At 70.0% G+C, this 230686-nt stretch carries 194 protein-coding genes (2 of these 194 only partly in view); 122 read left to right on the forward strand and 72 right to left on the reverse strand.

The window, feature by feature from the left end:
- Both AC2DGY_RS13220 and AC2DGY_RS13225 read left to right on the forward strand, forming a co-directional pair.
- Nucleotides 1–412 carry the 3' portion of an IclR family transcriptional regulator gene (locus AC2DGY_RS13220; RefSeq protein ID WP_484510214.1) on the forward strand. Its footprint begins 368 nt before the window's first position, so the window shows 412 of its 780 coding nt (coding positions 369–780); the start codon falls outside the window, past its left edge; its stop codon occupies nt 410–412.
- Between the two features lie 11 nt (nt 413–423).
- On the forward strand, nt 424–1911 hold the full coding sequence (locus tag AC2DGY_RS13225) for an aldehyde dehydrogenase (RefSeq protein ID WP_484510215.1): 1488 nt from the start codon (nt 424–426) through the stop codon (nt 1909–1911).
- A gap of 438 nt (nt 1912–2349) precedes the next feature.
- Here the strand turns inward: AC2DGY_RS13225 and AC2DGY_RS13230 are convergent, their stop codons facing one another.
- Genes AC2DGY_RS13230 through AC2DGY_RS13255 form a run of 6 tightly spaced genes read right to left on the reverse strand, consistent with a single transcriptional unit; the run spans nt 2350 to nt 11607 of the window.
- A complete protein-coding gene (locus AC2DGY_RS13230; protein WP_484510216.1) occupies nt 2350–3321 on the reverse strand; it encodes a hypothetical protein in 972 nt (323 codons plus the stop codon).
- Nucleotides 3318–4409 (reverse strand): zinc-dependent alcohol dehydrogenase family protein, encoded by a 1092-nt coding sequence (locus AC2DGY_RS13235; protein ID WP_484510217.1) that lies wholly within the window; start codon nt 4407–4409, stop codon nt 3318–3320. The genes AC2DGY_RS13230 and AC2DGY_RS13235 overlap by 4 nt, the downstream gene beginning before the upstream one ends.
- A gap of 38 nt (nt 4410–4447) precedes the next feature.
- A complete protein-coding gene (locus tag AC2DGY_RS13240; RefSeq protein ID WP_484510218.1) occupies nt 4448–5485 on the reverse strand; it encodes an ABC transporter permease in 1038 nt (345 codons plus the stop codon).
- A gap of 12 nt (nt 5486–5497) precedes the next feature.
- The gene (locus tag AC2DGY_RS13245; RefSeq protein WP_484510219.1) at nt 5498–7003 is read right to left on the reverse strand and encodes a sugar ABC transporter ATP-binding protein; all 1506 of its coding nucleotides are present in this window, start codon (nt 7001–7003) and stop codon (nt 5498–5500) included.
- Between the two features lie 54 nt (nt 7004–7057).
- Entirely contained in the window at nt 7058–8080 is a 1023-nt protein-coding gene (locus AC2DGY_RS13250) for a substrate-binding domain-containing protein (RefSeq protein WP_484510220.1), read from the reverse strand.
- A gap of 5 nt (nt 8081–8085) precedes the next feature.
- Nucleotides 8086–11607, reverse strand: coding sequence for a tetratricopeptide repeat protein (locus AC2DGY_RS13255; RefSeq protein WP_484510221.1), 3522 nt, complete (start codon nt 11605–11607; stop codon nt 8086–8088).
- Nucleotides 11608–11626: 19 nt separating this feature from the next.
- Here AC2DGY_RS13255 and AC2DGY_RS13260 point away from each other — a divergent pair, with 19 nt between their 5' ends.
- From AC2DGY_RS13260 to treS, 3 genes are all read left to right on the forward strand, one after another.
- The gene (locus AC2DGY_RS13260; protein WP_484510222.1) at nt 11627–12397 is read left to right on the forward strand and encodes a helix-turn-helix domain-containing protein; all 771 of its coding nucleotides are present in this window, start codon (nt 11627–11629) and stop codon (nt 12395–12397) included.
- A gap of 328 nt (nt 12398–12725) precedes the next feature.
- Nucleotides 12726–13292, forward strand: coding sequence for a GNAT family N-acetyltransferase (locus tag AC2DGY_RS13265; protein ID WP_484510223.1), 567 nt, complete (start codon nt 12726–12728; stop codon nt 13290–13292).
- Between the two features lie 86 nt (nt 13293–13378).
- The gene (treS, locus tag AC2DGY_RS13270) at nt 13379–15676 is read left to right on the forward strand and encodes a maltose alpha-D-glucosyltransferase (protein WP_484510224.1); all 2298 of its coding nucleotides are present in this window, start codon (nt 13379–13381) and stop codon (nt 15674–15676) included.
- Nucleotide 15677: 1 nt separating this feature from the next.
- On the opposite strand, the gene AC2DGY_RS13275 is transcribed toward treS, so the two are convergent.
- The gene (locus tag AC2DGY_RS13275) at nt 15678–16937 is read right to left on the reverse strand and encodes a maltokinase N-terminal cap-like domain-containing protein (protein ID WP_484510225.1); all 1260 of its coding nucleotides are present in this window, start codon (nt 16935–16937) and stop codon (nt 15678–15680) included.
- A 97-nt stretch (nt 16938–17034) separates the two neighbouring features.
- The gene (locus tag AC2DGY_RS13280) at nt 17035–17739 is read right to left on the reverse strand and encodes a spermidine synthase (RefSeq protein ID WP_484510226.1); all 705 of its coding nucleotides are present in this window, start codon (nt 17737–17739) and stop codon (nt 17035–17037) included.
- 150 nt (nt 17740–17889) lie between these two features.
- On the opposite strand from AC2DGY_RS13280, the gene AC2DGY_RS13285 reads away from it, so the two are divergent.
- The 6 genes from AC2DGY_RS13285 (at nt 17890) to AC2DGY_RS13310 (ending at nt 22592) form a co-directional block, all read left to right on the forward strand.
- The gene (locus AC2DGY_RS13285; RefSeq protein WP_484510227.1) at nt 17890–18510 is read left to right on the forward strand and encodes a histidine phosphatase family protein; all 621 of its coding nucleotides are present in this window, start codon (nt 17890–17892) and stop codon (nt 18508–18510) included.
- Between the two features lie 66 nt (nt 18511–18576).
- Nucleotides 18577–18876, forward strand: a complete 300-nt coding sequence (locus AC2DGY_RS13290) for a Dabb family protein (RefSeq protein WP_484510228.1) — start codon at nt 18577–18579, stop codon at nt 18874–18876.
- Nucleotides 18877–19071: 195 nt separating this feature from the next.
- Nucleotides 19072–19743, forward strand: coding sequence for a glutathione S-transferase family protein (locus AC2DGY_RS13295; RefSeq protein ID WP_484510229.1), 672 nt, complete (start codon nt 19072–19074; stop codon nt 19741–19743).
- 36 nt (nt 19744–19779) lie between these two features.
- Nucleotides 19780–20754 (forward strand): glutathione synthase, encoded by a 975-nt coding sequence (gshB, locus tag AC2DGY_RS13300; protein ID WP_484510230.1) that lies wholly within the window; start codon nt 19780–19782, stop codon nt 20752–20754.
- Between the two features lie 6 nt (nt 20755–20760).
- Nucleotides 20761–21693 carry an AraC family transcriptional regulator gene (locus AC2DGY_RS13305; protein WP_484510231.1) on the forward strand — a complete coding sequence of 311 codons (933 nt, stop codon included), beginning with the start codon at nt 20761–20763 and terminating at the stop codon, nt 21691–21693.
- Nucleotides 21694–21842: 149 nt separating this feature from the next.
- Nucleotides 21843–22592 (forward strand): SDR family oxidoreductase, encoded by a 750-nt coding sequence (locus tag AC2DGY_RS13310; protein ID WP_484510232.1) that lies wholly within the window; start codon nt 21843–21845, stop codon nt 22590–22592.
- Nucleotides 22593–22614: 22 nt separating this feature from the next.
- On the opposite strand, the gene AC2DGY_RS13315 is transcribed toward AC2DGY_RS13310, so the two are convergent.
- Nucleotides 22615–23574 (reverse strand): helix-turn-helix domain-containing protein, encoded by a 960-nt coding sequence (locus tag AC2DGY_RS13315; RefSeq protein WP_484510233.1) that lies wholly within the window; start codon nt 23572–23574, stop codon nt 22615–22617.
- A complete protein-coding gene (locus AC2DGY_RS13320) occupies nt 23571–24713 on the reverse strand; it encodes an LLM class flavin-dependent oxidoreductase (RefSeq protein ID WP_484510234.1) in 1143 nt (380 codons plus the stop codon). The genes AC2DGY_RS13315 and AC2DGY_RS13320 overlap by 4 nt, the downstream gene beginning before the upstream one ends.
- Before the next feature lie 153 nt (nt 24714–24866).
- Between AC2DGY_RS13320 and AC2DGY_RS13325 the strand changes: the two genes are divergently transcribed.
- The 4 genes from AC2DGY_RS13325 to AC2DGY_RS13340 are packed head-to-tail and all read left to right on the forward strand — an operon-like array spanning nt 24867 to nt 28415.
- A complete protein-coding gene (locus AC2DGY_RS13325; RefSeq protein WP_484510235.1) occupies nt 24867–25721 on the forward strand; it encodes an IclR family transcriptional regulator in 855 nt (284 codons plus the stop codon).
- A gap of 46 nt (nt 25722–25767) precedes the next feature.
- The gene (locus AC2DGY_RS13330) at nt 25768–26292 is read left to right on the forward strand and encodes a flavin reductase family protein (protein WP_484510236.1); all 525 of its coding nucleotides are present in this window, start codon (nt 25768–25770) and stop codon (nt 26290–26292) included.
- A gap of 3 nt (nt 26293–26295) precedes the next feature.
- Complete coding sequence (locus tag AC2DGY_RS13335; RefSeq protein WP_484510237.1) at nt 26296–27441, forward strand: zinc-binding dehydrogenase; 1146 nt, start codon at nt 26296–26298, stop codon at nt 27439–27441.
- Nucleotides 27438–28415 (forward strand): substrate-binding domain-containing protein, encoded by a 978-nt coding sequence (locus AC2DGY_RS13340; protein WP_484510238.1) that lies wholly within the window; start codon nt 27438–27440, stop codon nt 28413–28415. Before AC2DGY_RS13335 ends, AC2DGY_RS13340 begins: the two co-directional genes overlap by 4 nt.
- Before the next feature lie 4 nt (nt 28416–28419).
- Here AC2DGY_RS13340 and AC2DGY_RS13345 read toward each other — a convergent pair whose 3' ends face one another.
- A complete protein-coding gene (locus AC2DGY_RS13345) occupies nt 28420–29643 on the reverse strand; it encodes an MFS transporter (protein ID WP_484510239.1) in 1224 nt (407 codons plus the stop codon).
- Between the two features lie 145 nt (nt 29644–29788).
- Here AC2DGY_RS13345 and AC2DGY_RS13350 point away from each other — a divergent pair, with 145 nt between their 5' ends.
- The 5 genes from AC2DGY_RS13350 (at nt 29789) to AC2DGY_RS13370 (ending at nt 34795) form a co-directional block, all read left to right on the forward strand.
- Complete coding sequence (locus AC2DGY_RS13350) at nt 29789–30637, forward strand: ABC transporter permease (protein ID WP_484510240.1); 849 nt, start codon at nt 29789–29791, stop codon at nt 30635–30637.
- Nucleotides 30634–31443, forward strand: a complete 810-nt coding sequence (locus AC2DGY_RS13355; RefSeq protein WP_484510241.1) for an ABC transporter permease — start codon at nt 30634–30636, stop codon at nt 31441–31443. Before AC2DGY_RS13350 ends, AC2DGY_RS13355 begins: the two co-directional genes overlap by 4 nt.
- Nucleotides 31436–32236 (forward strand): ABC transporter ATP-binding protein, encoded by an 801-nt coding sequence (locus AC2DGY_RS13360; protein WP_484510242.1) that lies wholly within the window; start codon nt 31436–31438, stop codon nt 32234–32236. Before AC2DGY_RS13355 ends, AC2DGY_RS13360 begins: the two co-directional genes overlap by 8 nt.
- Nucleotides 32237–32262: 26 nt before the next feature.
- Nucleotides 32263–33246 carry an ABC transporter substrate-binding protein gene (locus tag AC2DGY_RS13365; protein ID WP_484510243.1) on the forward strand — a complete coding sequence of 328 codons (984 nt, stop codon included), beginning with the start codon at nt 32263–32265 and terminating at the stop codon, nt 33244–33246.
- A 61-nt stretch (nt 33247–33307) separates the two neighbouring features.
- Complete coding sequence (locus AC2DGY_RS13370) at nt 33308–34795, forward strand: aldehyde dehydrogenase family protein (protein ID WP_484510244.1); 1488 nt, start codon at nt 33308–33310, stop codon at nt 34793–34795.
- A gap of 89 nt (nt 34796–34884) precedes the next feature.
- Here the strand turns inward: AC2DGY_RS13370 and AC2DGY_RS13375 are convergent, their stop codons facing one another.
- Complete coding sequence (locus AC2DGY_RS13375) at nt 34885–35778, reverse strand: fumarylacetoacetate hydrolase family protein (protein WP_484510245.1); 894 nt, start codon at nt 35776–35778, stop codon at nt 34885–34887.
- A gap of 4 nt (nt 35779–35782) precedes the next feature.
- Complete coding sequence (locus AC2DGY_RS13380) at nt 35783–36970, reverse strand: FAD-dependent oxidoreductase (protein ID WP_484510246.1); 1188 nt, start codon at nt 36968–36970, stop codon at nt 35783–35785.
- A gap of 399 nt (nt 36971–37369) precedes the next feature.
- Between AC2DGY_RS13380 and AC2DGY_RS13385 the strand changes: the two genes are divergently transcribed.
- The 9 genes from AC2DGY_RS13385 to AC2DGY_RS13425 are packed head-to-tail and all read left to right on the forward strand — an operon-like array spanning nt 37370 to nt 47676.
- Nucleotides 37370–38209, forward strand: coding sequence for an SDR family NAD(P)-dependent oxidoreductase (locus AC2DGY_RS13385; RefSeq protein WP_484510247.1), 840 nt, complete (start codon nt 37370–37372; stop codon nt 38207–38209).
- Nucleotides 38202–39065, forward strand: coding sequence for an alpha/beta fold hydrolase (locus AC2DGY_RS13390; RefSeq protein WP_484510248.1), 864 nt, complete (start codon nt 38202–38204; stop codon nt 39063–39065). Before AC2DGY_RS13385 ends, AC2DGY_RS13390 begins: the two co-directional genes overlap by 8 nt.
- A gap of 2 nt (nt 39066–39067) precedes the next feature.
- A complete protein-coding gene (locus AC2DGY_RS13395) occupies nt 39068–40018 on the forward strand; it encodes an ABC transporter permease (protein ID WP_484510249.1) in 951 nt (316 codons plus the stop codon).
- The gene (locus AC2DGY_RS13400; protein WP_484510250.1) at nt 40015–40899 is read left to right on the forward strand and encodes an ABC transporter permease; all 885 of its coding nucleotides are present in this window, start codon (nt 40015–40017) and stop codon (nt 40897–40899) included. Before AC2DGY_RS13395 ends, AC2DGY_RS13400 begins: the two co-directional genes overlap by 4 nt.
- Nucleotides 40892–42556 carry a dipeptide ABC transporter ATP-binding protein gene (locus tag AC2DGY_RS13405; protein WP_484510251.1) on the forward strand — a complete coding sequence of 555 codons (1665 nt, stop codon included), beginning with the start codon at nt 40892–40894 and terminating at the stop codon, nt 42554–42556. The genes AC2DGY_RS13400 and AC2DGY_RS13405 overlap by 8 nt, the downstream gene beginning before the upstream one ends.
- Entirely contained in the window at nt 42553–44148 is a 1596-nt protein-coding gene (locus tag AC2DGY_RS13410) for an ABC transporter substrate-binding protein (RefSeq protein ID WP_484510252.1), read from the forward strand. The genes AC2DGY_RS13405 and AC2DGY_RS13410 overlap by 4 nt, the downstream gene beginning before the upstream one ends.
- Entirely contained in the window at nt 44133–45194 is a 1062-nt protein-coding gene (locus AC2DGY_RS13415) for a ketopantoate reductase family protein (RefSeq protein ID WP_484510253.1), read from the forward strand. Before AC2DGY_RS13410 ends, AC2DGY_RS13415 begins: the two co-directional genes overlap by 16 nt.
- Before the next feature lie 12 nt (nt 45195–45206).
- The gene (locus AC2DGY_RS13420) at nt 45207–46463 is read left to right on the forward strand and encodes a dipeptidase (protein WP_484510254.1); all 1257 of its coding nucleotides are present in this window, start codon (nt 45207–45209) and stop codon (nt 46461–46463) included.
- Between the two features lie 25 nt (nt 46464–46488).
- Nucleotides 46489–47676 (forward strand): LLM class flavin-dependent oxidoreductase, encoded by a 1188-nt coding sequence (locus tag AC2DGY_RS13425; protein WP_484510255.1) that lies wholly within the window; start codon nt 46489–46491, stop codon nt 47674–47676.
- Between the two features lie 84 nt (nt 47677–47760).
- Here the strand turns inward: AC2DGY_RS13425 and AC2DGY_RS13430 are convergent, their stop codons facing one another.
- The 3 genes from AC2DGY_RS13430 to AC2DGY_RS13440 all read right to left on the reverse strand — a co-directional run bounded on the left by AC2DGY_RS13430 (nt 47761) and on the right by AC2DGY_RS13440 (nt 50416).
- Nucleotides 47761–48684, reverse strand: coding sequence for a MarR family winged helix-turn-helix transcriptional regulator (locus AC2DGY_RS13430; protein WP_484510256.1), 924 nt, complete (start codon nt 48682–48684; stop codon nt 47761–47763).
- Nucleotides 48685–48783: 99 nt separating this feature from the next.
- Entirely contained in the window at nt 48784–49683 is a 900-nt protein-coding gene (locus AC2DGY_RS13435) for an SDR family oxidoreductase (RefSeq protein ID WP_484510257.1), read from the reverse strand.
- A 1-nt stretch (nt 49684) separates the two neighbouring features.
- A complete protein-coding gene (locus tag AC2DGY_RS13440) occupies nt 49685–50416 on the reverse strand; it encodes an SDR family oxidoreductase (RefSeq protein WP_484510258.1) in 732 nt (243 codons plus the stop codon).
- A 113-nt stretch (nt 50417–50529) separates the two neighbouring features.
- On the opposite strand from AC2DGY_RS13440, the gene AC2DGY_RS13445 reads away from it, so the two are divergent.
- From AC2DGY_RS13445 to AC2DGY_RS13460, 4 genes are all read left to right on the forward strand, one after another.
- Nucleotides 50530–51219, forward strand: a complete 690-nt coding sequence (locus AC2DGY_RS13445) for a TetR/AcrR family transcriptional regulator (RefSeq protein ID WP_484510259.1) — start codon at nt 50530–50532, stop codon at nt 51217–51219.
- Nucleotides 51220–51314: 95 nt separating this feature from the next.
- Complete coding sequence (locus AC2DGY_RS13450) at nt 51315–52415, forward strand: cupin domain-containing protein (RefSeq protein ID WP_484510260.1); 1101 nt, start codon at nt 51315–51317, stop codon at nt 52413–52415.
- The gene (locus AC2DGY_RS13455) at nt 52412–52942 is read left to right on the forward strand and encodes a maleylpyruvate isomerase N-terminal domain-containing protein (RefSeq protein WP_484510261.1); all 531 of its coding nucleotides are present in this window, start codon (nt 52412–52414) and stop codon (nt 52940–52942) included. The genes AC2DGY_RS13450 and AC2DGY_RS13455 overlap by 4 nt, the downstream gene beginning before the upstream one ends.
- Nucleotides 52939–53634, forward strand: a complete 696-nt coding sequence (locus tag AC2DGY_RS13460) for a polysaccharide deacetylase family protein (protein ID WP_484510262.1) — start codon at nt 52939–52941, stop codon at nt 53632–53634. The genes AC2DGY_RS13455 and AC2DGY_RS13460 overlap by 4 nt, the downstream gene beginning before the upstream one ends.
- Before the next feature lie 19 nt (nt 53635–53653).
- Here the strand turns inward: AC2DGY_RS13460 and AC2DGY_RS13465 are convergent, their stop codons facing one another.
- Nucleotides 53654–54175: a hypothetical protein gene (locus AC2DGY_RS13465; protein ID WP_484510263.1), complete on the reverse strand. Its 522-nt coding sequence runs from the start codon at nt 54173–54175 to the stop codon at nt 53654–53656.
- A 162-nt stretch (nt 54176–54337) separates the two neighbouring features.
- The gene (locus tag AC2DGY_RS13470) at nt 54338–55669 is read right to left on the reverse strand and encodes an alpha-amylase family glycosyl hydrolase (protein ID WP_484510264.1); all 1332 of its coding nucleotides are present in this window, start codon (nt 55667–55669) and stop codon (nt 54338–54340) included.
- A gap of 241 nt (nt 55670–55910) precedes the next feature.
- Between AC2DGY_RS13470 and AC2DGY_RS13475 the strand changes: the two genes are divergently transcribed.
- Entirely contained in the window at nt 55911–56861 is a 951-nt protein-coding gene (locus AC2DGY_RS13475; protein WP_484510265.1) for a manganese catalase family protein, read from the forward strand.
- A 43-nt stretch (nt 56862–56904) separates the two neighbouring features.
- On the opposite strand, the gene AC2DGY_RS13480 is transcribed toward AC2DGY_RS13475, so the two are convergent.
- Nucleotides 56905–57462 carry a TetR/AcrR family transcriptional regulator gene (locus AC2DGY_RS13480; RefSeq protein WP_484510266.1) on the reverse strand — a complete coding sequence of 186 codons (558 nt, stop codon included), beginning with the start codon at nt 57460–57462 and terminating at the stop codon, nt 56905–56907.
- 84 nt (nt 57463–57546) lie between these two features.
- On the opposite strand from AC2DGY_RS13480, the gene AC2DGY_RS13485 reads away from it, so the two are divergent.
- The gene (locus tag AC2DGY_RS13485) at nt 57547–58443 is read left to right on the forward strand and encodes an alpha/beta fold hydrolase (RefSeq protein WP_484510267.1); all 897 of its coding nucleotides are present in this window, start codon (nt 57547–57549) and stop codon (nt 58441–58443) included.
- 83 nt (nt 58444–58526) lie between these two features.
- The gene (locus tag AC2DGY_RS13490) at nt 58527–59657 is read left to right on the forward strand and encodes a glycosyltransferase (protein WP_484510268.1); all 1131 of its coding nucleotides are present in this window, start codon (nt 58527–58529) and stop codon (nt 59655–59657) included.
- A 26-nt stretch (nt 59658–59683) separates the two neighbouring features.
- On the opposite strand, the gene AC2DGY_RS13495 is transcribed toward AC2DGY_RS13490, so the two are convergent.
- The 12 genes from AC2DGY_RS13495 to AC2DGY_RS13550 form a co-directional block, all read right to left on the reverse strand.
- Nucleotides 59684–61312 carry a PucR family transcriptional regulator gene (locus AC2DGY_RS13495; RefSeq protein WP_484510269.1) on the reverse strand — a complete coding sequence of 543 codons (1629 nt, stop codon included), beginning with the start codon at nt 61310–61312 and terminating at the stop codon, nt 59684–59686.
- 17 nt (nt 61313–61329) lie between these two features.
- The gene (gene menC, locus AC2DGY_RS13500) at nt 61330–62436 is read right to left on the reverse strand and encodes an o-succinylbenzoate synthase (protein WP_484510270.1); all 1107 of its coding nucleotides are present in this window, start codon (nt 62434–62436) and stop codon (nt 61330–61332) included.
- On the reverse strand, nt 62433–63245 hold the full coding sequence (locus AC2DGY_RS13505; RefSeq protein WP_484510271.1) for a GNAT family N-acetyltransferase: 813 nt from the start codon (nt 63243–63245) through the stop codon (nt 62433–62435). The genes menC and AC2DGY_RS13505 overlap by 4 nt, the downstream gene beginning before the upstream one ends.
- Nucleotides 63233–64381, reverse strand: coding sequence for a M20/M25/M40 family metallo-hydrolase (locus AC2DGY_RS13510; RefSeq protein WP_484510272.1), 1149 nt, complete (start codon nt 64379–64381; stop codon nt 63233–63235). The genes AC2DGY_RS13505 and AC2DGY_RS13510 overlap by 13 nt, the downstream gene beginning before the upstream one ends.
- Nucleotides 64381–67743 carry a serine hydrolase gene (locus AC2DGY_RS13515; RefSeq protein WP_484510273.1) on the reverse strand — a complete coding sequence of 1121 codons (3363 nt, stop codon included), beginning with the start codon at nt 67741–67743 and terminating at the stop codon, nt 64381–64383. The genes AC2DGY_RS13510 and AC2DGY_RS13515 overlap by 1 nt, the downstream gene beginning before the upstream one ends.
- A 20-nt stretch (nt 67744–67763) precedes the next feature.
- A complete protein-coding gene (locus tag AC2DGY_RS13520; protein ID WP_484510274.1) occupies nt 67764–68513 on the reverse strand; it encodes an ABC transporter ATP-binding protein in 750 nt (249 codons plus the stop codon).
- Nucleotides 68510–70324, reverse strand: a complete 1815-nt coding sequence (locus AC2DGY_RS13525) for a dipeptide/oligopeptide/nickel ABC transporter permease/ATP-binding protein (RefSeq protein WP_484510275.1) — start codon at nt 70322–70324, stop codon at nt 68510–68512. Before AC2DGY_RS13525 ends, AC2DGY_RS13520 begins: the two co-directional genes overlap by 4 nt.
- Nucleotides 70324–71319, reverse strand: a complete 996-nt coding sequence (locus AC2DGY_RS13530; RefSeq protein WP_484510276.1) for an ABC transporter permease — start codon at nt 71317–71319, stop codon at nt 70324–70326. Before AC2DGY_RS13530 ends, AC2DGY_RS13525 begins: the two co-directional genes overlap by 1 nt.
- A gap of 34 nt (nt 71320–71353) precedes the next feature.
- The gene (locus tag AC2DGY_RS13535; protein ID WP_484510277.1) at nt 71354–72940 is read right to left on the reverse strand and encodes an ABC transporter substrate-binding protein; all 1587 of its coding nucleotides are present in this window, start codon (nt 72938–72940) and stop codon (nt 71354–71356) included.
- A complete protein-coding gene (locus AC2DGY_RS13540) occupies nt 72937–74379 on the reverse strand; it encodes a serine hydrolase domain-containing protein (protein WP_484510278.1) in 1443 nt (480 codons plus the stop codon). The genes AC2DGY_RS13535 and AC2DGY_RS13540 overlap by 4 nt, the downstream gene beginning before the upstream one ends.
- 242 nt (nt 74380–74621) lie before the next feature.
- Complete coding sequence (locus AC2DGY_RS13545) at nt 74622–75359, reverse strand: SDR family NAD(P)-dependent oxidoreductase (RefSeq protein ID WP_484510279.1); 738 nt, start codon at nt 75357–75359, stop codon at nt 74622–74624.
- A gap of 19 nt (nt 75360–75378) precedes the next feature.
- Nucleotides 75379–76233 (reverse strand): SDR family oxidoreductase, encoded by an 855-nt coding sequence (locus AC2DGY_RS13550; protein WP_484510280.1) that lies wholly within the window; start codon nt 76231–76233, stop codon nt 75379–75381.
- A gap of 188 nt (nt 76234–76421) precedes the next feature.
- Between AC2DGY_RS13550 and AC2DGY_RS13555 the strand changes: the two genes are divergently transcribed.
- Nucleotides 76422–76991, forward strand: coding sequence for a TetR/AcrR family transcriptional regulator (locus AC2DGY_RS13555; protein ID WP_484510281.1), 570 nt, complete (start codon nt 76422–76424; stop codon nt 76989–76991).
- A gap of 93 nt (nt 76992–77084) precedes the next feature.
- Nucleotides 77085–77627, forward strand: coding sequence for a hypothetical protein (locus AC2DGY_RS13560; RefSeq protein ID WP_484510282.1), 543 nt, complete (start codon nt 77085–77087; stop codon nt 77625–77627).
- A gap of 32 nt (nt 77628–77659) precedes the next feature.
- On the opposite strand, the gene AC2DGY_RS13565 is transcribed toward AC2DGY_RS13560, so the two are convergent.
- Nucleotides 77660–78688, reverse strand: coding sequence for a helix-turn-helix transcriptional regulator (locus AC2DGY_RS13565; RefSeq protein WP_484510283.1), 1029 nt, complete (start codon nt 78686–78688; stop codon nt 77660–77662).
- Nucleotides 78689–78781: 93 nt separating this feature from the next.
- Between AC2DGY_RS13565 and AC2DGY_RS13570 the strand changes: the two genes are divergently transcribed.
- Nucleotides 78782–79795, forward strand: a complete 1014-nt coding sequence (locus AC2DGY_RS13570; protein ID WP_484510284.1) for a carbon-nitrogen hydrolase family protein — start codon at nt 78782–78784, stop codon at nt 79793–79795.
- A gap of 33 nt (nt 79796–79828) precedes the next feature.
- Here AC2DGY_RS13570 and AC2DGY_RS13575 read toward each other — a convergent pair whose 3' ends face one another.
- From AC2DGY_RS13575 to AC2DGY_RS13585, 3 genes are all read right to left on the reverse strand, one after another.
- Entirely contained in the window at nt 79829–81007 is a 1179-nt protein-coding gene (locus tag AC2DGY_RS13575; protein ID WP_484510285.1) for an ROK family transcriptional regulator, read from the reverse strand.
- A 119-nt stretch (nt 81008–81126) separates the two neighbouring features.
- Entirely contained in the window at nt 81127–82188 is a 1062-nt protein-coding gene (locus AC2DGY_RS13580) for an ABC transporter permease (protein ID WP_484510286.1), read from the reverse strand.
- Nucleotides 82185–83705 carry a sugar ABC transporter ATP-binding protein gene (locus AC2DGY_RS13585; protein ID WP_484510287.1) on the reverse strand — a complete coding sequence of 507 codons (1521 nt, stop codon included), beginning with the start codon at nt 83703–83705 and terminating at the stop codon, nt 82185–82187. Before AC2DGY_RS13585 ends, AC2DGY_RS13580 begins: the two co-directional genes overlap by 4 nt.
- Nucleotides 83706–83978: 273 nt before the next feature.
- On the opposite strand from AC2DGY_RS13585, the gene AC2DGY_RS13590 reads away from it, so the two are divergent.
- The 16 genes from AC2DGY_RS13590 to AC2DGY_RS13665 all read left to right on the forward strand — a co-directional run bounded on the left by AC2DGY_RS13590 (nt 83979) and on the right by AC2DGY_RS13665 (nt 99036).
- Nucleotides 83979–85025: a substrate-binding domain-containing protein gene (locus AC2DGY_RS13590; protein WP_484510288.1), complete on the forward strand. Its 1047-nt coding sequence runs from the start codon at nt 83979–83981 to the stop codon at nt 85023–85025.
- 97 nt (nt 85026–85122) lie between these two features.
- Nucleotides 85123–86262: a Gfo/Idh/MocA family protein gene (locus AC2DGY_RS13595; protein ID WP_484510615.1), complete on the forward strand. Its 1140-nt coding sequence runs from the start codon at nt 85123–85125 to the stop codon at nt 86260–86262.
- 34 nt (nt 86263–86296) lie between these two features.
- On the forward strand, nt 86297–87298 hold the full coding sequence (locus AC2DGY_RS13600) for a sugar phosphate isomerase/epimerase family protein (protein ID WP_484510289.1): 1002 nt from the start codon (nt 86297–86299) through the stop codon (nt 87296–87298).
- Nucleotides 87299–87701: 403 nt separating this feature from the next.
- The gene (locus tag AC2DGY_RS13605; protein WP_484510290.1) at nt 87702–88274 is read left to right on the forward strand and encodes an alternate-type signal peptide domain-containing protein; all 573 of its coding nucleotides are present in this window, start codon (nt 87702–87704) and stop codon (nt 88272–88274) included.
- Between the two features lie 57 nt (nt 88275–88331).
- Nucleotides 88332–88925 carry a hypothetical protein gene (locus AC2DGY_RS13610; protein ID WP_484510291.1) on the forward strand — a complete coding sequence of 198 codons (594 nt, stop codon included), beginning with the start codon at nt 88332–88334 and terminating at the stop codon, nt 88923–88925.
- On the forward strand, nt 88922–89836 hold the full coding sequence (locus tag AC2DGY_RS13615) for a hypothetical protein (protein ID WP_484510292.1): 915 nt from the start codon (nt 88922–88924) through the stop codon (nt 89834–89836). The genes AC2DGY_RS13610 and AC2DGY_RS13615 overlap by 4 nt, the downstream gene beginning before the upstream one ends.
- Nucleotides 89809–90465: a signal peptidase I gene (locus AC2DGY_RS13620; RefSeq protein ID WP_484510293.1), complete on the forward strand. Its 657-nt coding sequence runs from the start codon at nt 89809–89811 to the stop codon at nt 90463–90465. Before AC2DGY_RS13615 ends, AC2DGY_RS13620 begins: the two co-directional genes overlap by 28 nt.
- Nucleotides 90466–90515: 50 nt before the next feature.
- A complete protein-coding gene (locus AC2DGY_RS13625) occupies nt 90516–91511 on the forward strand; it encodes a Gfo/Idh/MocA family protein (protein WP_484510294.1) in 996 nt (331 codons plus the stop codon).
- A 516-nt stretch (nt 91512–92027) separates the two neighbouring features.
- Complete coding sequence (locus AC2DGY_RS13630) at nt 92028–93302, forward strand: endo-1,4-beta-xylanase (RefSeq protein WP_484510295.1); 1275 nt, start codon at nt 92028–92030, stop codon at nt 93300–93302.
- Nucleotides 93299–94558 (forward strand): D-arabinono-1,4-lactone oxidase, encoded by a 1260-nt coding sequence (locus AC2DGY_RS13635; protein ID WP_484510296.1) that lies wholly within the window; start codon nt 93299–93301, stop codon nt 94556–94558. The genes AC2DGY_RS13630 and AC2DGY_RS13635 overlap by 4 nt, the downstream gene beginning before the upstream one ends.
- Nucleotides 94559–94634: 76 nt before the next feature.
- Nucleotides 94635–94874, forward strand: coding sequence for a DUF3072 domain-containing protein (locus AC2DGY_RS13640; RefSeq protein WP_484510297.1), 240 nt, complete (start codon nt 94635–94637; stop codon nt 94872–94874).
- A complete protein-coding gene (locus AC2DGY_RS13645) occupies nt 94871–95209 on the forward strand; it encodes a phosphotransferase (RefSeq protein WP_484510616.1) in 339 nt (112 codons plus the stop codon). Before AC2DGY_RS13640 ends, AC2DGY_RS13645 begins: the two co-directional genes overlap by 4 nt.
- Before the next feature lie 113 nt (nt 95210–95322).
- A complete protein-coding gene (locus AC2DGY_RS13650) occupies nt 95323–96165 on the forward strand; it encodes a MetQ/NlpA family ABC transporter substrate-binding protein (RefSeq protein ID WP_484510298.1) in 843 nt (280 codons plus the stop codon).
- Complete coding sequence (locus tag AC2DGY_RS13655) at nt 96153–97193, forward strand: methionine ABC transporter ATP-binding protein (protein WP_484510299.1); 1041 nt, start codon at nt 96153–96155, stop codon at nt 97191–97193. Before AC2DGY_RS13650 ends, AC2DGY_RS13655 begins: the two co-directional genes overlap by 13 nt.
- Nucleotides 97190–97858, forward strand: coding sequence for a methionine ABC transporter permease (locus AC2DGY_RS13660; protein ID WP_484510300.1), 669 nt, complete (start codon nt 97190–97192; stop codon nt 97856–97858). The genes AC2DGY_RS13655 and AC2DGY_RS13660 overlap by 4 nt, the downstream gene beginning before the upstream one ends.
- A 2-nt stretch (nt 97859–97860) precedes the next feature.
- A complete protein-coding gene (locus AC2DGY_RS13665) occupies nt 97861–99036 on the forward strand; it encodes an aminotransferase class I/II-fold pyridoxal phosphate-dependent enzyme (RefSeq protein ID WP_484510301.1) in 1176 nt (391 codons plus the stop codon).
- A gap of 21 nt (nt 99037–99057) precedes the next feature.
- On the opposite strand, the gene AC2DGY_RS13670 is transcribed toward AC2DGY_RS13665, so the two are convergent.
- Together AC2DGY_RS13670 and AC2DGY_RS13675 are read right to left on the reverse strand one after the other, a co-directional pair.
- The gene (locus tag AC2DGY_RS13670) at nt 99058–99783 is read right to left on the reverse strand and encodes a DUF72 domain-containing protein (RefSeq protein ID WP_484510302.1); all 726 of its coding nucleotides are present in this window, start codon (nt 99781–99783) and stop codon (nt 99058–99060) included.
- Between the two features lie 88 nt (nt 99784–99871).
- Complete coding sequence (locus AC2DGY_RS13675) at nt 99872–100366, reverse strand: MarR family winged helix-turn-helix transcriptional regulator (protein WP_484510303.1); 495 nt, start codon at nt 100364–100366, stop codon at nt 99872–99874.
- Nucleotides 100367–100523: 157 nt separating this feature from the next.
- On the opposite strand from AC2DGY_RS13675, the gene AC2DGY_RS13680 reads away from it, so the two are divergent.
- Nucleotides 100524–101093 carry a MarR family winged helix-turn-helix transcriptional regulator gene (locus AC2DGY_RS13680; RefSeq protein ID WP_484510304.1) on the forward strand — a complete coding sequence of 190 codons (570 nt, stop codon included), beginning with the start codon at nt 100524–100526 and terminating at the stop codon, nt 101091–101093.
- A gap of 63 nt (nt 101094–101156) precedes the next feature.
- Entirely contained in the window at nt 101157–101408 is a 252-nt protein-coding gene (locus AC2DGY_RS13685; RefSeq protein ID WP_484510305.1) for a hypothetical protein, read from the forward strand.
- A 2-nt stretch (nt 101409–101410) separates the two neighbouring features.
- Here AC2DGY_RS13685 and AC2DGY_RS13690 read toward each other — a convergent pair whose 3' ends face one another.
- Entirely contained in the window at nt 101411–101725 is a 315-nt protein-coding gene (locus tag AC2DGY_RS13690) for a DUF7882 family protein (protein ID WP_484510306.1), read from the reverse strand.
- 108 nt (nt 101726–101833) lie between these two features.
- Here AC2DGY_RS13690 and AC2DGY_RS13695 point away from each other — a divergent pair, with 108 nt between their 5' ends.
- Nucleotides 101834–102151 carry a DUF7882 family protein gene (locus tag AC2DGY_RS13695; RefSeq protein WP_484510307.1) on the forward strand — a complete coding sequence of 106 codons (318 nt, stop codon included), beginning with the start codon at nt 101834–101836 and terminating at the stop codon, nt 102149–102151.
- A 6-nt stretch (nt 102152–102157) separates the two neighbouring features.
- Here the strand turns inward: AC2DGY_RS13695 and AC2DGY_RS13700 are convergent, their stop codons facing one another.
- Nucleotides 102158–102490, reverse strand: coding sequence for a DUF7882 family protein (locus tag AC2DGY_RS13700; RefSeq protein WP_484510308.1), 333 nt, complete (start codon nt 102488–102490; stop codon nt 102158–102160).
- A gap of 121 nt (nt 102491–102611) precedes the next feature.
- Between AC2DGY_RS13700 and AC2DGY_RS13705 the strand changes: the two genes are divergently transcribed.
- On the forward strand, nt 102612–102755 hold the full coding sequence (locus AC2DGY_RS13705) for a hypothetical protein (protein WP_484510309.1): 144 nt from the start codon (nt 102612–102614) through the stop codon (nt 102753–102755).
- Nucleotides 102756–102824: 69 nt separating this feature from the next.
- Here the strand turns inward: AC2DGY_RS13705 and AC2DGY_RS13710 are convergent, their stop codons facing one another.
- The 4 genes from AC2DGY_RS13710 to AC2DGY_RS13725 form a co-directional block, all read right to left on the reverse strand.
- Entirely contained in the window at nt 102825–103019 is a 195-nt protein-coding gene (locus AC2DGY_RS13710) for a hypothetical protein (RefSeq protein ID WP_484510310.1), read from the reverse strand.
- 48 nt (nt 103020–103067) lie between these two features.
- Nucleotides 103068–104267, reverse strand: coding sequence for an ROK family protein (locus AC2DGY_RS13715; protein ID WP_484510311.1), 1200 nt, complete (start codon nt 104265–104267; stop codon nt 103068–103070).
- 72 nt (nt 104268–104339) lie between these two features.
- Complete coding sequence (locus tag AC2DGY_RS13720) at nt 104340–108386, reverse strand: endo-1,4-beta-xylanase (RefSeq protein WP_484510312.1); 4047 nt, start codon at nt 108384–108386, stop codon at nt 104340–104342.
- 293 nt (nt 108387–108679) lie between these two features.
- Nucleotides 108680–109702: a LacI family DNA-binding transcriptional regulator gene (locus AC2DGY_RS13725; RefSeq protein WP_484510313.1), complete on the reverse strand. Its 1023-nt coding sequence runs from the start codon at nt 109700–109702 to the stop codon at nt 108680–108682.
- Nucleotides 109703–109873: 171 nt separating this feature from the next.
- On the opposite strand from AC2DGY_RS13725, the gene xylA reads away from it, so the two are divergent.
- From xylA to AC2DGY_RS13745, 4 genes are all read left to right on the forward strand, one after another.
- Nucleotides 109874–111064 carry a xylose isomerase gene (gene xylA, locus AC2DGY_RS13730; protein WP_484510314.1) on the forward strand — a complete coding sequence of 397 codons (1191 nt, stop codon included), beginning with the start codon at nt 109874–109876 and terminating at the stop codon, nt 111062–111064.
- Between the two features lie 96 nt (nt 111065–111160).
- Nucleotides 111161–112558, forward strand: coding sequence for a xylulokinase (gene xylB / locus AC2DGY_RS13735; protein WP_484510315.1), 1398 nt, complete (start codon nt 111161–111163; stop codon nt 112556–112558).
- A 40-nt stretch (nt 112559–112598) separates the two neighbouring features.
- Nucleotides 112599–113294 carry a ThuA domain-containing protein gene (locus tag AC2DGY_RS13740; RefSeq protein ID WP_484510316.1) on the forward strand — a complete coding sequence of 232 codons (696 nt, stop codon included), beginning with the start codon at nt 112599–112601 and terminating at the stop codon, nt 113292–113294.
- A complete protein-coding gene (locus AC2DGY_RS13745; protein WP_484510317.1) occupies nt 113273–114382 on the forward strand; it encodes a Gfo/Idh/MocA family protein in 1110 nt (369 codons plus the stop codon). The genes AC2DGY_RS13740 and AC2DGY_RS13745 overlap by 22 nt, the downstream gene beginning before the upstream one ends.
- Nucleotides 114383–114394: 12 nt before the next feature.
- On the opposite strand, the gene AC2DGY_RS13750 is transcribed toward AC2DGY_RS13745, so the two are convergent.
- Nucleotides 114395–115411: a LacI family DNA-binding transcriptional regulator gene (locus AC2DGY_RS13750; RefSeq protein WP_484510318.1), complete on the reverse strand. Its 1017-nt coding sequence runs from the start codon at nt 115409–115411 to the stop codon at nt 114395–114397.
- A gap of 254 nt (nt 115412–115665) precedes the next feature.
- On the opposite strand from AC2DGY_RS13750, the gene AC2DGY_RS13755 reads away from it, so the two are divergent.
- The 10 genes from AC2DGY_RS13755 (at nt 115666) to AC2DGY_RS13800 (ending at nt 129990) form a co-directional block, all read left to right on the forward strand.
- The gene (locus AC2DGY_RS13755) at nt 115666–117030 is read left to right on the forward strand and encodes an ABC transporter substrate-binding protein (protein WP_484510319.1); all 1365 of its coding nucleotides are present in this window, start codon (nt 115666–115668) and stop codon (nt 117028–117030) included.
- A 78-nt stretch (nt 117031–117108) separates the two neighbouring features.
- Entirely contained in the window at nt 117109–118050 is a 942-nt protein-coding gene (locus tag AC2DGY_RS13760) for a carbohydrate ABC transporter permease (RefSeq protein ID WP_484510320.1), read from the forward strand.
- Nucleotides 118047–118931: a carbohydrate ABC transporter permease gene (locus AC2DGY_RS13765; protein WP_484510321.1), complete on the forward strand. Its 885-nt coding sequence runs from the start codon at nt 118047–118049 to the stop codon at nt 118929–118931. The genes AC2DGY_RS13760 and AC2DGY_RS13765 overlap by 4 nt, the downstream gene beginning before the upstream one ends.
- Before the next feature lie 44 nt (nt 118932–118975).
- Complete coding sequence (gene arfA, locus AC2DGY_RS13770) at nt 118976–120487, forward strand: arabinosylfuranosidase ArfA (RefSeq protein WP_484510322.1); 1512 nt, start codon at nt 118976–118978, stop codon at nt 120485–120487.
- Nucleotides 120488–120501: 14 nt separating this feature from the next.
- Nucleotides 120502–122850, forward strand: coding sequence for a glycoside hydrolase family 3 N-terminal domain-containing protein (locus AC2DGY_RS13775; RefSeq protein WP_484510323.1), 2349 nt, complete (start codon nt 120502–120504; stop codon nt 122848–122850).
- Nucleotides 122847–123812, forward strand: coding sequence for a sugar phosphate isomerase/epimerase family protein (locus AC2DGY_RS13780; RefSeq protein WP_484510324.1), 966 nt, complete (start codon nt 122847–122849; stop codon nt 123810–123812). Before AC2DGY_RS13775 ends, AC2DGY_RS13780 begins: the two co-directional genes overlap by 4 nt.
- Before the next feature lie 43 nt (nt 123813–123855).
- Nucleotides 123856–125571: a dihydroxyacetone kinase family protein gene (locus AC2DGY_RS13785; RefSeq protein ID WP_484510325.1), complete on the forward strand. Its 1716-nt coding sequence runs from the start codon at nt 123856–123858 to the stop codon at nt 125569–125571.
- Nucleotides 125568–126056, forward strand: a complete 489-nt coding sequence (locus AC2DGY_RS13790) for a ribose-5-phosphate isomerase (RefSeq protein WP_484510326.1) — start codon at nt 125568–125570, stop codon at nt 126054–126056. Before AC2DGY_RS13785 ends, AC2DGY_RS13790 begins: the two co-directional genes overlap by 4 nt.
- The gene (locus AC2DGY_RS13795) at nt 126053–127003 is read left to right on the forward strand and encodes a 3-hydroxyacyl-CoA dehydrogenase family protein (protein WP_484510327.1); all 951 of its coding nucleotides are present in this window, start codon (nt 126053–126055) and stop codon (nt 127001–127003) included. The genes AC2DGY_RS13790 and AC2DGY_RS13795 overlap by 4 nt, the downstream gene beginning before the upstream one ends.
- A gap of 230 nt (nt 127004–127233) precedes the next feature.
- Nucleotides 127234–129990: an alpha/beta hydrolase gene (locus tag AC2DGY_RS13800; RefSeq protein WP_484510328.1), complete on the forward strand. Its 2757-nt coding sequence runs from the start codon at nt 127234–127236 to the stop codon at nt 129988–129990.
- Nucleotides 129991–130047: 57 nt separating this feature from the next.
- Here AC2DGY_RS13800 and AC2DGY_RS13805 read toward each other — a convergent pair whose 3' ends face one another.
- Genes AC2DGY_RS13805 through AC2DGY_RS13820 form a run of 4 tightly spaced genes read right to left on the reverse strand, consistent with a single transcriptional unit; the run spans nt 130048 to nt 135584 of the window.
- Entirely contained in the window at nt 130048–132390 is a 2343-nt protein-coding gene (locus AC2DGY_RS13805) for a beta-xylosidase/alpha-l-arabinosidase (protein WP_484510329.1), read from the reverse strand.
- Between the two features lies 1 nt (nt 132391).
- Nucleotides 132392–133276, reverse strand: a complete 885-nt coding sequence (locus tag AC2DGY_RS13810; RefSeq protein WP_484510330.1) for a carbohydrate ABC transporter permease — start codon at nt 133274–133276, stop codon at nt 132392–132394.
- On the reverse strand, nt 133273–134289 hold the full coding sequence (locus tag AC2DGY_RS13815) for a carbohydrate ABC transporter permease (RefSeq protein ID WP_484510331.1): 1017 nt from the start codon (nt 134287–134289) through the stop codon (nt 133273–133275). The genes AC2DGY_RS13810 and AC2DGY_RS13815 overlap by 4 nt, the downstream gene beginning before the upstream one ends.
- A gap of 2 nt (nt 134290–134291) precedes the next feature.
- The gene (locus AC2DGY_RS13820) at nt 134292–135584 is read right to left on the reverse strand and encodes an ABC transporter substrate-binding protein (RefSeq protein WP_484510332.1); all 1293 of its coding nucleotides are present in this window, start codon (nt 135582–135584) and stop codon (nt 134292–134294) included.
- Between the two features lie 157 nt (nt 135585–135741).
- On the opposite strand from AC2DGY_RS13820, the gene AC2DGY_RS13825 reads away from it, so the two are divergent.
- Complete coding sequence (locus tag AC2DGY_RS13825; RefSeq protein WP_484510333.1) at nt 135742–136743, forward strand: LacI family DNA-binding transcriptional regulator; 1002 nt, start codon at nt 135742–135744, stop codon at nt 136741–136743.
- Nucleotides 136744–136890: 147 nt separating this feature from the next.
- Here the strand turns inward: AC2DGY_RS13825 and AC2DGY_RS13830 are convergent, their stop codons facing one another.
- Nucleotides 136891–137463: a TetR/AcrR family transcriptional regulator gene (locus AC2DGY_RS13830; RefSeq protein ID WP_484510334.1), complete on the reverse strand. Its 573-nt coding sequence runs from the start codon at nt 137461–137463 to the stop codon at nt 136891–136893.
- 106 nt (nt 137464–137569) lie between these two features.
- Between AC2DGY_RS13830 and AC2DGY_RS13835 the strand changes: the two genes are divergently transcribed.
- From AC2DGY_RS13835 to treZ, 8 genes are all read left to right on the forward strand, one after another.
- A complete protein-coding gene (locus AC2DGY_RS13835) occupies nt 137570–140131 on the forward strand; it encodes an MMPL family transporter (RefSeq protein ID WP_484510335.1) in 2562 nt (853 codons plus the stop codon).
- A gap of 49 nt (nt 140132–140180) precedes the next feature.
- Complete coding sequence (locus AC2DGY_RS13840; RefSeq protein ID WP_484510336.1) at nt 140181–140861, forward strand: GTP pyrophosphokinase; 681 nt, start codon at nt 140181–140183, stop codon at nt 140859–140861.
- Between the two features lie 185 nt (nt 140862–141046).
- Nucleotides 141047–141895, forward strand: a complete 849-nt coding sequence (locus tag AC2DGY_RS13845) for a transposase (RefSeq protein ID WP_484510337.1) — start codon at nt 141047–141049, stop codon at nt 141893–141895.
- Between the two features lie 63 nt (nt 141896–141958).
- Nucleotides 141959–142843: a TerC family protein gene (locus AC2DGY_RS13850; RefSeq protein WP_484510338.1), complete on the forward strand. Its 885-nt coding sequence runs from the start codon at nt 141959–141961 to the stop codon at nt 142841–142843.
- Between the two features lie 7 nt (nt 142844–142850).
- Nucleotides 142851–143345 carry a glutaminase gene (locus tag AC2DGY_RS13855; protein ID WP_484510339.1) on the forward strand — a complete coding sequence of 165 codons (495 nt, stop codon included), beginning with the start codon at nt 142851–142853 and terminating at the stop codon, nt 143343–143345.
- Between the two features lie 61 nt (nt 143346–143406).
- Nucleotides 143407–145617 carry a glycogen debranching protein GlgX gene (glgX, locus tag AC2DGY_RS13860; protein WP_484510340.1) on the forward strand — a complete coding sequence of 737 codons (2211 nt, stop codon included), beginning with the start codon at nt 143407–143409 and terminating at the stop codon, nt 145615–145617.
- Entirely contained in the window at nt 145617–148019 is a 2403-nt protein-coding gene (gene treY, locus AC2DGY_RS13865; protein ID WP_484510341.1) for a malto-oligosyltrehalose synthase, read from the forward strand. The genes glgX and treY overlap by 1 nt, the downstream gene beginning before the upstream one ends.
- A 101-nt stretch (nt 148020–148120) precedes the next feature.
- Entirely contained in the window at nt 148121–149893 is a 1773-nt protein-coding gene (gene treZ / locus AC2DGY_RS13870; RefSeq protein ID WP_484510342.1) for a malto-oligosyltrehalose trehalohydrolase, read from the forward strand.
- On the opposite strand, the gene AC2DGY_RS13875 is transcribed toward treZ, so the two are convergent.
- On the reverse strand, nt 149890–150096 hold the full coding sequence (locus tag AC2DGY_RS13875) for a hypothetical protein (protein ID WP_484510343.1): 207 nt from the start codon (nt 150094–150096) through the stop codon (nt 149890–149892). The two genes, treZ and AC2DGY_RS13875, sit on opposite strands and share 4 nt — an antisense overlap.
- A 172-nt stretch (nt 150097–150268) precedes the next feature.
- Between AC2DGY_RS13875 and AC2DGY_RS13880 the strand changes: the two genes are divergently transcribed.
- Entirely contained in the window at nt 150269–151078 is an 810-nt protein-coding gene (locus AC2DGY_RS13880) for a tryptophan-rich sensory protein (protein WP_484510344.1), read from the forward strand.
- 10 nt (nt 151079–151088) lie between these two features.
- On the opposite strand, the gene AC2DGY_RS13885 is transcribed toward AC2DGY_RS13880, so the two are convergent.
- Nucleotides 151089–151823 carry a glutamine amidotransferase-related protein gene (locus tag AC2DGY_RS13885; protein WP_484510345.1) on the reverse strand — a complete coding sequence of 245 codons (735 nt, stop codon included), beginning with the start codon at nt 151821–151823 and terminating at the stop codon, nt 151089–151091.
- Between the two features lie 75 nt (nt 151824–151898).
- On the opposite strand from AC2DGY_RS13885, the gene AC2DGY_RS13890 reads away from it, so the two are divergent.
- The gene (locus tag AC2DGY_RS13890) at nt 151899–152198 is read left to right on the forward strand and encodes a hypothetical protein (RefSeq protein ID WP_484510346.1); all 300 of its coding nucleotides are present in this window, start codon (nt 151899–151901) and stop codon (nt 152196–152198) included.
- Nucleotide 152199: 1 nt separating this feature from the next.
- Here AC2DGY_RS13890 and AC2DGY_RS13895 read toward each other — a convergent pair whose 3' ends face one another.
- From AC2DGY_RS13895 to AC2DGY_RS13910, 4 genes are all read right to left on the reverse strand, one after another.
- Nucleotides 152200–152775, reverse strand: coding sequence for a LysR substrate-binding domain-containing protein (locus AC2DGY_RS13895; protein WP_484510617.1), 576 nt, complete (start codon nt 152773–152775; stop codon nt 152200–152202).
- A gap of 226 nt (nt 152776–153001) precedes the next feature.
- Nucleotides 153002–153409 carry an LbetaH domain-containing protein gene (locus AC2DGY_RS13900; protein WP_484510618.1) on the reverse strand — a complete coding sequence of 136 codons (408 nt, stop codon included), beginning with the start codon at nt 153407–153409 and terminating at the stop codon, nt 153002–153004.
- 109 nt (nt 153410–153518) lie between these two features.
- A complete protein-coding gene (locus AC2DGY_RS13905) occupies nt 153519–154295 on the reverse strand; it encodes a DNA-formamidopyrimidine glycosylase family protein (RefSeq protein WP_484510347.1) in 777 nt (258 codons plus the stop codon).
- Nucleotides 154288–158982 (reverse strand): ATP-dependent helicase, encoded by a 4695-nt coding sequence (locus AC2DGY_RS13910; RefSeq protein ID WP_484510348.1) that lies wholly within the window; start codon nt 158980–158982, stop codon nt 154288–154290. The genes AC2DGY_RS13905 and AC2DGY_RS13910 overlap by 8 nt, the downstream gene beginning before the upstream one ends.
- A 116-nt stretch (nt 158983–159098) precedes the next feature.
- Between AC2DGY_RS13910 and AC2DGY_RS13915 the strand changes: the two genes are divergently transcribed.
- Nucleotides 159099–159353: a hypothetical protein gene (locus tag AC2DGY_RS13915; RefSeq protein ID WP_484510349.1), complete on the forward strand. Its 255-nt coding sequence runs from the start codon at nt 159099–159101 to the stop codon at nt 159351–159353.
- Nucleotides 159354–159437: 84 nt separating this feature from the next.
- Here the strand turns inward: AC2DGY_RS13915 and AC2DGY_RS13920 are convergent, their stop codons facing one another.
- Together AC2DGY_RS13920 and AC2DGY_RS13925 are read right to left on the reverse strand one after the other, a co-directional pair.
- Nucleotides 159438–160151, reverse strand: a complete 714-nt coding sequence (locus tag AC2DGY_RS13920; RefSeq protein ID WP_484510350.1) for an alpha/beta hydrolase family protein — start codon at nt 160149–160151, stop codon at nt 159438–159440.
- A 101-nt stretch (nt 160152–160252) separates the two neighbouring features.
- On the reverse strand, nt 160253–160909 hold the full coding sequence (locus AC2DGY_RS13925; RefSeq protein ID WP_484510351.1) for an alpha/beta hydrolase: 657 nt from the start codon (nt 160907–160909) through the stop codon (nt 160253–160255).
- A gap of 85 nt (nt 160910–160994) precedes the next feature.
- Between AC2DGY_RS13925 and AC2DGY_RS13930 the strand changes: the two genes are divergently transcribed.
- Nucleotides 160995–161621, forward strand: a complete 627-nt coding sequence (locus tag AC2DGY_RS13930; RefSeq protein WP_484510352.1) for an NUDIX hydrolase family protein — start codon at nt 160995–160997, stop codon at nt 161619–161621.
- Between the two features lie 130 nt (nt 161622–161751).
- Here the strand turns inward: AC2DGY_RS13930 and AC2DGY_RS13935 are convergent, their stop codons facing one another.
- The 4 genes from AC2DGY_RS13935 to AC2DGY_RS13950 form a co-directional block, all read right to left on the reverse strand.
- Nucleotides 161752–162828 carry a threonine aldolase family protein gene (locus AC2DGY_RS13935; RefSeq protein ID WP_484510353.1) on the reverse strand — a complete coding sequence of 359 codons (1077 nt, stop codon included), beginning with the start codon at nt 162826–162828 and terminating at the stop codon, nt 161752–161754.
- A gap of 174 nt (nt 162829–163002) precedes the next feature.
- Nucleotides 163003–163692 (reverse strand): SDR family NAD(P)-dependent oxidoreductase, encoded by a 690-nt coding sequence (locus AC2DGY_RS13940; RefSeq protein WP_484510354.1) that lies wholly within the window; start codon nt 163690–163692, stop codon nt 163003–163005.
- A 22-nt stretch (nt 163693–163714) separates the two neighbouring features.
- Entirely contained in the window at nt 163715–164530 is an 816-nt protein-coding gene (locus tag AC2DGY_RS13945) for an MBL fold metallo-hydrolase (RefSeq protein ID WP_484510355.1), read from the reverse strand.
- Nucleotides 164530–165903 carry an FAD-binding oxidoreductase gene (locus tag AC2DGY_RS13950; RefSeq protein WP_484510356.1) on the reverse strand — a complete coding sequence of 458 codons (1374 nt, stop codon included), beginning with the start codon at nt 165901–165903 and terminating at the stop codon, nt 164530–164532. The genes AC2DGY_RS13945 and AC2DGY_RS13950 overlap by 1 nt, the downstream gene beginning before the upstream one ends.
- On the opposite strand from AC2DGY_RS13950, the gene AC2DGY_RS13955 reads away from it, so the two are divergent.
- Nucleotides 165902–168664 (forward strand): helix-turn-helix transcriptional regulator, encoded by a 2763-nt coding sequence (locus AC2DGY_RS13955; protein WP_484510357.1) that lies wholly within the window; start codon nt 165902–165904, stop codon nt 168662–168664. The genes AC2DGY_RS13950 and AC2DGY_RS13955 overlap by 2 nt on opposite strands.
- A gap of 42 nt (nt 168665–168706) precedes the next feature.
- On the opposite strand, the gene AC2DGY_RS13960 is transcribed toward AC2DGY_RS13955, so the two are convergent.
- Complete coding sequence (locus AC2DGY_RS13960) at nt 168707–169420, reverse strand: NRDE family protein (RefSeq protein ID WP_484510358.1); 714 nt, start codon at nt 169418–169420, stop codon at nt 168707–168709.
- Nucleotides 169421–169465: 45 nt separating this feature from the next.
- On the opposite strand from AC2DGY_RS13960, the gene coaBC reads away from it, so the two are divergent.
- On the forward strand, nt 169466–170680 hold the full coding sequence (gene coaBC / locus AC2DGY_RS13965; RefSeq protein WP_484510359.1) for a bifunctional phosphopantothenoylcysteine decarboxylase/phosphopantothenate--cysteine ligase CoaBC: 1215 nt from the start codon (nt 169466–169468) through the stop codon (nt 170678–170680).
- 40 nt (nt 170681–170720) lie between these two features.
- Here the strand turns inward: coaBC and AC2DGY_RS13970 are convergent, their stop codons facing one another.
- Nucleotides 170721–172178, reverse strand: a complete 1458-nt coding sequence (locus AC2DGY_RS13970; RefSeq protein ID WP_484510360.1) for a DUF6421 family protein — start codon at nt 172176–172178, stop codon at nt 170721–170723.
- Nucleotides 172179–172340: 162 nt separating this feature from the next.
- Between AC2DGY_RS13970 and AC2DGY_RS13975 the strand changes: the two genes are divergently transcribed.
- On the forward strand, nt 172341–173291 hold the full coding sequence (locus AC2DGY_RS13975; protein WP_484510361.1) for a diacylglycerol/lipid kinase family protein: 951 nt from the start codon (nt 172341–172343) through the stop codon (nt 173289–173291).
- Between the two features lie 311 nt (nt 173292–173602).
- Here AC2DGY_RS13975 and AC2DGY_RS13980 read toward each other — a convergent pair whose 3' ends face one another.
- Together AC2DGY_RS13980 and AC2DGY_RS13985 are read right to left on the reverse strand one after the other, a co-directional pair.
- Nucleotides 173603–174109, reverse strand: coding sequence for a GNAT family N-acetyltransferase (locus tag AC2DGY_RS13980; RefSeq protein ID WP_484510362.1), 507 nt, complete (start codon nt 174107–174109; stop codon nt 173603–173605).
- Nucleotides 174106–174636 carry a hypothetical protein gene (locus tag AC2DGY_RS13985; RefSeq protein WP_484510363.1) on the reverse strand — a complete coding sequence of 177 codons (531 nt, stop codon included), beginning with the start codon at nt 174634–174636 and terminating at the stop codon, nt 174106–174108. Before AC2DGY_RS13985 ends, AC2DGY_RS13980 begins: the two co-directional genes overlap by 4 nt.
- Nucleotides 174637–174689: 53 nt before the next feature.
- Here AC2DGY_RS13985 and AC2DGY_RS13990 point away from each other — a divergent pair, with 53 nt between their 5' ends.
- Nucleotides 174690–175334 carry a 2-phosphosulfolactate phosphatase gene (locus tag AC2DGY_RS13990; RefSeq protein WP_484510364.1) on the forward strand — a complete coding sequence of 215 codons (645 nt, stop codon included), beginning with the start codon at nt 174690–174692 and terminating at the stop codon, nt 175332–175334.
- Nucleotides 175335–175355: 21 nt separating this feature from the next.
- On the opposite strand, the gene AC2DGY_RS13995 is transcribed toward AC2DGY_RS13990, so the two are convergent.
- From AC2DGY_RS13995 to AC2DGY_RS14005, 3 genes are all read right to left on the reverse strand, one after another.
- On the reverse strand, nt 175356–175844 hold the full coding sequence (locus AC2DGY_RS13995; protein ID WP_484510365.1) for a SprT-like domain-containing protein: 489 nt from the start codon (nt 175842–175844) through the stop codon (nt 175356–175358).
- A gap of 31 nt (nt 175845–175875) precedes the next feature.
- Complete coding sequence (locus tag AC2DGY_RS14000; protein ID WP_484510366.1) at nt 175876–176403, reverse strand: hypothetical protein; 528 nt, start codon at nt 176401–176403, stop codon at nt 175876–175878.
- Between the two features lie 97 nt (nt 176404–176500).
- Nucleotides 176501–177367 carry a spermidine synthase gene (locus AC2DGY_RS14005; RefSeq protein WP_484510367.1) on the reverse strand — a complete coding sequence of 289 codons (867 nt, stop codon included), beginning with the start codon at nt 177365–177367 and terminating at the stop codon, nt 176501–176503.
- 182 nt (nt 177368–177549) lie between these two features.
- Here AC2DGY_RS14005 and AC2DGY_RS14010 point away from each other — a divergent pair, with 182 nt between their 5' ends.
- The 3 genes from AC2DGY_RS14010 (at nt 177550) to AC2DGY_RS14020 (ending at nt 181307) form a co-directional block, all read left to right on the forward strand.
- Nucleotides 177550–179217 carry an ABC transporter substrate-binding protein gene (locus AC2DGY_RS14010; protein WP_484510368.1) on the forward strand — a complete coding sequence of 556 codons (1668 nt, stop codon included), beginning with the start codon at nt 177550–177552 and terminating at the stop codon, nt 179215–179217.
- Nucleotides 179218–179346: 129 nt separating this feature from the next.
- Nucleotides 179347–180351 (forward strand): ABC transporter permease, encoded by a 1005-nt coding sequence (locus tag AC2DGY_RS14015; RefSeq protein WP_484510369.1) that lies wholly within the window; start codon nt 179347–179349, stop codon nt 180349–180351.
- Nucleotides 180348–181307, forward strand: coding sequence for an ABC transporter permease (locus tag AC2DGY_RS14020; protein ID WP_484510370.1), 960 nt, complete (start codon nt 180348–180350; stop codon nt 181305–181307). Before AC2DGY_RS14015 ends, AC2DGY_RS14020 begins: the two co-directional genes overlap by 4 nt.
- Nucleotides 181308–181465: 158 nt before the next feature.
- Here AC2DGY_RS14020 and AC2DGY_RS14025 read toward each other — a convergent pair whose 3' ends face one another.
- Nucleotides 181466–183136 carry an ABC transporter ATP-binding protein gene (locus tag AC2DGY_RS14025; RefSeq protein WP_484510371.1) on the reverse strand — a complete coding sequence of 557 codons (1671 nt, stop codon included), beginning with the start codon at nt 183134–183136 and terminating at the stop codon, nt 181466–181468.
- Between the two features lie 148 nt (nt 183137–183284).
- Between AC2DGY_RS14025 and AC2DGY_RS14030 the strand changes: the two genes are divergently transcribed.
- The 5 genes from AC2DGY_RS14030 to AC2DGY_RS14050 all read left to right on the forward strand — a co-directional run bounded on the left by AC2DGY_RS14030 (nt 183285) and on the right by AC2DGY_RS14050 (nt 194178).
- Nucleotides 183285–184040 (forward strand): 5-oxoprolinase subunit PxpA, encoded by a 756-nt coding sequence (locus tag AC2DGY_RS14030; protein ID WP_484510372.1) that lies wholly within the window; start codon nt 183285–183287, stop codon nt 184038–184040.
- A complete protein-coding gene (locus AC2DGY_RS14035; protein WP_484510373.1) occupies nt 184034–185626 on the forward strand; it encodes a 5-oxoprolinase subunit B/C family protein in 1593 nt (530 codons plus the stop codon). The genes AC2DGY_RS14030 and AC2DGY_RS14035 overlap by 7 nt, the downstream gene beginning before the upstream one ends.
- Nucleotides 185627–185964: 338 nt before the next feature.
- Nucleotides 185965–189459 (forward strand): DNA-directed RNA polymerase subunit beta, encoded by a 3495-nt coding sequence (gene rpoB / locus AC2DGY_RS14040; RefSeq protein WP_484510374.1) that lies wholly within the window; start codon nt 185965–185967, stop codon nt 189457–189459.
- A 59-nt stretch (nt 189460–189518) separates the two neighbouring features.
- Nucleotides 189519–193394 carry a DNA-directed RNA polymerase subunit beta' gene (gene rpoC / locus AC2DGY_RS14045; RefSeq protein ID WP_484510375.1) on the forward strand — a complete coding sequence of 1292 codons (3876 nt, stop codon included), beginning with the start codon at nt 189519–189521 and terminating at the stop codon, nt 193392–193394.
- Between the two features lie 172 nt (nt 193395–193566).
- Nucleotides 193567–194178, forward strand: a complete 612-nt coding sequence (locus AC2DGY_RS14050) for a hypothetical protein (protein ID WP_484510376.1) — start codon at nt 193567–193569, stop codon at nt 194176–194178.
- 1 nt (nt 194179) lies between these two features.
- Here AC2DGY_RS14050 and AC2DGY_RS14055 read toward each other — a convergent pair whose 3' ends face one another.
- Nucleotides 194180–194803, reverse strand: coding sequence for a hypothetical protein (locus AC2DGY_RS14055; RefSeq protein ID WP_484510377.1), 624 nt, complete (start codon nt 194801–194803; stop codon nt 194180–194182).
- 125 nt (nt 194804–194928) lie between these two features.
- Here AC2DGY_RS14055 and AC2DGY_RS14060 point away from each other — a divergent pair, with 125 nt between their 5' ends.
- From AC2DGY_RS14060 to AC2DGY_RS14130, 15 genes are all read left to right on the forward strand, one after another.
- Nucleotides 194929–195969 (forward strand): ABC transporter, encoded by a 1041-nt coding sequence (locus tag AC2DGY_RS14060; RefSeq protein WP_484510378.1) that lies wholly within the window; start codon nt 194929–194931, stop codon nt 195967–195969.
- A gap of 2 nt (nt 195970–195971) precedes the next feature.
- Entirely contained in the window at nt 195972–196463 is a 492-nt protein-coding gene (locus tag AC2DGY_RS14065) for a hypothetical protein (protein WP_484510379.1), read from the forward strand.
- A gap of 29 nt (nt 196464–196492) precedes the next feature.
- On the forward strand, nt 196493–197155 hold the full coding sequence (locus AC2DGY_RS14070; RefSeq protein WP_484510380.1) for a spermidine/putrescine ABC transporter substrate-binding protein: 663 nt from the start codon (nt 196493–196495) through the stop codon (nt 197153–197155).
- 128 nt (nt 197156–197283) lie between these two features.
- On the forward strand, nt 197284–198417 hold the full coding sequence (locus AC2DGY_RS14075; RefSeq protein WP_484510381.1) for a serine/threonine-protein kinase: 1134 nt from the start codon (nt 197284–197286) through the stop codon (nt 198415–198417).
- A complete protein-coding gene (locus AC2DGY_RS14080; protein WP_484510382.1) occupies nt 198417–204362 on the forward strand; it encodes an Ig-like domain-containing protein in 5946 nt (1981 codons plus the stop codon). The genes AC2DGY_RS14075 and AC2DGY_RS14080 overlap by 1 nt, the downstream gene beginning before the upstream one ends.
- A gap of 31 nt (nt 204363–204393) precedes the next feature.
- Nucleotides 204394–205359 (forward strand): AAA family ATPase, encoded by a 966-nt coding sequence (locus AC2DGY_RS14085; protein WP_484510383.1) that lies wholly within the window; start codon nt 204394–204396, stop codon nt 205357–205359.
- The gene (locus tag AC2DGY_RS14090) at nt 205356–206726 is read left to right on the forward strand and encodes a DUF58 domain-containing protein (protein WP_484510384.1); all 1371 of its coding nucleotides are present in this window, start codon (nt 205356–205358) and stop codon (nt 206724–206726) included. Before AC2DGY_RS14085 ends, AC2DGY_RS14090 begins: the two co-directional genes overlap by 4 nt.
- Nucleotides 206723–209191 carry a transglutaminase TgpA family protein gene (locus AC2DGY_RS14095; RefSeq protein WP_484510385.1) on the forward strand — a complete coding sequence of 823 codons (2469 nt, stop codon included), beginning with the start codon at nt 206723–206725 and terminating at the stop codon, nt 209189–209191. Before AC2DGY_RS14090 ends, AC2DGY_RS14095 begins: the two co-directional genes overlap by 4 nt.
- Entirely contained in the window at nt 209188–210543 is a 1356-nt protein-coding gene (locus tag AC2DGY_RS14100; RefSeq protein ID WP_484510386.1) for a DUF5684 domain-containing protein, read from the forward strand. Before AC2DGY_RS14095 ends, AC2DGY_RS14100 begins: the two co-directional genes overlap by 4 nt.
- Nucleotides 210544–210556: 13 nt before the next feature.
- Nucleotides 210557–211099 carry a hypothetical protein gene (locus AC2DGY_RS14105; RefSeq protein ID WP_484510387.1) on the forward strand — a complete coding sequence of 181 codons (543 nt, stop codon included), beginning with the start codon at nt 210557–210559 and terminating at the stop codon, nt 211097–211099.
- Nucleotides 211100–211340: 241 nt separating this feature from the next.
- Nucleotides 211341–211709 carry a 30S ribosomal protein S12 gene (rpsL, locus tag AC2DGY_RS14110; protein WP_484510388.1) on the forward strand — a complete coding sequence of 123 codons (369 nt, stop codon included), beginning with the start codon at nt 211341–211343 and terminating at the stop codon, nt 211707–211709.
- Between the two features lie 5 nt (nt 211710–211714).
- Nucleotides 211715–212185: a 30S ribosomal protein S7 gene (rpsG, locus tag AC2DGY_RS14115; RefSeq protein WP_484510389.1), complete on the forward strand. Its 471-nt coding sequence runs from the start codon at nt 211715–211717 to the stop codon at nt 212183–212185.
- Between the two features lie 73 nt (nt 212186–212258).
- Nucleotides 212259–214373, forward strand: coding sequence for an elongation factor G (gene fusA, locus AC2DGY_RS14120; RefSeq protein ID WP_484510390.1), 2115 nt, complete (start codon nt 212259–212261; stop codon nt 214371–214373).
- 158 nt (nt 214374–214531) lie between these two features.
- Nucleotides 214532–215725, forward strand: coding sequence for an elongation factor Tu (gene tuf, locus AC2DGY_RS14125; protein ID WP_484510391.1), 1194 nt, complete (start codon nt 214532–214534; stop codon nt 215723–215725).
- 258 nt (nt 215726–215983) lie between these two features.
- Nucleotides 215984–216526: a hypothetical protein gene (locus tag AC2DGY_RS14130; protein ID WP_484510392.1), complete on the forward strand. Its 543-nt coding sequence runs from the start codon at nt 215984–215986 to the stop codon at nt 216524–216526.
- 98 nt (nt 216527–216624) lie between these two features.
- Here AC2DGY_RS14130 and AC2DGY_RS14135 read toward each other — a convergent pair whose 3' ends face one another.
- The gene (locus tag AC2DGY_RS14135; protein WP_484510393.1) at nt 216625–216912 is read right to left on the reverse strand and encodes a hypothetical protein; all 288 of its coding nucleotides are present in this window, start codon (nt 216910–216912) and stop codon (nt 216625–216627) included.
- 70 nt (nt 216913–216982) lie between these two features.
- A complete protein-coding gene (locus AC2DGY_RS14140) occupies nt 216983–218236 on the reverse strand; it encodes a YhgE/Pip domain-containing protein (RefSeq protein WP_484510394.1) in 1254 nt (417 codons plus the stop codon).
- Nucleotides 218237–218306: 70 nt separating this feature from the next.
- Between AC2DGY_RS14140 and AC2DGY_RS14145 the strand changes: the two genes are divergently transcribed.
- The 9 genes from AC2DGY_RS14145 to rplV all read left to right on the forward strand — a co-directional run.
- The gene (locus tag AC2DGY_RS14145; RefSeq protein ID WP_484510395.1) at nt 218307–218951 is read left to right on the forward strand and encodes a MerR family transcriptional regulator; all 645 of its coding nucleotides are present in this window, start codon (nt 218307–218309) and stop codon (nt 218949–218951) included.
- A gap of 658 nt (nt 218952–219609) precedes the next feature.
- Complete coding sequence (locus AC2DGY_RS14150; RefSeq protein ID WP_484510396.1) at nt 219610–226779, forward strand: hypothetical protein; 7170 nt, start codon at nt 219610–219612, stop codon at nt 226777–226779.
- A gap of 377 nt (nt 226780–227156) precedes the next feature.
- Nucleotides 227157–227465, forward strand: a complete 309-nt coding sequence (gene rpsJ / locus AC2DGY_RS14155) for a 30S ribosomal protein S10 (protein WP_045246810.1) — start codon at nt 227157–227159, stop codon at nt 227463–227465.
- Nucleotides 227466–227473: 8 nt separating this feature from the next.
- The gene (gene rplC / locus AC2DGY_RS14160) at nt 227474–228148 is read left to right on the forward strand and encodes a 50S ribosomal protein L3 (RefSeq protein WP_484510397.1); all 675 of its coding nucleotides are present in this window, start codon (nt 227474–227476) and stop codon (nt 228146–228148) included.
- 5 nt (nt 228149–228153) lie between these two features.
- Nucleotides 228154–228819 carry a 50S ribosomal protein L4 gene (rplD, locus tag AC2DGY_RS14165; RefSeq protein WP_484510398.1) on the forward strand — a complete coding sequence of 222 codons (666 nt, stop codon included), beginning with the start codon at nt 228154–228156 and terminating at the stop codon, nt 228817–228819.
- The gene (rplW, locus tag AC2DGY_RS14170; protein ID WP_484510399.1) at nt 228816–229121 is read left to right on the forward strand and encodes a 50S ribosomal protein L23; all 306 of its coding nucleotides are present in this window, start codon (nt 228816–228818) and stop codon (nt 229119–229121) included. The genes rplD and rplW overlap by 4 nt, the downstream gene beginning before the upstream one ends.
- Nucleotides 229122–229146: 25 nt before the next feature.
- Nucleotides 229147–229986: a 50S ribosomal protein L2 gene (rplB, locus tag AC2DGY_RS14175; RefSeq protein ID WP_484510400.1), complete on the forward strand. Its 840-nt coding sequence runs from the start codon at nt 229147–229149 to the stop codon at nt 229984–229986.
- 13 nt (nt 229987–229999) lie between these two features.
- Nucleotides 230000–230281, forward strand: a complete 282-nt coding sequence (rpsS, locus tag AC2DGY_RS14180) for a 30S ribosomal protein S19 (protein WP_147911206.1) — start codon at nt 230000–230002, stop codon at nt 230279–230281.
- A 25-nt stretch (nt 230282–230306) separates the two neighbouring features.
- Nucleotides 230307–230686, forward strand: the 5' portion of a protein-coding gene (rplV, locus tag AC2DGY_RS14185) for a 50S ribosomal protein L22 (protein WP_484510401.1). 28 nt of this gene lie beyond the right edge of the window; the window shows 380 of its 408 coding nt (coding positions 1–380); its start codon is at nt 230307–230309; the stop codon falls past the right edge of the window.

Consider the following 230686-nt stretch of genomic DNA (forward strand, 5'->3'; position numbering starts at 1 on the left):
GCTGCGGTACTCCGTTGAACTCGGGCGCCCCTACAGCCTGCAGCTCGGTTCGAGCGGGCGCGCGATCCTCGCGCATCTCCCGGCGGATGTCATCGCCTCCGTGCTGTCGTCGCCGATGCCCGCCGACCACGGCCCCGCCGCGACCGTCGACCCCGACGAACTCGAACGGCGCCTCGCGGTCGTGCGCGAGTCCGGAGTAGCCGTCTCGCGCAACGAGCGCATCTCGGGAGCCGGCGGCATGGCGGCGCCCGTGTTCACCGACCACGGCGTTGTGATCGGCGCCGTCAACGTCATGGGCTCCGCGTCGCAGCTCGACGACGACGCGGTGCCGGGCATCCGCGAAGCGCTGTTGCGCGAATCGCAGGCGACGACGGGGCGGTTCACCCGGGCCTACACCCCTCAATCGAAGTGAAAGGTTGACAGATGACTGTGGAGACGGAGAGCTACCAGCTCCTCATCGACGGCGAATGGACGCCCTCGGGATCGGGGGCGACGTTCGCCTCGGTCAACCCGTTCGACGGACGCGACTGGGCAGAGGTACCGCGCGGCGACGCGGACGACGTCGATCGCGCCGTGACCGCGGCCGCCCGCGCGTTCGCGGGGCCCTGGCGTTCGTCGACGCCGGCGCAGCGCGCCACGATCCTGCGCACGTTCGGCGACCTCATCGCCCGCAACGCCGAGGAGCTCGCCCGCGTGCAGGTGCTCGAGAACGGCAAGCTGATCCGCGAGGTGCTCGGTCAGACCAAGGCGCTCGCGTCGCACTGCTACTACTTCGCCGGCGTGGCCGAGACTATGACCGGCGACACTCTGGCCACGAGCGTGCCCAACCTGCAGGTGTACACGCTGCGCGAGCCGATAGGTGTCGTCGCGGCCATCACCCCGTGGAACAGCCCGCTCGCGCTGCTGCTGTGGAAGCTGTGCCCGGCACTGGCCGCCGGCAACACGATCGTGATCAAGCCGTCGGAGGTCACCCCGGTCTCGACGCTCATCCTTGCGCGACTGCTCGTGGAAGCGGGTCTTCCTGAGGGCGTCGTGAACGTCGTGACCGGGTTCGGCGATGCCGGCGCCGCGCTCGCCGCGCACCCGCTCGTCGACAAGGTCGCGTTCACCGGCTCCACGGCGGTGGGAAAGAAGATCGCGGCGACGGCGGCTGACCGCCTCGCCCGGGTCTCGCTTGAGCTCGGGGGCAAGTCGCCAAACATCGTCTTCGCCGACGCCGACCTCGATAACGCCGTCAACGGAGTTATCGCCGGCATCTTCGCGGCCACGGGCCAGACCTGCATGGCGGGTTCGCGGGTACTCGTGCAGAGCTCCATCTACGACGAGTTCTCGCGTCGCCTAGTCGAGCGCACCGAGAAGATCCGCCTTGGCGACCCGCTCGACCCGGAAACCGAGATGGGCACCGTCGCGAACAAGGCTCAGTACGACAAGGTGATGCAGTACATCCAGATCGCGAAGGATGACGGGGCGACGCTGCTCGCCGGCGGCTCGCGTCCCGACAACCCCGCGCTCGCCGCCGGCCTGTTCGTGCGCCCGACGATCTTCGGCGATGTCGACAACGACATGCGCATCGCCCGCGAAGAGGTCTTCGGCCCGATCGCGAGCCTCATCCGTTTCGAAGACGAGGCAGACGCCGTGCGTATCGCGAACGACACCGAGTACGGTCTTGCTGCAGGGGTCTGGACTACCGACATCGCGCGCGCGATCCGGATGACCCGCCTCGTGCGGGCTGGCACGATCTGGGTCAACAACTACCGCAAGACCAGCTACGCCGCCCCCTTCGGCGGGTTCGGCAGCAGCGGCATCGGCCGCGAGAACGGACCCGAGGCGGTGTACGAATACACCGAGACGAAGTCGGTGTGGCTCGACTACGGCAACACCATCACCGATCCCTTTAACCCGCGGGCCTAAGCACGCCCCACCCCACGAGAAGGGCACCCTCCCGCCGGGCGGCGGCTCGACGGCGTGCGGGCCGTCCTCTCGCCGCGATCGGAACGGGATCAGCCGACGGGATTGCGGCTCGAATGGCTACGGTGACCAACGGCGACACCGTCTTGAGCAAGGCGACCCGCGTCGGGTACGAGATGCCGGTGGCATTCAGCTAGGCCTTCGAAGGGCGTGGTTCGTCATTTCAACCAGCTCGACGAGGTGCAGCGGAGCGAGGTCCTCTACGCCCGGCGACGATGTGCGGGCCGTGCCCGGCTCGAGCACCCGTTGGGGCGGTGTGAAAGGGGCTCACGCCGGGACGTCCAAGATGTGTCTCGATGAGCGGGCTGCGCACCGTCGATCTGTACCGCGGACATGTGGCGAAGTGTGGGGGAGGGGTTCGTCGACGGAGGTGCGCTCCCGTCAGTCGGTCGTGTTCCACGCGATGGACATACGCGCAGATTTGCTGGGCTCGAGTACATGGAACGGCGAGAGCACCTCGAGTTCCACCAGCCAGGCATCGGGCCGGAGCCCGCTCGGCTCGGGGAGCGGCTCGTCGATCGGGCTTTGCGTCCATACCTCCACGCGAGATCCACTGTCCGGGTATTCCCGGTCGGGGTAAACGGTGGTCGCGAGTTCGAGAGTTGGGCGGTCTTCGCTTCGGAAAGACACGCGACCCTCGGCGTTTGGGAAGCCGAACTTCGCGACGCCGGGCGCCACTGCGAGCCATATTCCGCGTTCAGACTCGCTCACGCGCGGGCTCCCGACATACATGCCGAGATCCACGACCGCGTCCACAGACGCCCCAGGTACTTCTACCGCTGCGCGCTCCAGCGAGGTTCCGGCCGCGTGCTGCGTCGCTACCTGGGCAACCTCCCAGATCGCCCACCTGACCTCGCCGCTAGATGTGTTGGTGAACGTCGTCGTCTGCTCGAAGGATCCCTCACCGGCGACGAATCGGAACTCCCGAGTGATGGTGAGCCCGGAGCGCGCGTCTGGCGCGCTGGTCATACTCACCGTCGCGATGCGGGCAGAATCCTCCACCCGAGATGCGAAGGAATAGCGCCCCGAGTCCAGGACCTCATCGGGGGGGCCGGGCCACTCTCCCGCCCCCGCCCAGCCCTGGGGGGCCGGCCACGTCTTCGAGCCGCCGATGTTCGCCCATGAAGCGAACGATCCGTCTACGGCGGGCCACGCGGCGCGAGGTGACTGCGCAGCGAAGTGCTCATCGAAGAATCGCGGGTTCACCCACAACAATTCGTGGCCGGAAGCGCGCAACGAAAGAAGGCGTCCGCCGACCGAAGGGAGGAACACCGCCTGGACGGCGCCGGTATCGACACGCCACAGGACAAGGTCCGCATCACCCGTGTCGATCTTGTCGATCTGCAGAGTCACGCGAGGCCGGAGGGTGCGTCGTCGGGCACAAGAACGACTTTGCCGGTCGTGCCGGCAGCGGCGAGGCGATAGGCCTCATCAGCGTCTGCCAACCTCATGCGGTGGCTCACGACGATCTCCGGATGCACCCCCGCCTCCGAAAGCATGCGCGCCAGGTCTTCCATTCCCTGCAGAGACGTCACCCATGATGCATTGATCGTCACTTGCTTGTGCAGGAGCGCGTCAGAGACTTCGGTATGAAGATCGCCACCCTCGCCGAGTAGCGACACCCGCCCCCACTCGGCGACACCGGCGATCGCCGTCGCCCGCCCGGGTTGGCTTCCCGAGGCGTCGATCGCCACTTCACAGCCCTTACCAGCCGTCAGCTCGGCGATGCGGTCGGCCGCCGAGTCATCGGCAACGACGAAGTCGTCGATCAGCCCGAGATCGCGAACGAAGTCGATTCGTTCGGCGTTGCGCTCGACCCCGATCACCCGGCGCGCGCCCAACACCCGCCCGATCATGGCCGCCGCCAGACCCACCGGGCCCAAGCCCACGACCAGAAGATCCTCGCCGCCATGCATGTTCGCGCGACGCAGGCCTTCGTAGGCGGTACCGAACCCACACGCGATGAGCGCCCCGTCCGCGTATGTCAGCGGCGCGAAGAGCGGGATGCACTCGGTCTCGTCGACGAGAACGTAGTCGGCGTGGCCGCCGTCCCGCTGCCAGCCGTATGCCTTGCGCAGCGCCTGGTCGGTGCAGCTGATGTAGTAGCCGGCCCGACAGTTGCGGCACACGCCGCATCCATGGATATGGTAAATGAGGACGTCATCGCCCACCGTGAACCGCGCGACCCCCGGTCCTGCCGCGACGACACGTCCGCTTGGTTCGTGACCGGCAACTACTCCCTTGTAGGCGGGGGCACCATCGAGGCCCTTATGCGTCTTGTAGCCGCGATAGATGTACCCGATGTCGCTGCCGCAGATGCCCGAGGCGCCGACGCGTACGAGCAACTGGTTCGGCCCAGGTGTCGGCACTGCGTAGGAGCGCAGTTCTGCCGTTGCGTCGCCGGGGAGGAAGACGCCCTTCATGACCTGTCCCTCGGGCACGATCGTCTCCCTCGCGAGACCTTCTCTGCCGGTCATGCTCAGTCCTCCAGTCGAGTAGCGCGGCGGCGCGACAGCGTGACGTTCAACAGAACAGCGGCGACGATGATCGCGCCGCGCACGACGTCCTGCAAGAACGAGTTGACGCCCAGCAGCACGAGCCCGTTTCCGATCAGCGTGATGAAGATGACACCGAGGAAGGTGCCGATCAGGCTGCCCCTTCCCCCGGCCATCGCCGTGCCTCCGATGACGACGGCCGCGATCACATCGAATTCGAGCCCGACGGCAGCGCCCGCGTTGCCCGAGCCGAGCCGGGCGGCCAGCAGCACCCCTGAAATCGCCGAGAGTAATCCCATCGTGGCGAAGAGAATGACCCGGACGCGATTCACCTTGATGCCCGCTAGACGGGCGGCCGCGGCGTTGCCGCCGACCGCGAAGACACTTCGACCGTAGGGCGTCTTGCGGGCGATGAACCCGAAAACAAGGAACGCGCCGAGCATGACCCATGCCGGCGTGGGGACACCGAGCAAGCTGCCCGACAGAACCGTCATGATCGGGTCATCGACAGGCAGCGGCACGGGAAGGGCGTTGGTCGAGAACTGTGCGACTCCGCGGAGCACGCTCCACAGCCCCAGCGTCGCGATGAACGAAGGGACGAGGAACCGAGCGCGGAGCACCCCCGCGAGCGCACCCCATGCCGTCCCCAGTAGCAATGTCACGAGGATCGCCAATCCCGTGGGCAGCCCCCATTCCGCAATACCGAAGGCGACGATGACGGACGACAGGGCCACAGCGGGGCCCACGCTGACGTCGATCTCGCCCGCGATGATGACGAGAGTCATTCCGGTCGCAGCGATACCCACAAGCGCAGCGTCTCTCAGCAACCCCAACTGGTTCGCAGGGCTCAGGAACCCGAACGCATTGAAGGAGAGATAGGCGTATAGAGCGACGATCGCGACCAGCAGCCCGACGATGTTGATCAGAGTGGTGTTGGTCCGGAATCGCCGAGCGACCGCGCCCAAGCGGGTCAGCTCCGGGTCGCGCTGACCCATCGCTGTCTGTTCGGTGGTGTTTGTCATGGTTCTTTCGCCTCAGACGTGGGTGGCCATGGAGGCCTCGAGAAGTTCGGAAAGGGGAATGTCGGGAGCATGGAACTCGCGGGTCATCCCGCCTCCGGCGAGCACCAACACGCGATCACACGCGAGAGGAAGCTCTTCGAGTTCGCTCGACACGAAGACGACTGCCTTGCCCGCCTCCGCAACGTCTCGCATGATCTCGTAGATCTGCGCTTTTGCCTCGACGTCGACGCCGCGGGTCGGTTCATCAAGAAGGAGCACCGTACTGTCCGCGTGCAACCAACGGGCGATGACCGCCTTCTGCTGGTTGCCGCCCGAAAGGGTGCCGATGGGCTGCTCGAGGTCGTGCGCCTTGATGGCCAGCCGGGACGCCAGAGCGCGGCTTGCCCTGCTGATCGCGCCGCTCGAGAGCATCCCCGCCCGGCTCACGCGTGAGAAGTCCGACATCACGATGTTCTCGTCGATACCGAGCCCCAAGATCACACCCTGCGCTTTGCGGTTCTCTGGGGTCATCCCGATTCCACGCCGGCGCATTCCCGCGGGCGTCAGACGCGCGACGCGCTCTCCGCCGACGAAGATCTCGCCACCGCCCACCCGCTCACGCCCGGCGATGGCGCTCAACAGCTCTGTACGGCCCGAGCCCAGCAGCCCGGCGATGCCGAGGATCTCACCGCGCCGCACGTCGAAGGAGACGTCCTCAAGCTTCGGCGGGAGCGAGAGCGAGCGCACAGACAGCGCGACCTCACCCTTCGCGCGAGCCGGTCGCGCCGGCGGCGCCGACTCCTCCGTCCCGATCATGAGCTTGATGATCGATGAGGTGTCGCTGCCCTCGAGGGAGACCGTCTCGATGACCCGACCGTTGCGCATCACGGTGGCCGAATCGGCGATCTGACGGATCTCGTCCATCCGATGGCTGACATAGATCACGGCCACCCCGCGTCCGGCGATACGCCGCACGGTGTCCAGGACGATGCTCACCTCGGAGGCTGCCAGAGCGCTTGTCGGCTCGTCCAGGATCAGAAGCTGAGGATTCTCGCGGAGCGCCCGGGCGATCTCTACGATCTGCTGCTCCGCGAGGCTGAGCGAAGAGACGACGGCGTTCGGGTCGATAGACGCCCCCAACTGCTCCAGCGCATCTCGGGCCGCGCTCGCCATTCGTGAATACGAGATGCCGAAGCCGCCGACCGGCCAGCGACCCAGGAAGAAGTTCTCTGCGACGGTGAGGCCACTGATGAGGCTCAGATCCTGGTAACAGGTAGCCACTCCCCTCTCGATCGCCTCCCGAACGCCGCCCGCTCCGAGGGGTTGTCCGCCGACGCGGATCTCACCCGAGGACGGGGTCTCCACCCCAGACAGCAGACGGATCAGCGTCGACTTCCCCGCGCCATTCTGGCCGAGGAGCGCCCGCACCTCGCCTGGGGCGATCGCAAAATCCACATCGTCCAGGGCGGTCACGCCCGGATACTGCTGGGTGACTCCGATCGCTTCGGCGACGACGTCGGTCTGTCTCTCGGCCTCCATCGGCCCTCCTCCGGGTGGGGGGCTCACCCCGCAGGCGAGGTGAGCCCCGATCGATTACGGGAGTCCGTCGGGGTGCGTCTCGAGCCACTCGGCGGCGTCGCCAGGCCCGTAGAGCGTGATCGGCGCGGCAACCACCTTCTCCGCCGGAGCATTGCCCTCGATCGCGTCCTGGGCGGCGGCGAACGCGAGCAACCCGACCTCCATGCCGGAGATGTCGACGACGTACTTGAGCACCTCGCCCGATTCGAGCTCCGTGGCGATCTCGGTCGTCATGTCCGAGCCGAACACCGAGACCTGCCCCCCAAGACCGCGTGTGCCCACGGCCTTGAAGGCGCCGATCGTCGCACCGCCGGCCTCTCCATAGAGACCGTCCAGGTCGGGGTTGGCCGACAGCATCTGCTCGGCCACGGGGACAGCCCGGTCGACCTCCGCGCCTTCCTGGTTCGCGACGATCTGGGCGTCGGGAAGAGCCTCGGTCAGGGCTGTCTCGAAGCCGACGAGACGCTGCTGGCACACCTCGTACTGCTCGCAGTTGATCACGCCCATCCTCGGTGCGGTGATTCCCGCCTCGGTGAACGTCTGCGCAGCAGCCTCGCCGAGCATCCGTCCGAACTCTACGGGGTCACCCAGGATGTAGGCGGTCACGTACGCTTCTGTCGCCTCGTCCGTAACGCACGTGTTGTAGCAGATGACGGGGATCCCGGCGTCGTAGGCCTGCTTGATGGCGGGGATGCTCCCCTCCGCCGAGACAGCCGAGATGATGACCGCACTAACGCCGGAAGAGACCAGCGTATTCATGAAGGTGCTCTCCTTCGAGACGTCACCCGCAGACGTCGTCTCGAGGAATTCGACATCGAGACCGCTCTCTTCCGCAGCCTGAGCGACACCGGCCTTGACGCCACCGTAGTACCCCTGCGAGTCGAGATAGAGCGCACCGATCCGGATCGTCTCCGCCTGGCCTTCGCCTCCGCTGCCGCCCGGGGCTCCCGCCCCGGCGCATCCGGTCAGAGCGATCGTCGCGGCCAAGAGGGCGGACAAACCGCCCATCCCCCACAGACGCCTTTGTCGAATGGTCATCGCATTCACCTTTCTCTTGTGTTCAGCGCTCCGGCGTCTGCGCCGGAAGCGAGGGTACGCCCGCCTTTGCGGGGCGTGTTTGCATCGGCCGCTTCGAGTTCGGCGATGATCGTGCGCAGCTCGTCCACTTCGCGATCCCGCACATGCTGCGGGTCGTCGTCGAACAGCAGCATGGTCGGCAGGCTTGTCGCGAAGTAGTCGATCCGGGCGGGAGTGGCCGCGAGGACTTCGGTCCAGTACTTGAGAGACGACAACAGTGCGTCGGCCCCTGCGTCATCCCCCAGACGCCGAAGAGCTCGAATGGAGTAGGCCGTCTGGCGGCTGTAGGGCTGCGAACTCATGTTCGTGAAGTCGCCGGTGAAGGACGCGGCGATCCCCCACTGCTCATGCGCGCCCCTGAGGTCGCCAGCCGCAGCGTAGGCATCGCCGAGGGCCAGCCGGAGGTGCGCATCGTTCACCAGCTGGTGACGGGCCTCGCCGAGGTTCGTCGGCGGGCGCAGAGCACTGACCAGCAACGCGACAGCGTTCTCTGAGTCCCCGCGACGCAGCGCCGACTCGGAGAGTCGCATGGCGGCCGCCTCCCACACGCTGAGAACCTGGCCCTCGCCCCCCTCCCAGGGTTGGAAGTTTCGGCGTTCTAGGAACGCGCGGGCGTCGTCGGCACGTTCGGTGTCCACGAGCAATCCCGCGTACGCCACCGCGAGGTCGTCACGCTCCTCGATGAGATCCGCGGCTTCGTCGAGGGCGGCGAGTCGCTCGCGCGCCGACGCGCCGGTGCGCGCCCACAGCTGATCCGCCTCGTAACGGAGTTTCGCATCGCGTGGCGAGAGCTCGAGCGCCCGGCGGTAGTGTTCACGGGCGCCAGCGGCGTCGTGTCGAACGTTAAAGAACGCAATACCCAGGTTGCGGTGAGCGGTTGTCGCGCCGCGCTGCCCGATTCCGTGGACCAGCGCGTTCTGCCATGCGCCGATGGCGTCGTCATACCGCCGGGCGTCATAGAGCCAATGGCCGAGGAGGAGGGACGCGACAGGATCGCTCCCGTCCGTCGCGAGCGCATTCGACAAGGTCACGAGGTCGTCCAGCCCCGACGGGAAGCACCACCGCGCATCCAGGTTACGGGCGATCTCTCGGGCGCGGTCTGCATCGTCACCGCGGCCAAGGATGCTCAGGACCCGCGCACGCTCGTACGCGATCAACGGCGCGACCTGTGACTGGCCGATCGCCCGGTGAGGCACCGCAGCCTCCGCATCCTCGAGCGCCTCTAGAGAACGCGAGTAGAGCCCCGCCGCCGCATACTCGCGAGCGACGTCGAGCACGGTTCGTGCGTCGATACTCAGCGGCTGATGTGCGAGGTGCCGCGCCCATTGATCGAGCGGATCCCGTCTCAGGGCTTCGTCCAGAACCGCGGATGCCGAGGCGTCGTCGCCAGACTCGATCAGGAGTGCGGCGAGCAGTGCCCGGCTCTGCCCATGTTCAGGATCGCGTTCGATCAGCGCGCTCAGGCGCTCCATGCCTCGCGTGCTCTGCCCGGTCTTCGCCTCGAGCCTGGCTAACGCGAATCCTGCGGGAGTGGCATAGGCGGCATCCCACGCCGCGCGCGCGAATCTGGCCATCGCGCCCTCGTCGTCGCCGGACCTCGCGAGGGCGAGACCCAATCCGTAAAGCGACTCTCCCGACGCAGGGGTCGGGACCCACCGCGTCTGCCGCTCGACGGCAGCGGCGAAAAGCTCGCGTGCCTCGCCAATCTGCCCGTTCCCGTAGGCGTGCCAGGCCAGGGCCGCCAAAGCCCGCGTCTCACCACCGTCACGCGCGAGCGCCTCGCGCCAGTACGGCTCCGGCGACCGAGTCGCGTGGCGGTACTGCCGGAGGTACGACCCCACGTGGATGAGCTCGTCGATCGTCTCGATGTCGGCGGGCGCCGGCGGCTCGACAGCCGGGGCTGGCGGCTCCTGTTCTTCCGTGGCCTCCACATGGCGGAACTGAAGTGTCGACCCGTCGTCGGCGCTGACGATGAGGAGGACCTCGTGCGCCCCCGCGTCGAGCGGAAGAGTTGCGCGGAGATGCACGGGCTCTCCGGGCTCGAGGTCGCGCGTCACATCGACCAGCACGTGATCGCCGCAGGAGACGGTCACCCGCCGCTGCGTGAGGCGGGCGGCAGGAGCGATACCGATGCGCACCTCACCGTTTTCCACGTCTACCCGAGCGGCCAGCTCCCTGTCCGCGATGTGCGCCGGTCCGATCTCCTGGATGGGGTACCAGAACTGGCTGAAGGACTTGGTCTCACCGGCCGCGAGGTAGGCGAAGTCCGGCTGATTGTCGGTGTATACCCCCGCCATCAGCTCCACATACGGGCCGTCTTCGTCGGTGAGGTTGCGATCCCACGCCCACCCGAACGGCGCGTTGCCCCACGTCCATTGCTTCTTACCCGGCGAGATGTGCCGGTCTGCCACGTGAACGAAACCCGCCCGCACGGAATGGTCGTAGCCGCCGAAGAACTCGTGAGCCGTGTCGGTGACCATGTACGACGTCGGCACGGGGATGTTGCGGTACCAGTCGAGTCGGTCAGCATCCGGGTGCTCGGCGTCGACCCTCGCCGGATAGTCGACGCCGTAGTAGAGACCGTCGACGCGCGGAAACGATGCGATCGCGCGCTTGGCGTGGTCGGCCACGAAGCGCACATCGGTCGGAAAGAAGGACTGGTAGTCGTCCCCCACAGCGGCCGCCACGTTCGCCCACCACAGAAAGGTCTGCGATGTCTCACTGCGGTTGTAGAGACGCACCCGCGCTTCGACTACGGCGCTATCGGGACGGAGTCGTACGCCGTGCATGCCCTTCATCCGAGTGAATGGGTCGTGGTCCGAGCACCAGACAGTGACCGATCCATCGTCGTCGTGTTCGATCTGCACGTCTGTCGGGAGGAAGGTTCCGGGCCGGTGGTGCTGAGGCCAGTTGAATTCCACGCCACCCGAGACCCAGGGTCCCGCCAGGCCGACAAGCGCCGGCTTGATGACGTTGTTGCGGTAGAAGAAGTCGTAGCCGTTCGTTTTGTCCAGGCCGATGTGGATACGACCGCCCAGCTCAGGGAGGATCATGAGCCTCACCCAGCGGTTTTCGATGTGTACCGCTTGCCATTCCTGGGGCGCCTTGCGCGCCGAAACTCGCTCGTGGAACGGGAGAGGGTAGACCCGGCCGGAGGAGCCTTGGTAGACGCGCTTCTCCAGGAAGGCGGGCAGCTCATCGGGAAGCTCCGGCGCGTACGTGTCGATCATCACTGGCTCGGACCATGCGAACACGGGAGAATCAGCCGCCTCCGGGGGGGCGGGCGGCAGAACGATCCGCGAAGCGCTGCTTGTCTCGGCGTCGAGCATGCCTTGACGGTAGACGCCAAGATGCTGGCGCAGAATGCCCGATGCGACTGACAAACTGGACAAAACAATGATCGGAGGCGACTTGTCGATACGCGAAGGCTTTCCAGGACAACGCCTGGTCGTCGTTCCTCGCCCGCAGGTCGTGGCGGCCCTGCACACTCCCCCCACCGACCAACTGGTGGCGACCGACGCCGGCTACTTCCCTGAGGCGCGAGCGCACGGCGTGCGTCGTGGACGAGGCGTGCGACAAGCGATTGTGATCGTCTGCACGGAGGGAGCAGGTTGGTGCGCCATCGACGGCACACGTCATGCAGTGCGCGCAGGCCAGGTACTCGTGATTCCCCCCGGGACGGCGCACGCCTACGGTGCCGATCCGGACAGCCCATGGACGCTCTGGTGGGTTCATGTCGATGGCCTCCAGGTTCCGGCTCTGCTTTCTCGCGCTCACATCACCTCCCTGTCTCCGGTTCGAGAGTCGGCAGATCCGTTTCGCGAGGTCGCGCTCATTGACGAGATCGTGACAACACTCGAGAGCTATCCCACCGAGGCAGGACTGTTCGCTGTCGCCGGCGCGATCTGGCACCTCATGGTGCTGCTCTGCGCGAGCCGCACGGCACCGGGCGGACGATCGGCACTGATCGAACAGGCGCGGCGCCGCATCCAGGAGCAGCCAGCACAATCGACCTCGGTGAAGGAACTTGCGCGCATCGCCGGAATGAGCGATTCGCACTTCGCGGCGCTCTTTCGAAAGCAGGTGGGATCGCCGGTGCTTCGCTATCAGACCGGCGTTCGCATGTCGCAGGCGCGACTGCTACTCGACACAACCGATTGGCCGGTCGCCCTGATCGCTGTCGAGGTGGGCTACTCAGACCCGTTCTACTTCTCCCGACAGTTCAAGGTCCTACACGGAATCACGCCCCTGGCGTATCGACGCCACGAAAAGGGCTGACCGACAGCCGCTCGAGCAGCGTCCGACCACCCGGCCAGAGCCGTTCGGGCCATTCGAGTGCCGAAGAAGGCACCGATGACAGCGGCCGCTGCGGATCCCGCACGCGGCTTAAGCCCGCGCCCACTCGCCGCGGGCGGACGCGTTGATGAGCTCGTGCCTCACCGTTCACTGGGAGACCCGACTCTTCGCCGGGGATTCGCTCTACGCTGTGCGTGGTCTCCCGCAAACCGAAGGCGCCGCCGCATGAACCGGCGTGGCGCGAGCCACGCGTGGCCGGAACGAGTCGGTATCCGGCTCGTCGACCCACCACCCCTCGGAAGGAACACCTATGCCAAACGCCGCCGACGCCCTCGTCCACATGCTGCAGCCCGGCGAGGATCACGACATCGATCACCTGGTCACGCTCGTCAACGACGTGTACGAAGTCAGCGAGGCGGGTATGTGGCGCGACGGAGCGGCGCGCACGAACCGGGAGGAGATGGACGACCTCATCCGTCGTGGCGAGATCGCTGTGGCCGACCGGGACGGCGTCATCGTCGGCGCGGTTCGCGTGCAACAGCTGGGTACCGAGACGGGGGAATTCGGCATGCTCGTCGCCGACCCCGCCGTGCGTGGGCAGGGGGTCGGGCGGCGGCTTGTGCAGTTCGTCGAGCGCTGGGCAGAAGAGGCGGGGTTGCGCACGATGCAGCTGGAGGTTCTCGTCCCCCGGGCGTGGTCGCATCCATCCAAGGAGTTCCTCCTCGAGTGGTATCAACGCATCGGCTATCGGCAGGTACGCACCGGTGAGTTCGACGTCGAATATCCGCACCTCGCGTCGGAACTGGCGACCCCGTGTCGGTTCCTGATCTTCCACAAGACGCTCCCCTCCGGCTCGCCGGCGCCCGACGGAGCGTGACGCCACTCGCGCTCGTTTCATAGTGCTTCGCGGAGGTACACGCCACCCCTCGGCCCAGGGGGATCGGATTCCAATAGCGTTGAGGAATGGCACCCGACGCGCATCGGCCGGAGGATCTCTACACCGGCCCCATCGACCTGCCCGGAACGGGCACGTTCGACACCGAAGAAACCGATCCCGAGAAGATCGAGATCAGCTACGACGAGCAGCGCTATCCCGCGCGCCCCCGGAGGCTGCGCCCGCGCGACCAGTTCCGCGGTGGGAGCGTGCGTCGCATCAAGACCGACCCGCGCACGGCGAACGGCACCAACCCGTCGTACGTCGAGTGGCTCGTGCGCCAGTCGATGCTCAAGGACGCGGATGTCCTCGCCCGCCAGCTCGCCGGACAGCCGGCGATGTGGCGCAACCCCTACGCACGCCCCGATGCCCGACGGGCCATCGCGACGAGCGATGTGTGGTTCACGGCATACCCGATCTCGCTCATCACCCGGCCGGGGCAGTCGTTCCTCGCGGCGCTCGGCGACGAGGAGCTGTGGACGGCGTTCGAGCGCGTCGGAATCACCGCGGTGCACACCGGACCGGTGAAGAGGGCGGGCGGCATCGCCGGATGGCTCGAAACCCCGAGCGTCGACGGCCACTTCGACCGCATCAGCACGGAGATCGACCCCGCGTTCGGCGTCGAGGAGGAATTCCGTGCCCTGTGCGACGTCGCCGAAAGCCACGGCGGCAGCATCATCGACGACATCGTGCCCGGGCACACCGGGAAGGGCGCCGACTTCCGGCTCGCGGAGATGGGGTTCAAGGACTACCCGGGCATCTACCACATGGTGGAGATCCCGCCCGAGGATTGGGACCTTCTCCCCGAGGTGCCCGAGGGGGTCGACAGCGTCAACCTCGACCCCGCGACCGAGCAGGAGCTCGAGGGACGCGGGTACATCATCGGGGCTCTCCAGCGGGTCATCTTCTACACGCCGGGCGTGAAGGAGACGAACTGGAGCGCGACCGCGCCCGTCATCGGCCCCGACGGCATCACGCGCCGCTGGGTGTACCTCCACTACTTCAAGCAGGGTCAGCCCTCCATCAACTGGCTGGACCCCACCTTCGCGGGCATGCGTCTGGTCATCGGGGATGCCCTGCACTCACTGGGCGAGCTCGGCACGAGCGCCCTGCGCCTGGACGCGAACGGCTTCCTCGGCGTGGAAAAGAGTGCGGAGGGTCTTCCGGGCTGGTCGGAGGGACATCCGCTCTCCCACGCGGCGAACCACATCATCGCCGGAATGGTGCGCAAGGTGGGCGGCTTCACCTTCCAGGAGCTCAACCTCACGATCGAGGACATCCGCGACACCGCGGCCGTCGGTGCTGACCTCTCCTACGACTTCATCGGGCGTCCGGGCTACCACCACGCCCTCGCAACGGGTCAGACCGAGTTCCTCCGGCTTGCGCTGACGACGTCACTCCAGCTCGGCGTCCAGCCGGTGCAGCTCGTGCACGGGATGCAGAACCACGACGAGCTCACCTACGAACTCGTCCACTGGGCGACCCGGCACGACGACGATCTCTACCGCTTCCGCGGGCGCGAGATCTCCGGCGGTCAGCTCGCCGAAGAGGTGCGCGCAGACCTCACCGAGCATCTCACCGGCACCGCCGACTACAACCGCGTCTTCACCCAGAACGGCATCGCCTGCACGTCGACCTCGCTCATCGCGGCGACGCGGGGGATCGAGCGGCTCGAGGAGATCACCGACGCGGAGGTGCCCGCCATCCGCGACGCGCACCTCCTGCTCTGCGCGTACAACGCGTGGCAGCCCGGCGTCTTCGCCCTCTCCGGCTGGGACCTCACCGGGATGCTCACCATCCCGGCCAACGAGGTCGCCGACCTGCTCGCAGCCGGCGACACGCGGTGGATCGAGCGCGGCGCCCACGATCTGCTCGACGTCGATCCGGGGGCGACCCGCTCGCCGGCGGGCATGCCGCGCGGGCGCGCGCTTTACGGCCCGCTGCCTGCCCAGCTGGATGACCCGACGTCGTTCGCATCGCGGCTGGCCGGCATCCTCGACCTCCGCCGGGAGTACGGCATCGCGACCGCGTCGCAGGTCGATGTCCCGGAGGTCGCGCATCCCGGGATGCTCGTGCTCGTGCACCGCCTCGACAACGGCGACGCGCAGGCGGATGCCCCGATGCAGGTGACCGTGCTGAACTTCTGCTCCGAGCCGACGGAGGGCACCGTGCGGTCGGAGCAGCTGGTGCCGCACAGCGATGTGGTGGACGCGGCCTCGGGCGAGACGATCGGGCGCGTCGACGACCTGCAGAGCTTCGCCGTTTCGCTGCCCCCGTACGGAGCGTTGTTCCTCGTGCTCCAGCCGGTGGAGACCGTCGCCGACTGACTCAGGAGGCGAGGGACTCCGGCGCGAGGGCGGCGTCGATGCCCGCGAGCGGCACCGGCAGCCAGTCGGGCCGGTTGCGGGCCTCGTAGGTCGCCTCGTAGACCGCCTTGTCGAGCACGAGCGCCCTCAGGAGCACGGGGTCGAGGTCGACGGAGCCGGGCGCGCCGGCGTAGGCGTCCAGGAACGCCGCCCGGCACGCCGCCGCCCAGTCGGCCGCCGCGGGTCCGCCGCCGACCGCGCTCGCGTAGTCGAAGGATCGCAGCATCCCGGCGACGTCACGGGGAGGAAGGTCGGGGATCGCGCGCTCTTCCATCGGGCGGAGGGGCTCGCCCTCGAAATCCACGATGCGCCACCCGCCATCGGGTACCGCGAGCACCTGCCCGAGGTGCAGGTCGCCGTGGATGCGCTGCAGCCGGGGCCAGGGGCGCTCGAGTGCTGCCTGATAGACGGCGTCGATCGCAGCGAACCGGTCGGCGACAGCGGGCACCTCGGCCGCGGCGGTGGCGAGCCGCCGCCGCCACGCGGCCGCCGTGGCCGCCACGTCGTCGGGCCGGGCATCCGATGTCTCCAGCGCCGCGCCGAGGGCTCCATGCACCCCGGCCACCGCAGTCCCCAGATCGCGCGCGGCCTCGGTGAAGTCCCCCCCCTCTCGGGCGGCCTCGAGTGCGACGGCCCACCCGTCACGCACGCCGCGGAGGAACTCCTGCGCGAAGCCGAGGGTGCCGTGCGCGACGCCGGGCTCGCGCCCGACGTCCGGCCACTCCGCCTCGAGGCTCCCGAGGAATCGCGGCACGAACGGCGAGCCCGCGTCGCTCAGCACGCGCTGGACGGTGACGTCAGGATTCTCGCCGTGATGAAGGGTGCGGAACAGCTTGAGGATGATCGTGGGCTGCCCGTCCTCGTCGAAGACGATCGACGTGTTGGACTGCTCACCCGTGAGCACCCGCGAACCCGTCACCCGGCTGACGTCCACGCCCATCTCGGCGAGCATCGCGATGGTGAAGTCCGGATGCTGGGTCGCATCCACGAGATAGCCGTCTGCGTCGTGGTGGACGACGGTATCGGTGTCCGTGGGGGACGCGACGAGCGCCAAGGGCACGTGATAGAGCGCCGGCAGCGAGCCCGCGTCATCCATGAGCAGGTAGCGCGTGGCACCGGGGGCAGGCTGCGCGTCGAGGATCCGGAACCGAGGTTGGTGGCTCTTGCCCGCGTACCAGCGCTGTCGCGCCACCCAGGCGCCGAGGTCGTCTGTGAACTGCACACTCCACCATGGCCTGGGGTGGGGTCCGCGGGGAAGGGGTGGACGGGCGCGGGACAGGCGTAGTACGTCGACGGTCACCCGTGCCGATCGGGGCGACCTAACCCCGGGTTGCGACGTAGATCGTGTTGGACGACGTTCCCCCGGTGAGGCGGTTGTCGAACGCCACGACGTGGGCTGCGCAGTCGTCGAGAACCGACGCGAGCGTTGCCATGAAGTCGGCGTCGGGCGGGTCATCCGACCACAGGGCGAAAACGCCGCCGTCGGTGAGATGCCGGGAGAGGGATGCGAGTCCCGTCGCGGTGTAGAAGTCGGCGTGACTGGGATCGAGGGTGTGCCGCGGGGAGTGATCGACATCAAGCAGGATGACGTCATACCGGGCGTCCTCCGGCCCCGGTGTGCTGCGCGCCACAGCGAAGAAGTCGCCGTGAACGAGGGTCGTCCGCGGGTCGCGGACCAGCTGTGCGGACATCGGGAGCAGCTCCCTCTCGTGCCACCCCACCACCGCGGGGAGCGCCTCGATCACATCGAGCTTCCGCACGCGGCTGTCGTGCAGCACGGTCGCGGCGGTGTAGCCCAGGCCCAGACCCCCGACGAGCACGTCGAGGTCCGTACCGTTTGCGGCGGCGAGGCCCAGCGTGGCGAGCTCCTCCTCGGCGCGGGTGAACAGGCTGGACATGAGGTACTCGTCCTTCAACTTCACCTCGTAGATCAGCTCACCTGTCGCCGGGTCTGCGCGGCGGCGCAGGGTCAGCTCGCCCATGCGCGTCTCCTGCCAGTCGAGTTCCTCGAATCGAGCGATCATGGGGGGGCTCTCGTTCTCTGGTTTTCGGGGTGATGGCGTCGGACGAATGGCGCGTCGCCGCTTCATCCTCTCTGATCGGACCGAATCCGCGAAGTGCGCAGCTCGCCTCCATCGCGCCGTGGCGGGTCTTCCCCGGGGCAGGATGAGGGGATGAGCGAGACAGCGAGGGCCGGATCCGAAGGACGCATCGTGCTCGTGCGGCACGGCGAAACCGAGTGGAGCCGCAACGGCCGCCACACCGGACTGACGGACATCCCGCTCACCGAGACCGGCGCGTACAAGGCCGAGCTGGCGGGGACGCTCCTCGCTTCCCGGCGCTTCGACCTCGTTCTCTCCAGCCCGCTTCGCCGGGCTGTGGACACCGCACGTCGCGCGGGCTTCGCCGACGCGCAGCAGGATGCGCGGCTCGTGGAGTGGGACTACGGGGCGTACGAGGGGCTGACAAGCGCGGAGATCGGCGAACAGATCCGCCGCCCGTGGATGGTCTGGGACGCCGGGACACCGGCGGGCGCCACGCCGGGCGAGAGCGTCGCTCAGGTCACCGCCCGTGCGGAGTCGCTGCTCGAGACCATCCGTCCTCTCGTCCGCAGCGGCCAGGACGTACTGCTGTTCTCGCACGGGCACTTCCTGCGCGCGCTCGCGGGGGTGTGGCTCGGTCTGACCGCCGCGGGTGGTCGCTACTTCCTCCTGGGCACGTCGGCGCTCAGCGAACTCGGGTACGAGCACGGCTCGGAGGTCATCGCGCAGTGGAACCACGTGCGCGGGCGGTGAGGGGGTCCTAGCGCGCATTAGCCGCAACTCCGTTGCGTTACGCTGGGGCCACTCAGGGGAGACGTGATGTTCAGGCACGTGGTGATGTGGCGGCTCGATTCGGACGACGTGGCGGAGCGGACGCGGATGCAGCAGCAGATCATCGACGCGATGTCTCCGCTGCCCGACGCCATCGCGGCCATCCGGAGCATGCGGCTGGATGCGAACACCGTGCTGCAGGATGAGAACGCCGATCTGGTGCTGACGATGGATTTCGACAACCTCGAGGACTTCGAGGAGTACCGCCACCATGAGGCGCATGTTGCCGTCTCGCCCGTGATCGCCCGTCTGTACCGCACCCGGCTGGCGGTCGACTTCGAGGTCTAGCTCCTCCAAGTCGTGACGGTGCGGGGCGGGCCGCCGGCGGCTGATCCGCCACCGGGCGGACGTTCGCGCAACAGACGCGAACGTCCGCGCATGGTGGCCCGGCGGCCGCCGCCATAGCGTCGAAAGCTCGACGTCGCGCACGGACCGAGCCGGCGTCACCGATCCGACACCGTAACGCTCCGAGGAGAATCACGCATGATCTTGTACGACGCAAACGCACCGGGACCGAACCCCACGACCGTGCGACTGTTCGCCCACGAACGCGGCGGGCTCGACTTCGACGTGGTCACGATCGATCTCGTCGGCCTCGAGAATCGCAAGCGCCCGTACCTCACCGAGGTGAACGCGCGAGGGGAGGTTCCTGCACTCCGCCTCGACGATGGAAGCGTCATCACCGAGATCACGGCGATCTGCGGCTACTTCGATGAGGTCGCGCAGGGCGGACGGCGGCTGTTCGGAGACACGCCGCAAGAGCGAGCGGTGATCCACATGTGGACCCGACGGGCGTATCTCGACGTCGTCCTCCCGTTTGTGAACCATTGGCGGGGCAGCGAGGCGGCCGAGAACGCCTACCGCGGTCACCGCATCCTTCAGCCCGAAGCGAGGCGGAGCAACCGGCTGCTGGCCGAACGCGGACTCAATCAGTTCGACCAGGACCTCGAAGGAAAGAGCTTCCTCGCGGGCGATGACATCACGATGGCCGACATCATCCTGTACGCCTTCATGGCGACCAACATCGAGGGCGAGGGGACCGAGTGGCTCAACGTGCCACAGCGACCCAGCGTCGCCGCCTGGTACGAGCGCATGGCCGGTCGGGAGGCGAGCGGGAAGATGCTGGTCTCCCTCCCTGCGCACTTCCAGAACTGAACCGTCGATTCCACCGCTGGGCGCCCGGGGGTTGTCATGCGATTCGTCTTCATCATCGACCCGATCGAGGGGCTGGCCCCCCACCATGACACGAGCGTGGCCCTCATGGAGGCGGCTCAACGGTTCGGCGCCGAGGTGTGGACGGCCGGTGCAGCCGATCTGGTCATCGACGGCACGCGAGCGGCAGCCTGGGCGCGACCGGTTCGGGTAGTTCCGGCCCAGCGACAGGACGGCCGCTGGGTGGTTGAGGCGGACTGGTGGCAGGCCGGCGAGGTCGAACGGATCGATCTGGGCCCCGGCGTGGCCGTCCTGATGCGCCTTGACCCGCCCGTGGACAGCGCGTACCTGCGGGCGACGTTCGTTCTCGACGTCGCCGTTCGCGGGGGTGCGCTCGTGATCAACGACCCGCGTGGGCTCCGCGAGGGGAACGAGAAGCTCCTGGCGCTGGCGGTGCCGGACCTCACCCCGGACACGATCGTCACGGCCAACGCGCGCGATATCCGCGCCGCGCTGGAGAAATGGGACCTGGCGGTGGCCAAGCCGCTGGACGGGGCGGGCGGGCGCGGCATCATCATGCTGCGCAGAGGCGACCCGGGAGGAGCTGCGCTCATCGACCTCGTGACCGACCAGGGGACACGTCAGGTCGTCGTCCAGGAGTATCTGGCCGGAGCGGCGGAGGGCGACAAGCGGATCGTCCTGCTGGACGGTGAACCGATCGGAGCGATCAACCGCCGCGCGTCCGGGGAGGACTTCCGATCCAACCTCGCGCTGGGCGGGGTTGCGGAGGAGACGTCGGTCACGCCCTCCGATCGGGAGATCTGCCGTCGCCTGCGGCCGGAGCTTCGGCGCCTCGGACTCGCCCTGGTCGGGATCGATGTCATCGCCGGGCGCCTCACCGAAGTCAACGTCACCAGTCCGACCGGGCTCCGCGAGGTCGAACTGCTGACCGACGAGCGGCCCAGCGAGCGCGTCGTCGGGTGGATCGCCGCCGCGGTGGAGGACGCGGGATAATGAAGAATGCTCTCCGACCGCGTGTCAGAAGTGCTCGACCTGGTACGAGTGCGCGCGACCCTCTCGGGGGCGTTCGCGGTGGACAACAGTTGGATGACCCGTGCGACGCTCTGCGATCAACTGAAGATCATCGGCGTGGTTCAAGGGCGCCTCACCCTGCGGACGAACGGCGCGGAGCCCCTCGAGCTGGAAGCGGGGGACGTGGCCGTCCTCAATGGCCGAGAGTGGTTGGAACTGGAAGGCGGGGTGGGTTCGGGGCCGGTACGCGAGGTCGCGCCCCCTGAGGGTTACGACGAGCACCTCGACCTCGATGGGAGCGGATCGGACATCGTGTTGGGCGGTCACATCGAGCTCGACCGAGCCGGCCGGGCCTTGCTGTCCGAAGCGCTTCCGACACTGGGGTGCCTGCGGGGGAGCCTCCCACACGCCCGGAACATGCGTCACAGTCTCAGGCTGCTCTTCGAAGAATCCTCCGATGCCAGCGCAGGTGCTTCCTTCGCCGCACGTCAATACAGCGAGTTGCTGCTGCTCGAGATCATCCGTGCGTCCGCGCAGATGGCACATCTGCCCCCCGGATGGCTCCGCGCCCTGGCGGATGACCAACTTCATCCTGTGCTCGCGGCGATACACGCCCACCCTGACAAGCAGTGGACCCTGGATGATCTCGCCCAGGCTGCGCGGATGTCGAGAACCACCCTCGCCGAGCGCTTCCGCGCTGTCGCCGGTGTTCCCCCGCACGCGTACCTGACCCGGTGGCGCATGCTGCTGGCGCGTCGCGCGCTGACCGAGGAGGGTGCCACTGTCGCAGCTCTCGCAGCCCGGTTCGGCTACGGCTCCGAGAGCTCTTTCTCCCACGCCTTCAAGCGCGAGGTGGGGGAATCGCCGCAGCGTTACCGGATGCGGGCGAGCAGAGCGACGTCCGCGCAGGGCGTCGCGTGACGCGAAGCGGCACCGGAGCACATCTCGGTATGACCGGCGCTGCCAGGCGCCCCGCTTGATCCGGGGCGTCGCGCCGGGAGCAATATTCCGACGGAATCCCCGCAAGAGCCGGGCGGTGTCGTGCGCGTCCTCATTCGTATCGTTCACGCATGAGCACACTTACAGGCAAGACCGTCATCATCACCGGAGGCGCTAACAATCTGGGCGGCGCGATAGCTCGCCGGATCGGAGAGGAGGGCGCGAACGTCGTCATCCACTACAACAGTGAGGCGACAGCCGGGGCCGCGGAAGAGACCGCGGGAGCCGTCGAGGCTTCGGGTGGTGCCGGGGTGGTCGTCCAGGGCGACCTGACGGATTCTGCGCAGGTGGATCGCGTCTTCGCCACCGCTCTGGATACGTACGGAAGCCTCTACGCGGTGGTCAACACCGCTGGCCGTGCGGTGGGCACGAACATGACGTCGTTCGAGGAGAAGGACGCCGACGAGATGATCGCCGTCAACACCAAGGCCGCGTTTCTCGTGCTCCGCGCCGCGGCGCGGCAGGTCGAAGAGGGCGGCAGGATCCTGAACACCGTGACTTCTCTGGTCGCCGGGTTCACGCCCCTCTACTCGGTGTACGCCGGAACCAAGGCATCCAACGAGCACTACGTCCGGGCGCTCGCGAAGGAATTGGCCGGCCGGAGGATCTCGGTCAACAACGTCGCGCCGGGGCCGATGGATACCTCCTTCTTCTGGAACGCCGCGCATGAAGGCGAAGCCGAACTGGTCAGCAGCCTGGTGATGGAGGGCCGGCTCACGCGCATCGAGGACGTCGTCCCGTGGTTCCACTTCCTGTTGACCGATGGCCGGTGGGCCAGCGGCCAGACGTTCTTCGTGAACGGCGGATTCACAACGAGGTGATGGACCTCGCCATCCTCGCCTCCTACCCGGACGCCACGGCGGAGCCCTGCGCGTCCGGGTCGGCCGCAGGGGTCGTCCGGAACTCCCGTCGGAACACGCTGGGCGTCACACCGTAGCGCCGGCGGAACGCCGCCGTGAAATGCGAGGGCGTGGCGAATCCTGCACGCACCGCGACCGCGGCGACGCTCTCATCCGTCTGGCGCAACGCCGCGCAGGCGGCGGACAGGCGGCTGTCCAGCACGTACTGCCACGGCGTCTGCCCGACGGCGCGACGGAACGCGCGGGAGAAGTGATACACGCTGAGCCCGGCGATCGTCGCGAGGTCGCTGAGCGAGATCGGGGCGCCGGGGTCGGTTCTGATGTACTCGATCACGGCGCTGAAGTCGGAGGCTTGTGGTCCCGGCTCCTGCAGGCGCCTGGTGCTGTGGCGAGCGAGAATGTGGACGGCCATGAACCGGGCGGCCGACTCGGCGTAGAGAGCATCGGCTCCCTCACGAGCTGCTCGATCGAGTGCGCGGACACAGGCCTCCAGGAGCGGGTCGTTCGTCGCGAGAAGATCGGGTAGCTCGTCCGCGGAGAACGCCGTGTCGCCTCCCAGCGGTTCAGCGAAAAGCCCTTGGGGGAACTCGGCGTGTATCGTCCGCAGCCCGAGGGGGAGCGCGGACGTCCAGCGCAGGTGGGGCGCCCGGCCCGCGGGGGTCATGCCCAACCTTCCGGGCACGTAGAACGCGCGGCGGTTGAACGGAGTGAGCGACTGGATGGACGCCTCCCCCTGGGTGACGAGGACGACCTTGAAGCGATCGGAAGCCTCGAGGCGCGCATCTTCCGCGTTCGGGGGGTGAGCGAACTCCGCAACGCGCACGTCGCGCCACGAGGCGTGGCCGTCGCTCGTGAACAGCCGCGTCTCCCAATCGGCAGGGGACTCGGAGGATCGCAGTGGACGCCCCTTCGCGTCGTCGGAGCGGGGAGTGGACAGCGTCACCGCAAGCCGGCCTGGACCAGGAGCGGGTACACCTCTTCGTGAAATCGCCCCATGTCCTGGACGTACCGCGGCCACGACAGCAGGATGCCATCCACGCCGGTCGTCGACAGCGCCGCGAGCGTATCGACGATGTGCTCGGTATCTCCCACGATCGGGTAGCCCGCCCATCCGGCGATGAAGTGGAACTGCATCTCCCGCAACGTCTCCGGCGCAAAAGACGTGCTCGTCGCGATCATGTTGGTCACGAGATTGTTCGCGGCGACCCAGTCGCCCTTCTGGTTCACGTAGTAGTCGAGGTAGGAGCGGGCGTCGGCATCCGTGTCGCCGTGCACCACGTACGCGTTGATCCACACCTGGATCTCGCGGCCGTATTCCTCTCGCGCGAGACGCTTGAAGTCGTCCACCTTCGCCTTGATGCCCTCGATGGAGTGCTGCCCGATGTCGGTGCTGACAAAGGCGACGTCGCAGTTGCGCGCCCCGAAGTGCCGCCCCGCCGACGAGCTGCCGGCGTTCATGAGGACGGGGTGCGGGTCTTGAACGGGCCGCGGCTTCAGGAGGGCATCGGTGACGGTGAAGTGCTGTCCCTCGAAACTGAACGGCTCGTCGCGCGTCCACAGATTGCGGACGATGTCCACCCACTCCTGAGCGACCTCATAGCGCTGGTCATGGGGAAGCAGCGGGGCGCCGAACATCTCGATCTCCGGTGCGTTCCACCCCGTGACGATGTTCAGCGCGAATCGCCCCCCGGAGATGTGGTCGATCGTGGTGGCCTGCTTGGCCGCCATCACCGGGTGAATCGTCGGCACGTGCGACGTGACGAACACCCCCGCACGCTCGGTGGAGGCGGACACGCCCGCCGCCCACGTGAAGCACTCGAACCCTGCGCCGTTGAAGTCGGTCTCGCCGCCGAATCCGCGCCACCGGCCGACGGGAACGAGCGCCTCGAACTCCATCGCGTCTCCGAGCCGGGCCAGTTCGACCGTGCTGTCCCAGTCCGCTTCCAAGACACCCTCAGCGGTGGAGATCGCACATCCGCCGCTGAGATTCGTCGAGAACGTCCCCAGCTTCAGGGCTCGGTCGTTCACGACCGGATGCTTCGCCGCGCGCAACTGCTCGCTCCTGCTATCGGTTCTCGCCATCGTGTCCTCCTCGACCGCGGGGAAAATATAAGACGTATACGGACGGTTACCGTAGCATTCGGAGTGCAGGTATGGGAAAGAGAATTTTCCCGCCTCACTCCGTATACGCATTTTTGTCTCGCGGATCGTGCGGGAGACGCCTACGATCCCCCCATGACCAACGATGGCCCGGGGGTGCTCAAATCCGTCGACAACGCCCTCCGCCTCCTTCACCTCCTGCGGGATCAGGGACACATCGGCGTCGTGGAGGCTGCGGCCGCCCTCGAGGTATCGACGTCGGCCAGTCACCGGCTGCTCACCAGCCTCGTGCGGCGCGGGTTCGCTCTCCAGGACGAAAGCAGGGTGTATACGCCCGGCCCCGCCCTGACCCTCACAGCGAGCGAACACCCGCTGCTCTCGCTGCGCGATGCTGTCCTGCCTGACATGGCGCGGTTCGCCTCGGATATCGGGGAGACGATGAGTCTCGGCATCCTGGTCGAGACGCGGTGGCGTGTCGTTGCGACGGTCGAGGCCAGTCGTCGCTTGCGCGTCAGCGATCAGGAGGGCATGGTTCTGCCCGCGCGTCTCACAGCAGGGGGCAAGGCCGCTCTCTCTCAGTTCGACGACGCGGCCGTCGTCGACAGGTATCGCCGCGACCGGCACGAGCGGGCGGGAAGCGAGGATCTGCGACGCCTCCTCTCGGAGCTCAACGTGGTGCGTGAGCGGGGTGTCGCCATCAACCACGGCGACGCGGAGGAGGGGATCTCAGCCGTCGCCGTCCCGCTGTCGTCGCTGGGCGCGGGCACCCCGGCGGCGCTCGCCGTCGTGATGCCGAGCATCCGGTTCTCGCCCGGCTCCACCGCCGATCTCGCCGCAAAGCTCGGTGAAGTCCTCGCCCACGCGGGGCCGGCGCTGGACCGGGTCGCCCGAGTGGCGGCGCGCACCCGCCACCCCGACGGGGTCGAAGAGGGAACTTTGCCGCATGGCGGGAAGCTCCTCGACGCCGGCGGGCCGAGGAGGTCACGCTGAGCGCGAGCAGGCGAAGGGCGAGATCACGTAGGCGAAAGGCGAGATGATGGCACCGCGAAAGAGCACGGAGTTCCACACGATCTTCGACGACGGCCGGCTCAGACGGGTCTTCGCGCAATTTCCCTCGGGCTTGGCGGCGGTCTGCGCCGAGGTCGACGCACAGGTGACCGGATTCGTCGTCGCCTCGCTTCAAGTGGGGATCTCGCTGGATCCGCCCCTGGTGGCATTCGCCGTGATGCGGGAATCCCGCACGTGGCCGCAGCTACGTGCGGCGGAGCGTCTCGGGATCTCCGTTCTCTCGCAGTCGCAGAGCCCCATCGTGCGTCAGCTCGCGTCCAAGTCGGGGGATCGTTTCGCCGGCGTCGAGTACGAGGTGCTCGAGGGCGGCGGCGCGGTGGTGCTGGACGGTTCGATCGCGACCTTCAACACGTCCCTGGAGCACGAGCACGAGGCTGGTGATCACCTCCTGATCGTCCTGCGCATCCACGGCCTGGACGTCGAAGAAGACCTTGATCCCCTGATCTTCCATCGCTCCTCCTTCCACGCGCTGAGCCCTCTCGACTTCGCCTGAGCCATGAGCTTTACCACCAGTGCGGCCGCGCTCCTCGTGGAGTACGGCCGGCCCGTCGAGGTCTCCGAACTCGAGGTCCCCGACCCCGAGCCCACGGCCGTCATCGTCGAAGTGCTCGCAACCACCATGTGCGGAACCGACGTGCACATCCATGCGGGCGACTTCGACGGCGGCGCATCCCACCTTCCGGTGCTCCTCGGACACGAGATCATCGGGCGCGTCGTCGCCATCGGATCGGCCGGTCGGTGGGATGTGGCAGGCGGCCGCGTGCGTGTCGGTGACCGGATCGCCTGGTCCTACGCATGGTGCGGCGAGTGCTACTGGTGCGCGATCGCCAAGCAGCCGACGTTATGCGCCCGGGCGCGCCAGTACGGATGGGGTCCTGCCGATGTGTTCCCCTTCGTCACGGGGGGCTACAGCCGCTACGCGTACGTCATGCCCGCGTGCCGAATCGTGCGCGTCCCCGACGCGCTCCCCGACGCCGTTGCGGCGTCACTGACCTGCGCGTTCCGCACGGTCGTGCACGCGTTCGAGCGGGCCGGGGGAGTCGAACCGCTCGACCGCGTCCTCGTCCAAGGCAGCGGAGCGGTGGGGCTGTACGCACTCGCCTACGCCCTGGGCAGCGGCGCACGCGAAGTCGCCGTCATCGGCGCGCCCCGCCGCCGATTGGACATCGCGACCTCGTGGGGGGCGGTGGAGACCCTCGATCTCGAATCGTCGTCGGCACAGGAGCGGGCGGAATGGGTGCGCGAGTGGACCGACGGTCGCGGCGCCGACCTGGTCGTCGAGGCGGCGGGGAGCAGGTTCGCCGTCGAGGAAGGGCTGGGTCTCGTCCGTCGAGGCGGGCGCTACCTCGTGGTCGGTCAGACCGATCCGGTTCCCGCCCAGATCCCGGCGACGCGGATCAACCTCGATCAGATCACTCTCGTGGGCTCCGTCAGCGCCGACGTTTCGCACTACTGGCGCGCCTTCGACTTCGCCGTCACCCACGCGGACAGGTTCGACTTCTCCGCCCTGCTGGGGTCGGAGTACGGTCTCAACGAGGTGGACGACGCGTTGTCGGCGATCCGCTCGGGCGCGGAGATCAAGCCGGTCATCGTCCCGGGTCGTTCGGCCGTCCACGCCGACCCTGCAGGAGGAAGCGAATGATCGAGATCTCCGTGGCGGCGAATGCGACCGACCGCATCGCCGCGATCGCGGACGGTCGCGTGCGCGTTCCGGGTGTCAACCTCACCACCCTCCTCCTGCCCGTGGAGGAGATCTTCCTGCGGGCGTTCCGGTCGGCGGAGTTCGACGTCACCGAACTGTCACTGTCGTCGTACGCCGTCTCCGTCGACCGGGGCGAGGCCGCCTATGTCGCTCTGCCGGCGTTTCCGTCGCGAGCGTTCCGGCACAACGGAATCTGGGTGGGAGAGGATGCCGGCATCCGTGAGCCGGCGGATCTGGCCGGAAAGATCGTCGGGGTCCCCGAGTACCAGATGACGGCGGCCGTGTGGATCCGCGGAATGCTGGAGGACGAGTACGGGGTCCCGCACGACAGCGTCTCGTACCGCACCGGGGGCCTTCGAGCCCACGGCCGGTCGGAGAAGATCCCGGTGGCACCCCCCGGCGTGGAGATCGCCCCGCTCGCTCGCGGATCGCTGTCAGAAGCCCTGGCGGACGGGACGATCGATGCTCTGTACTCGCCGTATCCGCCTACGGGTGCCGGCGAGGGACGGATGCGGCGGTTGTGGGCGGACCCGTCCACGGTCGAGGCGGACTACTTCCGGCGAACCTCGATCTTCCCGATCATGCACGTCTTCGCGGTGCGCAAGGACGTGGCCGAGCGCCACCGATGGCTCCCCGGCGCGCTTCAGGATGCGTTCGAGAGTGCGAAGAACCTCGCGCTCGGGGCCCTCGGCTCGGGCGGGTCGCTCGCGGTGGCTCTGCCCTTCGCCTTCAGTGAGGCAGATCGGACGCGCGACGTGATGGGCGAGGACTACTGGCCGTATGGCGTGGAGGCCAACCGCGGAGTGCTGGAAACGGCCACCCGGTATCTGCATCGTCAGGGTTTGACGGGCCGGCAGCTGTCGCTCGAGGAGCTCTTCCCCACCATCGGCGGATCGGCTCGCGCCATCATCTGACGCATCAGTAGTGGCGGGGGAGCCGGCGGTCGGCCACCGTGAGCACGAGCGCCGCCGCTGCGCAGGCGATCATCGCGTACGCGAGGACGTGCAAGCCGGCCGTCGTCGGAGTATCGCCGTACGCGCTGCCGATCAGCCACGCGGAAGTGGCAGCGCCGGCGTACATGAAGGTGCGGCCGATGCCGGCCACGCGTCCGGTCTTGCCCGCGGGGGCCTGGAGGTACAGAGAGTTCTGGGTCGCGCCGAAGCCGAGGCCCTGAGCGAGCCCGAGAACGGTCGACGCGACCAGCACCACCCAGAGCGGTGAATCGTCGTGCAGGAGCGAGAGGACGAGGGACCCGACGATCGCACTGACCGTCGCCAGGATGAGGAGCACCCGGATGCGGCGAACGCGCGCGAGCGCGAAGCCGCAGCCGATGGATGCGAGGGCGAAAGGTAGCTGTACGAGCCCGCTCGCCGCGACGTCCAGACCGTACGGGCCCTGTATCCACGGGACGAATCCGAAGACGAACGTGTACACGCCGGTGAAGATCAGCACGATGCGTGCGTAGGTGCGTGCCAGGGGCGCCCACGCGCGCTCGCCCTGCGGCGCGGGCGCATCGAGGGGGGACCGGTCGCTCGCGATGGGGGGATGCGAGCGAGCTCTCCGCCGGTCCGGTGGCAACCACCGCCACGCCATCAGGCATCCGATCGCAGCCAGCGGGATGTTCGCCCAGAAGATCGACTGCCAGCCGAAGACCAGGATGAGCGGCCCGGCCACCGTCGGTCCGACGGCCGTCGCCACCAGTGCCGACACCGAGACGGTGGCCAGCGCCGCAGGCGGCGCCGGCCGCTCCGATCGCTCGGCCTGCTGGGCGATCATCGCGAGGGCCGAGGGGATGGCCGCGGAGGTACCCACCCCCAGAAGGGCTCGCGCGGTGACCGCCGCCTCCAGCGTGGGCCAGATGGTGGGGATCACCGCCCCCGCGATCACGGTCGCCAGCCCGGCGACATAGACCCGTCTCGGCCCGATGCGATCTGCGAGGGCTCCCAGGGTGGGCAGCGCGATCGCCGAGGCGACGTACAACGAGATGACCAGCCAGACCGTGGAGCGCAGCGGCACGTCGAGTGCGGTTGCCACCGGCTGGAGGGCAACGGCCACCATCGTCGAGTTCAGCGGGTTCAGCGCCGGCCCGATGGTGAGCGCAGCGAGAAAGCGGGCGTCGAACGGCTTACGGGGCGAGCCCATGTCATCCTCTCTGGCCAGCATCCACTACGTACACGGATCAAATACCCGATCCTTGGTGGTCAGCAACCCCCTGGGGCTTGACGCATCCAGCAGGATGCTGCATAGTCTAATGCTACGTGTACGGAGTAACTTCGAGGAGGAAGTGATGAGTCCCGCTGATGTGATCGAGAGGCGGTCGCCGGATGCGGCGCCGGCCGAGCAGGTCGCGTCGCGCACCGTTCCGCGGGGCCTCATCGCCGTCCTCAAGGGCGCGGGCGGCTTCGTCTGCGCGGCTCTTCTGTGGGAGTTGCTTCGCGTCCTGAACATCCTTCCCCCGGCCTATGTGCCGTCGATCGCGGACATCGCCCGTGCCTTCGGTGAGGGCTTCGCGAACGGAACCTGGGCGCGGGTGCTTGCGCCGACGCTGTTCGCCTGGCTCGGGGGTCTCCTCGCGGCGATCGTCCTCGGCGTCGTCTGGGGATCGGTGGCGGGAGCCTCGTCGTGGGTGCGCGCCGGCTCGAGCGTCGTGATCAGCTTCCTGCGTACCGTGCCCGCGATCGCGCTCGTTCCGGTCGCCGTCCTCGCGTTCGGGCTGCGGCCGGCGATGGTGCTCTCGCTCGTCGTCTTCGGATGCGTGTGGCCGGTCCTCTTCAACACGCTCTACGCGTTTCGCGAGCTGCCGGAGCAGTACGCCGAGACCGCGCGGGTGCTGGGGTACAACCGACTGCACATCTTCTTCCGTGTGTCGATGGTCGCCGTCCTCCCGGGCGTGGTGACGGGCATCAGGGTGGCAGCCGGAATCGGCCTGGTGATCACCGTGTCCACCGAGCTGATCGTCGGCAGCGCGGGGCTGGGGGGCTTCATCCTGCAGTCCCGGGGGAGTGCCCAGGTGGCCGCGGGATATGCGGGCATCGTATGGGGAGGTCTGCTCGGAGTCGCGGTGACGGGACTCATCGGTGTGATCCAGCATCGCGCCCTGGGCTGGAGCCCCGACAACCGGAAGGTCGAATCATGACGACGGCGTCCGTCCCGCGGCGATCGGGTGTCATCGGCATCCGGGGGCTCAAGCTCGGCATCGGATGGTTGGTCCTGGCCGCGCTGCTCATCCTGTGGCAGGTCGCGGCGACCGTCTCGGCGACATCCTCGACGACGACGTTCACACGCGCGCTCGAGTCGATGATCGGGTATCTCACGGGGCCGTCCCTGGTCGAGGATGTCCTCCCCTCGATCGTCCGCGTGATCGTCGGGTTCGCCATCGCGGGAGTCCTGGGCGTGGTCGTCGGACTCATTCTGGGGAGCCTTCGTCGCCTCGACGCGTGGGTGCATCCCCTCATCTCCTTCATGAGATCGATCCCGCCCGCGTTGATCGTGCCCGTCGCGCTGCTCGTGCTGGGTCTCGGTCCGCAGCTGGTCATCTCCGTGATCGTCTTCGGTGCATTCTGGCCCGTGCTCCTCAACACCTTCGACGGCGCTCGGCGCATCGATCCGATGTACCTGGAGGTCGCGCGCGCAGCCCGCACGCCCTACGGGGTGCGCCTTTCCCGTGTCATTCTTCCCGCATGCCTCCCCACGATCATGGCCGGCCTGCGGACCGCCTTGAGCATCTCGCTCATCCTGATGGTCGTCTCGGAGGTGCTGGCATCCAGCGAAGGGCTGGGCTACCGGATGAACTTCGCCCAGCAGACCTTCAACGTCAGCGGAACGTACGGGGCCGTCCTGCTCCTCGCGTTGCTGGGGTGGATCTTCGACACCATCTTCGTCGCCGTCGAACGTCGTGTTCTGAGATGGCACCCGGCCTTCCAAGGAGGAAACCTTGCCTAATCCTGTCGCCCTTCACGCCGACGGTCTCGTGAAGGCCTTCGGCGGCCGCAAAGTCATCGACGGCCTCGACCTGCACATCGCCGAAGGAGAGTTCGGCGTCGTCCTCGGTCCATCCGGAGCGGGAAAGACCACACTGCTGCGCTGTCTCTCGGGGCTCATGGCCCCCTCGTCGGGGTCCGTGACGATCGACGGGCGTCCCGTGCAGGGTGTGCCCGCCGACGTCGCGGTGGTCTTTCAGGAGTACAACCGCAGCCTGTACCCCTGGATGACCCTCGAAGAGAACGTCCGGTTCGCGCTGCACGGGGTCCCTCGGCCGGCCGCCGGCGAGCGAGCGAGGCACGCCCTCGACCGGGTCGGGCTCACGGATTCGATGTCGCTCTACCCCTGGCAGGTGTCCGGGGGGATGCAGCAGCGGTGCGCGATCGCCAGAGCGCTGGCAGCCGAGGCAGGCCTGGTCATCATGGACGAGCCGTTCGCGTCCGTCGATGCGCTGACGAAGATCCACCTCGAGCAGCTGCTCCTGGACATCTGGACCGAGACCCCCTTCACGTGCGTCTTCGTCACGCACGACATCGAGGAGGCCGTCTATCTCGCCGATCGACTCTTCGTGCTCTCGCCGCGGCCCAGTCGGCTGCGCAAAGAGTTCGTCGTCGATCTGCCGCGGCCGCGCAACCAGCTCACGACCAAGGTTCTGCCCCGGTTCCAACAGATCCGGGAAGAAGCCTTCCAGCTGATCGAGGGCGTCAGCGCTGCGCCCTCCGACGACACCGGCTCCCCGCAGCGCATCGCCTGAATATCACTCGAAGAGGAGTAGGCCGTATGAACATCTCGTCTCGCGGGCGTTGGACGTCCGCCGCACTCGCCGTCCCCGTACTCGTCGCCATAACCGCATGCGCTGCATCCGAGCCGGCGCCCAGCGGCGGCGACGGGGAGTCCGCGCTCGCGCCCATCGTCGTGGGCGCAGCCCCGGCCGCCGACATCACAGCCCCCTACGTGGCCCTTGAACAGGGATTCTTCGATGAGGTGGGCCTGGACGTGACGGTGGAGACGCTCGCCGGCGGCTCCGCGCTCGTTCCTGCTCTGGAGTCCGGCTCGATGCAGATCGGAAACGTCAACCTGCTGTCCCTGCTCCAGGGGCTGGAGCAGGGGCTCGACCTCACCTGCCTGAACGGCATCTTCAAGGGGACGGATACGCAGAGCGTGCTCCTCGCCCCGGATGCGGCGGACGAGATCCGCAGCGGCGCCGATCTGGAGGGGCGCACGGTAGCCGTGAACACGCTCGGCAATATCGCCCAGCTCGTCGTGGAGGCCTGGGCGGCCGAGGATGGCGCGGACCCGTCGCGCATCGAGTTCGTCGCACTCGGCTTCGCGGAGCATCGCGCGGCCCTGGAGTCGGGCCAGGTCGACGCCGCTCTGGCTGCGGAGCCGTTCAACAGCCAGATGAAGAGCGCCGGGCTTCCGGTGCTGGAGGCGGACCCGATCGCGGCGATCGGCGATGACCCCACCTTCGCCTGCTGGACCGCCAAGCGGACCTGGCTCGACGAGCATCCCCGCGAGGCGCAAGCGTGGCGAGAGGCCATGCTCATGGTGGACGAGTACCTCGCGGAGAACCCGGACTCGCTTCGCCAGACGGTGGTGACCGCTTTGAACTTCCCGGAGGCGGATGCCGAGACCTTCACCCTTCCCACCATCAGTTCCGAGATGTCGCCGGACGACTTCGAGATCTGGATGGGACCGGCCGTCGAGTACGGCTTCCTGCGCGGCGACGTGGACGTCTCGCGTGCGGCGGAGCTCGAGGAATGAGCGTCCGTCCGAGACGGGCCCGCCCGTGCTTATTCGATGGCCCGACCGAGTGGATGCACAGATGACCGATCACACCGAGAACACGCGTGAGCAGAACGAGGCCCGCGCCCAGCGTCTCCTGAGCCGGGACTGGCGGCTTCTTGTCGGCGGCGAACGAGTGGCGGCCGGTTCGGGCAAGACCTTCGAGGTCACCAGCCCGTACTCCGGCGGGCTCATCGCCGAGGTGCCCGACGCCTCGCGGGACGACGTCAACCGGGCGATCGACGCCGCGCTGGCCGCCGCCCCCGCGTGGGGGCGGATCCCGGCGCCCCGCCGGGCCCGCTACGTCGAGGATTTCGCGGATGCGATCGAAGAGCGCGCGCACGATTTCGGGGTCCTGGACGCCATCGACGGCGGAGCGCCCATCGGGATCATGCTCCAGGACGTTCAGCTCGCCCTCGACAGCCTTCGCTTCTATGCCGGGCTCGCCATGGAGTCGAAGGGACAGACGGTGCCGGCCAGTGCGAACCTGCACTTCACCGAGCTGCAGCCCTACGGGGTCGTGGGGAAGATCATCCCCTTCAATCACCCGTTCATGTTCGCCGCGTCCAAGCTGGCGGCCCCGCTGGTGGCGGGCAATGCCGTCGTGCTCAAGCCGGCCGAAGCCACTCCGCTGTCCGCGCTGGTGATGGCCGACCTCGCCGCAGAGATCTTTCCGCCGGGGGTCGTCAACATCGTCGTCGGGGACGGCCCGGACGCGGGCGACGCCCTCGTGCGACACCCTCAGGTGCGCCGGATCGGCTTCACCGGGAGCGAGAAAGTGGGACGGTCGATCCAGCGTGCTGCAGCCGAGGTGGCGGTCAAGCACATCACTCTCGAACTCGGGGGCAAGAACGCGCTCATCGCCTTCTCCGACGCCGACCCGAACGCCGTGGCCGACGCGGCCATCCGGGGGATGAACTTCACGTGGTCGGGGCAGTCCTGCGGCTCGACGTCGCGGCTGCTCGTCCACGATGACATCGCGGATGCGGTGATCGAAGGCGTCCGTGAACGCCTGGGCGACCGGCAGTACGTGTCGCCCCTCGACCCCGCGAGCGTGCAGGGCACGATCGTGAACCAGCGTCAGTACGACCGGGTGCTCGGCTACATCGACGGCGCCGTGGACGACGGTGCGCGGGTTCTCACCGGGGGAGGGCGTCCGTCGGCCGCCTCGCACGGGCTCTTCATCGAACCGACGTTCCTCGATGTCGACCCCGCCTCGAGGGTCGCTACGGAGGAGATCTTCGGCCCCGTGGTGTCGGTGATCCGCTGGACCGACCCCGTCGAGGCGGTCCGCATCGCGAACAGCGTCGAGTACGGGCTCACCGGCAGCGTCTTCACGAACGATGTGACGACGGCTCTGCGGACGGCCCGAGAGCTGGAGACGGGATTCGTCTGGATCAACGGCGCCGGACCCCACTTCCTCGGGCTCCCCTACGGGGGCTGGAAGAACTCCGGCGTGGGTCGGGAGGAGAGCATCGAGGAGCTCTTGAGCTACTCGCAGTCGAAGTCGGTGACGGTCTTCCTCTGACGAGGGCGGACTGCCGAGACGCAAAGGGTGAGCGGTGCAGCATCGGCTGCACCGCTCACCCTTTGCTCCGCCTGCGCCAGGCGACCGTGCTAGCGGGAGCGCACGGGAGTCACGGTCTCGGGAGGCTTGGGCCCCCGCTGGGCGCCCCGGGTCGGGCAGGGGACCGCGCCGTCGTCGGACACGACGGCGGAGAGGTCGCCGAGGCCGGAGACGGTCACACGGATGACATCACCGGAACGCACCTGCCCGACTCCGGCCGGCGTGCCCGTCGCCACGATGTCGCCCGGCTGGAGCGTCATGACCGAGGAGGCGTAGGCCAGCACCGCTTCCACCCCCCAGATGAGGTCGGCCAGATCCGCATCCTGCCGGATCTCGTCGTTCACCCATGTCCGCAGGCGCATCCGGTCCCACGGCCCCGCCTCGTCGGGGGTCACCAGGAAGGGACCGACCGGGGTGAAGGTGTCGAACGACTTCCGTACCGACCGGTCTTCCCCGCCCCTCATCGTCATGTCGAGGAGGATCGTGAAGCCCGCCACATACCGCAGCGCGTCGGCGCGCTGGACATGCCGGGCGGGCGCGCCGATGACGAAGGCGAGCTCGCCCTCCTGGTCGAAGCGGCGGTCGGTGTACGGGAGCCGCACGATGCCACCCGAGGCCAGAGTCGACGCGGGGGACTTGAGGAAGACCCCCAGCGCGTCGATATGGGCGTCCTCCTGCATCTCCGCCTTGTGATCGAAGTAGTTCACGGGCGCTGCGACGATCTTCGAGGGATCGGGAACGATCGCCTCGATCTCCACGTCCGCGAGCGCCAGCCGCTCCCCGCCGTCCGGGACGGCGCGCAGGTCGCCGCCATGGGCGAGCAGCAGGCTTCGCATCGGGCTCATGCCGGGCGTCGCCTGGACGTCGAGCGCGATGATCGAGTCACCGTCCACGCGGCCCACGCGGCGAGAGCCGTCCCGGTCGCGGAAACTGACAAGCTTCATTTCGTCATCCCTTCAGGCCCGCCGGCGACGGGTCCTCGTAGAGCCAAGCGACGTCGGTGTAGTCGTCGGATCGGCGCGTCTGGAAGAAGCGATTGCGCAGGGCGATCGCCATGGGGTCGTCGGTGTGCCACGAGCGGCCCCACGGCCGCGCCACACGCTGGCACCGCGTCGCGCGGGGAACCCGCACCGCGTCGTAGCGGGCGAGGGCGTCGCGAGGATCGTCCGCCGAGCCGCCCAGCTGTGCGGCGAGCTCCAGTCCATCCTCCAGCGCCTGGCAGGCGCCCTGCCCGAGGTATTGCAGCATCGGATGCGCGGCGTCGCCGATCAGGACGACGCGCTCTCCGACGAAGCTGTCGATCGGGTCCTTGTCGAAGTTGGGGTACGCCCGGGCCTGAGCCACGATCGGAAGGGCGCGCCGGACCGCGGCGCAGGTCCCCGAGAATCGCTCCAGCAGTTCCTCGGGGCTTCCCCAGTCGTCCCGACCATCGGCATGACGGTGGCTGCGGAAGACCGCGACCTGGTTGTAGAGCTCACCGCGTCGGACGGGGTACTGCATGAGGTGGAGGTCTGGGCCCACCCACAGGAGGACGTCGTCGACCCGATCCTCGTAGGGCAGCTCGGAGACCGGAACGGTGCCGCGATACGCGACGTACCCGCTGAAGACCGGCTCATCGACACGGATGAGGGTCCGCACGACGGATCGAAGGCCGTCGGCACCCACGAGGAGCTTCGCCCGGTACACCTGACCGTCGGAGCAGGCGACGTGCGCCGACGTCTCCGATGTCTCGACGGCTACGACTTCCTTGCCGGTGAGCAGCTCGATCCGCTCGTGCTGCATGCACGCATTGAGGAGAACGGTCAGCACGTCGTTGCGGTGGAGTACGAGATAGGGATAACCGAACCGAGCCACCATCGGCTCCTGGAAATCGATCCGTGTGAGCTCGTCGCCGGTGAGCGCGTCGGAGATCCGACCGACCTGGGGGAAGACGGCGAGGTCGGTGATCTCATCGAGCACTCCCAATCGGTCCAGGGCGCGAACGGCGTTGGGACCCACCTGGAGGCCGGCCCCCACCTCGCGGAATTCGGGGGCGCGTTCGAGGACCCGCACGCTCAGGCCGGCACGGGCGAGCGCAAGGGCGGTCCCCATCCCGCCGATCCCACCCCCGACGACGACGACATCGGTATCGCGCATCTATCGACCTCCATTAGTACGTATACGGAGAACTGTAGGTGCTCCCGTCCGTCGAACGCAAGCGTCGAAGTGATCGCTGAGGAAGGAGCCGAGTCCCTGCGGTGCGGTCCCGGCTCCTGGTTCAGATCATCCGTGTGCACCGCTTATATGGCTCTCTTCGAAGCACGGCGGCACCTCGTGCTGGCTCTCTGCGGCATATGCGTTAGGGACGACGCCACAAACGTGGGGTGGACAAAATGAGACGTATACGTAATATTGGTGCAACACCGGCAGGCTAGTCTCCCCTTCAGAGCACCAGCCGGGGAGCCGGCGCTCGACGAAGACGTGTCCCTGGCACTGCCGGCCGCTTAGGCGGATCCTTACCCGAATAGTCCGTATACGTACTAGGAGTCCTCTGTCGTGAATGATCAGACCGGCGCATCCCGAACGGTTCTCGTGACCGGAGCAGCCGACGGCATCGGATTCGCCGTCGCGCAACACTTCGCCGCGACCGGCCAGACCGTCGTCATGTGCGACATCGCGCGCGATCGCTTGGCGGCCTCGGCGGACCGCATCCGCGAGCAGGGCGGTCACGTCGTCCCGGTAGCCATGAACGTCGCGTCGGAAGAGAGCGTGTCGGAGGCCTTCGCCCAGGCGCTCGAGGTGACCGGGCGGATCGACGTGGTCGTCAGCAACGTCGGCATCGCCGGGGGGACCCCTGTGGTCGAGATGGAGCTCGCAGAATGGCGACGCGTGACGGAGCCGAACCTCACCGGTACGTTCCTGGTCACCCGCGCGGCGGCCCGACAGATGATCGCCCAGGGCGGCGGGGGAAAGATCTGCTGCGTCACCAGCCTTTCCGCGCGGTCGGCCCGGATGGGCGCCGCCCACTACTGCGCCTCGAAAGCCGGGCTCGAGCAGCTCGCCCGCGTCCTGAGCATGGAACTCGGACCCCACCACATCAACGTCAACCTCGTCTCGCCCGGTTTCGTGAATCACGGATACCGCGAGGGCCTGGGCGAGTGGGTCACCCCCGAGTACGCCGCGGCGATCGAGCGGTCGATCCCCTGGGGCAGGACGGCGCTGGCCACAGACGTCGTCGAGGCCATCGACTTCCTGTGCTCGGACCGCGCCGAGTACATCACCGGGGCGCTGCTGTCGGTGGACGGCGGCGGGGGAGCGGGGCGGTACTCGCTGCCCATCACAGACACGTCCGACACCGTCGGCGCAGCGATCGAGGAGGAGAAGGCGAATGCCTGAATGGAAGTACATCGACATCGATGGCATCAACACGCGCTACAAGGACGAGGGGGACGGCGACCCGATCGTCCTCTTCCACGGTGGCGAATTCGGTGCCGGCGGGGCTGACACCTGGCGCGACGAGATCTTCGACGTGCTGGTGGGAGCCGGGCATCGGCTCGTCGTGGTCGACCGGTTGGGGCAGGGACTCACCGACAACCCCCGCACCGACGACGAGTACCGCATGTCGGCGGTCGTACGCCACGCAACGCGGTTCATCGAGACGCTCGGCATCTCCGGGGCGACCATCGGCGGACAGTCCCGCGGCGCGTTCGTCGCGTCACGCATCGCGAAGGAATCTCCCGGTCTCTGCACGCGCCTGGTCATCATCAACAGTGCGTCGATCTCGGTGCGCTACCCGGCCGAGCAGGTACCGGGGACGGCGACGTACCGCGTCTACAAGGAACTCATGACCGGCAACGTCATGGAGGACCTCAAGATCATGTCGGTCACGACCGAGCACCTCACCGACGAGTGGATGGCCAACCGGGCGGAGATCGCGGCGCTGCCGAAATCGAAAGAGGCCAAGGAGGCGTTCCGCCGGGTCAACGACGAGATGTTCGCCGAGTTCGAGATCCTCAAGACCGATGTCCTGAAATGGATCATCGGCGGTGGCCACCGCAAGCCGACGATCATCATCTGGGGCGTCGGGGACCCCACGACCACCTCCGCCGATGCGCTCGATCTGTGGGACGTGATGCGTCCACACGTCGACACCCTCCGGCTTCACATGATCAACCGCGCCGGGCACTGGCCCCACCGGGAGTACCCGGTGGAGGTCGCGGAGGAGATCCGCGACTTCATCCGCCGGAGCTGACCATGGCGCGCTATGTCGTCAGCCGGCTGCTGCAAGCCGTCTTCGTGGTGTGGGCTGCCTTCACCGTCGCGTTCTTCGTCCTCTACTGGATGCCGGGGGATGCCGTGCTCGCCCGGATCGGGGGCGGTGGCGAAGGGGCCGACCTGAGCCCCGAGGACATCGCGGCTCTCCAGGCCGAGTACGGCCTCGATCAGCCCGTGCTCGTGCAGTACGTGACGGCCCTGGCGCGGCTGGTGGTGGGCAACCTCGGCACCTCGGTGCGCACGGGAACACCCGTCGTCGAGGTGATCGGCGACGCCCTGCCGCACACCCTCGCACTGGCGACGTTCGCCCTGGTCCTGGGGGCGCTGGTCGGCGCGGGAGTGGCCCTGCTGGCCTCGTACACGCGCGTGCGCTGGCTGCGGAGCATCCTCACGTCCGTGCCCTCCGTCGGAATCGCCCTGCCGACCTTCTGGGTCGGGCTCCTGCTGATCTTCTTCTTCTCGTTCCAGTTGCGGATGCTGCCGGCCGGGGGCAACGCGGGCTTCACCTCGCTGATCCTCCCGGCGGTGACCCTGGCCCTCCCCACCAGTGCGGTCGTGGGGCAGATCCTCCTCAAGAGCATGGATGCCGCGCTCCAGGAGCCGTACATCGCCACGGCCCGGGCCAAAGGCGTCGGGCGCACGGGGGTGCACTTCCGTCACGCGCTGCGCAACGCTCTGCTCCCGGTCCTCACGATGCTGGGGCTCCTCACCGGCAACCTCATCGCCGGGTCCGTGGCCGTGGAGACCGTCTTCTCCCGAAGCGGGATCGGCAGGGTGACCGTGGAAGCGGTCGATCTGCAGGACCTGCCCCTCATCCTCGGCCTGGTGGTCACCGGCGCGAGCATCTTCGTCGTCGTCAACCTCGCGGTCGACCTTGCCTACCCTCTCATCGACCCTCGGGTCCGTCTGACGCGAAAGGTCGCGCGATGACTCTCACCGGACTGGGTGTGGACGCCATCGAGGCGGAGTTCACACCGCCCCGCACGCCGGCGGCCGGTGTCCGCCGGCTGAGGTTCCGCCTCAAATGGGGGATCATCCTGCCGGCGATCGTGGTGCTCCTGGCACTCCTCGCCGCCGTGCTCCCGGGCCTTTTCACCCAGGTCGGGCCGGAGTTGGCGGTGCCCACCGACCGGCTCCTCCCGCCGAGCTGGGCGCATCCGCTGGGAACGGACCAGATCGGGCGCGACCTGTACTCGCGCGTCGTCTACGGCGCCGCCGCCTCTCTGGGAAGCGCCGCGATCGCGGTCGCCCTGGCGGTCGTCCTGGGTTCGCTCATCGGCCTCCTCAGCGGCTTCCTGGGCGGATGGGTGGACGCCGTCCTGATGCGCATCGTCGAGGTGGTGCTCGCGATCCCCTCGATCCTGCTCGCGCTGGCGCTGGTGTCCGCCCTCGGTTTCGGCACGGTCAACGTGGCGATCGCGGTCGGGCTCGTCGCCACGGCGGCATTCGCCCGCCTCATGCGGTCCGAAGTGCTCCGCGTGCGCGATGCCGCGTTCATCGAAGCCGCCCGTTCCGCGGGCATCCGCCGCTCCGGTGTGCTGTTCCGGCACGTCCTCCCCAACTCGTGGGGAACGGTGATCGCCCTCAGCACGCTGGAGTTCGGGCACGCCCTGCTGTCGATCTCGACGCTGAGCTTCCTCGGGTTCGGTACGCCGCCCCCCGCGCCGGAGTGGGGATCGCTCGTCGCGGCCGGCCGGGGATTCCTCGCAACGGCGTGGTGGATGTCGGCGATGCCCGGCCTCGTGATCGCCATCGTCGTCCTGGCCATGAACCGCCTGGGACACGCTATCGACCGGAGCAACGATGACTGAGCCCCTGCTGAGCGTCCGTGATCTGCACATCGGCTACGGGAGTGGGCACGCCCACCGCACGGTCGTGCACGGAGTCGATTTCGACATCGCCCGAGGCGAAGTCGTGGCCCTCGTCGGCGAGTCGGGTTCGGGGAAGAGCACCGTGGCACAGTCCCTCATCCAGCTCCTCCCGCGGGGCGGCCGGGTCGAGTCCGGCCAGGTGAACTTCCTGGGCGAGGATCTCGTCCGCGCGGGGGAAACCCGGATGCGAGCACTGCGCGGAAGGTCGATCGGCTTGGTACCCCAGGACCCGATGATGTCGCTGAACCCGGTGCGCCGGATCGGCGATCAGGTCGCGGAGGCGCTGCTCGCGCATGGCGGGGTGACGCGCGCCCAGGCCCACCAGCGCGCAGTCGAGCTCCTCGAGCACTCCGGATTGAGCGAGCCCGCCGCGCGCGCCCGTCAGTATCCGCATCAGCTGTCCGGCGGGATGCGCCAACGGGTGCTGATAGCGATCGCCTTCGCCTGCCGGCCGCCGCTCATCATCGCCGACGAGCCGACGAGCGCGCTGGATGTGACCGTTCAGAAACGCATCCTCGACCACATCGATGAGATCCGGAAGGAGAACGACACCACGATCCTCATCATCACCCACGACCTCGCGGTGGCTGCCGACCGGGCCGATCGGGTGATCGTGATGTCGGAGGGCCGCATCGTCGAGAGCGGCCCTGTGGGCCAGGTTCTCGCTGCTCCTCGCGCCGAGTACACCCGCAGGCTGGTCGCGGCGGCCCCCGGGCTCACGAGCCCGCGTCTGCCGCAGCCCCTCCCCGAGGACGCCGCGCTGGTGCTGTCGGCCAAGGGACTGCGGAAGGAGTTCCGCCTCCCGAGTGCGGGGGCGGGCTCGTCGACGCTGGTCGCGGTGGACGACGTCGGCTTCGACATCCGTCGGGGGGAGACGTACGCCATCGTCGGCGAGTCGGGCTCGGGCAAGTCCACCGTGGCGCGCCTGGTGATGGGGCTCGAGACGCCGACGCGCGGAGAAGCGCTGCTGTACCCGCGGAACTCCGGCGGCGCCGTCGCGCACGGCCGCGACCGCCTCCGTTCGGTGCAGATGGTGTACCAGAGCCCGTTCGGGTCGCTGGATCCGCGTTACACCGTCGGTCGTTCCATCGCCGAGCCGATGGCCGGGTTCCGGGTGGGCTCGCGGGCGGAGCGGCAAGGCCGCGTGCGCGAGCTCCTGGACCAGGTCGGCCTCAGCGCTGACCTGGCCGGACGGCTTCCGCACGCGCTCTCGGGCGGTCAGCGGCAGCGGGTCGCCATCGCCCGCGCGCTCGCGCTGCGCCCGGACCTCGTGATCTGCGACGAGGCCGTCTCGGCCCTGGACGTGTCGATACAGGCTCAGATCCTCTCCCTCCTGCAGCGCCTTCAAGCCGAACTGGGCGTCAGCTACCTCTTCATCTCCCACGACCTCGCCGTCGTCAGGCAGGTCGCGCACGTCGTGGGCGTGATGAGGCAGGGACGCATGGTCGAGTCCGGCCCCGCGGAAAGGCTGTTCGCCGCCCCGCAGCATCCCTACACGCAGGAGCTCTTGGGCGCCATCCCCGGTCGCCGCGTCGCCGGGCTCCCTCACCTCCCTCCCGATAGCACCGATTCCACCTTCGAGAAAGCAGCACAATGAACGCTCAGAATCCGAAACGGGCCACGCGGGCCGTGGCCGTGGCCGCCGCGGCGGCTTTCGTGCTCGCCGGGTGCGCCGCGCCCTCGGCCACCAGTACCCCGCCGCCACAGGAGGCCGTCGCCGGCGGCAAGCTGGTCATCGGGACACCGCCGGACGGCGGGTGCATCGATCCACAGCAGGTGCAGCAGCGCGCCGTCCTGTCGATCACGCGCCAGTTCACCGACTCCCTCGTCTTCCAGGACCCGGATTCGCTGGAATTCCAGCCCTGGCTCGCGGAGTCGTGGGAGATCTCCGAAGACGGCACCACCTACACGTTCTCCCTCCGTGACGATGTGACGTTCTCCGACGGCACCTCCTTGACGGCCGACACCGTCGTCGCCAATTTCGAGTCGATCATCGCGATGGGCGCTCGTGCGATCATCGCCGGACCCTACCTGCGGGGCTACGTGGGGTCGGAGGCCGTGGACGACACGACTGTCGAGGTGACCTTCGAGGCCGCCAACGCGCAATTCCTGCAGGCGGCGTCGACGCCGTCGCTGGCAATCGTCTCGGACGCCACGACGCAGCTGACCCCCGATGAGCGCTGCCAGGGCGAGTTGGTGGGAAGCGGTCCGTTCGTCCTCGAGGACTTCCGCACCGCGCAGGGCGTGACGCTCACCCAGCGCGAGGACGAGTACGCGTGGGCGCCCGACGCCTTGGACGGCGGTGGGCCGTATCTGGACGGGGTCGACTTCCAGATGATCCCCGACACGAGCGTGCGAGCGGGCAGCCTCGTATCCGCACAGCTGGATGTGGCGAACGAACTGCAGCCGCAGGACGTGCAGCAGGTCGAAGCGGCGGGACTCCCCGTCGTATCCCGACCGAACCCCGGCTTCCCGAACAGCCTCTTCATCAACCCCGACCGCGCCCCCCTGGACGACCCCGCCATCCGCGAGGCCATGCAGATCGGGTTCGACCGTGAGGAGGCGGTCACCACCACGCTGACCGACCAGGATCTCCCGGCCACCGACGCGCTGTCATCCACGACGCCCGGGTACAGCGACCACAGCGACCTGCTCGAGTATGACCTGGACCGCGCCAACGAGCTGCTCGATGACGCCGGCTGGGACGTCGGCGCCGACGGCATCCGAGTGCGCGACGGTCAGCGCGCCGAAGTGAGCGTCATGTACTACACGCCCATCTACCTCGCCTACGTCCCGCTGCTGGAGCTCATGCGCCAGCAGTACGCCGAGATCGGGATCGACTTCATCCTCGAACCGGTGCCGACGGCAACCGGTCAGGAACGCCAGATCGCGTGGGACTTCGACGTCCGGATGTCGGGGCAGACCCGCGCCGATCCGGCGGTTCTGCGCTCGCAGACCTCGGATGCGGACCCCGAAGTGAATGAGCTGCTCCTCGCCCAGGCCGCCGAGGTCGTGCCGGACGCGCGACTGGCCATCGTCGAGCAGGCCACTGCGCGACTGCTCGAGACGGCTCTGGTCATCCCCATCCACGAACTCGCACTGCCGATGTCGCACGCGACGACGGTGCAGGGCCTGGCTCTGGACGCGACCAACGGCCTGCTGCTGGTTGACACGTGGAAGCAGAACTGATCGGCGCGGCGACGGTGCATCCGCGTTCCGACGACGGGTATCTCGTCGTCGGGGCGGGGGCGATCGGATGCACCGTCGCCGCGCATCTCATCCGCGAGGGTCACTCGGTGACCCTCGCGGAGCGGGATGACCTGCACCGCGCGAGCCTCGCAGAGCGCGGCATCGTCTTCGCGGAGGAGGGGGACGTCGCCCACCTCCGCACCGGGATCCGGCCCGCAGCCGTCCTGGCCCCCGACGAGGTGCACGGGACATTCCGTCGTGTGCTGCTGTGTGTGAAGACGCAGGACACCGTGACGGCGTCGGCCACCGTTCGCGAGCACCTTCACGAGGACGGCTTCGTCGTGTCGTGTCAGAACGGCGACAACGAGGCTGTGCTGATCGACGTACTGGGCGCCGATCGCGTCGTCGGGGCGTTCGTCAACATCGCCGCGGATGTCGTCGGTCCCGGCATCGTGCGCCCCGGAGGGGTCAGCGAGCTGGTCGTCGGCGAACTGGACGGCACGATCAGCGACCGATTGAGGTCCTTCCACGCGGACGCGCCCGGCCTGGTGGCGATCTCGACCAACGTCCAGGGGGCGATCTGGTCGAAGCGGGCGCTCGCCGCGATGTACACCGCGACCGCGCTCGCCGATGACGACACCGACCGCCTGATCGACGACCACCGCCCCCTCATGCGCCGGTTGGCCGGTGAAGTCGTCGCGATAGCCCACCGCCGGGGGGTGGTGCTGGAGGATCTGGGCTACTTCGCGCCGGCGCGTCTCGTCGAAGACGACGACGCCGCCACGCAGGAGCTGGACCGGCTCATCCACTGGCAGCACGGCATCGCCAAGAAACGCGTCGGACCGTTTCGGGACATCGCCATTCGCCGCCGCCGCACCGAGGCCCATTCCGAACTCGCTGATCTCGCGGCGGCCGGGCGCGAGGCGGGCTCCGCCACCCCGACCTTGGAGCTGCTCGACCGCATGCTCGGCGAGCTCGAGGACCGCACCCGAGCCTTCACCCCGTCCAACCTCGTCGAGCTGTATCGCTCGGCGCTCACACGATAAGGATCACCGTTCATGAGCCAGGGCCTTCCGTCCCGCGTTCCCCCCCGATACTCGGGTTACCGGTCGTGGGGTTACCTCACACCGGGCGCCGACTTCCGCCAGCACGACCTCGTCTCCCAGCGCAACCGCGTCGAGGAGTACGTCGTGCCGCTGGAGGACGAGCAGCAACAGCGCCTGTCGCGCCTGTTCGACGAGAACATCGTGATCAGCCTGCACGACCATGTCACCGCCTTCCCCGCGGCGACCGAGGAGATCCCCGAGTACATCCGCAGCGGCCGCGTCGAGACCGCCTATGAGGGTCTGCGGTTGTCGGGCATGGATGTCGTCTTCGACAACCTCGCCGGCCCCACCGGGTGCATCACGAGCGCGCACGGCTGGAAGTGGTCCGACACCGTCATCGACATCGGGCTCCGGCTGGCCGACCTCGCCAAGCAGGACTATGTCGCCCTCGCCCTCAGCGTGGACGACATCCTCTCCGCACGCGCCACCGGGCGCGTGGCGATGGTGCTCGGTCTCGAATCGGCGACCCCGATCGAGAACGAGCTGGATCGCCTCGACATGCTGTACGGCTTCGGGATACGGCAGATGGGACTCGTCTACAACGATGCGAACACCCTCGGAAGCGGGTTGAAGGAGCCCCACGACGGGGGCCTCACCCGCTTCGGACGGCGTGCCCTCGAACGGATGAACAAGCTCGGCATCATGGTGGACATCTCCCATGCCGGCGACCGGACGAGCCTGGAGGCCGTGGATCTGTCAGCCACGCCGGTCGTGATCACTCATGCGGGAGCCCGTGGGGTGTGGCCGTCGGAGCGGATGAAGCCGGACGAGGTGCTGACCGCCGTCGCCGCGCGCGGGGGTCTGATCGGCATCGAAGCAGCGCCGACGTCGACCGTGTCGCCTCGCCGTCCCGGTCAGGACATCGAATCGGTCATGGATCACTTCGACTACTGCGTCGACCTCATGGGGATCGATCACGTGACGTTCGGACCCGACACGATCTATGCCGATCACACCGCCTTCCACGAGGTGATGCCCGACGTCTTCCCCCGCACTCAGCCGCATCCGTCACCCGGCGACGATCCCCTCAGCCGCATCGGGGTCGAGAACCCCACGACAGCCCGGGTCGACTACGTCCAGGGGGTGGAGAACCCGACCGAGGCGATGCGGAACCTCACGTCGATGCTCATCGTCCGGGGGTATACGGACGAGGACATCGTGAAGGTGCTCGGCGGGAACACGCTGCGCGTGCTGCAGCAGATCTGGTGAATCCGACAATGAACGAGGAGAAGAAATGACCCGCGAACTGGCGAGGGGCCGGCGGGAGCCGAAGCCCCGACGTATCGACGACAAGCTGCGATTCGGCATGATGTGGCCGAACTCCCCCTCCCCGGGGGTGACTTCGAGAGCCGTCGCGGAAGCCAACCCCGACATCCTGGACGTGGGCGCCCACATCGAGCTCGCCAAGACCGCGGAGCAGGCGGGCCTCGATTTCGTCTTCTTCGCCGACGGGTACACCCACCACGGGCAGGGCAATGCACGGGTCGGCCACGGCGAACCGTGCATCTCAGCCCCGGTCTGGGCGCCCATCGTCATGACGGCCACGGAGCGGATCGGCGTCGTCACGACCATGCACGCCCGCTACCTCTCGCCGGTCGTGCTCGCACGCCTCGGCGCGAACCTGGATGTCATCAGCGGTGGGCGCTGGGGCTGGAACATCGTGCCCGGCGCCAAGGGCTCCGAGGCGAGCCTGTTCGGCATCGACGCGGGCGAGCACGATGAGCGGTATGCGGTCGTGGAGGAGACCCTCGCCGCGGTCCGTGCGCTGTGGGCGGCCGGGGGTGAGCCGATCGATTTCGACGGCACCTACTACCACTTGAAGGGGATCCCACGGGGCCCCTATCCGGTGCAGGAGTCGCCCGTGATCTTCAACGCGGGGGTGTCCGAGGCGGGGCAGAAGTTCGTCGCCTCGCACGCCGACTACGCCTTCTTCTCGGTCGTCGACGATCTCGATCGCACAAAGGCGACCGTGGCGCAATTGGATGAGCGGGCGGCCGCCGCTGGGCGCGGCCCGGGCGAAGTGAGCGGCGCCGGCGCGATCGGCGTCGTGCTGGACACCACGTCGGAAGGGGCGCGCGCCAAGTACGAGTGGTTGCGCGATTCGCTCGACATGGATGCGGCGCGGGGGTGGGCGCGCACGTTCCTGACCGGTAGTCAGACGTACCAGCAGAACTTCGAGACCGAACTCGACGCGGCGGCGCGGCGAATCGGCATCGCGGCGGGCAGTCGCGTGCTGGTCGGCGACCCCCGGGAGGTCGCCGACCAGATCCGCGAGATCCACGAGTACACCGGCCTGCGCGTGTTCATGTTCGCCACGATGCTCTGGCAGCCGTCGGAGGTCGCCCTACTGGGGGAGGTCTTCGCGCATCTCGAGTCGGATGGGCTGTGGGAGACGCCGGAGTCGCGCGGCTGGTCTTGGTGAGCGCCTGACCGCGTGCGCCGCCCGTCTCACGAGGCGGGCGGCGCACCTGCGGCCTGTTCCGCGAGCGACGCCGGGTCAGTACACCTAGCGGCGGTACGCGATGATCGCGAGCTGCCGGAGGAACTCGGAGTGTTCCGAGTGGGGCAGGGGGTCCAACAGGCGCTGCTGCACGTCGGCAACACGCGGAAGCAGGTCGCTGACGATGGACTCGGCCGTGTCGGAAAGCCCGAGCAGCCGGCGGCGGCCGTCTCTGGCATCCCGCGTGCGCGTCACCCATCCGCGCTGGGCCAGCCGGTCGACGAGATCGGCGGCAGTGGACTTGTCCAGCGCCGCCTGCTCCCCGAGCTCCCTTTGGCTGATGCCGGGATTCTGAGCCAGGACGAACAGCACGGCGTACTGCGGGCCGGTCAACTCTCGGTCGAACACTTCGGCCCAGATCGCCGTGTGCCATTGTTGGGCGCGACGGATCAGGTGTCCCGGAACGTCCAGGCGCAGAACGAGCGACGAATCGGGGTTCTCGGCGAGCCCCTGGACCGCATCCAGCCGCGCGACGATGCGCAGGTTCTCGATGAATCCGCCTCGTTCGTCCTCTGCGAGCGGCTCCACGAGCCGGTCCTGCACCCGTTGGGCGGCAGGGGTGAGGTGATCGAATGCGATCGCGGCCGCCGGGGACAGCTGCAGCAGGTTGCGTCGCGCGTCGGCCGGGTCACGCTGTCTGAGGATCCACCGGCGGCGTTCCAGGCGCGCAATCACGTCGGCGGCCGATGACTTGTCCAGTGATGCCAGTTCGCTGAGGTTCTTCTGATCGATCTGCGGCCACACCGCGAGGACGGACAGCACCGCGTACTGAGGGCTCGTCAGCTCGGGGTCGACTTCTTCCGCCCACAGCTGATTGTGGACCGCCTGACTGCGGCGGATGAGATACCCGCCGATGCGATCCAGCGAGACCCCACCCACGAGGACGCCTGACCCCCTGCCACCGCCATAGGACACGTGTTCCCCTTTCATCAGCGACACCCTATGCTAGTCGATGTTCCGCATACGGAGCATCTCGCTGAGGAGAAGGCGAGGGGTGCGCGGGACGTTCCGCCCCGCGCACCCCGTCTCCTACTGCCGAGCGGTGCTCCGAGGATGCAGAACGTCGGCCAGTCCCATCCGGCGCAGCAGGCGCTCCCGCTGGGCCGTGGCGACGGCCGTCACCGGGACATCTCCGAAGTCGGAGAAGTCCACCGACGAGCGGTACGGCCGTGAGCCGTGCGGCAGGGAAACGATCCGCACGATCTCGTCCGCGACGGCCTGAACGTCCTGGACGACGCCCGGTGCGAACAGGGATTCCGTGACGGCGCCGTTCGCGCTGACCGCGTCGGCGACGAGGTCGTAGGCGTCCGTGATCGCGGTGTCCTCCGGGTGGGAGGCATGCGGAAAATGATCCGTCCCCACCGTGAACGGGCCGGGCATCAGGATGGACGTCTCGATGCCGTAGCGCGCCACCTCGACGGCGATGGATTCGGCGAACGAATCCATCGCCGCCTTCGCCGCCGTGTACGGAGCAAGGAAGGGCGGCACGACCCGCGACGTGCCCGACCCGACCCACAACAGCAGACCCTGCCCCTGCGCGCGCATCTGGGGGAGCACCGCCCGGTTGACCCGGAGTGCGCCCACGGCGTTCGTATCGAACGCCGCGAGGACTTGCTCAGGGGTGAACGCCTCGGTGACCCCGAAATACAGATGGGCCGCATTGTGGATCATGACGTCGAGTCGGCCCTGGTCGCGGACGATCGCGTCGACGGCCTCCTGCGCCGACTCGTCGTCGAGGACGTCCAGGTCCACCGGATGCAGATCAGCGGAGTGCTCCTGGCCGAACTGACGCAGTTCCTCGGCCTTCTCCGCGTTGCGCCCCTGCGGATCCCGCACCCCCGCGTATACCGTGTGTCCGGCTCGGGCGAGGGATTCCGCCGCGAGATGCCCGATCCCGCTCCCGGCGCCGGTGATGAGGATGACGGCCATCTCAGACCATCCCGCCGTTGACGTACACCGTCTGGCCGTTGATCCAGCGACCCTTGCCGGCGATGAGTGAGACCACCTCGGCGATGTCTTCCGGGCGACCGAGCCGCTCCATCGGGTTCATCTTCGACATACGCTCGATGGTCTCCTCGTCCTTGCCTTCCAGGAACAGCGCCGTCGCGGTCGGACCGGGTGCCACGGCATTGACGGTGATGTCCCGGCCACGCAACTCCTTCGCCAGCACGAGGCTGATCGCGTCGACCGCCGCCTTGGAGGCGGCATAGGCCGCGTACGTGGGCAACGCCAGGAGCCTCACCGAGGTGGACAGGTTGATGATGGCGCCGCCGGCGCGAACCCGGCGGGCTGCCTGCTGGCTCACCACGAAGGTTCCGCGGATATTGGTGCGGTGCATCCGGTCCAAGTCGGCGAGGTCGAAATCGACAACCTGCTTGAGAATCATCAGGCCCGCGGAGTTCACGACGACATCGACGCCGCCCCACGCCTCCTCGACCTCGTCGAACGCACGCTGAATCGCGTTCTCATCGGCGACATCGGCGCGGATGCTCCTCGCGCGTCCGCCCGAGGCGACGATGGAGTCCACCGTCGCCTGTGCTTCTGCCTCATTGCCGGCATAGACCACGGCGACGGCCAGGCCGTCAGCGGCCAGGCGCTCGGAGATCGCTCGCCCGATGCCGCGCGAGCCGCCCGTGACGATCGCGGTGCGCTGGTCATTCATAATCTCTCCCTCTGTCGATGCCCTCATCCGATTCGCGAGGTAACGCTGGTAACGATAAGCCGATACCGGCGATAACGCAACCACTGATAATAAAAAAGCGTTACCATTGATTCATGCCGAAAGCCTCAGAGCACCGTCAGAACGTCATCGCGGCTGCCGCTCGCCTCCTCGTGGAGGGCGGCCTGGACGCGGTCACGACTCGTTCGGTGAGCGCGGCGGCCAACGTCCAGCCGCCGACCATCTACCGCCTCTTCGGCGACATGCGGGGCCTCCTGGATGACGTGGTCCGGGACGGGTTCGAGCGCTACTTCACCCAGAAGCGGGGCCTCGAGCGTACGGATGACCCCCTCGCCGACCTCGCCCACGGGTGGGAGCTCCACGTCGGCTTCGGGCTCGCGTACCCGGATCAGTATCGGCTGATGTACGGCATGGCGCCCTCCATCCGGCTGGGCGACGTCCGAGCGGAAGCGGATGAGATCCTCCGGGGGCTCGTCGGTGCGGCTGCCAGGGCGGGGCTGCTGATCGTCGAGCCGGAGGAGGCAGCGCGGATGATCCATGCCGCGGGGGTGGGGGTCACCCTTCAGCTCATCGAGGACGGAGTGGTCGACCCGTTGGCGCCGTTGTCCGTCCGCACCCGTGATGCGGTGTTCTCGGCGATCACAGCGCCGGAGCCGATCGGCGACTGCGACACCGCGCAGCTGGCGATCACCCTCCGGGCAGCCCTGAGCGGCGACGCATCCGGGCTGTCGGCCGGGGAGGCGCTGCTGCTCGACGAACTCCTCCTCCGGCTCTCGGGCACCTGACGCCGCGCGCGCGGTGCGATTTCCCTCTCCGTGGGACGACGCGCCCGTATCGGGGCCGGGTCGCCGTAGCGTTCCGGGGGACGAGGAGGTTCCTGATGACCGACACGAAGAACGAGCAACTCCAGAACGCCGTGCTCGGCGACACTCCCGAACTGCGTGAGCTCTACCGCGACTTCGAGTCGAACAATCTCAGCCCGCTCTGGACGCAGACGTCCGACGTCCTCAGCTTTCACCCGCAGTCGCGTGCGGTCGCCCAGGTCTGGCGGTGGGGCACCCTCTATCCTCTGGCAGCGCGCTCGGGTGACCTCGTCCCCGTGGGCCGCGGCGGCGAGCGCCGGGCGATCGCCCTCGCCAACCCCGGGCTGGGCGGCGCGCCCTACGCCACCCCCACGCTCTGGGCGGCGATCCAGTACCTGGGCGGACATGAAACGGCCCCCGAACACCGCCACTCCCAGAACGCGTTCCGCTTCGTCGTCGAAGGCGAGGGCGTGTGGACGGTGGTCAACGGCGACCCGGTCGCGATGCGCCGCGGCGACTTCCTGTTGACGCCCGGCTGGAATTTTCACGGACACCACAACGACACCGCGCAACCGATGGCGTGGATCGACGGTCTCGACGTGCCCTTCTCCGACTACATCGATGTCGGGTTCTTCGAGTACGGCACCGAGCGGGTCACGGATGAAGCCAATCCCGCCCTCTCCCGTTCGGAGCGGCTGTGGGCGTACCCGGGACTGCGGCCCCTGAGCGGATTGAGCGACACCGTCAGCAGCCCGATCGCGGCATACCGCTGGGAGTACACCGACCGCGCGCTGGCCGAGCAGCTGCGCCTGGAGGACGAGGGATACCCCGCCACCCTGAACTACGGGCATGCCGCGCTGCGCTACGTCAATCCCACGACCGGCGGCGACGTGATGCCGACCATCCGCGCGGAGATGCACCGGCTGCGACCCGGAGTGCAGACGCCCGTGCAGCAGGACGTCGGGTCGTCCGTGTGGCAGGTGTTCGAGGGCACCGGCCGTGTCGTCCTCGAGGGGACGCCCTACGACCTCGAGCCGGGGGACCTCTTCGTCGTACCGTCGTGGATCCCCTGGCAACTGCAGGCGGAGACGTCGTTCGACCTCTTCCGGTTCTCCGACTTCCCCATCATCGAGCGGCTCGGGTTCGATCGCACGCGTATCCAACCCGCACGGCCATGAGCATCGAAGCCGGTGGTGGCCGGCCCGCGGAGGACCTGCTGTGGGCCTATCGCGGAACCGCGGTCTTCTTGCGATCCATCGCCCGTCTGAGCGACGTGCAGCTCTTCGAGGTCGGCGACGGCGGGCGGCGATCCCGGGTCATCGCCGACATGAGCTATCGCGCACGGGGGTACGCGCGGCTGGCGGAAGAGATCCGCGAGGGTCGCGCGAAGCCCGTGGGATTCGACGATGCGGAGTTCGCCGCGGCCGTGGACGAAGGGGAGAGCCTGCCGGCGCGCGCGCTCCGCCATCTGGCGGAGCACTCCGCGATCCACCTCAGGGTGGAATGGCGGGACCTGCCCGAGGATCGATGGGATATCGAAGGCGTGGGGCTGGACGGCGTCGCGCTCTCTCCCCGCCGCGCCGTCCGGGACAGGACGCGCGAAGTCTGGCGCGCGAGCGGCGAGCTCAGCGCTGGAGGGCTCTTCGCGCGCATCCCCGACGAGGTGGCGAGGATGGCGGAGAACGCCCTCGCACCGGGGCCGTGAGCGACACCCTCCGCCGTGTCGTCCTGACGTTCGACAACGGCCCCGACGACGAGGTGACACCCGATGTCCTGAATGCGCTCCGACGCGCTGATGTGCGAGCGATCTTCTTCGTGGTCGGCTCGCGCATCACCGGCCGCACCGAGAAGCACGTCCGCAGCGCGCACGGCGACGGCCACCTGATCGGCAACCACACGTGGTCGCATTCGCGCCCACTCGGCGACATGTCCGCGCAGGACGCGGTCGATGAGATCCGCCGAACCGGAGACCTCTTGCACGGGCTGACCGGCGAGCCGCCGCTCTTCCGGCCTGTCGGCGGGGGCGAAGGAGGGGTGATCGATCGGCGCCTGCTCAACCGTGAATCGGTCGACCTCCTCCGCCGTGAGCGCTACACCCTGGCCCTGTGGAACGTGCTGCCACGGGACTGGATCGACCCGGATGGATGGGTGGAGAGGGCACTGGCTGCCTGCGAGCAGACAGACCACGCCTGCGTCGTCCTCCACGACATCCCCGGGGCCGCACGCGCGTTGCTGCCGTCATTCCTCGAGCGTCTCCGCGACAGCGGCTTCGCATTCGTCCAGGACCTTCCCCGCTCCTGCACCCCGATCATCGGCGGCCGGGTAACGGGCGATCTCGGCGCTCTCGTGTCCGAGGGTGACAGCGGGACGACCGGGCGGGGGGAGCGGGACGCCTGAGCGACGGCCTGCCCCGCGGTCAGGACGACAGCAGCGCGATCAGCTGCGCCTTGCTGAAGCGTGAGAATCCCCGGTGGCCCGCGGCGCGAGCACGATCGCGAAGCTGAACGACGGTGAGGGAGTCGAGGTCGGTCGTCGGCAGTGTGGCTCGGAGGGCTTCGGCCAGGAGAGGCGCCGGCGCCGCCGACTCGCCGACGGCCTCGTCCGCGCGCTCCGGCACGACGGCGGCGGGTTCCGCGGGCCGTCGGCCGGGGGCAGCCGTGCGCTGAGCCTTCGCGGCGAGCCTGGCTTGTGCTTTGCCGGCGGCCTTGTCCACGCGGGCGGTCGCGGCGACCGCCTCCTTCACCGCCTTGCGCGGGTGGCGAGCGACCTTCTTCTTCGAGACGCGGGAGGCATCCTTCGCTTCGTCCGCCAGAGAGCGGAGCTTCTTCGCGGCCTTCCTCGGCAAGGACTTGCTGAGGCGCTTCGCTTCCTTCGCGGCCGCGGCCGCGGCATCCAGCGCCGCGCCGACGGCCTTCTCGGCCTTGGTGTTCTTCGTCATGGGGAACCTTCGCAATCCTCGGGATCGGGCCGCTCGCGAGAGGCACGTCCGTGAAGGGGTAACGCTACAGGGGCAAGCGCGGCGGTTGAAAGGCGGCGCCGCCGACGTCGCGGCGCCGGGGCCTCGTCCGCCCGCGTCTGGCTCGGCTGCGTGATCGTACCGCTAGCTGAGGACTGCCCATCCGTGGGGTGGGAGGAGTACCTCGCCGCCGCGGATGGCGCCGTCCCCCAGCTCCACGGTCATCGCGCCACCGGCGCTCACGCGCGCCGCGTCGTCGCCGACGTTGAGTGCGGTGACGATCGCCTCGTCTTCCACGGCCGAACGCAGCACCAGGGTGGTGTTGGCGCGCTCGACGATGTCGGTGTGCGCGCGGTGGAGCCACGGGCGTCGGCGCCGGAGGGCGACGAGCGCTTCGGTGGTCTCCAGTGCACGTCGCGCCCGCGATTCCAGGTCCTCGCGCCGCGGGGGGTGGGCGGGGAACTCGGGGCGGATGGCGTCGTCCCCGTCCAGGCGCTCTTCCTTGGTGCCGTGGTAGGCGTATTCGTCGCCGGCGTAGACCGAAGGGGTACCGGCGACGGTGAAGAGGACGGCGAGGGCATGCGGGAGGTGTCGGTCGCCGACGGCCGTGGCGATCCTGGTCACGTCATGGTTACCGACGAAGGTGCTCGGGATGAAGGTCTGCAGGAGCTCGTCGTGCCGTCCGATGGCATGGGCGAGCTCGAACAGGTTGAGCTCGGCGATGCCGTGCCAGATGCCCTGCCACAGCTCGTACTGCGTCAGGGAGTCGATCGTTGACTCGGTGACGATCGCCACCTGGTCGCCGTGGATCACCTCGCCGGTGAACCACGCGTGCGGGAACCGTTCGCGAACGCGAGGGAGCACACGCCCCCAGAAGCGGGGTGCGACGGCGTACGCCGCATCCAGGCGCCACCCGTCGATGCCTCGTTCCAGCCAGTGCTCCATCACCTCGACGACCAGATCCTCGACCGCCGGTGAGTTGTGGTCCAGCGCAACCAGATGCTCGTGACCTTCGAAAACATCCGCGTCCACCGGATCGCCCGGCGCCCAGCCGTCCCAGCGGACCGAGAACAGATTCGCGGTAGGGGCGTCCGGGCCATCCTGCTCGAGGAGGACGAAGGCGGGATGCTCGCGGCCGACGTGATTGAACACGCCGTCCAGCAGCACCCGAACGCCTTTCGCGTGCGCGGCGTCGATCAGCGCGACCAGGTCGGCTTCGTCGCCGAGCCGGGGATCCACCCGGAAGTAGTCGGTCGTGTCGTATCCGTGGGTGGTGGAGGCGAAGACCGGGCCGAGCTGCAGCCCGTTCAGACCCAGACCGATCAGATGATCCAGCCAGGCCGCTATCCGGCCGAGGCGGTGGGAGAGTTCTCGATCCCCGTCGCCGCTGGGGCGTATCGATGCTCCGACGAATCCGAGCGGGTAGACGTGCCACCACATCACGTGCTCAACCCATTCCACACGCGAAGACTGCATGACAGCAGGCTAGGCGACGGCGCTGGCTTCGCCGCTCACGGGCTTGGTCGATCCTGACGCAGCACCAGCAGCTTCGGGCGTCGCACGTCGGGGGATCGTCACAGCCGTCGAGGACACCGACAAATCGAGACTCATCGCAGATGTAGGTCGGAGGGTACTCGGCACCCGGCGGAAAGGCGAGAGGGTCTCGGTTATGTGTCGATGCGACGAGGCTGAGAGGACCAACCGCTTCGGAGGCCTCATGTACTTTCACGTTCAGCAACTGATCAACGAAATCGAGCAGGACGAGCCGGATCCCGCGGCCGCAAACGCCCTCCAGGAGGGCCTTGGCGGGCAGTTCGGTGAGATGCGCACGATGATGCAGTACCTCTTCCAGAGCATCAACTTCCGGGGCCCGTCCGCAAAGCCGTACAAGGACCTGATCCAGGGCATCGGCACCGAGGAGATCAGCCACGTCGAGCTCATCGGCACGACCATCTCGCGTCTGCTCGATGGGTCGCCCCGGTACAACGGCAAGCTCACCGACCCGCTCGACAAGCCGGGCGCGGGCGGGTCGATTCCGCTGGAGATCGCCAAGCACGAGAGCAACATCCACCACTACCTCGTGGGCGCTCAGGGAGCGCTGCCCGTGGATGCCGCCGGCAACCCGTGGATGGGCAGCTACGTCTACAACTCGGGCAACCTCGTGCTCGACCTGCTCTACAACCTGATGCTGGAGTCCACCGGGCGCCTGCAGAAGTGCCGCCTGTACGAGATGACCGACAACAAGACCGCTCGCAGCACGATCGCGTACCTCATCGTGCGCGACCAGGCTCACGAGAACGCGTACGCCAAGGCCCTCGAGACGCTCGGGGTCAACTGGCGTACGTCGCTTCCCATTCCCAAGACAAACGCGGAGAAGTTCCCCGAGGTGGCTCGTCTGCTGGAGATGGGGCTGCAGAGCAAGCAGTTCTCCTTCGACCTGACGAACCTGTCCGAGGCGGGGAAGATCTTCCAGGGCATGTCGCCGTCGAACGACGGAACCCAGCTCGACGCGAGCGAGCAGGCTCCCGTCGGCGTGCCGATGACCATCGCCCCGGAGCGCTTCGAGGAGTTCTCCCCGGGAGCCGACACCGAGCTGCAGGAGCTCATCGAAGCCACCGCAGCCATGGAGATGGCGGACATCGACCGCACCTTCGGCGAAATGAGCTGAGAGCTCCGCAAGCGCCCGCCGCGTGAGCGGCGGGCGCTTCCGCTCAGCGGTGCAGACCCGCCAGCAGCATGCGGGTGTACCGATCCGCGGCTTCGAGTGGATCGCCGGGAGCGCCGGCGCGCACGGCGTGCGCCAGCCCACAGGCCAGGGGTACCACATCGCCGTAGGCGAGGTCATGCCGGATGTCCCCGGCGCTCTTGGCGCGGTCCAAGAGCTCTGCCGCCACCGCGCGGAGCCGGGCCTTGAGCCGCGTCGTCTCTTCGAGCTCGTCGTGCACCGCCGCATTCACGGGGGGCAACGACGCGTCGATGATCTGCGCGCGCACGATGCTGGACAAGAAGCTCGCGAATGCCGACCCCGGCTCATCGTCGTGGAGAGCTCGCTCGCCCGCTGCGATGAGTTCGGCGAGCCGAGGCTGCGCGACTGCTTCGAGCAGGGACGTGGGCGTGGGGAAGTTCCGGTAGGTCGTCCCGACTCCGACACCTGCCCGCTTGGCGACATCGTTCAAGACCAGGGGCTGTCCTTCGTCCACCATCGCCCGCGCGGCGCGCAGGATCTGGTCGCGGTTGTGCGCCGCGTCGCGCCGAAGAGCCGTCGCCATACCGAAAGCGTAACTGGACAAAATATCCACTCAACCCCTAGGTTCGATCTGGATAAAGATTCCACTTACGGATCGGAGTACGACGTGACGTTCACGGTTGACCATGTGGGCAATCTGCCCGCCGGATTCGAGGAGACCTTCGCCAGTCACACGCTGGACCTGGACGGCGTGAGCATCCACGCCGTTGTCGGCGGGCAGGGACCCGCCCTGCTCCTTCTGCCGGCCTGGCCCCAGTTCTGGTACGGCTGGCGACTGATGATGCCTGCTCTCGCCGAGCACTACACCGTCGTGGCGGCAGACCTCCGCGGCGTCGGGGCCAGTGCCAAGCCGCACGATGGTTACGACGGCGCCACGCTGGCGGAGGACATGGCGGCCCTCATGACGGCGCTCGGGCACGACACGTTCGCCGTCGCCGGCTACGACCTGGGCATGATCGTCGCGTATGCGCTGGCCGCCGCCCAGCCGCATCGGGTGACGAAGCTGGTGCTGGCGGAGGCGATTCTTCCCGGGCTGAGTCCGTCGCCGCCGCTGTTCATGGACAAGCCCACCAACGAGTTCCTCTGGCACTTCGCCTTCAACCGCCTCGGCGACATCAACGAGCAGATGGTGCGGGGGCGGGAGGAGGTGTACTTCGGCCACCAGTTCGCGTCGAAGGCCGCCTCGCCCGATGCCATCGCCCCGCACGCGGTGGAGTTGTACGTGAACGCGCTGCGCGACCCGGCCGCTCTCCGGGCGAGCTTCGAGTTCTACCGATCGGACGCCACCACGGAACAGATCATCGCGTGGCAGCAGCGCGGGCGACTCTCGATGCCGGTCCTCGCTGTGGGTGGGCAGTACGCGAGCGGAGCCTCGGTGGCGGAAGTGGCGAGCATGGTGGCCGCCGACGTCACGGAATTGGTCATCCCCGGGTCGGGTCACTTCGTGCCGGAGGAGGCGCCGGAGACGTTCACCGCAGCGCTGCTCGGCTTCCTCGCAGCCTGATCGCGCCGGCCGCGGCTGGGGTTATGCCCAATGTTCCGCCGCCCGTAGCTGATGCGTCCCGTGTGACCGGTACCATCGCTGCGATGAAGCTGCTGATCAGTGTCACCCCCGCTCTGGGTCACCTCATCCCCCTCGTCCCGTTTGCTCGAGCGGCCCTCCGGGCCGGCCACGACGTCGCTGTGCTGTCCGGGCCCGATCTCGAACCGATGGTGCGGGCCGAACTCCCCGGCGCGGACTTCGTCACCGCGGGTCCTTCCGCGCCGGTGATCGTCGGCGCCATCGCCGAGGAGGGCGTGGACTTGAACAACGTCACGCCCCACGATGAGGGCGTCGTGTTCGGCAAGATCATGCCGCGACTGCGCCTGGACGAATCTCTCGTCGGCGCGCGGGAGTGGGCTCCGGATGCCGTCGTGAGCGAGTCGTACGACGCGATCGGCCCGATTCTCGCGTCCTCCCTGGAGATCCCCTGGGTTCAGTTCGGTATCGGTCCCGGCGCGCTCGCCGAGAACCGCGAAGAGGTGCGGGCCCAGGCCGCGCCGTTCGCCGAGGCTCTGGGGCTGACGCTGGAGTCGCCCCGGGCGTACGTCGACTCGTCCCCTCCCTCGTTGAAGCCTGCCGGCTGGTCGATCGACGTGCCGGTCGTCCCGATCCGTTCGGAGCCGTTCAGCAGCGAGAACGGCCCCGGGACAGTCCCCTCGCTCGACGGATCATCGCGATCGGCGCTGGTCAGCCTCGGCACGGTCTTTTCCGACCCCGCGATTCTCGAGAGCGTCGTCCGTGCGGTGATCCGAACCGGTATCGAGGTCCTCGTCACCGAAGGGCTCCTGCTCTCGCAGGCGGCCGCCGGCTCGTCGTTCCTCGCGGACGAACCAGGCGTTCATGTCGTGGGGTTCGAGCCGCTGGCCGACCTGCTCGGCCCGGTGGATGCGGTGGTGTCCGCGGGCGGATCGGGCACCGTGCTCGGAGCGGCCGCTGCGGGAAAACCGCTCGTTCTGTTCCCGCAGGGCGCGGACCAGTTCGGCGTGAGCGAGGCCGCCCGCTCGGCGGGGATCGCGGTCGTCGTGGACGATATCGATCAGATTCCGTCCGCATTGACCACGGCACTCGACGACCCGGCGATCGCTCACGCCGTCCAGGCGGTCCGAAGCGAGATCGCCGCGATGCCCTCGCCCGCCGACACCGTCGATGAGGTCACCGGCCTGCTCGCGAGGTGAGTGCGCCCGATGCCGTGCTCGCGGCATCAGTCGCGGCGGATGCGCAGCTGCAGCATCGCTGAGAACCGTACGTCGGGGTCGGACAGGTCGATCTGTCCGACCTCGGCGACGCGGCGCAGGCGATAGCGGAAGGTGTTCGGATGGCTGAACGTGGCTGCGGCGGCTGCGGGGACATCCCCGAAGCTGTCCAGCCACGCGGAAAGCGTGCTCACCAGCTGCGCGCTGTTGCGCCGGTCGTACGCGACGAGCCGCGCCAGGAAGCCGGTGATCTCGTCGCCGCGGGCGGCGAGCAGATCACGCAACTCGAGCACGAGCGATTCGGTTTCCACATCCGCCATTCGCGCGACCCGGCTGACGCCGGGCCGTTCGGTGAGAACGCGGAGCACCGTCCGCGCCTGAGCCCGCGACCGCGCGATGCCGGCGATGTCGTCGGCGGCGTGCCCGATCGCGATGACCGCCGGGATGCGGGTCTGCACGCGCTGCAGGAAGTCCTCGGCCAGCGCCGCCGATCGCTGCTCGGCCGCGAAGTCGGCGACCGGGATGATGCCGTAGGCGGTGTCGGCGACGAAAGCGACGGCGGCGCCGGGCTGCACCGCCGAGAGATGCATCGCGAGAGCATCCACCAGTCGCTCGCGGTGCGCGATGAGTTCCTGGTCGACTCGCACCCCTCCTGACGCGTTCGTGTCGGGCAGGGCGGCGGCTGCGATCACGCACACGCGCTTGCCGGCCAGGCCGAGCCGGCTGAGCGCGTCACGCGCCTCGGGGCCGCCCTCGATCGCCCTGCTGACGAGCTCGGCCCGCAAGCGCCGCTCCGCATCCGCGCCCGCGCGCACGCGGAGGAGGTGAAGGGCGACGAGTTTCTCCGCCTCGCGGAGCGTCGCGTCCCGTTCCGCCGTGACCGGACCGTCCATCGCCGCCCAGATCGACCCGAGCACCTCGCCGCCGGCGCGGACCGCGATCGCCACCCGCTGCGTCGTGACCCCTTCGCCCAGGTGCACGGGATCGACGACGACGACCTGATCGTTGCGGTAGAGGTCACGGAAGACCCCCAGTTCGGCCAGGGCGCTGGCGTAGCGATCGGGAACCTGCCGGCCGATGATCGTCTCGATCCGCGACGCGTCGGCCTCGTCCTGTCGGCCCGAGAACGCCAGGACGCGGGATGACCGGTCTTCGATCGTGATCGGCGCATCCAGGAGCGCGGCGATCGCGTTCGCGACGGCGAAGAGATCTCCGGCCGGGATGCCCTCGAGCGACTCCGATTGCGTATGCCCGATGTCCTCCTCGGCGAGCAGCGACCGCAGGAGCGCGGCCAGCTGCGTCCAGGTCGCTCCGCGGGCAAGGCCGAGGATCGCCACCCCCGCGCCATCCGCCGCCGCGCGCACCTCGTCGGTGACGTCGACGGGGGAGCGCACGATGAGCGCGAGCGCGCCCCGATGCCCGACCGTCGTCAGCAGCGGGGGAAGGGCGTCTGCGGTGTGCACCCCGATGCCCAAAACGATCGAGTTCTCCGGGTACACCGGCTCGTCGAACGGGTCGTGGATGACCACGCCGCCGACGGGGTGGTCCGCGTCGATACGGCCGTGGGCGACCTCGAGGAGCGTCACGCCGAGATCGGTCAGCACACGTCCCCAGGTGGATCGGGCTCCCGGGCTCATATCCGGGAGCGTAGCCGTCACACGGGCACCCATTCGACGGCGGTGGTCAGCTCGTCGAGGATCTCCGGAATCGGCGCGACTCCCAGACCCGGTCCCTGGGGCACGGTGAGGTGCCCGTCGACCATGACGAAAGGCTCGGTGATGTCGGTCCGGTAGAACCGGTCGCTGGCCGAGACGTCGCCCGGCAGGGCGAAGCCCGGAAGCGCCGCCAGGGCGACGTTGGCCGCCCGGCCGATCCCCGACTCCACCATCCCGCCGCACCACACCGGTATCCCGTGGGCGGCAGCGAGGTCGTGGATGCGGCGGGCCTCCAGGTACCCGCCCACCCGGCCCGGCTTGATGTTGATGATGCTCGTCGCCCCGAGCCGGATGGCCGCCGCCGCCGTCTGGGCGGAGGTGATGGACTCGTCCAGGCAGATGGGTGTCTTGACGATCCGGGCCAGATCGGCGTGTCCCAGGATGTCGTCCTCCTCGAGGGGCTGCTCGATGAGGAGGAGCCCGAACTCGTCCAGGCGGGCCAGATGCTGCGCGTCGCGCAGCGTGTACGCGGTGTTCGCATCGACCTGCAGGGGCACGTCGTCTCCGAAGCGCTCGCGAACGGCGCGCACGACGTCGATGTCCCAGCCGGGTTCGATCTTCAGCTTGATGCGCACGTAACCCTCATCGAGGTACTCGCCGACCGCATCCAGGAGCCGCGGGATCTCGTCCATGATCCCGACGGACACGCCGCAGGGGACTCTCTCGTGCACGGCGCCGAGCTCCCGGGCGAACGAGCGCCCCTCGGCGCGCAGCTCCGCGTCCAGCACGGCCATCTCGAGGGCGGCCTTGGCCATGCGGTGGCCCTTGAACGGTGCGAGGACCTCGCCGACCATTTGAGCACCGGACAGCGTCGCCGCGCCGAGTGCCGGAAGGAAGAATCGCTTGAGGACGTCCACCGCGGCCTCGGTGTACTCGGGCGAGTACACCGGTGTGGGGAGCGTGACGCACTCGCCCCAGCCCTCCGCGGCATCCGTCACCGCCTTCACGAGCAGGATGTCGCGCGAGGTCTGGGTTCCGAACGACGTCCGGAACGGCGAGACGAGCGGCATGGCCACCCGTCGCAGCTCGAAGCCTTCGAGTTTCACGATCGGTCGTCCTCTCCCTGGCGCACGATGTAGCCGTTCGTGCGGTCGAAACCGGTCACCTGCCCGCCGGCATCCAGAAGCGCCGTGAGCCGGTCGCGCACGGTGTGGCGCCACCAGTGGGCGAGCGCCCGGTCTTCCCGCCGGATCTGTGCGATATCAGGCGGCACGGCCACCGACACCGTTCCCGCGGCGGTGGCGTCGACCCGCTGGGGCGAGCCTGCGGCGGCGGCGATGGTCTCCTCGCTCCGCAGGTGCCACCGGACGAGGAGACGGTCGGTCTCATCGTCGTTGTTGACCCCGTCCGCGATCTCGCCGTAGAAGTTCGGCAGGTATTCCACCGGCACGGCGCCGAGCTTGACGATGTTGAAGTACGCGTTCCGCGACACGAGCGGGTCGAACGTCCACTCGATCACGTCGATCGCGCGCCGCAGCGCCCACGCGCGCTGATGCAGCTTCAGGGCGTACCCGACCGATCGCCCCGCGTGCGCCGGTGAGACGCCGGCGATGTGACTGTGCAGCGCGTGACGCTCGGGGGTGCCGTGGAACGCGATCGCGACGCCGACGAGATCATCGCCGGCGTACGCGCCGGCGATGTAGTTGCCCGCCTTGCCGAGCGCGCGCAGCAGCTCGGGGGGCACCGGGGGGTTCTCGGCGCTGCGCGCCCAGATGTCCGACAGCAGCCGCACCGATGCCGCCTGATCGGCGATCGACGTGAGCTCCCGGACGGTGACGGCCGCGCTGTGCGCGGCGCGCTCCGCGTCCTGCACAGCTGCCGCCACCAGCGGATCGGCCTGGGTCACCTGTGCCATGGTTCTTCCTTCCTTGCGATCTCCGCGATCAGCTCGACGAGCAGCCGCGTGCGAGGGACGAGCTCGCCGATGAGGACGTGTTCGTCCTCGGCGTGCGCTCCGCCCCCGACAGCGCCGAGCCCGTCGAGCGTGGGGATACCGATACCGGCGGTGAAGTTGCCGTCGCTGGCGCCCCCCACTGACACGCCCTCCAACGCCGCGAGTCCCAGCCGGGCGGCGATCTCGTTCGCCTGCGCGAACAGTCCCGTCGACAGGGCAGCTTCCAGCGGTGGCCGGTTGATTCCGCCGAGGAGGCGGATGCTGGTGCCGCGGGTGACCGGGGCGTAGGCGCGCAGCGCCGTGTCCACCCGAGCCAGCTCGGCGGCCGTCCGCGCGCGGACGTCGATGGCCAGGCGTGCCCGCGCCGGGACCGTGTTCGTGGTGGTCCCCGACTCCGCCACCGTGGGCGTCACCGTCGTACCCGCTGCGGCGTCCGCCAGTGCCGCGGCGGCGAGGGTCACGTGGGCCAGTTCCAGCGTGGTGTTCGCACCGTTCTCCGGCTCGAGCCCGGCGTGCGCGGCGCGGCCGGCCACCTCCACCTCGTAGAGCGCCACTCCCTTGCGCTCGATCTTCAGTGCGCCGTCGGCCGAGGCCTCCAGAACCAGGGTGGCCCGCGCGCCACGCGCTTCGGCCTCGATCAGCGCGCGGGAACTCGGTGAGCCGAGTTCCTCGTCCCCGGTGACGAGGACGGTGACGCCGTCCCGGTCGTCGAGGGAGGCCACGGCGTGCAGCGCCATGGCCAGGCCCGCTTTCATGTCGAAGCATCCCGGGCCGGTCAGTACCCCGTCGCGCACCGCGAAGGGATGCCGCTCGATTGTCCCGATCGGCCACACCGTGTCGTGATGGGCCAGGACCAGAACCCTCGTCGCGGCACCGAATCGCCACACCACGTGCGAGCGACCGTCGAGCACCACCCGCTCCGGGGCTTCCCCGAGCAGGTCATGGCCGATGCGAGCGACCAGACCCGCCGAGGAGGCGACGGCGCCCAGGTCCGACGAGGGCGACTCGCACTCGATGAGCTGCCGGAGGCTACCGAGGATCGCTCCCTCGCTCAGGAGCGGAGGAACCGTACGGCTCAGCGACGAGGATGCGTCCATCACGCGCCGCTCACGACCTTCGGCGTCGCCCGGGCGCCGAAGTGCAGGTACTGCTCGCCGCCGTCCAGCGCGTAGAAGGTGGCCGTCATCCACGTCTGGGTCCCGGGCTCCCGCAACGCGTACACGCCCTCGCGCAGCGGGGTGAGCGCGTACTCGTCGACCGGGTCGGCCACGACAGCGGCGAGAGGACCGAGGACGGTCGTTCGCAGCATCGGGCCGTCCGGGCCGACGAGCACCTCGTCGCGAACGGATTCGCGCTCGTAGACGCCCAGGTACGGGGTGATGTCGACGTCGACCGGCTCTGCGGGCGGCTGGACGGGATGCTGCATCTCGATGCCCGCGAGCTCTGCGAAGATCTCGCGGTAGAGGTCCTGATACAGATCCCGCGCGTGTCCGCCGTTGGTCAGCAGGGTCACCGCGAGGCCGGACTCCTGATGGATCCGCAAGAATGCCGCCTGGCCGATCGTGTTCCCGTCGTGGCCGTACAGGCGGGTCCCGTTCCAGCCGAACCGGATCCAGCCGAGCCCCCACGAGTCGCCGAGCACCTGCTTGTCGGGCACCTCGGCGTGGAAGGCCTGCATGTCGGCCACGGCCTCTCGGCTGAGCAGGCGCTCGCCGTCGGCGCCCAGGCCGCCGGAGAGGTGAAGGCGCGCGAAGGCCAGCACGTCGGCGGCGCGAGCGGTGATGAGCCCGGCGGGGCCGAGCGAGCGGGGGAGCTGCCACGCGGGGGTGACGACCTGCTCGCCGTCGGCGTCGACGTGTCCGACGGCGGCGGCGTGGAGGATGGCCTCCTCGGGGAGCGTGACCGTGTGCGTGAGGCCGAGCGGGGTGAAGAGCAGGTCCTTCATGGCCGTGTCCCACACCGTGCCGGTCACGACCTCGATGATGCGGCCGAGCAGGCTGAACCCCGAGTTGCAGTACGACCAGGTGGCCCCCAGGGGGTGGTTCTGCGCGGCGTCGGCGAGCAGCTCCACGTACTTCTCCAGGCAGTCGTCGCCGCGGCCGGTGTCGGTGAAGATGTCACCGTCGATTCCGCTGGTGTGCGTGAGCAGGTGCCGGATGGTGACCCCCCGGGTGAGCTCGTCGTTCACGAGGCGGACATCCGGCAGAAGCTCGTGCACGGGCGTGTCCAGCGTGAAACGCCCCTGCTCGATGAGTCGCAGGATGACCGTCGCGGTCCAGACCTTCGAGATCGACCCGATCTGGAAGACCGAATCCGCGCTCACGCGGGCGGACCCGGCGGGAAGGTTCTTGTTGAGCGTGCCCGTACCGACGACCACGAGGTCGTCGTCACCGTCGGGCGAGTGCCGCAGAATCCCGAGTTGCGCTCCCGGCACACCGTGACGCTCGGCGAGCACGTCCAGCCGCCGCTGCCAGTGGGCGGCGTCGACGCGCGCGGGCCGGGCGCCGGAGGCGGAGCCGGCATAGCGCTCCACCCACTCGACCACGCGCCGCGCGTAGTCCACCCGGTGGCTGGGCGTGCCCAGCAGCGGGAAGACGTGACTGCCGCCGGGGTAGATCACCAGCTGCGTGGGCACGCCGCGCTCTCGGAGGGCGTAGTGCCACTGCTGAGCCTGACCCAGCGGGCACCGCAGGTCCTTCTCACCGTGCAGGACGAGCGTGGGGGTCGTGACCCGGTCGACGGCGGTGAGGGGCGACATCTCCGCGAGCCGGTCGCGCCTGACCGAGTCCCACGGCATGACACCGATCTCGTGCAGGTTCAGCAGGTGCGCGTCATCGCTCGAGCCGCCCATGCTCACCAGGTCCGACACGACACCGCCGGCGACCGCAGCGGCGAACCGGTCGTCATGCCCGGTGAGGTATGCGGTCATGTAGCCGCCGTAGCTGTATCCCGTCACCGCGAGGCGCTTCGGATCGGCCAGCCCCTCGGCGACGAGCTCGTCGACCGGCTCGAGGAAGTCCCGTGAGTCCGCCGTGCCCCACGCGCCGTAGACCGCCTTCCAGAACTCCGCACCGTACCCGTCGCTCCCGCGCGGGTTGATCAGCAGGATGGTCCAGCCGCGCGCGGCGAGCTCCTGGTGGAAGACGTGCATCTCGTCGACGGCGGCATTCCACGCGTTGTGCGGGCCGCCGTGGATGTCCACGAGCAGCGGAGACGGCCCCTGCGTGGCGGGGTCACGGACGAGCCACCCCTGCACCACCGTGCCGTCGCTGATGGTGAAATCGCGCGATTCCCGGACGAACAGCTCGGCGCCGTCGGGCGCGGAGCCGTGCGCGGTCACGACGGTGGATGCGCCGCCGGCCAGGTCGAGCCGGACGATCTCACCGAACGAGGTCGGAGTCCCCACGGCGATCGCCGCCGAGCCGCCCGCGACCGAGAGCCCGCTCACGACCTCGCCGTCGGAGCCGTACAGGTGGCGGGGCGACCCGCCGGTGAGCGGCACCGCGTACAGGTGCGTGCACCCGCGATCCCGCACGGCGAACACGACGTCGCCGGAGGCGGTGACCTGCGGGAGGGCGCCGGGGTAGGCGGGTGCGCCGGGCATGACGTTGCGGTCGAGGGATGCCGACAGGGCGGTCAGCGAGCCGGAACCGAGGTCGACGGCGTACAGACCGGCGAGCCCTTCCGGATCGCCCGTCCACCCGACCACGAGCAGACCGGTTCCGTCCGGCGTGTACGACACCGTGCCCGCATACCCGTCGGCGAATGCCACGACGCGGGGGGTCGCCGCCGGGTCCGAGGGGGAGAGGACGTGCACCGCCGACCGGTAGGTGAGGTCATCCACGCCGGCCGGGCGGGTCGTGTACGCGATGGCCGATCCGTCGGGCGACCACGCGGGGCTCCCGGCGTCAGCATCCCCGTCGGTGAGCTGGGTGACCTCACCGGTGGCGAGGTCGAGGAGGTGGAGCTGGGCCCGTACCCCGCGGACGAACCACGCACCGTCGACGAAGTAGTCGATGCCGTCGGTCACGAGGGGGGAGCCGCTGCGGGCCGCCCGCGTCTGGTCGCTGTCATCCGGGCCCGCCTCGGGATCGACCGGCGCGGAGAAGGCGATCTTCGCTCCGTCCGGGCTCCAGACGGCAGCGCCCGCCCCGAGCGGGAGGTGCGTGCGCTGCTGCGGCTCGCCGCCGGCGAACGGCAGGGTCCACAGCTGTCCGTCGCGCAGGAACGCCAGCGTCGCGCCGTCGGGGGAGAAGGCCGGGGCCGCGTCGCTGCTCCCGTGCGTCAGCGCGCGGGCCTCGCCGCCCCCATCAGCGACCCACAGCGCACTGGTCGCGCGGTCGTTCTCGACGTCCACGCCCCCCAGGACGTACGCGACGCGGCTGCCGTCGGGTGCGAGCGCGGGCTGGCTCGGGATGGTGAGCGCGAGCGTGTCGTCGATGCGCATTCTGCGGGTCACAGGGTGCTCCTTGGCGAAGTTCAGGGGGTGAATCGGATGGGGCTCGGGATGGCGGCCAGGAGCTCGCGGGTGTACGCGTCGTGCGGATCGCCGAGCACCTCGGCGGTCGGTCCCTCCTCGACGAGACGCCCGTCGTGCATGACGGCCACGCGGGACGCGACGTAGCGCACCACGGCGAGGTTGTGGGAGATGAACAGCATCGACAGGCCCAGTTCCCCCTGGAGCTCGCGGATGAGGTTGAGGATGGCGCCCTGGATGAGGACGTCCAGCGACGAGGTGATCTCATCCGCGATCAGCACACGCGGGCGGCCCGCGAGCGCGCGGGCGATCGCGACCCGTTGCCGTTGGCCGCCGGAGAGGCGGGCGGGGTAGGTCTCGGCGCGTTCGGGTTCCAGGTGCACGAGCTTCAGCAGGCGCGCGGTCTCGGCGGCGCGCTCCTTGCGGCTCATGCCTGCCGGCATGATCTCCGCGATGCTGGCGCCCAGGGTCATCCGGGGGTCCAGCGATGAGTACGGGTCCTGGAACACCATCTGCAGGGGGCGCGGTCCGCGGGAGGGGACGGGCTGCCCGCCGACGGTGATGCTGCCGGAGTGCACCGGGACGAGCCCGACGGCTGCACGCGCGAGGGTCGACTTCCCCGAGCCCGATTCGCCCACGACGCCCACCACCGATCCCTCCGGGACGGTGAAGGACACGTCCTCGACGGCGGTCATGGCCTTCCGGCCGATTCCGTAGCGCACGGTGACACTGTCGAAACGGAGTTCGCTCATGTGGTGGTCACTCCCGCGTTCTCCCGGGGTTCGTCGCCGACCGCGAGGTCGGCCGCGGGGGTGATGGTGCCGGTGGTGGCTGCTTTATCGGGCGCCGTGGCGAGCGGGCGGTCCAGGGGGGTGGCCATGTGCGGGACGGCGGCGAGCAGGGCACGGGTATAGGGGTGGGTCGCCCGGTCGAGGTCGGCCGCGGGGAGTTCTTCGATGATCTGGCCGGCGTACATGACCAGTACGCGATCGCACAGTTCGGCCACCACGGAGATGTCGTGGCTGATGAAGAGGATGGACGCGCCGTTCTCGTCGCGGATCAACCGCAGCAGATCCAGAACCTGCCGCTGCACGGTCACATCCAGCGCCGTGGTCGGCTCGTCAGCGACGATCAGTCGCGGCGTGACCATGAGGCCCATCCCGATCATGGCGCGCTGCCGCATGCCGCCGGAGAATTCGTAGGGGTACTGCCGCACGCGCCGCTCGGGGTCGGAGATGCGCACCGCCGCCATGCGGTCTGCCGCGAGCCGGCGCGCGGCCCGCCTGCTCAGCCCGGCGTGTTCCCTGGCGACCTCGGCCAGCTGATCGCCCATCCGCATCGTCGGGTTGAAGGAGGACATCGGGTCCTGGAACACCATTGCCAGGGAGGTGCCCAGCAGTCGTCGGAGTCGCCCCTTGGGTGTGGTGAGCAGGTCGGTTCCCAGGAACCGCAGGGTGGATGCCTCGATCTGGCATGGTTCGGGAACCAGCTGGGCGACGGCCAGGGCGGTCATCGTCTTCCCCGACCCGGACTCGCCGACGATGCCGACGATCTCGCCTGTGCCGATGGAGAAGCTCACTCCTCGCACTGCCTGCACGGGTTCCTTCACGCCGGGGAGAGTCACCCGGAGATCTACGACCTCGAGCACCGCATCCTCGTGCTTGTCCGTGTGCGCGGCCGTCGGCGGTGCGGGGGAGGGGCGGAGCTTCCGGCGTCGCCATCCGCTCGTGCCGAGGAACAGCTCGTCACCGACTCCGAGGGTGCGTGCGGCGGACTCGCCCGTGAGGTTGAACGCGAGACCTGCGATCACGACGGCGGCGCCGGGGATGAGCGCGGCGAGCGGGTTGATGTAGATGCCGCGGACGCCGTCCATCATCAGCCGGCCCCAGTCGTACTCCGGAGGCTGGACACCCAGGCCGAGGAAGGACAGGCCGGCGAAGGCGAGCAGTGCACCGCCCGCGGCGATGGTCGCGTTGACGATGAGCGGTTCGCCGATGTTGGGGAGGACATGGCGGACGAGCACGCGGAACCGGCCGACCCCGCCCACGCGGGCCGCTGCGACGAAGTCTCGTGCCTCGATGCCGGAGATGAGGTTCTGGCAGAGCCGCGCGAACGACGGCGCGCCCGCCAGGCCGATCGCGAACACGGCGGCGACGGAGTTGCTGCCGAAGATCGCGGCGAAGAACAGCGCGAGCAGAAGTCCGGGGAAGGCGACGGCGATGCCGGTGAACCAGGTCACCGGGCGCCCGAGGACCCGGCCCAGGAGCAGGGGAGCGACGCCGAGCACGAGGCCTGCCGTCACCGCGACGGTGGTGGCGAGCAGGGCGAGAACGACCGAGAGGCGTGTGGCGACCAGGGTGCGCAGCAGCAGATCGCGTCCGAGGTTGTCTGTTCCGACCCAGTGCTCGGCGGAGGGTCCGGCCAGCAGATCGCCGGTGTCGGTGACGTCGGCCTGGGCGCCCCACAGCACCGGCGCGAGAACGGCGACGGCGACCACGAGGGTCAGAAGCGCGAGGGCGGTGGCGCCCAGCGGGGTTCGCAGCATCTTCCGGAGCGTGCGCATCAGCTCTCCGCCACTGTCGATTGCGGGTTCAGCACGGCCAGTGCCACATCGACCGCCGTGTTGACCAGCAGCACGCCGATTCCGTAGACGAGCACCGTGCCCTGCACGAGCGGGTAGTCCTTGGTCTGGATGGAGCTGACGATGGTGGTGCCCAGCCCCGGCCACGCGAAGACGGTCTCGACGAGAACGGTGCCCGCCACGAGCCCGCTGAGCAGCAGTCCGCCGACCGTGAGCGTGGCCGTCACGGCGTTGGGAAGCACGTGGCGGAGGTTCACGCGCCAGGCCGGGAGACGTTTGGCGTGCGCGGTGCGGACGAAGTCGGTCTCGAGCACGGCGAGCACTTCGACCCGCACGATCCGGGCCAGCACGGCGGCGGGCCCCAGCGCGAGGGCGAGCACCGGGAGGATGTAGGACGCCGGTCCCTCGCGCCCCGCGACCGGCAGCCAGCCCAGTTGCACACCGAACACCGCCACGAGCGCCACGGCGAGAAGGAACTCCGGGATGCTGCCGAGGAAGACGCTCGTCGACGTGAAGCCCAGCTCCAGGCCGCGCCCCCGCCCGCGCCGCGTCGCGATCGCGACGGCCACGCCGATCGGGATCGCGATCACCATGGCCAGGACGAAGGCCAGGACAGCAAGCAGAGCGGTGGCCGGTAACCGCTGCGCGATCGTCTGGGCGACCGGCAGCTGCGATCCGATCGACACCCCGAGCTGGCCGGTGAACAGCCCGCCGATGTAGTCCAGATACTGCTGCCACAGCGGGTCGTTCAGTCCGAGGGACTCCCGCCGCGCGGCCACGACCTCCGCGGAGGCGTTCGGGCCCATGGCCGCGCGGATGGGGTCACCGGGGACCAGGTGGATCATCAGGAACGCCGCGGTGATGAGAACCCACAGCGAGACCAGCAGGCGGCCCGTGCGCCGCACCGCGAAGCGGACCCACCGATGGTCGGCGGTGTTGCGCGCGGATTCCGCCAGCCGGACGGTCGCCGTGGTCATCAGTTCGTTCCTTCAGGTCGCGGGCGCGTCCGGGTCAGCCGAGCAGTCGGATGGTGGTCGGCTGCGGCTCCCCGAACCAGGTGAACTCGGCGCCGTTCCCGAACATCCGGATGGGGTTGTTGGCGAAGGGCACGACGTCGGCGGCCTGGAACAGCGCCGTCTCGGCCTCCTGCCACTTCGGGCAGCTGTCCGAGCCCTGGAGCTGCAGCGCTTCGGCGATCGCCGCCTGGTACTCGGCGTTGTCGATGCTCGCGAAGTTCGTTCCCTCGGGGGCGGGTGCCCCGGAGAGGAAGCCCATCATCTGGTCGGGGTTGTTGACGTTGACCGAGACCCACGCCACGTCCCAGTCTCCGGTGCTGAAGAGGGCTTCGATCAGGACGGTGTCGTCCTGCTGGCGGCCTTCGACCTCGACGCCGATCTCCTGCCAGGCGCTCATGACGAGCTCCGCCGCTGCCGCGGCCGAGGCGCCGAACGCGTTGTCGTAGAGGAACAGCAGGCTCAGCCGCGTGCCGTCCTTGACGCGGACGCCGTCAGACCCCGGCACCCAGCCCGCAGCGTCGAGCGCTGCCGCAGCGGCATCCACGTCGTACGCCGGAAGGGATCCGCTGACGGAGTCGTAGGAGCATCCACCCGGTTGCACCACGGCGAGGCTCGTCGCGGGGCCGCCATTGCCGGCGGTCATCACCGAGCCCAGCTCCTCCAGGTCGATCGACTGCGTGAGGGCCATGCGCACGGCGGGGTCGCTCGTGGGGTGGCCGTCGGCCTGGTTGTACCACTGCTCGCCCGACAGCTCCACGGCGTCCTGTGAGAACAGGTCCTGAGCCAGGACGCGGTCCACGTCGGGTCCGACGATCTGGGCGGCGTTGACTTCGCCCGACAGCAGCAGGTTCGCGGCCGTGGTCTCGTCGGTGACGACACGCACGTTGACGGTCGCCGGGATTCCCGGCTCGTCCACGGTGGCGCCATCCGGACCCCACGCGTACTCGTCGCGCACCTCGAAGGTGTAGTGGTCGTTGGGAACAGCCTCGGTGAGGACATACGGTCCGGTGCCGAGGGTCGAGTCGGCCAGAACCGTGCGGTCTTCCAGGCCCGCGTCGCAGATCATGGGGATGCTCGCCAGACCCTGCAGCAGGAAGGGCGCCGGATCGGTCAGGGTCATGGTGACGGTGTCGCCCTCGGCCGCCGAGGTGACGCCGAACGGGAGGAAGGCCCCCAGCAGCGCGCTCTGATTCTCCGGGGTGCCGATGAAGTTGAGGTTGGCGGCCGCCGTCTCCGCGGTGAAGTCCGACCCGTCGCTGCAGACGATCCCGTCGCGGATCGTCAGCGTGGCGGTGAGCCCGTCGACGTTCCAGTCGGACGCGAGCTGGCTGAGGATCTCGCCATCCGCGTCCACGCTCACGAGGGAGTCGTAGGCGAACTTGCTGAGCGCGAACAACGCGCTGCCGGCGGACATCTGCGGGTCGAGCGCGCCGGGGTCGGCGGGCAGGATCTGGGTGAATGTGCCGCCCTCGACGGGGGCGCCGTCGTCGGAGCCGCCTCCGCCCCCGGTACATCCGGCGAGGGTGAGCGCGAGTGCGCCCGCAGCGGCGACGGCTGCGATGGCAGTGCGAGTGGATGTCATTGCGATTCCTCCTGGGCGGCGAACGGGCGGGTGGCGCGTGGTGGGGCGTCATTGTGGGTCGAGCGGGGGATGGCTCGGCCGTAGTGCATGTAGGTGGGGCGGCCCTCGGCGTCGGGGTCGAGGAAGGCGAAGACCGGGTGCAGGCCCCCGGTCGATTCGCGCAGGATGAGGGAGTTGGCGTTGAGGGCCACCAGCTCGTCGCGGGATGCGGCCTTCAGATCCGCGAGCACCCCTTTGGGGTGCTGCTCGAGCCAGACGCGTCCGGCGTCGTCCTGGGACACGACCATGTCGACGATCGTGTTCGAGTACGTCCCCACGAACGGGGTCGCGTCGACGTCGACGTGCTCGGCGGAGGGTGTCGGCGAAGCGGGCAGGTCCGCCCCGGCGAATTCGCGCAGCAGCGGGCCGGCGATGTCGTGGAACAGCCCCATGCCGTCGCCGCCGTTGGTGAGCAGGGTGACCGCCACCCCCGCCTCGGGAACCAGGCGGAGGAAGGAGGCCTGACCGATCGTGTTGCCGTCGTGCCCGATGACCCGCGGGGCGCCCTCGGCGTAGATCTCCCAGCCGAGCCCCCACGCGACACCCATTCCGGCCAGGGTGGGCAGGGCGACCTCGGTGCGCTGCATCGCCGTCACCGAGGCCGGGGAGACGACGGCGGTCCCGTCGCTCCCCGCCGAGCCGCCGTTGAGGTGCATGAGCGCGAAACCGGCGAGGTCGCGCGCGGTCATCGCGAGCATCGATCCGGCCGGCCCGTTCGACCGGGCGAGGGCCCAGAGCGGCGCGGGGGTCTCCACGCCGTCCTCGCCGGGTCCGACATGACCGACGGCGACGCGATGGAGAATCGCCTCGTACGGGCTGGGGGACACGCGCTCGAGCCCGAGCGGTGTGGCGATGCGGTCGAGCACCGCCTGGTCCCACGTCGTTTCGCGCAGGCGCTCGACGAGGCGGCCGAGAACGATGTATCCGGCGTTGTTGTACGAGAAGTAGGCGCCGGGCGGGAAGATCTGGGCGACGTCGGACAGCGTGTCGACGTACGCGGCGATGGCGTCGTCGCCGCGCCCGGTGTCGGTCAGGATGTCGCCCTCGAAGCCGGCGCGGTGGCTGAGCAGCTGGCGGACCGTGATCTGCGCGGTGGCGGCCTCGTCGGCGATCGCGAACTCGGGCAGGTACGTGACGACGGGTTCGTCGAGGCCCACGAGTCCGTCATCGACCAGCTGCATCACCAGTGTCGCCGTCCACACCTTGGTGATGGAACCGATCTGGAAGACCGAGTCGGTCGTCGCCTCCACGTCCGTCGCGGTGCTGAGTACCCCTGTCGCCGCGTCGATGATCTGACCGTCCACGACGACGGCGATCGCGGCGCCGGGAACCCCACGTGCTGCCGCGCGCGCGGCGAACTCGGTCTGTAAGACGTCGGCGATGCTCGCGAGGCTGCGCATGGCCTCACTTTAGGAAGGACTCGGCGGCCTCATTCTGTCCGTGCGGACAGAAAAGCGGCCGCGTGTTCGTCCGAGCGACCCAATTCGCCTCCGGGGCCCTTCCGTCTTCCGCCGCCCGCGGCTGCCGTCCGGCGCCGGGCGCGTTCAAAACTCAGGAGATCCGGCATCGGGGGCGGTGGTGGCGGCCCTGTGCGCGGCGTGTCTCCTGAGTTTTGAACGGCCAAGGGTGAGGGCCGCCGCCACTACCGAATGGGCCCGAGGCTGAACCCCCCGTCGACGACCACCTCCGAGGCGGTGGCGAAGCTCGCTTTGTCCGAGGCCATGAACGTCACGAAGTCGACGATCTCCGGGAGCGTCGCTTGACGGGGGATGGCGAATCGCCCGGTGGGGACGAGTTCCGATCCGTCGGGAGCATAGGCCAGCGGAGTGGGGACGATTCCGGGATGCACGGCGTTGACGCGGATGTTGTCGACGGCGAGTTCGGACGCTGCTGCGCGCATCAGGCCGCGCAGCGCCCACTTGCTGCTGCTGTAGGCGACGAGGTTCGGGGAGGGTGACAACCCGGCGATGGAGTTCATCTGGATCACGACGCCACCGCCGCGCTTGCGCATGGACGGCGCAGCCGCCCGGATGCCGAGGAGCGCACCGAGGACGTTCGTGTCGAACACCCGGCCCCACTCCACCAGATCGATCGACTCCGTGCTGCCGATGCGCAGGTAGGCGGCGTTGTTGACGAGCACGTCGATGGGTCCCAGCTCGGCTTCCGTCTTCGCCACCGCATCGGCCCAGTCCGACTCGCTCGTGACGTCGAGGGCCACTCCGATCGCGCGGCCGGGCAGTTCTGCGGCGATCCGCTCGCTGTCGTGCCGGGAGGCGACGACCGTGTTCGCGCCGGCGAGGGCGAACGCCTCGACGAGGGCGCGACCGATGCCGCCGGAGGCGCCGGTCACCAGGACGGTCTTGTCCGTGAATTCAGGCATTTCTGTTCCTTTCGGGGGTTCAGCGGGCGGCAACGGCGTCGTCCGCGTCGGTGGACAGAGCGAGGTCTCTGCCGGCGATGAGGGCATCCAGCCGGCCGCGAAGCGCCGTGGTGCCGAGCTCGTACGCGTCCGAACCGAGGACGAGTCGCAGCGGCGGCGTGGGGTTATCGACGGAGGCGATGATCGCCGCGGCGATCTTCGCGGGGTCGCCCGGCGCGGGAAGCGGCGGGAGTTCGCCGGAGAGCGTCCGCCGCATCTGCCCCGGGGCCGCGTCCGCGTATTCGGGCAGAGCGTCGGTCAGATCCGCGCTCGGTCCAGCGAATCCGGTGCGGGTGACTCCCGGTTCGACCAGGGTCACGCCGATCCCGAACGACGAGATTTCGGATGCGGCGGACTCCCAGAAACCCTCGATGCCCCACTTGGTGGCGTGGTAGAGGCTCATCGCCGGGAAGGCGACCTGCCCGCCGATGCTGGAGATCTGGATGATGCGACCTCCGCCTTGGCGGCGGAGCGGAGGGATGACGGCGCGGGCGAACTGGATCGAGGCCGTGAGGTTGGTGGCGATCTGGCGATCGATCTGCGCGTCGGAGGCCTCCTCGGCGGCCCCGAACAGGGCGTATCCCGCGTTGGAGACGACGACGTCGATCGTGCCGAGCTCAGCGAACGCCTGCGCCACGACCTCTCGGAGGTGGGGGGTGTCGGTGACGTCCAGCGCGGCGCGCCACAGGCGCTCGCCGTATCGGTCGGCGAGATCGTCCAGCGATTCCGGGCGGCGAGCCGTGGCAGCGACGCGGTCGCCGCGGGCGAGGAGCTGCTCGGTGAGCTCCCGGCCGAAGCCCGAGGAGGTGCCGGTGATGAGCCATGTGCGAGGCATGATGTACCTTTCGTAACCAACTAGATGGATACCTACTGTGCCACGAATTTGCGCCGATGGGAGAACGATACGAAACACGACGCGTATGGCGCCGCCAAGCTCTTGCGGGCATTCCGTCGGATTGCTGCTCGCCTGCGTGGACGTCCCGCCGTTTCGTATGCAACCGGTTAGTTACGTAGGATGAAACCATGCCGCCCGACGCGACCGACACCAAGAGACGCATCCTCCACGCAGCCCGTGGCGGGTTCGCCCGCTTCGGGCTGGCCGGCGCACGCATGGATCGCATCGCCGAGGAAGCGACCGCGAACAAACGGTCGATCTACGTGCACTTCGGCGCGAAGGAGGAGCTCTTCGATCTGGTGGTCGGGCAGAGCCTCCTCGAACTGGCCGATGCCGTTCCGTTCGACGCGTCGCGGCTGCCGAGCTACGCCGGCGACCTCTTCGACGTCCTGCAGGAGCGTCCCGATATCGCGCGGCTCACGACGTGGGCAGCGCTGGAGCGCCCGGTTCCGATCGACGCCGAGGTGGATTCGTACCGCGCCAAGGTCGCGGAGGTCGCCGAGGCGCAGCGTCGCGGTGTGCTTCCGAGCGACCGCGACCCCGTGGTGCTCATCGCGATGGTCGTGGCGCTTGTCACGTCATGGAGTTCCGCGTCCTGGTCACTGCGTTCGCTGGAGGGGGCCGACAGTGCCGCACCCCCCGCCGGCTTCCGGCGTGAACTCACGGATGCGGTCGCCGCGCTCGTCCGGATCGACTGACGCGGACGAGAAACCGAGGGTGCGGCGGACGAGGCGGCGCCTGAAGGTTTCAGCGCCTGCGGGTGGCTCGCTGCGTTCGAGGATCGCAGCGAAGTGATCGCGAGGCGCCTTGCCGCCCCCGAGCCGAGTCATCACCGCGGGCCGAGTGCCCGTGGGGTGATCGGCGGTCTCGAACTGAAGCCCTTCGATCACCCCTGCTCGGGGGTAGCGGTCCAGCACGTGGATGAGGGTGAGCGCTACCAGCGCGACATGGTCGAGGCGGTCAGCGCCTCGGCTGAGCAACCGCGCGCACTCGGTGACGCGATGGTGGCCTTCTTCGATGCCGCGATCGGCTTCTATTGCGCGGGTTCTGCCCCCGGCTGCCTGGTGTTGTGCACTGCACCCGCGGAGGCGGCCGTGGACGAGGACATCCGCGCGGCTCTGGCCGGAGTCCTGGCGGAGATCGAAAGCCATATCACCGCTCGTGTCGAGCGCGCCGCGGCGGAGGGAACCGATGTCCCAGATGCCCGTGCCGTCGTGACGCTGCTATCCGCGCTGCTGGTGGCCATCGCCATCCAGGCTCGCGCAGGCGTCCCAGAGCCCGAGTTGCGAGCACTCGCGCGGACCTCCGTCGGCGCGGCCCTCCGCCGCGCGTAGGGGCGTTCTCCCGGGGCGCGGGCGCGGTCCGCTCAGCGCCCCGCGCGCCAGTCCCGCGGGGTCATCCCGAACCGTTTGCGGAACGTCCGGGCGAAGGTGGTGACGTCGGAGAATCCGCAGCCCAGGGCGATCGCAGCGATGGACTCCTGCGTTGCCGGGTCGGACAGCATCCGAGCGGCTGCCTGCAGGCGTTGCTCGCGGAGGTAGGCAGACGGCGTCGTCGCGACCTGCGAGAACAGGTCGTAGAGCTTGCGCCGTGACATGTAGTGCGTGCGGGCGATGTCGTCGACGGTGAGATCGGCCGACCGTGCGTGGGCGCGCACGAAGGACTGGACGGTGTAGAGCAGCGACTCGGATGAGTCCGGGAGAACCTGGCGACCGGCGGCCGAAGACCGCAGCATGGTCGCGGCGAGGTCGGCCGTGACGCGGGCGAAGTCCGACCGGGTCTGGGAGTCGAGCCGGTCATGGGTGCCCACGACGGAGCGGAGGTAAGAGCTGAAGACGCGGCGTGCAGGAGTGTCGGCGACGGCGATCGATTCGACCGCGGAGTCGATCGTGCGCGCGGGCAGGCCGAGCTCGGCTCGGGACACCTGCACCACGATGAGGCGCTGGCCCGGCGCGGAGTAGTCGAGCTGGTAGGGATGATGCGTGGCGTAGACGGCGACAGCACCCGGGTCCACCGTGACGCTCCGGCTCCCTTGATGGATGCGCCCGGACGAGCGCACCTGGACGGAGATGTGGAGATCGTCGCTTCCGGCTTGCGCGGCCAGTAGCGGGGTGCGGGTGATCACCGCGGAGTCGGACCGCACACGGCACACGGTCATCCGGGGGGTGAGTGGGATGTCTTCCAGCGACGCGCGGAACAGAGGCGAGGGCGTCTCGCACTCGAGCGGCACGAAGCTGTGACTGGCGAGTTCCTGCCACTCCTCGGCGGTGGCCGCGGTCTTCACTCCCATGTGCACCTCCGGGCGATGCGACTGGATCCGATCAGAGTAGAGCCGATCGGGCGCGGTGTCACCGGCAGCGTCCGACTCGCTCACCCGGCGCGCGGAATGCTGCACGAAATGCCGATTTCCTTGCACGCGACGCCGTTCGCTCGGCCGGCCACACGAATACTGTCGGACGCACTCGACCCGAACGACCCTGGAGGACCCATGCCGACCATCCGCGTTGCCGCAGTGCAGGCCGAACCCGTCTGGTTGGACATCGACGGGACGGTGGCCAAGACGATCTCACTGATCGAGGAGGCGGCCGACCGCGGCGCCGACCTGGTCGCCTTCCCGGAGACGTGGATCCCCGGGTATCCGGTGTTCCTGTGGACTCTCCCCGCCCCGGAGCAGATGCCCTTCGTGGCGCGGTATCACGAGAACTCGATGACGGTCACGAGCGACCACATGCGCCGGATCCGCGAGGCCGCGCGGAGATTCCGCATCACGGTCGCGATCGGCTACAGCGAGAAGGCCTACGGCACGCTGTACATGGCGCAGACGGTGATCGGCCCCGAGGGGGAGATCCTGATCCACCGCCGCAAGCTCAAGCCGACCCACGTCGAGCGAACCCTCTTCGGCGAGGGCGACGGTTCGGATCTGCAGGTCGCCGACACCCCCCTCGGTCGCATCGGCGCGCTGAACTGCTGGGAGCACCTACAACCGCTCACGAAGTATGCGATGTACGCCCAGAACGAGCAGATCCACATCGCCGGGTGGCCCTGCTTCGGCGTGCTCGGCGCGATCCCCGCCCTCAGCCCGCTGGCCAACCTGAACGCCTCCTCCACCTATGCGCTCGAGGGCAGCTGCTTCGTGATCACCGCCACGCAGATGATGACGGACGAAGGCATCCAGACCTTCCTGCTCGCCGACGGGAGCGCCCCGCCGATCTACAACGGCGGCGGCGGTTTCGCCCGCGTGTACGGGCCCGACTCCTCGCTGCTCTCCGAGGTGCTCGACGAGTACGTCGAGGGGATCATCACCGCCGACATCGACCTGGCGATGATCGCGTACGCCAAGAACGCCGCCGACCCGGCCGGTCACTACAGCCGCCCCGACGTCACGCAGCTCCTCTTCGACAACGGCCGCAAGCGCACCGTGGTCGGCGCCGGGCGCTTCGGTACGGAGATGGAGTTCCCCGAGCTGGATGCCGTCGGACAGCGCGTCGGCGCGGACGCCTAGGCCGCTCGCCGCGCCCCGCAGGACGGGGAGCGGTCAGGCGCTGACGAGGGTCGCGAGCGTCTCCGGGGACAGCACGTGCTCGATGGCGAGCATGCTCGCACCCAGCACGGCGGCATTCTCGGCGGCGACGGACTGGACGATGGCGAGGTGCTCTGTGGCCAGCGGCGCCGAGCGGGTGTAGACGACTTCGCGGACGCCCGCGATGAGATGCTCGCCGACGCGCGCCATGGAGCCGCCCATCGCGATCACGGACGGGTTCATGAGGCTCACGCACGTGGTGAGCACCTCGCCGATGTCTCGACCGGCCTGGCGTACCGCCTGGATCGCATCGATGTTGCCGCGCTTGACGAGGTCGACGACGTCGTTGCCGTTGCCGGCCGGAACCCCCTGCGCCGTCAGCGCGCGGGCGATCGCCGGGCCCGACGCGAGAGCTTCGAGGCATCCCCGGTTGCCGCAGTGGCACGGCACGTCGGCCCCGCGCGCCACCTGCACGTGCCCGATGTCACCGGCGATCCCCTGAGCGCCGCGCTGCAGGGTACCGCCGGAGATGACACCCGCGCCGATGCCGGTCGCGACCTTCACGAAGAGGAGGTGTTCGACGCCCGGCCACGCGGCGGCGCATTCGCCGAGCGCCGAGATGTTGACGTCGTTGTCGACCAGCACCGGGACGTCGAGGTGCTGGCGCACCCACCCCGGCACATCGAATCGGTCCCACCCGGGCATGATCGGCGGGTTCACCGGCTGACCGGTGGAGTGCTCGACCGGCCCGGGGATGCCGACACCGATCGCCGCGAGATCCTTCGTCGATCGGCCCAACTGCTCCAAGAGCGCGCCGGCGTTGTCGACCAGCCATGTGAGAACGGGAACCGGGCCGAGCGTGACGTCCAGGGGTTCGCTGTGCTCGGCGAGGGTCGAGCCGGTGAGGTCGGTCACGGCGACGGTCGCGTGCGAGGCGCCGATGTCGGCGGCCAGCACCAGGCGCGCGCGCGGATTGAGCGCGAACTGCGACGGCGGCCGGCCCCCTGTGGACACGGTCTCGGCGACGGGGGCGACCAGCCCCATGCGCATGAGCTCGTCCACACGCGCGGCGATCGTCGAGCGCGCAAGTCCGGTGGATTTGGCCAGCTCGGCGCGGGTGCGGGGGACACCGTCCCGCAGGAGTTGGAACAGTTGCGTGACGCCGGAGACCCCGCTGGAGGAATCGATGCTCATGCCCACCCTGTTCTCGTTCCCTGTCGGCGCCTGCCGGACGACGTCACCGGTGTTTCGAAGGGATGCCATGGCCCCGATGTCACCGATCGATCATAAGTCGGCGGGGCCGGGCGATCGGATCATCCCCTGCCTGTCGGCCTCGAGAAGCGCTGCTGCAGGAGCACCGCGACGACGATGATGACGCCTTTCACGACGTTCTGGACCGACGAGGACAGGTTGTTCTGCACGAACACGTTGGTGAGCGTCCCGAAGATGAGGACGCCGAAGACCGTACCGGTGATGGTGCCGCGCCCGCCGGCGAGCAGCGTGCCGCCGACGACGACCGCCGCGATGACGTCCAGTTCGAGGAGCATGCCGTGCGTGGAAGTCCCCGCGGTGGTGCGGCCGAGGATCATGACTCCTCCGATACCGGCGCACAGCCCCAGAATCGCGTACAGCCACATCGTGTGGCGCTTGACGGGGATGCCCGCCAGGCGAGCAGCCTCACGGTTGCCGCCGATCGCCACCGTGCGGCGGCCGAAGGTGGTGCGGTTCAGCAGCACCCACCCGAGGGCGGCGACGATCGCGAAGATCCAGATCAGCATGTCGACGCCCACGATGTCGAGGTTCATGAAGGTGATGAACTCGCGGTTCCCGACCTGCAGCGTCCGGCGCTCGGCGAGGATCTCCGCGAGACCGCGTGCCGCCACGAGCATCGCGAGGGTCGCCATGAAGGCCACGACCTTCCCGTAGGCGATGACGACTCCGTTGATCAGCCCCGCGCCCAGGCCCACCGCGAGGGCGATGAGCACCATGACGATCCAGTGGAGATTGTCGGCCAGGTCCTGGATGGCCGCGAGGGATGCGACGACCGAAGCCAGTCCAAGGACCGAGCCGACGGAAAGATCGATGCCCCCGGCGATGATCACGAGCGTCATGCCGATGGCGACGACGCCGATGATCGACGCCGCGCGAAGGATCGTGAGGATGTTGCTGACGCTGAGGAACGTGTCGGGTGCCGTGATCGCGCCCACGATCACGAGGATCAGCAGCGCGAGGACGAGCCCGAGGTTGCGTCCGACCGAGCCGGACAGCACGCGACGCCAGGCGGGAACCGGCTCGGTCGCGGTCGTGCTCGTGGTGGGGGGCGGTTCGGTCGCCGTCTGCCCGGCTCCGGTCCCCGAGGGGGTCTGCTCGCTCACGCGGCGGTTCCTTTCATGACGAGATCGAGCACGCCGTGCTCATCGATCTGGGAGGCGGGAAGAGTGGTGAGGACGCGCCCATCCGCGATGACCAGGACGGTGTCGGCCAGCCCCAGCACCTCTTCGATCTCGCTGGAGACGATCACGAGCGCGTTGCCCTCCGCGGCGAGGCGGCGGATGAGCTGATAGATCTCGGCGCGGGCGCCGACGTCGACGCCGCGGGTCGGTTCGTCCAGCAGCAGCACCCGGGTTCCGTGCACGAGCCACCGAGCGAGGAGGATCTTCTGCTGATTGCCGCCCGACAGCGTGGCGGCAGGGCGGTCGGGGTCGGCGGGCCGCAGCTCAAGCGCCTCGATCTGCTCGCGCGTGACCCTGCGCTCCGCCCGCTCGTCGAGGAATCCGGCCTTGGCGAACCGTGCGACCGACGACAGTGTCACGTTGACGAAGATCGGCTCGTCGAGCACGAGTCCCTGGCTCTTGCGCTCTTCGGGCGACAGCCCCACGCCGGCGCGCACCGCGGAGACGACCGAGCCGCGGCGGAGGGCTTCCCCACCGACGCGGACGGACCCCGCGGTGGATCTGCGGGCGCCGTACACCGTCTCGAGAATCTCGGAGCGGCCCGAGCCCACCAGCCCTGCGAGGCCCACGATCTCGCCGGCGCGCACGGTGAAGGTCACGTCGTCGAAGACGCCGGCAAGGCCGAGGTTCTCGACTTCGAGGATCACCGGCGCATCCGGTGGAACAGGGGTCGCGGGCGGGAAGACGTTCGCGACCTCGCGACCGGTCATGAGCCGGATGAGCTCTCGTGTCGGGGTATCGGCCACGGGAAGCCCGGTGGCCGTGGTCCTGCCGTCCTTGAGCACGGTGATCCGGTCGCCGATCTGGCGGATCTCCTCGAGCCGGTGGGTGATGTAGACCACCGCGATCCCCGCCGCGGTCAGTTCCCGCACGACGGCGAACAGGTTCTTGACCTCCTCCGAGTCCAAGACCGCGGAGGGCTCGTCCATGATCATGAGCTTGATGTCGTGCGACAGTGCGCGCGCCATGCTCACGATCTGCTTGTTGGCGGCGCTGAGGGTTCCCACCTCGGTGTGCGGCGAGAGGCTGCTGTGGCCGAGGCGCCCCAGCAGAGCGCGCGTCTGCTTCGCCGCTTCGGACCGCCTCGTGAACCCTCCCTTGGCCAGTTCGTGCCCGAGGAAGATGTTCTCGGCGACCGTCAGGCCGTCGACGACGTCGAGCTCCTGGTACATCGTGGCGATGCCCATCTCGATCGCGGCTTCCGGCGTGGGGATCCGGACCGGCTCGCCCAGCCAGCGGATCTCCCCGTCATCAGGGCGGTGCACCCCGGCGAGCGTCTTGATCAGGGTCGATTTGCCCGCGCCGTTCTGTCCGAGCACGCAGTGCACCTCACCCGGGGCGACCTCCAGGTCGACGCCGCGAAGAGCGCGAACACCGGCGAAGGTCTTCGTGACGCCTTTGACCGCGAGTAACGCCGAAGAATGGTCATCTTTGATCACCTACCGAACATAACACGACAGAAAGCGGATGCCGAGGGCGCCTTCCCGGCCGGATGCGCGGCGTGCGAGGAGCCATGACCCCGTCAGCCAGTCGAAAAACAGCCTTTGACAAGGCCAATCACTTATGACGAGCAGAAAACAAAAGATGACACGTCGAAGCGCACTTCTGTTACGGTGAGACGCGTCAGCGTGGACTCCAGAGTGCGGGCAGCTTCCCCCTCGGGTTTCGTCCTCGCGACGCAAGAGGCTGCATCACATTCAAGGAGGAAGAACATGCGCTCACACCTGAAAGCGCGGTCGCGCCTGGTGCTCACCGGTACGTCGGTCATCGCCGCTGTCGCACTACTGGCCGGCTGCACCGGCGGCGGTGCGGACGAACAGAACGTGGTCGACCAAGGCACCACGACCGAAGAGAACGCGGAATCCGGTGACACGGTTGTCATCGGCTTCTCCGGTCCCGCTGCCGACCACGGCTGGCTCGGCGCCATCAACTCCGGAGCGACCGCCGCCGCCGACAGCTTCGACGACGTCGAACTGCGCGTGGCGGAGGGCACCAACGACCCGATCGCCCAGATCGCGGCCGTCGAGACCTTCATCAATGAGGGCGTCGACGCCATCGTGCTTCTGCCGACCGACGGCGCCGCGCTCACCGAGATCGCCATCGAGGCGATGGAGGCCGGCATCCCGGTCGTCAACGTCGACCGCGAATTCTCGAGCCCGTTCGCCGCACGCACGACCGTCCTCGGCGACAACTACGGCATGGGCGTCAGCGCCGGCACCTACATCTGCGAGCAGCTCGGCGACAACCCCGACGCGGTGGTGGCGGAGATCGCCGGCATCGACGCTCTGCCCCTCACGCAGGATCGGTCGCAGGGCTTTGCGGACTCGCTGGAGGACTGCGGTCTCCAGGTCTCCGCGCGCGTTGCCGCCGACTTCACCGTCGCGGGCGGCGAAACCGCCGCATCCCAGCTGCTTTCGGCCAACCCGCAGATCGACGCCATCTGGAACCACGACGATGACCAGGGGATCGGCGTGCTCGCAGCGATCGATGCGTCCGGTCGCGACGAGTTCTTCATGATGGGCGGCGCGGGGAGCCGCAGCGCGATGGAGGCCATCGACGCCGACGACACGGTGCTGAAGGCGACCGTCATCTACCCCTCGACGCAGGCCGCCGACGGCGTGGCGCTCGCCCGCCTCATCGCGCAGAGTAAGACGATGGGTGACATCGTGACGCCCAGCGTCCCGAACCGCATCGTGCTCGACGCCCCCGTCGTCACGAGGGAGAACGTCGCCGATTTCATCGACCTGTCGTTCGAGTAGACCGCACTCTCGGGGTGGGGCGGCCGTCGATCACCGACGCCGCCCCACCCTACGACCCCCGGAAGGACCTGCGTTGACGAACAAGCTCCGCATCGCCATGATCGGCCACGGCTTCATGGGTGCCGCTCATTCGCAGGGCTGGCGGGTCGCGCCGCGATTCTTCCCCTTTCCGCACGAGGTCGAGATGGCCGTCGTCGTCGGGCGCACCGACCCCGCTGCATCCGCCGCCAAGTGGGGGTGGTCCGAAGGCGCGACCGACTGGCGGGACGTGATCGCCCGCGACGACATCGACATCGTCGACATCGTCACTCCCGGCGACACCCACGCCGAGATCGCGCTGGCCGCGCTCGAGGCGGGCAAGCACGTGCTGTGCGAGAAGCCGCTGGCCAACACCGTCGCGGAGGCGGAGGCGATGGCCGCCGCGGCAGAGCGGGCGGCCGAGCGGGGTGTCCGCTCGATGGTCGGATTCACCTATCGCCGCGTGCCGGCGACCACCTTCGCCCGCGACCTGGTGGCGGCAGGGCGCATCGGGGAGATCCGCCAGGTGCGCGCGGAGTACCTGCAGGACTGGCTGAGCGACGCCGAGGCCCCGCTGACCTGGCGACTGAACAAGGAACTGGCCGGTTCGGGCGCGCTCGGCGACATCGGTGCCCACGCGATCGATCTCACCGAGTTCATCACGGGTCAGACGGTGACGACCGTCTCGGGCATCCTCGAGACCATCGTCGGCGAGCGTCCGCTCCTGGAGCACGGCGTCGGACTATCCGGAACGGCGTCCGGAGAACGCGGGCCCGTGACCGTGGACGACCTCGCGCTGTTCACCGGACGGCTCGACTCCGGTGCCCTGGCCTCGTTCGAGGCGACGCGCTTTCGCACCGGGCGCAAGAACGCGCTGCGGCTGGAGATCTCCGGCTCGCTCGGGGCGATCGCGTTCGACCTGGAGCGCCTCAACGAGCTGGAGTTCTACGACGCGACCCTGCCGGCGACCGAGCAGGGTTTCCGCCGCATCCTCGTCACCGAGGCCGACCACCCCTACCTGGGCGTCTGGTGGCCGACCGGTCATATGCTCGGCTACGAGCACGGATTCTCCCACCAGGCGTATGACTTCGTCGTCGCGATTTCCGACGGCCGTCAGCCGCGGCCCTCGTTCGCCGACGGACTGCACGTGCAGCGGGTGCTGGACGCGGTCGAGCGCAGCTCGGACGCCGGGAGCGCGTGGACACCCGTCGGCGGCTGACGACAGCATCCAACTCACCGGAAGGACACCCGCGATGACGCGACCGATCACCCTGTTCACCGGCCAGTGGGCCGACCTCCCCTTCGAAGAGGTGGCACGCCTGGCATCGGAGTGGGGCTACGACGGGCTGGAGATCGCCTGCTGGGGCGACCACCTCGACCCCTGGCGCTGGGACGACGACGCGTACGTCGCGGGAAAGCTCGAGGTCCTCGAGCGGTACGGGCTGAAGGTGTGGGCCATCTCCAACCACCTCAAGGGCCAGGCCGTCTGCGACGACCCGATCGACCAGCGCCACCGCGACATCCTCAGCGACCGCGTATGGGGAGACGGCGACCCGGAGGGCGTGCGTCAGCGCGCCGCCGAGGAGATGAAGCACACCGCCCGCCTTGCGGCGAAGCTCGGGGTGAAGACGGTCGTCGGCTTCACCGGCTCGTCCATCTGGAAGTACGTCGCGATGTTCCCGCCCGTCTCCCAGGACGCCGTCGACGCCGGCTACCAGGACTTCGCCGACCGGTGGAATCCGATCCTGGACGTGTTCGACGAGGTGGGCGTGCGCTTCGCCCACGAGGTGCACCCGAGCGAGATCGCCTACGACTACTGGACGACGGTCCGCACGCTCGAGGCGATCGGACACCGTGAGGCGTTCGGTCTCAACTGGGATCCGTCGCATTTCGTGTGGCAGCAGCTGAATCCGGTGGACTTCATCCTGGAGTTCCGCGACCGGATCTACCACGTGGACTGCAAGGACGTGAAGCTCAACGTCGGCAACGGACGCAACGGACGGCTCGGATCGCACCTCGCGTGGGCCGACCTCCGCCGCGGGTGGGACTTCGTCTCCACCGGCCGGGGGGACGTGCCGTGGGAGGCGTCGTTCCGCGCGCTCAACAGCATCGGGTACGACGGCCCCATCTCCGTGGAGTGGGAGGATGCCGGGATGGACCGCCTGACCGGCGCGCCCGAGGCCCTCGCCTTCGTGAAGGCGAACCTGTTTGACGCACCCACGGCCGCCTTCGACGCCGCCTTCAGCACGCGCTGACCGCAGCAGCGCCGGGTCGCCCGATCCCGCCCGCTGTACGGCTTGGGCGCGTCTGTGAGGCCGCGCGGTCGGTGGCGGGCAGGCCGGCCCGCCCGGAGTGTCCGGGTGCGGAACCAATCCGCCTAGCGAGCGGGCCCATGGCCGTGCATTCCGCTCGGCGGGCACCTCATGGGAGCGCTCCTATGCGAAACCTGTGGGCGTCTTGCGCTGGCGTTGAGGTTGTCTCGTGCTCGCTGGAATGGCCTTCAGGCAACGCTGTGCAGCCCCTGTCGCTTAGCGGGGCGGAACGTTGCGGTCACCGTCGCAGACTGATGAATGTCGGAAGGCAGCGGTCCACCGGATCGGAACACGGCCTCGACACTCACTCTCAGACCAGCGGCGGACGCCGCGGAAGGACACTCCCATGAAGAACTTCGTCAAGGCCTCGATCGCCGCCGCCGCCGGTGTCACCCTCCTCCTCGGTGGAGCCGGCACCTTCGCCAGCTGGAACGCCTCGGCCACGACGTCGGGCGCCACCGTCGCCTCCGGCAACATGGTCGTCGAAGACACCGGGACCGCGGGAGAGTGGACCGCCAACGGCTCGCCGATCGCGCTCGCCGGCTACTCCATCGCTCCGGGCGACACCCTGACCTACACCAAGACCATGTCGGTCAGCGCAGAAGGCGACAGCATCCAGGCCACTCTGGGCCTCACCGGCGGATCGATCGTCGCTGCCGATGTCACCGACGCCGCCGACCAGGCGCTCGCCGGCTACCTCGTCTCCACCGCCACGCTGACCGCGAGCGGCGAGGGCATCACCGGCACCGGCCCGACCTACACCGTCGCACCCGCCGCGGGCGTCGTGGACGAGGACGTCACCGTCACGGTCACCATCACCTTCCCCTACGGCGACACTGTCGGCGGCAACAACAACGCCATGAACGGCGCCGTCAGCCTCAGCGACCTCACCGTCACGCTGACCCAGGCCACCGCGTAACCCACCAGCCACCCCGACGGGTGGGCCGCTGACGCCCACCTCCGATGAGGACCCACGATGAACACGCACCCCACCCGCGCCGCACGCCGCGCAGAGCAGAAGCACCGCGCATCAGCGCCGGTGCGGATGCTTCTGGCCGCGCTGGGCACGGCGGGTGCGATCGTCCTCGGAGTCATCGCCGGCGGCGGAACCTTCGCGGTGTGGGCCAGCAGCGCTTCTGCTGCGGCCCCCGCAACGGTCCAGGCCGGCTCGGCCGCCCTCTCGCTCACCCCGCTCTCGCTCACGGCCGCCGACCTCTACCCCGGCAAGACCGTGTACGGCACGAGCACGGTGCGCAACGAGGGCACGACGCCTCTCGCCCTCTCGCTGCAGGCGACCACCGCGGCCGGCACTCCGACGGCGTTCACCTCCGCGCTCACCGTTTCGGCGGCGTCCACCCCCTCCGCGGCGAACTGCACGGCGGGTAAAGTGACGCCCACGGCGACCACTCCTCTCGGAACCGCCGCCGCCCTCGGCACCACGCTGGCCCCGGGAGCGACGGTCACCCTCTGCATCGGTGTGGGACTGCCCGCTGCCGCCCCGGCCGCAGCGGCCGGAGCCGCGGCCACCGCCCTGTCCCTCACTGTCACCGGAACCCAGGTTCGCCCATGACCCGTCGCCGCCTTCTGGCCCCGATCATCGCCATCGCGACGTTCGTCGCGCTGGCCAGCGGTGGGGCCGCTGCCGCGGTGTGGATCACGAGTGCGACGGTGTCGGCCGGCGCCTCCTCGGTCACGGTCGGCACGACGGTGGCCCAGGGCGGCAAGCTCAACACGTCCTACCGCTACGCCGGCACGACCTCCACCGCGGTGGACGGCACGCTCACCATCGTCAACACCGGACGGGCTCCGCTCACCTACGGCCTGGCCACCACGGTGACCGGCAGCGCCGCGCTCGCGCAGAAGACGGCGCTGATGCTTTGGACGGGCACCTGCAGCGCCACGCCGCCGAGCTCGGGCGTCATCACGACCACCCTTGCCGACCCCGCCCCTGCTCTGCCGCAGGCGGCCCGCACCATCCAGCCGGGTGCCACGGCGATCGTCTGCCTGGCGACCAAGGTCACCGGCGACGCGACGGCGTCGAACGCCGCCCTTCAGGGCCAGAGCGCGACGGCCACCTTCGCCGTGACCGGTGCCGTCGGCACCAACTGGAAGGCGACTGCTTCGGCGCCCCCCATCACCCAGAGCGTCTGGCGCATCGCCTCATCGGGCGCCATCAGCTGCACGAAAAACTGGTTGAACAGCGGGGTCACGCTGAAATGGAGCGCGCCGTCGAACCGCTTCGCCGGATCGCCCGTGGCCTACCGCGTCATCGATACGGCCACCGGCGCAGACGTCGCCGCCGTGACCGTCGACGCGGCCTCCGCCTCCGTGAGTCTCGATGTGGGTGCGTTCGAGCGTGGCACCACACGCTCCCTCGCCGTCGAGGCGAAGGACACGTTCTCGGGCAGCACCGCCGTTCAGAGCCCGCCTGTCACTGTCAGCCGCAACAGTTCGTGGCTGCTGCCGTCGCTCAATTGCTGATGAACGTCACGCCAACGGCGAGCCCTACCCCCTCGCGCCGCGCCCTGCGCACGGCCGAGCGCACGTCAGCACGCCAGCACAGCCTCAGGCACTACCTCGCAGTCTCGCTGAGCGCGTCGGTCCTCGTGCTGCTGCTCGCGGTGGCCGCGGCCGTCATCGGGATCCCCGCGCTGTTCGGCGGCACTGCCATGACCGTGCTCACCCAGTCGATGGAGCCCCGCCTTCCTCCGGGCACCCTCGTGGTGATCCGCCCCACGCCGGCGGACGAGATCCGGGTCGGCGACGTCATCACGTACCAGATCGAATCGGGACACGCCGCCGTCGTCAGCCACCGCGTGGTGTCGAAGACCTACGAGAACGGTGAGCTGACGTTCATCACGAAGGGCGACAACAACGACGCCCCCGACCCCAACCCCGTGCAGGCCGTGCAGATCCGCGGCACCCTCTGGTACAGCATCCCCCTGCTCGGCTGGGTCAACAACGTCTTCAACGGCCCGAACCGTACCCTGGTGATCGCGATCGTGGCGGGCGGGCTGTTCGTCTACGCCGTCGGCACGTCGATCGCGGCCGCCCGTGAGAAGCGCCGCGCCCGCGCGGAGGAGGACCGGACTTCGGCCGAGCCGGCGTGACGGATGCTGCGCCCAGCGCCGTGGGGGAGGCCCGGGCTAGCATCGGCACGGTGACCAGCAGAATCACGCGATGGGCGATCCTCGGGCCCGGGGCCATCAGCCGCGACTTCCTGGCCGGCCTCCGCGCCTCCCGGCACGGGATGCTGGCCGCGGTGGGCAGCTCCGACCCCGCGCGCGCCGCGCGCTTCGCCGCCGACGCGGGAGCGGCGTTCGCGGGAAGCTACGACGACGTGCTCGCGAGGCCGGACATCGACGCGGTGTACATCGGCACCGTGCACACGACGCACGCCGAGCTGGCGATCCGCTCCCTTGAGGCGGGCAAGGCGGTGCTGTGCGAAAAGCCCGCGAGTCCCACCGACACCGAGGTCGCGCGCATCCTCGCCGCTGCGGAGGCGGCCGATCGTCCGTTCGTGGAGGCCTTCAAGAATCGCTTCGGGCCCTGGGCGGACGCGCTGCGCGCCGTGCTGGCCGACGGCGCGGTGGGTCGGCCCCTTCAGGTCGAGGCCGCCTTCGGATTCGAGGCGGGCGACCGCACGGGCCGCCTGTTCGACCCCGCTCTCGGCGGCGGCGCGATCCTGGACGTCGGGTGCTACCCGGTGTCGCTGGCGGTGGAGGCGGCCTTCGCCACCGGCGCTGTCTCGGAGGATCGCATCGCCGTGACCCGGGCGTGGGGCGAGATCGCGCACGGGGTGGACACGAGCGCGACCGCCACGATCAGCTTCGGCGGCTGCGAAGGGCTGGTGGCGACCTCGATCGTCCGCGATCTGCCCGGGTCGGCGGTCATCCGGTGTTCCGGCGGCGCGATCGAACTCCCCGACGCGTGGGGAGGGCGGGCCCAGAGCCCCACCACGATCATCGTCCGGCCCGCGGAGGGCGAGGCGACGGTCCACGAGGTGCGGCCGGTCCAGCCGATGGCCGCCGAAGCGGACGCGGTCAGCCGGGCGCTCGCGGAGGGCCGCCGGGAGGTCCCGGAGATGCCGTGGGCGCACACCCGGGCGGTCGCGACCGCGGTCACGGCGTGGCGCGCGCAGGTGATGGCGGGCTGACCCGCCCCGGTGCGCTGCTCGGCCTTCGCCCTTCCGTTCTGTTCAAAACTCAGGAGACACGCCGTGCCGGTGTCGCTGCCGGCCGCTTCCGGGCGCGGATCTCCTGAGTTTTGAACAAAATGCGGCGGTGATGCCGGCTCCGGGCGCGACGGATGCGGCGGGGTGCGCTGCTCGGCCTTCGCCCTTCCGTTCTGTTCAAAACTCAGGAGACACGCCGTGCCGGTGTCGCTGCAGGCCGCTTCCGGGCACGGATCTCCTGAGTTTTGAACAGGATGCGGCGGTGATGCCGGCTCCGGGCGCGAGGGGTGCGGCGGGGTGCGCCGCTCGGCCTTCGCCCCGCCGTTCGGTTCAAAACTCAGGAGACACGCCGTGCCGGTGTCGCTGCCGGCCGCTTCCGGGCGCGGATCTCCTGAGTTTTGAACAGGATGCGGCGGCAGTGCCGGGCTGGGGGCGGGGACGTACGCTGAAAGCGGTACCCCGGCGCATCACAGCCGATCCGATCGAAGGAGACCGCGCATGCCCGACCTCCGTTTCCGCACGAGCGAGGCGCGGCTCCGCCTCACCGATCCCGACGGCGCCCCGCTGGCCGGAGTCCCCGTGACGATCGAGCAGGCCGGGCACGCCTTCGGATTCGGCAACATCGGCTTCGACCTCATCGAGTGGATCGCCGGTCCGCCCCCCTCTGGCCCGGTCGGTGACTCGCAGGTCTTCGGCGGAGCGGCCTCCGTCGACCCGGAGGTGCTCGCCGAGGCGTACCTGGAGCTCTTCAACGCTGTGACCCTGCCGTTCTACTGGCGCGGGTTCGAGCCGGTCCCCGGGCACACCGACGCCGATCGGCTGCGGCGCACGGCGCAGTGGTTCCGCGACCGCGGCGTGAGCGTCAAGGGCCACCCGCTCGTGTGGCACACGCTCGCCCCGGCGTGGTTGCTCGAGCTCGACGACCGGGAGGTCGAGGGGGCGATCCGAGAGCGCATCCGTACGGTCGTGACCGGGTTCGCCGGCACGGTCGATCTGTGGGATGCCATCAACGAAGCCGTGATCCTGCCGATCTTCACCGCCGAACAGAACGCCGTGACGCGCCTCGCGCAGACCAAGGGGCGCCTCGGCATGGTGCGGATGGCCTTCGAGGAGGCACGCGCGGCGAACCCGGACGCGCGGCTCGTGCTCAACGACTTCGACTGGTCGGCGGATTACGAGCAGCTCATCGCCGAGAGCCTTGATGCGGGGGTGAGCATCGACGCGATCGGCGTGCAGACGCACATGCACCAGGGGTACCGCGGCGAGGAGAAGATCAGCGAAGTGCTCCAGCGGTTCTCGCGCTTCGGGCTTCCCATCCAGGTGACGGAGACGACGCTGCTCTCGGGGGCGCTGATGCCCCAGGACATCGACGACCTCAACGACTACGTGGTGGCGGAGTGGCCGTCCACCGCTGAGGGGGAGGCGCGGCAGGCCGAGGAGGTGGTGCGTCACTACCGGAACGTGCTCGCGCATCCGGCCGTCGAATCCCTGACGTATTGGGGAATCACCGACGCCGGCGCCTGGCTGGGGGCACCGGCGGGGCTCCTGCGGGCCGACGGCTCCCGCAAACCCTCGTACGACGCCCTGCACGACCTCATCCGGGGCGAATGGTGGACGCCACCTACGCGCGCGGTGGCGGATGACAACGGAATCGTCGCCGTGTCGGGCTTCGCGGGCACCTACCGCGTGAGCACGGATGCTGCCGCAGCCGAGGTCGACCTTCCGGCCGGCGCATTCGCGGCCGAAGTGACGGTCGGGGAAGGGCGGAGGTGAGCACCGTGCGCACGAACTGGGCGGGCAACCTCGTCTATTCCGCGGCCGAGACGATCGCCCCCGCGTCCCTCGCCGACATCGCCGCCGCAGTACGCGGCGCCGAGCGGGTCAAGGCGCTCGGCAGCCGCCACAGCTTCAACACCGTCGCCGACACCCAGGGCGTGGCGATCTCGGTGACCGAACTCCCCCGAGAGGTCTCGATCGACAGCGACCGCGGGATCGTCCGCGCCTCGGCCGGCCTGCGGTACGGCGACCTCGCCGCCGAACTCGAGCGCGCCGGCTGGGCGCTCACCAACCTCGCCTCGCTCCCGCACATCTCGCTCGCGGGCGCCGTGGCCACCGGAACGCACGGGTCGGGAGACGCGGTCGGCTCGCTGGCCTCGGCCGTGGCCGCCGTGGACCTGGTGCTCGCCGACGGCGAGGCGCGCACGTTCCGCCGCGGGGATGACGGGTTTCCCGGGATGGTGGTCTCCCTCGGCGCGCTGGGGATCGTGACCGCCGTCGAGCTCGACATCGTGCCGACTTTCGAGATCGCGCAGACCGTTTACGAGCAGCTGCCGCTGGACGCGGCGCTGGAGGACTACGACGCGGTGACGGCGCTCGGGTACAGCGTGTCGATGTTCACGACATGGCGCGACCCGGACGTGGTCGACCAGTTGTGGGTCAAGCGCCGTGCAGACGGGGCGAGCCCCGCCCCGGACAGCGTCCTGGGTGCGCGGGCCGCCACGGGCAAGCGGCACCCGCTGCCCGGTGTGGACCCCGAGCACTGCACCGACCAGCTGGGGGTGCCCGGGCCCTGGCTCGCGCGCCTTCCGCACTTCAAGCTGGAGTTCACCCCGTCCAACGGCGACGAACTGCAGTCGGAGTACCTCGTCCCCCGCGAACACGCGGCCGGCGCCCTCCGCGCCATCCGGTCGCTCGCGAGTGCGATCGCACCGCTCCTGCTGGTGTCCGAGGTGCGCACGGTCGCCGCCGACGACCTGTGGCTCTCGCCCGCGGCGGGGCGTGATGTCGTGGGCATCCACTTCACATGGGAGCCGCGCCAACCGGAGGTCGAGAAGCTGCTGCCGCGGATCGAAGACGCGCTCGAGCCGTTCTCCGCGCGACCGCACTGGGGCAAGGTGTTCGACCTGGATGCTGCCGCCGGGCGCCTCCCGCAGTTGTATCCGCAGTGGGAGAGCTTCCGCTCGCTCCGCCGCTCGCTGGATCCGCACGGCACGTTCTCGAACGGCTTCCTCGAGCGCATCGGTCTGTGACGAGCACGGCTCGCACGGGTGCCTGCCCCAGTCAAGGCCCGTCGCCGTGTCGGGGGGAGCACCTACCATCGAACGCATGTCTGATGGAAACGACGAACGAGAGATGCTCGGCGCGACCGAGAACAGCAACAACCCCGTCGAGAAGGACCCCTCGACGTGGGTCACCGGTGACGAGCCGATGACCGCGCCGCAGCGCAGCTACCTCGACACCCTCGCGCGCGAGGCGGGGGAGGAGATCCCGGCCGACATCACCAAGGCCGAGGCCTCCGAGCAGATCGACCGCCTCCAGGACAAGACCGGCCGCTCGGCCGGCTGACGCCCCCGGGGCCGGCCCCTCGTGGGCCGACTCCGCCGGCGGGGCCACTCCGCTGGGGCGAAGGATGGGTGCACGGCGATGTCGCCGCAGCCAATCTGCTCATCCGCGAGGGCCGGTTGGCCGCGGTGCTGGACTTCGGCTGCGCGCGGGCGTGGGGGGATCCGGCGTGCGACACGGTGCCCCCGTGGACGTTCCTCCCCGCGTCAGCACGAGGCGTCTTCCGGCGGGAGATGGCACTGGATGACGCGACCTGGGCCCGCGGCCGGGGGTGGGCGTTGTGGACATCCGGCAACGCCCGCCCGGTCCTCAAGGCGCGGGATTGTTGCATCGTATGACGAGGCGAATCGGGGGATGCGCGCGGCCGTTCTACGGTGGCGGGGCGGCAGTGACGCGGACCCGACGCGTCGCGGAGGCGGCCGCATCCCTTGCACAGCGAAAGAGGACTCCCATGCGCATTCCCCGCACTCTGCTGGCCGGAACCGCGGCCCTTGCTCTTCTGCTGACCGGATGCGCCGGTGCCTCGACGTCGCCGGGTGACGGCGCGGGCGACGCCGACAAGACCGACATCACCGTCGGATTCAACCCCGGGCCGTACCTGGAGATGTTCCAGGACGGGATCGTGCCGATCCTCGAGGACGACGGCTACACCGTCGAGACGGTGGACTTCACCGACGGCATCGTCGTGAACGTGGCCGTGGACTCGGGTGAGATCGACGCGAACATCATGCAGCACCCCGTCTATCTCGACTTCGTCAACGCCCAGGAGGGCCTCGACAACGCGGCGCTCGTCCAGATCCCCACCCCCCGGATGGGCCTGTTCGGAGGGAAGAAGACCTCCATCGACGACGTCGCCGACGGATCGACCATCAGCGTGCCCAACGCTCCCTCGAACCTCTACCGGGGGCTGCTGATCCTCCGCGACCTCGGATGGATCGACTTCGACGACGTGGAAGATCCGAACACCGCCGACCTGTCGATCATCACCGACAACCCGCACAATCTGAACATCACCGCGATCGAGAACGCGCAGCAGGTCCCCGCGCTGCAGGACGTGGACTACGCCACCATCCAGGGCAACTTCATCATCGCCGGCGGCCTCGACTACGACGACGCGCTCGCGGTGGAAGATCAGCCGGTCGAGTTCTCCAACGTCGTCACCGTGCGCGGCGCCGACGTCGAATCCGACTGGGCCCAGGCGATCAAGGCCGCCTACGAGTCGCCCGAGTTCGTCGAGTACATCACCTCGAACGCGCCGTACGACGGATACAACCTGCCCGCATGGTTCGAGTGAGCTCCGCCGGATCGGGGACGATCGTCTTCGACGACGTATCCAAGACGTTTCCGGGAAGGGCCGCCGACACCGCGGCCCTTCGCGGCGTCTCCCTCGAGGTCGCCGAGGGGGCGATCTTCGGGGTGATCGGCTACAGCGGGGCGGGGAAATCCACCCTCATCCGGATGGTGAACGGGCTGGAGCGGCCCACCACCGGTCGCGTCGTCGTGGACGGCGTCGACATGGGGGCGCTGCGCGGCCGCGGATTGCGTGACGCGCAGAAGCACACCGGGATGATCTTCCAGCAGTTCAACCTGCTCGAGACCGTCCGCGTGCGCGACAACGTCGCGCTGCCCCTGCGGTTGGACGGTGTCGGCAAGCCCGCCGCCCGCGCCCGCGCGGAGGAGGTGCTCGACTTCGTCGGGCTCGGGGGGAAAGCCGACAGCTTCGCCGGGGAGCTCTCCGGAGGACAGAAGCAGCGCGTCGGCATCGCCCGCGCGCTGGTGCGCAATCCCCGCATCCTGCTCTCGGACGAAGCCACCAGCGCGCTGGACCCGACCACCACGGTGCAGATCATCGACCTGCTGCGCGACATCAACCGCGAGTACGGCACCACCATCCTCGTCGTCACGCACGAGATGGACGTCATCAAAGACCTCGCCCATTCGGTCGCGGTGATGGCCGAGGGGCGCGTGGTCGAACAGGGCGCGGTGCTCGACACGTTCCTGCATCCCCGCGAGGCCATCACGCGCGACTTCGTGTCCACCGTGGTCCCGCAGGACCTGCCCCGCCGGGTGGTGGACCACCTCGGCGCCGGCGGCCTGTGGCGCCTCCTGCTCCTGGACGCGGAGGTCACGCAGCCGCTGGTGTCCGATCTCATCCGCGACCTGGACGTATCGGTCAACATGCTGCACGCCGACATGACCGAGATCCAGGACCACACCGTGGGGCAGATGATCGTTCAGGTCACCGGCGACCCCGACCGCGTGCGACGAGCGCGCACCTACCTCGCCGAGCGCGTCATCCACCTCGAGGACGTGAACGCATGACCGGCGACCGCTGGACCCTCATCACGCCCGACATCTATCTGAAGGCGCTCGGCGAGACGCTGCAGATGCTCGGGGTGGCCCTCGTCCTGGGTTCGATCCTCGGGATCGTCATCGGCACGGTGCTGGCCTTGACCCGGCCCGGCGGGGTGCTGCCCCACCGGGCCGTGCACCTCGTGCTGGGAATCCTCGTCAACCTCGTCCGCTCGCTGCCCTTCATCATCCTGCTGGTGGCGATCCTCCCCTTCACGAGATTCCTCGTGGGCACCAGCATCGGCGTGTGGGCGGCCATCGTGCCGCTGACCGTGATGATCGCCCCCTACATCGGCCGGCTGGTGGAGAACTCGCTGCTCGAGGTGCCGCGCGGCGTGATCGAGGCGGCGCGCGCCATGGGTGCCTCGCCCCTGCAGATCTTCTGGCGGTTCCTCCTGCCCGAGGCGCGCGGTTCGCTCATCCTGGCGGTGACCATCGCGACGGTCGGCCTGATCGACGCGACGGCCATGGCCGGCACCGTCGGGGCGGGCGGCATCGGCGATCTGGCATTGTCGTACGGCTACCAGCGCTACGACGGCTTCGCGATGGTGGCCACCGTGATCACCCTGGTCGTGCTGGTCCAGGGCATCCAGATGGTCGGTTCCGCCGTCGCTCGGCGCGTCGGGCGGAGGTGAGCGTGGTCGACTATCGCCCCGCCAGGCGGGTGAGTGACCTTCCGCAGAATTTCTGGGGCGGGATGGACCGGGAGATCGCGCGGCTCTCCGCCCAGCCCGGGCCGGCGATGATCGACGTGTCCAAGGGCAACCCGGATGTCCCCACCCCCGAACACATCGTCGCGGCGATGCAGCGCGAAGTGGCGGATCCGGTCAATCACCGTTATCCGTCCTACGCCGGCCGGCCGTCGTTCCGGCGCGCGATCGCCCGCCGGTACCGCGAGGACCACGGCGTCGAGGTCGACCCGGATGCGGAGGTCGTGGTCTCCCACGGCTCCCACGAGGCCCTTCTCGGCGCCGTCATGGCGCTCGCCGATCCGGGGAGCACCGTCGTCCTCCCCGATCCGGGCTATCCGCTCTACACGTCGGCGACGGGCCTGGCCGGTGCGCAGCTGGTGCCGCTTCCTCTTCCCGCGCCGGCCTACCAACCGGACTTCGCCGCCTTGGCGGGGCTGAGCGACGCGTCGGTGCTGCTGCTGAACTATCCGAACAACCCCACGGGCGCGCTGGCGGTGCCGCAGACCTTCGAAGAGGCGGCCGCCTTCGCCCACCGCACGGGCGCGGCCTTCGTGCACGACTTCGCGTACTCCTCTCTCGGGTTCGACGGGCGACGGCCGCTGTCGGCCCTGGCCGTCGACCGCGCGCATGAGGTCACCGTCGAGGTGCAGACGCTCTCGAAGAGCTACAGCATGGCCGGATGGCGCGTGGGATACGCCGCGGGTAACGCGTCGATCATCGCCGCCATGTCGCGGTACCAGGCCCACGCGTTCAGCACCCTGTTCGGCGCCACTCAGGAAGCCGCCGCCGCGGCGCTGGAGGGCGACCAGTCGGCGGTCGCGGACCTCGTGGCGATGTACCAGCGTCGCCGGAACGTCGTCGTCGCGGGCCTTCGCCGGATCGGGTGGGAGGTCGCAGCTCCTGACGGGAGCTTCTTCGTGTGGGTGCGCGTCCCCGGCGGCGGGGATGCGGTGGCCTTCGCCGGGCGCCTGCGCGAGGAGCAGCGGGTCGCCGTCGCCCCCGGCGACGGTTTCGGCCCGGGCGGACGCGGCTACATCCGCATCGGTCTGGTGCGGGACGAAGAGGCGCTTGCCGAACTGATCGAGCGTCTCCATGCCTTCACCGCGAACGCCGGGACGTGAGGCCGTGACAACGCCGCGCGCTCAGGCCAGCGCGTCGCGCAGCGCGCGGGCATCACGGACGGCGTTGCCGCCCAGGTCGTTGTTGAAGTAGGCGTACACGTCGAGCCCCTCACCCAGCCACTCACGAATGCGGTCGGTCCACCACGCGATCGCGTCGGGACTGTACGACCCGTTGTAGAGCGTGTCATCCGGACCGTGCAGGCGCACGTAGACGAAGGATGCGGTGGCCCTCAGCACGCACGGGAGACCCGCGCCGCTCATCACGCAGTACGCCGCCCCGTGCCGCTCGAGCAGCTGGAACACCTCCTCATCCACCCATGACGGGTGCCGCAACTCCACGACGGGGCGGGAGTCCGGGGGAAGCCCCTCCAGAAAGGCCGCGAGGCGCGCGTCGTCGCGCTCGGCCTTGGGGGGGAGCTGGGCCAGGAACGGACCGCGCCGATCGCCCACGGCCGCCAGGCCGAGCGCGATCCGCTCCTGCCACTCCGGTGTGAGCGTGAGGCTGCGCGCGTGCGTGACCCCGCGCGGCGCTTTGACGGCCAGCTGGAACCCGGGCGGGAGCCGGTCGCGCCAGGCCGCCAGTCGCTCCGGCCGCGGCCACCGGTAGAAGCTCGTGTTCAGTTCGACGGTGTCGAACTCCCGCACGTACCGGGCGAGTTGGTCACGGGTGCCGGGCTCGTAGAGCACACCTCGCCAGTGCGGGTAGCTCCACCCCGATGTCCCGATCCATGCGCGCGGTGTGTGCATGCAGCTCCTCCCGCATCGACGATCGCCGATCGGGGCCGCGGGGCGCAGCGGGTTGACCCCGCGCCGCACGGCGCGCTATCGCCGCGAGCTATTGTGCGCGCGGTGCCTCCGACCCGACGGTTCCGCTCACCTCGTCGAGGTAATGCTCCTCGGCGCGGTGGAGGTCGTCGAGGAACTCGACCACCGTGCGTCGCTCCTGAGCCCCCAGCCGGGCGGCAGCGACCGATACCGCCACTCGCCGCACGGCGAGCAGCCGGCGCGCAGGGGAACCGGCCGGCACCGTGGATCTGACGATGATGCTTCGCCGATCCTGCGGGTGCGGTTCCCGTTCGGCCCATCCGGCCTGAACGAGACGGTCTATCAGTGCCGTGGTGGCAGCGGACGAAATGCCCAGCAGTGCCGAGAGGCTCCGCGGGGTGGCCTCCCCGCCGCCGGCCTCCAGCTCGATCAGGTGGCGGAGCACGCGCGCGTCATTGGGTCCGATACCCAGCGCGTGCAGAGTGACGCGATCCACCGACTTCTCCACGCCGGACAATCCGTCCAGCGCCTTCACGACGTCATCCGCCGACGCGGTCTGCCTCACGACACCCCCTTCGCGGCTATCACCTAGCGGAGCGAGATACTCCCGAACCGAGCAAATAGCCGAGCGATGCAGCACATCGTACCCCCCGGTGCCCGTGCGACGGCAAACTCCGATCGGGGTGGACGGGCGGTACATGCCCTGGCATAGGATGCCCGACGTGGAAGAAACGCGGGGCGAGTCGTCGCGCTACTGGTACGGCGGGACGGAAGAGGACCGCCGTGAGCGCGCGGTAGAGGTACTGCAGGCGTTCCGCGTGTACCGTGCGGCCGAGATCGCGATGCGCCGCCGGACGCGCGAGTCGATGTCGATGGGTGAGAACGAACTGCTCGTCCTCCGCTACCTTCTCCGCGCCTCCGGCGAGGGCCGCTCGGTGTCACCGAGCGAGCTGACGCGGTATCTCGGCGTCTCCACCGCCTCCACCACCGCGATCATCGACCGCCTCGAGAAGTCGGGTCACGTCACCCGGGTTCCGCACCCCTCCGATCGCCGCAGCATCCTCGTCGTGGCGACCAAGGAGTCCGACGCGGAGGTGCGAGCCACGCTCGGCAAGATGCACGAACGGATGATGGCGGCCGTCGTCGACATGTCGCCGGAGGAGAGCGCGATCGTCGTGGAGACCCTCACTCGGCTCCAGGAGGCCGTCGACCAGGTCGACGCGCACGTCGCGGGCGACGCCCCGGAGGCGCCCATCGAACTCGCCATCGGACGAGCGCCGGGCGATCGCTAGGCAGGTGCGCTCCCCGAGCGCAGAGTATTCGCATTTGCCGGACCGCCGTGAAACGATGAGCGCATGGACGACGAGCCGGTAGACGCGGCCCCGGGCGGGGGTCCGACCGAGGGCGCCGTGCTCGAGATCGAAGGCGTCGAAGTCGCGTCGTTCACCGCCGTCGTCGAGCGTCTCTGCGGCGATTACCCCGGCGTGGCGTCGGCACGCATCGAGACCATCCTGCTGCGCGAATGGGATGCCTTCACGGCCGGGCGCCCCCTCGTGGTACCCACGGCGGTGGAAGCCGGTGTGCGCGAGATCCTCGACCTGCTCTGACCTCAGGAGGGACGCTGCTCGGGCGGTTCGCCGACGAGCATGAGCCCCCCGGACGAGTTCGCCGAGTTCGCCAGTTCCTCGATCCACGCGCGGCTGAGCATCGCCGGCTCCGGGTCGTCGAAGACGAAGCGCAGCGGGATCGAGGGATGCAGCCACACCGTGCTCCGCCCGGGTTCCTGGCCATCGGGGTGCGTCCACGACAGCGTGAAGCTCTCGCCTCTGCGCAGCTTGGTCGCGATCACCACCTTCAGGTGAGCCAGCGCCCGGTCCTCGATCTCGATCGGTGTAGCCGAGTCGCCATAGAAGATCGTTCCCACGCCTCCACGTTACGGTGCCGCGCCCGCAGGCCGGGAGGGCTTGCGTTCCGGGGCGGGTGCCCATACCGGTCGGCAGGCGCGCGCACGTCGGGACGCTAGGCTCGGCGCATGGGCAGATTCATCTACGACACGATGCCGAACTCCGTCGACATCGATGACCGCACCCTCGCACACCTCCGCATCGTCGTGATGAACAAGCTCCGCCGCTCGGAGTCGTTCATGTTCGACGTCGAGGTCGGTGACGGCAGCGGCCGGCGCAGCTACTGGATGCACCCTGCTGTGCCCATCCAGTTCCACTTCTTCGGCAGCCGAGCCCCGCGGATCAACCGCGCGTGGGTGGAAGAGCTGATGCTGGTCGCGAGCGGCCCGAGCGGCCTCACGATCGTTCCGGAGCCCTCCGAGGACTCCTTCGTCGAAGAGGGCTGACGCCGCTCAGGACTTGTCGCTGCGCTCCGGCGCCGCGAGGTCGAAGTGCTCCGAGACGAGCATGATGCCGCCCGTCGAGTTCGCGGAGGCGGCGAGCTCCTCGATCCACTCGCGACTGAGTGCGGGGGCCACCGGGTCGTCGAACACGAAACGCAGCGGGATCGAGGGGTGCAGCCACAGCGTGCTGCGTCCCGGCGGCTGATCCTGGGGGTGGCGCCAGGAGACGGTGAAGCTCTCGCCGCGGCGCAGCTTCGTCGCGATGACGACCTTCAGATGCGCCAGGGCGCGGTCCTCGATCTGAATAGGTGCGCCGGATCCGCCGTAGTAGATGGTGCCCATGGCGACCACCCTAGCGTTCTCGCCCGCCTCGCACGGGATACGCCCGCCCTCGCGGGACTGTCAAGGGGATGCGCTACGCACCGGCCCTTGCGAGCCTGGAGGAGTCTGAAGGAGGAGAACCGTGAGTGCACGCCCAGGCCCTGGAGCCCCCGGCGGAGACGACGCCACAGAGGGGACCTCGAGCGCCGATGACGCATTCGCCGGGCTGACCCCCATCGACGTCGTCGACGGGGAACTCGTCCCGCGCCGCCCGCGCCGGCGCTGATCCGCTCCGCCCGCCCGCCCGTGCGGGCGGAGCGGGCAGAGCGGATGACGCCGTCATGCGTGCCGCGGGTCAGGCGAGGGTGCGGCCCGGGCCGTCCGGTAGCGGCAGGGTCGGCTCATCGGGGGTGGGGGCGAGCGGCTCGTCCGGGTACGGGGCCGGCGGTTCTGCGGGGGGACCGCCCGGGGTCGGGCTCGGCATGCCGGGGGCGGGCCCGGGCATACCGGGCGCGGAGGGGGAGCCGGGAGGGAGAGTCGGATCGCTCATCCCCCTACTCTTGCGCGGGGCGGGTGTGCGGCGAAGGGCTTGCCGGGTTCAGCCGGCGGGTGTAGCGACCGCTCTCCGCGGTGCTGCGGCGGCCGGATCGTCCAGGAGCGGTTCGAAGGCGGCTTCGGCGGCGCCGATGAGGAGGCGGTCGGCGGCCAGCGACGCCACGCGGATGTCGAGGCCTTCGGAGTTGGCAGGCATGGCTTGTGCGGCCACTGCTCCGGTCAGGGCGGGCAGGTCGAGGCCTGCGATCGTCGCGAGGAAGCCCCCCAGGACGATGACGGACGGATTGAGGACGTTGACGGCGTTGGCGAGGGCGGTGGCGAGGATGCGCCGCTGCCGGGCGATCTCGGCGGCCACGGCCGAGGATGTCGAGGCGGCGAGCACCGCACCGAGGGTCGGTTCGTCCGCCGAGGCGAGGCCGACGGCCTCGAGCAGCCGCGAACGGCTGACCTCGTCCTCCAGGACGCCACCGGGAGCGCGGCGGTCGCTGTCGGAGACGATGCCCGGGCGGTTCTGCCCGAATTCACCGGAGTACCCGCCCGCGCCGGACACGGCCATGCCCTGCACGATGAGACCGCCGCCAATGCCGCTGGCCCCGCCGTTGAGATACACGACGTCGTCGATCCCGTGTGCCGCCCCGAAGCGGTGCTCGGCCAGCACGCCGAGGCTCGCGTCGTTGCCCACGACGGCCGGCACGCCCGTGGCCTCGGCGATCATGGTGCGCAGGGGAGCGTCGGTCCACCCGAGGTGGGGGGCGGTGCGCACGACCCCGTCCGCCTCCCGGACGAGACCCGGGACGGCGACGCCCACGGCGGTCACGGCCGCGCCGGCGAGGGGGCCGGAGAGCCACGTGTCGATGTGCGCGCGCACGAGATCGGTCGTCTCCTCGGGCGAGAGGAGGTGGTCCATCTCAACGCGTTCGCGGATCGGGATCGAGCGGTCCAGGCGCACCGCGGCGATCTCGAGCGCATCCACCTCCGGGTTGACGGCGATGGCGATCACATCCGGGTGCGTCTGCACCATGGGGGAGGGCCGCCCGACGCGGCGCTCGGGGCTCGGGGCGCCCTCGCGGATGAGACCGAGGGCGACCAGCTCCGCGACGAGGTCAGCGATCGTCGAGCGGTTCAGAGCGAGCTCGGCCGTCAGGGTGGCCCGGGAGGCGGGGCCGCTGACGTGCACGCGGCGGAGGAGGCGACCGAGGTTTCCGGCACGGACCTGTTCGATTCCCGTGCGCGGCGTCGTCATCGCACCAGAGTAGCGAGCAGACGGGCCCCGCGATGACGTTTGTTGCTAGCGACCACGAAATAGCGAACCGCCTCAGTTCCTCCGGAGCCGTCGCGCGAAGGCCAGGACCAGGCCGAGCGCCAGCATCCCGGCACCGAGGGCGACGGCGCCGAGCGGGACTGTGCCACCGGTTCCGGCGAGGGGATCTGCGTCGCCCCGCCGCGCGGTCGCGGGGAGCGTGATCCCCCCGCTGTTGCCGTCGGTCAGCGAGCTTCCCGGCAGCGGCATCACGCTCGGCGTGTTCGGGTCCGGAGCGGGATCGGTCGGATCGGTCGGATCGGTCGGGTCTGTCGGATCGGGACCTGCTGCGGCCAGCTCGGCGACGCCCCACCGGGCGGTGTTCTGGTAGCCCGTGCCCGTCGGCTCCGCCCACGTGTGCACGGCGGCTCGCACGCCGGCGCGGCCGTCGTTGACCTGGAAGTCGATGCCGTGGAACGTCCCGGCGCCGCCCAGCGGCACGTCGTTCTGCCCGCCGGACTGGCCGATCATCGCGACGGCCACCTCGACCCGGTATCCGGTGTCGGTGGTCGTCGTCGCGCTGTTCAGCACACGCGCCTGCTGCGCCGCAGCGTTGCCGGTGCCGAAGGACAGCTGGTTGTCGGCGGTGATCCGGATCTGTGTGTCGTTGGGACCGTACGCCCCGGACTTGCTGTTGCCGAGGTCGAGGAAGAGCTCCACCGAGTCACGGTTCCAGGGATCGCTGCTGGTGAGGTCCAGAGCGGGGTCGGTGACGTCGAACAGCGCGTACAGGGTGTTGCCGCGCCACGTCGCCCGCACATCGGCGGTGGCACCGGCGGCATCTCCCTCGACCGTCGTCGCGGTGGTCACCGCCGGGGCATCGGCCCATACCGGGTCCACTTCCCCGTCGACCTCCGGCGCGGTCAGCTCCGGGATGCGCAGGAACGACAGCGGCTCGAGGAAGGTCAGGCGGCCCGTGGCGCCGGGGGAGTTCCAGGCGCCTCGCACCTCCTCGTTCACGATCACGCGCACGTCGAAGTCGGCGGTGTCGCCCACGGAGATGCCGGAGTGCGGCAGATGCACGGCCACCACGTGGTGGTCGCCGACCGTGCCGGCGATGCCGGCGACCGAGTCGGGGGCGCCCTCGTCGAACGTGTACTCCGCCCCGCGGTAGGTGAACTCCAGTCGCTCGGGCACCTCCGCGGTGCGCACGAGCACCGTGAGGTGATCGGCGTTCCAGCGTGTCTGGAAGCCGCTGACGCCGCCGGTCAGGGGATTCTCCGGAAGGTTGCGCCACTCCGGAGCCTCGGCGAAGCCGTCGGCGAGGGCGACGTCTCCGCCGAACACGTTCGCGGTGGTGACGAGCGGCGGGAGGTTCTCCGCGTCATCCACCGCGCCGAAGTACGCCGGCTTGGCCTGCAGCGCGCCGTCGAACAGCAGGGGCTGCTGCTCCGCGCGCCACGAGCGCGTGTCGGTGAGCCCCCAGACGGTCGCGGCGAACAGCTTCTCGTCTTCCGGTGCCGCCGCATGGTAGCCACGCAGCATCGCGAACGCGTCGCGATAGAAGTGCCCCTGCCGGATGCGGTTGGCCTCGGTCGCCGGGTTGATGGTGACATCCAGCTCGGTCACCTCCTGCATCAGACCCATTCCCGCAAAGCGCGCGAGCGCATTCTCCATCGCCGCCACCGGCGTGTTCACCGACACGTGGAACTGGTGGCCGACCCCGTCGATGGGCACATCGGCGGCGACGAGCCGCTCGACGAGGGCCTCGTACTGGGCGCCCTTGACGTCCTGCTCGGTGTTGTAGTCGTTGATGAAGAGACCCACCGGACGGTCGGCGCCGGGGGCGGCGTACGTGTCGTTGAACGCCTCATCCGCGTACCGGAAGGCGAGATGGATGTACTCCTCGCCCAGGACGTCGTGCCAACGGCTCGTGCGCAGTCCGTCGGGGGTGCTCTGGTCGGAGATCACCTCGTTGACGACGTCCCACGCCACGACCGGGTTGGTGGCCGAGCCGTACGGGCCGTAGTCCTCGGCGATGGAGGCGGCTACCGCATGAATGTGGGTGCGCAGGCGCTCGCGCAGGAGCTGCTGATCCGCCGGGGAGTTCGTCAGCTCCCGTCCGGTGTCGTCCTGGAAGAACCACGCGGGCGTCTGGGAGTGCCACACCAGCACGTGTCCGTACAGGCGCAGATCGTTCGTCCGGGCGTAATCGAGCAGCGCGGTGGCCTCGGCGTGGCGGACGAAGTTCTGCGCGCCGTCGTACCAGGCTTCGACCTTCATATGGTTCTCAGGCGTGATCTGGTCGAAGTGGTGCAGCAGCAGTTCCGACGCTCCGCCGGTCGTCTCGCGGGAGTCGATGGCGACTCCGACGGGAAAGTCGAGCGTGTCCTTCAGCGGCACGAGCGATGTGTCGACCGCTGACGGCTCCGGCACCCACACCCGCAGCGAGTCGACGAGGAAGGTCGACGTGTTGCCGCTGTTGTAGCGGGCCTCGATGTAGAGCTCGGCGTCGGTGTCGTAGGTCGGGACCGTGAACTCGCCCTCGATGGTCGTCCAGACATCCGCCGAGGCGTTGTCGATCTGCAGCATGTTCGCGTAGCTCTCCGATCCGCCGGTGACCGTGCGCATCGAGACCGAGAGACCCAGGCCGACCGCGGCGCCCGGCGCGAAGCGCACCGCCGCCGACATCCGGTAGGTCTGCCCGGGGAGCAGGACGTCCGCGACGTCGCGCTGGATGCCATCGCCCTCGTGCGTGCGACCGGAGACCTGCGCCGCGAAGGCGGTGTCCGCCGCGCCGCCCTCGACCACGGCGACGACCGGCGCGGACGAACCCGAGCCAGCGCGCGGCGCCCATCCGTCCAGCAGACCGTCGTCGAAGGTGGTGTCCAGCAGCACGGTGCCGGGCGGCTGTCCGCCCGGCTCCTCGCCGCCGTCGGGCGTGCCGGCGGGCAGCGTGAACGACCAGCCCGCGGCCAGGCGTTCGGTCACGACGGTGCGGGTGGCCGCCAGCGATCCGGAGCGCTCGCCGCCGCCATCGTGGACGAGCACGACCTCGCCGGGCTTCATCGCCGCGCGCAGGTTCGCCGTGAGGGTGGCTTCCTCCTGCGTCTGCCAGTCGTTGATGGTGTTCACGACCGCGAGGGGCTGCATGCCGAGCGAGACGGCCGCGGCGGGAGTGTTGCCCCACGACCCGTTGGGTGCACGGAAGAACGGCACCGGGTGGTCGGGGTCGTCGAGTGCGGTGCGGATGATCGTGAGGTTCTCGGCCATGCGCTGGGCCGCCTCGGCCTCGGACAGACCGCCCATGTCGTCATACGTGGTGGAGTGGTTGCAGAGGACGTGGCCCTCTGTGACGATCCGCCGCAGGATGTCGGCTCCACCGGGCGCGGTGATGTTCTGGCCGATCACGCAGAACACCGCGCGGATATCGCGCTCGGCCAGGAAGTCCAGCAGCGCCGGTGTGGTGCCCGGGTTCGGGCCGTCGTCGAAGGTGAGGGCCGCGACGTTCCCGCTGCCCTCGGCCGCGGCGACCGGTGTGGCGGTGGGATTCACGGCCCCGCCGGGCGGAACGTCGGGCGTGCCGCCGCCGTCGTCGGCAGGATCGGCGGTCACGACGATGTCGTCGACGTAGTACGTGTAGGGGCCACCGCCCGCGATGTCCGTGGTGCCGATGTAGGCCTGCAGCTGTGAGGTGTCCCCGGCGGGGGCGGTGTACGTGCCGCTCACCGTGGTCCATGCCGAGGACGTCACGGGCGTGTTGCCGATCCAGTCGTACGCGGGCTTCATGACGAAGCGCGCTGAGCTGTCGGGTGTTCCTTCGGCCAGGCGCACGCGCATGGAGAAGCTGTACGTGGTGCCGGCTTCGTAGATCCCGGCCGGGCTCTGCAGTCCGACGAAGTCCGCAGAGCGATCCGCGACCTGCAGCACCGTGCTCCCGTCGAGGTCGACCACACTCAGCGTGTCGGTCGCCCCGCCGCTCTGGGCCCACGTGCCGATCGTGCCGTCTTCGAAATCGACGGCGCTGACGACCACAGGCGCTGCGGTAGCCGGAGGGGCGCCCGTGAGCACAAGGGCCCCCACAGCGGCCAGGGAGACGAGGGGGAGGAATCGTCGAGACACGGGCGCTCCTTTGCGCGGTCATGTTGTGCGCGCCAACATATCTCCGCACTCGCGCCGTTTCGGGCGTTCGTTACGCAAACGTGACGAAACTCCACCGAAAGTTCCGTTGGGTGCGCTCCCATGGGGTCCTGGCCTTCCCCCGGCGCGAGCGCGCCCCCCTTAATCCCGGTGCCGGGTCGCGCCGCGTTAAGGGACAGCATCTGCCGGCTCCCCCGGGCGGGACCCGACAGATCCTGTCCCTCAAACCGGAGGCGAGAACCGGGCGTGTCGGTCGCCGCTTCGGGATGCGTTGCTCAGCGGGGAGGGGCGGTGCTTCCGCGCACCACGAGGTGCGTGGCGAGGTCGATCCGGGGAGCGGCGGCATCCCGGTCGGCCGCGGATGCGCGCAGCACGATGCGCGCCGCTTCTGCTCCCATGCGGCGAAGCGGCTGGTGCACCGTCGTCAGGGGCGGGCTGACCCACTGCGCCGGGGCGATGTCATCGAAGCCCACGACGGACAGGTCGTCGGGGACTCGCAGCCCCCGCGCGCGCGCCGCTTCGTACACGCCGAGCGCTTGCAGATCGTTCCCGGCGAAGATCGCGCTCGGAGCGTCGGCGAGCGTCAGCAGCTCGAGCGCGGCCTCGCGACCGCCCTCGACGTGGAACGAGCCGAACCGCACCCATCCCGGGTCGACGGCGAGACCCGCGCTCGCCATCGCCGAGCGGTAACCATCAAGGCGCGCGAGGGAGCACATCATGTCGTCGGGCCCCGTGATCGCGGCGATCCGCGTGTGGCCCTGCTCGATGAGGTGGCGCGTCGCGGCGAGCCCTCCGGCCCAGTTGGCCGAGCCGACCGACGCGACATCGGCCGGCGGATCGCCGGCGGAGTCGACGATGGCGAAGGGGATGTTCTGGGATGCCAGCTGCCGGCGTTGCTCGAGGGGGATGTCCGACACCACGAGCACGATCCCCGCCGGGCGCCGGCGCAGGACGGCCTCCATCCATTCCGGCTCGAGCGAATGGCGGCTGCCACTCTCGGTCACCACGACGGACAGTCCGTGCTCCTTGGCCACTTCCTCCACACCGGCGATGATCTCCATCGACCAGCTGGCTTCGAACTCGTGGAAGACAAGGTCGATCAACTCCCCGCGGTCTCGCCCCGAGGACGCACGCCGGGTGTAGCCGCGCGAGGCGAGCAGTTCCTGGATACGCGCGCGGGTGAGGGGGGAGATGTCGCTACGTCCGTTGAGCACCTTCGAGATGGTGGACAGCGATACTCCGGCCTCGGCCGCGATGTCGACGAGGCGGACACGGGACGTCTCGGTATCGGATGTCATGACCGGATTCTACGGCGAGAGCGAAACTTTCGACGCCGCGCCGTCCCGGCCATCGGCATCCCCGAAACCGGGCCGCACAGGGCCGCGCGGCCATCCCGGAGGGTGTTGACCTCGGCCGTGAGCGCCGATAGGTTGTTTAAGGCAACATTTTTCGACGAGGAAAGAAGAATCATGGCCACCCCCACCCCCGAGGACAAGTTCTCGTTCGGTCTCTGGACCGTCGGCTACAACGGCTCCGACCCCTTCGGCGGCCCGACCCGCCCCGCTCTGGACGTCGTCCACGCCGTTGAGAAGTTGGCCGAGCTCGGCGCGTACGGACTGACCTTCCACGACGACGACCTCTTCGCCTTCGGCTCCACCGATGCGGAGCGTCAGACCGAGATCGACCGCTTGAAGGGCGCGCTGAGCGACACCGGCCTGATCGTGCCGATGGTCACCACCAACCTGTTCAGCGCTCCGGTGTTCAAGGACGGCGGCTTCACCGCCAACGACCGGCAGGTGCGCCGATTCGCCCTGCGGAAGGTCTTCCGCCAGCTCGACCTGGGCGCCGAACTCGGCGCGAAGACCTTCGTCATGTGGGGTGGACGCGAGGGCGCTGAGTACGACTCGTCCAAGGACATCCGTCAGGCCCTCGAGCGCTACCGCGAGGCGGTCAACCTCCTCGGCGACTACGTCACCGACAAGGGCTACGACATCCGCTTCGCCATCGAGCCGAAGCCGAACGAGCCGCGCGGCGACATCCTGCTGCCGACGCTGGGCCACGCGATCGCCTTCATCGACTCGCTCGAGCGCCCCGAGCTGGTGGGCGTGAACCCCGAGGTCGGTCACGAGCAGATGGCGGGCCTGAACTTCGCCGCCGGCATCGCCCAGGCGCTGTACCACGGCAAGCTCTTCCACATCGACCTGAACGGGCAGCGCGGCATCAAGTACGACCAGGACCTCGTGTTCGGCCACGGCGACCTGCACAATGCCTTCGCGCTCGTCGACCTGCTGGAGAACGGCGGCCCGGGCGGCGTGCCGGCCTACGACGGCCCCCGTCACTTCGACTACAAGCCCTCGCGCACCGAGGACGAGAAGGGTGTCTGGGAGTCGGCCGCGGCGAACATGCGCACCTACCTCCTCCTCAAGGAGCGCGCCGCAGCGTTCCGCGCCGACCCAGAGGTGCAGGAGGCGCTCGCCGCCGCCAAGGTCGACGAGCTGTCCACGCCGACCCTCAACGAGGGCGAGAGCTACGACGACTTCCTCGCCGACAGCTCCGCCTACGAGGACTTCGACACGTCGGTGTACTTCGGTGGCAAGGGCGCCGGATTCGTCCGCCTGCAGCAGCTGGCGACCGAGCACCTCCTCGGCGCGCGCGGCTGAGCACGTCCGTTTCCTGAGTCTCCGAGACACCCGGATGCGGCACGAACGCACCCGGGTGTCTTGGACACTCCACGCCGCAGAGAGAGCGAGCATGTGATGGCGTTGGTGGCAGGAGTCGACTCGTCGACGCAGTCGTGCAAGATCGTCATCGTCGACGCCGGCACGGGCGCGATCGTCCGTGAGGGGCGCGCAGCGCACCCCGATGGCACGGAGGTCGACCCGGAGGCCTGGTGGGTCGCGCTCCAGGCCGCGATCGCGAGCGCCGGTGGCCTCGACGATGTCGCGGCCATTTCGATCGGCGGGCAGCAGCACGGGATGGTGGCGCTCGATGCCGCAGGGCGCGTCATCCGGCCCGCCCTGCTGTGGAACGACACACGCTCCGCACAGGCGGCCGCCGACCTCGTCGCCGAGGTGGGGGCCGACGCCTATGCGGCCCGCACCGGCGTCGTGCCCGTCGCATCCTTCACGGCGACCAAGCTCCGGTGGCTGCGGGATGCGGAGCCGGAGAACGCCGCCCGAGTGGCCGCCGTCGCGCTGCCCCATGACTGGCTCACCTGGCGGCTCCGCGGATTCGGCCCGGAGAACCCCGAGCTCGACGCCCTGACGACCGACCGCTCGGATGCCTCCGGCACCGCGTACTGGGGTCCGGACGGGTACGACCGCGAACTGCTCACGGTGGCGCTGGGGCACGACGCCGTCCTCCCGACGGTGCTGGGTCCGGGCGAGAACGCCGGGACGACGCCGGGTGGGGTCCTCGTCGGCCCGGGAGCCGGCGACAACGCGGGGGCGGCCCTCGGGCTGGATGCTGCACCCGGCGACGTCGGCGTCTCCATCGGCACCTCCGGCACCGTCTTCGCCGTGACCGATCACCCGGTGGCCGACCCGACCGGTACGGTCGCCGGATTCGCCGACGCCGCCGGCGGCTACCTCCCCCTGGTCGCCACGCTGAACGCGGCGCGCGTACTCGACGTCACAGCCCGCCTCCTCGGCGTCACCCACGACGAACTGGCCGCACTCGCGCTCGACGCCGTGCCGGGCGCCGGGGGAGTTGTGCTCGTTCCCTGGTTCGAGGGCGAGCGAACCCCCAACCTGCCGAACGCGCGCGCCTCGCTGTCGGGGCTGTCGCTGGGCAACACCACGCGCGAGAACCTCGCCCGCGCCGCCGTGGAAGGGATGCTCGCCGGACTTGCGACCGGTCTCGACGCCATCCGCAGCCTCGGGGTCACCGCCGAGCGCGTGCTCCTGGTGGGCGGCGCGGCACGCAGCGAGGCGGTCGCCCGCATCGCGGCGCAGGTCTTCGACGTTCCCGTGGCCGTACCCGCCCCGGCGGAGTATGTCGCCCTGGGCGCGGCGCGTCAGGCGGCGTGGACGCTGACGGGCGCGCGCCCCTCCTGGCCGGTCGTCCTGGAGCGCGACGCGGTATCGGATGCTCGACCCGAAGTCCGTGCGGCCTACGATGCGATAGCCACCGCCCGCGCGGCCGACGCGCGCTGAAGCCGGCGGCAGCGGGGACGGCCCTCGCGGAGGAGATCACATGAGACACGCACTCGTCGTCCGAGGTGGGTGGGACGGGCACCATCCCCGCGAGTCCACCGAGCTCTTCCTCCCCTTCCTCGAGGAGTCGGGATTCCAGGTGCGGGTGGAGGAGACGAACGACGTCTACGCCGATGCCGAGGCGATGGCCCGCACTGACCTCGTCGTGCAGTCCGTCACGATGTCCACCATCTCCGATGAGGCCCTCCGCGGCCTGCGCGCCGCGGTCGAGAACGGCACCGGACTGGCCGGCTGGCACGGCGGGATCGCGGACTCGTACCGGGCCGCATCCGACTACCTGCACCTCATCGGGGGCCAGTTCGCCACCCACCCCGGCCGACGGCCCGACGAGCGGCCGGGGGACGAGCGCGACAATTTCCTGCCGCACCGGGTGGAGATCACCGCCGCGGGCCGAGCCCACGAGATCACCGCCGGGCTCGACGACTTCGCCCTCGACACGGAGCAGTACTGGGTGCTGCACGACGACCTGATCGATGTGCTGGCGACCACGACGCATCCGGTGCGTCCCTACCACCCCTGGCATCGTCCCGTGGTGAGCCCGGCGGTGTGGACGCGGGAGTGGGGCGCCGGCCGGATCTTCGTCGCCACCCCCGGTCACAGCCCCGATGTGCTCCGCGACCCGAACGTGCGCACCATCATCGAACGGGGGATGCTGTGGGCAGCCCGCACCGCATAGGCATCGTCGGACTCGGGGTGATCTCGCGGCAGTACCTCGAGACCCTCGTCGGGAGTTCCGCGGTACAGATCACCGCGGTGGCCGACCTCGATCCGGCGCGCGCCGACCGCATCGCCGCGACCATTCCGGGCGCTCGGGCCCTCTCGGTGGCGCAGCTCATGGCCGACCCGTCGGTGCAGACCGTGCTCAATCTCACGATCCCCGCCGCGCACGCCGACATCGCCCTCCAGGCGATCGCGGCCGGCAAGGACGTGTACGGCGAAAAACCCCTCGCGGTGGATGTCGCGGAGGCCCGCGCCGTGGTGGACGCCGCCGCACGCGCGGGCTGCCGGCTCGGTGGCGCCCCCGACACGGTTCTCGGCACGGGCGTGCAGACGGCGAGGGATGCGGTCGACTCCGGGACGATCGGACGGGCCGTGGCCGCATCGGCGACCTGGGTGGCCCCCGGCCATGAGCACTGGCATCCGGCGCCCGACTTCTACTACGCCCCCGGCGGCGGGCCGCTTCTGGACATGGGGCCGTACTACCTCACGAGCCTGGTGCACCTGCTCGGGCCGGTGACCACGGTCACGGGCGCCGCGAGCCGCACGCGGTCCGAACGGACGATTCTCACCGGCCCTCGCGCCGGTGAGACCATCCCCGTGGCGGTGGACACGCACGTGACCGGCATCCTCCAGCACTCCGGCGGCGCGGTCTCCACCGTGGTGATGAGCTTCGACGGCGGCGGTACCGCCGCCCCGCCGATCGAGGTGCACGGCGAGCAGGGGTCGATCCAGGTCCCCGACCCGAACCTCTTCGACGGTGTCGTCCGGCTCCGTCGTGTCGGCGACACCGACTGGAGCGACCTGGAGCCCTCCGCGGGGTACGCCGAGGCCGGGCGCGGAGTGGGCCTCATCGACTTCGTGACGACGGAGACCCCTCGCGCGGACGGCGCCATGGCCATGCACGTCCTGGAGGTGATGGAGGGCCTCCTCCGTTCGGCTGCCTCCGGCGAACGGCTCGCGATCACCTCCACCGTGCGGCCGCCCGCGCTCGTTCCGCTCACTCCGCGGGACCGATGGCGGGACGCGTCGTCCCACCCGGGGTAGGCGGACTCGGCGTTACTCGTCGGTGGCGAAACCGGTCGATTCGCGAGCGACGACGGTGAACTCCGGCTGCACGGTGCGCGGGGGTTGCCGCGGGCCCTTCTCCGCGATGCGCTCGAGGAGAAGGTCCACCGCGATCTCCGCGATGCGCTCCTTGCCCGCATCCACGCTCGACAGCGAGGGCACGGAGAAGCGCGCCTCATCGATGTTGTCGAACCCGAGGACGGCCACGTCGTCGGGGACCGCCAGGCCCTCGCCCGCGAGCGCACGGAGCGCACCGAGGCCCAGGGTGTCGTTGAGAGCGAAGACGGCGTCGACCGACACGCCGTCCGCGATCATCGCGTGTACGGCTTCGGCGCCGGCCGCACGCGTCCAGTGCAGGACGGGCCGGATCAGCGCGGGATCCTCGGCGATTCCGGCGGAGGCGAGTGCCTCGCGGTATCCGCGCAGGCGCAGGCTCGCCGAGCTCGATTCCCCGGCGGCGTCTTCGCTGCCCCCCAGAAGGGCGATCCGACGGCGCCCGATCGACAACAGGTGCTCCACGCCTGCGCGCGCGGCCTCGGTGTTGTGGATGGCGACGTGGTCGGTGGGCCCGCCGAAGATGCGGTCGCCCAGCAGGACGAGCGGGTAATCCACGTCGAGCACGGCGGCGTCGCGCTGGCCGAGGCGCACCGGACTGAGGAGCAGGCCGTCGGTGAACCGCCGTCGGCCTCCGGACACCGCCAGAAGCTCCGCCGCCCGGTCGCCGTTCGTCTGTTCGACGACGACCCCGAGTCCGCGGGCTTCTGCGGCACGGATGATGAAGTCCGACAGCTCTGCGAAGTAGTTCTCGCGCAGCGCGGGAACGGCCAGTCCGATGATTCCGGTGCGGCCGGAGCGGAGGCCCTGCGCGGAGGCGTTCGGCCGGTACGCCAGCTGCTCGATGGCCGCCTCCACGCGGCTGCGGGTGCCTGGCCGGACATGGGGGTAGTCGTTGATGACGTTCGACACCGTCTTGATGGACACGCCCGCGACACGGGCGACGTCATGCATCGTCGGCCCCATCGGTCCCCCTCCCGCCGCCGTAGATCCCCACTCTAGGGGCTGGGCCGAGCGCCCCTGATCACCGCCCTCCCGCGGATCGTCCCCCGGCGAGCACCGGATCTTGACACTCGTGAGCGGGGCGTCATAGTGTTTCTACAACGTTGCTCTACAACGTTGTAGAAGCGCTCGGCTTCCCGAACGCCGGTCCTGCACGAGCGTGATCCTGCGTGACAAAGAGGTCTCAGCATCCGAAAGGAAATCCCGTGAAGACAAAGCCGGTCTTTGCTGCCAGCGCCACCGTCGTGCTCGCGGCCGCCCTCGTCTCCTGCACCGGTGGGGGAGGGGGAGGAGGTGGCGACGCCGCCGGCGGCAACGACGCCACCAACTGCACCAACACGATCCCGAAAGAGGACCTGCCCGTCGTCACGATGTGGGCCTGGTACCCGAACATGGAGCTCGTCGTCGACAACTTCAACGAGCAGAACGACGACGTGCAGGTCTGCTGGACCAACGTCGGTCAGGGCGGCGACGAGTACGACAAGTTCCAGACCGCGATCACGGCGGAGACGGGGGCTCCGGACGTCATCATGATCGAGGCCGACCGCATCCCGACCTTCCAGATCCAGGAAGCGATCATCGACATCAGCGACTACGGCTACGAAGACGTCCAGGACGACTACAGCGAGGGTGCGTGGAAGGACGTCTCCGTCGGTGACGGCATCTACGGCGTTCCCGTCGACGGCGGTCCGATGGGCATGATCTACCGCGCCGACATCTTCGATCAGTACGGGATCACCCCGCCCACCACGTGGGCCGAGTACGAAGCGGCCGCGCAGACCGTGAAGGATGCCGGAGGACCCCTGTTCGGCGATCTGGGTGCCAACGTCCCGGCCTCCTTCATGGCGCTGCAGTACCAGGCCGGCGCGCAGCCCTTCACCTATGACTCGGCTTCCCCCGAGACCATCGGCATCGACCTCAACGACGACGCGTCGAAGAAGGTGCTCGACTACTGGGCCGGGCTCGTGGAGAAGGGCCTCGTCGGCACGCAGGACCAGTTCACCCCCGAGTACATCTCCGGTGTCATCGGCGGCGACTACGCCACGTACATCTCGGCGGCCTGGGCGCCGGGATACCTCACCGGCGCGGGTGTCGGCGAGGGGCAGGACGCGGGGGTGTGGAAGACCGCCCCGCTGCCGCAGTGGGACACCAGCAATCCCGTGTCGGTCAACTGGGGTGGATCGGCGTTCTCGGTCACCAGCCAGGCCCGCAACCCCGAGCTGGCGGCGATGGCCGCGTTCGGCCTGTACGCCGACGAGGCATCCCTCGCCGACGGATGGCAGAACCAGGTCATCTTCCCGCTGAACCTCAACGCGCTCAACTCTCCCGAGTTCGTCGACTACGAGGTGCCGTTCTTCGGGGGCCAGCAGGCGAACTCGGAGGTGTACGTGCCGGCGGCCAACGCCTACGAGGGCATGACCTACACGCCGTTCGGCCAGTACTACTTCGACGCCTTCACCGAACAGCTGGCCGCCATCAACGAGGGCTCGGTGTCGGGTTCCGAGGCCGCCGACCGGCTGCAGGAGGACGTCGTCGCCTACGCCGAGGAACAGGGCTTCACCGTCGAGTGAGCCGCTCCGCGTGGGCCGGTCCGCCTACCGGGCCGGCCTACGCGGCGTCGCGTCCATCCGCTTCCCCGGAGGAATCCCATGACCGTTGATCTGGCGCAGAGCGCCACCATCGCCGACGCCGCACCCGCCCGGCGTCCCCGGCGCCGAGGCCGGCAGTCGCTCGTCGGCTGGAGCTTCGTCGCACCGTTCGCGATCGTCTTCCTCGCGTTCCTGGTCGCGCCCCTCCTTTTCGCGCTCTACCTGAGCCTGTTCCAGAACCAGCTCATCGGGGGCACCCGGTTCGTGCTGTTCGGCAACTACGTCAAGGCGTTCACGGACGCCAGCTTCCTGGGCGGGATCTGGTTCGTCCTGCGCTTCTCGCTCGTGCTGATCCCCCTGCAGATGGCCATCTCGCTGGCCGTCGCTCTCATCCTCGACATCGTGACCGGACGATTCGCCCGGTTCTCCCGGCTCATGGTGTTCCTGCCCTACGCGATCCCCGCCGTGATCGGTGCGCTGATGTGGGGCTTCCTCTACAGCAAGAGCTTCGGTCCGCTGGCGGAGCTGTTCGGGATGTTCGGACTCGCAGGTCCTGATTTCCTCAGCCGCGATCTGATCTTCTTCGGGCTGCTGAACATCGTCATCTGGCAGTGGGCCGGTTACTACATGATCATCCTCTACGCCGCGCTCCAGGGGATCGACCCCACTCTGTACGAGGCGGCGCGCATCGACGGGGCCAGCCAGTGGCAGATCGTGCTGCGGATCAAGATCCCCCTCATCGCGCCGGCGCTGGTGCTCATCCTCGTGTTCGCGCTCATCGGCACATTGCAGTTCTTCAATGAGCCGCAGATCCTCCGCTACCTGGCGGCGGGAGCCATCTCCGCCGACTTCACCCCCAACATGTACGCGTACCAGCAGGCCTTCGCCCTGGCGAACTACAACTACGGTTCCGCGATCTCGTTCGCGCTGGGCGCCGTGGTGTTCGTCTGCGTGTACCTGTTCATGTTCATCACCCGTAAGCGGGGGAGCTTCCTCTCATGACCACGGCAGTCGACCGATCACGCCGCTCGGCCACGCGGCGGCAATTCCTTCCGCTGCAACTCCTGCTCGGCTTCCTCGTGGTCTACTTCCTCATCCCGTTCTGGTGGGTGATCGTCAACAGCTCCAAGACGGCGGCCGGCCTGTTCGGCGGGGGAAGCGCGCTGTGGTTCGACGACGTCATCGACTATGCCGGGAACATCTCCCAGCTGTTCACGTTCCAGGACGGCATCTACCTGCGGTGGCTCGCGAACTCGGCTCTCTACGCCGTCGCCGGCGGTCTGGGTGCCACCGTGCTGGCCGTGGCCGCGGGATACGGATTCGCGAAATACCGCTTCGCCGGCCGGCGGGTGAGCTTCGCGATCCTCCTCGGGTCGGTGATGGTACCCACCACCGCGCTCGTCATCCCGACCTTCATCATGTTCTCCGAGCTCGGGCTCACCAATACCATCTGGGCCGTCATCCTGCCCACCCTGCTGAACCCGTTCGGGGTGTACCTCATGCACGTGTACGCCCGCGACGCCGTGCCCGATGAGCTGCTGGACGCCGGCCGGGTGGACGGAGCGAGCGAGTTCCGCATCTTCGTCCAGGTCGCCCTGCCGATGCTGCGCCCCGCGGTGGTCACGGTGCTGCTGCTGTCGATCGTGGCGTCGTGGAACAACTACTTCCTGCCCCTGGCGATGCTGTCGGACAACCGTCTCTTCCCCGTCACCGTCGGGATCGGTCTGTGGCAGGGCATCGCATCGGCCAACAACTCCGGCGGGACCTCGCTGTGGAGCATCATCATCCTCGGCTCCCTTGTCTCCGTCATCCCGCTCGTCATCGCCTTCCTCACCCTGCAGCGCTACTGGCAGGGCGGGTTGTCGATCGGCAGCCTCAAGTGACCGTCTCCGCCCCGTCCGTTCCACCCTCTTCCGGAAAGAAAAGCATGACTTCTGCACGCGTGACCATCGACCCGCACTTCGTCGTCGGAGGCATCGACCGGCGCCTCTTCGGGTCGTTCGTGGAACATCTCGGTCGCTGCGTCTACGACGGGATCTTCGAGCCCTCGCATCCCTCGGCGGATTCGGACGGCTTCCGCTCGGACGTCCTGGAACTCGTCCGCGAACTCGGAGTCTCCACCGTCCGCTACCCGGGCGGGAACTTCGTGTCGGGATACCGCTGGGAGGACGGGGTCGGCCCTCGCGAGGACCGCCCCCGTCGCATCGACCTCGCGTGGCACTCGACCGAGACCAACGAGATCGGGCTGGACGAGTTCGCTCGCTGGTCGGCGAAGGCGGGCAGCGACGTCATGTACGCGGTCAACCTCGGCACCCGGGGCGTGCTCGAGGCGCTCGACGTGCTGGAGTACGCGAACCTGCGCTCGGGGACGTTCTGGTCGGACAAGCGGGTGCACAACGGCAGCCCCGAGCCGCACAACATCCGCATGTGGTGCCTCGGCAACGAAATGGACGGCCCGTGGCAGCTCGGCCACAGCACCGCCGAAGAGTACGGGAGCCTCGCAGCGAAGACGGCCAGCGCGATGCGCCAGGTCGACCCCGACCTGCAGCTGGTGGTCTGCGGGAGCTCCGGCGCGGGGATGCCCACCTTCGGTGAGTGGGAGCGCGTCGTGCTCGAGCGGACCTACGACGACGTGGACTTCATCTCGTGCCACGCCTACTACGAGCCGAAGAACGGCGACTACGCGAGCTTCCTGGCGTCGGCCACCGACATGGATCGCTTCATCGACGCCGTCGTCGCGACCGCGGATCACGTCAAGGCGGCACGTCGGAGCGACAAGACGATCGACATCTCCTTCGACGAGTGGAACGTCTGGTACCAGTCGCGCTACAACGACGAGGAGAAGATCACCGACATCGAACAGTGGCCGGTCGCCCCGCGCCTGCTCGAGGACGCCTACTCCGTCGCGGACGCCGTCGTCGTCGGCAACCTCCTCATTTCGCTCCTCCGCCACGCGGACCGCGTGAAGTCCGCAAGCCTGGCTCAGCTGGTGAACGTCATCGCCCCGATCATGACCGAACCGGGCGGTCCGGCGTGGCGCCAGACGACGTTCTTCCCGTTCGCCGAGACGGCCCGGCTCGCGCGCGGGAACGCGCTCGAGGTGCGTCTGGAGGCACCCGAGTACGACACCGCGCTGTACGGAAAAGTCCCCGTCGTCGACGCTGTCGCCACCCACGATCCCGAGAGCGGCGAGACGACGCTGTTCGTCGTCAACCGCAGCCTCGAGGAGGAGATCACGCTCGACATCGACGCGACCATGCTGGGTGCCGTCGGGGTCGTGTCCGCGGTCGGGCTGCACGACGCCGACATCCACGCCGCCAACACCCTCGACGACCGTGAGCGGGTGGGCCTGCAGGACATCGCCACCCGGCAGGTCGACCAGCACACGGTGGAGCTCACGCTGCCGCCCGTGTCGTGGGCGGCCGTGACCCTCCGGTGAGCTCGGGTGACACGATGACGGATACGCCCATCACCGACCGACCGACGGCGCCGCCGGTGTGGCGGAACCCCGAAGCGGACCCGGAAGCGCGCGTGGAGGCCCTCCTGGCGGAGATGTCCCGCGAGGAGAAGCTCGGTCAACTGGGGAGCCACTGGGAGGACACGCGGGACGCGTCGCAGATCATCGCCCCCATGCAGGACGTCCTGGCGCGCGGCAGGCGCCCGTTCGAGGAGGCGGCCGCCTCCGGGATCGGGCACCTCACGCGCGTCTTCGGAACCACGCCCGTCGACCCGCGCGACGGGATGGAGAAGGTGCGGGCAGCTCAGCAGTTCCTCCGCACCCGCACCCGGCTCGGCGTCCCGGCGATCGTGCACGAGGAGTGCCTGACCGGCTTCACCACCCTCGGGGCGACCGTGTATCCCACCCCGCTGGCGTGGGCCGCCACGTTCGACCGCGACCTCGTGCGTGAGATGGCCTCCGCCATCGGCGACGACATGCGCGCGGTCGGGGTGCACCAGGGGCTGTCTCCCGTGCTCGACGTCGTGACGGACTATCGGTGGGGCCGTGTGGAGGAGACACTGGGCGAAGACCCCTTCGTGGTGGCGACGCTCGCGACCGAGTACGTGCGGGGGATGCAGGGAAGCGGGGTGATCGCGACGCTCAAGCACTTCGCCGGTCACGCGTCCTCTCGCGGCGGGCGCAACCACACGCCGGTCTCCATGCGCGAGCGCGAACTGCGCGACCTCGTGCTCCCGCCCTTCGAGATGGCGGTACGGACCGGCGCCGTCGGCAGTGTCATGAACTCCTACACCGAGACCGACCGGGTGCCCGCAGCCGCCGACCGCTGGCTGCTCACGGAGGTCCTCCGGGACGAGTGGGGTTTCCGGGGAACCGTCGTCTCGGACTACTGGGCGATCGCCTTCCTCAAGTCCCAGCATCGGGTGGCCGCGTCGATGGCCGATGCCGGTCGGCTCGCCCTCCACGCCGGCATGGATGTCGAACTGCCCGACACGTCGGCGTACACGCAGCTGGGGGTCGACGATCCGGATCCCGATCGCACGGCGGCGGAGATTGATACGGCCGTGCGGAGGGTGCTTCGGCAGAAGCTGGATCTCGGGCTCCTCGACGACGGATGGGCGCCGGCGGAACCGCAGCCGCACGACCTCGACAGCGCCCGGAACCGGAGCGTGGCGCGACGCCTCGCGGAGGAATCGATCATCCTTCTCGACAACCCCGAACGCGTCCTGCCGCTGTCCCCGTCCACCGGCCGCGTGGCGGTCGTCGGACCCGGCGCGCGCGATCCCCGTGTCCTCCTGGGCGCGTACTCGTATCCGATCCACGTGCTGCCGCGCCATCCCGAGTTCGGGCTCGGCATCGCCGCGCGGACCATCGCGGAAGCGGTGGCCGACGCCCTCCCCGACGCCGAGGTGGTCGCCGAAGACGGCACGCCGCTCGTCGATGCGCCGGCCGCCGGAGATGTCGAGCGCGCGGTCACGGCGGCCCGCACCGCCGATGTCGCCGTCGTGGTGGTGGGGGACCGCGCCGGAATGTTCGGCCGGGGCACGTCGGGCGAGGGATCGGACGCGCCGGATCTGGATCTTCCCGGTCACCAGACGCGCCTGGTCGAGGAGGTGCTCGCCACCGGTACGCCGGTCGTTCTCGTCGTGGTGTCCGGCCGGCCCTACGCCCTCGGGCGGTTCGTCGGACGCGCCGCGGCGATCGTGCAGGCGTTCTTCCCCGGGGTGGAGGGGGCGGGGGCCATCGCGCGCGTGCTCACGGGGCAGGTCAACCCGTCGGGGCACCTCCCGGTTCAGGTTCCGCACACCGGCGCGGCCATCCCGCACACCTACCTCGCCCCGCCGCTGGGACAGGACGGCGACCGCATCAGCAATCTGTCGATCGCCCCGTCCTTCCCGTTCGGTCATGGCCTCTCCTATACCCGGTTCAGCCTGGTCGACCTCGCGGTCGACGCCGAGGAGGTGGATGTGGCAGGGACCGTGCACGCGATCGTCGATGTGGTCAACACCGGCGATCGCGAGGGCGGCGTCGTGGTGCAGCTGTACGCGGGCGATCCGGTCGCCCAGGTCACGCGGCCGGTGGCGCAGCTGGTCGGCTACGCGCGCGTGGCTCTGGCGGCCGGCGAGGCCGCGAGGGTGACCTTCACCCTCTCCGCCGATCGCTTCTCGTTCACGGGGCTCGACCGGCGCCGCATCGTCGAGCCCGGCGCGATCGACCTCTTCGCGGGGCTTTCGCTTGCGCGGACGACGGAGCCGGTGCGGATCACGCTGACCGGCGGCGTCCGTGTCGTCGGGGATCCGGTCCTGGACACCCCCGTTCGCATCGAGAGGAAAACCGACGGATGACCGCATGGACGGCCGAGACATGGCCCATCGCCGCAGCCGCGCTGCCCTTTCCGGGGACGCTGCGCGACGGCACGGCCGTGACGGATGCCGATGCCGAGGTCTGGGCGGCAGACCTGACCGAGATCGCCGACGCGGGGTTCGACATGCTCGATGTCACGGACTCGTGGGTGAGGCTGGCCGACCTCTCGCCGGGCCGGCTTTCGGAGTTCGTCGCCACCGCGACCGCGTGCGGCGTCGAACCCGTCTCGCTCTCCGCGATCCGGCGGAGCGTGATCGACCCGGCCCATGGTGGGGAGAACCTGGCGTACAGCCATCGGGTGATCGAGGCCGCCGCATCCGCGGGCATCCGAACGGTGTCCTTCGGGTTGCATCGCCCGCTGACACCGGCGCAGTCGGCTCAGCTGTGGTTCTGGACGGTGGAGGGACCGCACGACGACCCCGCGGACTGGGACCTCGCCGTGGCGCGACTGCGAGAGCTCGGCGCGCACGCCGAGGAAGCCGGCATCCTGATGTCCCTCGAGATGTACGAAGACACCTTCCTCGGCTCGGGAGATCTGGCCGTGCGCCTGGTCGAGGAGATCGGCCTGGACAACGTCGGGCTCAACCCCGACATCGGCAACCTCATTCGCCTCCATCGCCCGGTCGAGCGCTGGGAGGAGCTGGTGGAGAAGACCCTGCCGTATGCGAACTTCTGGCACGTGAAGAACTACGTCCGCGACGAGGATGTCGCCGGGGACTTCTACTTCGCTGCCCCGTCCCCGCTGTCGACAGGGGTCATCGACTACCGGTGGGCCTTCCGATACGCCCTCGAGCAGGGGTTCCAGGGGGTCATCTGCCTGGAGAACTACGGCGGCGACGGACTGAGTGTCTGCGCCGAGAACCGCGACTACCTGCGCAGGTACGTGCTGCCCCGCCGCGAGGGCCATGCGCGCGGCACCAGTCGCGTCCGCCAACTGCAGTGACACCGCCCAGGCGAGAGACAGGGCCAATGCGAGGGAGACACCCATGACGCGTATTGCCAACAAGCCCGACGACTTCGTCGCGGAGGCGCTCGAAGGATTCGTGGCCGCGAACGCCAGCGTCGTCCGCGCGGTCGACGGCGGAGTCGTCCGTGCGGTGCCCGCCGAGGAGGGGTCGGTCGCCGTGGTCGTCGGCGGCGGCTCCGGGCACTACCCCGCTTTCGCCGGTGTCGTCGGTCCGGGAATGGCAGCGGGCGCGGTGTGCGGGAACATCTTCACGTCCCCCTCCGCCGGTCAGGCGTATCGCGTCGGCCGGGCAGCGGACGCCGGCGGGGGAGTGCTGTTCTCCTACGGCAACTACGCCGGCGACGTGATGCACTTCGGCGAGGCGCAGGATCGTCTGCGCAGCGAAGGGATCGACACGCGCACGGTGCTCGTCACCGACGACATCGCGAGCGCCCCGATCGAGGACTGGACCGCCCGTCGCGGGATCGCGGGCGACTTCGTCGTGTTCAAGATCGCGGGAGCGGCCGCCGAACGCGGCGACGACCTCGACGAGGTCGAACGACTCGCGCAGCGGGCGAACTATCGCACGCGCTCCCTCGGGGTGGCCTTCGGTGGCTGCACCTTTCCCGGCGCCGATGCCCCGCTGTTCACCGTCCCCGAGGGCATGATGTCCATCGGCCTCGGCATCCACGGTGAACCCGGCATCCGCGACGTGCCGCGGACCGGCTCGCGGGATCTCGCCCGCCAGCTGATCGAACAGCTACTCGAGGATGTGCCGGACGACCGCGCCGACCGCGTCGCCGTGCTCGTCAACGGGCTGGGGGCGGTGAAGTACGAGGAGCTCTTCGTCCTCTACCGCGACGTCGCCGCGCTGCTCGCCGATGCCGGTCTGACGATCGTGCAGCCCGAAGTGGGCGAACTCGTCACGAGCCTGGACATGGCCGGGGCCTCGGTGACGCTGGTCTGGCTGGACGACGAGCTGGAGCCGTTGTGGGCGGCGCCGGCGGAGTCGGCGGCCTACCGCAAGGGCTCGCTGGTGCCCGGGCGCGTGGTGACCGGCGCCCGCGCCGGGGCGGCAGCGGAGGAGCCGGCCGAGGTCGTGGCCGAGGCATCCCCGGCTTCGCAGGCCGCTGCCGAGGTGGCGGTGGGTCTGCTGAGCGTCGCCCGCGACGTGGTCGCGGCCCACGCCGAGGAACTGGGTCGTCTGGATGCGATCGCCGGCGACGGTGACCACGGCGTCGGGATGCGGACGGGGACCGAGGCTGCGTACGCCGCCGCCGACCCGCGTCGCGGTATCTCGCGGATGCTGTCGGACGCCGGCGACGCGTGGAGTGAGAAGGCCGGGGGTACCTCGGGGGCGCTGTGGGGCGCGATGCTCCGCGCGGTGGGAGCGGCCTTCGAAGGCGACGAGCCCGACACCCGCGACACGATCGCCACGGCGGCCACCGCGGCCCTGCGGGTGGTGCGCGCTCGGGGAGGCGCCCACGTGGGAGACAAGACGATGGTCGACGCGATCGGCCCGTACGTCCGGGTCCTCGGCGATCGGCTCCGAGACGGCGCGACGATCGCCGATGCGCTCTCCGACGCCGCGGCGGCGGCCACGTCCGCCGCGGAGGGGACGGCCGCGATGCGGCCGGCCCTCGGCCGGGCTCGGCCGCTGGCGGAGAAGAGTGTCGGCCACCCGGATCCGGGTGCGACGTCGTTCGCGCTGATCGTCACGGCGATCGCCTCAGACGCAAGGGAAGGATCACGATGAACGAACCACTCCGCATCGTCGTCGGAAGCGACGACGCCGGATACGAGTACAAGACGGCGCTCAAGGCGCTGCTCGAGCAGGACGACCGCGTGGCGGAGGTCGTCGACGTCGGGGTCGGCAGCGACCAGGCCACGGCATACCCGCACGTCGCGGTGGCCGCCGCCCGGCGCGTCGCGGCCGGTCAGGCAGATCGCGCGCTGCTGGTCTGCGGCACCGGGCTGGGGGTCGCGATCTCGGCCAACAAGGTCCCCGGCATCCGCGCGGTCACTGCGCACGACTCGTACTCCGTCGAACGCAGCGTGCTCAGCAACGACGCCCAGGTGTTGACGATGGGGCAGCGGGTCATCGGCCTGGAACTGGCCAAGCGCCTGGTCTCGGAGTGGCTCGGCTACCGCTTCGACCCGACCTCGGCGTCCGCGGCGAAGGTGGCGGTCATCGACGAGTACGACTCCGCCCCCGGCGACACGACCGGTGGAACCCCATGAGCCGGGTGGCGATCATCGGAAGCGGCTACATGGGGGGAGGCATCGCCCAGGTGTGCGCGATCGCCGGGCACACCGTTGTGATCACCGACGCCACCCCGGAGATCGCCGAGGCGAACCTCGCACGGCTCGTGGCCGAGGCGAACGAGTTCGAGCAGCAGGGGCTCTTCCCCGCCGGCGCGTCCGCCCTGGTGGCGGCGAACGTCAGCGCTGCCGCCGACATCGAATCCGCCGTGGCCGACGCCGACTTCGTGGAAGAGGCGGTGCCCGAGCGCCTGGAGCTCAAGCACGAGACCCTCGCGCGCATCTCCCGCGCGACCGGGACGGCGGTGATCGGCAGCAACACCTCGACGATCTCGATCAACCGCCTGGCCTCGGCGGTCGAGCGGCCCGAGCGCTTCGTCGGGGTGCACTTCTCCAATCCCGCCCCCTTCATCCCCGGCGTGGAGATCATCCCGCATGACACCACCGGCGACGAAGCCATCCGCGTCGCGATGGAGATCGTCCGCAGCACCGGCAAGACGCCGGCGCGGGTGCGCGATGCCACCGGCTTCGTCCTCAACCGCTTGCAGTACGCCCTGTTCCACGAGGCGACGCAACTGGTGGACGAGGGCGTGGCCTCGGTGGAGGACATCGACGCCATCGTGCGGTCGACGTTCGGCTTCCGGATGCCCTTCTTCGGCCCGTTCGCGATCGCCGATATGGCCGGTCTCGATGTGTACGCCTTCTGTTACCGGTCGCTGCAGGAGGACTTCCCCGAGCGCTTCGCCACTCCGCAGATCCTGCAGGAGAACGTGGACCAGGGCCGCCTGGGCACGAAGACCGGGGGAGGGTTCCGCGAACTGGACGCCGACCGCATCGCGGAGCTCATCGCGTATCGCAACCGCGCGTACGTGCGGATGTCGGAGCTTCTCGCCGAATTGGGCCCCTCCCCGTTCGATCAGGATTGAGCCGCGCTCCTGCCGCGGCGGGGCACGCCGGCCGGTGATTCACAACGTTGCACAGTGGCTCTTGACCGCGCGCAGCGGCCCTGCCAGAGTGTCGCGTACGGCATTTACGACGTTGTAAATCCTCCGTGGGATGTCGCGACGTCGTCGATCCCGTTCCCCCCAAACCGGCTCGCGCGAGCTCGCCTTGTCGAGCCCGCAGGGCCGGGCAGGTCACACGAGATGAGGAATCGATGGAGATCACATCCCAGAGCCGGCCCTCGCGCCGGACTCCGAGCGCCCGGCGGGCGGTGGCGCTGCTCACGGCAGCGGTCCTCGCCCTGGCCGGGCTGGCCGCGGCGGCGCCCGCGGCGGCGGCGGAACCGTGGATCACCGTGCAGGATGACGGCTACCTTCGCATCGCCGTACCCAACGCTGCGGTGGAGGAGGCCGTCGGGCCCGTGTCGCAGGTCGTCGTCGAAGGCAACTTCGGCCCCTCGCACAACTGGGCGCAGATCGGCCTGCAGCGCAGCGGCGCGAACTGGACCGCGACCTACGGCCCGTTCGAACCGGGCCTGTACTACTACCAGGTCACCGGCGACGACAGCAAAGTACTCAAGGACACCAGCAACCCCACGAGCGTGGCATCTGAGCCGGAATGGAGCACGTTCTTCATCCCGGGTGAGTCCGCCGCCCTCCTGGCCGACGCACCGGAGGAGGCCGGCACCGTCCAGAGCCTCACCTACGACAGCTCGGTGGCCGACGAGGAGCGCGAGGCGCTCGTCTGGGTGCCGCCGACCTACAAGCCCAAGGGGAAGAAGTTCCCGGTGCTGTACCTGCAGCACGGCGGCGGCCAGAGCTACCGCGACTGGGTCGAGGTCGGGCGTGCCGAGCAGATCCTGGACAACCTGTGGCTCTCCGGGCAGCTGGAGGACATGCTCGTCGTGATGGGCAACGGCAACGTCCCCGACTTCCCGGCCGAGCTCCTCGACAACATCGTTCCCGCCGTGGAAGACGCCTACAACGTCGCCCCGGGAAAGAAGAAGCGGGCACTCGCCGGCCTGTCGATGGGCGGCGGACAGACCTTCGAGGTCTTCAGCGAGCACCCGGGCGAGTTCGCGGCGATCGGCACCTTCGGCGCGGGTCGCTTCGGCGAGCTCGACGACATCCCCGTCAAGAAGATGAACAACCGCACCGACCTGTTCCGCGTGTACGTCGGGAACAAGACCGATGTCGCCTACAACGACGTCTTCGACTCGTTCCAGAAGTTCGACGCCGTCGGCCTGGAGTACCAGTTCGACGGGGTGAACCCCGACGCCGGGCACAACTGGAACGCGTGGCAGGAGAACCTCATCGACTTCGCCCCGCGCCTGTTCACCCGGAACCCGGGCGACCCGGGCATGAGCGAGGGACACCTCCCGCTCACGGAGCGCTTCGAGCCCCCGGCGACCGGCACGACGCCGACGCCGTGGATCTCGGAGGACGGCTATGTCACGTTCGAGACGACGACCGAGTTCGCCGACGCCGAGTATGTCTCGGTCTGGGCGAACTGGGCACCGGGCGGAAGCTGGCTGCGCGTGGAGATGACCAGGGTGGGAGACCGCTGGCGTGCCACGGTGGGGCCGCTCGAGCAGAAGTTCTACCACTACCGCTTCATCGTCGACCGGCAGTCGGTCAAAGACACCTCGAACCCGACATCGGTGACGTCGGAGCCCGCGTGGAGCACCTTCCTCGTTCCGGGTGAAGGGTCACGCGTGCTGTCGGATGTCCCGGCCGGTTCCGGTGGCGACCTCGACGTCATGTCGTACCAGAGCAGCGTCGCCGGCCAGGAGCGCAGCGCCTACGTCTGGACGCCTCCCGGCTACGACGCCGACCGCGCCGAGCCCTATCCGCTGTTCGTGCTCAACCACGGCGGTGGGCAGAGCTGGACCGACTGGGTGGAGGTCGGGCGTGCGCGTCAGATCCTCGACAACCTGTTCCTCGACGGCAGCATCCAGCCCATGGTCGTCGTCATGCCCAACGGCAACGTCAACGACTACCCGCGGGAGCTGTTCGAGAACGTCGTCCCGGTGACCGAGGAGCGCTACAACGTCAGCGAGAACCCGCTGAAGCGTGCCCTCGCCGGCCTGTCGGCCGGTGGTGCGCGCACGGTGTCGGTGCTGAAGGCGCACCCGGGCGAGTTCGCGTACATCGGAACCTTCGCGGCCGGATTCGGCGGCACCGCCGGGGTCGACGTCGAGGCCATCAACGCCGGGACCGAATTGTTCCGGCTCTACACCGGAGACATCACCGACTTCACGTACGGCTCGGTGATGAACTCGCTGCCCGTCCTCGACCAGGCCGGGATCGAGTACGAGTTCGCCGGCGTGACGGTCGGCCCGCACGGATGGGATGTGTGGCAGAAGAATCTCATCGACTTCGCGCCGCGGCTGTTCCAGAACGTGCCGGCTGACACCACCCGTCCGCAGGCGACCTTGGTCTCGCCGACGACGGCCGGTCCGTTCGGTGCCGTAGACGTGCGGGTGGAGGCGTCCGACCTCGGTGGCCTGGAGCGCATCGTCGCGAACATCTATCAGGGCGGCACGCTGGTTCAGAGCACGCAGTCCGCGATGAACGGGGCGGAAAGCGGCACGCATTCGGCGACGGTCACCCTGCCGTCGGGTGCGTACACGGTGAAGTACAACGCGCACGACCGGGCGGGGAACATCTCGGAGACCGGCACCTTCGCGTTCACCGTCGACGTGGATGCGCCGGTTGCGACGGTGAAGGACGGCGCGGAGTTCACGGTGGCCACCGGCGACACCTTCGACGTCGTCAGCTACAAGCTGCATGACGTCGGCGGCGTGGACAGGGTCGTCATCAACGGGCAGACGAAGGACCTCACGAACAACGCGTGGTCTGACGTCAACTTCCTGCGCCCCGGCACCTTCGGGGCCGTGCAGGGGGAGAACACGATGGTCGTCTACGACGTGGTGGGCAACGCCGCGACGTACACGTTCGTCCTGAACTGACCCGGACGCCGATGCCCTCTCCCACGGTTCGCGGGAGAGGGCATCGGCGCGTTCGGATCAGACGGTGCCCGCCGGAATCGGTACGGCCTCGGGATCCCCACCGCCCCCGACGACCGTCTCGGACGTCGCCGTCGCCAGCCGCCCGTCCGCGGCGGTGACGGCGTGCACGCCGCCGGTGATCTCCAGAGTTGCCTCGACATCGCGCTCCGCGCAGGACGGACCCACCCACAGCTCGACGCGGCCCGGTTCCACGACGCGCCGGCCCGACCGGTCGGTGAAGGCCAGACGGGCGGTCGGGACGCGGAAGGTGACGCGCGTGGAAGCACCCGGTTCCAGGACGACGCGCTCGTAAGCGAGCAGCTGCGCGACGGGCCGGGTCATGCTGCCCACCACGTCGTGACCGTAGAGCTGCACGACGTCGGCGCCGGCAACGGAGCCGACGTTTCGGACCGTCACGGCGACGGTGACGTGGTCGCCGGCGACCACCGTGGCATCGGCGGTGAGATCGGTGCGCTCGAAGGTCGTGTAGCTCAGACCGTGACCGAAAGGCAGGAGCGGGGTCGGGTCGGCGCTGGTCACGCCGCTGCGGCCACCCAGCGGCGGATGCAGGTAGGTGTAGGGCTGTGCGCCGGCCGACCGCGGGAGCGACACCGGGAGCCGGCCCGAGGGGTTCACCCGGCCGGAGAGGACCGCCGCGATCGCGTCCCCTCCCTCTTCACCCGGGAAGAACGACTGCACGACCGCGGCGGTCGCGTGAGGGCCGGACAGCGCCCAGCCGATCGCGTAGGGCCGCCCCGACACGACGACGAGCACGACGGGCGTGCCGGTTTCGACGACCGCCTCGACGAGCTGGCGCTGCAGCCCCGGCAGTTCGAGGTCGTCGACGTCGTTGCCCTCGCCGACCGTCCCGCGGCCGAACAGGCCGGCGCGGTCGCCGACCACCACCACCGCGACGTCCGCCGCACGCGCGGCCTCCACGGCCGCGGCGATTCCGGACCGATCGGACCCTTCCACCTCGCATCCGGCAGCCCAGTCCACGACGGCGCCGGGGAATTCCCCGCGTACGGCATCGAGGATGGTCGGGATGTCGATGCCCAGCGGAACCCCGGGGTGGTGGGCGAGCACGTGATTGGCGAAGGAGTAACAGCCCATGAGCGCTTCGGACGAATCGGCGTTGGGCCCCACGAGGGCGATGCGCGGCACGGATGCGGCGGCCAGGGGCAGCGTGTCGTCGTTGGCGAGCAGGATCACCGACTCCGCCGCGAGCCGGCCCGCGATGTCACGATGGCGCGGCGAGTCGAGGTCGACAGCGGCCGGCGGCGCGGCGAAGGACTCGTCGAGGAGTCCGAGCCGTTCCTTCTGCTCCAGCACCCGCAAGACCGCCCGGTCGAGGAGCGCCTCATCCATACGCCCGTCGCGGATGCGCGTGAGCATCGGTTCGGCGAAGGCGTCGGCGGTCGGGAGCTCCACGTCGATGCCGGCACTCAGGGCCAGTTCGGCCGCTTCACCCAGGTCGCCGGCGACGGCGTGGGTGGAGTGGAGGAAGGCCACGGCGAAGTAGTCCGAGACCACGACGCCGTCGAACCCGAGCTCATCGCGGAGGAGCTCGTCGAGGTACGCGGGGCTGGCGGCCACCGGCTCACCGTCGATCTCGGCGTAGGAGTTCATCACCGAGCGGGCGCCGCCGTCGCGGAGCGCCATTTCGAACGGCGGCAGCAGCACGTCCGCGATCTCGCGGGGTCCGGCGTGCACGGGCGCGTGATTGCGCGCCGCCTGCGACGCGGAGTACCCGAGGAAGTGCTTCAGGGTGGCGTCCACGCCCGCCCTCTGGAGACCCTGGACGTAGGCGGTTCCGATCGTGCCGACGACATATGGATCCTCGGCGATGCATTCGTCGACGCGTCCCCAGCGGGGGTCGCGGATGACATCGAGCACGGGAGCGAGCCCCTGATGGATGCCGAGCTCCCGCATCGATCCGCCGATGACCTCGGCCATCTCGGCCACGAGCGCGGGGTCGAACGACGCCCCCCACGCCAGCGGAGTCGGGAAGGTGGCGGCCTTCCATGCCGCGAGCCCCGTGAGGCACTCCTCGTGGACGATCGCGGGAATCCCCAGGCGCGTCTCCGCAACCAGGCGGCGCTGCTCGTTCCACAGCCAGCCGGCCCGTTCGGCGGGGTCGACCGGGCGGGTCCCGTACACGCGGGTGAGGTGGCCGAGCCCGTGCGTGGTGGCGTCGGCGTATTTGGTCGACGTGGCCATCTCGTTCGCGAGCGGGGCGACGACTTCACCGCCCTGGTCGACCCAGTAGCCGACGAGCTGCGCGGCCTTCTCTTCGAGGGTCATCTGGGCCAGCAGCGCGCGCACGCGCGCCGAAGGCTCCTCCGTACCTGACGGTGACATGTCAGCCTTTCACTGCGCCGGTGAGCCCGCCCACGATCCGCCGCTCGAACAGGCTGAAGAACACCAGAGCGGGGAGCATGGACAGCGACGTGAACGCCAGGACGCGGGCGGTATCCACGGAGTACTGCGATGAGAAGGCCTGCACGCCCAGCGGGAGGGTGAACGCGGCCTCGTTGTTGAGGATGAACAGCGGCAGGAGGTACGCGTTCCAGCTGCCGATGAACGCGAGGATCCCGACCGTGATCACGCCGGGAACGGCCAGGGGTAGGACCATGCGCCAGAAGAAGCCCAGGCGGCTGCATCCGTCGATGTAGGCGGCCTCCTGGATCTCATCCGGGATGGCGCGGAGGAACGGCACCAGGATGATGACGGTCGTCGGCAGGGCGAACGCGATCTGGGGGAGGATCACGCCGGGGAGGGTGTTCATCAGCCCGAGGTTGCGCACCACGATGTAGAGCGGCGTGATGGCCACGGTGATCGGGAACATGAGGCCGGCGGCGAACATGGCGTACAGGACGCCGCGGCCGCGGAAGCTGTAGCGCGCGATCACGTAGCTGGCCATGAGGCCCAGGGCGACCGCGCCGATGGTCGTCGCAAGGGCGACGATCGTCGAGTTGCCCACCTGCGTCCAGAACTGACCGCTCGTGATGACGCCGATGTAATTCTCGACGTTCCACGGGTCGGGGAATCCCGCCGGGTCGACGGTGATCGCCGAGTTGGAGCGGAAGCCCCCGATGATGATGTAGATCACCGGGCCGAGCATGAGGGCGATGACCACGAAGGCGATGAAGTACACCGCTGGGGAACCCCAGGGGAGCCTCTCGCGCTGCCGGCGTCGCCGGCCGCCCGCGTCGGCGGCGGTGGTGGTGAGGGTCATGGTGCTCATTGCGCACCCTTCTCTGTGATCGCGCCGGCCGTGTCGCGGCGGAGCACGAAGCGCTGGTAGACGAGCGCCACGATGAGCGAAATGGCGAAGATGACGACGGCCACGGCGTTGCCGTACCCGAAGTTGCCGGCGTTGCGCCCCGTCACGACCATGTAGATCGCCATCGTGTTGGTGCCTGCGACCGAGGAGACGTACTGGCCCCAGATGATGTACACGAGGTCGAAGAGCTGGAGGGCGCCGATGATGGAGAGGAACGCCCAGATGCGCAGGGTGGGCGCCAGCAGGGGCAGCGCGATGCGGCGCTGGATCTGCCAGAACGACGCGCCGTCGATGGCGGCCGCTTCGTAGAGCTCGTCGGGGATCCCCTGCAGGCCCGCGAGGAAGAGGATGACGGCGAAGCCGATGTACTTCCAGGTGAGGATCGCCATCAGGGTCCAGATCGCGATCGAGGGATTGGCGAGCCAGTCCTGCTGAAGGAACCCGAGGCCGATCTTTTCGAGCAGACCGTTGGCGGCCCCGTTGGTGGACAGCAGCAGGCTGAAGCCGGTGCCGACGACGACCTCGGCGATGACGTAGGGCACGAAGATCAGCACGCGGATGACCGACTGGCCCCGCATCTTGCGATTGAGCAGCAGCGCCAGCAGGATCGCGATCGGTCCCTGCAGGACGAGGGACATGATGACGATGAAGCCGTTGTGCAGGAGCGCCTGCTGGAAGTTCGGGTCGCTGAAGATCACCAGGTAGTTGCGCAGGCCCACGAACTCGGTCGCCGGACCGAAACCCGACCAGCGGAAGAACCCGTAGTACGCGGCCATGATCACCGGGAGGATGATGAAACCGACGAAGAAGATCACGGCGGGACCGGCCATGAGGAGCACCTCGAGGCGACCCGCCCAGCCCAGCCCGCGCGGACGACGGCGATCCCGCGGCACCGACGGGGGCGGCGTGCTGCCGCCCCCGTCGTGCTGCGCGAGATCAGGACCGTCCGTGGAGGACATCTCGCGAACAGACATGCTCAGCCCTGCGCGCCCGCCGCGTTGACGGCTTCGATGAGCTGCTCCGGCGAGCTGTTGCCGGCGAGCAGGTCGACGACCGCGACGTTCAGCGCGTTGCCGACGTTCTGGCCGAGGACCGTGTCGAGCCACTGCGAGACGAACGGGGCGCTGTTGTAGGCCTCGAGGATCTGCTGCAGGTAGGGCTCGGTGACGGATTCCTGCGCGACGGAGTTCACCGGCGGCGACTGGAAGGCCTCGTAGTACGCGGTCTGCTGGTCGGAGCTTGCGATGAAGTTGAGGAAGTCGGCGCACTCCTCCGGTGCCTGTGCGGCACAGGAGTATCCGTCGACGCCGCCCATCATCGATCCGGGCTCGCCGTCACCGCCGTCGATCTCCGGGAAGGGGAACCATGCCAGGTCGGGCAGCGGCTGCTCGTCGGGCGTCAGGGAGGCGATCACGCCCGGGTCCCACGCGCCCATGAGCTCCATCGCGGCCTGACGGTTCGCGACGAGTCCGGCCGAGCTACCGGCGCCCTGCTGGGCGGCGGTGGTGAGGAAGCCCTCGTTGAAGGGATCGATCGAGGCGAAGTCGCTCAGGTCCTCTGCGGCGCGCTGCCAGCATTCGTCGCTGAAGTCCTTGGAGTCGCCGGTCTCCTCGATCACCTCGGGGCTGCACTCCCGAAGGGCGAAGAAGTAGTACCAGTGCGCAGCCGGCCAGGCGTCCTTCGCGCCGAGCGCGATGGGCGCGATGCCGCTCGTCTTGAGCTGCTCGACGACGGTCTCCAGCTCCGGGATGCTGGTGGGGGTGGCCGCGACGCCGGCGTTGGTGAACGCGTCCTGGCTGTAGAAGAATCCCCCGGGCAGTACCGACAGCGGCATCGCCCAGACGCTGTCCTGGTAGGTCTCGGCCGCGAACGAGCCCTCGGACACCTCGCCTCGGATCTCGTCCGAGATGAGATCCGTGAGGTCCATCAGCTGGCCCGCGTTGACCATCGCGGCGAGCTTCCCGCCGCCGCGCTGGAGGAAGATGTCGGGCGGATCGCCCGCGTTGAGCGCCGTCTGCAGCTTGCCGTCCATGTCCTCGTTCTGGACGGACTGCATATTGATCGTGACGCCGGGGTTCTCCTCTTCGAACGCCGCGATGGCGTTCGTCCAGAACTCCTGGCCGGGGCCGGTCGTGGAGTTCTGCCAGAGGGTCATCTCGACGTCTCCGTCGCCGCCTCCGCCCGACGAACCGCCACCCGAACACGCGCTCAGAAGGAGCGCTCCCGCTGCCAGAGCCGCGGCCCCCGCAACTAGCTTTGTGGACCTCATGTGATCACCTGTCTCTTCATTGAGTGCACCCCTCGGTCATCGAGGGGGCTGCCGATTTCCGCGCGGTGCATCGCCCGGTGCACTGTCAGTGTCCGATCGGCGCGTCATTTCGTCAAACGTTTTCGAAAATGTTTTCCGGACCCCTACGATAACGAGCATGCGGCGACGGGTGACGATCCATGACGTGGCGGCTGCGGCCGGCGTCTCCGTGGCCACGGTGTCCAAGGCGGTCAACGGGCGCTACGGCGTCGCGGATCGCACCGTGCAGCGCGTGCTCGCCGCAGTGACCGAACTCGGCTACGAGTCGAGCCTCGTCGCCAGCAGCATGCGGGCCCGACAGACCGGGGTGATCGGGGTTTTCGTGGCCGGCTTCGAGCCGTTCTCGGCCGAAGTGCTCAAGGGCGTCGGCGCGGCGCTGCGCGACTCGCGCCTGGATCTGCTCGCCTATAGCGGCTCGTCCCAGGGCTCGTCCGAGGGATGGGAGCGGCGATCGCTGAGCCGGCTGAGCGGGACGCTCGTCGACGGGGTGATCATGGTGACGCCGTCGGTTGTCAACGCCGCAGCCGAGGTGCCGGTGGTCGCCATCGACCCGCACACCGGCCCGGCGGACCTGCCGACGGTCGAATCCGACAGCTTCAGCGGGGCGCGCCAGGCCGTGGATTACCTCATCTCCCTGGGGCACCGCCGTATCGGGTTCGTCGCCGGACGCCCGGATCTCCGCTCATCGATCTTGCGCGAGGGCGGCTACCGTCGGTCGCTGGAGGATGCGCGTATCCCCTTCGACGGTTCGCTCGTCGGCGTGGGCCTCTACGCCGAAGACAGTGCCCGGCATGCCGCCACGCAGCTTCTCTCCCGGCCCGACCGGCCCACCGCGATCTTCGCCGCGAACGACATCTCCGCCATCACGGTCCTTCGCGTTGCCGCCGGCATGGGCCTGTCGGTGCCGGCGGACCTGTCGGTCGTCGGCTTCGACGATATCCCCGATGCCTCCCAGGTGTCGCCGGCCCTCACGACCGTGCGGCAGCCGATGCAGCGGCTCGGCCTGGAGGCGGTCACGATGCTCCTGGGGTTGATGGGCGGCACCGCCCCCGCCCAGACGCATCTGCGGCTTCCCACGGTGCTCGTCCCCCGTGCCACGACCGCCCCGCCCCCCGCCTGAGCTCCCCGCGCCTGAGCTCCCCGCCCCCGCGAGTGCACGGGTTGCTGCCGAGCGCACGACCTCACAGCGCAGGAAGGTCGTGCGCTGGGGAGGAAGCCGTGCACTGGACGCACGTCGTGCCGTCGGCGGGGCGGGGAGGGGGCGGGGTCAGCGTCCGAGCACGGCGTCGAGGAGACGATCGGCGTCGCCCTCCCCGACGGGTTCGCGGCTGAGGGCGCGCACGATGACGGCGCCGATGAGCGCCTCCGCGATCTCCTCGACCGGAGCGCCGGGTGCGAGGTTGGGGGCCGTTCCGATGGCAGATCGCAGGCGCCCGACGAGCGACTCGGATCCCGTCAGGCTGTCGCGGAGCCGCCGCCCCGCATCGGCGTTCTCCGCCGCGGCCGCCACGAGCGAGCGCAGCAGGGTCTCGCCGTGCGGCTCGGCGAGCACCGTGAACACCGCCCGCAGCCACTCCGAGAGATCACGGCGGATGTCTCCGGTGTCGGAGAACAGCAGGCGGCCCGGGAGAATCTTCCCCTCGAGAAGGCACTCGGCGATGACCGCACCCTTGGAGGGCCACCACCGGTAGATCGTCTGTTTCCCCACCCCGGCCCGCGCGGCGATCCCCTCGACCGACAGGGCGTCGTAGCCGCGTTCCATCAACAGGTCGGCGGCCGCGTGGAGGATCGCCTGCCGGGCGGCTTCGCTGCGGACGGGGCCGCTTCGCGGGAGAGGCATCGGGCTCGCAATCGGAAAGACGAGACGGTCCGTGTTATCTTAGCTCCGCTTGTCGGAGTCGAGGGCGCCACCTCCCGGCGGCCCCTCGCGAGTCGAAGGAACCGCATTGGCCGAGCTTCTCCATCGCCTGGGAACATTCGCCGCACGTCGCGCCTGGGCCGTGGTCATCGCGTGGGTCGCCCTGCTCGCGATCGCCGGCGGCGGCTTCGCGCTGGGCTTCAAGGGCCTGAGCTCGAGCTTCGACATCCCGGGCACCGCATCCGGGGCCGTCATCGAGGAGCTCGAGGAATCGCTTCCCGACTTCAGCGGAGCCTCCGGCACTGTCGTGTTCGCCACCGAAGACGGCAGCGCGCTCACCGACGATCAGCGCGCCGACATCGCGGCCCTCGTGGCATCCGCCGGCGACCTCCCGGATGTCGCGGATGTCATCGACCCGTTCGCCACCGAGCAGGAACTCGCCGATTCCCGGCAGCAGATCGAAGACGGGCGTGCGCAGCTCGCCGCGGGGCGTACGCAGGCAGAGTCCGGCCAGCAGCAGCTCGACGCCGGACGCGCCCAGCTGGATGCTGCCCAGGCGCAGCTGGACGCCGGCCGTGCGCAGCTCGACGCGGGGCGTGCACGGGCCGAGGCCGCCGGCCTCCCGACCACGCAGCTCGACGCCCAGGAGGCGCAGCTGGATGCGCAGCAGGCCCAGCTGGACGCCGGCCGCGCCGCACTGGACGCGCAGCAGCAGGAGCTGACCGACGCTCTCGCGACGATCGCCCAGCAGGAGGCCGAACTCGAACGCGGCGCCGAACTGCTGTCGTTCGCCGACGAGATCCGGCTGGTGTCGGAGGACGGCGCCACCGCCCTCGTGAACGTCTCCTTCACCGAGCCGCGCCTGGAGCTTCCGGAAAGCTCCAAGCAGGCGGTCATGACGCATTTCCGCTCCGAGCCCATCGACGGCGTCGACGTCTCGTTCTCCACCGACATCTCGCAGGGAGTGCCGCAGATCCTCGGCGTCGGTGAAGCCGTCGGCGTCGTGATCGCCGGCGTCGTGCTGGTCGTGGTGCTCGGCTCGCTGCTGGCGGCGGCCTTCCCCATCGTCACGGCGTTGACCGGCGTGGGGATCGGAGCACTCGCGACGCTGTCGTTCTCGGGCGTCGTGCAGATGGCGTCGGTCACCCCCATTCTCGGCGTCATGCTGGGGCTCGCCGTCGGCATCGACTACTCGCTGTTCATCCTGTACCGCCACCGCCGCCAGCTGCTGCAGGGGGCCGAGGTCGTCGAATCCATCGGCCTGGCCAACGGCACCGCGGGTAACGCGGTCGTCTTCGCGGGCACGACGGTGATCGTCGCCCTCCTCGCCCTCAACATCACCGGCATCCCGTTCCTGGGGCTCATGGGCACCGCGGGGGCGGCCAGCGTGCTCATCGCCGTGCTCATCGCGGTGACGCTCACCCCGGCGCTCCTGGGGCTCGCGGGCAAGCGGGTGCTCGGGCGCCGCGCGCGCGCCCGGCTCACCCACGCGGCGTCGGCGGAGGCCGGGAGCAGCCGGCAGCGGCCGCGCGGGCGTGCCGTGCAGCCGATGTCGACCGTTCGCGCCGTGACCACGACGCTCCTGGCCGTGGTGCTGCTGCTCGTGGTCGCGATCCCTGCCATGTCGATGCGCCTCGGGCTTCCCGACGGCGGATCCGAGGCGGCCGACTCGCCGGCCTACCGCGCGTACACCGCCACGGAGGAGGCGTTCGGCGAGGGGGTCAACGGCCCGCTGCTGGTCACCGCATCCCTTCCCGAGGGCCTCGACGACACCGAGGTGCAGGACGCGCAGCTCGCCGTCGCACGTGGACTCGCCGCGCAGGAGGACGTCGTGGCCGTCGCGCCGGTCGCCATCGCCGAAGACTCCTCGGTCGCCGCGTTCCAGGTCGTGCCCGCCGAAGGCCCCAACAGCGCGTCGACCGAGCGCCTGGTCCGCGATCTGCGCTGGCTCCCTCCCGTCGACGGAGACATCGAGCTGGGCGTTGCCGGGCAGGCCGCGATCAACATCGACATCTCCGAGGGCCTCGCCGACGTCCTGCCGCTGTACCTCGCCGTGGTCGTGGGGCTGTCGTTCCTCATCATGGTGATGGTGTTCCGCTCGATCCTCGTGCCGCTGCTGGCGACGGGTGGGTTCGTGCTCTCGCTCTTCGCGACCTTCGGCGCGGTGACCGCGGTGTTCCAGTGGGGGTGGCTCGGCGACCTGTTCGGCATCCACAACCCGGGCCCGATCCTGAGCTTCCTGCCGGTCATCCTCGTGGGCATCCTCTTCGGCCTGGCGATGGACTACCAGCTGTTCCTGGCGACGGGGATGCGGGAGGCCTACGTGCACGGCGCTTCGGCGCGCCTGGCTGTCGCGCAGGGATTCCGCGCGGGCCGCACCGTCGTCATCGCCGCGGCGCTCATCATGATCTCCGTCTTCGGCGGGTTCGTCACGAGCGAGTCGGTGATCATCAAGTCGATGGGCTTCGGGCTGGCGCTCGGGGTGCTCCTGGACGCGATCGTCGTACGGATGCTGCTGGTGCCGGCCGTCATGCACCTCCTCGGCCGGTCGGCATGGTGGCTCCCGCGGTGGCTGGACCGCATCATCCCGAACGTCGACGTGGAGGGCGCGGCCCTCGAACGGCGGCACGCTCCGCACGCCGCGGTCTGACCCACCGCTTCACAGCGCCCTTGTAGCCGGCCGCCGTAGTGTGCCGGGCATGCCCGGATCGCTCGACGAGCAGCAGATCACCGTGTCCGGCACCGCTCTTCGAGCGATGCGCGACGAGTTCCAGCGGTTCCTCATGGAGTACCGCTTCGGCCTGGCGGAGGTGGAGACGAAGATCTCGATCCTCCGTGAGGAGTTCCAGGAGATGCACGCGTACAACCCCATCGAGCATGTCTCGAGCCGCGTGAAATCGCCCGACAGCCTCGTCGAGAAGGTCCAGCGCAAGGGCATCGACCCCGACTTCCCCTCGGTGCGCGCGGCGGTGACCGACATCGCCGGCATCCGCATCACGTGCAGTTTCGTCGGGGACGCCTACCGGTTGTTCGACCTGCTCACCCAGCAGGACGACATCACGGTGCTGAGCGTGAAGGACTACATCGCCTCGCCCAAACCCAACGGGTACAAGAGTCTGCACGCCATCGTGGAGGTGCCCGTCTTCCTGTCCACCGGTCGCGTGGCCGTCCCCGTCGAGGTGCAGTTCCGCACCATCGCGATGGACTTCTGGGCGAGCCTGGAGCACAAGATCTACTACAAGTACGACCGCCAGGTGCCCGACGAGCTGCTCGCGCACCTCAAGGAGGCTGCCGACACCGCCGCAGAACTCGACACCCGCATGGAGGGGCTGCACCGCCAGATCCGCGGTCCCGCAGCGCCCGGGGTCGTCGCGCTCTAGCCGCGCCCGGCCCGCTCGCCGCCCTGTGCGCACCCCGCGCGCCGGCCCCGGTCGCGTGCACAACTGCGGATCTGCGGGGCGACACGCCGTCGTCGGCGCCCGCATCCGGCGTGTCGGCCAGGATCTCCGCGGTTGTGCACGCGGCGATCGGCGAAGGCTCCGGTCGCGCGCGCGAGAATGGGCGCATGACGGATGCGGCGGCGGAACTCGACGCGGCCGCCGATGCGCTCTACGGGCTTCCACCAGCGGAGTTCACCGCCGCCCGGAACGCCCGGGCGGCCGCGGTGACCGGCGCCCTCGCCAAGAACATCAAGGCGCTGCGGAAGCCCTCGGTCGCGGCCTGGGCGGTGAACCTCCTCGTGCGCGACGGGCAGCTCGCCGAGGCCGTCGAACTGTCGCAGGCGCTGCACGAGGCGCAGGACGACCTGGATGCGCCGGAGCTGGCGAAGCTCGGCCGTCAGCGCCGCGCCCTCGTCGGGGGGCTCGCGCGCCGCGCCGCCGCCCTGGCCGAGGAGGCGGGCACCGCCCTCAGCCGCGCCGTGCTCGAGGAGGTCGAAGTCACCATCAACGCCGCGATCGTGGATGCTGCGGCCGGGGCCGCGATCCTCACCGGGCGGCTCGTCCGAACGGTGCACGCCGATGGTACCGATGCGGCCGACCTCGCGGACGCGGTCGCGGGGTCGGTCCCGGGAGTGCCCGACCGCCCCGCGCCGGCGCGGGACGACCTCGCCGCCCGCCGCGCGCGGAAGGCCGCCGAAGCAGCCGCGCGGGACGCCGACCGTGCCGCATCCGAAGCCGACCGCGAAGCGGCGCGCCTCGAGGGGAAGCTCGCCAAGGCCCGTGAACGCGCCGATCTGCTCCACGAGCGCGTGAACGACCTCCGCGCAGAGCTCGCGCGCATCGAACGTGACGCGGATGCCGCGGACGAGAAGGTCGGGAACCTGGAGGACGAGCACACGGATGCCCGCGACCGGGCCAAGGCCGCCGCCCGCGCCGCCGAGCGCGCCCGCGCGGCGCTCGAACCGGTCGAGTGACGGCTCATCCTCGCAAGGAGTGCGGCGTCCGGGTCATCGGGCCCGGCCCCGTAAAATCGGAGCGTGGACTTCTCCCTCGTCATCACGCCCGACCTGATCGCCGTCTTCCTCACGCTGTTCGTGCTGGAGGTCGTGCTGGGCGTCGACAACGTGATCTTCATCTCCATCCTCGCCTCCAAGCTCCCCGCCGCGCAGCAGGCGCGGGCGCGGAACCTCGGCCTCACGCTGGCCATGGTCATGCGGGTGGGGCTGGTGTTCCTGGCGGGCTGGATCATCACCCTCACGAACGACATCGTCCGATTCGGCGACCTCGGATTCTCCGTCAAAGACTTCATCCTGATCCTGGGTGGCCTCTTCCTCGTGTACAAGGCGGTCCACGAGATCCACCAGAAGCTCGAGGGGGCTGAGGAGCACGCGCAATCCGGCGGCGGGACGGCGACGTTCGGCTCGGTGCTCCTGCAGATCCTCGCCCTCGACCTCGTGTTCTCCCTGGACTCCGTGATCACCGCGGTCGGCATGACCACCAACATGATCGTCATCATCACCGCCGTCGTGCTCTCGTTCGGCATCATGCTCTTCGCGTCGCGCTTCATCTTCGGCTTCGTCAACAAGCACCCCACGGTGAAGATGCTCGCGCTGTCCTTCCTTCTCCTCATCGGTGTCTTCCTCATCGCCGAGGGCTTCGGGCTGCACATCGACAAGGCGCTCATCTACGGCCCCATGGCCTTCGCCGTGTTCGTGGAGGCGTTGAACCTTGCCGCGGCCGCGCGACGCGCCAAACGCGCTCCCGAGGCGCCGGTGACGCTCCGGCCGCGCTACCCCGACGTCGACGAGTCGATCGCTGTCGCGGCCGCCACCGCCCGGGGGCCCCAGGCGGGCGCGGTCGGCCTGTCGCGCCGGCCGGTGGAGGGTGACGGCCCGCACGAAGACCGGGCCGGCCTCGGCTAGGAATGCCATGACGGATGCGGCCGCCGAGGTGGAGGCGCTGCTCGCGCGCGCCCGCACCCGACTGGAGGGTGCTCCCCGGGAGGCGCTGGGCGAGCTGCGGACACCCCGCCGCATCCTCGGCATCTCGCGCTCCCCGCGCATCGTGAGGGTGGGGGAGGCCTGGCACCTCGGTGTGCTCCTCCTCACAGCCGACGCGGTGCTCGCGACCGGGGAGATCGTCCGTGCGCGTGCCGAGGCCGTCCGCGGCTTCACGGCGGAGTCGCAGCGCGCCCGTGCGGCGCTGGCTGCCGCCGCCAGCCGCGGCGGGTTCGCCGAGGGGGAGACCGCGCACGTGGGGTGGGTGCCGCTGGAGCTGTCGATGCTGTCCGAGCGCACGTCCCCGCTCGCGGTGCGCGAGGGCGTGCCGTCGGTGCGGTGGAGCGCCGCCGCCGGTTACGTCCCGCTCGCGGCCTATCTCGACGAGCGCGTCGCCCTGCTGCGTCAGCCACCCGACCGCGCATAGTGGGCGGGGGGTCCGCGGTCAACGCCCAGGCGCGCTTTTTCTGCTGCCGTATCGTTGGGCCGTGCAGGTATGGCCAGGATCCAGTTATCCCCTCGGGGCGACGTTCGACGGCAACGGAACGAACTTCGCCCTTTTCAGTGAAGGAGCAGAGCGTGTCGAGCTCTGCCTCTTCGGAGACGGCGGAGAGGAGACGCGGGTCGACCTCGTGGACGTCGACGCGTACGTGTGGCACGCGTACCTCCCGAACGTCCAGCCGGGGCAGCGCTACGGGTACCGCGTGCACGGGCCGAACGATCCCGAGAACGGGCAGCGGTTCAACCCGAACAAGCTGCTCCTGGACCCGTACGCCAAGGCCGTCGACGGCCAGGTGCAGTGGGGTCAGGCAGTGTTCGGTTACAACTTCGGCGACCCCGACTCGCGCAACGACGAGGACTCCGCCGCCGCCATGATGAAGGGCGTCGTCGTGAGCCCCTTCTTCGACTGGAGCGGCGACCGTCAGCCCAAGACGCCGTATGCCGAATCGTTCATCTACGAGGCGCACGTGAAGGGGCTCACCGAGCTGCACCCCGCCGTGCCCGAAGAGCTCCGCGGCACCTACAGCGGCGTCGCCCACCCCGCGATCATCGAGCACCTCCAGAAGCTGGGCGTCACCGCCATCGAACTCATGCCGGTGCACCAGTTCGTCAACGACTCGACGCTGCAGGAGAAGGGGCTGTCGAACTACTGGGGCTACAACACCATCGCGTTCTTCGCCCCGCAGAACACCTACACCGCCTCGGGCGCCCACGGCCAGCAGGTGCAGGAGTTCAAGGCGATGGTCAAAGCCCTGCACGCCGCCGGCATCGAAGTGATCCTCGACGTGGTCTACAACCACACGGCCGAGGGCAACCACATGGGCCCCACCCTGTCGATGCGCGGCATCGACAACGAGGCGTACTACCGCCTCGAGCAGGACGACAAGCGGTATTACACCGACTACACCGGCACGGGAAACAGCCTGAACGCCGGCAACCCGCACACGCTGCAGCTCATCATGGACTCGCTCCGTTACTGGGTGCTCGAGATGCACGTCGACGGCTTCCGGTTCGACCTGGCCTCCACCCTCGCGCGGGAGTTCTACGAGGTCGACCGTCTCGCGACCTTCTTCGAGCTGGTGCAGCAGGACCCGGTGGTCTCACAGGTCAAGCTCATCGCCGAGCCCTGGGACGTCGGTCCCGGCGGTTACCAGGTCGGAAACTTCCCTCCGCAGTGGACGGAGTGGAACGGCAAGTACCGCGACACCGTCCGCGACTTCTGGCGCGGCGAGCCGCAGGCGCTCGGCGAATTCGCCTCCCGGCTGACCGGGTCGGCCGACCTGTACGAGCACTCCGGGCGTCGCCCCGTGGCATCGATCAACTTCGTCACCGCCCACGACGGATTCACGCTGCGCGACCTCGTGTCGTACAACGACAAGCACAATGACGCCAACGGCGAAGACAACAACGACGGTGAGTCCCACAACCGCTCCGACAACATGGGAGTGGAAGGTCCCACCGACGACCCGGCGATCCTCGGTGCCCGCGCCCGCCAGCAGCGGAACTTCATCGCGACGCTGCTCCTGAGTCAGGGCGTGCCGATGCTCCTGCACGGCGACGAGATGGGTCGCACGCAGGGCGGCAACAACAACGGCTATGCGCAGGACAACGAGATCACGTGGGTCGACTGGGAGAACGTCGATCAGCCGCTGATCGAGTTCACCGCCGCGCTGTCGCGCCTGCGTAAGGAGCACCCGACATTCCGCCGGGGGCGCTTCTTCAACGGCCGCCCGGTCAAGATGGAGGAGGGCGCGCCGATGCCCGACGTCGTCTGGCTGCGCCCGGACGGGTCGGTCATGCAGCCGGAGGACTGGGACTCGGGATTCGGGCGCGCGATCGGCGTCTTCCTCAACGGGCAGGGCATCCGCGAGCGGGACCGCCGCGGCGAGCAGATCGCCGACCGCCACTTCATCGTGCTCTTCAACGCCGGCGACGAGGCGGTGGAGTTCCACGTCCCCGATGTGAAGTTCAGCCCGGAATGGGACGTGCTCGTGGACACCGCGGGCGAGCTGGCCAACACCGAGCCGGTCGAGCCAGGTGCCGCGTTGACGCTCGCGGGCAAGTCGCTCGTGGTGCTGTGCGAACACGACCTTCCCGAGCCCGAGGTCGACCACTCCGTCGCCGCCTCGTTGACCGCGCAGGTGGCCGCCTCCACGACCGAAGACATCCCCGCGCACGCCCCCAAGCCGGAACTCTGATGACGCGCAGCCCGCTCTCCACGTACCGCCTGCAGATCCGCCGTTCGTTCGACCTGGATGCGGCGGCCGAGGTCACCGCGTATCTCCGTGACCTCGGTGTGTCGTGGGCGTACCTGTCGCCGCTGCTGCGCGCGACCCCGGGATCCGACCATGGGTACGACGTCGTCGACGTCACCGTCGTCGACCCCGAGCGCGGCGGCCCGGAGGGGCTCGCTCGGTTCGCGGCATCCGCCCGCGCCCAAGACCTCGGCATCCTCGTCGATATCGTCCCCAACCACATGGGCATCTCCGAGCCGCGGGAGAACCCGTGGTGGTGGGATGTGCTGCGGCTCGGCCGCGAGTCGGTGCACGCCGAGGCGTTCGACATCGACTGGGAGTACGGCGACGGACGCGTGCGCGTGCCGATCCTGGGCGCATCGCTTGACGAGGCGCTCGCCGCGGGAGACCTCGTCATCGACACGACGCCCGCCGACGACGCCCCCTCGGGGTTGCTGCGGTACTTCGACCACGCATTCCCCCTCGCCCCCGGGTCGGTCGACGACGCCGGCCCGACGGCAGGGTCGGCGGCCGCGTGGACCGACCCCGACGTCGTACGGGCGGTGCTCGAGCGCCAGAACTTCGAACTGCGCTTCTGGCGCGACGAGGCCGCCGAGCTGAACTACCGCCGATTCTTCGCCGTCACGACCCTTGCCGGGGTCCGCGTGGAGCTGCCGGAGGTGTTCGAGGCCACCCACGCCGAGATCCTTCGCTGGGTGCGGGAGGGCCTGGCCGACGGGCTCCGGGTCGACCACCCCGACGGCCTGCTCGACCCGGGCGGCTACCTCGAGCAGCTCGCCGCCGCGAGCGGCGACGTGTACGTCCTGGTCGAGAAGATCCTCGAGCACGGCGAGGCCCTGCCGGGCTGGTGGCGCACCGACGGCACCACCGGGTACGACGCACTGAGCGAGATCGGCCGCGTGCTCACCGACCCGGTCGGCGAGCAGGGCCTCGACGCGCTGGACGCGCGCCTGCGCACGCAGACGGGACTCCCGGCCGCATCCGGCTGGCACGACCTCATCCACGACACCAAGCGCATGATCGCCGACACCATCCAGGTGGCTGAGATCCGGCGACTGATCCGCGGACTCCCCGCGCCCGTCGGGCAGCGCGACCGCGCTGAGCTGCAGGATGCGCTCGCTGAACTCCTCGCCTGCTTCCCCGTCTACCGCTCCTACCTGCCGGCCGGGCGCGAGCACCTCGACGCCGCTGCGGCCGAGGCCTCCGGTCGTCGACCCGACCTCGCCGAGGCGATCGCGGGTCTCGTGCCCGTGCTGGCCGACCCGTCGCTGGAGGTGGCGCGCCGGTTCCAGCAGACCACGGGTCCGGTGATGGCCAAGGGCGTGGAGGACACTGCGTTCTACCGCTACACGAGGCTGGGCTCGCTCACCGAGGTGGGCGGCGATCCCTCCCAGTTCGCGCTCCCGATCGCCGGCTTCCACGCCGCCCAGGCCGTACGCCAGGCGTCGTGGCCGCACGCGATGACCACGCTCTCCACGCACGACACCAAGCGCGGTGAAGACGTGCGGGCGCGCCTGGCGGTGCTGGCGGAGATGCCCGAGCGTTGGGCCCGCGTGCTGGAGGAGTTCCGCACGGTCGCCACCACCGGGCATGGCCCCTTCGACGCGCTGCTGTGGCAGGCGATCGTGGGCGCATGGCCGGCATCGCCGGAGCGGCTGCACGCGTACGCCGAGAAGGCGGCGCGCGAGGCGGCCGAGGCCACCGGGTGGTGGGATCCGGTCGAGGCGTTTGAATCCGCGATGCACGCGGTCGTGGATGCGGCAACCGGGCACGCCGCAGAACTGGTCGGGGGCTTCGCGGACGAGATCTCCGCGCCCGGATGGGTGAACGGCCTCTCGCAGAAGCTGCTCCAGCTGGCTGCCCCCGGCGTGCCGGACGTGTACCAGGGTTCGGAGCTGTGGGAGCTGTCGCTCGTCGACCCCGACAATCGACGGGCGGTCGACTTCGCCCAGCGCGCCGCGATGCTCGCCGAGATCGACGCCGGCTTCGCGCAGGGCGACCTGCCGCCGGTCGACGCCACGGGCGCCGCGAAGCTGCTGATCACCTCCCGGACGCTGCGGCTGCGTCGCGACCGTCCCGAGCTGTTCACGCGCTACACGCCGATGACGGTCGTCGGCGAAGCATCCCGGCATGCGATCGCGTTCGACCGCGGCGGGGCGCTCGCCGTGGCGACGCGCCTGCCGCTGGGCCTCGAGCGCCGCGGAGGATGGGGCGACACGGCGCTGCTGCGTGCCGCCGGTCCTGTGGTCGACGCCTTCACGGGTCGCCGCTACGACGCCGGGACGGTTCCCCTGGCCGAACTGCTCTCTGTCTACCCCGTGGCCCTGCTGGTTCCGGAGGGCTGACATGGCATCGTTCGCACGACATCCCGTCGAGCGAACGACCTGACAACGTTGAAACGTCGTGCACGGGGTGGGACCCCGTGCCTTCGCAGAAGGAGTGACGGATGACGATCGAGGTGTGGGCGCCGCGCGCGGAGCGCGTGCGGATGCGGCGGCTGGAGGCCGACGGGACGACGGTCGTGGGCGAGATCGAGCTGCGCCTCGACCCGGCAGGGTCGGGCCGGTGGTTCGCGGATGTCGACCTGGCCGACGGCGAGCGGTACGGGTTCGTCCTGGGCGACTCCGACGAGCTGCGGCCCGATCCCCGCTCGCGGCGCCAGCCCGACGGCGTGCACGCCGCCTCGGCGTGGTTCGAGCACCGCGGATTCGCGTGGACCGATGACGCCTGGACGGGGCGGCAGCTGGCGGGCGGTCTCATCTACGAGTTGCACATCGGCACCTTCACGCCCGAGGGAACCCTGGACGCGGCGACCGGGAAGCTCGACCACCTCGTCGACCTCGGCGTCACGCACGTCGAACTGCTGCCGGTCAACGGTTTCAACGGCGTCTGGAACTGGGGCTACGACGGCGTGCTCTGGTACACCGTCCACGAGGCCTACGGCGGACCGGAGGCCTACCAGCGCTTCGTGGATGCCGCGCACGCGGCCGGGCTCGCCGTCATCCAGGACGTCGTCTACAACCACCTCGGCCCCAGCGGCAACTACCTGCCCGAGTTCGGAGAGTACCTGCGCAGCGGCAGCCGCAACACATGGGGAGACTCGGTCAACCTCGACGAGGACGCCGTGCGCTCCTACATCATCGACAACGCGCTGATGTGGATGAGCGACTACCACGTCGACGGCCTACGCCTGGACGCCGTGCACGCGCTCCACGACGAACGCCCCACCCACATCCTCCGTGAGATCGCCGAGGCCACCGACGCGCTGTCGGCGCACCTCGGCCGCCCGCTCACCACGATCGCCGAGTCGGACATGAACGATCCGAAGCTCATCCTCCCGCGCGAGGCAGGCGGCTACGGCCTCACCGCGCAGTGGAGCGATGACTGGCACCACGCCGTGCACGTCGCCGTCAGCGGCGAGACCGCCGGGTACTACGAGGACTTCGCCGATCCGGCCGCCTTCGTCAAGGTATCCACGAGCGGGTTCTTCCACGACGGAACGTACTCGTCGTTCCGCGGAGGCGACCACGGCTTCCCCATCCCGCCCGAGGTGCCCGCGTGGCGCCTGGTGACCTTCGCGCAGGACCACGACCAGATCGGCAACCGGGCGACCGGCGACCGGCTGTCGCAGAACCTCCCGTACGGCCGCCGGGCCGTGACGGCGGTTCTCACCCTCACCGCCCCGAGCACCCCGATGCTCTTCATGGGCGAGGAGTGGGGAGCGAGCACTCCGTGGCAGTTCTTCACCTCTCACCCCGAACCCGAGTTGGGCGAGGCCACCGCGAAGGGCCGCATCGCGGAGTTCGAGAAGATGGGGTGGGACGAGTCGGTCGTGCCCGACCCGCAGGATCCCGACACCTTCAGCCGATCCGCGCTGGATTGGGCCGAAGCATCCCGCGGTGACCACCGTCGCCTGCTGCAGCTGTACCGCGACCTGGCCCGCCTCCGCCGCGAGCGGCCCGAACTCACCGACCCGCAGTGGTCGGCGCGGTCGGCCGCCGTCGGCGAGGCCGGGCACGGGCGGACGTACCGCTATACCAGCGGTGGCCTGACGGTATTCGCCAACCTCACCGACACACCCGCCGACTCGCCGGTGGCTCCGGATGCGGTCGTGCTGCTGGCCACCGACGGGGCGACGATCAGCGACACCGCCGAACCCGGGGGACGCACCGTCACCATCCCCCCGGATTCGGCCGTGGTGGTCGGCGCGGCGCTCTAAACCTCGCCGGCGTCGAGGCCGTCGCCCAGCCGGACACGTCGTTCGTCATCCAGCGGGGGATCTTCGACGACGTCGGCCGGGTCGAGCGGACGCTCGTCATCGGGGAGGACGCCGGCGCCGGGCTCGTCCGGATCGGCCGGGCGGTCATCATCCGCCGGTTCGTGCTCCAGTGGCGCGTCGGATGCGGGAAGGCCGTTCGACATGACTGCTCCTTGCTGTCAGGGTCCGGTGGTCGACGTTAGCCGCACCGCGAGCGTCGGGCAGGCCCTTGTGCACGAGCGGCAACCCTGACCCGGCCCGCGGGCCGTTGCGCGAACACGCCGGCGGTGGTGTCAACCCGGGGACGGCCCCGAGTTCGGCCCGTACCGTCGTCCCATGCGCACCGGAACTGGGCCCACCGACCTCCTGCGACAGGTCGTGGTGATCTCGGCGGTCTCCTTCATGCTGGTGGCGGCGATGCTCGGCACGGGACTCCTGGGGGGTACGCCCATCCAGGACGTGCAGGGCGGGGCACTGGATTCGGACGCCTCGTACCTGGCACCGGCAGGACCGGCGTTCTCGATCTGGTCGGTGATCTACGTCGGCCTCATCGCCTACGCGGTGTGGCAGGCGCTTCCGCGGCAGCGCGCAGATCCGCGGCAGCGCGAGATCGGGTGGCTCATCGCGCTCACCGCCGTGCTCAACGGCCTGTGGCTGGTGGCCGCGCAGTTCTGGACGCTGCCGCTCACGGTGATCGTGATCATCCTGCTCCTGATCGCGCTCGGCATCACGTTCCGCGTCGCGGTCGCCACCCGCATCCCCGGAGGCGGCGCGCTGGATTCCGTGCTCGTCGACGGCGTCACCGGCCTCCACCTGGGGTGGGTGAGCCTTGCCACGGTCGCCAACACCTCGGCGTGGTTGACCCAGACGGTGCCGCGGGAGTGGGGCGAGTACGCGGCGGCCTTCGGCATCGCCGTGCTCGTGGTCGTCGGCATCATCGGACTCGCCGTCGCCTGGGCCAGCGAGTGGCGGGTGACCCCGGGCCTGGCGATCGGGTGGGGTGCGGTGTGGGTCGGGGTCGGGCGCCTGTCCGGCGAGCCGGAGAACAGCGCGATCGGCGTCACTGCGATCGTCGTCGCGGCCGTCGTGGTGGTGATTCCGCTCGCCGTCGCGGGCCTGCGCGTTCTCCGCCCGCAGGGCGACTGACCCGCCCGGGTCAGGCGGTCGCGATGCGCGCGAACTGCTCGAGCAGTGCCGCGGGCTGGGTCACGGAGGCCGCGAGCACGCGGGCCGCGAGCTCCTCGAACTGGTCGGCCGGAAAGTACCCGTCGAGGCGGTAGATGGCCATCCGCTCGGTGAAGGCCTTCGGTGTCGGCTCCGGGTGGAACTGCGTCGCGTACAGGCGGTCGCCCACCCGGTAGGCCTGCACGGGACAGGCGTCGTTCTCGGCCAGCAGCACGCCGTCGGGGGGAACGGCCGCCGTCCCCTCCTTGTGCGCGGTGAGCGCGGTGAACGGGCTGGACAGCCCTCCGAACAGTGCGTCCGCACGCCCCGCGTCGGTGAGGCGGATCGTGGTGGGCCCGGTGTCTTCGGGGAACTCGCGTGAGACGTGGCCCCCCAGCATCCGCGTCACGACGCCGATGCCGTAGCACGTGAACAGGGCGGTGGTGCGGGATGCAGCGGCCTCCGCCGCGATCCGCTCGAGGCCCGATTCGACACGGCGCTGCTCCTCCGACTTCTCGGAATCCGGATCGGTGAGGTTGAACGGACTTCCCCCGACGACGAAGCCGGCGAAGCGTTCGAACACATCCGGCGGGAGGTCGTCGCGCACGAGGTCGAGGAGGGCGAGCCGGTTCCCATCGAGCTGCATGCCCTCCCGGAACGAGGCGTATTCCGCGTCGGCGGCTGCGCGCTGCGGGCGTGCGCAGACGTAGAGCAGGGGGAGAGTCACCACGCGAGTCTAGGGGCGCGCGCGCCGCCCGCATGCCGGGGTGTGCTCGGCGCCCGCACCGACGAGAATGAGCGCATGGCAGCGCGGTCGGACCGGTACGTACGCGGATGGCTGCTCGCCGCCGACGCGGGCGCCGCCGCCGCGGTGGCCGAGGTGGCCGACCGCCTCGGCTGGGATGCGGTGACCGAGCCGCTGACCGAGGGGCCGGCAGGGACGCGCACCGCACCTCCCGAGGGTCCGCGTTTCGCCGAGCCGCTCCGGGTGGGGCTCACCGCCCGGCCAGGGAGTCGCCCCGTGGACGCGGTGGATGTCGTGCGGGCGCTCGCGGGCCGCTCGGATGTGTGGCTCGACGACCGCCGCGGGTTGCACGGCTGAGTCAGCGGGACGAGTTCGCCGTCCGCCCGCGGACGATGCCGGCGAAGGTCTGCACGTCGGGACTGTCGGCATCCCGCGGCCAGGCGAGCGCGATCGTCGATTCCGGGCCGCCGCGAAGCGGACGGTGGGTCACATCACGACGGGCATACTGGCGGGCCAGCGACATCGGCACGATCACCACGCCCACGCCGGCGGCGACGGTCTCGATCGCGTCCGCAGTCGTTTCGGGGGGCGCGAACGCGGGGGCGCGCGCGCCGGGGAGGTCGGCGGACAGGACGTCGTCATGCGGAACGATGACGACCTCACCCGTCAGATCGGCCGGATCGAGCTCATCTGCGGCGGTGAGGTGCGACTCGGCGGGAACGACCGCCACGGGCACCTCGGTGTACAGCGGGATGACATGCAGGTCATCGTCCTCGAGCGGGAGCCGCACGAGTGCCGCATCCACGCTGCGGTCGGTCAGCATCCGGTGCTGGTCGGCGACGGCGACGGGGACGAGTTCCAGGGGCACCGCGGGCATCCGTTCCGCCCACATCGCGATCCATTTCCCCGGTGTGGCTCCGGGTACCACGCCCAGCCGGAAGGTGCGGGGGTCCTCTGGCGCCGGTGAGGCCGGCGTCGCCTGCGCGCGCGACCCTGCTGCGGGGCGCGTTGACGATCCGCCCCGTGGGGCGCTCGGGCGTGCCGATCCGCCGTTCTTCGTCACTCGGCGGCCGCCGCGCGGTGCGCGGGGCGCGCGCGAACTCCCGCTTCTGGCCATGTCGTCAGCGTAGCCGCCGCGTGGTGCCCGTCGCGTGGTTGAGTCAGGCCGCCAAGCGGAGACCGCGCCGGTCGGTGGCGACGGTCTCGCCGTCGGGGACGCTCTCATCGTCGCGGATCAGCGAGCCCACGGCCACCCGCGCCTGCGTGCCGATGTGCGCGCGTACGCCGATCGTGGCACCCGCGCCGACGGCGGCACCGGATCCGATGTGCGCGTGCGGGGCGATGCGTGCCTGGGGTCCGATCACCGCGTCCGACTCGACCCACGCGCCACGACCGATCTGGGCACCCTCGGCCACCTGGGCGCCGGGCTCGATGTACGCCCCGGCTTCCACGAGCGCGCTGGGGTGGACCTTCGCTCCGTGCGCGATCAGGCCACGACCGTTGACGTGCTTGCGGTAGCGCAGCGTCTCGCCTCGGTCGTTCTCGATGTCGATGTAGTTCTTACCCACGTTCTCCTCCGGCAGCGCCACTCGGCGCCGACACTTATCGCAACGATTCGCTTCCTGCTTTCATTCCCGCGCATGGTCGTTCCCGCGCATGATCGTCCCGGTCGTGCGTTCAGCCGGCCTGACAGACGGGGCACCAGAACACGTTGCGCTCGCTGGTCTCCGCGGCTCCTAGCGAACCGGCCCGGATGATCGCGCCGCATCGCCGGCAGGGCTTGCCCTCCCGGCGATAGACCCAGGTCCGCCGGCCGGGTCGCGTGTCGCCGGTGAACGTGCGGCCCGCCCGCGTGAGGTTGGCCCGGATCATCCGCACGCCGACGTCCAGAAGCGCCGGTGCGTCGACCTCGGTGGCCGGGCGGGTGGGCGGGATGCCGCGGACGAACAGCATCTCGTTGGCGTACTCGTTGCCGAAACCCGCCACGTTGCGCTGGTCGAGGAGCGCGACGTGCGTCGCCCGCGGGTCGCTCCCCAGCCGGCGTGCCGCCTCGGGCGCATCCCACTCGGGGCCGAGCGGATCGGGCCCGAGATGGCCGACGACGCGCTCCTCGTCGGCGGTGGGGAGCACCTCCACCAGCGCCAGGTCGAACCCGACGGTCGTGGCTCGATCGGTCCCGACGATGGCCCGGGCCGAGTACGACGGGCGGTGCCAGCGATCCCCTGGCCGGTACACGTCCCACCGCCCTTCCATCTTCAGGTGCGAGTGCAGCGTCCAGGCCCCGATGCGCTCGAGGAGGTGCTTCCCCCGGGGAACGATCGATTCGACCCGTTCGCCGCGCAGATCCGCGGTGGCGCTGCGCGGCACGCGCACCTCGAAGCGCGTCACCTCCTCGCCCACCAGGGCCGCGGAGAGTCGCTGGGCCGTCCGGTGGACGGTATCGCCCTCAGGCACGCGCGGCCTCCCGGAGCGCGTCACCGGCGGTGAGCCGGCGGAGCGTGAGCCCGCGAGGGGACTCGACGAACCCGGCGTCGCGCAAGGCCCGCCCGACCGCTGTCCCGTACACGAACGCACCGTTGACCTGCTCGATCGTGAGGGTGTCCAGCCGTCGCTTGCGCGCGGTCGCGGCGAGGTCGCGGGTGGCGGCGGCAAGGCGCTCCTCGTCGTCGGTGAACGCCAGGGCGGTGCGGCCCCCTCGCTCGAGGTACAGCGCGATCGCGCCGTCCACCAGCACGACGAGCCCGCCGGCCTTTCGTCCGGGGCGGTGCGTCACGCCCTCGATGCCGGGCCAGGCCAGCGCGGCGCCGTACGGATTGGCGGGGTCGGTGGCCGCGAGCGTCACGGCGCCCAGCGGAGCCGGGTCGGGGAGTCCCGCGAACTCGCGCAGCCGGTCGACGGTCGTGGATGCGGCGAACTGGGCGGCGCCGAGCTTCTCGATCACGTATCCCCGGCGGCAATGGCCGGCCTCTTCGAAGCCCGACAGGATGCGGTACACCTGCGCGAATCCGCCCGGGACGCCCTCGGACTGCACGGCCCCGCGGGTGACGACGCCGTACCGGTCGAGCAGCAGGCTCGCCGTCGCGGTCGCTCGCAGCGCCCGATCCGCTTCGGAGACGGGCAGCAGCGACCAGCGCCCCCCGATGGCCGGGGGCCGAGGCGGAGCAGAGGCACGCGGCAGCGCGGCGGAGCGGTACATCCGTGCGCGGGGAGTCTTGCGCGCCACCCGGTGCGACTGCCCGCCGCCGCCGACCAGGGTGCGCACGGGGGCGAACGTGTCATTGGTCACCCGGCCCGCCCACGTGAGGGCCCACAGCGCTTCGATGACCGACTGCTCGTTCTCGGCGTCGGTGAGCGACCGCAGCTGGGCGGCGAAGTAGGCGCCGCCGGCAGCCAGCGCCTCCAGCAGCCCCGCCTCGAGTCCGCCCGGAGCGATCTCGTCCTCCGGCTCGGTCAGGGTCAGCGGGGCAGCGTCGGCGGGATGCAGCGCGATCCAGCCGTCTCGGCCCGGGAGCGTCCCCTGCCCCGACCACACCACCTCACCCGTCGCGGTGAGTTCGTCGAGCATCGCGGGGGTGTAGTCGGCCACGCGTGCCGGGAGGATGAGTGACTCCCACGCGCTCGCCGGAATCGGCACTCCCGCGAGTTGCTCGACGACGGCGGCGACTCCGTCGATGCCTTCGAGGGGCCGGGTCACGTGCTGCCAGACGGGGAGGAACCGGGCGTACGCCTCCGGCGACACCGGCTCGACGCTGCCGCGGATGGCGGCGAGGGAGCGCATGCGCAGGCGCCGCAGCACCTCGGAGTCGCACCACTCGGTGTCGTCCCCCGGCGCGGTGGAGCTCGCGGAATCGGTCGAGGGAAGGAAGAAGCCGCTGGCGACCCGGCCCTGCGACTCCAGGCGCTGCAGCGTCAGCCGCGCCACGGCTACGCCGATCCCCAGTCGCTCGGCGACCGCGGCGGCGGGGAACGGGCCGTGCGTGCGGGCGTGCCGGGCGACGAGGTCGCCGAGGGGATCGGCGACCGGCTCGAGGAAGGCGTTGGGCAGCCCCACGGGAAGAGCGGCGCCGAGCGCGTCGCGCAGGCGGCCGGCGTCCTCGATCGCCGCGACGCGAGCGATTCCGGCGATGGTCACGGGGATCGCGCGGCGGTCGTCGATGAGCCGCTGGAGGTGCCCCGCCGCCTCCAGCGGCTCATCGCTCTCGCCGTCTAGTCGCTCGGCGACCTCTGCGGCATCGAGCGGTCCGAGCACGCGCAGGAGGTCGGCGACCCCCTCCACGCCGCGGGCGCGGCGCTCGGGATCGAGCCGCTGCACCTCGCGCTCGAACTGCGCGAGGACGTCGGGATCGAGGAGCTCCCGCATCTCGACCTTGCCCAGGAGCTCGCCGAGAAGGGCGGGGTCGACCGAGAGCGCGGCGGCCCGGCGCTCGGCCAGCGGAGAATCCCCCTCGTACATGAACGCGCCGACGTAGCCGAACAGCAGGTCGCGCGCATACGGCGACGGCTGGGTGGTCGTGGTCTCCACGAGGCGGATGCGGCGCTCGCCGATGCTGCGCGCGATCCGCAGGAGGGCGGGCAGGTCGTAGACGTCCTGCAGCACCTCGCGCAGCGTCTCGAGGATGATCGGGAAGGTCGGGTGCCGCCGGGCGACCTCGAGGAGCTGCGCCGACCGCTGCCGCTGCTGCCACAGCGGCGCGCGACGGTTGGGGTTCAGCCGCGGCAGCAGCAGGGCACGTGCGGCGCACTCACGGAAGCGCGAGGCGAACAGCGCCGAGCCGCCCACCTCGTCGGTGACGATCTGCTCGAGCTCGTCGGGTTCGAAGACGAAGAGGTCGGCGCCGGGCGGTTCGGCCGCCGCATCCGGTACTCGCGCGATGATGCCGTCGTCGCTGGCGACTGCCGCGCCCTCGACACCGAGCCGCTCGCGGATGCGGGCGTTCACGGCCAGCGCCCACGGCGAGTGCACCTGCATGCCGTACGGGGAATGGAGGATGATCCGCCAGTCGCCGACCTCGTCGCGGCTGCGTTCGACGGTGAGGGTGCGGTCGGTCGGTAAAGTCCCGGTCGCTTCCCGCTGCTCGGCGAGGTAGGAGAGGAGGTTGCTGACGGCGTTATCGTCCAGGCCGGATTCGCGGAGGCGCTCCTGGGCCTTCTCCGGGGCGGCCGTCGACACGTCGCGGGAGAACTTGCCGAGCGCCTCGCCCAGTTCGGCGGGTCGTCCGATGCCGTCGCCGTGCCAGAACGGCACCTTTCCGGGCTGCCCGAACGCGGGAACGACGTTCACGCGGTCATGGGTGATCTCCACGATCCGCCAACTCGTGGTGCCGAGCGTGAACACGTCGTTGACGCGGGACTCGTAGACCATCTCCTCGTCGAGCTCGCCCACCCGGGCGTTCTGCGACTCGCCCGCGACGAACACCGCGAACAGTCCGCGGTCGGGGATGGTGCCTCCGCTGGTCACCGCCACGCGCTGCGCCCCGGGGCGGCCCGTCAGCGTGCCCGCGTCTCGATCCCACACCACGCGGGGGCGCAGCTCGGCGAACTCGTCGGACGGGTAGCGCCCCGCGAGGAGGTCGAGCGTCGCCTCGAACGCCGACCGGGGGAGGGAGCGGAACGGCGCGCTGCGTTTGACGGTGTCGAACCAGCCCTCGACGTCGATCGTCCCGAGCGCTGCCGCGGCGACCGTCTGCTGCGCGAGGATGTCGAGCGGATTCTGCGGCACGGCGATCGCCTCGATGCGACCGGCGAGCATGCGCTCGGTCACCACCGCGGTGTGCAGCACGTCGCTGCGATGCTTCGGGAAGAGTGCCGCACGACTGACTTCGCCCACCTGGTGGCCTGCGCGACCGACGCGCTGGAGGCCGGATGCGGCGCTCGGCGGCGCCTCCACCTGGATGACCAGATCGACCGCACCCATATCGATGCCGAGTTCGAGGCTGCTGGTGGCCACGACGCAGCGGAGCGTCCCCGACTTCAGCTCGTCTTCGACCTGGGCGCGCTGCTCCTTCGATACCGAGCCGTGGTGCGCTTTGGCGAGGATCGCCGGGGCTCCGGCGTTGGCGCCGGCCTGCGCCATCATGGCTGCCGGTACGGTCGGCTCGGGCAGGTCGATGCCGAGACGTTCGGCGTAGATCTCGTTGAGACGTCCGGTCAGCCGCTCGGCGAGGCGTCGCGAGTTGGAGAACACGATGGTGGAGCGATGCTGCAGGATGCGGTCGACGATCGCCTCCTCCACGTGCGGCCACACCGATCCGGTGACCTCGGTGTTCTCGGCGAACCAGTCCTCGCCGGCGTCGGCGGGGGGTGCCTGGGTGCCCGGGGGCGGGGGAGGGTTGAGCATGTCGTCGACGGGGACGATCACCTGCAGGTCGTAGGCCTTCGTCGCACGCGGGGCCACGATGTCGACCGGTTGCGCGCCCCCGAGGAACCGTGCGACCTCGTCGATGGGGCGGACCGTGGCCGACAGGCCGATGCGCTGCGCGGGGACGTGGTCGCGCCCCTCGGCGTCGGCTGCCCCTCGTCGGAGCGCGTCGAGGCGCTCGAGACTCACCGCGAGGTGGGCGCCGCGCTTGGTGGCGGCCACGGCGTGCACCTCGTCGACGATCACGGTGTGCACGTCGCGGAGGGTGTCGCCGGCCTGGCTGGTGAGCATCAGGTACAGCGACTCGGGCGTGGTGATGAGGATGTCGGGTGGTGAGGTGACGAGCTTGCGCCGGTCGGAGGAGGTCGTGTCGCCGGAGCGCACCCCGACGGAGAGGGCGGGGACTTCGAGGCCGAGGCGACGCGCCGAATGCCCGATCCCCACCAGCGGCGAGCGGAGGTTCCGCTCGACGTCGACGCCGAGGGCCTTCAGCGGGGAGATGTAGAGGACGCGCGTTCCGCGTCGGGGGGCGGCCGCAGCGCGCCGTCTTCCCCGCCCGGGCGGCGGCGCCGGCTCGGCCACGGGAGTCTCCCGGAACACCCGGTCGATGGCCCACAGGAACGCCGACAGCGTCTTGCCCGATCCGGTAGGAGCCACCACCAGCGCGTGGCGGCCGGCGGAGATGGCGTCCCAGGCGCCGACCTGCGCGTCGGTGGGCGCGGCGAACGCGCCACGGAACCAGTCCTGGGTGGCAGGGCTGAACCGCTCGAGCACGTCGCTCACCCCTCCATCCTCTCCCGTCCCGCCGACACCGGCTCGGGCTTGACGCGCCCGGCCCGCGCCGGTGACTCCGTCGCGTGGGGGAGGTGCGCGGCTGCTCGTCGTCATAGCGTCGGAGCATGACAGGACGCACGGGTGACCACTCGCGGGGATGGGCGTGGTTCGGCGGCATCGCCATGGGCGCTGCGCTGGGCGTCACCTTCGGGCTGACCCAGGGCAACGCGGCGCTGGGGATGGGGCTGGGCGCCTCGTTCGGGCTCACCTTCGCGTTGCTGTTCGGCGCAGCCTCGCCGGGCTCCCGTGCGGGCGGAGACGACGGCGGCGGAGCGGCGTCCGCCATCGATGGCGACGGGTCGGCCGCCTCGGCGGACTGATCTCCCGGTGCCCCGGGCACTCCGCGGCGCCGCAGTAGCAGCCCCGCTCCTCACCTCACCCGGGGAACGGAGGCTGCGCGGGGTTCATCGGGACGTCGTGTTCTCGAGCAGCGCGCGAGCCAGCGCGTCAGGGTGGGTGAGGAGTGCTTCGTGGGTGCCGGGCACCATGATCGGCTCGACGCCGAGGCGGGCGGCGAGTTCGGCGCCGGGAGCGGCCAGGCCCCGGTCGCGCTCGGCAAGCAGGTAGGTGATCGGCACGCCCAGGGTGTCCAGTCCATCGACGTCCAGGGTTTCCAGGACGTAGCCGCCGGGCTGGGGCGTCAGCTGATCGAACACGAGTCTCTGCAGCTCTTCCGGCTCGTCCTGCATCAGCCGGTCGCGGAACATGTCGAAATCCATGCCGATCGTGCCGTCCGGTGCCGCCTCGACCGTGGCGCGGATCCACGCGGCCAGATCGGGACCGAGCGCGTCGGCCATCGCTTCACCACGACGGGGGATGAAGGCGCTGAAGAACGCGAGGTGCGCGAGCCGGTCGGCGATGCGGGGGGCAGCGCCGGTGATCGGAATGCCGGCGAGGCTGTGACCGACGAGCACCACATCGTGGAGATCACGTCGTTCCACCTCGTGCACGATGTGGTCCACGGCATCCGCCAGGTGAAGTCCGGTCGGATCGTCGCCCATCGCGAGACCCGGCAACGTCAAGGGGTACACCGAATGACCGGCGGCCCGAACCCGCTGCCCTACGGGGTACCAGCACCATCCAGCGTGATTCACGCCGGGAACGAAGACGAAATTCATGGCGGGAGCGTACGCCATCGACCCGTGACGGAGACGTGCCGTCCCGTACAGACCCTTCCACGGCTGTAGCGGCCGCTACCACGCCCGCGGCCCCCGGACCGTCAGGGGGCAGTGTCTTCCAGGCGCTTGGTGAGGAAGGCGTGCACGTCGGCGAGCTCCTGCGCCGAAACGCTGTGCGTGAGCCCTGGATAGACGCGTCCGGTGAGCTCGGCATGGGCGGGCAGCCAGTCCACGGTGTGGGCGACGAGGGGCTCGGGGATGACGTCGTCACGGGTTCCGCGTCCCCAGAAGACCGGCGGCTTGCGCGCGGCAAGGGCCGGGTCTCCCGGGAGCGCGCCGGGTGTCGCGTATCCCGACAGGTTCACTGCGAAAGCGAAGCGCTCGGGATCCAGCCGCATCGCCTGCAGTGCCACCGCGGCGCCCTGCGAGAACCCGAGCAGTCCCACGCGTGCGGCCCCGGCTGCAGCATCCACCCACTCGACCACTCCCGCCGCGGCCGCTGTCACCGCCGACGCGTCGCGACCGGCCAAGCCCTCGATGGGGTACCAGGAGTACCCCGGCGACGGCCACGGCGGGGCCAACGGCGCCCGCACGGCGGCGAAGACGAATGCGTCGGGAAGGTGCTCCGTCAACGCGAACAGGTCGCGTTCGTCGGCCCCGTACCCGTGGAGCAGGACCAGGACGGGGCGGTCGGCGCGTTCCGCGGGTGAGGTGCTCCAGACGACGAGGTCGGCGTCGATTCGCGGCGTGTCGCTCATGCGGACCATCCTTCCAGGCTGCGCCGAAGCCGGAACATCCGTCCCGGATCAGCGCGATCTCGCGGCGGGTTGGTATACAGGGAGCATGCCTGTGCGCACCCCGGATCCCCACCCCGCCGACGGCAACGACGACGACGCGAACGGTGAGCCGCTCGGCTCGCCGTTCGACTCCGGCTCCGCGGGGGGACCGGCCGGCAATCCCGGGTGGCTGAGCGACGTCGAGCTCGCCGAGATCCGCCGGCGGATGCCGATCCTCTACGTCGAGGCGGTGCCCGTGCGCACCGACGGCATGGGTGCGGTCGTCCAGGTGGGCATCCTCCTGCGCTCGACACCGATAGGCGAGATGAGTCGCACCATCGTGTCGGGTCGCGTCAGGTACGGCGAGACGGTGCGTGACGCCCTCTTCCGCCACCTCGAGAACGACCTCGGGCCCATGGCGTTCCCGACGCTGCCGCCGCAGCCGACCCCGTTCACGGTGGCGGAGTACTTCCCGCTGCCGGGGATGACCGCATTCCACGACGACCGCCAGCACGCCGTGTCGCTCGCCTTCGTGGTGCCCGTGTCCGGAACCTGCGAGCCGCGGCAGGATGCGCTCGAGGTGACGTGGCTCTCGCCCGAGGAAGCGTCCTCCGACGCGCTCGCCGGCGAGATGGAGGGCGGCCGCGGCACCCTCATCCGCCTGGCGCTCGCGAGCGTGGGCGCGCTGCGCTGATCCGCCCTGCGCCGAGAAACGAAATCCCCGGCGAAACGCCCCGCAGCGCGTTGTGTCTCGCCGCAAATGCCCTGTTTCGCGCGGCGGGGCGGCTGCGAGGCGGGCGGCTGCGAGGCGGCGGCGGGGCGGGTCAGGCGACGGCGGCCGTGGTCTCGCGGCCGATGGCGGTGACGAACGCGTCGATGTCGTCTTCTGTGGTGTCGAAGCTGCACATCCACCGCACCTCGCCGAGTGTGGCATCCCAGTCGTAGAACCGGAAGCTCTCGCGGAGCCGGTCGGCGACACCGGCGGGCACGGTCGCGAACACGCCGTTGGCCTGCGTCGGCTGGGTGAAGGCGACACCGCGGATGGAGCCATCCGCCAATCCCGCCTCGACCCCGGAGCGCAGGCGCGCGGCCATCGCGTTGGCGTGCGAGGCGTTGCGCAGCCACAGGTCGCCCTCCAGCAGCGCGATCAGCTGCGCCGAGACGAACCGCATCTTGCTCGACAGCTGCATGTCGAGCTTGCGCAGGTAGGTCAGCCCCGCCGATGCCTCGGGGTCGAGCACGACGATGGCCTCCCCGATCATCGCGCCGTTCTTGGTGCCGCCGAAGCTCAGCACGTCGACGCCCACATCGCGCGTGAAGGCGCGCAACGGCAGGCCGAGGGATGCCGCGGCGTTGGCGATGCGCGCGCCGTCCATGTGCAGCCGCATCCCGCGCGCGTGGGCATGATCGGCGATGGCGCGGAGCTCGTCAACGCTGTAGAGGGTCCCGAGCTCGGTGGACTGCGTGATCGAGACCACGAGCGGCTGCGCACGGTGCTCGTCGCCCCATCCCCACGCCTCCCGGTCGATGAGCGCGGGCGTGAGCTTGCCGTCATCCGTGGGCACTGTGAGGAGCTTCATCCCGCCCACGCGCTCCGGCGCCCCGCCCTCGTCCACGTTGATGTGCGCGGTGGATGCGGTGATCACCGCGCCCCAGCGGGGGAGCATCGACTGCAGGCCCACGACGTTGGCGCCGGTGCCGTTGAACACCGGGTACGCCTCGACGCCCTCGCCCAGGTGCGCGGCGAACACCTCCTGCAACCGCTCGGTGTACACGTCTTCGCCGTAGGAGATCTGGTGCCCCTCGTTCGCGGCGGCGATGGCGGCGAGCACCTCCGGGTGCACCCCGGAGTAGTTGTCGGAGGCGAAGCCCCGCAGGGCGGCGTCATGCAGAGCGGTCACGACATCCCAGCCTAGGTGCGCCCGTCACGGACGGCGCCGGCGCCGAGAAACGACATGCGGGGCGAAACACGACGCGCCGCGCTGTTTCTCGTCCGGATCGTCGTTTCTCGCTGGGCCCAGGCGGGGGAGGCGGGGGAGGCGGGGGAGGCGGGGGGACGCGGGGGGCGCAGGGGGTCAGTCGCCGGTGCTGAGCTCCAGCACGGTGTGGTTCCACGCCTCGGCGTCGTCGTCCCAGAGCGCGATGAACGCGTCGGCGAGAGCGGCCTCCAGGCCCGCGAGGCTCTTCACGCGGAAGACCACGGCGGCCGCCGTCTGGGGCGTGCCGGCGTCGCGTGCCGCCTTGGCGTACCCCTCGCCGACGGCGCGCGTCCAGGCCTCGCTCGCGGCCTTGACCGCCGCGTAGTTCGCCCCGCCCGCCAGCGGACGGGCCACGGCGGTCGACGACACGATCGCCAGCCGTCCCGCCGCGGACGTGCGCAGGTCGGCGTCGAACGCGCGGGAGACGTGCCGCAAGGCGGTGAGCGACGCTTCGAGTGCCCGGAAGTCGGCATCGGTCTGACCGGCGAGCCCGCCGCCGCCGCGCCATCCCCCCACCAGGTGCAGCACCCCGTCGATGGGGCCGTGGGTGCTGCGCACGCGCTCGGCCAGCCCGCCCACCGACTCCTCGTCCGACAGATCGGAGACCTCGGTCGCGGCTGCGGGAAGCTCGGCACGGATGGCGTCGAGCTTGGCCGCATCCCGACCGGCGACGATCACTCGCGCCCCGGCGGCCAGCAGCGCGCGAGCCGCCGCCACCCCCGCGCCACTCGTACCACCGGCCAGCAGGACCACGCGGTCGGCGACGAGTTCGGCGGGGATGTCCACGGGGCCAGTGTAGGGCGCGGGATCAGTGCAGGAAGGGTGGCGGGAAGAAGCGATCCACGGCTGCGGTGCGCTCCCGCTCGATCACCGCCGCCCAGCGCTGGTGCGCGGCGGTGACGGCGTCGGAGGGGCGCATGTGCAGCACGCGGCCATGACCGGGAAGCAACATCGCGGCGTGCACGTTGTCCAGCGCCTCCAGCGACCGCCGCGCGAGCGAAGGATCGGCGTGGAACATCTCCGGCAGCAGTTGCGGGCCGACGTACGCGCTGGTGGGATGCGCCGAGACGAGCGCGTCCCCGGTGACGAGGACATTCGCCTCGGGCAGCAGATACGCGGTGTGACCCGTACTGTGCCCGGGTAGCGCCAACGGCGTGACGGTGAAGCCCGCAGCCCGGACGGGGTGTGCCGGCAGTGCCCGGACGGTGGGCACCCCCACCTCGGCCAGCGCCCCGGCGCGCACGGCCCGCCATGCCCACCGGAGGACGCGGGGCTTCCACAGGTGCGGCGCGATGTCGATCAGATTGGCCTGCTGGGTGATATCGCGGCGCACGTTGGGCACTTCCTCGGCGGAGGCGTACACGGTGCCGCCGTCGCGGCGCGCGAGGTCAGCGGCTCCGCCGATGTGGTCGCTGTGGCCGTGTGTGATGAAGATCGTCCGCAGCTCGAGCCCGTCGCCGCCCGCATCGGTGATGGACTGCTCGACCAGAGCACGGTCGGCGGGATAGCCGCTGTCGATCAGGGCGACCTCGCCGCTCCCGACCAGCACCACCCAGTTCGACCCCGGCCCCTGGACGAACACGGTCCCCTCCCCGATGGCGGTGGTGGTGATCCCGCGCGTCATCACGCCTCCACGAAGGGCGCGACGGCCGGTGCGAACAGGCCGTCCGGATCCACGTCGCGGCGCACCCTCTCCACGAGCACCTCCACGTCCGTTCCGAAGGTGCGGCTGGCCTGCGTGGTGGATTCGACGAGGCTCGGCAGCGTGAAGCCGGTGTCGCGATGTGACAGTGCCGCGCGCACGCGGGCCATCATCCCGCGATGGACGTCGTCGGTGATGCCGCCGCCGAGGGCGCCGATCTGCACGAGCGCGAACCGCGCGGGGGTGCCGTCGAAGGCGCCGCCGGCGAGCGCGGGCCGCGCGAACGCACCGCCGAGCTGTCGCAGCTCGACGACGGTGAGGGCGGAGCCCGAGTCGCGGCCGACGAGCCGGACCAGAGCGGTCAGATCCTCATCGGTCACCGACGACAGCAGCATGTGATCTCCGACGAAGGGCAGCGGCTCGGTGGGATCCATGTGCGTGAGCGGCAGTTCTGCCGGGCTGCGCATGCCCCACCCGTCCAGGAGCGGCTCGGCGATCGCGCGCAGCGGCTCCAGCAGCGACAGCGCGGTGGTGGCGCCGGTGGTGAGCTTCTCGGGACCCTGGACGGCGACCGCGCCGTCCAGCGCGATCACCGTGCGCCCGGCGAGGACGGGCGGCACGCCCGGGAGGGGCGGAAGGTTCATGACCCGCAGCGACGTGGTGATCGAGTCGGGGGCGGTCTCAGTCCAGGCGCGCCACGCCCGGGCTATGTCGTCCGCGTGCTCGGCGTCCCAGAACGTGATGCCGGTGAGCACTCGCCACATCGGGTACAGGCGCACGGTGATCGACGTCACAACGCCGAAACCGCCGCCCCCGCCCCGGATAGCCCAGAACAGGTCGGGCTCACGCTCGGGAGAGGCCGTGACGACCGACCCGTCCGCGCGCACGAGCGTGACCGACAGCACGCTGTTGGCGGCCACGCCGAGGAGGCGGCCGTAGAAGCTGATCCCCCCGCGCAGCAGGTAACCGACCGCGCTGACATTTCCGCTCGAGCCGTGCGGGGCGGCGAGGCCGTACCGGTCGGCCTCGTCCAGCACGCTCTGCCAGCGCGTGCCGGCCGGGATCGTCGCGGTGCGCGCCTCGGCGTCGATCCGCACCTGCTCGTCGAAGGCCGTGCGGATGAGGAGGGCGTCGGTCATGGGCTGGGCCGTGTGCGCGCTGTGACCGGTGGCGAGGACGGTCACCCGCAGTCCCGCCTCCCGCGCCAGCTGGATCGCTGCCTGGACGTCGGCTGTGGAACGGGCGATGACCGTCCGAGCGGGGCGTAGATCGGGATAAAGATTGTAGGAAGCTATCGCTTCGGAATAGTCGGGCGTGCCGGGTGCGGCCGCCGAGATGGTCGGGGTGATGTCCATGAGCACCAAGCTAGGAACCGCCGAGCCAGCGGGCATCCGAGAGATTACGCACGCGCCACGTAATTTCAGCTCGGGCCGAAGCGCGCTCCCCCCCGAGCGTGCCGTCGTCGCGAATGAACTCGCCGAGGGCCTGTGCCGTCCGGGCCGTGTCGTCATCCTGGCCGGAGAACCCGGGTCGGGCAAGAGCCGGGTTCTGGATGCGGCGCTGGAGACGGTGGCGGCGCGATGCCCGCAGCTCACCGTTCTGTTCGCGCGGGGGGTGCGCGCCGGCACGGCCAGCCCCTACCTCGGGCTGCAGGAGCTCTTCGCCGATGTCGACCTCGACACCCTGACTCTGCCCGGCGCCCAGGCCGGGGCGCTCGGGGTCGCTCTCGCGCGGACCGAGGCGACGGAGCAGACCTCCGCCGTCTCGGTCACGGGCGCCGCCCTCGCCGCCGTGCGTGCCCTGCTCGATGAGGGTCCGGTGGCCCTCGTCGTCGATGATCTGGACGACCTGGATGCGGAGACTGCGCAACTGGTCCGTTACCTCGCTTCCCGGCGCTACCAGGACGGACACGCGCCGTCTTTGCTGGCCACCCAGTCGGACGGGTCGGCCGCGCCGCTCACCGGAGCGGAGCTGCGCCGGCTCGCCCCCCTGAGCCGGGCGGGCGTCCACGCCGTGGTGCGCGGGCACGTCTCGACGCCCCTGTCGGCGGCCGACGTGGAGCGCGCATTCGCCGTCAGCGGCGGAAATCCGATGTGGGCGATCGAACTGGCCGCGCGCGGTGAGGTGCCTCCTGCCGATGGCCTCGGCGAGGAGATGCGCGGCCGCGTGGCGCGGGCCTCGGCGACGAGCTGCCGCGTCCTCCAGGCCGTCGCGGGGCTGGTGTCCGCCTCGTCGACGCAGGTGGCAGCGGTGCTCGGAGTATCCGCCGACGACGTCTCCGCAGCCGTCGACGAAGGGCTCGTCGTCGAACGGGCCGGGCGGCTGCAGGCAGCCCACCCCATGCTCGGCGAGACGGCGCTCGCCATGCTCTGCCACCGCGAACGCAAGCAGTTGCACGGGTCCCTCGCGAAGGTCGTGGATCACCCGCGCGCGCGCGCCGACCATCTCGACCGGTCGGTGGACGCCGGACCCGATGAGTACATAGCCGCCGTCCTGGCCGACGCTGCCGTGCACGCGCGGTCCTCGGGCGCCCTGGCGCCGGCGTTCGACCTCGCCCGGCGAGCGCTGGAGCGGACCGAGCCCAACGCCGGCGCCGCGTCCGCCCGCCGCATCCTGTTCGCCGAAATCGCCTTCCAATATGGCGACTACGAGGCGGCCTTCGACGCGATGGAAGCGGTCCCCCTGACCGACCTCCCGACGACGCAGTTGGACCGTGCGCTTCCGCTGCTGGTCAACGCCGCTGCCGCGGCGAAAGGCCATGTCGCCGCGCGCGCGACCCTACGGGTGGCGCTGTCGCCGACCGCGGACCCGGTGCGGCAGGCGATCTTCGACACCTACCTCGCCGAGTACAACGAAAATCCGTCGACCAGCGCCGACCGGGTCCGGCGCGCGTTGGAGGTGCTCCGTCGGACCGATGCCGCGCCCCTGACACGGCACCGCGCCCTCGGCGTCCTCATCCTGCGGAACGTGGATGCCGGCCGCGGGCTCGATCCCGAGCTCCTGGCGGAGAGAGAGGAGCAGGAGTCGCACATCGAGGTGCTCGCCGCGAACGACAGTGCACTGGCGGACCGCGGGCTGCACGGCTACCAGATCGGCGATCTGGCCACTTCGCGGGCCGCGCTCGAGGCGGCACGCGCGGCGGCGCTGGATAAAGGCGAGGAGCTCCTGGCCGGGCTGTTCGCCGTGCACCTGGCATCGACCGAGCTGTACGCCGGTCAGCGTGCGCGCGCCGATCACCTGCTGGCGGAGTGGGAGACGGTGGATCCCTGGCCTGGCACGCCGCCGCCGGCCGTCGTCACCGCGTACGGGCTGCGGGCCGTGCATGACGGAAACGAGGAGGAGCTGCGCCGCGTCGTCGATGCGCCGCACCGACCGGGGTCGGAGGAGCGAGGGCAGATCGTGCGGCGGGCATTGACCGGCTGCTTCGCGGCGCGGGCCGGACGGTGGGAGACGTCCGTCGCCGATCTGCTGGCAGCGCGTGATCTGGCCGAAAGCGTGGGCATCCGTGAGCCCGGCCGGCGCATGTGGCTCGATTTCCCCCTGGCCCGCGGCCTGCTGGAATTGGGCGAGACGGCGGAGGCTCTGCGCATCGCCGGTCAGCTGGAGGAGCTGTCGTCCGGACGGCGACCGCTCCTGGACGGCGTGGCCGCGCGGGTGCGAGGTCTCGCGGCAGCGGGGTCCGACCCCAAGGCGGCGGTGGCTCTGCTGCGCACGTCGGCCGCGCATCTCCTGCACTCCGGGTTCCCGAGCGAGCAGGCCGCGACCCAGTTCGAGCTGGCGTTGGCCTACTCCGACCAGCGTGCGCGCCAGAAGGCGGGGCGAGCGCTGGACGCCGCCGAATCCCTCGCGCGCTCGGCGTGGGATCAGAACTCTCTGGCCGTCATCGCGGCCGCCCGGTTGGCGATCGACCGGACGAGTGTCGATGCGAGTCTGTCGGCGCGTGAGCGGTCGGTCGCGTACTCCGCCGCCCGCGGGGCGAGCAACCGGGAGATCGCCGCCGAGAACCACCTGAGTGTGCGGACAGTCGAGACGCAATTGTCCTCGGCGTACCGGAAGCTCGGCATCCGCTCGCGTGGCGAACTCATCGCGATGCTGCGGGGCGCGGCCGGCGACTGATCCGCCGCCGTCAGCGCGGCCGGAGACTGATCGTCGCCGCCGTCAGCGCGACCGGGAGGCCAGGGTCACCCCGTTCCACCGGCCGGGCTCGTCCAGTTCGCCGTAAGCGAGGTCCACCCCGGCCGGGCCGACGGATGCGGCGCACACGAGCAGTGACAGCGTCGGAACCCCGTACGGCCGGTTGTCGCGGACGATGGCACGGTCGTCGGTGGGGGGCAGCTGCGCACTGCGGTCCAGCACCGCCATCCACGCACGCCACCACGGGTCGGTGGATGCGGCCGGCGCCGCGGCGAACTCGGGGAGCCACCGGGCGATGCGCGGTGTGTCGTGGTCGTCGACGTCGTCGTGCGCGATCATGTGCACGCCGGGCGGGAGCGGCGCCTCGCGCAGCGCGTCGCCGTCCCACGAGGTCACGCGGGTGCCGCGCTCGTCCACGACGACGAGGTTGAAGCCGTTGGTCCGTGGCGCGACGGGTGGTCGGCCGTCGACGGCGTCGAGCACGATGGCGCCCCGGGATTCGGTGGCCCCGGCCACCTCGCGGCGGTTGAGGATCACCGCGAACCGCGAGCGATCCGGGTCGGCGGCCAGCCACGCGCCGCCGGCACGCACGTCGCGGACACCGACGACGCCCGGATGGGTCTGCGGCCACCAGGGCCCCGGCGCATCCCACGGTCGTCCGGGATCCTCGTCCCGCACCGCCAGCACCCGCGTCGGCTCGGCCGGATCTCCCGGAACGGACACGATGACCGTGCACATGTGTTCGCTCTCCCGCCTGCGCCGGGCCCGTGGAAGGATGGGCGCGTGTTCATCGTCGTCGGCGTCACCGGTGGGATCGCCGCCTACAAGACCGTGCATCTGGTTCGACTCCTCGTGACCAACGGCCATGAGGTGCACGTGATTCCCACCGAGGATGCGCTGCGATTCGTCGGGCTGACCACGTGGGAGGCGATCAGTCGCCACCCCGTGTCCACCAGTGTGCACGACGATGTGGCGGAGGTGCGCCACGTCGCCCTGGGCCGCCGCGCCGACCTGGTGATCATCGCGCCGGCGACAGCCAACACCCTCGCGAGCATGGCCGCCGGCCTGGCCGCCGACCTGCTGGGCACGACGCTGCTGGCGACGTCCGCGCCGGTCGTGGTCGCGCCGGCGATGCACACCGAGATGTGGAAGCATCCCGCCACCCGCGCCAACGTCGCCACGCTCCGCTCCCGCGGAGTGCAGTTCGTCGGACCCGACGATGGACCGCTCACGGGCGGGGATGCCGGGCCCGGGCGGATGAGCGAGCCGGAGGCGATCGTTGCGTCTGCCCTCGCGCTCGTGCCGTCGCGAGCCGATCTGGCCGGGCTCGCCGTCGCGGTCTCCGCCGGGGGCACGCGCGAACCGATCGACCCCGTTCGCTTCGTCGGCAACCGCTCCAGCGGACGGCAGGGAGTCGCACTCGCGCAGGCCGCGGCCGACCGCGGGGCCGATGTCACGCTCGTGGCCGCGCACGTGGATGACGGCGTGATGGCCGAAGCGTCGCGTCATCCACGGATCCGCGTCGAGCGGGCCAGTACCGTCGATGAGCTGCAGGCGGCGATGGGCGCGGCCGCTGCGGTCGCCGACGTCGTCGTGATGGCCGCGGCGGTGTCGGATTACCGCGTCGCCGAGATCAGCGAGCACAAGCTCAGCAAAGAGGACGCCGACGGACCGGGCCTGACGCTCGAGTTCGTCCGCACGCCCGACATCGTCGCGGGGCTCGCCGAGCGACGCCGACCAGGACAGTCCGTCGTGGCCTTCGCCGCGGAGACCGAGGAGGACGACGCCGCGCTGCAAGAGCGGGCCGTGCGCAAGGCCGCCCGCAAGGGCGTGGACCTTCTCGTCGCCAACCGCGTGGGCTGGACCTCCGGCTTCGGGGCGACCCAGAACGCCGTCCTCGTGGTGTCGGGCGCCGGCGACGTGCTCGCCCGTGCCGAGGGCAGCAAACGCGAGGTCGCCGACGCCGTGTGGGACGCCGTCCTCGCCGCTCGACGCTGACCCCCGCCCGGCGCGGGCAGACGTGCCGCGGAGGCCGGCGTCAGTCGGTGCCGCGGATGCCGGCGGTGGACTCGATCACCGCGCGCATCTTCTTCTCCAGCGCCTCGTAGAACATCGACAGCGGGAACTCGTCATCCCGCACGGCGTCGGTGTAGCCCTTCGGGGCACCCGAGAGCACCTCATCCGGGAGGCCACGCGCCCACTGCGACGCCGGATGCGGCGTGAGAACGCCGCGCACGAGCTCATATGCCGCGAGCCAGTGCGCCGTCTTCGGCCGGTCGATCGAGCGCCAGTACAGCTCGTCGATCGCGTCTCCCAGCGCCACCACCGCCGCGGGGACCTCGTCCCAGTCGAAGGTGAGTGCGGTGTCGGTCCAGTGCAGCACGCCGCGCTGGTGCAGCCACGCGAACAGCAGTTGCCCCCCGAGCCCGTCGTAGTTGCGCACGCGCGACCCGGTGATCGCGAACCGGAAGATCCGGTCGAAGATCACCGCGTACTGCACGAGGGCGGCGTGCTCGAGCATGGCGGCTTCCGCAGCATCCAGCTCGTCCACCGGCTCGCCGGCCGAGGCTGACTGGAGCCGATCCTGCAACCGCTCCTGGATCGCGACGCTCTCGCGGAACGCCGTCAGATCGCACCGCAGCTCCTCCAGCGAGTAGAGGAAGAACGGCATGCGCTGCTTGATCATGAAGGGATCGAACGGCAGGTCGCCGCGCATGTGGGTGCGGTCGTGGATGAGGTCCCACATCACGAACGTCCGCTCGGCGAGCGCCTGGTCCTCCAGCATCCGCGCGGCCGCGTCGGGCAGCTCGAGCTTGGTGATCTCCGCCGCCGCACGCACGACGCGGCGGTAGCGGGCGGCCTCGCGGTCTTGGAAGATCGCGCCCCACGTGAAGGCCGGGATCTCCCGCATCGCGACGGTCTCGGGGAACAGCACCGCGGAGTTGGTGTCGTAGCCGGGCGTGAAGTCCACCAGGCGGAGCGACACGAACAGGCCGTTGGAGTAGTCCTGCTCGAGCCGCGCGACGAACTCCGGCCAGATGACCTCGGCCAGGACGGCTTCGAGGTGGCGGGCGCGCGAACCGTTCTGCGTGTACATGGGGAAGACGATCAGGTGGCGGATGCCGTCCACGCGGTGCCGCTGCGGCTGGAAGGCCACGAGGGAGTCGAGGAAATCGGGAACCCCGAAGTCCTCCGCCTTCCACCGGGCGAAGTCGGCGACGGAGGCGGCGAGGTAGTCGGCGTCGTGCGGGAAGCGCGGCGCCAGCTCCTCGACCGCCGCGATGATGGCGTCGACGAGGGATGCGGCGGAGGCGTGGTCCGCGGCATCCGGGACCGATCCGTCCTGCCCCTGCAGGGCCTGCAGCTCGATGGCCGCGCGCTTGAGCATCGCCCACGCGGGCGATCCCTCGACGCCGGCGGCCCGGCCGTCCTCGACGACCTCGGGCTCGCCGATGATCGCCTTGTGCTCACGAGAAGTGGCGGCGGAAATGGACATACGAACCTCCGATCTGCGGGGTCGGCCGGCGGGAGCGCGCGGTACCGGTCAGAATGCGGCCAGCCTACCTCCGGGGCGGTCGCGCTCCCCGGAGCCTGCCCGCGCCCCCCGCCGGGGCGGTCACGCACCCCGGAGTCCGCCCGCGCCCGCTACGGTCGGAGCATGCCCGATCAACGCTCAACGGCGCGGCCCGACGGCGAGGGACTGTTCCTCCTCGCCAACAGCAGTGCCGGCGACTCTGTGCTGCGCGCCGACCCCCTCCCGGAGATCCGGCGCCGGTTGCCGCGCGCCCGCATCCACGAACTCGGCCCCGACGACAGCCTGGACGAGGCCGTGGCTGCCGCGATGGCCTCGGACGAGCGTCCCGCCGCGCTCGGCGTGCTCGGCGGTGACGGGTCGGTCTCGCGCATGGCGCACCTGGCCCGGGGCTTCGACGTTCCCCTCCTCGTGCTCCCCGGGGGCACCTTCAACCACTTCGCGCGGGCGGCGGGCATCGACGAGATCGACACCGGCCTCGACGCGTTCGCCGGCGGCAGCATCCGGGACATCACCGTGGCCGAGCTGGTGGTGGACGGCGGGGACCCGGTCACCGTGCTCAACGCGGTGTCGCTCGGCGCATATCCACAGTTCCTCGCCGAACGCACGCGGCGCAGCAACCTGGGCAAGTGGCTCGGCGGCGTCGTGGCGACCTGGCGCGAACTGCACGGCTCGCGGCCGATCACCATCGTCCGCGGCGACCGGCGCGCGGCGGTGTGGTCGGTGTTCGTCAGCGTCGGACGCAACGACCCCGACCAGCACGCGATGATGCAGCGCGTGCACCTGGATGACCCGACCCTCGACATCCGGGTGCACCACGCCCGCGGGTCGCGGGTGCGCGCGATGACCTCGCTCGCCTTCGGACGCCGCACGGTCGCGGTGCTGCGGGCGCTGCGGCTCATGCCGCCCTCGTCCGACCTCGAGCGACTGGTCGAAGCGGAATGGTCCATCGACGTGCGCCCGGGCGACGCTCCCGCGGTGTACGTGCACGACGGTGAACTCGAGGAGGCGGATCCGGCCGGATTCAGCCTCCGGGTGCGCGCGGTGCCCGACGCGCTGCGCGTGTACGCCCCGTAGACCGCTGCGGCTATGTCGCCGCCGGGCGTGCGCAGAACTCAGGAGATCCCGGTGCCGTTACCGGTGACACGGCGCCCGGATCCGCGGATCTCCTGAGTTTTGAACAGCGACGGCGCCCCACCGTCGGCGCCGCGGATACATCTGCAGGCGGATGCTGCGTCCTCCCCGCCCCGCGTAACCTCGGTGACGATGTTCCGTTCGCTGCGCCGCCGCGTTCGCCGCCCTTGCGGAGTAGCCCCCCGCGAGAAACGACGATCCGGTCCAGACACAGCGCGTCGCGTGCCGTCTCGACCGGATCGTCGTTTCTCGCGTCAGCGGGCCATCCGGACCTCGTGCAGCACCTCGCCCCAGCGGGCGTCGTCGCGCAGCGCGCCGTCGAAGTCGAAACCGTGCTTGACGTAGAAAGCCTGCGCGCGGGGGTTGTCCTCCAGCACCCACAGGGTCGCCGGACGATCGCCGAGCGCGGCGTCGAGGAGGGCGGCTGCCGCGCCCGACCCATAGTGGGCGGCGAGCACGTAGATGGCGTATAGCTCGAGGTCGTCGAAGGTGCGGTCGGGGTCGCGGCAGGGACCGGATGAGGCGAAGCCGATGATCTCGTCGTCGCGGACGGCGACCCACGACCGCCCTGTGGGCTCGCCCGGGGGTCGCTGTCCGGCGAGGGTCTGCCCCCAGCGCTCGGTGTAGCGGGCCAGGTCCATCCGGTCCAGGAGCGAGGTCGGGATGCGGCCGGTGTAGGCCTCGCGCCAGCCCTGGACGTGCACGCGGGCGATGCCGGCCTCGTCGCCGAGCCCCGCCGGGCGTACGACGATCTCGCTCACCCGCCCGGCTCCGGCTCCGGGTTCTCGCCGCCGTCTGAGGGTTCCGGGTCGTGCGCCCACGACGGCGCGAGGGCGCGGATGCGGGCGCCGCGCCACTGCCACGCCGACCACAGCACGGGCCACAGGAGCGGCGCGGCCGGACCGCCGATGACCAGCCGGTCTCGCCAAAGCGTGCGGGTGGGGTCTCCCGGCGCCGGTGACACGGCCATCTGGTGGTCCCACACATCCAAGCGCGCCAGCGGACCGGTCAGCGGGATGCCGCTGTCGCGGAAGATGCGCACCCGTCCGTGCGCGTCGGTGGCCTCGCGCTCACTGACGGAGATGAGCTGGCGGCCCATCGGCAATGCTCCGGCTACCGAGAGTTGCACGGGGAGCTCCGTGCCCACCTCCCATGAGGTCGGGGCGGCCGCGAGCGGCTCCATCGCCAGGAGCGGGCCGTACAGCTCTGCCACCGCGCGCGGGGAGTGCAGCGCACGCCAAGCCGCGTCGGCGTCGCAGTCGATCACCAGCTTGAGCATGATGCGCATGCCTCATCCTCTCCCATCGCGGGTGCCGCGTCGCGGGGTCCTAGGCTCGTCGGGTGCCCGACAACACCCGTGCGTTCGACCAGTCCGTCTACCAGGTGCGCCTGGACTGGGGGGTGGACGGGCTCGCACGCCTGGCTCCCGCCGACATCGTCGTGGTCGTCGACGTGCTGCGGTTCGCCTCGAGCGTCACCGACGCCCTCGCCTCCGGCGCGGCGTACCCCCTGGATGACGCCGCGGATGCGGTCTCGCTCGGCGGTGCCGCCCTCGCCACCGCCGCCTCCGCCGGCCAGGGCACGGTCGTGCTGGGATGCCTGCGCAACGCTGCGGCCGTCGCCCGCTGGGTGCTCGGGCGCCAGGGCGAGCGCGGGGTGCGCACGAGCGTCGCGGTCATCGCGGCGGGGGAGCGGGTGCCACCGGATGCGGCGGAGCTGCGCTTCGCTGTCGAAGACCAGCTCGGCGCCGGCGCCGTCATCGCCGCGCTCGGCGACCTGGGCATCGACGCGTGCTCACCCGATGCCGCCGTCGCCGGCGAGGCCTTCCGCGCGCTCCGCGGCGCCACGCGGCACCTCCTGACCGCGAGCGGGTCGGGGCAGGAGCTCGCCGCCCTGGGCCGCCGCGACGAGGTGCTGTCGGCGGCGGTTGTGGATGCGGTATCCGTCGTGCCGGTGCTCCGTGACGGGCAGTTCGTCCCGGAGTGACGCCGCTGACTCCAGCCGGGGTCAGCGCGGGGTCTGCGCGGCGAGACGCGTCGCGGGAGTGATGTCGCGGCGCGTCCAGGTGAAGACGTGTCGCGGGTCGAACCGGGGTGCGCACTTCGCGCACGAGGTCGGCCGGGACGCGCGCCGGTGGCGGTACGCGACATGTCCGGCCGGGCACACCCCGACCCACGGCGCGAGCTCGTTGGCCGTCTCGCCGGCGTGGGTGGTCCCGCCGACGTAGCCGAGGTCGCGCGCGATGCGCTTCCACTGCGGTCCGTGACCCGCCGCGGGGCCGGCGAGCGCGTGGGCGACCTCATGCAGCAGCGTCTGGTGGTTCGTGTCGTCGTCGTAGCGGGCGGTGAGGTACCGGGACACGCTGATGCGGCGGCTGGTGTAGTCGCACAGGCCCGCCCGGCGCTTGGCGTTGTCGAACCCGAACGACCACGTCGCATCGAGGTGGAGGGAGATCAACGCCTCCGCCCACGTGCGCACCCGCTGCAGCTCCGACATGGACAACGAGCGTAGAGGCAGCGACCGACAGTCAGCTGGCGACCGACGTGCGAGCGCGGCGCCGGTCGGCGGCATCGATCGCCATCAGGGTCGACTCGAGCTGTTCGTCGGCGGCGCCGGCGTCCTGACGAAGGAACAGGGCGCGCTTGAAGTCGGTGCGCGCGTCGTCGTAGTCCCCGGCGTCGTAGGACACCTTGCCGCGGTGCTGATACGCGAACGCGGCGATACCCGACCACCCGGCGCCGTCCGCCTCGAGGGCGCAGGTGGTCAGCTCCTGCGCCGCCGCCGGTAGTGCGTCGCGCGCCTGCAGGACCGTCGCGTGCAGGACGCGCGCCCGCAGGAGGTCTTTGCGGGTTCCGGCCATCCGGGCCACGCGCACCGACTGGTCGGAGATCGACAGCGCCTCATCCAACCGGCCCAGCACCTTCAGCAGCCACACGCGCTCGAGGAGGGCGGGCAGACTCCGCTGGGGGCCGATCTCGTCGAGGCGTGCCTGGCACTCGGGGAGATCGACGATCTCGCGCAGCGTCTCCGGGTCGTATCCGCGGATGTAGCTCATCGTCGTCTCCCTTCGCCGTGCCGGTCGCCTGGCCTTCCGACTGCTTTCCCCAGTCTGCGTCAGGCGGGCCCGAGTCTCCCGGAAGGCACGCCGCCGATCACCGGTCGAACAGGGACGAGTTCGGTTTGGGAGAGGGTGTGGCATCCGCATCCGTCGCCGGAGAGGCCCCCCGGGTGAACTCGACGAGTTCGGCGCCGGAGGCCACCTTGGCCGGATGCGGCCCCGCCGCCATGAGCCGCGGCAGCCACTCCACCGGGAGAGGAGCCGGGGATGCCGCGATCACGAGGTTGCCGAATCTCCGGCCCTTGAGCACCTGCACCTCGGCGAGCACCGCGACGTGGGGGAGCACCGAGAGGACGGTAGCCACCTGCCGGCGCGCGAAGGCGAGGCCGGCGCCGTCGGCGACGTTGACCAGCAGCACGCCGTCGGGGGCGAGGATCCGCGCGGCGTCGCGGTAGAACTCCGCCGTCGTCAGGTGCGCGGGCGTCTGCGCGCCGGCGAACACGTCGCTGACGAGAAGGTCGACCGTGCCCACGATCCCGGCGGGCAGGCGTGCCAGCCCCGCCCGCGCGTCGCCGATGCGCACCCGGATCGAGGAGCCGCGCGGCAGCGGCAGGGTCGCGCGCACCAGGTCGACGAGCGGCTGCTCCAGTTCGATGACCTGCTGGCGCGAGCCCGGACGGGTCGCCTCGACGTACCGCGGCAGGGTGAACGCGCCCGCGCCGAGGTGCACCGCGGTCAGCGGCTGCCCGGGCAGGCGCAGGCGGTCGATCACCGCGGCCATGCGCGCGACGTATTCGAAGTGCAGGTGGGTGGCGTCATCCGGGTCGACGTGAGACTGCGGCGTGCCGTCCACCTCCAGCTCATACCCCGACGCGTACGGCGAGGGCACGATCCGAGCGATGGTCCCATCGGACAGACGCGTGGAGGCGATCTCGGCGGGTTCGACGCGGGCGCGGGCCATGCCCCCACGCTAGCCGCGCACGACCAGCAGGTGCCCGGCCGGTCGAAACACGATCGATACACACGAGCAACCGGCCCTCGATCGCTTGCGGGTACGGTCGGTACATCGGTTGAACGGGATGCGGCGCGTCGATCTGGAACCGCCGGCCCTGTCCTGACCCCCACATGGAAGGTGCACAGCACATGGCACACACGATGAGACGGCGCCTGCTCAGCGGCGCCGCCGCGGTCGCGATCGGCGCGATCGTCCTCTCCGGTTGCTCCAGCCAGCGCGGCGGCGGAGCAGAAGAGACCGAATCGGGCGATGTCGACTCGACGTTCGTCTTCGGCGCATCCGGAGACCCGTCCAGCCTCGACCCGGCCTTCGCCAGCGACGGCGAGTCCTTCCGCATCTCGCGGCAGATCTTCGAGGGTCTCGTCGGCGTCGAGGCGGGAACGGCTGACCCGGCGCCGCTCCTCGCCGAGAGCTGGGAGCAGTCCGAAGACGGACTGTCGTACACCTTCCAGCTCAAAGAGGGCGTGACCTTCCACGACGGCACCGAGTTCAACGCGGATGCGGTCTGCTTCAACTTCGACCGGCAGAACAACTTCACCGGTATCGCGCAGAGCGAGAGCCTGTCGTACTACTGGGGCAAGATCATGCGCGGCTACGCCGACACCGGCAGCTCGATCTACGAGAGCTGCGAGCCCGTCAGCGACACCGAGGTCACCGTGACCCTCAACGAGCCCTTCGCCGGCTTCATCCCGGCGCTGTCGCTCCCCGCGTTCGCCATGCAGAGCCCGGCCGCGCTCGAGGAGTACAACGCCGACGACGTGGGCGGCACCTCCGAGGCCCCGACGCTGAGCGAATACGCCACCGAGCACCCGACCGGCACCGGACCCTTCATGTTCGACTCGTGGGAGCCGGGCGCCGAGGCGACCGTCACCGCGTACGAGGACTACTGGGGCGAGCAGGGCCAGGTGCAGGAAGTCATCTTCCGCGTGATCGGTGACACCACCGCCCGCCGCCAGGCTCTCGAATCCGGCTCGATCGACGGCTACGACCTCGTCGCCCCCGCCGACCTCGGCGCACTCGAGGACGCGGGTTATACGCTCGTCAACCGCGAGCCGTTCAACATCCTGTACCTCGCCATGAACCAGGCCGACCCCGCGCTCGCCGACATCCGCGTGCGCCAGGCCCTCGCCCACGCCATCGACAAGGAGCAGCTGGTCAGCCAGGTGCTGCCCGAGGGCACCGTGGTCGCCGACCAGTTCATGCCGGAAAGCGTGATCGGCTTCAACGAGGACGTCACGGCGTACGAGTACGACGTCGAGGCGGCTCAGTCGCTGCTGGAGGAAGCCGGTTTCACCGAGGCGAACCCGCTGACGTTGACCTTCAACTACCCGGTCAACATCTCGCGCCCGTACATGCCGAACCCGGAGCAGATCTTCACGAACCTGCAGTCGCAGCTGGAGGCCGTGGGCGTGGTGCTCAACCCCGTCTCGAACGAATGGGCCGAGTACCTCGACCTCATCCAGGGCGGCAGCGAGCACGGCATCCACCTCCTCGGGTGGACCGGTGACTACAACGACCCCGACAACTTCGTGGGGACGTTCTTCGGTGCTCCCTCGAACGAGTGGGGCTTCGACAACGCCGAGCTGTTCTCGGCGCTGACCACCGCGCGCGGCCTCGCCACCGAGGACGAGCAGGACCCCGCCTACCAGGACATCAACGAGGAGATCGCGCAGTTCCTGCCCGGAATCCCGCTGGCAAGCCCCGTCCCGACCCTGGCGTTCGCCGAGCGAGTCACCTCGTACCCGGCGAGCCCCGTGCAGGACGAGGTCTACAACCTGATCGAACTGTCGGAGTGACGAACGGATGCTGCGACCCGGCCCGGGTCGCAGCATCCTCGTCTGCCCCACCTGTGTGAATCGGCTGCCTAGCCCGGCGCGAAGCAGCCGATTCACGCGGGTCGGGCTCCCCTTTATCCCGGAGTCTTCGTGCTACGCACCATCGGCAGGCGTCTGCTCCTGCTCATCCCCACGCTGTTCGGCCTGTCCGTGCTGCTGTTCTTCTGGGTGCGCGCGCTCCCGGGCGGACCGGCCGTCGCGCTGCTGGGCGAACGCGCCACCCCTGAGGCCGTCGAGCGCATCAACGAGCTGTACGGCTTCAACGAGCCGCTTTACGTGCAGTACTTCACGTGGCTCGGGCGCCTGATCACGGGCGACTTCGGGGCCTCGATCCAGACCGGACGCCCCGTGCTGGAGGAGTTCCTGCGGCGCTTCCCGGCCACCCTCGAGCTCTCGATCGCGGCGCTGATCATCGCCGTCGGGGTCGGTATCCCCCTCGGATACTGGGCCGCACGCAAGCACGGCAAGGCGTGGGATCACATCGCGGTCGTGCTGAGCCTCGTCGGCATCACGATCCCGGTGTTCTTCCTCGCATTCATCCTCAAGTACATCTTCGCGGTGCAGCTGGGATGGCTCCCGTCCGACGGGAGGCAGAACCCGCGGATAGACGCGACCCACTACACGAACCTGTACCTGCTCGACGGCCTCATCACGGGCGAACTCGACGCGACATGGGACGCGTTCCTGCACCTCATCCTCCCGGCGGTCGCTCTCGGCACCATCCCGCTCGCGATCATCGTGCGCATCACGCGCGCGTCGGTGCTGGACGTGCAGAACGCCGACTACGTCCGCACCGGTCGGGCCAAGGGCATCGGGCAGGGGACGCTGCGCAACCGATTCATCCTGCGCAACGCCATGCTCCCCGTGGTCACCACCGTGGGGCTGCAGGCGGGTCTGCTGATCTCCGGGGCGGTGCTCACCGAGACGGTGTTCGCCTTCCCCGGCATCGGGCAGTTCCTCGCGAGGGCCATCTTCACGCGTGACTTCCCGGTGCTCCAGGGCTTCATCATCTTCATCGCGATCCTGTATGCCCTCATCAACCTGCTCGTGGACGTGTCCTACAGCGTCATCGACCCGAGAGTGAGAGTGCAGTGAGCTCCAGCATCCTGCCCCCCGCCCCCAGCGGCGGCCCCGTCGACGACAACGCGATCGTCGATGCAGCGCTCCTCAGCGCCCAGACCCGCGGCGGGTTCTGGCGCGACGTCTTCCGGCGCCTGCGGCGCAACCCCACCGCGTGGATCGGCGCGGTGATCGTGGCGCTGTTCATCCTGGTGGCGCTCCTGGCCCCGCTCCTCACGCCGTACCCGGCCGAGTCGCTGCCGGGGCAGCGCTTCATCACCCCGACCGATATTCCGGGCCCGGGTGAGATGGCCGAGTTCCCTCTCGGCCTCGACCGCTTCGGCGGTGACGTGCTGTCGAAGCTGATCTGGGGCGCGCAGGCCTCGCTGATGATCGGCATCGTGTCCACCAGTTTCGGCCTCGTCGGCGGCATGCTGCTCGGCCTTCTGGCCGGCATGTTCGGCGGGTGGGTCGACAACGTCGTGATGCGCTTCGTCGACATCCTCCTCTCGGTGCCGAACCTGCTCCTGGCGGTGTCGATCGCGGCGATCCTCGGGCAGAGCCAGCTGGCGATCATGATCGCGATCGGAGCATCCCAGGTGCCGGTCTTCGCGCGGCTCCTCCGCGCCTCGCTCCTGCAGCAGCGCGGCGCGGACTACGTGCTCTCCGCGCAGACGCTGGGCCTCAGCCGCCGCTCGGTCACGATGAGCCACGTCCTGCCCAACAGCGTGGGGCCGGTCATCGTGCAGGGGACGCTGACGCTGGCCACCGCCGTCATCGACGCGGCCGCGCTGTCGTTCCTCGGCCTCGGCGGAGGGCTCCCGCAGACGGCCGAGTGGGGCCGCATGCTCACCTACGCGCAGTCGGAACTGGCGATCGCGCCGTGGCTGGCCTTCCTCCCCGGCATCTGCATCGCGGTCACCGCGCTCGGCTTCACGCTCCTCGGCGAGTCGCTGCGGGAGTCCATGGACCCCCGCACCCGCGCCCGCTGACCCGCCCGCTGACCCGCCCGCCCCGGCCCGTCCTGGAGGACCCGCCGGACCCGCGAGACTGCACGCTGCCGACGAGACATCGACATTCTGACGCGGTCTCGTCGGCACGCTGAAGTCTCGCGGCCCCGGCCGTGTGCGCGAAGCCCGGCAGGGGCGGGTCAGCCGGCGATGTCGAGCTCGTTGCCGGGGATCGAGGCGAGCAGGCGCCGCGTGTACGGGTCGCGCGCGTTCGTGAAGATCTCTTCACTGGATGCCGCCTCCACGAGCCGGCCGTCCTTCATGACGCACACGTAGTCGCTGATGAGACGCACCACGGCGAGGTCGTGGGAGATGAAGAGGTAGCTCAAGCCGTACTCGCGCTGCAGGTCGCCGAGGAGCGTGAGGATCTGGTCCTGCACGAGCACGTCGAGGGCCGAGACCGGCTCGTCGCACACGATGAGTTCGGGGGAGAGGGCGAGTGCACGGGCGATCGCGACCCGCTGGCGCTGGCCGCCCGACAGCTCCGAGGGGTAGCGGCGCAGCATCGACTGCGGCAGCGCCACGTCGTCCATGAGCTTCCGCACGCGCTCCGAGCGCTCCTTGGCCGAGCCGCGCTTGTAGAACGACAGCGGTTCCTCGATGATCCGCTCGATCGTGAACATGGGGTTCAGGCTCGAGTAGGGGTCCTGGAAGATCGGCTGCACCTTCTGCCGGAAGTCCCGCAGCGGCGCGCCCCTGAGGGCGGTGACATCCTGACCCTCGAACCGGATGGCCCCGCTCGTGGGCTCGACGACCTTCAGCAGCATCCGCGCGGTCGTGGTCTTGCCCGATCCCGACTCCCCGACGATCGCGACCGTCTGGCCGCGCGGGATCGCCAGCGACACGTCGTCGACGGCGCGGAAGTCGTCGCCGCGCCCGCGGGTGGGGTACACCTTCGTGAGGTGCTCGATCTCGACGATGTTGTCGGCCGTGGCCGTCGCCGCCTCGGCCGGATCGGGGACGATACCCAGGCGCGCCGCGCGGAAATCCTCGGGCCGCAGGCGCACGGCGGCGACCGACGGGGCGGCCGCCACGAGGGACTTCGTGTACGGATGCTGCGGCGCCTCGAGGATCTGCCGCGCCGGGCCCTGCTCGACCACACGCCCGCGGTGCATCACGATGACCCGGGCGGCGCGCTCGGCGGCGAGCCCGAGGTCGTGGGTGATGAGCAGCACCGAGGTGCCGAGCTCCGTGGTCATCCGGTCGATCTGGTCGAGGATGGTGCGCTGCACCGTCACGTCGAGGGCGCTGGTGGGCTCGTCGGCGATGAGCAGACGCGGGCTGCAGGCCATGCCGATCGCGATGAGCGCGCGCTGGCGCATCCCGCCGGAGAATTCGTGCGGGTACTGCTTGGCGCGGGCGGCCGCATCCGGGAGTCCCGCCGCCTCGAGGGTCTGGACGACCTTCCCCTGCACGTCCGACCGCGTGGCCAGGCCGTGGGCGAGGAGCGTCTCGGCCACCTGCGTGCCGATCTTGGCGACCGGATTGAGGTTCGACATCGGGTCCTGCGGCACCAGGCCGATCTGGCGGCCGCGCACCTCCCGCATCCGCGCCTCACTGAACTGCGTGAGATCCTCGCCCTCGATCAGGATGCTGCCGCGGGCGACCGACCCGCCGGAGGCGAGCAGCCCGATGATTGCCATCGCCGTGGTGGACTTCCCCGAGCCGGACTCGCCGACGATGGCGACGGTCTCTCCCGGGGCGATGTCGAAGTCGACGCCATCGACGGCGCGGACGGGACCGTCGATCGTCGAGAAGTCGACGGCCAGGTCGCGGACGGACAGCAGGGGCGCTGCGGCGGCGGAGGTCATCCGTCCATCCTGCCCCGCGCGCCGCGGCGACGCACGCGCTGGGGCGCATCGTCACGCACCCGTAACCGCGCCGCCTCGGCCCCGGGAGGGGCGGAGCCAGCACTGTCGCGGTCCCGGCACCGTCCGCCGGCGCCGGTAGCGTGTTCGCATGCGCGTGATCGACCTCAACGCCGACCTCGGCGAGACGGTCCGGGGCGTGCCGACCGCCGACGACGAGGCGATGTTCGCCGTCGTCTCCAGTGCGAGCGTCGCGTGCGGCGGCCACGCCGGGGATGCGGCATCCATGCGCGCGGCCGTGGAGCGCGCCGCGCGGTTCGATGTGGCCGTGGGTGCGCACCCCTCCTATCGCGATCCGGACAACTTCGGCCGGATCCACCGCGACCCCGCGCCCACGCAGCTGCGCGCCGAGGTCGCCGAACAGCTGCGGGCGCTGGTGGCCGCCGGGGCGCACGTGCGCTACGTCAAGCCGCACGGCGCGCTGTACCACGCGGTCACGGTCGAGGCGGAGCAGGCGGATGCGGTGGCGGCGGCCGTGGCCGACGTCTCGGCGGCGCTCGGCCGCGCCCTCCCCGTGCTGGGGCTCGGCGGAGAGATCGAGCGCGCCGCACGGGCGGCCGGCCTCCCCTTCGTCCGCGAGGCGTTCCTGGACCGCGGCTACACCGCGACGGGCGGGCTCGTGCGCCGCGGTGAGCCGGGTGATCTGCTGCACGAGGCCGCCGTCGTGGCCGAGCGGGCCGTCCGTCTGGCCGTCGACGGCCTGGTCGACACCGTCGACGGACCGCCGGTGGCCGCGGACGCCGCATCCCTGTGTCTGCACGGCGACACCCCGGCTGCCGTGGCGATGGCGCGTGCGGTGCGGGCGGCCCTGGAGGCTGAGGCGATCGTCGTGCGCCCACCATGGTGAACGTGGAGCTGCGGCCCATGGGGGAGCGGGCCGTCCTCGCCGAGACGGCGTCGCTCGCCGACGTCCTGGCGCTGTCGGCCGCGCTCGCCGCATCCCGGCCCGAGGGGATCGCCGACATCGTTCCCGCTGCCCGCACCGTGCTCGTGGCGTTCGACCCGGGGGTCGTCGCGCCCTCGGGCGTGCGGGCATGGATCCGCGCCGCCGCCGAGGAGGACGCTGCCGCGGGCGCGGCACCGTCGGGACCGCTCGTGGAGGTGCCGATCCGCTACGACGGGCCCGACCTCGCCGACACGGCCGGCCTGCTGGGGGTGAGTGCCTCCGAACTCGTCGCGCGGCACCGCGCCGCCGAGTGGAGCGTCGCCTTCACCGGATTCGCCCCCGGATTCGCGTACCTGGTGAGCGACGACTGGCCCTACGACGTGCCCAGGCTCGCGTCGCCGCGCACGCGCGTGCCGGCCGGCTCGGTGGGGATCGCGGGCGCCTTCTCCGGCGCGTACCCGCGCGAGACGCCCGGCGGATGGCGGCTGATCGGCGCGACGGATGCGCCGCTGTTCGACCCGCACGCCGCTCCGCCCGCGCTCCTCCCGCCCGGCGCCCGCGTGCGCTTCGTCGAGAAACGACATGCGGGACGAGAAACGGCGCGGCGCGTGGTTTCTCGTCCGGAACGTCGTTTCTCGCAGGCCGGGGAGGCGGGGGAGGCGGAGGGCGCCGGGGAGGCGGGGATCGGGGTCGTGGAGCCGGGGTTGCTCGCTACGGTGCAGGACCTCGGCCGGGCGGGGAACGCCGCCCTCGGGATCGCGCGATCGGGTGCGCTGGACCGCGAGGCGCTGCGACGTGCGAACCGGCTCGTCGGCAATGACGAGGGCGCCGCCGGGGTGGAGATCACCCTGGGCGGATTCCGCGCCGTCGCCCACCGACCCCTGTGGGTCGCGGTGGCCGGCGCCGTCGGCCCGATGACGCTCGACGGGCACGCGATCGATCCGCATACCGCGATCCGGTGGCCCGCCGGTGCCGAGCTGTCGGTCGGCTGGTTCGCCCAGGGGGCGCGCGGCTACCTCGCCGTTCGCGGCGGCATCGACGTACCGCCGGTCGCCGGATCCCGCGCCACCGACGTGCTCGCCGGCCTCGGCCCGGCACCGCTCCGCGCCGGCGACGTGGTGGCCGTGGGCGCCGACCCTGCCGCCGCCGTGCCGGTCGCCGACCTCGTGCCGTGGGGCGCGCCCGCCGACGCCGAGATCGAGGTCGAGCTGGCCCCGGGGCCACGCGCCGACTGGTTCGCCGCATCCGCGCACCGCGCCCTGTTCGAGGCGGTCTGGACCGTCTCCGACGCCGCCGACCGCGTCGGGATGCGGCTGGACGGGCCCGAGCTCGAGCGGGTGCAGGACGGTGAGGTGCCCAGCGAGGGGATGGTGCCGGGCGCGCTGCAGGTGCCGCCGTCCGGTCGCCCAACGATCCTCCTGGCCGACGGCCCGGTCACCGGTGGATACCCCGTGATCGCGGTGGCGACCGATGCCGCCCTCGACGCGCTCGCCCAGGCACGGCCGGGAACCCGCGTGCGCTTCCGCCACGCCCGCCCCGTGCCCTGACCCCGCGCAGATCCGGACCCGGCGCAGATCAGCGCTCGAGAGGTCGGGCCCCGGTGAGACGGGTCGGCGGGTGGGGAATTCCCTGTTTTCCCGGGCGACGGGCCGCGGTTATACCGCACGTCGGGGGACCCGTCAAGAATCCGGCTGGACACGGCGCGTCATCCGACGTATAGTCGTCTTTTGCGCTCCCCTTTCCCCTGCCCTCATATGGTGGTCGGCTGTTCCTGCACGTCCCCGCTCTCGCGGTGTGCGTCGTGTCAGGTTTCGGGGCCGGGAGCACTCCACCCTGACGACAAGGAAATCACGAGTCCTGCCCGGGCTCTGCGGAGGTTATTCCCTTGGCTGCTGCGCGCAACGCATCCACCCCCACCACCCCTAAGAACGGCCGCGGAGCATCCCGGCTTTCGTTCGCAAAAATCTCCGACACGCTGACGGTCCCCGACCTTCTCGCGTTGCAGACCGAGTCATTCGATTGGCTCGTCGGCAACGAAGCGTGGAAGACGCGTGTCGCCGAGGCTCTGGCCGCCGGTCGCACCGACGTCCCGGAGATCAGCGGACTGGAGGAGATCTTCGAGGAGATCTCGCCGATCGAAGACCTCAGCGAGACGATGCAGCTCTCGTTCACGAACCCGTACCTCGAGCCGGAGAAGTACTCGATCGAGGAGTGCAAGGAGCGCGGCAAGACCTACGCCGCCCCGCTGTACGTCGAGGCCGAGTTCATGAACCACCAGACCGGTGAGATCAAGACCCAGACGGTCTTCATGGGCGACTTCCCCCTGCAGACGGGCAAGGGAACGTTCATCATCAACGGCACGGAGCGTGTCGTCGTGTCGCAGCTGGTCCGTTCGCCGGGCGTGTACTTCGACAAGACCCCCGACAAGACGTCCGACAAGGACATCGTGTCGGCCCGCATCATTCCCAGCCGCGGTGCGTGGCTGGAGTTCGAGATCGACAAGCGCGATCAGGTCGGCGTCCGCATCGACCGCAAGCGCAAGCAGTCGGTCACCGTCTTCCTGAAGGCCCTGGGCCTCACCAGCGAAGACATCCTCGCCGAGTTCGCCGGCTTCGACTCGATCGAAGACACGCTGTCCAAGGACACGATCCTCACCAAGGAGGACGCGCTCCGCGACATCTACCGCAAGCTCCGTCCGGGCGAGCAGGTCGCCGCCGAGGCTGCCCGCGCGCTCCTGGACAACTTCTACTTCAACTCCAAGCGCTACGACCTGGCGAAGGTCGGCCGGTACAAGATCAACCAGAAGCTGGGCCTCGACCTGCCGCTGAGCGACTCGGTCCTGACCGTCGACGACATCGTCGCGACGATCAAGTACCTCGTCCGCCTGCACCGCGGCGACGACACCTTCTCCGGCACGCGCGGCGGGAAGACCGCCGAGATCCGCCTGGACATCGACGACATCGACAACTTCGGCAACCGCCGCATCCGCGCGGTGGGCGAGCTGATCCAGAACCAGGTCCGCACGGGCCTGTCGCGCATGGAGCGTGTCGTCCGCGAGCGGATGACCACGCAGGACATCGAGGCGATCACGCCGCAGACCCTGATCAACGTGCGCCCCGTCGTCGCCGCGATCAAGGAGTTCTTCGGCACCTCGCAGCTGTCGCAGTTCATGGACCAGAACAACCCGCTCGCGGGCCTGACCCACAAGCGGCGCCTGTCCGCGCTCGGCCCCGGCGGTCTGTCGCGTGAGCGTGCCGGCGTCGAGGTCCGTGACGTGCACCCCTCGCACTACGGCCGCATGTGCCCGATCGAGACGCCGGAAGGCCCGAACATCGGCCTGATCGGCTCGCTCGCATCGTTCGCCCGCATCAACGCGTTCGGCTTCATCGAGACGCCGTACCGCCGCGTCGTGAACGGCCGGGTCACCGACCAGATCGACTACCTGACCGCGAGCGAAGAGGCCGACTTCATCGTCGCCCAGGCCAACGCGCCGCTGAAGGCCGACGGTCACTTCCAGGAGGATCGGGTCCTTGCCCGCAAGATCGGCGGCGAGGTCGACCTCATCCCCGCCGGCGAGATCGGCTACATGGACGTCTCCCCGCGCCAGATGGTGTCGGTGGCGACCTCGCTCATCCCGTTCCTCGAGCACGACGACGCGAACCGCGCCCTCATGGGTGCGAACATGCAGCGTCAGGCCGTGCCGCTGGTTCGCAGCGACTCGCCGCTGGTGGGTACCGGTATGGAGGGCTACGCCGCGGTCGACGCCGGCGACGTGATCACCGCCGAGAAGGCCGGTGTCGTCCTGGAGGTCTCGGCCGACGTCGTGACCGTGCAGCTGGATGAGGGCGGCACGCAGGACTACTTCCTGCGCAAGTTCGACCGCTCCAACCAGGGCACGTCCTACAACCAGCGGGTCGTCGTATCCGCCGGCGAGCGCATCGAGGTCGGCGAGGTCATCGCCGACGGACCCGCGACGGAGAACGGCGAGCTCGCGCTCGGCAAGAACCTGCTCGTGGCGTTCATGACGTGGGAAGGCCACAACTTCGAGGACGCGATCATCCTCAGCCAGGAGCTGGTCAAGAACGACACCCTCTCCTCGATTCACATCGAGGAGTACGAGGTGGATGCTCGCGACACCAAGCTGGGCAAGGAGGAGATCACCCGTGATCTCCCCAACGTCAGCCCCGACCTGCTGAAGGACCTCGACGAGCGCGGCATTGTCCGCATCGGCGCCGAGGTCCGCCCCGGTGACATCCTCGTCGGCAAGGTCACGCCCAAGGGCGAGACCGAGCTCAGCGCCGAGGAGCGCCTGCTCCGTGCGATCTTCAACGAGAAGAGCCGCGAGGTTCGCGACACGTCGCTGAAGGTTCCCCACGGTGAGCAGGGCACGATCATCGCGGTCAAGGAGTTCAACGCCGAGGACGGCGATGACGAGCTCGGCTCCGGCGTCAACCGCCGCGTCGTGGTCTACATCGCCCAGAAGCGCAAGATCACCGAGGGCGACAAGCTCGCCGGACGCCACGGCAACAAGGGTGTCATCGCGAAGATCCTCCCCGTCGAGGACATGCCCTTCCTCGCCGACGGCACGCCCGTCGACGTGGTGCTCAACCCGCTCGGAATCCCCGGTCGCATGAACTTCGGTCAGGTGCTGGAGCTTCACCTCGGGTGGATCGCCCAGCAGGGCTGGAAGGTCGAGGGCACCCCGGAGTGGGCCGTCCGTCTGCCGGAGCAGGCCTTCGAGGCCGCCCCCGGCACGAAGGTCGCCACCCCGGTGTTCGACGGTGCGAGCGAGGAGGAGATCGCGGGTCTGCTGGACTCGACGTTCCCCACGCGCGACGGCGACCGGCTCATCGGCTCCTCGGGCAAGACGCTGCTGTTCGACGGTCGCTCCGGCGATCCGTTCCCGGCTCCCGTCTCGGTCGGCTACATGTACATCTTGAAGCTGCACCACCTCGTCGACGACAAGATCCACGCCCGCTCGACCGGTCCGTACTCGATGATCACCCAGCAGCCGCTCGGTGGTAAGGCGCAGTTCGGTGGCCAGCGCTTCGGTGAGATGGAGGTGTGGGCGCTCGAGGCCTACGGCGCCGCATACGCGCTCCAGGAGCTCCTCACGATCAAGTCCGACGACATCCTCGGCCGCGTCAAGGTGTACGAGGCGATCGTCAAGGGCGAGAACATCCAGGAGCCCGGCATCCCCGAGTCCTTCAAGGTGCTGATGAAGGAGATGCAGTCGCTCTGCCTGAACGTCGAGGTCCTCTCGGCCGACGGCACCGCGGTCAACCTCCGCGACACCGACGATGACGCCTTCCGTGCTGCCGAAGAACTCGGCATCAACATCTCCAGCCGCTTCGAGTCCTCGTCCATCGACGAGATCTGACCCGGCCCCTTCGACAAGCTCAGGGACCGCGTCCCAAAATTTCCGACACAGGAGAAGTAGTGCTCGAATCAAACACTTTCGATCAGCTTCGAATCGGTCTGGCCACCGCTGACGACATCCGTCGTTGGTCGTTCGGCGAGGTCAAGAAGCCCGAAACCATCAATTACCGCACGCTCAAGCCCGAGAAGGACGGCCTCTTCGGGGAGCAGATCTTCGGTCCCTCGCGGGACTGGGAGTGCGCGTGCGGCAAGTACAAGCGCGTCCGCTTCAAGGGCATCGTCTGCGAGCGCTGCGGCGTGGAGGTCACCAAGTCCTCCGTCCGCCGCGAGCGGATGGGCCACATCGAGCTGGCCGCTCCCGTCACCCACATCTGGTACTTCAAGGGCGTCCCGTCGCGCCTGGGGTACCTCCTGGACATGGCGCCGAAGGACCTCGAGAAGGTCATCTACTTCGCCGCCTACATGGTCATCTCCGTCGACGAGGAGGCGCGTCACCGCGACCTCCCCACGCAGGAGAACAACATCCGTCTCGAGCTGAAGACCCTCGGCGACCGTCGCGATGCCCGCATCGCCGCTCGCATGGCCAAGCTGGAGGAGGAGCTCGCCGCCCTGGAGGCGGAGGGTGCCAAGGCCGACCAGAAGAAGAAGGTCAAGGACGCCGCCGAGAAGGACATGTCGCAGGCCCGCAAGGCCGCCGACGAGCAGATCGCCAAGCTCGAGCGCGTGTGGGAAGACTTCCGCTCGCTCGAGGTCGGCACGCTCAAGCCCGAGGACGACGTCTTCCACGAGCTGCAGGACCGGTTCGGTCAGTACTTCGAGGCCCACATGGGCGCGGAGTCGATCAAGCGCCGCCTGGAGGCCTTCGACCTGGCCGCCGAGTCGGAGAACCTGCACCTGCAGATCTCCGAGGGCAAGGGCCAGCGCAAGATCCGCGCGATCAAGCGACTGAAGGTCGTCAACTCCTTCCTGCAGACGGGCATGAGCCCGGCTGCGATGGTGCTTGACGTCGTTCCGGTCATCCCGCCGGAGCTGCGCCCGATGGTGCAGCTGGACGGTGGCCGCTTCGCGACCAGCGACCTCAACGACCTGTACCGTCGCGTGATCAACCGCAACAACCGTCTCCGTCGCCTGATCGACCTCGGTGCCCCCGAGATCATCGTCAACAACGAGAAGCGGATGCTGCAGGAGGCCGTCGACGCACTGTTCGACAACGGCCGCCGTGGTCGCCCCGTCACCGGTACCGGTAACCGTGCGCTGAAGTCGCTGTCCGACATGCTCAAGGGCAAGCAGGGCCGGTTCCGCCAGAACCTGCTCGGCAAGCGCGTGGACTACTCGGGCCGTTCGGTCATCGTCGTGGGTCCCCAGCTGAAGCTGCACCAGTGCGGTCTGCCCAAGCAGATGGCTCTGGAGCTGTTCAAGCCGTTCGTGATCAAGCGCCTCATCGACCTCGGTCACTCGCAGAACATCAAGGCCGCCAAGCGTGCCGTCGAGCGCACCCGTCCCGAGGTCTGGGACGTGCTCGAGGAGATCATCCGCGAGCGTCCGGTTCTGCTGAACCGTGCGCCCACGCTCCACCGCCTCGGCATCCAGGCCTTCGAGCCTCAGCTCGTGGAGGGCAAGGCCATCCAGCTGCACCCGCTCGTATGTGCCGCGTTCAACGCGGACTTCGACGGTGACCAGATGGCTGTGCACCTGCCGCTGTCGGTCGAGGCGCAGGCCGAGGCCCGCATCCTCATGCTGGCCTCCAACAACATCCTGAAGCCGTCGGACGGCCGTCCGGTGACCCTGCCCTCGCAGGACATGATCATCGGTCTGCACCACCTGACGACCCTCAAGGAGGGCGCAGCCGGTGAGGGCCGCGTGTTCGGCTCCGTCGGTGAGGCGATCCTGGCCAAGGACGAGGGCACCCTCGACCTGCAGGCCAAGGTCCGCATCCGCATCCCGGGTCTTTCGTTCCTCGAGGGCCAGGCGCCCGAGGGCTACGAGCGTCACGGCATCGTGGACGCCTCGCTCGGTCAGGCGATCTTCAACGACACCCTCCCCAAGGGCTACCCGTTCGTACGCGAGCAGGCAGACAAGGGCAAGCTGTCGCAGATCGTCAACAAGCTGGCCGAGGAGTACCCGAAGGTGGAGGTCGCCGCGACGCTGGACCGCATCAAGGACGCCGGCTTCTACTGGGCGACGCGTTCGGGTGTGACCGTGGCGCTGAGCGACGTTCTGACCCCGCCGAACAAGAAGGAAATCGTCGCGGGCTACGAGAAGCAGGCCGCGAAGGTCCAGGCGCAGTACGAGAAGGGTCTGACGACCGACTCGGAGCGGCGCCAGGAGCTCATCAAGATCTGGACCGAAGCGACCGACGAGGTCCAGAAGGCGATGCGCGACAACTTCCCGGAGGACAACACCATCAACCGCATGGTGTCGTCTGGCGCTCGTGGTAACTGGCTGCAGATCCGGAACATCGCCGGTATGCGAGGCCTGGTGAACAACCCCAAGGGTGAGATCATCCCCCGTCCGATCATCTCCTCGTACCGCGAGGGGCTGTCGGTGGCGGAGTACTTCATCGCGACGCACGGTGCCCGTAAGGGTCTGGCCGACACGGCCCTCCGTACGGCCGACTCGGGGTACCTCACGCGTCGTCTCGTGGACGTCTCGCAGGATGTCATCATCCGCGAGGAGGACTGCGGCACGTCGAAGGGCCTCGAGCTCCCGATCGCCGCAGCGGGCGTCGACGGCAGCCTCGTCAAGGACGCGAACGTCGAGAACTCGGTGTTCGCCCGTACCCTCGCCGCCGACGTGGTCGACGCGCAGGGCACGGTCCTGGCCGAGGCCGGCGACGACGTGGGTGACGTGCTCATCAACAAGCTCGTCGATGCCGGTGTTGAGAACATCAAGGTCCGTTCGGTCCTGACGTGCGACTCGGCGGTCGGTGTGTGCGCGAAGTGCTACGGCCGTTCGCTGGCCACCGGCAAGATGGTCGACATCGGCGAGGCGGTCGGCATCATCGCCGCCCAGTCGATCGGCGAGCCCGGCACCCAGCTGACGATGCGTACCTTCCACACCGGTGGGTCGGCGTCGGCGGAAGACATCACGCAGGGTCTTCCCCGTGTGCAGGAGCTGTTCGAGGCGCGCACCCCGAAGGGTGCCTCGCCGATCGCTGAGGCCGATGGCCGCATCACGATCGACGAGACCGAGAAGGCCAAGAAGGTCATCCTCACGCCCGACAACGGCGACGAGCCCGTGGTCTACCCCGTCCTGAAGCGCGCGACGCTTCTGGTCGAGGACGGCCAGCACGTCACCGTCGGCGAGCCGCTCCTGGTCGGAACGCTCGACCCCAAGGAGGTCATGCGAGTCATGGGCGCCCGCGAGGTGCAGCGCTACCTCGTCAACGGCGTTCAGGGCGTGTACCGCTCCCAGGGTGTGCCGATCCACGACAAGCACATCGAGGTCATCGTGCGCCAGATGCTGCGGAAGGTCACCGTGGTCGACCACGCGGACACGACGCTGCTTCCGGGTGAGCTGGTCGACTTCAAGAAGTACCAGAACATCAACCGCGAGACGGTGGCGGCGGGCAAGCGCCCGGCGTCGGGTCGACCGGAGCTGATGGGTATCACGAAGGCGTCGCTCGCGACGGAGTCGTGGCTGTCGGCGGCATCGTTCCAGGAGACCACCCGCGTCCTGACGCAGGCGGCCATGGAGGGCAAGAGCGACCCGCTCGTCGGTCTCAAGGAGAACGTCATCATCGGAAAGCTCATCCCCGCCGGAACCGGACTTGCGAAGTACCGCAACGTCACGGTCGAGGCGACGGAAGAGGCCAAGAGCGAGCGGTACCCCAACCGCATCTTCGCCTCGGACGGCGCCTACAGCGACGCCGACCTGAGCTACGTCGATTTCGACAGCTTCTCGACGGACGACTTCACGCCCGGCACGTACAACTGATCGGGTCGGGATGCGGCTGACCGCCGCATCCCGTCCGCCCGAAGGCCCCCGTCCCTGCGCACGTCGCAGGGTCGGGGGCCTTCGTCGTTCCCGGGCGTCTGCGGGGTGAGGCAGGCGTGGCAGCGGGGGGAATCCGCGCGAGCGCGGCTACCGTGGGTGGGGAGGGGATGACATGGCTCGGGTGAGCGGACGTAGCCTGTGGATCGCGTGGCCGGTCGGCGTGATCTGCGCCGCCGTCGTGGGCGCGCTCGTGTGGATCGCCGCCCCCGGGGTGCCCGTGGTCATCGACTTCGTGGGGAACACCCTGCGGAGTGCGAGCTCGCCCCCGGCCGCGGTGGAGGAGGATTCCGCCGCGACACCTCCCACGGCGGACTCCGACTGCCGGAGCCTGTACCCCGACCGCCTCTGGGCCGAGCTGACGTGGACGCCGGAGGCGCTGCTGTCGCAGAACGCGGCGGCGCCGGCGACGGAGTCCACGCTGGCCACGGCCCTCGCCCCGGCCGTGCGTCTCACCTGCTCGTGGCGCGCGGACGACGGCCGGTCGGCCTCCACGACGGTGGCGACGGTCGCTGCGGATGCGGCGCAGGTGGCCCACGCGGCACTCTCGGCCGAGGGCTTCGTCTGCACGAGCGAGGAATCCGCCGTGCACTGCGAGCGCAGGAAGGGCTCCGTGCACGAGATCCACGATCTGCGCGGCGACGTGTGGCTCTCCAGCATGCTGACCGCCTGGCTGCCGGAGGGCTACGGCGCGCAGGTGGCGTCGCGCGTCTTCGGGCGCGGGTGAGTCAGTCGAAGATCGCCGCGACGATGCTGTCGGTGTAGCCCGACGGGGCGAGGTTGGAGAACTCGGTGTCGATGAGGATGCCGTCCCGCCAGAACAGGGTGCGTCCGTCGGTGACGGGGTACTGCGGGTTGGCCCACGTCTTCTCGCAGCGCGTGCCGGCGTCGGGGGTGTAGCAGGCGAAGCCCTCCGTGTCGGCGAGGGCGTTGAGCATGTCCAGGGCGGGACCCCGGTTCATCCGGGTGATCTCCGTGGCGAGGTACGTCGTGTCTGCCCGCGGATCGCGCCAGAGGCAGATGAGGGAGCCGTCGGACTGCACTCCCACCGGACCGAAACCCTCCGGGTTCAGCGGAGTCTCGCCGAGTTGCGCGAGCACCGGGTCGGCGAGGATCGCGCGGCAGTCGGTGGGAACGACCGCGGATGCCGTCGCCGACGCCGACGGGGTGGGAGAGGCGGTCGCACCGGAGGACGTCGGGCTTGCGGCCGGCGTGGGACCCGCCGTGCGCGTGGACGACCCCGCCTCGGGCGCGCAGGCCGCCATCGCCAGCATCCCGACCGCCAGCGTCCCGACTGCCAGTGTCGCGATCAGCGCTGCGCGGACGGGGGAGCGTCGAACACCGGCGATCATGGCCACACCATAGCCCTTCGGGGGCGACGGACATCGACACACGGCGGCACGCCTCCCAGGAGCGGCGGGAAGCGCACGTTAGCCTTCGAACGCGGGGATATACCCCGCGTGAGGAGTGCTGGGCGATGAGTGATTCCAAGTCGTCGTACGGCGACCCGGTCGACGAACCGACGGACGCAGACCGCGACGCCGACGTGGTCGGCCGTGCGCGCGAGGCTCTGGCCGAAGCCGAGGCTGCACGCGCGGAGGTTCCCGCCGATGCTGCGACACCCGTGTCCGCCGAGCGTCCGGCCGCAGACGAGCCCGAGACCGTCGTGATCGAGGAGACCGTGGTCGTCGAAGATCGCACCGAAGACCCCGATGACGCGCGCTGGGCGATGTACGCCGCGTCTGCCGAGGCGGACGCCCGTGCCGAGGAGGCCCGCGCCGACCAGGCGCGCGCCGACGCCCGTGCCGAGGAGGCCCGCGCCGACCAGGCGCGCGCCGACGACACCCGTGTCCAGGACGCCCGGAGGGACGAGACCCCGACGGTGGCCGCGACGCCCGTGGTCACTCCGAGCGAGCCCGTCCCCGAGCGCGCCGCGGCGTACGGCGGTGCGCAGCCCATCTTCGTCCAGGCCCCCGAGGCCCCGCGCCCCCGCGGGAACCGCGGAGCAGCCGGGGCGATCGGCCTGCTGGCCACCCTCGTCTTCGCCGTCCTCTACCTCGCCGCGACCCTGGGTCTCGGACTCCTCAACCGCGAATTCGAGCTCTCCGGGGTCGTCGAAGCGACGACGCAGGCGGTGACCACGTGGGCGTTCTGGGTGCCCGTGGTCGTCTTCTTCCTCGCGTTCTGGCTCCTCGGCGCGGTCATCAACCGCGGACGTTGGGGTCACTGGGTCGTGTGGGGCATCCTCGTCGGGCTCGCCGCGTACGCCGGTCACCTCCTCGGCGCGCTCTTCCAGGAGCCCTTCTGGATGCTGACCGCCCGCGAAGGCGCCGAGCTCCTGGAGGGCGCGGTGCTCGCGCCCCTGGCGATCGTCGCCTTCGTGCTCGGTCGTGAGCTGACGATCTGGTTCGGTGCGTGGGTCGCCGCCCGCGGACGCCGGATGACCGAGCTCAACGAGGAAGCCCAGCGCGAGTACGAGCGCACGCTCGAAGCCGGTCCGCAGCTGCACCGCGCCTGACGATGACCCGCGACGCGGCGGGCTCGGGCGGCGGGCCGGTCGCACCCGCCGTCGCCCTGGCCTTCGCCGTCGTGGGTTTCGTCGCCGTCGCCATCGCGGGCCTGGGGCTGACGAGCCTCGCCCTCGACGCGGATGTCATCGCCGTGCGGGGGCTCGGACAGATCCCCGGCGTCATCGGGATGCTGCTGGCCACCGCGGGGTTCGCCGCGGCCCTGTGGTCGGGGCTGAGGGCGGAGCATCCGTCGTTCTGGACCGCCGTCATCACGGCGCTGTGCGCGTACCTCGGTGAGGTCGTCGGCGTCGCCGTCGGAGCGCTGATCAGCGGCAGCGACCCGGCGCTCGCCTTCGCCGCGGCCGGCGCCGTCGCCATCGGCTGGCCCGGCGTGGTGATCGCCGTCACCGGCCTGATCGGCGGATGGGCGGGCATCGCGCTCGTCCGCACGCGCGCCCGCCGTCCGCGCTGGCCGTGGGAGCGCGACGAGGACGACTCGTGACGCGCCCGCGGGGACTAGCGTAGGAAACCGTGGAGCGGTCGATCGAGACCCAGGTCAGCCAGGCGGTGGACGCTTGGCTGCGGTGGCTGCCGCGGTGGGAGCCCGCGACGCACCGCGGCCGGGTGGCCCCGTGCCGCCGCTGCTTCGGATCGCCGGTGCTCTCGGCGGCGGGGCTCGGCGCGGATGTCCCCCACGGCGTGCAGCACGGGCTCTCCACGCGCGTGAAGACGATCATCGACACCTCGGTGGCCGAGTACACCGCGCGCAACCTGCCGATGCTGCAGGCCGAGCTCGACCAGCAGTCCGCCCGCAACCGCGCGCGCAGTTACCGTCCCGCTGAGGGACTGGAGCCGGAGTTCGAGGGCCTGCCCCTGGATCCCGATCCGGTGCCCGGCGCACCGTTCCTGTTCACCGTCTCGGGCATGGCTGCGGAGGAAGAGGCGGCGATCCCCGACCTGCCGCCCCTCACCGATGAGGCCAAGGCGGCCCTCCGCCAGGAGGTGGGGCTCGCCGACGACTACGCGAACATGATCGGGCGCGAGGTGTGCGCGGTGCTGCTGCACCATCGCCTCCGCATCCAGAGCGCTGTCGCCGAGTACGTCGAGCCGCAGATCGCGGCGATGCTGGAAGAGCTGACGCGGTCGCTGGACTCGCCGTTCGACCCCAACGACCCCGGCCTGCCCACCGTCTGACCCCGCCGGAAGCGCTCGGGACGCGTCACGCGTTCCTGCGGGATCCGGTGGGTTGGTACCATGACCGGGCTTGTACTGTGATGCGCCGCCGACGGCGCTATGGGCTATACCGACCGGGGGAGGCGGGGTTGCCGACACGCCTGCCCGCTGTGCCCCCGATCCTGCCGGGGCTGGCGTACATCCGGCCGCTCGGCTCGGGGGGCTTCGCCGATGTGTTCCTGTACGAGCAGGACATGCCGCGCCGCAGCGTCGCGGTGAAGGTGCTGCCCAGCGACGTGCGCGACCCCGACCTGCTGCGCATGTTCAACGCCGAGGCCGATGTGCTGGCTCATCTGTCGGCGCATCCGTCGATCGTCACGGTGTACCAGGCGGGTATCTCCGCCGACGGACGGCCCTACATCGTCATGGAGTTCTGCCCCGGCTCACTCGCGCAGCGCTACCGGGTGGAGCGCATCCCCGTCCCCGAAGTGCTCTCGATCGGGGTCAAGATGGCCAGCGCCCTCGAATCCGCGCACCGGGCGGGCCTCGTGCACCGCGACGTGAAGCCGAGCAACATCCTCATCACGACCTTCGGCACCCCCGTGCTCGCCGACTTCGGCATCGCCTCGGCCCTCGCGCGCCAGAGTGCCGATGAGGTTCTCGCGATGAGCGTGCCGTGGAGCGCCCCCGAGGTGGTGGCCGAGCAGACCGCGGGCACGATCTCCAGCGAGGTGTGGAGCCTGGGGGCGACGGTCTATTCGCTCCTGGCCGGGCACAGCCCCTTCGAGCGCCTGGAGCGCGGCCAGAACACCCGCGAGCAGCTGCGGCGGCGTATCGCCCGCGCGAGCTACACCGAGATCGCCCGGGCCGATGTCCCGCGGTCGCTCCAGCTCCTCCTCGCCCGCACCATGAGCCGCGACGCGCGCCACCGCCACGCCAGCGCGATCGAGGTCGGCGAGGCGCTGCGCGCCGTGCAGGCGGAACTGGGCCTCGCGGTGACCCCGTTGGAGGTCGCGGCGGAAGAGTGGCGTCCGGGCGCGCGTCCCGTGGACTTCTCCGACACCTCGCTCCGCGGCCCCGTGCGCAGCGCCGTCGAGCACAGCGGCCGGCGGAAGGTGCGCTCGGCGACGGGCGTCGCCTCGCTCGCGCGCGATGAGGACACCGGCATCTCCGGTCCGGATCGGCGGGCCCGTCCTCTGATTCCGTGGGTCCTCGGGGGCGCGGCCCTCCTCGCGGCGTCCGCCGTGACGGTGGCGGCGCTGCTGGCGACGGGAATCCTCTGATGCGCAAGCGCTCGATCGCGGCCGTGGCCGCCGGCGCGGCAGCCGTGGCCCTCATCGTCGGGGTGAGCATCGTCTGGCCGGGGCTCGACGCGCAGGAGACCCCGGAGGTGGACACGGCGGTGTGGGCGTTGCAGACGGGGGAGGGGCGCCGCTATGCGCGGGTGAACACCTCCATCGGCGAACTCGACACCGTGCGCAGCGTCAGCAACCCCAGCTCGGTGGCGCAGTCGGGCGAGGGCGCGTTCCTCTTCTCCGACAGCTTCAGCAAGCTCACTCGCATCAACGAGGCGCTGCCGCAGGATCTGGATGAGGAGACCGTGCGCGCGTCCCCGTCCACGCCGGCGGGAACGACGGATGTCGTCACCTCGGGCGACTTCGTGGCCTACCGCACCGACTCCGGTACCGTGCACGCCGGCCGGCTGTCGACGGGCGAGACGATGCCGGTGGATCCGTTCGCCACGGAAGACGAGGACGAGGACACCCCGCCGTACACCGCCGATGCGCTCGCGGTGAACCGCGACGGGATGCTGTTCGCCTACTCGTCGGACGACGAGTCGGTGCTGCGCTACGACCTGCGCCGGGGCGAGATGAGCGGCCGCGACCCGCTGCCCGCCGACCTGGCGAGCCCCGCCCTCACGGCCATGGGGGAGATCTGGGCGCTGATCGACCGCGACACCGGCGAGGTGCATCTGCGCGGCCGCGACGAGCCGGTGCCCGTGGAGGTGTCGGGCGACGTCCGCGTCGGCGAGGCAGACCCCGACGGCGACGCGGTCTACCTCGCGGACGAGACCGGGCTGGTCGCGGTCTCGCGCGACGGCACGGTCACCGCGGAGGTCGATCGCGGCGCGTCCGTGCTCGGTACGCCGGCAGCTCCCGTCGTGCACGACGGCGAGGTCTTCGCCGCGTGGCTCGGACCCACCGACGGGGGCGGAGTGCTGTGGCGTTCGCGCTCGGGCGAGACGGTGCTCGACTACGGCGCGGAGACGATCCCCGACGAGCGGCGACCGGTGTTCGTGGCCACCGACGAGGCCGTCATCCTGAACGAAACGCGCACCGGATGGGTCTGGACCGTCCCCGGCGGAGAGCTCGTCCCCTCCAGCCAGGACTGGTCGCTGGATGACCGCACCGATCCGGCCGCCGTCCCCAGCGAAGAACAGCTGAGCGTGGTGCTCGACCCCAAGCCTCCGATCGCCGAGGCCGACTCCTTCGGCGTGCGGGCCGGGCGCCTGGCGACCCTGCCCGTGCTGCTGAACGACCACGACCCCAACGAAGACGTGCTCAGCGTCGACCCCGCCTCGGTCACCGGATTGGACCCCGGCTTCGGCGTGGTCACCGTGACCGACGACGCCCAGCGTCTCGCCGTGCGGCTCGAGCCCGGCGCATCCGGGTCTGCGACCTTCCAGTACGCCGTGACCGACGGAACCGCCGCCGACGGGTTGCGCTCGGAACCGGCGAGCGTCACCCTCACCGTGTCGGGCGGCGACGGCGCCCCGCAGTGGTGCGGTGTGGAGGGATGCCTCGTCGAATGGCCGACCCCCGAGGTCGCGCGCGGCGGGACGGTCACCGTGCCCGTCCTCCCCGGATGGGTGGACCCCGACGGCGACCCCCTCCTGCTGCTGTCGGTGGAGAACGCCTCCGGCATCGGGACGGTGGCCTCCACCCCCGGCGGAGACATCGTGTACCAGCACGCCGACGACGGGTCGGGGGGTGAGCAGCTGATCGAGCTGAACGCCACGGTCGCCGACACGGCGGGGCAGGTCTCGACCAAACCCCTTCTCGTCCGGGTGAGCCCCGACCCCGCACTGGCCGTCCAGTCCTTCGCCGTCGTCGACACCGTCGGCGCCGGGCTCACCGTCGACGTCGCCCCGCACGTCACCGGAACCGCGGGCACGCTCGCCGTCACCTCGGTCCGGGTGCTCGACGACGCCGCGGCCACCGCGACGGTCCTCGGCGGCACGACCACGTTCGACTTCTCCGCGTCCGGGCCCGGCACCTACCGCGTGGGCTTCACGGTGACCGATGGGCGAACGGATGCCACCGGCACGGCGCGCCTCACGGTGCTCCCCGCCGACGCACCCGCCCAGCTGGCGACCTCGCCGGTCGTCGCGTTCGTGCATCCGCAGCAGGACGCGACGCTCGACGTGTTCGCCGCAGTGTCCAACCCCACGCGGCGGGTGCTGCTGCTCAGCGACGTCGCGGCCACGGCCGATGACGGGGCGACCCTGTCGGTGGATGCGGTGGGGCAGAACAACCTCCGCGTTTCGGGCACCACGGCCGACGGCGCCCCCGGGCGCCTCGGCACGGTGGCGTACACCGTCAGCGACGGCACCGAGGACGCCGGCGCGCGCGTGGTCGGGGAGGCCACGGTCTACCTGCTGCCTCCCGCGCCGGAGATCGCCCCGATCGCCGTCGACGACGCCGTGACGGTCCGCGCGGGCTCGCAGATCGACATCCCGGTGCTCGACAACGACATCTCCCCGGCCGGTGGTCGCCCGAGCCTGGACCCGTCGTCGGTGACCTCGAGCTCGCCCGACGCCCTCGCCTTCGCCTCCGCCGGTGTGCTGCGCTATCTGGCTCCGGCCGAGCCCGGCGACTACGGCGTGGACTACTCCGTCTATACGACGGGCTCGCCCTCGCTCCGCGACACCGCCACGGTCCGCATCCGAGTCCTCCCCGAGGACGAGAACCGCGCCCCCTCCCCGCACACCCTCGAGGGGCGGGTGCTCAGCGGAGGCACCACCGCCATCGAGTTCGACGGTTTCGGAATGGACCCCGACGGCGACGTGGTCACCCTGGACCGCATCCTCGAGCAGCCCGCGCGCGGCTCGGCCACGATCTCGGCCGACGGCGCGTCCATCGTCTACTCGGCGCTCCCGGGAGACCGCGGCCAGGTGTCCTTCCGCTACCGCGTCGAGGATGCCGCGGGGGAGACGGGCGAGGGGACCGTCCGCATCGGCGTGCTCGACACGGAGGCGAACCCGAGCCCGGTGACCTTCACCGACTACGTCGAAGTGCAAGCCGGCGAAGACAACACCATCCGGGTCAGCCCCCTCGCCAACGACATCGATCCCACCCAGGGCGCTCTGCGGCTCACCGACGTCCGGCCCGACCTGCCCGAGGTGCTCGCGGACGGCAGCGAGAACGCCGAGCACGCGCGCCTTGCGGAGCACATCCTCTCCACCAGCGACACCGGGGTGGTGCTGGCGGCCGGCGAGGCTCCCGCGACGATGTCGTTCCTGTACGACGTCGAGTCCGACTCGGGCAACACCGGCCGCGGCCTCATCGTCGTCCGGGTCGTCCGGGAGAGCGTGCCCGATTACCCGATCGTCGCCGACACCGTGCTGTCGGTGGAGAACCGCGACGAGTTCGAGTCGGGGGTGGACGTGCTCACCGGCAAGGCGACATGGTCGCGCGGTGAGGTCGACGACCTCGAGGTGAGCCTGTGGGGCCAGCCGGAGGGCGTGGAGGTGGGCGGGCGCCGGCTGAGCGGTGCGCTACCGGCCTCCACGCGCGTCATCCCGTTCGCCGTCACCGCCACGGTGGGCGACGACGAGATCACGACCTACGCCTTCCTCCGGGTCCCCGGCGACGACGACCTGGACCTTGCCCTGCGCACCGGCACCCCGCCCCAGGAAGTGCCCGAGCTCGAGTCGGTGGCGTTCGACATGGACGACCTCGTCGCGCTGCCGCGCGATGCCACCCTCGAGGTCGGCGACGACGTGCGCGCCTCGGGAGCGCGCCCCGACGCGGTGTGCGCGCGGGAATCGGGCACGCGCGTGCGCTACGACGCGGGAGCGGGAGCGCCGTGGACGGACTCGTGCCAGGTGCCCGTGCGCCTGGCCGGCACCGACGAGTGGACCTCCGTCTCGGTGCCTCTCGCCGTGGTCGCACGCGATCCGCAGCCGGAGCTCCGCCCCGGGTCCCTCACGGTCGGGCCGGGGGAGACGGCGACGTTCGATCTGCGCAACATGACGACGTGGCAGCTCGCGCGCGAGGACTGGGACGCCATCCAGTACAGCCTCGAACCCGCGGGCGGCGCCTTCGAGGTGTCGCTGGCCGGATCGATCGTGACGGTCGTGGGCGCTGACCGCGCGGTACCCGGCACCGAAACGGCGGCTCTCGTAGGCGTCACCAGTCATCCGTCGGTCGCCCCGGCCCGCCTCGTGCTCAGGGTCGGCGCGGCGCCGTCGACCCTCCCGCAGGGTGGATCCGTGACGCAGCAGTGCTCGCAGGCTGCGGGCGTCTCCTGCACCCTGACGGTCATCGGCGCGGGCGGGGAGGTCAACCCGCTGCCGCGCACGCCCCTCGAAGTCGTGGACGTCCGGCCCACCGGAGCGTGCGCGGGCGTGAGCTTCCGTGTCGCCTCCGCCTCCGCGGTGACGGCCTCGTGGACACCGGATGCCCCGGGGGCGACCTGCACGGCATCCTTCTCCGTGCGCGACGCGCAGGGGCGCACCACCGCCTCCGAGCGCGACGGACGCATCCTGCTCGATCTCCAGGGGTACCCGAAGGCTCCCGCCAGCATCCGCCAGACCGCCTACGGCGACGGCACCGTGACCCTTCGCGTTGATGCGGGCGAGGCGCGCCTGGCCTACCCGGGGTTGTCGGGCTTCGTGGTCCGCAGCGCCGGCGCCGAGGTGACGCGCTGCTCCGCCGACGGCGCGTGCCCGGTGATCACCGCTCCCAACGGCGAGCAGCGCGTGTACGAGGCGTGGGCCGTGAACGCCGTCGGTGAATCGCGCGCGAGCGTGCGCACGACGGCGTGGGCGTACGCGACACCGGCGACCCCGCGGAACCTGTCCGCCACCCCCGTCGTCACCGGCGGCGAAGGCAAGCGCGTCGCCCTCGTCATCGGGGATGTGGACTCCGCCACCACCGGATCGCTGGAGATCACCAGCCCCGCGGGGGAGAGACGGACCGTGACGGTCGTTCCGGGGCGCAATCGCGTGGAGGTGCCCGACTACGTCGTCGGTTCGAACACCTCCGCCACGATCTCCGTCACGCCGGTATCGCGGTTCGCGCTCCCGCCGGGGCTCGGGGGAAGTCTCACCGGCGGTGCGGCGCTGGTCCAGGGCAACGGCATCGGCGCGCCGACCGAGCTCAGCCTCACGCTCTCCAGCGAGTCCATCGGCGACCGGCAGGCGCGCATCACCGCGCGCGGGTCTGCCAACCGCAATGGAGACGGCGCCGAGCTGCGCTACGCGTTCTCCACCCCCGCGCAGGGAGCGGCCGGTGCGTGCGGCCCCGCGAGTACGGCTCCCTCCGCCACGTGGACCGTCGACGCCGGGAGCCAGTACGCCGTCCGGATGTGCGTGGAGACGTGGTTCGCCGGCCAGCGGTTCGGTGTGGAACAGGCCGTCGGCGAGGTCCGGGCCATCCAGCGCGCCGACGCGCCGACGGGCTTCCGCTTCGTGGTGGATTCCACGCCGCGGGTCGACGGGCGCTCCGCGTTCTGGACGATCCGTGACCTGCCGACGTCGTCCGAGTCCGCGCCGGCCTTCAACGAGCCGCGCTTCAACAAGTCGCTTCCGCTCAGCGAGATCGGCAACGACCCGGGCCTCCAGGTGCGGTGGTGCCACACGCTGTGGGAGACGTGCGGCAATTGGGGCACCGTCGCTCCCGCCGACGGGCGAGCGCCCTACCAGCTGCGCGCGGACTGGCAGGTCACCCGCTGCGAGGGCGGGTTCCCGCTCGCCGCCGGCGGTACCGTCACGGGCGGAAACGGTGCGGTCTCCGCCGCGGTGACCGCAGGCGGCGTGACCTTCCTCGACGCTGCCGGGAACACCCTGGTGCGGCCCGAGGACGGCACGGTGCCCTTCGATGCCGTGGAGGTCCGCGGCATCCCGGTCACCGTGAGCATCGGCAAGTGGGGGCTGAACGACGCGTCCTCGACCTTCGGCGGCCCCTGCTCCCCCAACCTTCCTCCGACCTCGCCCGCCCCATGACCCACGCAACCCCCACAGAAGGACCGCACCGATGACCCTCACCCAGGAGCAGGCGACCTGGTTCGCCACGACCTTCGCGCAGATCGCCGACAACGTCGAGCGGGCCGTCCTCGGCAAGCGCCACGTCGTCGAGCTGGTGCTCACCGCGATGCTCAGCGACGGTCATGTGCTCCTGGAAGACGTCCCCGGCACGGGGAAGACGTCGCTGGCTCGCGCGATCGGGCAGTCGGTGCAGGGAACGAACACCCGCATCCAGTTCACGCCCGACCTCCTCCCCGGCGACATCACCGGCATCACCGTCTACGACCAGAAGACCGGGCAGTTCGAGTTCCACTCCGGCCCGATCTTCGCGAACATCGTGCTGGCCGACGAGATCAACCGCGCGAGCCCGAAGACCCAGTCCGCGCTGCTGGAGGTCATGGAGGAGGCGCGCGTCACGGTGGACGGCGTCACCCGGCCCGTCGGCGTGCCCTTCCTCGTCCTCGCCACGCAGAACCCCATCGAGCAGGCCGGCACCTACCGGCTCCCTGAGGCGCAGCTCGACCGCTTCCTGATGCGCACGTCACTGGGGTACCCCGACCACGCCGCCACCGTCCGCATCCTCGACGGCGCGGCGCTCGCCACCGACGAGCTGTCTCCCGTGATCACGCCCCAGGCCCTCGTCGGGATGGCCGACCTCGCCGCCGACACGTACGTCGACGCCCTCGTGCTGGATTACATCGCGCGGCTCGTGGATGCCACGCGCTCGGCCGACGAGGTGCGCCTGGGCGTCAGCATCCGCGGCGCCCTCGCCCTCACCCGTGCCTCACGCACCCGCGCCGTCTCGCAGGGGCGGACCTATGTCACGCCCGAGGACGTTAAGGCGCTCGCCGTCGCCGTGCTCTCGCACCGCCTGATCCTCCACCCCGAGGCGGAGTTCGACGGCGTCACCCAGGAGGCGGTCATCGGCCAGGTGCTGCTGGATGTGGCCCCGCCCCTGCAACGCGAGGCCGTATGAGTTCGACCGAGTCGCGCTTCACCCGCACGTCCGCCGTCACCGGCGCGACCACACGCTCGTCGGTCACGTCGGCGACGACGACCGCACGACGCGGGCGTGCGCTCGTGCGCGCCGCGGTGTGGGCGAGCGCGGCATGGCGGGCGATCGTGGCGTGGGCCGCGGCGGCGGTGCGATGGTGCGCGCGCACGGTGCGGCCGGCCGGCGCGCTCGTGGCGGTGGCTGCCACGGCGGGGCTCGCACTCGGGATGCTGTTCGGGTGGGTCGAGTGGATGGTGGCGGGCGCGGTGTCGCTGCTGCTGCTCGCCATGAGCGTGCCGTTCCTCTTCGGTGCCCGCGCGTACGACGTCGATCTCACCCTCGCGCACGAACGCATCGTCGCGGGGGAGGGCGTGGAGGGAGAGGTCGTCGTCCGCAACGACGGGCGGCGGATCGCGCTCCCCGGGCGCCTGGACATCCCCGTCGGCCGCGGACTGGTCGAATTCGGTGTACCGCTCCTCCGCCCGGGGCACACCGTCGCCCAGCCGCTGGAGATCCCGGCGCTTCCGCGCGGCGTCGTGCGCGTGGGACCGGTCACCACCGTCCGCAGCGACCCGATCGGGCTGCTGCGCCGCGAGCACGCCTTCCAGGACGTGCATGAGCTGTTCGTGCATCCGCGCACGGTGCTCCTCCCCTCCACGAGCGCCGGGCTGATCCGCGACCTCGAGGGCAACCCCACCCGGCGGCTCGTGAACGCCGACATGTCGTTCCACGCCATCCGCGAATACGCGCCGGGTGATGCGCGACGTCAGATCCACTGGAAATCCACCGCGAAGACCGGCCAGCTGATGGTGCGGCAGTTCGAGGAGTCCCGCCGCTCCCGGATGGCCGTGGTCCTCGCCACCGCGCAGCAGGAGTACGCCGACGCCGACGAGTTCGAGCTGGCCGTCAGCGCCGCCGCGTCCCTGGGGCTGCGCGCCGTCCGTGACGCGCGCGACCTCGACATCGTCACCGGCTCGGAGATCCCCCGCGTCGTCCGCGGGCGCCTGCGTGCCATCTCCCACGTCCCCACCGTCTCCCCGCGGGCGATGCTCGACGGCTTCAGCGCCGTCGAACGCCTCGAGAACACGATGAGCGTCGAGGACGTCTGTCGCCTGACCTCCGAGGCGAACGAACGCCTGTCGATCGCGTTCGTGGTCGTCGGCTCGCTCGTGGCGCTCGGCCGCCTGCGCTCGGCCGCGTTGGCGTTCCCGGTCGACACCACCGTCGTCGCCGTGGTGTGCGACGAGCGCGCCCACCCGCGGATGCAGGCGCTGTCGGGCATCTCCGTGCTCACCGTGGGAACCACCGAGGACCTCTCCGGACTCCTCCTCCGCGGGGCCACGTCGTGAACGCGCGGCGGGTGGTGGGCGGGTCGCTCTCGGTGGGCGTCACGGTCGTTCTCGCCGCGATCGCCGCCTGGCCGATCTACGCCTCGGGGGCGTTCGTCGTCCTCGCGGTGGTGGCGTCGGTCGTCGGCGCGGCCATCGCCGCCGCCGTGTCCTGGCGTCGGTGGGGAGGCTGGGTCGCGGCGGGACTCCTCGCCGCCGCCTTCGTGGTGCTGTCCGTGCCGCTGGCCGTGCCCTCGCGACTGGGTGGACCGCTCGAGATCGTGCGGGGACTCGGCGACGCGGCCGTGGGCGTCGTCCTCGCGTGGAAGGACCTCGTCACCGTCGACCTCCCCGTCGGCGCCTACCGCAACCTGCTCGTCCCCGCCCTCGTGGTCTTCCTCGTCGGCACCTGCCTCGCCCTGATGCTGTCGTGGCGGGCGGATCACTGGGCCGTCGCGGCGGTGCCGGTGGGCTTCGGGATGCTGGCCTTCGGGCTCTTCTTCGGGCGCACGGCCGTCAGCGATCCGCTGCCGGTGGGGACGTTCGCGCTGCACGCACCGGTGGAGACGGCACTCGGCGCCGCCGGCCTCGTCTCGGCGCTCCTGTGGCTCGCGTGGCGCACGCACGACGAGCGGGTGCGGGCGCTTCACCGCGCGGCGTCGGCGAGCGGCGTGCGCGTGTCGCGGCGACCCTCCCGCACCGATCGCCGCCGCACGGCCCTGGGTGCAGGGATGGTCGTCGTCGCGCTCGTGGGCGCGGTGGCCGTCGTGCCGTGGATGGCCCGCGGCGCCGACCGTGATGTCCTCCGCTCGGTCGCCGGCCCCGAGCGCGACATCGCCGCTGCCGTGAGTCCGCTCGCCGAATACCGGTCGCTCTTCGCCGCCGACCGCTCCGACGAGGTGCTGTTCCGTGTCTCCGGTGACGGGCCGATGCCCGAGCGGGTGCGGGTGGCGACGCTGGACGCCTACGACGGGGAGACCTTCCGCGCCGGCGGGGAGGCGGATACCCCGACGTTCGTCCGCGTGCCCTCGACGCGGGACGCAGGGGAGGGGCGCCCGGTCGACGTCGACGTGACCGTGGAGGATCTCCAGGGCATCTGGGTGCCCACCGCGGGCCGGCTCGTCGCCGTCGATTTCTCCGGCGAGCGTGCGGCCGCGCTGGCCGACCGGTTCTTCTACAGTGCCGCCGGTCAGGCCGGCGTCGTGACGGCCGACGGGGGCCTCCGCCCGGGTGACTCGTACCGGCTGCGTGCCGTGGACCCGTCGCCGCGGGAGCTGGCCGCCGTCGATGCGCCCGGCGGTGACCCCACCGGCCCTGAGGCGCCCGACAACCTCCGGAGGTGGGTCGAACAGCACGCCACCGGGTCGGACGGGGCGGCGCTGGCCGGGCTGGTCGGGCTGCTCCGCGACCGCGGATTCCTCAGCCACGCGCTGTCGGTGTCGGAGGAGGCGCCGCCGTCGTGGATGACGTCGCTCACCGGGTACCGGTTCCAGCCCAGCGCCGCGGGGCACTCCCTCGCGCGCATCGACACGATGTTCTCCCGTCTCCTGGAGCGCGAGAGCGATCCCCGCGCCGAACAGTCCGGCAACTACGTCGCCGCCGTCGGCGACGACGAGCAGTTCGCTGTGGCGACCGCGCTCATCGCCGGGGAACTGGGGTTTCCCGCCCGCGTCGTCGTCGGTGCACGGCTGACCGCCGCCGACCCGGGCGTCGTCACGTGCGAGGGCGGACAGTGCCGGGCTCGCGACCTCTCCGCGTGGACCGAGGTGCTCTCCGACGACGGTGCGTGGATCCCCATCGACGTCACCCCCCAGTGGACGCAGGCGCCGAGCCTGGAAGTGACCGAGCAGCGCGATCCGGAGAACGTCACCGAGGTGCGCCCCGACAGCGTCGAGGAGGTCGTTCCGCCCGAGCCGGTGCAGGACGATACCGCGCGCGACGACGACGGCGACGACGCCGCGGGGTGGGATCTGTCGTGGCTGTGGCCGATCCTGCGCATCACGGGCCTCGTCGTCCTCGTCCTCCTCGTGCTGCTCGGCCCTTTCCTCCTCGTCGTCGCCGCGAAGGCCGTCCGGCGTCGTGGTCGCCGCCGCGCCGCCGAGCCGGCACGCAGCATCGCCGGCGGATGGGACGAGTACGTCGACGCCGGGGTGGATGCGCGACGCCCGGCACCTCCCACGGGCACCAGGCCGGAGGTCGCCGCCGCATTCGGCACGGCCGCCGGCGCGCACCTGGCGTCCGTCGCCGACCGCGCCGTTTTCTCGGGCCAGAACACCACCGAGGACGACGCGGAGGAGTTCTGGCGCATCGTGGAGGCGGAGCGACGCGCCCTGACCCGCGGCGGGGGGCTCCGGCGGAGCATCCTCGCGGCCGTATCGTGGAGATCGTTCGTGCGCCTCGTGGCGCCGCAGGCGTCGACGGGGAAGTCGCGCATCGTTGAGAGGGGGAAGCGCCGGGCCGTCGGTCGCGGGCGCACAACGTCATGAACACGGAAAGCATCACGATCGCGCTGGGAGTGACCTCGGTCGTCCTCGCCATCGTCCTATACGTCTGGATGGCGCTCGCATTGGCGGCGCTGTTCCGCAAGGCCGGCGAACAGGGGTGGAAGGGCTGGGTGCCGTTCCTCAACCAGGCCGTCGTGCTGCAGCTGGGCGCATTCTCCCCGTGGCTCATCCTGCTGGTGCTCATCCCGGTTCTCGGTCAGCTCGCCGTCTGGGTGCTGATCGTGATCTCGGCGCATCGGATCAACCGCTCCTTCGGGTACGGCGGCGGGATGACGGTGCTCGCCGCGCTGCTGTTCCTCATCTGGGCGAGCGTCCTGGGGTTCGGCTCGGCCCGCTGGATCGGGGCGCCCGCCGGGGGTCCCGCTCGTGCGGCGGCACCCCCCGCGCCGCCGGCGCCGCCCCTCGTGGGCGGGTGGACGCCCTCGGCGCAGCCCCCGCCCGTCCCGCCCCTCGGACCGGCGCGCGCCCCCTCGGCCGCACCGGCCGCCGAGCCGGCGTCCTGGGCCCCCGCCTTCCCGTCCGAGCCCGTTGCGCGCGTCGTGCCGACGCTGGACCGCGAGGTCGAAGACAGCGCCGTGGATCCCGGAGACCGCCTGGAGCCCGCGCCGCGCCGCTCCGGTTCGTTCACGCCCCCGCCGGTTCCTCCCGCGCCGCCCGCGCCCGGCGAGCCGGTCGTCCCCATCTCCTCGGTGCCGGGAACGCGGTCGGCTCCGCCGCCGGCACCCGCTCCCGCTCCGGTGGAGAGCGTCCCCGCTCCGCCGCCGGTCGCCGAAGCGCGCGAGCCGTGGTCGGCGGATCGGCACGCGCCGGATGACAGCTTCCCCGAGCCCTCCGAAGCGATCTCGGCTGTCGTCGGTGCCCCCGATGCCGGTGCGCCGCGTTCTGCGCGCTCCTCCGTGTCGGCGTTGTACGCGCAGCCGGAGATCCCCGATGACGAGGTCGGCCCCGACGTCGACGACGACGAGCCCATCGATCAGACGATCATCGCCAAGCGGCGTCGCACGCCGTGGACGCTCGTGCCGCCGATCGGCACGCCCATCGAGATCGCCTCGGACGTGGTCATCCTCGGTCGCCGCCCGGCGCCTGACCCGGCGTATCCCGACGCGCAACTGGTGTCGATCCCCGACGAGACGCGCACCGTCTCCAAGACCCACGCGCGGCTGGAACTGCGCGGCGAGACCTGGTTCGTCACCGACCTCGGATCCACCAACGGCGTGCTGTTCGCCACCCTCATGGGCACGGAGGTCGAGGCGCAGCCCGGGCAGGAGCTCGAAGCCGGCGAGCGGTTCTTCCTCGGCGACGCCGAGGTGCGTCTGCGCCGCAGCGACACGTGAGGCGGATCGGCCCGTGAGTGAGCGCGAGGACGAGGACGACGTCACGATCTGGGCGGGGCGTCTTCGGGGCTGGCCCGCCGCCGAACCGGACCCGGACGCCGACCTGGACGATGCCACCACCCTCGCCGCGCGCCAACCGGCCGGCCCGCGCCGCCGCGGCGGAGAGCCGCTTCCGCCCCGATCGGACGAAGCCGACGGTGCGCCCGAGGAGGCCACCGGCCCCCGTGCCACGGGCGGCCGCGCCCTGCCCCCGGCCGCCGGTCGCGCCCTGCCCCCCGGTGCCCGCCCCGTTCCGCAGGCCCCCGCCGAGGGGCGACGCGGGGCGCAGGTGCCCGACGCGGGGTCGCGCGAGATCTATCGCCCGCGCCCTCCCGAGCCGGAGATCGTGGAGCGACGACCTGCCGCGCGACGGGCGCCGCAGCATCCGGCCGGCGATGCGGCGGGGGTTTCGCGCGGTCGCCGCGGACGCCGCCTCGTCTGGATGCTCGTGGCGGGGGCAGGCGCGTTCATCGCCCTCGCCGTGGCGGTGCTCGTCCTCGTGCTCGCTGTGGGCTGAACCGCAGGTTTGCCACCCCCCGGCCAGGCGCGTATCATTAAGTAGGTGTGCGCACGTGCGCGCTCTGCGTCGTGCCTCGGCCGCTGCAGGCGAGCCGGCGCTGCATCTCAGGGAAACGGCCTGCGAACAGGCCACCCCCACGGCATACCCACCACCAGAACGCGCCGGATTTCCGGGCGCGCCGGCGGGTCTGTGGTGAAACCACACGGCTGTCACCGTGCAGCATTATCAAGGAGAGAACGTGCCAACCATTCAGCAGTTGGTTCGCAAGGGGCGTGCGCCGAAGGTCTCGAAGACCAAGGCTCCCGCGCTGAAGTCGAACCCGCAGCAGGCCGGCGTCTGCACCCGCGTGTACACGACCACGCCCAAGAAGCCGAACTCGGCGATGCGCAAGGTCGCCCGTGTCAAGCTGCGCAACGGCGCCGAGGTCACCGCGTACATCCCCGGTGAGGGCCACAACCTGCAGGAGCACTCGCTCGTGCTCGTCCGCGGCGGTCGTGTGAAAGACCTCCCCGGTGTCCGCTACAAGATCGTCCGCGGTGCGCTCGACACCCAGGCCGTCAAGAACCGTAAGCAGGCTCGCAGCCGCTACGGCGCCAAGAAGGGTTGAGTTAGATGCCTCGTAAGGGTCCCGCTCCCAAGCGTCCCGTTGTCAACGATCCCGTCTACGGCGCTCCGATCGTCACGCAGCTCGTGAACAAGATCCTCGTCGATGGCAAGAAGTCCATCGCCGAATCGATCGTGTACACCGCGCTCCGCGGCGTCGAGGCCAAGAACAGCCAGGACGCCGTCGCCACCCTCAAGAAGGCGCTCGACAACGTGCGCCCCACCCTCGAGGTCAAGAGCCGCCGCGTCGGTGGTTCGACCTACCAGGTGCCGGTCGAGGTCAAGCCTCACCGCGCCAACACGCTCGCGCTGCGCTGGCTCGTCAGCTACGCGAAGGGCCGCCGTGAGAAGACCATGACCGAGCGCCTCCAGAACGAGATCCTGGATGCCTCGAACGGCCTGGGTGCCGCGGTGAAGCGCCGCGAAGACACTCACAAGATGGCCGAGTCGAACCGCGCGTTCGCGCACTACCGCTGGTAAACAGCTTTTCTGCATCCGGCCGGGGACACTGTCCCCGGCCGGATGCACCCCACAAGACGTAAAGGAAAACCCCGTGGCACAAGAAGTGCTCACCGACCTCACCAAGGTCCGCAACATCGGCATCATGGCGCACATCGATGCCGGCAAGACGACGACGACCGAGCGCATCCTGTACTACACCGGAACCAACCACAAGATCGGCGAGACGCACGATGGCGCGTCCACGACCGACTGGATGGAGCAGGAGCAGGAGCGCGGCATCACGATCACCTCGGCCGCCGTAACCTGCTTCTGGGACAAGAACCAGATCAACATCATCGACACCCCCGGCCACGTCGACTTCACGGTCGAGGTCGAGCGTTCGCTCCGCGTCCTCGACGGCGCCGTCGCGGTGTTCGACGGCAAGGAGGGCGTTGAGCCCCAGTCCGAGACGGTGTGGCGCCAGGCCGACAAGTACGACGTACCGCGCATCTGCTTCGTCAACAAGATGGACAAGCTCGGTGCCGACTTCTACTTCACCGTCGACACGATCGTCAACAAGCTCAAGGCGAAGCCGCTCGTCATCCAGCTCCCCATCGGCGCCGAGAACGACTTCGTCGGCGTGGTCGACCTCGTCGAGATGCGCGCCCTCGTGTGGGCCGGTGACGCCAAGGGTGATGTGACCATGGGCGCCAAGTACGACGTGCAGGAGATCCCGGCAGACATGGCCGAGATCGTCGCGAAGTATCGCGAGATGCTGCTCGAGACGGTGGCCGAGTCCGACGAGGCCCTGCTCGAGAAGCACTTCGGTGGCGAGGGCCTCACCGTCGCCGAGATCAAGGCCGCCATCCGGAAGATGACCGTCAACTCGGAGCTCTACCCCGTGCTCTGCGGATCGGCGTTCAAGAACCGCGGCGTGCAGCCGATGCTCGACGCCGTCATCGACTACCTCCCGTCTCCCCTCGACGTGCCCGCGATCGAGGCGCACGACCCGAAGAACGAAGAGAACATCATCGAGCGTCACGCCGACCGCGATGAGCCGTTCACGGCGCTCGCGTTCAAGATCGTGACGCACCCGTTCTTCGGTCGCCTGACCTACATCCGCGTCTACTCGGGTCACCTCGACTCGGGGAGCCAGGTGGTCAACTCGACCAAGAGCAAGAAAGAGCGCATCGGGAAGATCTTCCAGATGTACGCGAACAAGGAGAACCCGGTCGACGCCGTCACCGCGGGGCACATCTATGCCGTCATCGGGCTCAAGGACACCACGACCGGTGACACGCTCTCCGATGCGCAGCACCAGGTCGTGCTCGAGTCGATGACGTTCCCCGAGCCGGTCATCGAGGTCGCCATCGAGCCGAAGACGAAGGCCGACCAGGAGAAGCTGGGTCTCGCGATCCAGAAGCTCGCGGAGGAGGACCCGACGTTCCGCGTCGAGCAGAACTCCGACACCGGTCAGACGGTCATCCGCGGCATGGGCGAGCTGCACCTCGACATCCTTGTGGACCGCATGAAGCGGGAGTTCAAGGTCGAGGCCAATGTCGGCAAGCCCCAGGTGGCGTACCGCGAGACGATCAAGAAGGCCGTCGAGCGTCACGACTACACGCACAAGAAGCAGACCGGTGGGTCGGGTCAGTTCGCGAAGATCCAGTTCGCGCTGGCACCTCTCGAGGTCACGGCCGACAAGACGTACGAGTTCGAGAACAAGGTCAGTGGTGGCCGGATCCCGCGCGAGTACATCGAGCCGACCAACCAGGGCTTCCAGGATGCGATGGCCGTGGGCGTGCTCGCGGGCTACCCCATGGTCGGCGTCAAGGCGACGCTGACCGATGGTGCCGCGCACGACGTCGACTCCTCGGAGATGGCGTTCAAGATCGCCGGTTCCATGGGCTTCAAGGAGGCCGTTCGCAAGGCCAACCCGGTCATCCTCGAGCCGATCATGGCCGTCGAGGTGCGCACGCCCGAGGAGTACATGGGCGACGTCATCGGCGACCTGAACTCCCGTCGTGGCCAGATCCAGTCGATGGAGGACGCCGCCGGCGTCAAGGTCGTCCGGGCCAACGTCCCGCTGTCGGAGATGTTCGGCTACATCGGCGACCTCCGCTCGAAGACCTCGGGCCGCGCCGTCTACTCGATGGAGTTCGACAGCTACGCCGAGGTTCCTCGCGCCGTCGCCGACGAGATCATCCAGAAGACCAAGGGCGAGTAACACTCGCCCGGATGCCGGGGGCTCCGAGCCTGGCGACGAGCCCCCGCCATCCAGCAAACTCAATACCCACTCTCTAGTAATCTGAGAACCATCCCCGTAGCTGACCGGTCGCAATCCAGTGCCCGGAAGTCCTACAAGAACGTCCTGAGGAGGACCCAGTGGCTAAGGCCAAGTTCGAGCGCACCAAGCCGCACGTGAACATCGGAACGATCGGTCACGTCGACCACGGCAAGACCACGCTCACCGCCGCAATCTCGAAGGTGCTCGCCGACAAGTACCCGTCGTCGACCAACGTTCAGCGCGACTTCGCGTCGATCGACTCGGCGCCCGAAGAGCGCCAGCGCGGCATCACCATCAACATCTCGCACGTCGAGTACGAGACCCCGAAGCGTCACTACGCCCACGTCGACGCCCCGGGCCACGCTGACTACATCAAGAACATGATCACCGGTGCCGCTCAGATGGACGGCGCGATCCTCGTGGTCGCGGCGACCGACGGCCCGATGGCTCAGACCCGCGAGCACGTTCTGCTGGCCAAGCAGGTCGGCGTGCCGTACCTGCTCGTCGCCCTGAACAAGGCCGACATGGTCGATGACGAGGAGATCCTGGAGCTCGTCGAGCTCGAGGTCCGCGAACTGCTCTCCAGCCAGGACTTCGACGGCGACAACGCCCCCGTCGTCCGCGTCTCGGGCCTCAAGGCTCTCGAGGGCGACGAGAAGTGGGTCAACTCCATCGTCGAGCTCATGGAAGCCGTCGACGAGTCGATCCCCGACCCGGTGCGCGACAAGGACAAGCCGTTCCTGATGCCCATCGAGGACGTCTTCACGATCACCGGTCGTGGCACCGTCGTCACGGGTCGCGCCGAGCGTGGCACGCTGGCCATCAACTCCGAGGTCGAGATCGTCGGCATCCGCCCGACGCAGAAGACCACGGTCACCGGTATCGAGATGTTCCACAAGCAGCTCGACGAGGCATGGGCCGGCGAGAACTGCGGTCTGCTGCTCCGCGGCACCAAGCGTGATGACGTCGAGCGCGGCCAGGTCGTCGTGAAGCCCGGTTCGGTCACCCCTCACACCAACTTCGAGGGCACCGCGTACATCCTGTCCAAGGACGAGGGTGGGCGTCACAACCCGTTCTTCACGAACTACCGCCCGCAGTTCTACTTCCGCACCACGGACGTCACGGGCGTCATCTCGCTGCCCGAGGGCACCGAGATGGTCATGCCCGGTGACACCACCGAGATGTCGGTCGAGCTCATCCAGCCGATCGCCATGGAAGAGGGCCTCGGCTTCGCGATCCGTGAGGGTGGCCGCACGGTCGGCGCCGGCACGGTGACGAAGATCCTCAAGTAACACGTCGCACAAGGCGGTAGGGGTCGGACCTTCGGGTCCGGCCCCTTCGTCGTTTCCGGGTCGCAACTGGCCGGATTGTTACGCGCCGATGAAGAGTTCCTGACCCTGGATCATCCAAACTTGTGCTTTTCCTGAGAACCCCGATAGCCTGACGCGAGAAGTGGTGGGAAGGTGCCGTATCCCCCACGCCGCGCGACATCGGACGGATCCCCGTCCTCCTTCGCAGCTCACCGCACGTCACAAGCATCGGAGTACTGTATGAAGAACTTTCGGACCAAGTTTGCGGCGGTAGTCATCGCCGCCGCCGCCATCACCGCTGTTCCTGCCGTCGCCATGGCGGACACCCAGGACGGGTCGTACAACTCTCCGACCCCCGCCTCGGGTCCGGCCGTCCTGGCTCCCGGCGCCAGCGGCACGTACACGTTCGGCGGCTTCGCGCCTGGCGAGGACGTCACCTTCACCCTGACGGGTGAGAGCGTCGCCGATCAGCACCTGGCGCTCGTGCGCGCCGCAGTGACGTCGACGACCGAGGTCAAGATTGCCGCGGCCGACGGCACCGCCTCTGTGGTGGTCACCCTTCCGGCCAACGCCACGGGCACTTACACGCTCACCGCCGACAGCGCGTCGACGAACGCCGGCTCGGTCATGATCAGCTTGGCCGCCGCCGGCGGCCTCCCCGCGACCGGTATCGACGCGGCCTCCATGACGAGCGTCTGGATCGGTGGCGGCGCGCTGCTGGCCGCCGGTATCGCCGTCACGAGCGTTGCGATGATCCGTCGTCGCCAGGCTCAGGAGAGCTGAACTCAGCACTGACACTCAGCACTGCACGAAGGCCCCTCGTCCACGGACGGGGGGCCTTCGTCATGTTCACGCGTCTGGGCCGGAGAGCGGCCCGGCCGCTAGCGCGGGTTCTGCTCGCGCAGGCGGGCCACTTCCCGGGCCACCTGGTCCTGGCGCACCCGGAACGGTGCTCCGCCGTAGATCACCAAGCCCGCCACGATGACGACGACAGCCGTGCCGAGGATGGGCCATACCGGCCAGAAGTACCCGCCCGGCGTGGTCAGCCCCCAGATCAGCAGCATTCCGGCGGCGAGGACGACCCAGAGGCCGGCGACCGCCTTGTAGACGTTCTTCGCTATGACGATCGCGCGGGCGCGGTGTTCCAGGGTGTATTGGTCGTTACTCATGATGTTGCTCCGTTGTTCTGGCCGCGGATGCCCGCGGCGCGTTGGTGTGGTGTGGATGGAACGCCCTCGGTCATGACGACACGAGGGACGAGGGGCGGGGGTGGCGGCTGAATGCCGGCACCCGTCCGTACGCGATGGTGGCGAGCACCCCGAGGGCGATGCCGATGGCGCCGCCGATGCCGACGCTCAGCCAGGCGTCGGACAGTCCCGCCGCCGGGTTGCCGTCGAAGTAGAACAGGGCGCGCACCCCGTCGACGATGGGGCGGAACGGGGCGAAGCCCGAGACCCACTGGAAGAACGGGGGAGTGGCCTCCAGGGGCACGGTTCCCCCGGACGAGGTCATGGCCAGTGCGATGAAGAAGACGGTGTTCACGAGCGCACCGAGGCCGGGACCGAAGATCGCGAAGACCGACAGGGCGCCGGCTCCCACGGCCGCGATGACCGCGCTGGAGAACAGCCAGAGGATCAACGGATCCGCGGTGGGAACGCCGATCACCTGAGTGGCCATCAGCTGCGTCGCGATCGCCGCCACGGGTGAGGCGACCAGGAGGATCGCGAGCTTTCCGAGGTAGGTCTGAAGCCGGGAGGCGGGCACATAGGGTCGTCGCTCCACCCTGGGTCCGACCTCGCTCGGGGCGAATCCGAGCGCCGAGTCCACGAGCGGTCCCACGAGGGATGCGCCGATGAAGGCGATGAGAACGAGGATCAGTGCGTAGTAGAAGGCGCTCGTTCCGAGGCCCGCATTCGCCGGCAACTCTGCGAATGCCGTCGTGGTGACGTGGAACGGCTGCTCCAGCAGTGCCGCGTTGGCCGCGGGCAGTGGGGTCTCGCCGGCTCCGGCGGTGAGCCGCGCACCGACATCGGTGGCGACGCCGTGCAGCACCGGTACGAGGTTGCCCGTCAGGAGGCCGTTACTGAGGCCGCCGTCACCGGCGTTCGTGAGGATAGTCACCACCGGGACGGAAACGGGCGCGCCGGTCGGGAGGAGGCTAACGATCCCCTCATCGAAGCCCGCCGGGATGACGACGGCTCCCGCGATGCGGTCCTCCTCCATCGCGCGGGTCATGTCCTCCTCGGTCATCCGGGTGAAGGCGATTTTGTCGCCGACGCCGTCCTCAAGGGCGTCGGCGACGGTGCCCGCGAGAGGCGGCGCGACTCCGGACTGCTCCTCGAGCACGAGACCGACGGGAAGACCCTCGAGGTTCGACTGCGGGTCGGTCGTTCCCGAGAGATAGATGGTGGGGAACAGTGCGGCGATCCCGATGATGAGCATCAGCGGGATGAGCCACGTGCGGTAGTGGGTGAGGACTCGTGCAGCGGACATGTTGGCCGCTCCTTTCGTAGATAGTAAGCTATCTAGCTACAAGATAGTATAAATATCTACAGGAGGCAAGGTGCGAATTTCCGAACTGGTCAGCCGAGCTGATGTGCCGTTGGCGACGGTGAAGTTCTACATCCGGGAGGGCATGCTCCCGTCGGGCCGTGTGACCAGCGCCCGGCGTGCGGAGTACGACGAAGCGCACCTCGAGCGTCTCCGCCTCATCCGGTCGCTCACCGTCGTCGCGGGGCTGCCGCTGAACCGCGCGAAGCGGATCCTCGACATCATCGACCACCCGGAGGGCTCGCTCTACGCGACGCTGGGGCGCGCGATCGACGCTCTGGCCGACCGGCCCGCCGCCGACGCGACCGGCGAGGGGGAGGAGGGGACGTCCTATCCGCGAGCGAGGGCGGCGTTGCCGGCCCTCGGGGAGGCGTACGCGAGATCGGCCGAGCACATGGCGGCCTTCGCACAGCTGGACGATGCCCTCCGGGCAGCCCAGGAGGCCGGCATCGTGCTCGATGAGGAGAGCCTGCGCATCTACGGTGAGCACGTCGCGGCGATCGCCCGCGCAGAGGTCGAGCGAATGCCGCGGGATGACCCGCGGGCGACCGTCCAGTACGCGGTCCTCGGCACGGCGTTGGGGGAGCCCGTTCTGGCTGCCCTCCGCCGCCTTGCGCACCAGAATCTGGCGGCGGCCATCACCTCCGAGGCCGACTGACCCGTGCCAGGAACGGGGACCAACGACCCGGGCCCTTCGTCGTGTCTTTCGACCTGTTTCTGCCCGCTTCGCGCGCCGCCGAGGTGCGTACTCATGGGCCCGCGCTGCGGGCCGGATCCCTGAAAATACGCGGGCCACGGCCCTCGACAGCGCTCACCACAGCCAGGATGATCAGTCGGCGGGGGACGGGTGTAACGGGTCGAACGCACCTTGACCGCGTGGAAAATCCCCCCCTATCGTCGCCCCCAAGAGGCGGCATGCCAGGAGACGTCTGGGGCCTCGTCACAGTCCCCCCCCCCGATAGGCGTTAGCCGAGGTAGTCATGGGTGCAAAGGCACGCCCGTCCGGGCCCCCGAGCCATTCGCTCCGCCGCCGGGCCCGGAGAAGGACGAACGACGCTCGTGCGCAGCGCGGACGCCCGCTCTCCATCGCCCTCTCGGCCCTGCTGACGGCGGTGCTGGTCCTCACCGGCACGCCCGCGCTGGCGGCGGTCGAGCCGCCCGCCCCGGCCGGTTCCACGGCGGCCGTTCCGCCGACCGAAGGCCCCCCGGCGGCGCCGGAGACGCCTTCCGCGCCCGCCGAGCCGGCCGAGGAACCCGCCCCGCCAGCCCCGCCCGCCCCGCCGGCCCCGCCCGCGCCGACGCCCGCCCCTGAGCCCGTGACGCCCCCCAGCCCGCCGACCCCCGCGCCGGAGGAGCCGAGTGCCGAGCCCACCGCGGCGCCGTCCGACGAGGCGCCCGCCCCGGGTCCGGCCGACGATGCCGTCCCCGACGTCGGGGTCCTCGCCGTGCCCGCCCCGGGGACGACCACCGCGGTCATCACCGTGAAGGTGGGGTCGGACCGCACGGGTATCACCGGGGTGACGAACCTCGCCGGCGTGGTGCTCCTGCTGAACGAGGGCGGTGCGTCCGGGCCGAACGGCGTGCGCCCGGACGGGGTGGCCGGCACCGCCGACGGATGGGCCAAGTGCACGTCGGATGCCGCCGGGGACTGCTCGTTCGTCGTGCCCGACACCGGCGTGGGGCCGTTCGGCTTCCCCCAGGCCAACCGAGACGACCGGTACTGGGTGGTTCAGTCCAGCGTGCCGGAGGGGTACTACGCCAACCCGTCGCTGCGCACCGGGCCCGGCACCGGAGGAGGCACGGCCACCGCGTACCAATTCCGTACCGGTACCCAGTTGCGGGCCGGCAACGTCTACAGCTCGCAGAACGCGAGCGACTTCATGCTGTCATCCGGATCGCAGGCCACGGCGTCCGGCGGGATCTGGCAGCAGTCGCGCAACAATCCGCCCCTGGGCGCCTCCTGCGGCCTGGACGTCGCCCTGATCCTCGATCTGTCGGGATCGGTCGGATCCAGCACCGGGCAGTTGAAGGCCGCCGCGGATACCTTCGTGAACTCCCTCCAAGGCACCCCGTCCCGCATGTCGCTCTTCTCTTTCTCCACCGTGTCGCCGGCCCAGGGTGCAACCGCGAATTACCCCAGCCTGACCTCCGTGGCCACCTCCACCCAGGCCGACGCCTTCAAGAACCGCTACGCGAACTGGACGGCGGTGGGCGGCACGAACTGGGACCGGGGACTCGGCGTGGCGGCCGCGGCGAACACGGCGGCGAACAACTTCGACCTCGCCGTGGTCATCACCGACGGCGATCCCACCTTCTACAACCAGCCCTCCCAGGGGCCGGGCAACTTCAATCGCTTCCGCGAGACCGAGAACGGCATCTTCTCCGCCAACGCGCTGAAGGCGGGCCCGGCCGGCGGATCCCCCACACGGCTCGTCGCGTTCGGCGTCGGTGACGGAGCGAGCGGCGCCGCAACGGCGCTGAACCTCCGCGCCATCTCGGGCCCCACCGCCTACGACGGTTCCAACGGCACGTCGGCCGACTACTACCAGACCGCGAATTACGCCGCAGTCGGGACGGCGCTGCGCACTCTCGCCCTCGGCAACTGCGAGGGAGACCTGACCGTCACCAAGCAGATCGTCCCCGCGTCCGCCCCCGCCGGCTCGATCGAGGGGGCGACGCCCGCCGGCGCCGGCTGGCAGTTCACGAGCGACATCGGCACGCCCGGCGTCACGACGCCCGATCCGGTGCTCACGACGACCGCGAACGGCACGGGCACGGTCAGCTACCGGCTGCAGTACCCCGGCGGAACGGAGGCGGCCTCGGTCACCGTCACCGAGGCGCAGCAGCCCGGATTCACGCTGCAGCCGGTGGACGCGCAGAACGCGGTGTGCACGAATCTGAACACCGGCGATCCGGTCCAACCCACTGCCTCGCCGACGGACGGCTTCACGGTCACCGTGCCCAGCACGCAGGCGGTCAACTGCACCGTCTACAACCGTGCGCCCAGCCCGGAGGCCGATATCACCGTGACGAAGAACTGGGTGGTCAACGGCGTCGCCTATGAAGAGGGCGCCCAGCCGGGGAACCTGTCCGCACAGCTTCAGCTGACCGGACCCGGCGACGCGGAGGCGAGCGGCCAAGGATGGGGCGTGACCCGGTCCGGGTACGCGCAGGGCGACACCGTCACGCTGTCCGAGCAGGTCACCCTGATCGACTCCACCCTGTGCACCGACGACGCGGTCGTGACGAGCCTCAACGGGTCCGCCGTGGACTTCCCGCTCGGCGACGGGTACGACGTGGAGCTGACGCAGGCGCAGAACACCGCGACGATCACGAATACCGTCACCTGCGAGAGCCGACTCACCCTGGCCAAGCAGGTGGACGGCGGTGATGCCGATCCGACCAGCTGGACCCTCAACGCGTCCTTCCTACCCGACGCACCGGTTGCCGAGGGACTCCCCGGGTTCTCCGGCTCCTCGGGCGAGGAGGCGACGACGTCGCAGGAGGTCACCCCCAACGCCCGCTACCAACTCTTCGAGACGGGCGGCGACGCACGGTACATCCAGGTCGACGAGCGGACGGACCTGCAGTCCAACCCCCTGTCCACGGGTTCGGCGACGTGCATCCGCGTCGACGAGAACGGCGACAGATATCCCGACAGCGGATACTCGGACGGCATCAACGGCGGCGTGAACGTGCCGCTGGGCTACCGCGTGCAGTGCACCTTCGTGAACCAGGACGCGCAGGTGACGCTCCTGAAGAACGTCGTCAACGACAACGGTGGTTCCACGCCCGCCGAGGAGTGGGACTTGACCGCCACACCCGCCCCGCGGGAGGGGCTGACAGCCACGACCGTGACGGGATCCGAGGACATCGTCGCCCCCAGCATCATCCAGGTGCGCCCCGACCACGTGTACACGCTCACCGAGTCCGCCGAGGAGGGGTACGAGTTCTCGCGTCTGCAGCAGCGCGTGGGCGAGGAGTGGGTGGATGTCGAGGCCAACCCCGATCCGGCCGGCTACCCGCGGCAGAACGCCGCCGGAGACTGGGAGATCACGGTCCCGGCTCTCGGCAACCCGGTGTACCGCTTCGTCAACGACGACGTCGCCCCCACCCTCACCCTGGTGAAGGAGGTCGTCAACGACGCCGGCGGCACCGCGGAGGAGCCGGAGTGGACCCTCACGGCGACGACCCCGGACGGCCCGAACCTGAGCGGCGCGACCGGGACGTCGGGGGCGGTGGCCGCCGGCGCTGTGTACACGATCGGGGAGACTGGCCCGCCCGGATACGACTGGACGACCCTGAGCTGCACGGGATATCCCGACACGACGAGGGCCGCTCCGGAGCTGACCCTGGAGCCCGGCGACGCCGTCACCTGCACGCTGACCAACGACGATGTCGTCGTCCCGGTGATCATCGAGAAGTCCGACGGCGCGGCGGCGCAGTCCGCCGACGGGGTATGGACCATCCGCTACCCCGTCGTCGTCACCAACACCAGCAGCACCCTGCCCACGAGGTACTCGCTCACCGACGTGCCCGGCTTCGACGCCAGCTTCACCGTCCTCACGCAGGGGTGGGACGGCGCGCCCGATGTGACCGACGTGCCTCTCGAGGCCGGCGGCACCGACGAGTACACGTACGTGGTCACGGCGGAGGCGAACCGCACCCCGGTCGACGCGTCGGCACTGCAGTGCTCGACGACCGGAGGCGGATTCTTCAACACCGCCGAGGCGACGTACCCGGGCGGCGTGGCGAGTGACACCGGATGCGCCGTCCCGGCCGCTCCGACCGTCGAGAAGATCGCGCAGCCCTCGGTGCAGAACCTCACCACGGGGGAGTGGACGCTCAGCTACCGGGTCGCGGTGGCCAACCCCAGCCAGATCGAGCTGGCCTACGACCTCACCGATATTGCCGCGGAACTGCCCGCCGGCGTCACCGGGGGCACATGGACGGCCTCGGATCCCGTCGCCGTCGGCGGTGGCACGTTCGTGCGCAGTGCCGACCCGGTGGGTGACGGGCCGCTCGCGACCGGCACGCTTCCCGCCGGTGCGACGCACACCTACACGCTCTCGCGCACCGTGACGGTGGCGGCATCCATCGCCGACGAGGCGCTCACCTGCGGCCCGGTCATCGGCGAGGGCGGCGGCGTGTGGAACACCGCGACGGTCACGAACGGAATCGCCGAGCCCTCCTCCTCCGACTGCGCTCAGATCGAGCGCCCCGACGCCGACGTCACCAAGACGGTCACCTCGACGCTGCAGCTGGCGGACGGCACGTGGCAGATCACGTACGACATCGCGGTGGCGAACGCCTCGGATACGCTCGCGGCGGTCTACAGCCTCGACGACGCGCTGCAGTTCGGCGGCGACATCACGGTCGAGGGGGCCACGTGGACGGGCCCCACGGGCACCGGCGACTTCGCCGCCGACGGCACGGCCACGCTCGCGACGGACCGCGCACTGGCGCCGGGCACCACGGAGACGTACACCGTCGTGGCGCGGGCCGGCATCGACGCGGCCGCGTGGGAGGGTGGCGACCTCGCGTGCGAGGATACGGCGGCCGGCGGATTCCTGAACACCGCGACGGTCACCGTCGCCGGCGAGGAGGTTCCGGCCTCCGACTGCTCCGAGCCCGCCCTGCCGACGATCGAGAAGGTCGGCGTCGCGGTGACCCAGGACCCCGACGCACCCACGCGATGGACGGTCACGTACGACCTCACCGTCACCTCGGGCGGCTACGACACCTTCTACTCGCTCGCGGACAGCCCGTCCTTCCCGGAAGGCGTCGCTCTCGGCGCCGGGACGGCCCAGCGCACCGACACGGAGGTCCAGCCGCTCCTGCCCGTGACGCGCGGCGTGGACTTCGTCACCGGCGTCCCGCTGGCCGCCGGCGCGACCCACGTGTACCGCGTGACGTGGCAGGTCGAGCTCACCGATGCCTACAGCGAGGATGACGCCGCCTGCACCGGCGAGGCCGGCAGCGGGTTCTTCAACGCCGCCCTGCTGCAGGTCGGCGACATCCCGATCGACGCCACCGACTGCATCCCCGTCGACGAGCGGGTGTACCCGGCCGTGGCGAAGACGGTGACGACCACCGAGCAGGACCCGCAGACGGGCCTCTGGACCATCGAGTACGACCTCGAGGTGACCCTGCCCCCGCTCGGCGAAGACAACCCGAGGGGGCTGTCGGCGGCGTACGACCTCACCGACACGCTCCAGTTCGGCGGAGACATCGACATCCGCAGCGCCTCCTGGTCGGGTGAGTCCTCCGGGGACTTCACGTTCTCGCCCGACCCGGCCGTGCTCGCGTCGGACAAGGCGATCGCCGCCGGGGTCACGCACACCTACACCGTGCGCGTGGTGGCCGCCGTCACCGCCGCCGCGGTGGAGGGTGGCACCACCGCGTGCCTGCCCGACGGGGCGGGCGGGTTCCTCAACACCGCGCAGCTGACCTCGGCGACCGTGGAGACCGACGTGCGCGCGTGCTCCGAGCCGGTGTTCCCGGAGGTGGAGAAGACCGCCGTGGGCGAGGCGGTGCTCGACCCCGACACCGGGCTGTGGTCGGTGGTCTACGACATCGCCGTGCGCTATCCCGACGCCGCCGACCCCCTTCCGCCCCTCGGGTACGTCCTCACCGACGTCCCCGACCTGCCTGAGGGCGTCGAGCTGGCCGGCGAATGGACCGCGGAGGCGGGCACGACCGACACGCCGGCACCGGACCAGCCCTCGTGGGACGGCACCGGCACCTGGACGATCGTGACGGGCGCCTTCGACCCCGCCGTCGACGGAGTGCGGGAGCACCTGTTCACCATCACCGCGCAGGTGCGCATCACGGCGACGCCGACCGGCGAGCCGGTGCAGTGCGACGACATCGAGGCGCCGGGCGTCCCCATCGCCAACACCGCGACCGTCGTGTCGGGCGGGTACCGCGCCGACGACGACGCGTGCGAGCTCGTGCCCTTCGACGACGTCGGGATCGTCAAGACCACCGACGGCGTGGAAGGACCGCTGGAAGCCGGCGCCACGTTCGACTACGTGCTCACGGTGACGAACAACGGCACCCTGGATGCGACGGACGTGAGGGTCGCCGACCCCGTTCCGAGTCGCCTGACCGTGACCGCGATCGACCTCTCCGCGGCTCCAGGATGGTCGAACGACAACGCGCCCGCGCTCGTGGACGAGGACAACGGCGTGGCACTGAGCGCGGCGCGGCTGGCGGTGGGTGCGAGCGTGCAGATCCGGCTCTCGGTGACGGTGGACGCGCTGCCTGCCCCCGACGTGGTCGCCCTCGGCCCCGACGACCCCGCGCCCACCCCCGAGCTGCCCGACAGCACGCTGACCAACGAGGCATGTGTGACCGCCGTGGGCGACAGCGACCCCTCCAACGACTGCGGCGATGTCACAGTAGGGACTCGCGACATCGCCGCAGCCGTCTTCACGCGCTGCGTGTCGGACGTCCCCAGCATCGGCTTCACGCTGGTCAAGACCCAGAACCTCGTGGCCGAGCCGGTCGAGCTGTCGTGGACGCCGGATGGCGCGAGCACGGCGACCGATCCGGCCGCTGTCGAGCGGTCCTACCCCGGGGGGTCGACGGTCCACACGGACGAGTTCCCGTGGGTGGGAGCGACCTCCACGCCCGCCGGCATCGGGATCGACAACGCCGGTCTGCGCCCGCTCCGCGCGTCGGACTACGCGCCCGGTGGCGGCTACTACCTCCCCGGCACCACGACCGTCATGACGCCGGAGCAGCAGGCGGAACTGGTTGTCAACGGACTCATCGTCGATCCCAGCGAGGCCGACTTCGCCTGGCGCGGCCCCACCACCCTGACCCTCACCGTCAACCCGAGCCAGACCTTCCAGATCGCCGAGATGCCCGCAGGCGGAGACTGCGCGGCCGCCCGCCACTCGGAGGTGCGGATCGAGAAGACCACCGCCGTCGAACGCGTGGCGCCCGGGGGGGAGTTCTCCTACCAGCTGGAGACGGCCAACGTCAGCGACCACTCCGCGGCAGAGGGGGTCGTCGTCACCGACGAGATCCCGTCGGAGATCCGCATCACCGGCGTGTCGTGGCCGGGGCAGGGCGACCCCGACGTGTTCCCGAACTGGCGCACGTGCGCCGTGACGGGCCAGAGCAGCACCGGATACGGCGGAACGCTGCGCTGTGAGCTGCTCGGGCCGCTGCATCCGGCCGGAGCGGGGCTCGGCGCCTCCAGCGCCCCGACCATCACGCTCGAGGCCACCGTCGATCCCGGCGCCGGCTCGACCACCATCCGCAACGTCGCCGTCGTGGAACACCAGACCTTCGGAGACCCGGGCGATCGCGGCACGGACAGCGACGACGCGGTCGTGCGCGTGTTGACGCTGCCGGCCACCGGCGGCTCGCCCCTGCTCGCACTCGTCCTGTTCGCTCTGCTGGCCCTGGGCGGGGGAGCGGCGGGGCTCCTCGTACGGGATCGACGCCGGGAGGCGGGTGCGCCGACGCCCTGAGGCCTGCGGGGCGGGTCGCGACACGCCCGGGTTTGCGACACGCCCGGGCTGCACGTAGACTAGTTCAGTTCCACATTCCGACTTGCTTCGTGCAAGTCCGGATCACTGCCAGGGCAGTGCATAGGCAGCGCGCAAGCGTACGACCTAGGCCGCGGGCAGCAGAACATCACACCGACCCCCTCCTCCTCACGGAGACGTGCGTCCGCGCGCGGGTGGGTCGGGCCGGATGCGAAAGCGTGCGGTTTGACACCTGAACAGCGGTGCAGCATCGCCCGAGAGGGCGGCGAAGTGCCCGGCGCGCAAGCGCCACCGTGCGTCCAATGCCCGTGTTCCGAATGAGCACAGCGGTATGACGCGAGAAAGAGAGTGAGCAGACAATGGCGGGACAGAAGATCCGCATTCGCCTGAAGTCGTACGATCACGCCGGACTGGACTCGTCCGCGCGCAAGATCGTCGACACCGTGACCCGAGCCGGCGCGACCGTTGTCGGACCGGTGCCGCTGCCGACCGAGAAGAACGTCGTCGTCGTCATCCGGTCGCCGCACAAGTACAAGGACAGCCGCGAGCACTTCGAGATGCGCACCCACAAGCGCCTCATCGACATCATCGACCCGACGCCCAAGGCCGTCGACTCGCTGATGCGTCTCGACCTCCCGGCTGACGTCAACATCGAGATCAAGCTCTGAGGTCCGACATGGCACAGTCACATTCAGAACAGGTCAACTCCAAGGTTTCCAAGGGACTGCTGGGCACGAAGCTCGGCATGACCCAGGTCTGGGACGCGAACGGCAAGCTCGTTCCCGTCACCGTCATCGAGGTCGCTCCGAACGTGGTCACCCAGGTGCGCACGCCGGAGAAGGACGGCTACAACGCCGTTCAGATCGCCTACGGGCAGATCGACCCCCGCAAGGTGAACAAGCCGCTCACCGCCCACTTCGAGGCGGCCGGCGTGACTCCCCGTCGCCACCTCACCGAGATCCGCACCGCGGATGCCGCTGACTACTCACTCGGTCAGGAGCTCACCGCGGACGGTCTCTTCGAGGCCGGCCAGCTGGTCGACGTCGTCGGCACCAGCAAGGGCAAGGGCACGGCGGGTGTCATGAAGCGTCACAACTTCAAGGGTGTCTCCGCCTCGCACGGTTCGCACCGCAACCACCGCAAGCCCGGTTCGATCGGCGCCTCGTCGACCCCGAGCCGCGTGTTCAAGGGCATGCGCATGGCCGGCCGTATGGGTGGCGAGCGCGTGACCGTCCTCAACCTCACGGTGCACGCCGTCGACGCCGAGAAGGGTCTGCTGCTCGTCAAGGGCGCCGTCCCCGGCGCACGCGGCCGCATCGTCTACGTCCGCAACGCAGTGAAGGGTGCCTGATTACGATGGCTGACTCGACTCTCGCGCTCGACGTCGTGAAGGCAGACGGCAAGAAGGCCGGCTCCGTGGAGCTGCCCGCCGCTCTGTTCGACGTCAAGACGAACATTCCGCTCATCCACCAGGTCGTCGTCGCGCAGCGCGCGGCGGCTCGCCAGGGCACGCACTCGACCAAGCGTCGTGGCGAGGTCTCCGGCGCCGGCCGCAAGCCCTTCAAGCAGAAGGGCACCGGTAACGCCCGTCAGGGCTCCATCCGGGCGCCCCAGATGACCGGTGGTGGCATCGTGCACGGCCCGAAGCCCCGCGACTACGGCCAGCGCACCCCCAAGAAGATGATCGCCGCTGCGCTTCTGGGTGCACTGAGCGACCGTGCCCGCGGTGACCGTCTCCACGTCGTGGACTCGTTCGCCATCGAGGGCGCACCGTCCACGAAGGCTGCAGCCGCCGTGCTCTCCACGCTCGCCCCGGCGCAGAAGAGGGTGCTCGTCGTGATCGAGCGCGGTGACGAACTGACCATCAAGAGCGTGCGCAACCTCGCGTACGTCCACGTGCTCAGCTTCGACCAGTTGAACGCCTACGACGTGCTCGTCTCCGACGACATCGTCTTCACCAAGGCCGCCTACGACGCGTTCGTCGCGTCCAAGGGCGGCACCACCGAGGAGGTCTCGGCATGAGCAACATCGCCGTCAACAAGGACCCGCGCGACGTGATCCTGCGGCCGGTCGTCTCCGAGAAGAGCTACGGGCTCATCGACGAGGGCAAGTACACGTTCTACGTGGACACCCGCGCCACCAAGACCGAGATCAAGCTGGCGATCGAGAAGATCTTCGGTGTCAAGGTCGCCTCGGTGAACACGCTCAACCGGGCCGGTAAGACACGCCGCACCCGCTTCGGGACGGGAAAGCGCAAGGACACCAAGCGCGCCATCGTCACGCTGAAGTCGGGCACCATCGACATCTTCACGGCTGTCGGCTGACGGTCGGGACAGAAGGACACCAACTATGGCTATTCGCAAGTACAAGCCCACGACCCCCGGTCGCCGCGGCTCGTCGGTGGCGGACTTCGCTGAGATCACCCGATCGACGCCTGAGAAGTCTCTCCTCCGCCCGCTGTCCAAGACCGGTGGTCGCAACAACCAGGGTCGCATCACGACGCGTCACATCGGTGGTGGTCACAAGCGTCAGTACCGTCTGATCGACTTCCGTCGTAACGACAAGGACGGCGTCGACGCCAAGGTCGCGCACATCGAGTACGACCCCAACCGCACCGCGCGCATCGCGCTCCTGCACTACGTGGACGGCGAGAAGCGCTACATCCTCGCGCCGAACAAGCTGAAGCAGGGCGATGTCGTCGAGTCCGGTGCCGGCGCCGACATCAAGCCGGGCAACAACCTGCCGCTGCGCAACATCCCCACCGGTACCGTCATCCACGCCATCGAGCTCCGCCCCGGCGGCGGCGCGAAGATGGCCCGGTCGGCCGGCGCTTCGGTGCGTCTGGTCGCCAAGGACGGCCCGTACGCGCAGCTGCGTCTGCCCTCCGGCGAGATCCGCAACGTCGACTCGCGCTGCCGCGCCACCATCGGCGAGGTCGGCAACGCCGAGCAGTCGAACATCAACTGGGGCAAGGCCGGCCGCAAGCGCTGGAAAGGCGTGCGCCCGACCGTCCGTGGTGTCGCGATGAACCCGGTCGACCACCCGCACGGTGGTGGTGAGGGTAAGACCTCCGGTGGGCGTCACCCGGTGACGCCGTGGGGTCAGCCTGAGGGCCGCACCCGCCACGCCAACAAGGAAAGCGACAAGCTCATCGTCCGCCGTCGCACCGCCAGCAAGAAGCGCAAGTAGGTAGGAACAGAAGATGCCACGCAGTCTCAAGAAGGGCCCCTTCGTCGACGAGCACCTGCTTCGCAAGGTCGTGTCGCAGAACGAAGCCGGTACCAAGAACGTCATCAAGACCTGGTCTCGCCGATCGATGATCATCCCGGCGATGCTGGGCCACACGATCGCCGTCCACGACGGTCGCAAGCACATCCCCGTGTTCGTGACCGAGACCATGGTCGGCCACAAGCTCGGCGAATTCGCGCCCACCCGCACCTTCCGCGGCCATGTGAAGGACGACAAGAAGGGCCGCCGCCGCTGACGCGGAGGCGTAAGAGGAGAGAGAAATGGTGGAGTCCATCGCACGCGTGCGACACATCCGCGTGACCCCTCAGAAGGCTCGTCGTGTCGTCGCGCTCATCAAGGGCAAGCAGGCTCAGGAGGCCTTGGCCATCCTGAAGTTCGCGCCGCAGGGCGCCAGCGAGCCGATCTACAAGCTCGTCGCGTCGGCTATGGCCAACGCGCGAGTCACGGCCGACAAGACCAACGAGTTCCTGGATGACGCCGACCTGTACGTGTCCAACGCGTACGTCGACGAGGGCACGACGCTCAAGCGTTTCCAGCCCCGCGCGCAGGGTCGTGCGTTCCAGATCAAGAAGCGCACGAGCCACATCACGGTCGTGCTCTCGACGCCGGAGGTCGCGGACGCATCGACAGGCGCCGACGC

The organism is Microbacterium sp. Z6_144 (genome assembly GCF_057197625.1).

Coding starts and splice junctions, on each gene's coding strand:
- AC2DGY_RS13225 (WP_484510215.1), top strand. CDS start 424: ATGACTGTGGAGACGGAGAGCTACCAGCTCCTCATCGACGGCGAATGG.
- AC2DGY_RS13240 (WP_484510218.1), bottom strand. CDS start 5,485: ATGACAAACACCACCGAACAGACAGCGATGGGTCAGCGCGACCCGGAG.
- AC2DGY_RS13245 (WP_484510219.1), bottom strand. CDS start 7,003: ATGGAGGCCGAGAGACAGACCGACGTCGTCGCCGAAGCGATCGGAGTC.
- AC2DGY_RS13250 (WP_484510220.1), bottom strand. CDS start 8,080: ATGACCATTCGACAAAGGCGTCTGTGGGGGATGGGCGGTTTGTCCGCC.
- AC2DGY_RS13265 (WP_484510223.1), top strand. CDS start 12,726: ATGCCAAACGCCGCCGACGCCCTCGTCCACATGCTGCAGCCCGGCGAG.
- treS (WP_484510224.1), top strand. CDS start 13,379: ATGGCACCCGACGCGCATCGGCCGGAGGATCTCTACACCGGCCCCATC.
- AC2DGY_RS13280 (WP_484510226.1), bottom strand. CDS start 17,739: ATGATCGCTCGATTCGAGGAACTCGACTGGCAGGAGACGCGCATGGGC.
- AC2DGY_RS13285 (WP_484510227.1), top strand. CDS start 17,890: ATGAGCGAGACAGCGAGGGCCGGATCCGAAGGACGCATCGTGCTCGTG.
- AC2DGY_RS13290 (WP_484510228.1), top strand. CDS start 18,577: ATGTTCAGGCACGTGGTGATGTGGCGGCTCGATTCGGACGACGTGGCG.
- AC2DGY_RS13295 (WP_484510229.1), top strand. CDS start 19,072: ATGATCTTGTACGACGCAAACGCACCGGGACCGAACCCCACGACCGTG.
- gshB (WP_484510230.1), top strand. CDS start 19,780: ATGCGATTCGTCTTCATCATCGACCCGATCGAGGGGCTGGCCCCCCAC.
- AC2DGY_RS13305 (WP_484510231.1), top strand. CDS start 20,761: ATGCTCTCCGACCGCGTGTCAGAAGTGCTCGACCTGGTACGAGTGCGC.
- AC2DGY_RS13310 (WP_484510232.1), top strand. CDS start 21,843: ATGAGCACACTTACAGGCAAGACCGTCATCATCACCGGAGGCGCTAAC.
- AC2DGY_RS13320 (WP_484510234.1), bottom strand. CDS start 24,713: ATGGCGAGAACCGATAGCAGGAGCGAGCAGTTGCGCGCGGCGAAGCAT.
- AC2DGY_RS13325 (WP_484510235.1), top strand. CDS start 24,867: ATGACCAACGATGGCCCGGGGGTGCTCAAATCCGTCGACAACGCCCTC.
- AC2DGY_RS13330 (WP_484510236.1), top strand. CDS start 25,768: ATGGCACCGCGAAAGAGCACGGAGTTCCACACGATCTTCGACGACGGC.
- AC2DGY_RS13335 (WP_484510237.1), top strand. CDS start 26,296: ATGAGCTTTACCACCAGTGCGGCCGCGCTCCTCGTGGAGTACGGCCGG.
- AC2DGY_RS13340 (WP_484510238.1), top strand. CDS start 27,438: ATGATCGAGATCTCCGTGGCGGCGAATGCGACCGACCGCATCGCCGCG.
- AC2DGY_RS13345 (WP_484510239.1), bottom strand. CDS start 29,643: ATGGGCTCGCCCCGTAAGCCGTTCGACGCCCGCTTTCTCGCTGCGCTC.
- AC2DGY_RS13350 (WP_484510240.1), top strand. CDS start 29,789: ATGAGTCCCGCTGATGTGATCGAGAGGCGGTCGCCGGATGCGGCGCCG.
- AC2DGY_RS13355 (WP_484510241.1), top strand. CDS start 30,634: ATGACGACGGCGTCCGTCCCGCGGCGATCGGGTGTCATCGGCATCCGG.
- AC2DGY_RS13365 (WP_484510243.1), top strand. CDS start 32,263: ATGAACATCTCGTCTCGCGGGCGTTGGACGTCCGCCGCACTCGCCGTC.
- AC2DGY_RS13370 (WP_484510244.1), top strand. CDS start 33,308: ATGACCGATCACACCGAGAACACGCGTGAGCAGAACGAGGCCCGCGCC.
- AC2DGY_RS13375 (WP_484510245.1), bottom strand. CDS start 35,778: ATGAAGCTTGTCAGTTTCCGCGACCGGGACGGCTCTCGCCGCGTGGGC.
- AC2DGY_RS13380 (WP_484510246.1), bottom strand. CDS start 36,970: ATGCGCGATACCGATGTCGTCGTCGTCGGGGGTGGGATCGGCGGGATG.
- AC2DGY_RS13390 (WP_484510248.1), top strand. CDS start 38,202: ATGCCTGAATGGAAGTACATCGACATCGATGGCATCAACACGCGCTAC.
- AC2DGY_RS13395 (WP_484510249.1), top strand. CDS start 39,068: ATGGCGCGCTATGTCGTCAGCCGGCTGCTGCAAGCCGTCTTCGTGGTG.
- AC2DGY_RS13400 (WP_484510250.1), top strand. CDS start 40,015: ATGACTCTCACCGGACTGGGTGTGGACGCCATCGAGGCGGAGTTCACA.
- AC2DGY_RS13405 (WP_484510251.1), top strand. CDS start 40,892: ATGACTGAGCCCCTGCTGAGCGTCCGTGATCTGCACATCGGCTACGGG.
- AC2DGY_RS13410 (WP_484510252.1), top strand. CDS start 42,553: ATGAACGCTCAGAATCCGAAACGGGCCACGCGGGCCGTGGCCGTGGCC.
- AC2DGY_RS13420 (WP_484510254.1), top strand. CDS start 45,207: ATGAGCCAGGGCCTTCCGTCCCGCGTTCCCCCCCGATACTCGGGTTAC.
- AC2DGY_RS13425 (WP_484510255.1), top strand. CDS start 46,489: ATGACCCGCGAACTGGCGAGGGGCCGGCGGGAGCCGAAGCCCCGACGT.
- AC2DGY_RS13430 (WP_484510256.1), bottom strand. CDS start 48,684: ATGAAAGGGGAACACGTGTCCTATGGCGGTGGCAGGGGGTCAGGCGTC.
- AC2DGY_RS13435 (WP_484510257.1), bottom strand. CDS start 49,683: ATGGCCGTCATCCTCATCACCGGCGCCGGGAGCGGGATCGGGCATCTC.
- AC2DGY_RS13440 (WP_484510258.1), bottom strand. CDS start 50,416: ATGAATGACCAGCGCACCGCGATCGTCACGGGCGGCTCGCGCGGCATC.
- AC2DGY_RS13445 (WP_484510259.1), top strand. CDS start 50,530: ATGCCGAAAGCCTCAGAGCACCGTCAGAACGTCATCGCGGCTGCCGCT.
- AC2DGY_RS13450 (WP_484510260.1), top strand. CDS start 51,315: ATGACCGACACGAAGAACGAGCAACTCCAGAACGCCGTGCTCGGCGAC.
- AC2DGY_RS13455 (WP_484510261.1), top strand. CDS start 52,412: ATGAGCATCGAAGCCGGTGGTGGCCGGCCCGCGGAGGACCTGCTGTGG.
- AC2DGY_RS13465 (WP_484510263.1), bottom strand. CDS start 54,175: ATGACGAAGAACACCAAGGCCGAGAAGGCCGTCGGCGCGGCGCTGGAT.
- AC2DGY_RS13470 (WP_484510264.1), bottom strand. CDS start 55,669: ATGCAGTCTTCGCGTGTGGAATGGGTTGAGCACGTGATGTGGTGGCAC.
- AC2DGY_RS13475 (WP_484510265.1), top strand. CDS start 55,911: ATGTACTTTCACGTTCAGCAACTGATCAACGAAATCGAGCAGGACGAG.
- AC2DGY_RS13480 (WP_484510266.1), bottom strand. CDS start 57,462: ATGGCGACGGCTCTTCGGCGCGACGCGGCGCACAACCGCGACCAGATC.
- AC2DGY_RS13490 (WP_484510268.1), top strand. CDS start 58,527: ATGAAGCTGCTGATCAGTGTCACCCCCGCTCTGGGTCACCTCATCCCC.
- AC2DGY_RS13495 (WP_484510269.1), bottom strand. CDS start 61,312: ATGAGCCCGGGAGCCCGATCCACCTGGGGACGTGTGCTGACCGATCTC.
- AC2DGY_RS13505 (WP_484510271.1), bottom strand. CDS start 63,245: ATGGCACAGGTGACCCAGGCCGATCCGCTGGTGGCGGCAGCTGTGCAG.
- AC2DGY_RS13510 (WP_484510272.1), bottom strand. CDS start 64,381: ATGGACGCATCCTCGTCGCTGAGCCGTACGGTTCCTCCGCTCCTGAGC.
- AC2DGY_RS13520 (WP_484510274.1), bottom strand. CDS start 68,513: ATGAGCGAACTCCGTTTCGACAGTGTCACCGTGCGCTACGGAATCGGC.
- AC2DGY_RS13525 (WP_484510275.1), bottom strand. CDS start 70,324: ATGCGCACGCTCCGGAAGATGCTGCGAACCCCGCTGGGCGCCACCGCC.
- AC2DGY_RS13530 (WP_484510276.1), bottom strand. CDS start 71,319: ATGACCACGGCGACCGTCCGGCTGGCGGAATCCGCGCGCAACACCGCC.
- AC2DGY_RS13535 (WP_484510277.1), bottom strand. CDS start 72,940: ATGACATCCACTCGCACTGCCATCGCAGCCGTCGCCGCTGCGGGCGCA.
- AC2DGY_RS13540 (WP_484510278.1), bottom strand. CDS start 74,379: ATGCGCAGCCTCGCGAGCATCGCCGACGTCTTACAGACCGAGTTCGCC.
- AC2DGY_RS13545 (WP_484510279.1), bottom strand. CDS start 75,359: ATGCCTGAATTCACGGACAAGACCGTCCTGGTGACCGGCGCCTCCGGC.
- AC2DGY_RS13550 (WP_484510280.1), bottom strand. CDS start 76,233: ATGCCTCGCACATGGCTCATCACCGGCACCTCCTCGGGCTTCGGCCGG.
- AC2DGY_RS13555 (WP_484510281.1), top strand. CDS start 76,422: ATGCCGCCCGACGCGACCGACACCAAGAGACGCATCCTCCACGCAGCC.
- AC2DGY_RS13570 (WP_484510284.1), top strand. CDS start 78,782: ATGCCGACCATCCGCGTTGCCGCAGTGCAGGCCGAACCCGTCTGGTTG.
- AC2DGY_RS13575 (WP_484510285.1), bottom strand. CDS start 81,007: ATGAGCATCGATTCCTCCAGCGGGGTCTCCGGCGTCACGCAACTGTTC.
- AC2DGY_RS13590 (WP_484510288.1), top strand. CDS start 83,979: ATGCGCTCACACCTGAAAGCGCGGTCGCGCCTGGTGCTCACCGGTACG.
- AC2DGY_RS13595 (WP_484510615.1), top strand. CDS start 85,123: ATGATCGGCCACGGCTTCATGGGTGCCGCTCATTCGCAGGGCTGGCGG.
- AC2DGY_RS13600 (WP_484510289.1), top strand. CDS start 86,297: ATGACGCGACCGATCACCCTGTTCACCGGCCAGTGGGCCGACCTCCCC.
- AC2DGY_RS13605 (WP_484510290.1), top strand. CDS start 87,702: ATGAAGAACTTCGTCAAGGCCTCGATCGCCGCCGCCGCCGGTGTCACC.
- AC2DGY_RS13610 (WP_484510291.1), top strand. CDS start 88,332: ATGAACACGCACCCCACCCGCGCCGCACGCCGCGCAGAGCAGAAGCAC.
- AC2DGY_RS13615 (WP_484510292.1), top strand. CDS start 88,922: ATGACCCGTCGCCGCCTTCTGGCCCCGATCATCGCCATCGCGACGTTC.
- AC2DGY_RS13630 (WP_484510295.1), top strand. CDS start 92,028: ATGCCCGACCTCCGTTTCCGCACGAGCGAGGCGCGGCTCCGCCTCACC.
- AC2DGY_RS13640 (WP_484510297.1), top strand. CDS start 94,635: ATGTCTGATGGAAACGACGAACGAGAGATGCTCGGCGCGACCGAGAAC.
- AC2DGY_RS13650 (WP_484510298.1), top strand. CDS start 95,323: ATGCGCATTCCCCGCACTCTGCTGGCCGGAACCGCGGCCCTTGCTCTT.
- AC2DGY_RS13655 (WP_484510299.1), top strand. CDS start 96,153: ATGGTTCGAGTGAGCTCCGCCGGATCGGGGACGATCGTCTTCGACGAC.
- AC2DGY_RS13660 (WP_484510300.1), top strand. CDS start 97,190: ATGACCGGCGACCGCTGGACCCTCATCACGCCCGACATCTATCTGAAG.
- AC2DGY_RS13670 (WP_484510302.1), bottom strand. CDS start 99,783: ATGCACACACCGCGCGCATGGATCGGGACATCGGGGTGGAGCTACCCG.
- AC2DGY_RS13685 (WP_484510305.1), top strand. CDS start 101,157: ATGGACGACGAGCCGGTAGACGCGGCCCCGGGCGGGGGTCCGACCGAG.
- AC2DGY_RS13695 (WP_484510307.1), top strand. CDS start 101,834: ATGGGCAGATTCATCTACGACACGATGCCGAACTCCGTCGACATCGAT.
- AC2DGY_RS13700 (WP_484510308.1), bottom strand. CDS start 102,490: ATGGGCACCATCTACTACGGCGGATCCGGCGCACCTATTCAGATCGAG.
- AC2DGY_RS13710 (WP_484510310.1), bottom strand. CDS start 103,019: ATGAGCGATCCGACTCTCCCTCCCGGCTCCCCCTCCGCGCCCGGTATG.
- AC2DGY_RS13715 (WP_484510311.1), bottom strand. CDS start 104,267: ATGACGACGCCGCGCACGGGAATCGAACAGGTCCGTGCCGGAAACCTC.
- AC2DGY_RS13725 (WP_484510313.1), bottom strand. CDS start 109,702: ATGACATCCGATACCGAGACGTCCCGTGTCCGCCTCGTCGACATCGCG.
- xylA (WP_484510314.1), top strand. CDS start 109,874: ATGGCCACCCCCACCCCCGAGGACAAGTTCTCGTTCGGTCTCTGGACC.
- xylB (WP_484510315.1), top strand. CDS start 111,161: ATGGCGTTGGTGGCAGGAGTCGACTCGTCGACGCAGTCGTGCAAGATC.
- AC2DGY_RS13740 (WP_484510316.1), top strand. CDS start 112,599: ATGAGACACGCACTCGTCGTCCGAGGTGGGTGGGACGGGCACCATCCC.
- AC2DGY_RS13750 (WP_484510318.1), bottom strand. CDS start 115,411: ATGCATGACGTCGCCCGTGTCGCGGGCGTGTCCATCAAGACGGTGTCG.
- AC2DGY_RS13760 (WP_484510320.1), top strand. CDS start 117,109: ATGACCGTTGATCTGGCGCAGAGCGCCACCATCGCCGACGCCGCACCC.
- AC2DGY_RS13765 (WP_484510321.1), top strand. CDS start 118,047: ATGACCACGGCAGTCGACCGATCACGCCGCTCGGCCACGCGGCGGCAA.
- arfA (WP_484510322.1), top strand. CDS start 118,976: ATGACTTCTGCACGCGTGACCATCGACCCGCACTTCGTCGTCGGAGGC.
- AC2DGY_RS13775 (WP_484510323.1), top strand. CDS start 120,502: ATGACGGATACGCCCATCACCGACCGACCGACGGCGCCGCCGGTGTGG.
- AC2DGY_RS13780 (WP_484510324.1), top strand. CDS start 122,847: ATGACCGCATGGACGGCCGAGACATGGCCCATCGCCGCAGCCGCGCTG.
- AC2DGY_RS13785 (WP_484510325.1), top strand. CDS start 123,856: ATGACGCGTATTGCCAACAAGCCCGACGACTTCGTCGCGGAGGCGCTC.
- AC2DGY_RS13790 (WP_484510326.1), top strand. CDS start 125,568: ATGAACGAACCACTCCGCATCGTCGTCGGAAGCGACGACGCCGGATAC.
- AC2DGY_RS13795 (WP_484510327.1), top strand. CDS start 126,053: ATGAGCCGGGTGGCGATCATCGGAAGCGGCTACATGGGGGGAGGCATC.
- AC2DGY_RS13800 (WP_484510328.1), top strand. CDS start 127,234: ATGGAGATCACATCCCAGAGCCGGCCCTCGCGCCGGACTCCGAGCGCC.
- AC2DGY_RS13805 (WP_484510329.1), bottom strand. CDS start 132,390: ATGTCACCGTCAGGTACGGAGGAGCCTTCGGCGCGCGTGCGCGCGCTG.
- AC2DGY_RS13810 (WP_484510330.1), bottom strand. CDS start 133,276: ATGAGCACCATGACCCTCACCACCACCGCCGCCGACGCGGGCGGCCGG.
- AC2DGY_RS13815 (WP_484510331.1), bottom strand. CDS start 134,289: ATGTCTGTTCGCGAGATGTCCTCCACGGACGGTCCTGATCTCGCGCAG.
- AC2DGY_RS13820 (WP_484510332.1), bottom strand. CDS start 135,584: ATGAGGTCCACAAAGCTAGTTGCGGGGGCCGCGGCTCTGGCAGCGGGA.
- AC2DGY_RS13825 (WP_484510333.1), top strand. CDS start 135,742: ATGCGGCGACGGGTGACGATCCATGACGTGGCGGCTGCGGCCGGCGTC.
- AC2DGY_RS13830 (WP_484510334.1), bottom strand. CDS start 137,463: ATGCCTCTCCCGCGAAGCGGCCCCGTCCGCAGCGAAGCCGCCCGGCAG.
- AC2DGY_RS13840 (WP_484510336.1), top strand. CDS start 140,181: ATGCCCGGATCGCTCGACGAGCAGCAGATCACCGTGTCCGGCACCGCT.
- AC2DGY_RS13845 (WP_484510337.1), top strand. CDS start 141,047: ATGACGGATGCGGCGGCGGAACTCGACGCGGCCGCCGATGCGCTCTAC.
- AC2DGY_RS13855 (WP_484510339.1), top strand. CDS start 142,851: ATGACGGATGCGGCCGCCGAGGTGGAGGCGCTGCTCGCGCGCGCCCGC.
- treY (WP_484510341.1), top strand. CDS start 145,617: ATGACGCGCAGCCCGCTCTCCACGTACCGCCTGCAGATCCGCCGTTCG.
- treZ (WP_484510342.1), top strand. CDS start 148,121: ATGACGATCGAGGTGTGGGCGCCGCGCGCGGAGCGCGTGCGGATGCGG.
- AC2DGY_RS13875 (WP_484510343.1), bottom strand. CDS start 150,096: ATGTCGAACGGCCTTCCCGCATCCGACGCGCCACTGGAGCACGAACCG.
- AC2DGY_RS13880 (WP_484510344.1), top strand. CDS start 150,269: ATGCGCACCGGAACTGGGCCCACCGACCTCCTGCGACAGGTCGTGGTG.
- AC2DGY_RS13890 (WP_484510346.1), top strand. CDS start 151,899: ATGGCAGCGCGGTCGGACCGGTACGTACGCGGATGGCTGCTCGCCGCC.
- AC2DGY_RS13915 (WP_484510349.1), top strand. CDS start 159,099: ATGACAGGACGCACGGGTGACCACTCGCGGGGATGGGCGTGGTTCGGC.
- AC2DGY_RS13920 (WP_484510350.1), bottom strand. CDS start 160,151: ATGAATTTCGTCTTCGTTCCCGGCGTGAATCACGCTGGATGGTGCTGG.
- AC2DGY_RS13925 (WP_484510351.1), bottom strand. CDS start 160,909: ATGAGCGACACGCCGCGAATCGACGCCGACCTCGTCGTCTGGAGCACC.
- AC2DGY_RS13930 (WP_484510352.1), top strand. CDS start 160,995: ATGCCTGTGCGCACCCCGGATCCCCACCCCGCCGACGGCAACGACGAC.
- AC2DGY_RS13945 (WP_484510355.1), bottom strand. CDS start 164,530: ATGACGCGCGGGATCACCACCACCGCCATCGGGGAGGGGACCGTGTTC.
- AC2DGY_RS13955 (WP_484510357.1), top strand. CDS start 165,902: ATGAGCACCAAGCTAGGAACCGCCGAGCCAGCGGGCATCCGAGAGATT.
- AC2DGY_RS13950 (WP_484510356.1), bottom strand. CDS start 165,903: ATGGACATCACCCCGACCATCTCGGCGGCCGCACCCGGCACGCCCGAC.
- AC2DGY_RS13960 (WP_484510358.1), bottom strand. CDS start 169,420: ATGTGCACGGTCATCGTGTCCGTTCCGGGAGATCCGGCCGAGCCGACG.
- AC2DGY_RS13970 (WP_484510360.1), bottom strand. CDS start 172,178: ATGTCCATTTCCGCCGCCACTTCTCGTGAGCACAAGGCGATCATCGGC.
- AC2DGY_RS13975 (WP_484510361.1), top strand. CDS start 172,341: ATGCCCGATCAACGCTCAACGGCGCGGCCCGACGGCGAGGGACTGTTC.
- AC2DGY_RS13985 (WP_484510363.1), bottom strand. CDS start 174,636: ATGCGCATCATGCTCAAGCTGGTGATCGACTGCGACGCCGACGCGGCT.
- AC2DGY_RS13995 (WP_484510365.1), bottom strand. CDS start 175,844: ATGTCGGAGCTGCAGCGGGTGCGCACGTGGGCGGAGGCGTTGATCTCC.
- AC2DGY_RS14000 (WP_484510366.1), bottom strand. CDS start 176,403: ATGAGCTACATCCGCGGATACGACCCGGAGACGCTGCGCGAGATCGTC.
- AC2DGY_RS14005 (WP_484510367.1), bottom strand. CDS start 177,367: ATGGCCCGCGCCCGCGTCGAACCCGCCGAGATCGCCTCCACGCGTCTG.
- AC2DGY_RS14010 (WP_484510368.1), top strand. CDS start 177,550: ATGGCACACACGATGAGACGGCGCCTGCTCAGCGGCGCCGCCGCGGTC.
- AC2DGY_RS14025 (WP_484510371.1), bottom strand. CDS start 183,136: ATGACCTCCGCCGCCGCAGCGCCCCTGCTGTCCGTCCGCGACCTGGCC.
- AC2DGY_RS14030 (WP_484510372.1), top strand. CDS start 183,285: ATGCGCGTGATCGACCTCAACGCCGACCTCGGCGAGACGGTCCGGGGC.
- AC2DGY_RS14035 (WP_484510373.1), top strand. CDS start 184,034: ATGGTGAACGTGGAGCTGCGGCCCATGGGGGAGCGGGCCGTCCTCGCC.
- AC2DGY_RS14050 (WP_484510376.1), top strand. CDS start 193,567: ATGGCTCGGGTGAGCGGACGTAGCCTGTGGATCGCGTGGCCGGTCGGC.
- AC2DGY_RS14055 (WP_484510377.1), bottom strand. CDS start 194,803: ATGATCGCCGGTGTTCGACGCTCCCCCGTCCGCGCAGCGCTGATCGCG.
- AC2DGY_RS14060 (WP_484510378.1), top strand. CDS start 194,929: ATGAGTGATTCCAAGTCGTCGTACGGCGACCCGGTCGACGAACCGACG.
- AC2DGY_RS14065 (WP_484510379.1), top strand. CDS start 195,972: ATGACCCGCGACGCGGCGGGCTCGGGCGGCGGGCCGGTCGCACCCGCC.
- AC2DGY_RS14080 (WP_484510382.1), top strand. CDS start 198,417: ATGCGCAAGCGCTCGATCGCGGCCGTGGCCGCCGGCGCGGCAGCCGTG.
- AC2DGY_RS14085 (WP_484510383.1), top strand. CDS start 204,394: ATGACCCTCACCCAGGAGCAGGCGACCTGGTTCGCCACGACCTTCGCG.
- AC2DGY_RS14090 (WP_484510384.1), top strand. CDS start 205,356: ATGAGTTCGACCGAGTCGCGCTTCACCCGCACGTCCGCCGTCACCGGC.
- AC2DGY_RS14100 (WP_484510386.1), top strand. CDS start 209,188: ATGAACACGGAAAGCATCACGATCGCGCTGGGAGTGACCTCGGTCGTC.
- rpsG (WP_484510389.1), top strand. CDS start 211,715: ATGCCTCGTAAGGGTCCCGCTCCCAAGCGTCCCGTTGTCAACGATCCC.
- AC2DGY_RS14130 (WP_484510392.1), top strand. CDS start 215,984: ATGAAGAACTTTCGGACCAAGTTTGCGGCGGTAGTCATCGCCGCCGCC.
- AC2DGY_RS14135 (WP_484510393.1), bottom strand. CDS start 216,912: ATGAGTAACGACCAATACACCCTGGAACACCGCGCCCGCGCGATCGTC.
- AC2DGY_RS14140 (WP_484510394.1), bottom strand. CDS start 218,236: ATGTCCGCTGCACGAGTCCTCACCCACTACCGCACGTGGCTCATCCCG.
- rpsJ (WP_045246810.1), top strand. CDS start 227,157: ATGGCGGGACAGAAGATCCGCATTCGCCTGAAGTCGTACGATCACGCC.
- rplC (WP_484510397.1), top strand. CDS start 227,474: ATGGCACAGTCACATTCAGAACAGGTCAACTCCAAGGTTTCCAAGGGA.
- rplD (WP_484510398.1), top strand. CDS start 228,154: ATGGCTGACTCGACTCTCGCGCTCGACGTCGTGAAGGCAGACGGCAAG.
- rplW (WP_484510399.1), top strand. CDS start 228,816: ATGAGCAACATCGCCGTCAACAAGGACCCGCGCGACGTGATCCTGCGG.
- rplB (WP_484510400.1), top strand. CDS start 229,147: ATGGCTATTCGCAAGTACAAGCCCACGACCCCCGGTCGCCGCGGCTCG.
- rpsS (WP_147911206.1), top strand. CDS start 230,000: ATGCCACGCAGTCTCAAGAAGGGCCCCTTCGTCGACGAGCACCTGCTT.